Origin of the sequence: Culturomica sp., assembly GCF_003524185.1 — a bacterium.
Classification (GTDB): domain Bacteria; phylum Bacteroidota; class Bacteroidia; order Bacteroidales; family Marinifilaceae; genus Culturomica; species Culturomica massiliensis.
Genome location: NZ_DOED01000008.1, coordinates 57672 through 284167 on the forward strand (window position 1 = coordinate 57672; position 226496 = coordinate 284167).

Here is a 226496-nt window from a genome sequence, read left to right on the forward strand (position 1 = left end):
ACCGCTTTGGCGCAGGAGTTGTTATTGGTTTCCTGCCCGGGAGTTTATAATCAGGCTATTATGGATTTCGGTGCTATCCAGTGTGTTCCCAAGTCTCCGGCCTGCCTGTTTTGCCCTTTGCGCGAAAAATGTGTGGCCTTTGTTCGGGGGGAAGTAGAAAATTTGCCCGTAAAAGCCGGAAAAACCCTTGTAAAGCCCCGTTATTTCAATTATTTTCACATCCATTACCGGGATAATGTCCTGTTGGTGCAACGACGTGCCAAAGATATATGGCAAAATCTGTATGAATATCCTTTAATTGAGACAGAGAAGGATATGGAGTGGCCTGAATTGATCCGGACAGACGAATACCGGCATCTTTGGGAAGGGGCCGGAGAAATACACGTCGTACGCAGAGCGGGACCTTATAAACATGTCCTTTCTCATCGCATTATTTATGCCCGTTTTTATGAGATTCGGATAAACGTACTTTCTGCCGGTTTGACAAATTGTTTGCAGGTATCCGCCGATGATTTTGAAAAATATGCCGTTTCCCGTTTGATCAGTCTCTATCTGGAAGACAGGAACAGATGAAATTTTCTTTTTATTGTTGTTTTTCGAGATATTCGGCCCAGATACGGGCAGCTTCCTCTACCAATTTTATGCAAGGACGTTTGGTGTAATACCGGGAAGTCCGTGCTTCCGGCAGGGGATCTGTATGTGCAATTTCTTTCAATCCGAGTAGTTCACTGCAATTCAGTGCTCCGTTTCTTTTTTTGAATTCTTCAGCTAATTCCTGTACCAGACGATAGTTTGCCGCTTTACCTTCCCGGTCTGACGGATCGGCCGTACCCGTTTGTAATCCGGCTAAAATGAACATGCCGCAGGCAGCTCCGCAGGTTTGGCGCATACGGCCGATACCTCCTCCGAAGGAAGCCGACATTTTCAGGGCCTGTTCGGGTGTATATCCGTAGAGGTCGGCAAATGCCGCACATACCGATTGTGAGCAATTAAAGCCCTGCTTGAATAATCCGACAGCCTTTTGAATCCTTTCTTCCATGACGATGACATTTGTATGAATGGTAACAAATGTATTATAATTTTGCGGTATAGAGAAAAAGGACAATCTTTTACTTTGTCCTTTTTCTGGTGAAATGATATTTATTTGCTTTTGATAAAATCGACGATTATTTTTTCCAGACTTTTATTGAGAGGGGCGTCGGGATTGTTGTATACTGCCGATATTTGAAAGATCTGGTCCTGAGAGTCACAGTCTTTCAATACATGTGTCATACCGGGAATGATGTATTTTTGTGCTTTCGGATAAGCATTGGCCAGTAATTCGACTTCTTCCGTAGGGCATTGCAGGTCGTTGGTCCCTGATATGAGTAGTACCGGTATATGCAGTTGCCTGATGTCTTGCGCCGGATCGTATTTAAACCAGGAGATCAGATAGGGCTGGACAGACGGCCGGAACAATGTATAGAGCAGGGGAGAAACATGACCAACTGTATCTCCTTTTTCGAGTTTCTCCAGTATCGGATTGCACATATCCAGAATCTGTTGCGGTTGTTTGGCGAGTTGTTTGCGGAGAATCTGAGAAGCCGGTCTTCCGGCGCCTGCCAGAGAAATAACTTTGCCGATCTCCGGGTTACTGCCTGCCGCTAAAATACCGATTTGAGAGCCTTCGCTGTGTCCGGCAACGATGACTTGGTTGAAACGCTTGTCTTTTTTCAGGTAACTGACCCAATCGTTGACGTCGTTCACGTAGTCTTCAAAGCGCAGGTTTTTTTCCTGCAATCCGGCATTGCTGCTTTTGGCAATTCCTCTTTTATCGAAACGTAATGAGGCGATGCCGTTGGTACGTAACATCTCCGCCAGCATTTTCAAAGCATTGTTTTTCATCATCGGGTTGTTGCCGTCCCGGTCGGTCGGCCCTGAGCCGGCAATAAGCAATACAACCGGACTGTTTGAGGTGTTTTCAGGTACCGATAATGTCCCGTACAGGTCTCCTGTTGCGGTTTTCATGACGACTTCCGACTCTTGTCCGTATGACGACTGCGACATCAGACCCCATAGACATAGTGGCAGGCATAACGGTCCTACTAATAGATATAAAATAATCTTTTTCATAGTGTTATGGGTTTAAACGTTTATTTTGTAAAGAAAGCTGATCAGGTATACGGCCAGAATATCCCCGCCGATTATCGAAACGGCGTAAGCGATGCCCAGACGTGCACCTTTCAGGTTACAGGTTACTTTCAGGGCCTTGAACATCCATATCAGTGTCCAGACGATAAAGACAGTCGAAATAAGGGCCAGAAATGCTCCTGTCATGATTTCCGGGCTATTGAGCCATTCTATCGTTATGTCTTGAGGGGTTGCATGGATTAATGTCTGTAGCGGTTTACAAAAGCATAGCAGCGCTGTTGCGATTAAAGGCAGCTGTGCGAAAGCCGTGGTACCGAGGACATCGACGATGCGGATTCGGGAACGCGACAGAAGCAGACCTGAGGTGTAGAAGAGGAGTGCCGGTATCAGCCAGATAATCAGATGTTCGCCCAAAAATGTTGTAAATGTATTACTCGGAGCCCATCCCATGTGTAACAATCCTTGAAAATGTAATCCTGTGATCCACGATAGGACTATTGTAATGCATACCCCTGCAAATCCGTAAATCAGGGCCGGTATACCCGCTATTTGTATAAACGGATTCAGTATTTTTTTCCAAAATGAAATTTGCGTGTCCATGGCTTGTAAGTTAAGGTAGTTTTTCAATAAGATCGTCCAGTAGATTACGGACGGTCGGGTAACTTAAATTCATCTTTTTGGCCATTTCTTTGAGACTTCCTCCCGCCTTGACAAAGTCGATTACAAAAGTCTGCTCCTTTTCACTTAATTGTGCCAAAGGTGAAAGATCGAAGGTTCCGCAAATTTCCGTGCCGCATTGGGTACAAAACAATCGCCCGACTTTCAGAGGTGTTTCACAGGCCGGACAATGTAAGGGTAATTTTTTCTTTATATCCATAATTGCATTGTTTGCTTGTAGCAAATATAAATAATGTTTTATAATATTCAAATTATATTGAATAATATTTAATTCAACATCAATAATATTGATGTATTTAAATGTTTTTATTCCCGTGTGTTATCAAGTGTTTAGGCGATGTATCTTTTTATATTCGGAGGGAGATATTTTCATGTATTTTATGAAAGCTCTGCGGAATGTGCAGGTGGAATTGAAACCGGAGCGTTCCGCAATGTCTGTAATTTCAGTTTGCGGTTCCGTTTCGAGAAGGTGTTTACTTTCTTGCACTCGGAATTGGTTTACGTAGTCGGAAAAAGACACGCCGAGTTCTTTGTTAAATAATTGAGATAAGTAAGTTCTGCTGATTGGAAATTTTCGTTGTAGATCCGATAGACGTAAATCTCTGTATAAATAAGGTTTTTCTGTTTGAAACCATTGGTTAATGGCTTGTAAATAATTTGTTTTTGCCTGGTCATATATCCAGTCTTTTTCCGGAATGTTTTCTTCGGAAGGGGTTTTCCAGCCGGCAGCAAATGAAATTTTCCAAGGGATTTCTTTTAGAAACAGAGCTTTATAGAAAAAATAATACCAGAGAATGAGAATGAATACTTTGTTGATTACATATAAGATCGTGTTATGGGTGACTAATAGTATAAAGTAAAATATATATAATGCGGATAGTACAATCATTATTCTTTTCAGCCAATAAAGGTCATAATCATCCGGATTGGATACATTTTCTTTAAGAAGTTGGGTATACTCGTTATTGTAGCGGAAAGTCAGATAGGCCGGAATGATCATATACAGCATGTTGCACAGGAGTAGTGTAATGCGAAAGATAATATCGATATCGGAAAGTGATAAAAGGTCTTGCATGCCGTGATAAACTGTCACTTCCTGTTTGAAAATGTAATAGCTTCCGAAAAGAAGGGTGAAGCCGATAGCCGGAGATATAAAAAAACAAAAACGTTTGAATGTCAGATATCCCGGACGTAATATTTCGATGATATAACAGGTCGTCGTTGCCATGACATAACTTCCCGTGATAAGTACGATCGGTTGAAATAGTGCTGTGTTATCTAGAAATGGATTGATTATGAGGCGTATACTGATAAGTAGTGCCCAAAATAACATACTTAGTCCTAAAATAAATTTGGCTTTGCTGTGTTGTGGGTGTGCTATAAGGGTTATTCCTCCAAAAATACACAAGCTTAGGATCATCAGGCTTAAAATCAACTGAATATTTTTTAACATGGTAAATAAAGTTTTTCGATTATAAATCAAGATCTTAAAGAAAGGTGTTGCAATATATGCTCTTTTTGTATTTTTTGATCGGCTCTTTTTGTATGATTTGCGCCCTTTTTTGTGCAAAATGAGCTCTTGTGCGCATGATCCCTCTCTTATTTTTGCTCTGTAGTTTTGGTGCGACAAATATAAAAAATGTAGAACTTAAAATGTAAAAAGATGAAAAAAACATGTTTACAATTTGTTTCAATGAAACGAATATTATCGGTTATCGGAATAACCTTTATCAGTTTATCGGTTTTTTCACAGGAATCCTTTTGCGGTTTGTCCTGGGGGATCAAAAGTGGTGTGAATTGGAGCAATATTTTGACGGAATCAAGTATATTTGATAGCGATAAGGATGAAATTTCGCCGAAGTGGGGATATGTCGGAGGCGGTTTTATCGATTATCGATTTACACGTACTTTTTCCTTGTCTTGTGATGTTTTGTTTTCATGTAAAGGAGCCAAAATGGATTTTTCTTCCGAACAAAGTGGACGATTGTTTTCGGATTTGTATTTTCGGCTGAATTATTTGGATTTTCCAGTAATGGCTAATTTCCATATTTATAAGGGATTGGCTTTGAAAATCGGATTACAACCCTCTTTTTTACTTTCAGCTAAAATGAAAAGTACAGCAATGAAACATCCGGTGTCTGTCCGGAAAAAAATAAATGCTTTCGATTGTTCCATGCCGATAGGTGTGGCTTATGCTTTTGATTGCGGATTGCTTTTCGATGTGCGGTATGCTTTGGGTGCCCGGGGTATATTGAAAACGTTGAGTAATGACGATCTTAATAATAATTCTGTTTTTTCCTTTACTGCCGGTTTTAGGTTCTGAAAAAAACTTTAATCATAAAACGAAGGATGAAAAAATTTAAATTAAGTATATTTTGGCTGGTTTGTTTGGTCATTTGTATCGTAGTAGCAGTTATTTATGGCTGGATAGACTATCGTTTTAAAGATGTGCAGGTTTCCGGGGTTATTAAAAATCTCGAGGATGGGCAACTGTTGTTGTACGGAGAACACGACGGAAAAGTGGATACGATTCAGTTGGACAAAGAAGGTTCATTTGTTTGTCATTTTTCTGAAAAGGAGATTCCCGGTGTTTATGTGTTGTGTATTCCGCAAACTTCAACCACGGTTTTTTTATATTTACGTGCAGGAGCTCGTGTACGGGTTTCATATGATGCGCTGCAATCGGACCTGACTCCGGTAATCACTGGAAATGTTACTGTAGAAAGTGAGATTATACGTAAAATTAATGAAGAATTCCTTGAAATGGAATTGGAACAGGTTGCTCAGAAAACTTTTTCGGAATATTCAGGGGAAATATATGATCGATACGATGGAGTCGTGAAGTTGTTGGATAAGGTGAAGGACCGGAAATTCGTAGCCATGGTTTTGAAAGAACTGAAGGCCCGGCGGGATTATTGTTTGTATTATTATAGAGTGGCTTATAAATTATGTATTTCGTTGGAAAGCGATGTTCAGGAGGAAGCTTTTTGGGAATTTGTCCGAAATCTGGATTTGAATAATATTGAGAATGCAAAGAGTGATTTGCTTAGTCTCGTTATTGCTTGGGATATGCAGACTGCGAAAATAGAAAGATCTGCCATCAATTGCTTGTGTGAATTGAAAAGACGGGTATCAAATCAGGAAGTTTTGAATTATATGTCTGAACAATACATGGTTTCTGCTTTATGTAATGAAACTTCTTCGGATGAATTAACAATGGTGTATGACTTCTTTGTTCAATTATGTGACGATTGTGATATTTTATGTAAGGTGGAGAAAGAATATGAGGCTGTCAAAAGGGCTTTAACAAGGTTTGCACCGGGAAAAGAAATGATTGATTTGGAAATGTTTGACAGAGATGGTAACAGTGTACATCTTGCCGATGTGAAAGGTGATCTCGTTTATGTGGATATATGGGCGTCGTGGTGTGGATCTTGTTGTTATGAAATGGCTTTTCTTGAAAAACTGGTGGAAAGATATAAGGATTCTCTTCATTTGGAGGTTGTCAGTCTTTCAATCGATAAGAATGAAAAAGCCTGGCTGGCAAGAGCACCGGAAGATCGTCCCGGCTGGAAGCAATATCAGGCTACGGAGCTTTCACAAAGAATTCTTGAAGAAGAGTATCATATTACAGCAATACCTCGTTTTATGCTGCTGGACAGAAATGGAAAAATTATTGATGCTCATGCTCCTAGACCTTCTGACGATATAATTCACCAATTGATACATCGTTTTTTAACTTCTCGGGCTATGGTACAAGGGAACTTTTCCCTTGTACTGGATAATACTTATTGATTTTTCGTTTTCAGTATCGGAAGAAAGAGTTTTGAAAAAGCGGATGGGGGAGAGTAAAAAATATATTTTGTTTTTGTAAGGCTGGAGAAGATATAAATCGTTTTATTATTAATTTGTAAATTTGTTATGTGGGGACGGCGGTTTGTGGAGACAGATGTACATCCGAATGTCATAAAAAAGTGAAGATGGATGGAAAGTACAGAGGTAATATTTGAAACAGAGCGATGGAAAATTTGAATTTTTATATTTTGACGGGAGGCCCCGGGAGCGGGAAATCGACAGTGTTGAATTTATTGTTTTCAATGGGATATCCTGTTGTTCCGGAAGTCGGAAGAAAGATTATCCAGGAACAGGTTTCCATAAAGGGAAATGCACTCCCCTGGGGCGATACATGTCGTTATGCAGAACTGATGTTGTTGCAGTCGGTACTTGATTTCGGGAAGTTTGCGTCTTTGAATATACCTCGTTTTTTTGACCGGGGTATACCTGATACCTTGGGATATTGTCGTTTTGCCCGTATTCCGGTCAGAAAAAAGTTGGAATCTGCTGTCCGGAATTATCGGTATAATCCGGTGGTTTTTGTATTTCCGCCCTGGGAGACTATTTATACCCGAGATTCGGAAAGGAAACAAAGTTTTCAGGAAGCCCGGGATACTTGTCGTACTATCCGGGAAGTATATGAAGAGAACGGCTATCGGACTGTTGCCGTTCCCTTTTTGCCGCCGGAAGAACGTGCTGTGTGGATTTTAAATTATTTGAATCTTCCATCGGTTTGTGCTTCGCGGCTTTATTGAGTTCCGGAAAACACAGAGGAAATGCCCTCTGTGTTTTGGTATAGAAATAGAACGTTTTAGCGGTTTCGGAGGTGCTGTTATTCGCTTTTCAGTGCATTTACAGGATTGGCGGTAGCCGCCCGCCAGGTCAATGCACTGACGCATAGCAAAGCAATTACAACCATAATAACAAAGGCCAGGGCAAATATCCACCAGCTTAATTCTGTTTTGTATGCGAAATTATCCAGCCAGATTTGAATGACATAATAGACAATAGGGCATATCAAAATAAAGGCGATCAATAAACGTTTTATAAAATCCTTATTTAATAAGACCAGCATTTGCATTTCTGTTGCACCCATTACTTTTCTGACTCCGATACTCTTTGTTTTTTGCTCGATAAAAAAGACAACGAAAGCCAGTAATCCCAGGCACGCGATCACAATCGACAATCCTGTAAATATCAGCAGGCGGCGTGCGAACAGGTCTTCATCTCCATAGAGTTGCGTGTAGTCGTTTTCCATAAAACTATACTGATAGAAAGTCTGGGGATACAGTTCTTTGTAGCATTTCTCGATATAGGCCAATGCTTCCTGCCGCTTTTCCGGGACAATCCGAATGTATACATCCGCCATGCCTTGAAAATCGTTTAAGTAGCCGAAACACAAAGGTGTGATTTTTTGATGCATCGATTTAAAATTGAAATCTTTCACGACACCGGTTTGCTGTTCTGTTAAATAAGTGTGATCAGGTGATTTTGACGCGATTTCTTTTGCCATTTGCTGATTCATCAGAAAACGGCCTTTGTTGTTTCCTCCTTCACGGTAGGCTTCGCCTTCTACCAGTTGCAATTCCATGACATCCATAAAATATTCATCGACCCAAATGATATGTCCCCCCATATTTTCATCCAGTCCCGGAATTTTTAAATAGCTTCCCCGTTCATTGATATCGTAAATGCGTGATTTTGCTGCCGTCGCATTTACGATGGCGGGATTTTGTAAAAGAAGTTCCCGGAATTCCGGAAATTTTTTCATCAACACCGACTCCCCATGTCCGTTTACCATAACTACATTTTTCGGATTATATCCCGGATTCCGCTGTTTCATGAAATTTACCTGTTTGAAAATCAGGAGTGTGGAAATAATCAATCCCATGGAGACGGCAAATTGCAGTATCATCAGACTTCCTTTTACCCGTTGTAAGGCAATACTTTCATTTCGTTGTGAATTTAAAGAATCCAGACGGTTCATACGCGTCAGGTAGAAAGCCGGATACAATCCGGACAACACTCCGCATAGCAAAGGAATACCGGCCAATAGAATCATTCCGTTCCAGATATCTATTTCTAAGTTAAATCCGTATCCCAGCCATTGCGATAAGGAGGGGAATACCAGCAGAGCTACGATCCAGGCTCCGAACATGGCTAAAAAGCAGGTAAATACGGAATCCATAACGATCGATCCGATCAGCATACCGCGGTTGGCTCCCAGGGTACGTTTTACTCCGATCACCCTTGTTTTATCTGCCAAACGGGCGGTTGCCATGTTTACGTAATTGATGATGCTTACAATCAATACCAATATGGCTATCAGAATTAAAATATTGATATTGGAGCGATTACCGTGAGTGGAAAAATCGACCGCAGGCGTAAAGTAAAGTTCCTTATAATCCTGCAATTGCAGGTAGGGGAGGTTTTCTTTTATGTTCTCCGGTTCATATCCGAAACTTTCCATTTTCCGGGTATATAATTTCCGGAATTTCCCAAGTAATGCCTCCCGGTCTGTTCCCGGGAGTAATTCCAGGAAGGTTTCCCAGTTTGCAGACCGCCACGAATCGCTATATCCTTCCTGCCAATTCTTATCCACATAGTGCAGGTTAACCAATATTTCCGGTTTTCTCAGAGCCGGATTTACAATGTCTTTGAAAACGGCCGAAACGGTACAATGAAATTGCCCTCCCATTACCAGTTGCTTACCGATGGGATTTGCATCTCCGAATAATTTCCGGGCCATTTTTTCACTTACCATTACCTGGTCGGTTGTTGCAATCCCATTGGGTTCTCCCTGTAGAATCTGTAAGGAAAAAAATCTGGGATAACAGCTATCTCCCAATACGACCGGTTCTTCCGTGTAAAGTTCCTCCACTCCTTGCTGAGGTGGAATGTAAAGGGCTATGCCCATCATCATCATCCGGCAGTATTCTTTTATTTCCGGAAAGCTACCCGCCAGCCAACCTCCGTAAGCCCCCGGAGTGATCCCCCAATCGGCAGTCTTTACCCGTACAATATTTGCCCGGTTTTTTACATTTTCATCATGATTTAATTCTGCATGTACGTAGGTGTATAAAATGATTATGGCAGTGAAGGCCAATGTCATACCGATACAATTGACTAAAAAAGAAAAAGGCTTATTGCGTTTACTTCGTATCCATTCTCTGAACTGTGACCACATTATGTTGTATTTTTTGAGTTTATTTATTCTTGTTTTCAAAAAATATGCCAACACAATAATAACTTGAATGTCTGTAGTTTAGGTGTAAATAATGGGATGCAGCTGTCAAAAAAATAGACAACAGTGTCAAAAAATTAAACGATTAGCCGGAGAATAGCCCCATACGGCGATTATAGTTTTTGCTGACGCAACCATATTTTTATCAGCAGGCTTTGCGGCAATAGTTTTGAAACGATGTGAAAGAGTTTGGTAAAAGAGCCGTAGATCGACATGTCTTTTCGTTTTTTAGCATCTTTCAGGGCTTTGTGAGCGACTTTGCCGGCTGTTACCATGCCGGCGAAGTACCGGGTTGCTTTCGGGGCTCCGATTTGTGCTTTTTCCAATAAGGGGGTGTTTATCCATCCGGGACAGACTGCGGTGACGGTAATGGCTTTTTCTTTGAGTTCTATATTCAAAGCCCGGGAATAATTTCTTACAAAGGCTTTTGTCGAACTGTATATATTTTGATACGGAAGCGGCAGAAAAGCGGCTGCGGAAGCTATATTGAGGATATGACCGCCTGCTTTTATGTAGGGAATGCACACCAATCCCATAGCGACGACAGCACTGCAGTTCAAATCAATCATATTTACAGATTCTTCAATGCTCAAATCGTTGTATGAGCAGAATTTTGCAAAACCGGCATTGTTGATCAGAAATAAAATATCCGGATCATGTTCTTTTAAATAGAAAGAAAAGTCTTCTATGGCTTTTATGTTTGACAGGTCCGTCGGGAAAATTTTTATTTTTTCTCCGCAATCCGTCTGTAGCCGGATCAGTTTTTCTTCATTTTTGGCGATGGCCCATATTTCGTCTATGTTTTCTTCTCTGAGGAGCAGTTTTACGAATTCTTTGCCTAAGCCTCCGCTTGCTCCTGTGACAATTGCTATTTTTTTTCCCGGTCCGTTCATCGGTTTTACATTAGATTATGATTTGATACGTATTCGTTTCGTATCTGTTTAAGTTGGAAAAAACCGTATATCATAATTGATAAATCAAATATAGATAAAAATCGGGAATGCCGGGGGACTGGGCGAATATGTTGCCGATAAATTACCGGGGAAGGGGATGAATAAAAATGAACCGGGCTCCCCGGGTGTAGGTGGTGTCGAGTTTGACTTCTCCTTGAAGTGCTTGCGCAATCAGGCGGCAAATGTGTAAGCCCAGACCATTACCTTGGGAAAAAGAATTCAGTTTCTCGAAACGATTGAATATTTGTTCGGCTTTGTCAGAAGGAATACCCGGTCCGCTATCACTGATGGCAAAGATTACCTGCTGTTCCTGTTCATTGATGGTGTATGTCAGGTTGATTTCTCCCTGTTCGGTATATTTGACAGCATTGTTCAGAAAATTCAGAAGGATTTGCTGTACACGCATGCTATCCGTTACAAGGGTATAAGTATCTTCCCGGGTTGCGGTAAATGTCATTTTAACTCCGGGTTTTACCTTATCTTTTGTACTGTCGACAACTGTCTGACAGAGTTCATTTATTTTATAGGCAGATTTGACGATTTTTAGTTTACCCGATTCCATGGCGGATAGTTCCAGTAAATCGTTGACTAGTTTGAGTAATAACTCACTGCTGTTTAAAATCAGGTTGGAATAAGTTTTCAGTTCACTGTTTATGTTTTGAGCCTCGGAAGCTATCAGTTGTGAAAATCCGACTATCGAATTGAGAGGGGTGCGTATTTCGTGGCTCATATTCTGAATAAAGACGGTTTTTATCCGGTCGGAAGCTTCTGCCTGGTCACGGGCCTGTACTAGTTTTTCCTGGGTTTCCAGCAAGGTCATTTTTTCTTTTTTAAGTGCTTGTTCCGACTGTTTCAGACGTTTTACAAGACGCCGGCTGTGTAAGTGGAAAATGAGTATCAGAATCAATAATACGGTCAGCAGGGATACAATATATCCCATAAGAGATTTGGTATTATGTTCTGCTTCGAGTTCGGTTTCTCTGTTGCGTTGGTTTAAGCTTTCTACATCATTGAGGATCTGAAGTTCTTTGTATTTTTCCAGATTCCGGGTTTGATTGAGCTGATGCAGGACGGTGATATATTCTTTCAGGGCCTTTAATTCCTTGTCTTTTTCTCCTAAAGCCTGTGCAATCTCTATCTGATAACGCAATAATATATGATTCGGAACCTGACGTTGAAGAGGGGGCTTTTGCCACAGGCTGTCCAGAAATACCGAAGCTTTCTCATATTGATTTTTGGCCATGTGATAATAGAGATGAGGCTTGGGGTCGAGTCGGGTAAAATGCCAGTAGACGTCCTCGCTTAAGGAGCACATCTGTTGTAAATGGGCATAGCAGGAATCGACTTCTGCAGCAGACAGACCGGGGTAGTTGTTGAGCATACGACGGTAAATGGCGTAATAGGACGTATAGTAATTCCGGTATATACGGCCCTGTTTGCGGTAGTAGCGTTCGAGATCGTGTATGTATTCCAGTAATTTTTTATCCGTTTCTATGGCTTTTTTATATTCTTCACTGAAGGTGTAAAGAATACTCAATTGGGTAAGAACCGAAGCTCTTAAATAGTAGTTTTCAGGAGGAAGCTGGCTCGTCAGCTTTTGCTGTTCTTCCAGGTATTGAGTGTAAATGTCGCTTTGTATGGAATACCCCAGACAAATACACAATGTACGTAATTTTAAAATCCGGTCGTAGATATCGATTTCTTTGTTCGCATCCGCTTTGTATTCTTTTAATAATTGCTTCAGATGTTCGGCTTTCTCTTCTTCGGAGGCATTTCGGCTGTATATGCTTTCCCATTGTCCTTTCAGGAATACGATCAGGCCTTTGCTGCCTGCTGTCGGTGTGAGTTTCTCTGCTAAGGAGATGTAGTATTTTATAGAATCGAGCTTATTTCTGTTGCCTAGTTCCAGTAAAGCTTCTATTTGTACTTTTTCATCATTGACTTTACAGGCTTCCGAATAAAGTTGAAGGTAATATTTCAGGCGTTCGTTTTTGTTGGAATTGTCCGCCAAATGACGCAATAGGGTATAACGTTCGGTTTGGCGGGTGGTATGGGAAAGCAATCGGGCCAGACTGTCCTGTATATGATGGGATCTCGTATTACCAATTACCGGAACGACAATACACAAACATAGAAATAATATTGCACACAGACGCAAGAAAGCTGTCATATCCAATTTTCTTATTATACAAAGATAATAAAAATATATATATATTATAATATATGTTTTTCAGTTGAAAAATCCTACTGTATGCCGGTTTGTTTGGATGAAATTTATGGACTTTAAATTTTGCATTTTGATTTTTTAATCTACTCAAATAAAGATTATTGCGATATTCGAATAGAACAACTGATAATAACGGTGTGTTTATAAAAATATTTTCAATATTCGGGTGCGATTTGTGACTATGGCATTGATATTATTTCTACCTTTGTGGTGCAATGAAAAAGTATTTGACAGGCATATTGTTCGGTTTGTTTTTCTTGTTCGGTTTGTGTGAAATAACCGGGTATGGAAATCAGATAAATTCACTGGAGGATTTTGTGTCTGTTCAGGAATCCGGAACAGGGGTAAATGCAGTTACTGCATGTGCCGACGGAAGGGAATTCGACGTATTTTATCTGTATCTGGGAGAGATTCCGGCAACTATTGTCGTTACTTCGAGGGGAGGAAATTTTTTTCGTACATTGCGATTTCAATCTACCATTCGTGTACTTTCTGCAATAGATATTCCATTAGTGGAAAAGAATTCCAAAGGAGAATATTTTCATTTTAGTTTTGGGAGGACGTCCTACCGGTATTTTGTATATACCTTGCGGCGTTTGTTGATTTAGCCTGTATTTATTTTCGAAGGATATATACCGGGGATAGGTATGTCCGCAATTCACTTTACACTGTTTATAACTTTCAGTAAGCCGGGGAAATTTCCGGTTTTCTGTCGGGTGTTTTCAGTTGTCGGGAAGAAACTGATATCCATTTCTGACGGAGAGCTTACAGCTTGAGCGGATGAAATGTATTTCCCGGCATAAAATCAATTTGAACGAATTATTTATTTTTAAAATTATTGGGCTATGTCAAGTTTATTATTGTATACATTGGGGATGATGGGATTGACTTTTTTCATCGGTTTTTTTGTTGCAGCAATCATTAAAACAATTGCTAATTGGGCTGATTTTTTGGATTATTATCATTTTTACCGGAAGAAAATACTGAAGGTAAGAAATATCCGGACGGAGGAGCCGGCGGTAATGGTGGAAGGGCCTGCACGGAAAGAAAGGATGCACGAGGATATCTATCGGAAGTTGCGGCATAAGGCAAATGAAATATGGAACGGTTTCAGGTTACATAAGAAAATAGCTATCTGATTTCTTTAATCCTACAGGTTACTTTTGCTATGGAAAATATTGATTTTTATAGTTTGTTCCAGGGAGTCGGTACGATGGCCGCCGGCGGATGGTTGCTGGCTGTGACACGTATTGCTTTGGTTATTCTGGGTTGTGCAGTGATTTATTTAGGTTGGAAAGGTGTACTCGAGCCCATGATTATGATTCCGATGGGATTGGGTATGATTGCTATCAATTGCGGTACATTGATGATGCCGGAAGGCGGATTGGGAAATCTGTTTCTGGATCCCTTGGCCAGCGATACGGATGAGTTGATGAATATTATGCAAATCGATTTTTTACAGCCGATTTATACCTTGTCGTTCAGTAACGGGTTGATCGCCTGTTTTGTGTTTATGGGGATCGGTACGTTGCTGGATGTCGGTTATCTGCTCCAACGTCCCTTTGCCAGTATTTTATTGGCTTTATGTGCCGAATTGGGAACTTTTCTCACATTGCCTATTGCTTCGGCTATGGGACTGACATTGAAGGAAGGGGCTTCTGTGGCAATGGTCGGAGGTGCAGATGGTCCGATGGTATTGTTTACTTCTTTGGTATTGGCGAAGCATTTATTTGTGCCGATAACGGTTGTCGCTTATCTGTATTTAGGGTTGACTTACGGAGGATACCCCTATTTGGTGAAATTGTTGGTACCCAAGCGTTTCAGAGCCATAAAAATAGAAGAAAAGAAAGTTCCTAAGAACTATGCCCCCAAAGTCAAGTTGGCTTTTGCCGTCATTTTATGTGCTGTATTGTGCTTTTTGTTCCCTGTGGCTTCTCCTTTGTTTTTGTCATTGTTTATAGGGGTGGCAGTCCGGGAATGTAAAGAGAGTATGAAGCATGTGTATGAATTTATGAGCGGTCCGTTATTGTATGGCTCTACGTTTATGCTGGGATTGTTGTTGGGGGTATTGTGCGATGCTCATTTGCTGATGAGTCCTGTTATCTTGAAACTGTTGATTTTGAGTGTTGTAGCCTTATTGTTATCCGGAATAGGAGGAATTATCGGAGGGTATATCATGTATTTCCTGAAAAAAGGAAATTACAATCCGGTTATCGGTATTGCCGCAGTAAGTTGTGTTCCGACAACGGCAAAGGTGGCTCAAAAGCTGGTAAGTAAGGATAATCCTGATTCTTTTGTACTTGGACACGCTTTGGGCGCCAATATATCCGGGGTCATTACTTCGGCTATTATTGCCGGAATTTATACGACGATTATTCCGTTGCTATAATATTTTGCCACTTATGTGGCAAAATATTATATACCCGTTTATTCGTCCGGACAGCTTTCGGATTAGCCGGTTTTTAAAAACATAACCAAAAAATTCCGGAAACGGACGTAACGGAAATATTTTTCCCGGATACAGGTTATAAAAAGCTTCCGTTTTTGAGCCGACGGTAAAAGGTGGGCTCTCCACACAATAGCATTGAGTGTGGTACGGAAGTATTTGTCTATAATTTTCCGGACAGGTATGGGTTGTGTTTGTTGCAGCCGTTTGATTTCTTTCATGACGGTCAGGTATCCGGCTATATTTTCATTGGAGAAATTCCGGGTCATGATCGATCCTTCTCTTAGTCTGCGTCGGGAAAATATTTGCGGAATGTAACCGACCCGGGCGGCGTAGAGGTATAGTTGAAAGCAAAACAGTTCGTCTTCGTGGATGATTCCGGGGTAGAACGACAATCGGTATTGCCGGAGAAAGGCCGTGCGTATCAGGTTAAGCCATACCGGTGTCCGGAATGTGTGTGTATCTAATTGATGGTCGAACCATTCAATTCCTTTTTTGACTCCTTTTTCGGCTTTATGGATGTAATTCTGGGCATGGTAGTTGCCTGTGTTGATTGTTTGTGCGTCGAAAAATACAAAATCGAGATTCTGCTCTATGCATTGCCGGTAACACTGTTCCAAGGCATTTTTTTCGAGCAGGTCGTCACTGTCCAGGAAGTATATAAATTCACCTTTGATATATTCAAGCCCTTTGTTGCGGGCAGCCGATACGCCTTGATTCGTTTGAGTATAGATCCGGATGCGGGGGTCGGTATTTGCCAGTTCACGGATGATGAAAGGACTGCGATCGGTCGAACCGTCGTCGATGACAATGATTTCGATGTCCCGGAGGGTTTGTTCTCTGGCGCTTTCAATGGCTTCACCGACATAGGCTTCGGTATTGTATACCGGGATGACGACACTGATTTTCGGGATATTCATAGATCAGGGTATAAACAATTATCGTACAGGTTTTATCCATGTTTTTTGTTCGAAATCGTATTGTCTGACAATACGTCCCGGATTGCCGGCGCAAACGGAATAAGGAGGGACATTGCACGTAACGACTGAACCTGCAGCAACGACTGCGTGTTTGCCTATCGTTATTCCGGCCAGGATAACGGCATTAGCGCCGATCCATACATCGTCCTCTATGGTGACGGGGATCGTCGTAACGCCTTGTTTACTGATCGGTTGTGTGATGTCCCGGTAATTGTGATTAAGACCTGAGATAACGATGTTTTGAGCCAGATTTACCTGGTTCCCGATAGTGACAGGTCCGATAACAGTATTGGATAAGCCGATCCGGCTGTGGTTTCCGATGATTACGGCACCGACCATATTGTTTATTGTCGAGAAACTCTCGATAACAGAATAAGCACCGAGCTGGAAGGCATTGAACGGGACGAGGTCTTTACGGACATTACCGCAGATAATGCTTCCTTTCGAACGTTTCAGATAGAACGGTTGTAACAGGCGTAACCAGCGGCGGGGGCGCGTTTTTACCGGATGTACGAGCAGGTGAAGTACCTGTTGCTTTAGGCGGGGATTATGCCCGAGTTTTTTTTTGAGTTTGGCTAGCATGGTCTTGTTTTTTACGGCATCTTAATGTTTCAGCGATTTGTTTCTTTACACGGGGCTTTTTCCTGCATTCCGGATGTGTCGATTTTATCGGCACTGTATGCCCGGAGTCCGGAGCTGATTTTTCCGGGGCATTCCGGGGGACAACCGATAAAATCGATGATTGACGGCTGGACCATTTGTGTCCGGTCGGAGTCCGGAAGATGATTACAGAGCAGATAAAAAATATCGTATTATTCATACTTTAATGTTTTTGGATGACGTCTTGATAGACATTCAGTAGCTGGTGTGCCGTTTGTTGCCAGGAAAAATGTTTTACCCGCTCCAGGCCATAATCGATTTGTTTCCGGCGGAGAAGTGGATTCTGTTCCAGTTCAATGAGGACTTTCGCTATGGTCTCAGCCTTTTCCGGATTAATTAAAAGAGCATCTTTTCCGGCAATTTCCGGGATGGCAGATGTGTTTGAAGTAATCACCGGAGTACCGCAGGCCATTGCTTCGAGCAGAGGAATACCGAAACTTTCCCGTAAAGAGGTGTAAAGAAAAACCGAAGCTCTGTTGTAAATGGCCGGTAGATCTGTGTGCGGGATATAGCCGGGGTAGCGGAGCATGGGTTTGATTTCTTCTATCTGCTCCTGGTGCAGTATACGGTCGATTGTGTCTTCTTTTAAATCAGCAATCAGCAAAGGCAGCCGTTTTGCCGATTTTTTCAGATAAAGGCTGTATGCTTTCAATGTTCGCGGCGTGTTTTTTTTCGGATCGGTATTTCCCAGAAAGAAAAGGTATTCTTCGTCCGGCAGGTATTTTTGAATTTGTGTCCGGGAAATTTCCAGTGGCTGAAAGCGTTGACTGTAACCGTTGTGGATGGCTGTAATCCGGTTTTCCTCTAAATTCAGGAACGACCGGATCCGGTTGCATTCGAAGTTTGAAACGGTAATGATCTTCCGGCAATGTTTTATTATCCGGGGTACGACCAAACGACGGTAATACCGTCCCATATTTTGGTAGAACGAACTGTTTTTTCCGGCCTTTTTTTCCAGAAATATAATATCATGCAGGGTCAGTACCAGGGGTACGGAACAAAAAACAGGGGCTGTATTACTGGTACAATGCAACAGATCGGGTTTGATACGCCGGATGGCCCGTGGTAAAGCAAACTGTTCCCAAAGCGGGTAAGAGGGACATTTGATTTCAACGATATGAAAGTTGGATGTCGGTGTCAGGCAATGGTCTTCACCGGGAGCCGTCAGGATGTAATATTCATTTTCTGTATCCAGTTTTTGCAGTTCCCGAATGACTTCGAGTGCTACAAAATCCATCCCGTGTTTGTTGGGACGAAAAATCCGTTGGGCTTCAATCGCAATTTTCATCAGCGTAGCGTTTTACTACTATTTATGGGTTAATCCCTTTTTCAGTACTCGTAAATTTTTTGTTTTCTCCTTTTAAGCGGAAATGATTGAGTACCATCATGACAAATAGTTTGGGTAGTTTGTTGATTGACTTTTTGAAATCCTCATCGACCATTTTATCGGGTATGGCCAGACAAAGAGTGATTCCCATAATGATAAACAGTCCCCACCATTTTATAGCAAGCGGCCAGTCTAAAATTTGCATGAGTCCTCCCATGACGATGATTCCGCCGAAAAGAATGAGGCGGGGAGGGAGTATCCATTGGATCAGTTTATCGCTGTAATCGAGATTACCGGAGAAGATGGCTTTGGGCAGGTCCCTGTATACACGTCCCCATTGTCCGATCTGTGTAGCCAGCCATCGTCTCCGTTGGTTGTAAAATCCTTTTTCTCCCTGCGTTTTTTCGTCGTATACCCATACATAATCGAGGAATTCGATGAAAATGCGTTGTTTGAGCAATAGTACTTCCAGTTCTTTGTCTTCGCCGGCTGTATGCAGGTGTTTAACGTTGTTGCGAAACCATGAGTAATCGAAAGCCATACCTGATCCGATAAGGGCAGAAGAAATGCCTAAATTGACATGTCCGCGACGGAATATCGAGTTATTCACTTCTTCACTGATTCCATCGAGAACGGCAATTTCCGTATTCCGGTTTTTAGCGGTACGGTGTGTTTGTACGGCTTTTATACCGGCTTCAAAGGTTTTATTGATCTCATTGAGGAAATCCGGTTCGACAAGGTTATCTGCATCCAGGATGACGACGATATCGTATTTGTTGGGATCGAGGTTGTCTATGGCAAAGTTGAGCGCTTTGGCTTTTGAGCTTTTTTCATAGTTGGCTTTCAGAAGGATAATCGGTAAACGGGACAACCGTTCGTTTGTATTGTCCTGCATGTGGTCGGATACGACAACTACATCGTAGTATTCTTTGGGGTATTCCTGCCTTAAAAACGAGCTGATTACGGATTCGATGATCCGGTCTTCCCGGTAAGCCGGGAAAATGATTGCAAAACGACGTTTTTTCCGGGCTTCCGGATAATGGAATACCCGTTTGCGTAATGAAGCCAGCGTGAATATCAACGGATAACTGACAGCTACGGCGGCTAATATCCAGCAAATGTATTCAATCAAGTATATGATTTCCCAAAGGTTCATCTTATTTCTTTTTGTTTTTTAATGAAAAAAAGTCCATGCATCCTTTACAAATGGCTTTTGCCTGTCGTGTTCTTCCTTTCAGCAAATTTAACACTATATTTTTAGGAATAGCTATCGTCAATTGGTAAAATAAAGCGATCCATTTTTCTGCTCCCGGACAATTACGCCAGGAATACAGTAGGCGGTTGCGATTGAGATAATAGGTTTTCAACGGACTGTCGTTTCCCGTAGACCGGCTTTCCTTGTGGTAGACAGTGCAGGCAGGTTGATACCACAACCGGTATCCTTGCCGGGTCAGCCGGCTACACCAGTCCATTTCTTCGTAATAGAGGAAAAATATTTCGGACATGTTGCCGATTTCTTCCAGAATTTCTTTTTTGAACATGAGGGCTGCCCCGTGCAGGAAGGCCGTCGGACCCGGAATATCGTACTGCCCTTTGTCCGGTTCGTCATATCCGGTGGCATGATTGCGCAAGGTGTAGCGGGTCATTGGGGTGAATCCGGCATACTGGATGGCGTAAGGTGGAAATGCAAAGCGTATTTTCGGACTTACGGCTCCTATATCGGGATTGTTTTCGAGTGTATCACAGAGAGCGGACAGACTATCGTCTTTAATATAGGTGTCGTTGTTGAGCAAAAAAATATATTTTCCCTGAGCCTGTGCTATCCCCAGGTTGTTGCCTCCGGCGAAACCCAGATTTTGTTCACTCCGGAGAACGATGGCATGCGGATAACGCTGCCGGAGCATGGCTGCCTCATTTTTCCGGGAACCGTTGTCTACGACAATGATTTCGTAGGTACGGGTATGCAGGTGTTCCTGTACGGAATCGAGTAAGTCACAGGTGTCGTTGAAGCCGTTGTAATTAACTGTAATAATCGATATTTCAGGTGTTTGCTTCATGCTGATTCAATTCTCTGTCGTAATATGGCGCAATATACAAGATGGCCATTAGTGTATATACGATAATACCGTTCGGATAATTCAATACTTCGTTTCCGTAGCAAGTGACCAGAATTCCGCTGATCGCTGCAATGATGGCATATAATTGTCCTTGCAGTTCCCGGTTGAGTATCCGGAAAGAAGCGATATAAGTCGCTTTGAATAATATGGCCAATAAAATAAGAAGGTATAGCGTAAGGCCTGCAATTCCTGTTTCGACAAGTGTCATGACATACCAGGAGTCTGTTGCCATATAGGTGAGGGGATCGTGCCGGTTGACCGGTCTGAAACGGTCGGCTTTGTCTCCCGCTAATCCCAGGCCTATTCCGAAAGGCTTGTCTTTCATCAGGTGATAAACCTGTTGTTGGTTGTTTTGCCTGATCTGGAAAGAAGCGTCGTTTAGATCGAATGCCGAGCGCATACGCCGGATCAGACGATTGCTGTTGCCGATTGTCGTGTAATTCAGAAATACAAAACTGCCGATCAACAGAACGGCTGTCGTAAAAATGGCTTTTGTATTTCGGCACAGTACCAGGTAAACGGCGAGTCCTACAAACGGAATTGCCAGCGAACTGCGGGTGCCGGAAATAACAAGTCCGTATCCTCCGCCTAAAGCAGCCAGCCAAAAGAGTATTTTGAGCCATTTTTTTCTTGCGTAAAATCCGGAAATGCCGAAAACGATCAGGGATAAGCCCATGCTCGCCCCATAGCTGGCAGCATCACTGAAAAAAGAAAAAAAGCGGATACCGGTGTTGATGAGGTGAGTGCTTCCGCCTCCTTCTTCAAATAACCAACGTAATTCTGTTGTATCGAATCCCTGGTTGCGTTGCCAATATCCTTTGAATGCCGCTAATAGGGTCAGGCTGGCCCATATGACCAGCAGCCATTGGAAATTTTTGTAACGGGTAAAGAAAACCGGAACCAGAATAGCGCAGAATAAAGGAAAAAATGCGTAATTGGCGATAGCAATACTCCAGGGAGCTGCCAGTGCACTGGGGTTGAATATCTCCAATATGCAATACACCAGCCAGATACACCAGGCGAATGTCAGAAAGTTTTTGGAGCGCTCCCAATTCTGGCGGGTTTGTATCTCTTTTACCATTGAGATTACGATTATACCTAGAGCCAGAACCGTCATGATCATGCCGCTTTTTATGGGAATGTACCGGTTTATTCCCATGATGACATAATTGAGAATAAAAAAGGCGTAAAAGGTATACTGTTTGTGTATTATTCCGCCGATACCCAATAAAATAGCCGGCAAAGCTGCAAAAGCCAATGCTACGGCAGTTCCCTGATGGAGAATAAGCTGGAATATAATGACTAAACCGGCAAATAGTCCAAGGGCTATCGGGTATTTATAACGGAAATTATACATATTTTTTGTGTCGGTCGGTGGCTGTCAGTCCCAATTGAGATAACCGATAAAATAATTTTCTAAAAAATGTATAAGGCGGCATCAGGCCGTTCAGGTCTTCTGCGGCATCCCGTTTGGTATAATTCAGAACCAGGAATAATGGAGTTTTACCGGCCATTTCTTTTGTTCGGTTGAATAGTAGCTGGTCTGTATTTTTCCAGGTTCGCCGGGAATCGACGATTTCCAGATTCACGCTTGCACCTTGCAGAATATCAGTTGTTAAAGCTGCCTCTTTTAAAGAAGGATATTCCACCAGGATGACTTGATTTTTCAGATCGGCTTTGCCGTTCGGATCCTGATCCTGTGTCCCGGGTATTGGGGTGAAAGAGTCGGAATCCGTTCGGAAGTTGTCATGCCAGGATAGCTGTTTTACTTCCAGACCTTGGGCCTTAAACTGTTCTGCCATCTGGTTACTGACGAAGCTTTTTCCTTCTCCCGGTTCATTACTGATCAGGTTGATAATGTTGTTTTGACCGGGTTTGAAGTAGGTCGTAGCATAATTGCATAACGTTTGTGCAGACAGAGTTGTGTATAATTGGTTGAATCGTCTGGATTGTATGCGCAGCGTTCTGCAAAAGGCGCCTATCACTTGTTTGCCCGTCAATAGTTCGGCTTTGAATTTGTGATGTAAGGTATGGTCCATCAATTCTATCAGCAGGAAGAAGAATATGGTGAAAACCAGGGAGGCGAAAAATACACCTATAATAATCTTTTTCCGGTGGTTAGACAATGAGGTTAGCGGATAATATGGATCATTCATGACCTTGAGGGTTGCCGATGTCATTTGCAGACTTTTTTGTCTCAAACGGGCGGAATTTAATGCGTCCATCGTTGAAAAATATTCCTTTTCAAAGATATTTACAACCCGTTCTTTGCGGTTGAGTACTGAGCCGATGGGGGCAAAATGCGTATATTTGCCCGACATTTGTCTGGCCCGTTCCTGCAAAACATGCAGTTCGGCTTCTCCTTTTTTATAAGCTATTTCCTGTTTCAGCCATTCTTCTACCACAGCGTCGTTGGCAATGCCTTCTTTTGTATATCTCAAGCCTTCAAAATCCCGTATGGTTTGTTCTATGGCTTTCTGACTGGCCGCTAATTCCCCGGCCAGGGAATCTTTTACCTTGGCGGTAATTTTTCCTTCCGGATAATAGGTTGCCATAGCCAGTTGCTCGCTCAAACGGGTGATTTTTTCGTTGTGATAAATATAATCTTTGTTGTTCCGGATAATATCGGAATATATACCCATCCGTTTTTCCAGGTCTTTTCTGATACTGTCGGCCACTTCGAAAGCATTTTTGGATTCCCAGTATTGCAGTTCAAAGTCCCGGTTTAATGCAGCGACATGCTTGGTTTCTTCATCATAATTAATAACCCGGTTGTCGGTACGGTAAACGGTCAAATCGTCTTCTGCTGCCTTCAGTTCTTTACCGATGCGCTGGAGTTCGGCTTCGAAAAATGCAATGACGGAATTCGTGGCTCCGAAACGTAATTCCTGGTATTGGTGAATAAACTCGTCGATTAAAATGCACAATGTCTGATAGGTGATTCCCGGATCGTCTGTCGTGTAGGATAATTCGAGTACGTCACTGTTGCTGATCCGGAAAGCAATGATTTTCTGCAAGGATTCCCGGTTGACATAGGGTAATTGGTATTGGTATATGCCATAGACATAATTGGAAGGATCGTTGGTTTCGTATGCTACCAGATTTTCGTATGTTCTTTGCTCATTGATGGAGTCATTGGAAGAACTCTTATCGATCAGGTGGTGTATCGGTTCGCCGTGCTCATAGAGTTGACGGTAATGGTCTGCGTTAATGTAAATGTTGTCTTTTTCCGGATCACCGTAAACCATACACCGGGCATACAGGCGCAAAGATACCTGTTTCAGGGTTTGGTCGGCAGTCAGCAGATTCAACAGGTTATCCATCATACTGCCTTGGGTATAGCTGGTCGTTGTTGCTCCCGTTTCCGACATGACGTTGACGCCGGTGATAATACCGGTGTATATCGAGCTGTTTACCGTATAATTTTTGGGCATTTTCTGGGTATACCAGATGGCAAATAAGGTAATAAATACCGGAAAAATAATTAACCAATAGCGGATACGATAAAAGAATTTGATAAAATACGTGATATATATCATTTTATTTATGAATTAATGGGGTGTTAGTAAGAACTTCCAGCTTTAAAAGATAGATATTGAGACGGCTTGCTATCAATTCGTATTCTGCCTGGGCCTTTTTCTGAGAGTTTTTCAATTCGGTCAATCCGCTGGTCGATATTTTGTTATTGATAAAATCACTTTTAACGACATTGTAATCGGCTTCATACATGATTACGGATTCGATAGCCAGTTTCAACATTTTGAGTTGATATTGGATATCTCCGTATAATTCGATGATTTCCGCCTTTATTTCATTAAATGCGATTTCCTGGTTGAATTCGGCGGATTCAACAAGTTGTTGTTGTTTTTTGACTTTTAGCCGGCGATTGATCAGATTATCCAGAGGAACGTTGATATTGGCTCCGATTTGCCAACTGCTTTGGGTGCTCCCGGAGTAAGTTGTCGTAAGGGGGAGGTATTCGGTTTCATGGTCGATGTAAGTTCCGAGTATACCGTAATTGTAGCCTGCACGGAGGGAGAAGAAACTCCACCAATCTCTTTTCGCTAGCTTGGTATCGTATTTTGCAGCCTCAATAGAGGCCTGGATGGCTGCTATCCGCGGATTTTTTTTGGCATTTTCAAACAGGGTTTCTAGAGGAGGAAGTTGAAAATGCTGAAATTCTTCCGTCGAAAGCAGGTGCGGAGAATATCGTGCCGTATCCGTATCGCTTTTTTGGGCGAAACTGTAACAGCATACTCCCAATAACAGATAAGATAATATAAAGTGTTTGATATTCATGGTGTTATTGTTAATGTTCTAAACATTTTCTTTTTGGATAAAAGCTGTAAAAGTCCGGAGGATAATTTTCATATCAAACCAGAATGAAAATTTATGTGCATATTGGATGTCCAATTGCTTTCTTTCTTCTGCCGATAGAATCCCGTCTGTTCCTCTTTTTTCTACCTGCCACAATCCGGTTAAGCCGGAAGGGGCCATAAACCGTTCGATGTATTCGTCCGATGTTAATAATTCCGCTTCATATAAGGGCAGGGGACGGTTGCCGACGACAGACATATCCCCTTTCAGAATATTCAGGAGTTGGGGAAGTTCATCGATACTGTATTTGCGTATGATATGCCCCACACGGGTGATCCGGGGATCGTCCTTTATTTTTATGAAATTATTTTCTTTTAATTTTTTACGGCGTTCCAGGTATTCTTTTTCGGTAAGGTGAAAATCGTCTCCGATCAGGATCGTTGCTTCTGTTTTATACGATACCGGTGCGGAATAAACAGCCTTGTTTTCTTCCTGGCTTTGATATTGATTGTGTTTTTTAAATTCTTCCAGCCGTTTGTCTGCATCGGTGTACATGGACCTGAATTTGAGGAAACCGAATATTTTGTAATTGCTTCCAACTCTTTGGGACGTATAAATAACCGGACCTTTGCTTTCCAAACGAATGGCGATTGCTGTAAATAAAAACACCGGGGATAGCAGCAATAAAGCAATACCTGAAGCAATTATATCGAATAACCGCTTCCAAAGAGGCAAGTGGAATGTTTGAGGTGTCGTTTGCAGGTCTTCCTGTTTTTTCAAGCGGGGAAGGACAGATAGGATCTGTCTGAGGGATTCTTCGGAAATGGTAGCATCGACAATTTCATTGACTCCTGAATGTATGTATTCGTAAATTTGTTTGGGAGAAATATCCTGAATTACCAGAATCAGATACAGGTTATCCGTTCGGTTTTTTTTCCATATTTCCAATTCTTTCTTATCTGCTTCCGGATTTTGGGATTCTAAAAAAACGAACAACGGAGTGTGGACGTGAGTCGAACAACTGTTTGCAATCGGGCCAGCTGCTTCCCGGGAGTTCTGAAATGCGATCAGTTGATGTCCCGTTATGCTATTGAAATGTTCGAACCACTCCGGATTATTCCCGATATATATGTTGTTCATTTTATCGTTTTCTTAGTGTATTCCGGACTCTGATTTTTAATTCTTGGGGATTAAAAGGTTTCAGAATAAAATCTTCGGCACCGTTTTCCAGCAATTTAATCCGGTCTCCGCTATTTTCCATACTGGACAAAACGATAATAGGTATAGACGAAAACATGGAACTGCTTTTCAGATGTTGTATGAATTGATTTCCGTTCATCTCGGGCATATAAACATCCGATATGATCAGATCGGGGATATGGCCTTCGTGCATCCATACCAATGCCTTTATCGGATTCGGGAAATAAACGATATCATACTCCGCTGACATCTGTATTTTAATGACTTTGGCAATTTCGGGCTTATCATCGACAATGAGTATCCGGGGCTTTGTGTCCATGCTGTTTCGGTATTATTATACTAAAGTGCCTGTATGACCTGATTTTTAAGTTTAATCATGAAGCCATGTAAGATACCTGCCATCATAATATATACATACACTTTACAAATATAAATTTATACATGCAAATAATTGGACAAAAATAGTAAAATAATCTCATATTGTAGTGTTTATATCTGATTTTTAGATAAAAAACAGGAAAAGTCATTGTGTTAAAATTCAATCTTATCCTTAAAGAATGTATAAAAAATAAATATAAATTGTATTTTTGAGGGGCGAAATAGAATTAGGTATTGGAAATGAAAATCAATCCTTCAGAATATAAAATTTTGATTGTCGACGACGTTGCTCCTAACGTATTATTATTAAAAGCATTACTGGGACGTGAAAAGTATAATATCGTATCGGCTACCAGTGGGAAAGAGGCTTTGGATTTGGCTGTACGGGAAAATCCTGATTTGATATTATTGGATGTCATGATGCCGGAGATGGACGGTTTTGAAGTTGCCCGGCGTATGCGTGAAGATGAGAAGCTGGGTAAAATACCGGTTATTTTTCTTACGGCTTTGGATGATGCGCAGAGTGTGGTGAAAGGATTCCAGATGGGAGGTAATGATTTTATATCCAAACCGTTCCGGAAGGAAGAGCTGTTGGTACGAATCAGTCATCAATTGTCATTGGTAGAAGCGAAACGGATTATATTGCGGCAGACAGAGGAATTGCAGAAGACGATAGATGCCCGGGATAAGCTTTATTCAGTTATTGCTCATGATTTACGGTCGCCGATGGCTTCTATGAAGATGTTGCTGAATACGATCATGATGAGCGTTACAAGGGACGATATGGACCCCGATCTTTTCGATATGCTTGAAATGAGCAATAAGACTTCCGAAGAAGTTTTCGCTTTACTGGATAATCTTTTAAAGTGGACGAAGAGCCAACTGGGGAAAATAACGATTGTACCGCAGGTTGTGGATATAGCCGAATTAACCCATGGTGTAATGGACGTCATTGCGTCGGTTGCTGCGATTAAGAATATAAAAGTAGAAATGAAGACTACCGATAAATTTGAAGTTACGGTAGATATCGAAATGATCAAAAGTGTTATCCGGAATTTGCTTTCCAATGCGATTAAATTCAGTCATAACGATACGGTCGTAGAGGTAAGCGTGAGGGAGGAGGAGGGAGAAGTTGTGGTATCGGTCAAAGACCATGGGGTCGGAATAAAGTCTGAGAATCAGGCGAAATTATTACACGATGTAAGTCATTTTACAACTTACGGGACAGCCAGCGAGGAAGGATCCGGTTTGGGGTTGTTGCTATGCCGGGATTTTGTCCGGAAAAACGGGGGAAGGTTATGGTTTGTTTCTACTGAAAACATCGGTTCGGAATTTTCTTTTTCCTTACCTAAGGCAGAATCGTTGAATTGAATAATACGTTGAATTTCGATGAATAATAATCATGTCGTAATAATGGCAGGGGGGATCGGCAGCCGTTTCTGGCCGATGAGTACGCCTGAGAAGCCCAAACAGTTTATTGATATATTGGGAACGGGAAAAACCTTGTTGCAGTCTACCGTCGATCGTTTCCGGAATGTATGTCCGATGCAGAATATATGGGTTGTTACTGCTTTGAAATTTAAATCCCTGGTGGAAGAACAACTGCCGGAACTTCCCCGTTCGAATATATTACTGGAGCCTTGTATGCGTAATACAGCTCCGTGTGTTGCTTATGTTGCCTGGAAAATCAAGAAGAAATATCCCGAAGCTAATTTGGTCATATCGGCTTCCGATCATGTTGTAACCGACGTTTTTGAATTCGACCGGGTTATTCATGCCGGATTGGATTTTACGGCTTCCGGAGATCATATACTGACTTTAGGAATGAGGCCTACCCGTCCGGAAACCGGATACGGTTATATACAAGTGGGTGCAGAACAGGCCGGAGAGATACAAAAGGTAGTGAGTTTTAAGGAAAAACCGGATTTGGAGACTGCGAAAACTTATCTGGAATCCCGGAATTTTACTTGGAATTCGGGTATTTTTTTATGGAGTGTAAAGACGATAGAAAAGGCTTTCCGGACATATCAGCCTAAAATGGCGGAGTTGTTTGACAGTATGGAGGCCGTTTATTATACTTCTGAAGAACAACGGGCAATAGATGATAAATTTCCCTGTTGTGAGAAGATATCCATCGATTATGCCATTATGGAGCATGCGCCGAATATTTATGTTTTCCCGGCGGATTTTGGCTGGTCCGATTTGGGGACCTGGGGATCTTTGCATGAGTTGTCCCGGAAAGATGAACAGAATAATGCTGTAATCGGGGGACAGGTGAAATTGGTGGAATGTGATGATTGTATTGTCCGGATCGGTGCTGACCGGAAAATGGTCGTACAGGGATTGGAAGGTTATATTGTTGCAGAGCAGGGAGGTGTATTTCTTATTTGTAAAAAAACGGAGGAACAAAGGATCAAAGAATTCTCCGAAGGGATGTAATTTTATAGGAAATCAATTGTAATCGGTATTATGGTTCATATCATTAATCAACAAAATTCAGTATGTAATCGATTTTTGGCGGAAATCCGGGATTGTGAGAAACAGACAGACCGGATGCGTTTCAGAAGAAATCTGGAACGGGTGGGAGAGATTATGGCTTATGAGATCAGTAAAACTTTTTCTTATACGAGTTGTTGTGTGCGGACACCCATAAATCCGGCGTATGTGGAATTGCCGGACGAAAAAGTTGTTGTGGCGACGGTGTTGCGTGCCGGTTTACCTTTTCATCAAGGTTTTTTGAATTATTTTGATGACGCCGGAAATGCTTTTATTTCCGCCCGTCGGGCTTATAGCCGGGTGGACGGACGTTTGGAAGTACGTTTTGATTCCATATATACGCCTGATTTGACAGGTAAACAGCTCTTATTGGTTGATCCGATGTTGGCAACGGGATCCTCTTTGGTGATTGCCTATCGGGAATTGCTAAAACAGGGAAGTTTGCCGAAACATACTCATATTGCGGCTGTGATATCCAGCCGGCAGGGAGTAGAGTATGTGGAGCGGGAATTATCCGGTGAACCGGTGACTTTGTGGACGGCTGCGCTGGATGATGCGCTGACTGAAAAATTTTATATCGATCCTGGTATCGGCGATGCCGGTGACCTGGCTTTTGGGGAGAAAAAATAGAATATAAAATCCGGGTGAAAAATCCGGATTTTATTTTTGAATGCAAAACAGGTCTTAATTTTCGATTTTAGATTAAAAATCTGATAACGAATCAGTTTGCAGGCAATCTATAATCTAAAATTTACAATCTACAATCTACAATCTACAATCTGACGGTAGTGTTTGTAATATACTTCTTCTTTTATCGTTTGAATCTGACGGGCCAGTTTTTCTTTGTCCGTGTCCGGTGTATTACTCATGATCCACAAGGGATAGCTTTCTTCCGGAGTGTCGTAAGAGGGTTGGAGGTATTCCCGGTCTACAATTTCATATCCGTTGCGCCGGTAGTAATTGACCCGCCGGGTCGTGAGTTCGTCGGTGGCGTGTTCGACTTCAAGTAAGCGTTCGCCGGGCAGGTGCCGGGCAACGAAATCCAATACCTGCTGGCCGATTTTCCGGTTTCTCATTTCTGCATAGACGGCCAAATGTTCCAGGTAATAAAAGTCTTCAAATTTCCAGTATATGAAAAGGCCTGCTAATGTGCCGTCTTCTTCTATGGCATTGAAATACATTTCAGAATTGTGTTCGATTAATTCGTTTAACTGGGCAATTTCCCTGCGTTCGGATTTTGGAAAAGCTTCCTGATATAAGGTTGCCAGTTTCTTCATACGTTCATCATCCGCTGTTCTGATTCTGCTCAATTCCATTTTTATGTTGTTTATTGTTTATATATCTCTTTTTAGCCGGTTTATTTTTTACGAAAATACGCTAAAAAAGTCAATAATCCGAATATTAAAAAAATATCGCTATTTTTTATCGAAATAATTTTGATATCTGAAATAAACACTCTATATTTGCACCCGTCAAACAGAACAAGTGTTTGAATTATATTGCGGGGTGGAGCAGTGGTAGCTCGTTGGGCTCATAACCCAAAGGTCGTCGGTTCGAATCTGGCCCCCGCTACTAAAAAAGCGAATCGGTTTTCCGGTTCGCTTTTTCTTTTCCAGGAAATAAAAAAATCACAGCCTATATGCGCTGTGATTTTTTATTGGCTTATATCGCATCTTTTTTGGCATATTCAGAAAATTCACACCCGAATGTATCTGCAAGGTAATTATCCATTTCATCTGCTTTGAATGCCATATTGGTGATGTTTTTCTGAATCTCTTCTGCATGTGTGGATTGGAGATCGGAGATATGAATCCGGTACGAGAGATAAATCTGGTTACCGTCGAGTCCCAGTTGGTAAGGTTTTATATTTTCCGCACTTATCAGGTAAGTCAATATCGGTTCGAGGTTTTTCTTCGGTAAGACATTGATCGGTGAAGTACAGAATAAATAAGAACGCTGGTAGACAAACATCCGGATTTCTGAGCTGCCTTTATGGAAAACCCAGCTTTCATAGCCTACTCTGGCCAGAACCGGATTGATACCCATGGCCTGAATCGCAGTCTCACAAAAGCTGGCCAATTCCGTTAATCCGCGTTGTTGAAAAATATTTTCAGGCAATTGTTCACCGCAGGAAGGACAATATTCATCTTCGTCAGAAATGAATTCGTCGCAGCTATTACATTGTACGTTGAATTGGGTTCTGTCCAGAGTTGCGGTTTGTTCGAGTAAGGTACGTAAAGCGGCAATCGGAATACCGAAGCCCATATTGTCGGCATCTTTGAATTTACTGGTGGTGATACCGATGATATCTCCTTGCTCGTTTAACATGGGACCTCCGCTGTTTCCCGGATTTACGGCCGCATCCGTCTGTATATAGTAGCTGTGGTCCATCAGTTGTTTTGGGGAAGATACCGTACCTTCGGTGACGGTAAACGGCATTCCGAAAGGATATCCGGCCACGTTGATCTTTTGACCGATACAGACGTCCTGTTGGGCTAAATGTATTGCCGGTATTGCCGAGAAATCACCTTCGGCCGTCAGGAGCGCAATATCGACGGACGGATTTACCAATATGACATTAGCCAGGTAGCGGTTTTTGTCGTTGTCTTCGAGGGCAACCTGCCGGAAGCCTTGTACGACATGATAATTCGTTACAAAAAGATTTTGGTCTTTCAGGTAAAAACAACTGCCTGATCCATCGGCATGATTCACTTTATATATTGCTTTAAATAAATTCTGTTCCATGATCTTTGTATTTGGATATTATTGATTGTTTCCGAAATTACCGGCTGCTAATTCCTGAACTTTCTGTGTATACTCTTCGGCACTGAGGCTGCCGCTCATCAATTGCTGCTGTAAAGCCTGTACTTTTTGCATATAATCCTGCATATTATTGCCTTGCATCATTTGCTGCATGTTTTGCATCATCTGTTGTTGGATGTTCTGTACATTTTGCATATACTGGTTGAGATCGAATTCGCCTTCTGCCGATTCCTCGTCGTCGTCGTCGTCCAGTTCATCTTCCATGATGTTTTCCATGGCTTCGTAAAGTATAGGAGCGGCAGTTTCCCACGGTTGGGCAGAGGCTTTGGTCATGGCTTTTACGACAACGGCGTTGACATCATCCTGTAAGTTGTTGTAGTAATACATTTCATAAAATTTGTATGTGATCATGATGCACACCGTCATATAATCGCCGGATTCCATATAGGCAGATACTTTTTTATAACACCCCTCGAAATTTTCCTGGATATTTTGCAGGTTTGAGCGGCGTTTGGCCGGAATAAAGGATTCCGCATAATACAGGTCTTTGGCGAGTTCTTCCCTGGACATGCCCTGCAGATGTTCAAGCACCTGCTTCCCTTGATTGACAATGTCCGGCAGCGGAATGTCTTCCCGGTCCATTTCCCGTACGGCTTTATTCAGGTCGTTCAGCAATTGCCCCTGCGGATGGGCGAAATATAAGAATTTCATCAAAGTGATATCGATGACATTCCAGATAAACCCGAATTTCCGTGCTGTTTCAAAGTATTTTACAGCATCCAGGCATTCCTGGCAGCTTTGCTGAAGTACACGGTAGATGTTTTCGACCGTTTCAGCGTCGTAGGGAGTTATTTTAGGTTCATAGATGCGTTGGGAACCGAATTTGGTTTCGAATTCGTCGTCGTATTTATCGCCGGTCCGGCAGATTTCTTCCAATACATAATATATTTTGTAAGGTTCAATCAGATCGATGGGACAATTGTATTCAAAATAAAGCTGGTTGTCCTTCAGGATGATCTGTGCCAGGTCCATAGCATTGAAATTCAATCCGGCAACTTGTCTCAACAAGGGAATGCGTCCTTTTTCCGGGAGGGAGACAAAAGGAGCTCTGATGGCAAGTTGCCCGTTGTCCAATTTTATATTGACGATAATGGAACCGTGAGGAATATTGAATTCTGTGCCTGCAGGATTTCCGTATCGGGTACGAAAATCTTTATTGATATATTCTAAAAGTGAGTAAAAAGATTTCAGATACTCCTTGTTTTCGAAAGCTTCAACGCTTGTATCGAATGCGGCAATGTCGAGTTTGCTCTGCGTAGATGCAATGGTTGAAGGGGTGAAGGTTAAAGTTTGTTTCATAAGAATAATTTTTAATATTGTATTTTTCTATCTGCTTACGATAGACGTATTCTCAATACCGCTTGCATCTTTACCACGATGCACACAAATATATAAATGAAAACTTTTGATTTTCTTTTTTGGGATGAAATTTTGAAATTTTTAATATCCCGGAAAAACAATCGTTTGCTTTACCTGTTTTGCCGAAAATATCGCTAAATTCGCAAAAGTAGTTTTACGGCAGTTGAGGGAATTGTTTATTTCCGGAAGTTGTTTGCAGAGCGTGTCGGGGCGGGCAGGAAATAGGTTTGCGGGTTTGCCGGTATAAAATTGAATGTTATGGATACCAAAAATTTGAGTACAAAACCGGAACGTGATAAAGCGGTTGAACGTGCGGTTGTTTTGCAGTCGGTGGAAGTTAGTTGCAGTGCCGATACGGATGAATGGGGCAGGAAGGATTACCGTACGGTGTATGCACAGCAAGAACTGACGTCTCTGTATGTTGATGTGGAAGGCCAGGTGGTTGCGATAGAGCGTGACAACCAGGAAGTGACATTATCGGTAGCCTTGTTTCGGATAGAAGGGGATAAACCGGTATGCGTAGCCCGGCAGCATGCTGTACTAACGCTTGCGGTTGCCGGTGATTTCTGTAATGCTTTTGTATTTGCGGCTTCGGAGGCTGGAAAGGACGGGTTTCGGGAAGGTGTATACGGGATTGTTGCTCAGATTGGGGAACAGGCAATACAGTCGGAGCCTGTTTTTGTTATGGGAAAGGATGGAAATTATGCGTCTTATTTTCGATTGCAGCAGGTTGGAATCGATAAGTACTGCGAGGAAACGGAAGCCGAAGCGAAAGCCAGGGTACATTCGTTTAAATGTTTGGACATCAGTCATCTGAAAGATATTCATTTTTATTTGATCGCCGAAAATATATTGCCGGAGGAGTGGGTATATGAATTTACAGTCCAGTTGACGGGTAAGACCGGTTTGGTGAAGAGCAGGCGTACTTTAAAAGACAAACAATACATAAGCGATAATTCCGGACGTCGGTTTTTATGTTTTGATGTGGGTTTGGGAGAATCCGCAGAACATTTCTGGCAAGAAGGCGAATACCGTTTGGAGGTATATGCTTTCGGACAATTGGTTATTGCTCTTCATTTTTGTGTCGGGCAAAAGGATATTCCTTACGATTATGCTTCCGAGATATCGCATGTTGTTTGGGGAAGTGGGGATACTCCGGTTGATCGTGTTCCGGAAAACCGGGATGAGGTTTTGGATCGCTTGTATAAGCTTGTCGGATTGCGGAAGGTGAAGGAGGAAATAACCCGTATTTGTGAGTATGCCGATTTTTTTCAGATGAGACGGGAAAACGGATTTAAAGATGTGCTTCCGGCTATGCATATGTTGTTTACCGGAAATCCGGATACAGGCATACACGCTGTTGCTAAAATCCTCGGGGAACTTTTTGTATCTTATGGCTTTTTGGAGCACGGGCAGGTAGTCTGTTACAACCGGGAAAAATTGGTGAAGGAAGGATATGCGGCAGAAGAGCAATTGTTGCGTAAAGCATTGGCGGAATCGAAGGGAGGTGTGTTGCTGATTGAGAATGCCGGGGATTTATCCGATCCGGGTAATCCACAGGATCGGGGGAATCTGGTTATAGCACTTCTGATCGGAATTTTGCAGAAGGAGAATCCGCCGGTGTCGGTTATTCTGGCGGATAACGAATCGGAAATTTCCGGCTTGGCCCAGGTTTTTCCGGAGTTCCGGAAATGTTTTACCCGTCAGTTGTATTTTGAAAGTTATTCTTCGGAAGAATGGCTGGAGATTATTGCTAAAAAGTTAGGGAATAGGCAATTCCGTCTGACGCCGGCTGCCGAAGATAAGGTGTTGAAATGGTTGAGAAATACCGTACGAAATGAGGTCGGCGGAACTTATGGTACTGTTATCGATGAAAAGATCGAGGAGATGATATTAAGAATGTCCGGGCGTATGATGAAGGATAAAGGACACGGATTCAGTAAGGAAGAGATGATGCTGATCAACGGGGAGGATGTTGTCACGGGCCCGGATACTGTTTCCGGAAATTCATTGGATAAGCTGGATTCCCTGGTCGGAGCCCGTCAATTGAAGCAGAACATAGCTCAGCATTTGAATTACATATATTTCCTGTTGGAAAGACAAAGGCAGGGATTTGATGACAGCTTGCCTCCCTTGCATATGGTTTTCAGTGGTAATGCGGGAACGGGGAAATTGACGGTTGCTAAAATGATGGGGGAGATTTATTATGCAGCAGGGGTGTTGGCACGTCCTACGGTGTTGGTACAGAGTGCTGCAGCCTTGGCGGATGCTGCTACTCCGCCGGATCAGGTTGTCGGGGCATTATTGGGTGTTGCGAATGGGGGTATTTTATATATCGGGGAAGCCCAGTTATTGTTGAAGAGTCCGGCGGGATTGGCTTGTTTTGAATTGTTGTTGTCTTATCTTTCTCCGGAGGAACACGAGGGAACGATTGTCATTCTGGCAACAACTCCGGAAGAAGCGGACAATATGATGCAGTTGAATCCGGCTTTGAAGAACTATTTTCCTTATCGCTTTGATTTTCGTGATTATAGCCGGGAGGAATTGCTGGATATCGTCGTTCGTAAATTGAAAGAAAAGAAATATACTTTGCATCCGAAGGCTGTCGTTGTGTTTAAGGAGTTGATCGATAAGACGTATGGTCGCCGGGACCGGAATTTCGGCAATGCGATATGGGTGGAAAAATTGGTAGAGGCCACGATCCGGAAGATGTCGGATCGTATTATGCAGCTTAAGGATAAACGGGAGTTGACCCGCAAGGAACTGACAACGGTGATGGCGGCGGATGTTCCGGCCAGCCAGATGGATGCGTCGGGATTCGTGAAAGACGTGTTCGATGAAGTCGCAGTAAAAGCAGCTCTGGATGATTTGCAGCAAATTGTGGGGCAGTCCGGGATTAAGAAACAGATACGGGAATTTGTCGATTTGGCCCGGCATTATAGCGGGCAAGGGATCAAATTGAATACCCGAATGTCGCTGCAGTGGTGTTTTACCGGGAATTCAGGTATGGGAAAGAGAGCAATAGCCCGGATCATAGCCCGTTTATATAAAGCGATGGGAATTATTGAAAAGGACATTGTGTATGATTTCAAAGCGGAGAAACTGATCGGCCAAACGGAAGAGGAGGCTATGCGTTTGGTTGGAGATGCATTGGTAAAAGCCCAGGGAGGAATATTGCTTTTTGATGAGGATTCCCGGAAATTGGCGGATGCCAGCGGTTTTAAAGAACGGGTACGGGCCATTTTAGCTAATCAACTGGCAGAACGGCCTGGTAATTGCATGGTTGTGTATGCCGGTCCGCAACCTGCTATCATGAAATACAGGGATGAAGTGGAAAAGGCTTCGGATATGGTTAATGTATTGGTTTTTGAAGATTACACTGCCGACGAATTGTTACGGATATTGAAGCGGAAACTGGCCGACGAGCATATGGAATTGACGGCTTCTGCCCGTAAATATATGACCGGTTTTATTTCCCGTTTGATGGCGACCGATGAAAGAGTGCATGCAAGTGCCCGGATAATGCGGATTGTTGCCGAGTTTATTATCCGCAATTGCATTCAGCGACTGTTGAAAAAAGGGAAAACCTTGCCACAGCAGGGACAGAGCCTGTCCGTCACGAAAGCGGATGTCGGGGCGTTTACAGAGCAGTGGTTGGCTGACCTGACGAACGAACGCAAAAAGATCGGGTTTAATTGATTACCGTATACAAGGAATAAATCAGAATAGCACCTACGGTAAGCAATTCCGTGTAGATAATGAGCCGGGTATATTTCATAGGTATCTGGTGTCTGATCCGGGCTTTTTCGGTATCGCTGTATCTTAGTCGTCCTGCGAAAGCCGGACGGTTTAAAGCGAAACGGAATAAGCCGTATAGGATGAGAGCCCCACTGAGGCCTACCAAAGCACCGACCAGGAGATCTCCGGGATAATGTACGCCGATGTATATACGGGAATAAGAGTTTATGGCAGCCCATAACAGAATAGCCAGGGTCAGCATTCTTTCCCGGAACAGTAGCATAACGAAAAATGCCAGTGCAAATGAGTTGGCAGCATGACAGGAAGGAAAGCCGTAGCGGCCGCCCCGTTTGCCGTTGACGAGGTGTATCAACTCGGAAATCGGATTCTGGGGATTCGAAGGACGCAGGCGTTCAACACAGGGACGGATCACTGTGGCACAAATTTGGTCAGCATAAGTGATTGTCAAAGCAATGGCCAAGACTGTAATCAGGCTTACCGATAGCCGGAAGTTTTTTAAAAGTACATACAGGATAGCCGCGTACATAGGTATCCACGTCATTTTAGCCGTAAAGATCCACATAAAACTGTCCCAAAAGGGACTGTGTATTCCATTCAGGAAAAGAAGCAGTTGTTGGTCGGCTTGTTGTAAGGATTCCAGCATAAAAATGACGATTTTAGATATACAAAGATAATCTAAAATCGTCAAGGGCAAATCCGATTTGAAATTTTATTCAAAACCGGAAGATTTTATCCGGATTATTTTGAGGTTCCCGATGTACTTTTGGGAGTATTAGGGGTTGTTTCCGGTATTAAATTTTCTTTTATAATCTGCACCAGTTGCTCTTTCGGACGCAATCCGCTTACCAGAAACGGTTTGCCTTTTACAGGAATAAATACCATCAAAGGAATACTGGATACATTGAATAAACGGGAGAGTTGGGTTTCTTTATCCGTATCAACTTTGTAAATCTGCAATTTCTGTCCGTAATCTTTTTGTATTTCTTCCAGGATAGGAGCCAGACGTTTACAAGGTCCGCACCAGGTGGCGTACATATCGATAATGGCCGGTTTGTCTCCTTTGTATTTCCAGTCTTTGTCCGTTTCAAAATTCCAGATTTTTTCTTTGAATTCAGCAGTCGTAAGCGGTGTTACGGTTTGTCCTGAAACTTTATTACCCAAAAAGCAAACGGTCAGGAACGTTAAAATAAGAAATGTATTTTTCATGGTATTAAATTATAATTCAATTATATAACGTAAAAGAGACCTTGAAAGTTTTTCCCTGTTGATGACTAATTTGGAATACATCGGGGGATTATCAGTAATTTTTATATTTTTGTCTCCGTTTTTAAAAGACAAATGTATTTAAATAATTTTAGTTTCTAACTTTTTAATAGCACTTTTCTCGTCATTGGTTCAAGGAGCGATCTGCTCCGGAGGCGAAAAATATGCGTGAGGCGGCAATAAATAGCCGGAGAAAATATGATTGTATATCCAAATGCCAAAATTAATATCGGCTTGTCTGTGATCGGTAAACGTGAAGATGGTTTCCATAATCTGGAAACGGTGTTATATCCGTTGCCCGGATTGAGAGATATTCTTGAGATTAACCGTTCCGGAGGAGCCAAAGGAGTATGTGAATTTGAGAATACGGGTTTGTCTATCGACTGTGAGGAGGAGAAAAATCTGGTTGTGCGTGCATATAAACTTTTGGCGGCACCTTTTGATTTGCCGGGAGTGAATATCAGCCTGCATAAAGTGATTCCTTATGCGGCCGGCTTGGGAGGAGGTTCTTCAGATGCAGCTTTTACACTGAATGCTTTAAATGAGTATTTCGAATTGAAAATCCCGGAACGGAATTTATTGAATTATGCCGCCCGTTTGGGGAGCGATTGTGCTTTTTTTATCCGGAATCGGCCGGCATTTGCAGGAGGTAAGGGGGAATTACTGGAAGATATAGATTTGGTTTTGGAAGACTATGAAGTAATGGTGGTGAAACCGGACTGTGCCGTATCCACAAAAGAGGCTTACGCCGGGATTACGCCGCGTGAGGCGATGTACGATCTGCACGATTTGAATAATTTACCATTGGATAATTGGAAGGAGCGGGTGAAAAATGATTTTGAAGAAACGATTTTCAAAAAATATCCGGAAATCGAACGGATCAAAAACGAACTGTATGCACAAGGGGCCGTCTATGCTTCGATGACCGGAAGCGGTTCCGGAGTATTCGGTATTTTCCCGCGGGGATCGGAAGTAAAAGCAGAACCTATGCGGGCAGAGTTTACCTGGAAAGAGGATAAATTGAAAGAAGAATAATTCCAATGAAAGCTTATTTATTGATCATCCTGATCGGCCTGGTAGCCGGATTTATCGGTATTATTCCGTTGTTGCGGCGGAAAGTGGATAAATATATTTTGCTGGGGGCTTTTGTTTTCTTTTTTCTTATGCCCTATACGGTATACCATATACATATTACCGGAGTGAATTGGTGGTTGAAAGGTCCGCTCGTTACTTTTGTATTGGTATTGCCTTTGGCCATTGCTGCCGGTAAAAGCTACCGGAGGTGTATTTTCCCGTTGTTGCTGATGGCTGTTGTGGTAGGAGCGTTTATTTCTTTTTTAGGACATTATTTGTTGTAATAAACGGAGGAAAATTACACAATGAGTCCGTCCCAGTGTGTAATTTTGATATGATAAGCCCGCAGATTCCGCTGGTCTGGCCAATCGGTTTTCGATTGAGATTGATATGGAAGCGGAATCTGCGGGTGTATTGATTTATATTTTATAATCCCCGGAAAAAAGTTTAAGGATTAATGATTTATTTAAGGGATATGGAAAAGACAATAGCGGATACTCCTCCGAAAATAAAAGCCAATCCCGTCCAAACGATGATATTGAATACGCCGAATAAGGGATGGAAGATGATCAGGAAGGAGAATATCAGGGTCAGTATGCCTCCGGCCAGTACCCAGCCCCAGTTGGGAAGCCGCAAGGTTTGCATTTGAGTGGACCATCCGATAAAATCGATACCCAGGAACATGAGTATAAAGCCTACGGCAAACGGCAGGATATCGATGGCCCATTCCAAGTTCCCTAATAACAGGAAACCGATAACCAGGTCTAAAATACCGATTGCCAGCCCCCAACCCCAATTCCGGTAATGCTGATTAGAGAAAGCGTTGACGATTTCGCCTATTCCGAAGAGGATAAACATGATACAGAAATACACGGCGAGTGCGAAGTAAGATTCTACCGGGTTTTTAAAAACCCATATACCGCATAAAATAGATAGAATACCGACGATAAGCATTAACCACCAGTATTTGTAGGTACCTTTGTAATTTTTTACTGTTTCCATTGTGTTTATTTTATATGTTTACAATGGTTTTAACGATTATAAAGTCAAAGAAGTTATAAATAGTTGTTTTTAGGGAAATAGGTATTTTCAGCTTGTTTTTTATTTGAATAAGATATTTTTATCTTTGTCTTAGATAGTGCAAGCCTAGGACAATGTCCAGCAAGTTTGAATGTTGTCGGAGTGTCGTCTGTCTTTTATGTTATAAATACGATAATGTTAATTAAAGAGAAAGATTTTGAAGGATTTGCAGACGGATGTGAGAAAGCATTTGAGGTGATTTTTCGCCAGTATTATAAGACGTTGGTGTCTTTTTCCATGCGTTACGGTTTGGAACAAATGGAAGCTGAGGATGTGGTGATCGAAGTGATACACCGTATCTGGGAAATCCGGAAAGAGGTTAAATCTCCGGCAGCATTAAACGCATTGTTTTATACTTCGGTGCGTAACCGTACAGTCAATGTCGTCCGGAATCTCAAAAACCGGAAACAGATTATCGGGAAACAGGAAAAGCCGGAAGAATCGGAGTTCAGGGATTATTTGATGGAGGAAGAGGTAAGCCGTGTGTTGAATGAGGCTATTGAAAATCTGCCGCCCCAATGCCGTCAGGTGGTGATGCTTATATTGGCGGGAAAAACGATGACTGAAATTGCCCGGCAATTGGATATTTCCGTCAGTTCTGTAAAGACGTATAAATCCCGGGCTATTGAAATTTTGAAAACCGTTTTCCAAAATTATCCTCTCTTGTTGTTGTGGCTTATCTTCCGTTTGGAGTAAGTTAACCACCTTCAGCTATTCGATGAAGGTGGTATAGCGGGCCGTTTTCGTCCGTTTTTTTGTTTCTGAACTATTTATAATTTATCGTTTTCAATATCATCCAGGATGCTCTGCAATTCACGTAAGTCTTTTTCGTTGTCGTAACCGATGGCTTGCAGCGAACCGAGCACTTTTCTGACATAGGTGCCGGCTGCTTTTTTTTCTTTCAGGCGCACCAGTAACGGTGCTGCTTTGACGACGGTTTCCGGATTGTAAGGATTGGCTTTACAGGCATATTCCAACCAGGAGAGACAACGTTTGTGGACTTCTTTTTCAGAAGGGGATGTCCGCCAGTAATAAGCGGTCCATTCAACGATCAGATTTGAGATCGGCCGGTATGTCCAGATCAGTAAGTCTTGATAGTTTATCTGGCTTTGTAGCAGTTGCCCCATCCAGGACGTATCGGGATGATGGATCCGGAATACAATATTTTCACAATTTGCCTGTAGGCTGTCCGTCGGATTGGCCTGAATCAACGTTGACATATATTGGTCCAATGATTTTCTGAATTTTTCCGGATTTACTTTATTATGGGCATCGTACCATAAATTCAAGAGGTCGTCAGAGGCTGTCATCAGTGTATATTGTATATCGTTTTTTACCGGTTTTGTCCGGTTCAGGATTTTTTTTATTTTCAGTAGTTCCCGGAATTTTGCTTGTTTTCCCTGTTGGATGCTTTCTTCGAGAAATGTACCGATTTTGTTTTCGAAAGGCTGGATATAGTAAGGGAAATATTCCAGGGGTGCTGTGGGGGGAAGTTGTGCGATATTTTGGGCAATGCGTTGGAATAACTGGGGGTTGTATAAAGATATTTTTCCGATAAGCGAACCGCTTTCCGGGTCAATCAGTTGTTGGTCCGTCATAGCAGACAGGTAATGATTGAGTATTTCGGGTTTTTCTTCTTCCGGGGCTATTTCGTAGTAATCTTTAAAAAAATCGACGGAACCGTTTCCTTTTTTATAGATTTCAACTTGAGCCATTCCTCCGTATTTGCGAAAGAAATTGACATTGGAGGCTGCTTTCAGAAAATCTTTAGCCGTATGGAATCCTTTTATTGTCAAGACCAGATTTTGTTGCGGGTCTAAAAAGAGAAAGGTTGGAACCGCTTTGATGTTGTATTTTTTCATCAATTCCGGGCCGCATCCTTTTTCTCCGTCTTGTTTGTAGTTGATGAAATGTCGGTTAAAATAATCTCCCACTTCATTCCGGGTGAAAACTTCCTTTGCCATTTTTTTACAGGGACCGCACCAGGAGGTGTATACATCCACGAACAGTAATTTGTTTTCAGTTCCGGCTTTTGTCAAAGCTTCTTCGAAACTCCCCTGTTCAAAAGTAATTCCCTGGGCCAGAACGATGTTTGAAAAGCCCAGAAGCAGAAAAAATAGTAATTCTTTTTTTTTCATAATGTATGGTTGTTATTAAGTACTTGCAATAATGAATGATATATGTGAATGTATAAATGCTTTTGCCGGATTCGGAGGCAAAGCAGCAGTATCGGTATAAGAAATATTTTTGTTGTAAAAATCTATTCTTTCCGGATCGTCACCGTTTTTTCCCGGCCTTCTTTATCTATTACGGTAATTTCGGCTTCTTCGCCTTCCATCCAGACCAAGGAGGTTAAAGCTTCGCCGGGATCTATTTTGTCATACCGTTTTCCATTGATGGCCACGACTTTTTCTCCTGCTTGTAAACGGCCTTCCATGCTTTGCCATATACATCCTGCTATAAGGCTGTCGCCGGAAACAATGACATTTACATTCCAGTCTTTGTAATTCAGGTCTACGGTTGTTGTAACGTCAGGGGTAAAATAGAATTTATTGTCGGGAAAATCCAGGGTAACACTGCCGTATTTCAACAGGCCGGTACCGATACGTGAACTGGATGCATTTACGGTTTCTGTGACTACATTTTTGAATTTTCCTGCGCCGACATACAGGTTGTCTATCTGCACCCGGTATTTGTTTTCTGCTTTTTCCATTCCGTTGACACCCATAGCCGAGGCACCGAATCCTTTGCTTTTTGTGACAATGCCTTGTGCTGTGGCCAGTTGATGATAAATGGGTTCGTTCATTTCATAAAATGCTGACGTACCGGTATCAAACATTACTTCTTCTTGCAATCCGTTTTTAAAATCGATGACGATATACGGAATGTTCTGCTGATCTTTTTCCATGTCTATCGCATATTGCGGATTCAGTTCCATGCTGCCGGTATCTGAAGCCAATACCAGTATTTTCCGCCGGGGATCAAGCCGGATGACGATATCGGGAAAGAGAGAACTGCCGACGATACCGTCGATACCGAAATGTTCCAACGGGTTACCTTCGTCGAAAACCAGGGCCTGTATTTTTCCGAAACCGATATTTCCCAATTGTATGGAATCCAGCATGACCAGCCGGTATTCTGCATCATTGTTATGGGCATCTTTTACCATTTGCCGGATTGCTTTTTTTTCCGGTCCTTTTTTCATTCTCGAATGGGTGATACATACGGGCGCACCGGTGTCGAACAGGTATTTCCCTTTTATTCCTTCTACATCGGCCTGTATGATAATTTTATTTCTTATTGTTTCGTAAGGAATTTCCTGATAAAATCCGGTGTTCTGGGCCGGGGTGCGGCCGTATCCCCAGATGAAAGATATCAAAAGAATAATTTTTACTATTTTCATATAAAACGATGTTGCAGAGTCCCCGCAGGAACTTCGGATTATATTTTTTACGTTATTTTCCCGTAAAGGCAAAGTCATTTTTCCAGGCTGCCCGTTCCGGACAATTTTCCAGTACCCAGCGAATGCGTTCGCATTGATTTTTGGATACGGAAATATGCAAACCGGTAGGATCGTCCATGATATTTTCGGAACGGAAATAACAGCCTTGGGCCTGTTTATACCAACTTGTGTTGAAGGTTCTGTTCATAAAGTCGGTTCCCCAATAATTCATCGTATCGTCGCAATAGTCCGGTTTGAGCTCAACATCTATTCCCGGTGTTCCTGTTGAAAATGTACAGGTTGTGAACAGACCGAGATAACAGCCTATATAATAGGCCAGTTCGTTGTTTGCAGAGGCCAGGTAACTCTTATCGCTGAATTCTCTGCTGACGACATCCAGTTCCTGCAATTTATAGATGACGCCTGCATTTTTGGGACCGAAGGTCGTTCCGGGGGAGATTTCCTGCCAGGCGATGCCTTCCGGACGGTTGTCTGCCGGAGTTCCCGGATATACATAATGGGGATAACAGTCGGCACTTATGGTGTTGGCAAAGTCGTTGACTTTATTCTTGCGGTCGGAAATCAGCCAGATGTTCATATAACGTTCAGGGGGCCATAGCAGATGCCGGGCTGTCAGAAAATCGGCAAAACCGTTGATGGTATCGGCGGCGTTCAATTCCTGAATGGTCAACCGTTCGATGCCGGGTGTGAGCATTTTTTGGCCTTCCGGAGTATACCGGGCCATTTCAAACCGGATGTGGGTATTCACGCCAACGGGATTTACCGAAGTCGTACCTGCAAATAAATTGTTGAGTTTGGAGAGGTGCAGGGTTATTTTTTCATCACTGTACGGACCGCCGTAGGATTCGATGTCCTCCTTGGTTTGTAGGATGTGGAAAATAACCGGAATGATTATATCTGAAGTATATTTCTCTTCCAAAGGGGCGATGATTCGGCAAGAATCCGGCGATGATTCAATATCGGTTCCTTTGATTTTTACCCGTATCGTGACCGTCTTGCCGATCAGTGACGTTTCTGTGGTAGAGAAGTGGCGGGAGAGAGATATATCTTCGTCAGATGTGTATTCCAGCCATTCTTCTTTAACCCGGGTGTCCGGAATCCGGATACCTTTTTGGTCAAACATCACCGGACGCAGATCCAGTTGTGCATGTCCGTCGGCAATCAATCGACGCTGATTGGGTTCCAGGATAACTCTGGCGATTGTTGCTATATCAACCTCTTCGTTGTTATAATAAGTTATGTCTTCCGGACTGCAACTCCAAATCGATTGCAGTCCCAGGAGCAGAATCATATACAGTGCTCTTTTTTTTATCATCGTATTGTTATTTTTGATTTATGAATCATGGTATCCTTGTTGCATACCTGTTGGATTTTGGGATTAATCGTAAATCTAAAGCCGTGAATCTGAAATTATTTTAAAAGATGTGTATTCCACCTTTCATTCGTTCTTTACTAACCTTTCTGTTTTAATCCAGTTGGACGTTTTCCCATCCGGGGTTTTGCACGATATTTCTGTTCAGTTCGATCTCTTTGGCCGGAATCGGAAAGGAGTAGCGGAAATCATCGGGAGCCAGTGTATAGGTATTCCGGCCGATGGTTCGTTTTATACTGATTCCCAGTCGCTTCATGTCCAACCAGCGAAAATCGTTTTCCATATAGAATTCGCGGCTTCGTTCGTTCAGTATCTCCTGTAATATTCCGTCCGTATCGCCGGGCAGATCGAAGTTGCCGTCGTAGCGGGCTGATTTGAATTCTTCCAATGTTTTCCGGGCTTCTCCGGTCTTGCCTTGACGTAGGAGAGCTTCAGCTTTGATCAGGTACATTTCAGCCAGGCGGAATAACATCAGACTTCCGCCTCTGGCCGAAGTGATGATACCGTTTCCCAGACCCAGCAGGTTGTATTTGTCGCTTTGCAATCCGTTTGCAGTGAAATAGATGTCTTTGCGGATATCGTTGTCTTTGAAAAGGGTGTAATATTGGTTACTGGCGTTTCCGTCTACCAATTCGGCTTGGTAGTAAGCGTATGGAAAATTAAAAATTTGCCCGTTGTTGCCGTCCAGTATCCGGAAATAGAATTCATCGCTTATCATGTCGGAGGCTGTCGTAACTTCCCGGCAGTCGAACATTTGGCGCAGTATGTTTGAAGATTGAGTCAAAGAGCGGCCTTTCATGGCTATTGCTGCACATTTTTCAGCGTTATTCCAATCGGTGTCCTCGGCTGCTCCGGACATTGCTTTCCACATGTAGATACTGGCCATCATGGCGTTGATAAAATCTTCACGCCAGGCACAATTCCAGTCGGAGCTCGGAGTTTTTTCCAGTAAAATCAGGGCTTCCCGGCAATCGTTCAGTATCTGGGCAAATACTTCCTGTTGGGTTTTGCGGGGAGGCATAGCGTTTCCGATATCTTTAGCCGGGTCGAGATAAACCGGTATGCCGTATTGGTTGTTTTTGTAAGGTGAATAATATTGCAGCAGCTTGTAGAATGAAAAGGCCCGCCATACGAGCCCTTCTCCCAATATGCGGTTTCTCCAGTCTTCGTCATTTCCCTGAGCAGTACGGACACCGGAGATCAGCAGATTGAGCGAACCGATAAACCGGTAGTATCGGTTCCAGCAATAGGGGTCGGTATTCATCCAGGTGAGTAATTGCAATCCTTCGGCGGTATAAGTACCTGTATTTTTATCATAGTAAAAAAAGGAGTTGCGGTTTAACACCGTTTCGCCCGTATAGATCCCCAGGTATTTGGCCATGTCGAAATAAGGGTAGTTGAAATAGATGCCGAATACCGCATCCTGGTTCCGGTTGGGCGTTTTCAGCAGGCTCATGTAACTGGCCAGGATAGCCCGGTAATCTTCAATTGTACTCACTACTTTTTTATCCCGGGGATGCAGTTCCAGAAACTTTTCGCAGGAGCTCATAAACAATATGCCGCACAGGCAGGCAATGACAATATGGCTTCGGTTTATCATTTGTGTTTTCATTTCCGTTCGTATTTTAAAATCCGAGTGTCAGTTTAAGGTTGAATTCCCTGGAGGCAGGATAGGTGAAGGCTCCCTCAGAACCGACATCCAGCCCCCGGTAGCGGGTAAAAGTCAATAAATTACGTGCATTGAATCCCAACAACAGGTTTTTTAATTTCAGTGCTTTCAGCGATTCGGGCCGAAAGCGGTAGCTGATGGAAAGATTGGTCATACGCAGGTAGTCGCCTTTCGAATACTTGTCGGAAGTGACAAGACTGGCCCAATAGTCGGCATTCGGCGATACAAAGCGGGGTATATCAGTGATATCACCTTCTCCTTTCCAGTAGTAAAGATAACGTCTTTCTCGGTTGGTAGAGGAGGCCCGCAGGTCGCTGCCCCGGTTGGGTGCATTTTGGTAATCGTTGAAATCGGGAATCAGATGTCCGGTTTTAAATGTCCAGTCGGTGGTAAATTCCAGACCTTTGTATTTGAAATAAGTACTGAATCCTCCGACGTATTTCGGATTGGTACGTCCCAGGTATTGCATGGAAGGCATCATGCAGCCCGGTTGTATCCATTGGTCTCTGAAAAAATCGGCGACCCCCGGGATGGCATCGAAGGAAGTAATCATAACCTGATACCGTTCTCTTTCTTCCGGCGATAAGTTGTTCCAGTTGGCCAGCATTTCTCCGAATTTTGTTTTTCCGGCTTTTGTCAGGGTGTAGCGGGGATTTCCGCTCACCGGATTGACACCGGCAAACTGCCAGCCGAATATGCTGCCTGTTTCTTTCCCGATGATATTCAGTACTCCGCCTCTTACTCGTTCCGCGTTGATCACTTCCTGGTAGGAAGAATAGCTGTAACGGGATTTTTTGATTACATTTTTATTGCGGGCTATATTTACGGAAGTACTGAAAATGAAATCGTTGGTATTGATCCATCTGACGTTCAGGTACATTTCCAGCCCTGTGTTTTCGACAATACCACCATTGGCTCTGACGATTGTCCGGCCGGTGGAGGACGGTACTTCCAGATCTTCAAGTACATCTGTTGTCCGGTTGAAATAATAGTCGGCAGTGAAATTGATACGGTTGTCGAACAGTGAAATGTCAATGCCCAGATTCCGGTCTTTCTTTTTTTCCCACCGGATATCGGGATTGGGAAATGTCAGTGTCTTGACATAGTGGTCGCCCATATACAGATTGCTTCCCAGTCCCATCATTGAAAAGGGATAAGCAGAGCGGTCGATATTTCCGGTGTAGCCGAATGAAGCCCGAAGAGCCAGTTCGTTGACGATGCGATTGCGGAAGAATTTTTCTTTGTGCAGGTTGTAGCGCATGCCGACCGACCACAATGGTGCAAAACGCTGGGCGTCGCCGATCATATCGGCTCCGTCAGCCCGCCAGCTGAAACTGGCTACGTAACGGTCTTTGTAGCTGTAACGGAATGTACCCAGAAAGGAAACGCTGCGGTCCTGTCCGTCCGAAGTATTGAACAGGCTTCCCAGGCTGTTTCGCAGGGTTTCGTAATCGATCCGGGAATCGAATGAAGGTAATCCCGTAATGCGATAATCCGCATAATAGATGGGGGAGGTATAGCCGAAATTATTGAATTTTTTGGATATTACTTCGTTGGCCAGCAGTATGCTGAACAGGTGGTTTTCTTTGAGGGCTATAGAGTAGTCGATTTGATTGCGAAGCGACCAGTTGTGATTTCGTCCGGAATTCTCACTCAATTCGCCGTTGTCGTATTGATTGGGAAGAGGACCTTCCTTGAAAATATCACGGCCCAGTTTTTCATTGGCCCAGGAGGTATAGGTTCCGGCATTGACGGCTTTCATTTCAGTGTTATAACTTATACCTTTACGAATAATAGACTGGAGATTCAATCCCGGAATGACTTCGTAGCGCACATTGAAGGTAAATTCTGCATCCAGTCCGGTTTGGGTTGTCCGGGTTTCTGTCAGTTCGCGGAGTATATTGAACCGGTCGTACAGGTAGCCGGAGGCTGTTTCGGTGGTGTAATTATTGGGCAGATAACTCAGGTCGGAGGCATAGCTGCCGTCTTCGTTATAAGGTTTTTCGTAAGGATTGGCAAATACAGCATAGGTAAAGGGGTTGACGGCAGAGGCATGATCTTCGTTTTTCCGGGTGTTGGCCGATAGGTTTAAAGCAAAGATCAGTTTTTCCGTCGGGCGGTATTCGAGTTTTACCAATACTCCGGCGTTCTGATATTGATTGGAACGCAGAATACCGTTTTGTTGCTGAAAATTCACAGAAGTGTAGTAGGTCAGTTCTTCGCTGCCTCCCCGCAGACTGATGTTGTGGGATTGCGAATGAGCCGTGCGGAACAGCACGTCGAACCAGTCTGTGTTCGTGCTGGATAGTTGTTGTAATTGCTTGTTGTAGTCAGCCGAAGAGAGGTATCCCTGGGCATTTCTTTTGAAGAGGTATCCTCCTCTGCCGGCAAAATCGGCTCTGCCGAGACCGAAATTGTCGATGATGGACTGTTCGTACCACAGTTTTTCACTGCTGTTCATAAAATCCAGCCGGTTGCGTGGAGCAATACTGACGTTGTAAGTTCCGCTGTAATTGATAAGGGTTTTCGAGCGGAATCCTTTTTTGGTTGTGATGACGATCACTCCGTTGGCGGCACGGGCGCCGTAAATAGCTGCCGCAGAGGCGTCTTTCAGGATACTGATGGATTCGATATCTTCGGGCATGATGTTGCCGACGCCGTCCTGCATAATGGTGTTGGCATAATTCCCGGTATTATTTTTGGGGACACCGCTTATTAAAGGCAAGCCGTCGACAACCCATAAGGGTTCGGTGTTACCGCTCAGGTTGTTTTCTCCCCGGATGGTAATTTTGGCCCGTCTCCCCGGCGCTCCGGAAAGGGTCGTACTGTTCAGTCCTGCTATTCTTCCCTCAAATATCCGGTCGAGAGAAGTTACTCCCTGCATTTGCAAATCTTTGGCGGTAACAACGGTAGCACTTCCTGTCATACGTTCTTTCTTGATGACTTCCATACCGGTGACGATAACCTCTTCTAAGGCTTCTAAACTTTCATGCATAACGATGCGGATTTCTTTGTCATCCACGACGTTGTAACTTGTCGTTTGCATACCGACAAAGGAAAAGAGAAGCTCCGGAGTTTCTTTTGTGACGGGGATCGTCAAAAAAAACATACCTTCGCTGTCGGTAGACGTACCCAGTATCGTCCCTTTTAACTTGACCGTGACACCGGGTAAGGGAAGGCGTGATTTGTCGACAACAATACCTTGCAGTGTGCGGACTTGTTGGCCGGAGGGTGCCGGCTGTTTTTGAAGAACAATGATTTTATCTTGTATGACGTAGTTTATACCCAGCGGTTTAAGACAGGTTTGTAACGTAGTCTCGATGTCTGCATTCTGAAGAAGAAGAGAGGATATCCGGGTTTTATCGTTGATCTCCCCGGCATTGTAGAGAAAGTCAAATTGCGTTTGGGCTTTGATTTCTTTCAGAATGGTTTTGAGGTCTGTATTTTTCAGGGAAAGATTTATTCTGATGTCCGATTGTGCAGAAGCTTTGCCCCAAGTTCCGGATAATGAAAGGAGGATCAGACATAAAATAACAGAAGACAATGCTTTCCGGAAAATATAGCTTGACAATGTGGTGTTCATGTTCAAAAGTTATTTGTGTTGAGAGAATCCTGGATTCTCTCAACAATTCAGGGTTCTCGGTTATCGAATCGGAGGATTTACAGCATTTGTCGGATATTTGATATCCATGACTAAAGTCGGATTTACAGGTGTAGTAATATAAACAACTCCTGTTTCCTCGAAAGGCATTGAAATTTTATCCATCGGGGTAAAACGTTTAATGCGGATCACGCCCTGTATGCCATTTCCGGTTTCAAAAAATACGTATCCCGGTGAAAAAGTAGCCTCCGTGCCTCCGAATACGACTTTTTCATCTTTACTTTCATATGAAAATCCGGTGTCTTCGAGTTTAGCAAAATCTTCATCCGTAAAAGTGGCAGGAGCTTTTGCATAAGTTGTGTGACAGGGATAAGTAAGTGTAATGTTGTACCACAGGTAACTGCTCATTTTTATCGGAGATTCGAAAACAAAGGATTCATCGTTTTTATTCCAAATCAAGCCGATATCGATTTTATTTCTTAGTTCCTCAGCGATATTTGCGATGTAACTCTCATTGGTTGTTGTCGAATAAAATGCTTTCCCGTTTTCAGTATCTGCTATTTCTATATTCCCTAATATCATGCCGCCGAGTTCGGGTGCATGACTTAATGTCATTGTTACGCTATCCAGCAGACCGGCAATGGTTACATCTTCGTATGTTGCATAAGCCGGTTGCTCTGCCTTTGAGGTGTACAGTGTACTTTCGTATTGGCCTGTCAATTTACTTCCGTTAGCTAATGTACAGTCGAACTTAATGTACCAGCTATCGGTATTCCGTTCGATGAGCACTTCACCCGATGTAATTTCTAAAAGAGTATTGTTGCCGGCTCCCGGTTTGTACGAAATACAGCTCCAGGCCATAAAGGTATTGGCTGACTTCGCTTTTCCGAAAACATATTTCCCCGGCACAATTTTATCGATGTCGGAAGTGCTTAAGTGGAAACTGATACAGGCACCTTGTCCTGAAACTGTTTTCGTATTATTGTCGAAAGTCAGTCCCGTTCCGTAAAGCGAAAGCATAAAATTACCCGTTACGGTCATGTCACTTCCGGCTTTGAAGCCTTCGACCGTATTGGTGGCTTCTTCCCCTTGGCCTTCTTCGTTTTCAGTAATGTAATTGTATTCGTATCTGTAGGGAACAGTAGAAATGAGTACATTCCGGTTGCTTTTCCAGATAACTCCGGAAGTAAGGTCGTAATTTTGTCCCAAAAACTGGAACCGGGAAGGGTCCGGACCGTTTTCTTTGTCTGAACAGGCGTTGAAACAGAGGCATACACCGATGACTGCTGCCATCAAAAAAATAGATTTTTTCATAGATTTTAGTGTTTAGTAGGTTATAATTAAATGGGTTGACTGCTTACGATAATGGTATTCCCCTTTACCTGAAACCGTATACCTCCGGTCATTTCGACGGCCTGTAGGAATTGGTGTATGGTTTCGTATTTCCGTATACTTCCGGAGAAGACCATGTTTCTGGCCTTTTGGTCGGCGAAGAATACATGTATGTCGTACCAGCGGGATAGTCTGGTCAATATGTTTTCGATTGTTTCTTCTTCGAATACATACTGGCCTTTGTACCAAGCTGTATAGAGTTCGGTGTTTACTTCCTCGGTACTGAATTCACCATTGTTTTTATTGAACACTCCTTTTGTTCCGGGGACTAATATGATATTGCTGCTGTGTTGCCACATTTTTACAGAGCCTTGTTCGAGAACGGTTTCTATTTGGATTTCATCGGGATAGGCCCGTACATTAAAGGCTGTTCCCAATACCTGTATATTGACTTCTGTTCGTGTATTGACAATGAATGGACATTTATCATTGTGTGCAACATTGAAATAAGCTTCTCCTTCCAGATATACAAGCCGTTCTTTGCCTGTAAAGTTCACCGGATAGCGTAAAACAGTTTGAGAGTTTAACCATACCCGGGTTCCGTCAGACAGGATCAGTTTGTATTCTCCGCCTGTTGGAGTTTTCAGTATGTTGTGCTCTCCGGAAAGTCGGGATCCGGCCAGACTATCGCTTGGTACCGGAGTGTAGCGGATTTCATCTCCGGATTTCCGGAGGGTTACTCCTGCCAATTCGATGGTTTCGTTTTTTTGGGTCTCTTCCAATTCTTTGACCTGACCGTCGGCCATGATCAATATCGCTTTGGAAGTTCCGGGGTGTATATTGACAACCTGGACACGTTCCGGGTGAGTTCGTACAAGCAGATGGATGCCAATGCCGATAAGTAATAATCCGATAGCAGCAGCAGAAATCCACCGGACGGGCATACGAACGGAATGTGACCTATAGCGTTTCCGGTATTTTTGAAGTCCTTGTGTCGTTTGAATTTGCTGATATGTACGGAAAGCCGGAACCGGATTTTGTTTTTTCAGTTTTTCATATAAACTCTGGTTGACCGGATTTTCAGATAACCATAGTTTTAGTTCTTTTCTTTCAGACTCTTCCAGTGTGTTTAAACGTTCTTTTGCAATCAGGAAAGCGATGTGTTGGTATGTATGTATCGGATTCATAAACTATATTGTTTTACATTATAAACCCTTAATTTTTTGAAAAGACGACAAGTTTTTGATTTTTTTGATGGAAAATAGGATTGAATGCGTATTTTTCCGGCTCTGTTGCATAAAAAATGATTGCAGCTATAGAGGGGATAGCTGCAATCGGTTTGTTGCTCTTCAGTTTCGCTTGAAAAATGAAAATGACATCCGGCATTTAATTCACTTCAGAGCAATCCTGCCTAAGGATTTTGTTTAAAAGTATGAGAAAAATAGTTTTCCACTTTTCTATATTATAAACCCTTATTTTTTGAAAAAGTCGACAAGTTTTTGATTTTTTTTGATAAAAAAATATCCATCGATGTCTATTTTATCGATGGATATTCAGAAAATAATGTTTTGTAAAGGATTATTCTTTGTCAGACGATGCGGAATGTAGGAATATCCTTTTATCGGTTTACAATTTTGTTTTCTGTGATTCAGTTGTTTTTTATATGTACATCCATTTGCGGGAACGGAATGTTCAGATTTTCTTCGGCGAAGGTTTTGTAAACTTTTTCATTCATGCCGAAGTATACGTCCCAATAGTCACCTGCTTTTACCCAGGCACGGACAACAAGGTTTACCGAGCTTGCCCCAAGAGAATTTAGGGCAATAAAATAAGCGGGTTCTTTGAGAATACGTTCGTCAGATGCCAATAGTTTTTCAATGACTTTTTTGGCCGTATCGTAGTTGTCTCCGTAAGCGATTCCGAATTCCCAGTCGACACGTCTCATTTCTTCTTTTGAGTAGTTTTTGGTAATGCCGGTTGAAAGACCACCGTTGGGAATGATAATGATCTTATTGTCTGGGGTTGATATTATTGTATTGAAAATCTGGATTTCTTTTACCGATCCGCTTTGTCCTTGTGCTTCGATAAAATCTCCGACTTTGAACGGTTTGAAAAGTAAGATCATAACTCCTCCGGCAAAATTCTGTAAAGTACCGCTAAGAGCCATACCGATGGCAACGCCGGCAGAAGCAAAGAGGGCGATGAAGGAGCTGGTTTCAATTCCCAGTACACTGATGAGAATGATAACAAGGATAAAGTTTAACGTGATTTTAACCAGGCTGCGGGTGAAGGAGAACAAGGAAGCTTCAACCTGACGTTTTTCCATAATTTTTATCAGAAGCCTGTTGAGCTTACGGATGATCCAGCGACCGACCAGAAAAACGATCAGGGCGGTTATGAGCTTGGAGCCCAGGGAAACACTTAAATCGACCAGTTTGGTAATAAGAACATCCAAAGAAACCGTGGAGGTACTACCTAAAAATTCTTCCATAATTGTTCGTGATTATAATTATTATTGATATCGAATATTTTGTACAAAATTAATAGGAAAAAACAGCTTTTCAAACTTTTATAGTGTGTTTTGATTTCCGATTCTTCTCTTTTTTGCAGGGGAGGTTTGTGGGTAGATCTAAAATTTAAAATCATAAATCTACAATTAAGGTCTGTGTTATTTTTGAAGTTCTTTGTCTTTTTTGTTTTATTAATTGTATTTTTGTAGGTTCATAAAACAGGCGGGTGTGCGGATTGATTCCGGCGATCCGTCGGAATGATATCTGGCTTTGTAATCTTTTGATTAATAGGTTGTTGATATATTTTTATGTATCGTTAATTATTGTATTATTTAAAATAGAATAGGATATGACTATCGAGAGTTTATTGACGGCTAAAGTGATTGAAGCAGTGAAACAGTGTTATGGAGCGGAGGTGACGGAGAAGGATGTACAATTGCAAGCGACACGTAAGGATTTTGCAGGCGACCTGACGGTGGTCGTATTTCCCTTTACCCGCCATTCGCATAAATCTCCGGAAGAGACGGGTAAAGAGTTGGGTGAGTATTTGAAACGGAATATAGATGAGATACGGGATTACAATGTTATCAAGGGATTTTTGAATATTGTCATTTCTTCGGCATACTGGATCGGCGTGTTGAACAGTGTTGCGGCAGAGTTGAAATACGGATACGCTAAAGAAGCCAGCGGACGTCGTTATATGATCGAGTATTCTTCTCCGAATACCAATAAACCTTTACATTTGGGGCATATCCGGAATAATCTGCTGGGGTGGTCGGTATCTGAAATACAGAAAGCGAACGGACATGAGGTGAGGATGGTAAATCTGGTAAATGACCGGGGAATTCATATCTGTAAAAGCATGATTGCCTGGCAGAAATTTGCAGAGGGAGCCACTCCTGAATCTGCCGGAATGAAGGGTGACCATTTTGTAGGAGATTATTATGTACGTTTCGATAAGGAATATAAGGCTCAGATAAAGCAGTTGAGGGAGGAGAAAGGATTGGATGAGGAAGAAGCGAAAAAACAGGCTCCGATATTGCTCGAAGCGCAGGAGATGTTGCGGAAGTGGGAAGCCGGTGATGAGGCTACCGTGAGCCTGTGGCGGAAGATGAACGATTGGGTATTGAAAGGTTTTGACGAGACGTATAAACTGATGGGAGTCGGTTTTGATAAAATATATTTTGAATCGCAAACCTATAAAAAGGGACGGGATATCGTATTAAGAGGCTTGGCAGACGGGGTATTGTACCAAAAAGACAGCGGTAGTATATGGGCCGATCTGACGGGGGACGGACTCGATCACAAATTGTTGTTGCGGGACGACGGAACTTCTGTGTATATGACACAGGATATCGGTACGGCTTATGAACGTTTTAACGAATACGATATGGACGAGATGGTTTATGTTGTAGGGAATGAACAGAATTATCATTTTCAGGTGCTTTCTTTGATTTGCGGCAAATTGGGATTTCCCTGGGCCGGTAAGATTAAGCACCTTTCTTATGGAATGGTTGAGTTGCCGGAAGGAAAGATGAAATCCCGGGAAGGAACGGTGGTGGATGCCGACGATCTGATGCAGGAGATGATCAATACGGCTCGTGAAACTTCGCAGGAGTTAGGGAAGCTGGAAGGTTATTCGGAGGCCGAGGCCGAGGATGTATACCGGAAAGTAGCTTTGGGCGCATTGAAATATTTTATTCTGAAAGTCGATCCGAAAAAGACGATGATGTTTAATCCCAAAGAATCGATTGATTTCAATGGCAATACCGGACCTTTTATCCAATATACCTATGCCCGTATACAGTCGGTATTGAGGAAGGCTGCAGAGGCCGGTAATGCTGTCGGCGCGGCGGATGTCCATATTCCTATTTCCGATAAGGAACAGGATTTGATAAAGTTGGTGAGCAAGTTGCCGGCGGTGGTGAAAGAAGCCGGAGATACCTATAGTCCCGCTTTATTGGCTAATTTTTCGTATGAATTGTCTAAGGAGTTCAATCAGTTTTACCATGATTTTTCGATTTTAAAGGAAGAAAATGAGGCTGTCCGGAATTTCCGTTTACTATTGGCTAAAGAATGCAGTGAAGCAATAAAAAATGCAATGGGGATGCTGGGTATTGAAATGCCCGACAGAATGTAATAAAGATGTAAAAGGGTAAAATGTTTGTAAGATGGAGAATTTTGAAGAGATAAAACCGGCAGCGATAACCGAGAATTTTATCAAATTGATCGGTAGTGATTGGATGTTGGTAACGGTAGGTCAGAGGGAGCATTTTAATACTATGACGGCCAGTTGGGGAGGAGTCGGATTTTTATGGAATAAACCGGTGGTATTTGTATTTATTCGTCCGCAACGTTATACATTCGGGTTTATTGAACAAGAGCCGATGTTTACCTTGTCTTTTTTTACAGAGGCATACAGGTCTGCATTGCAATTGTGCGGGACAAAGTCCGGAAGGGATACGGATAAAGTGGCGGAAACCGGTTTGACACCGATGGCGACAGAAAAAGGGAACATTTTTTTTAAAGAAGCCCAATGTGTTTTGGAATGTAAGAAATTATACACCGACGATCTTCGGCCGGAGCATTTTCTGGATAAAAGTCTGGCGGAACAATGGTATCCGGCAAAGGATTACCATAAAATGTATGTAGCGGAGATTGTCAATGCGTGGGAGAAAAAGTGATGCCGAATCTTACGAATTATCATAGTCATTGTTCTTTTTGTGACGGTAAGGCTCCTTTGGAAGCATTTGTTGAGTCAGCAGTGGGGCTGGGGTTTACGAGTTATGGGGTTTCTTCTCATGCACCGCTTCCTTTCCCTGCCAAATGGGCATTGGAGCAGGAACGTGTAGGGGATTATCTGGCCGAAATTGAACGTTTGAAAAAGAAGTTTTGCGGACAAATAGAACTCTATGCGGCAATGGAAATCGATTATCTGAATGAAGAGCAACATCCTGCTATCGATTATTTTCAACAATTGCCTCTGGATTACCGGATCGGTTCCGTTCATATCGTATATACTCCGGAAGGGAAAATGATAGATACCGATACGAATGCAGAGAATTTCAAGCAGATTTTGGAACAGGATTTCCGTGGAGATTTAAAACAGTTGGTGGCTATTTATTTCGAATCTTCGATGCGAATGCTGGAATACGGAGGTTTTGATTTTGTAGGGCATGCAAATAAGATTTCCTATAATGTTGAGCAATGTGACCCGTTTTTGACACAAGGGGAGTGGTATAAAAAGAAGCTGACAGATTTTTTTGCTTTGGTAGCAGAAAAAGAATTAAGAGTCGAGATAAATACGAAGGCTTACTTGTCTAAAGGTTGTTTCTTTCCCCGGATTGAGAATTGGGAAATATTGAAGAAGTTTAATATTCCCATTGTCGTTAATTCGGATGCCCATCGTCCTGAACTGGTAAATGCCGGACGTATGGAGGCTCTTGAGGCTCTTCAGGAGATGGGGTTCCGTACTGTGGGGGAATTACATGCCGGGAAGTGGGTGGAAATGCCGTTGGAAGGAATGGGATATAATTTTTGATTTACGATTTACGATTATGGTGTTTTGAGAGGGGGAAGATTTTAGATGGAGCTGGAGTTTAAATCAAAAATCATCATGAATAAGAATAACGGAAAATTATATGTCAAATTAAAGATGGATTAACGATGAAGAAGACAATACATTATACGACAAACGGTGTCTGTTCGGTGTTTATCGATATTGTTGTGGAGGACGGGATTGTGGAGGATGTATATTTTGAAGGGGGATGCAACGGTAATTTGCAAGGGATTTCTTTGTTGATAAAGGGGATGAAGGTGGATGAGGTGATTGCACGTCTGGAAGGGATACATTGCGGAAGTAAGATGACTTCCTGTCCGGATCAACTGACCAAAGCCTTGCGCCAGTTGAAAGCACAAGAGTAGGTACTTTGAATTGTGGATTTACGATTTTTGATTGAAATACAAGGTCAGTGAGTAAGGGAATGGATGTCAGTTTTACGATTGGAATAGGTGATATCCTATCTTAGTTGAATTGGAATCGTCAATCGTCAATCTAAAATCTAAAATTTACAATTTACAATCTGCAATCTGTACTTAGGAAAGAATAATTAGAATATAAGAATTATGGAACACATTTACGACAATGAGATTTTTTTACAGTCTGCTATAAGCTGGGTGAAAGAAATGGGAAAAATTCATTTGAGGTATTTCCGGGGAAATGAATTGGATATACATACCAAATCGAATGTGTCGGATGTGGTGACCCGGGCGGATAAAGAAAGTGAAGCCTGGTTGCTGGAACAAATAGCGTTGTGTTTTCCGGAACATAGTGTTCTGGGAGAAGAAAGCGGGGTACATGAAGGGAAGGGAGAGTTTTGTTGGGTGGTCGATCCTTTGGACGGTACCAATAACTACAGCCAGGGACTTCCGGTTTTTACGGTGTCGATTGGTTTGCAGTATAAAGGAAAAACGGTTGTTGGAGTTGTTTATGCTCCTTATTTGAATGAGTTATATACGGCAGTGAGAGGAAAGGGAGCGTTTTTTAACGGACGACCTCTTCATGTGTCTGAAAAAACGGAATTGGATGTTTCTGTTTTGGGAACCGGATTTCCCTATGATAAAGGGACAAATCCGGCTAATAATATTGCGAATCTGGCGGCTATATTGCCGGGGTTGAGGGGTATGCGGCGTATGGGGTCGGCTGCTTATGATCTGTGTTGTGTGGCTGCCGGATTTCTGGATGGTTATTGGGAGTTGAATCTGTCTTTGTGGGATATATGTGCCGGTGCTTTAATTGTCGAAGAAGCGGGAGGAGTAGTACGTTCTTTCCGGGAAGATCGTCATATCTCGATTATTGCAGCGAATCCGGTTATGGCTGGAAAAATTGCAGCCATTATAAAATAATAAGTATCATAATTTAATAGGAATAGGATGAAGTTGAAATGTATACTCTTATTTGTCGGACTGCTTGCCGGACAAGGATTAGTTGCGCAAAGCAGTCCGGATTGGGCGAATCTGTCCCGTTTTAAGGAGGAGAATCTCCAATTGGGGCGTCCGTCCAGAAATGAATCACGTGTGGTGTTTATGGGGAATTCCATCACGGAAGGATGGATACGGAATCGTCCGGAGTTTTTTTCCGGGAATAAATACATCAACCGGGGCATCAGCGGACAGACGACACCGCAGATGCTGGTACGCTTCCGTCAGGATGTGATAGCCCTGCAGCCTGCTGTTGTTGTGATTTTGGCCGGTACGAACGATATTGCCGGGAATACCGGTCCGTCTACGTTGGAAATGATAGAGGATAATCTGGCTTCCATGACCGAGATTGCACAAGCGAACGGAATACAGGTCGTGTTGTGTTCTGTGTTGCCCGTTGCTGATTATCCGTGGGCTCCCGGTTTGGAACCTGCTGAAAAGATTGTCGAATTGAATGCCTGGATAAAAAAATATGCAGTCCGTCACGGAGCAATTTATCTTGATTATTATACGTCTGTCGTTGATGCTCAGAAAGGAATGAAGGCAGAATATTCCGAAGATGGGGTTCATCCGAATGTTGCCGGCTATAATGTGATGGAACCGCTGGCTAAAAAGGCGGTGAAAAAAGCTTTGTCAAGGGTAAAATAGTTTTGACCGGGGTATACGATTTCTGATTTAAAGAAAAGGACTAGAGCCGAACTTAAATCAGAAATCGTAAATCTCTCCATGGTTTTAATTGTTTATTCCGAGCACATCTATACCTTGTTTGAAAAAGATATCGGTCGGAATACCTGCTCCTGCGATTTTATCGAGGTCGTTTTGTAAGGTCGGTGTGACAATCCCTTTTTCTGCAATCAATTGTCCGGCCTTTTCATAAGCTCCGTCTCCTTCCAGTGTGATATATTCTCCGGCGATTGTTGCAATATCTTGTTTCATTTTTTCAAAATCTACGGTGTAATAACCGGTTTCTTCATTCCGGCTGATGGCACCGCTTTCCATGAAATGGGCGAATTGCATCATGTTGGCTTTGCCGTGGGCACTGGCAGCTCCAAAGCGGCTGGAACGGAATATGCCTGCAACGAAGGTGACATAGTTGTCCATCAGGTCTTTGTCCTGAATAATGCCCCATTCGGTCAGTTTGCCAATACAATATAACCCTAAAATATCGGCCTTTCCTTCTTCGATGGAGGTATAATTGTTTTTCAGAGCTGATCGTACGTCTTGTTTGTCGCCGATCGTATAATTTACTCCTAATCCATGGGCCACCTCATGGAACATGGTATTTTCAAAAAATGCATCGAATTTGACATGTTTTTGTTGTTCCGGAGTAATCACCAAACCGGCAATCGGAACCAAAATCTTGTCGAATTTTGCCTGCATAGCATTTTTTAACTGTAGTTTGCGGCTTCCCTTAGCTGCGTGTACCCGCGGGTCGTTGGGCAGGTTGATAGCTATGTTTTTGCTTCCGGCATTGCAGTCTCCGGCATAATAAATGACATCGTAGGCATTCATGTCCGGGTTGGCGTTTGCCTTTTCCGTTTTATAGGCTTCCGCTACCGGTAAGTTTGCCTGTAATTTCGGCAGGTATTGGGCGTAGAGTGATAATTTACGGCTCCATTCTTTGTCTTTTACCAATATTTGTCCGGAATGTGAGGCTTTGTAGCCATAGAGAGCGTCTTCGTAAGTTTCTATCGGACCGATGACGATGTCGAGCGTGTTGTTCTGCATGTCCATCCAAGCCAGATCGCTTGCCAGGTAATCATCTGTCAGCAAGGCTTCGGCGCGCAGTCCGAGGTATTTTTTCAGTCCGGCATCTTCGGCCAGTTCTGCTGCTTGCTTTAATAATTCTGAAGCTTGTTTTACTTCTTCCGGATAGGCTTCGTGGTAGGAAAGCACTTTCAGTTGACCGTTTTCGTCCCGGCGGAGGATGCTATACCAGTCGGTTTTACGTGGGTCTTGCAGGGCATTGAATTCTTCGGTTGTCATGTCCGTAGGGTAGAAGTTGGCACCCAGCGGTTTTGCACCGATACCCTTTATAAAGGGGGTATTACCGTTGAGCCGGTCCCACGGACCGTAATTGATTGCCAGGTATTTTTTCAGATAAGGATCGGTTACCGTATCCATTAGTGCCTGTTTGTTGCCGTAGGCATTCTGCCAGAAAATATTTTCCATGATATCTGCCGCTTTCATCAGAATCGGAAGCATTTTTTTCTCGTTTTCCGATAGTTTGCTGACGTCTGTCGTCAGGGTAAATTCTGCGTATTGGTCTGCCAATGGCTGATAAGGGGAAGCGGCTTGTTGTTGGGGAGTTTGTTTACATCCTCCCAGGGCCAGTGCTGCTGCCACCATAATTGTTATTTTTTTCATATTTGTTATTTGATGTTAATAATTGATTTGTTTGCTTGCGAAGATATAAAAAATAATGTAGTGGAATAAATGAATGCCCCCTGAAAGTTTGTGTCTGACTTTCAGGGGGCAGTACATAGCTGACTTCAGGGGGCACTTTTTATCGCTCTCCTTTGCGATGTGAAAGTGCGGTTATCAAAGTTTTATTCTTTTAACCACTTATCGAGCCAGGCTTTGAATGTCCGTTGCCAAAGGATGCCGTCCTGACAGCCGGTTACCCAGTGGCATTCTTCCGGGAAATATAGGAATTGTGCCGGAATACCACGCATCCGGGCCGCATTGAAGGCCGACATACCCTGTGAGACATCGATGCGGTAATCTTTTTGTCCGTGAATCACAAGTATAGGGGTATCCCAGTTGCCGACAAATTTGTGCGGAGAGTTGGCATAAGTACGTTGGGCGATTTTATTGTTTTTATCCCAGGGGGCACCGCCCATGTCCCAATTGGCAAACCACATTTCTTCTGTTTCACAGTATTGGCTTTCGAGATCGAAGATACCACAGTGTGCGATGAAGGCTTTAAAGCGTTTATTGTGATGTCCGGCCAGATAATATACGGAATATCCGCCGTAAGAAGCCCCGACACACCCCAACCGGTTTTCATCAATATACGGTTCTTTTTTGGCATCGTCTATGGCCGACAGGTAATCCCGGATGTTTTGTCCGGAGTAATCTCCGCTGATTTGTTCCAGCCATTCCTGACCGAAACCGGGAAGCCCCCGGCGGTTGGGAGCTACAATGATGTAACCGTTAGCTGCCATTTGCTGGAAATTCCAGCGATAACTCCAGAACTGGCTGACTGTGCTTTGCGGACCTCCTTCACAATACAGGATTGCCGGATATTTCTTATTGGCATCGAAATGAGGAGGATAGATCATCCATACCAGCATGTCTTTGTTGTCGGTTGTTTTCACCCAACGTTTTTCCACTTTACCCATTTCGAGTTGATCAAGTATGGATTTGTTAATGAAAGACAATTCTTCGTCTTTACCGGTAGCCGGATCGGTCCGGTAAATTTCTGCCGGCTTGCTCATAGATACCTGGGTGGTGATCAAACTACCGCCTACCGGGGCAACAGAGGTATAATTGTGGATGCCGTCCGTATGCTTTTTGATTTCTCCTGTAGCGGTATTTAATGAGTAGATTTCATCTGTGGCGTGGTGATCGGAAATAAACCAGATGGTGTTGTTGTCATTATCCCAGGCCAGATGCTCTGCATTTTGGTCGAAGTCTTTGGTATATTCTTTCTTTTCTCCTGTCGTCAGGTCCATGACAAAGAGGCGTATTTTGTCGGCTTCGTAACCGTCCCGCTCCATACTTTCCCAGGCCATGTACCGGCCGTCGGGAGAAATAACCGGATTTTTATCGTATCCCATCATACCTTCCGTCAGGTTGGTTGTTGTTCCGTCTTCCGTATTGTATGCGTAAAGATCGGTATTGGTAGAGAAAGCATAGTCAAGTCCGTATTTTTTCCGGGAAGTGTAAATCATTTTTTTCCCGTCTTTCGTCCATGCCAGTTGCTCGACGCCTCCCCAGGGACGTACCGGGGATTCCCATTTTTCACCTTCCATAATGTCTTTACCGTCGGTGATGATTCGGGCCGGTGTGTAATCTGCGATAAAGATATGGGAATAGCCTTCCACCCAATCGTTCCAATGACGATAGAACTGATCGTTGATGATCCGGGCTTTGGCTTTCGGCAGGTCCGGATATATATCTTCTACCGCAGGCTCCAGTTTGACATCCCGGAAATAGGCGATTTTACTCATATCCGGCGCGTACAGATAACCGTTGATACCTCCTTTGATATCTGTAATCTGCCGGTTATCGCTTCCGTCGGGATTGATTTCCCAAACTTGTCCTTTGGCCAGGTAAGCGATTTTCTGACCGTCCGGTCTCCAGGTCGGATCGGATTCGTTGTAATCTGTATCGGTAATCTGAACGGCACTACCGTCGGACAGATTCATAATGTATAAATCGGTATAGGACCGGTCTTCTTCCTTATTGAAGTATGTGATACTGTATACGGCTTTTGTTCCGTCGGGAGAGATTGCCGGGGTACTGACACGACCGAAAGACCAGAGTACATCCGGAGTCATGACGTCTGACGTAAGCTTGATTTCCGGTGTCTTGTAGCTTTTGGAAGCTGGCGTTTCGTTTTTATTATCACAAGCCATGAGGGATAATAAGATTAAAGTAGGATAAATTATTTTTTGCATAGCACACTTATGTGAATTTTAAATTTTAAATTTAAAAAATAACAGAGTCATGAAGCTATAGGGAATATTTTTGATTTACGATTTCAGATGAAATGAATCTGACACAGAATCGGATTGTCAGACAATTTACAATCTGATATCTGCAAGTTTTATTCGGCTTTTGCAGCAGACTCGGTTTCGTTGGTTTCATGTTGCTCCGTACCGTTCATGGCTGCCACGATTTTAGCACGCAATTCTTCTGCCAGTTCCGGATTGTCCATGACCAGTTGTTTGACGGTTTCCCGGCCTTGTCCCAGTTTGCTGTCTCCGTACGAGAACCAGCTTCCGCTTTTCTTGATCACATTATATTCTACACCGAGGTCTACGATCTCACCGGAAAGCGAAATACCTTCCCCGTACATGATGTCGAATTCTGCTTTGCGGAAAGGAGGGGCTACTTTGTTTTTCACCACTTTAACACGGGTATGGTTACCCAGGATTTCTTCGCCGTCTTTAATCGGACCGATTTTCCGGATGTCCAGACGTACGGAGGAATAGAATTTCAGAGCGTTACCTCCGGTTGTCGTTTCCGGGTTTCCGAACATTACGCCGATTTTTTCCCGCAATTGGTTGATAAAAATACAGCAAGTATTGGTTTTACTGATTGTTCCGGTTAATTTACGCAATGCCTGTGACATCAAACGCGCTTGCAGGCCCATAACACTGTCTCCCATTTCCCCTTCGATTTCTGCTTTTGGAGTCAATGCGGCAACCGAGTCGATGACAATGATGTCGATAGCTGCGGAGCGAATTAGCTGGTCTGCAATCTCCAACGCCTGTTCTCCGTTATCCGGTTGTGAGATAAATAAGTTTTCCGTGTCTACGCCCAGTTTTTCTGCATATGAACGGTCGAAGGCGTGTTCCGCGTCGATGATTGCAGCAATACCTCCTTGTTTCTGGGCTTCGGCGATAGCGTGAATAGCGATGGTCGTTTTACCCGAAGATTCCGGACCGTAGATTTCAATTACACGTCCTTTCGGGTAACCGCCGACCCCCAGTGCTTTGTCCAGGGCAATCGAACCGGAAGGTATGACCGGGATGTCTTCCACTTCGTTATCTCCCAATTTCATGATGCTTCCTTTACCGAAGTTTTTTTCAATTTTATCGAGTGTAAGTTGAAGTGCTTTTAATTTGTCTTTGTTGATTTCTTTAGCTGCCATATATTAATTTTGAAAAATTTGTAGATTTTAAAGTTTACTGATAAATTGCGGATGTATTATTCCAGAATTTGTGCCGCATGGTTTTTCGTGTCCACTTTCGTGATCACTTTTTCAATAATGCCGTTTGCATCGATAATGAAAGTCGTACGGAGTACGCCCATATATTTTCTGCCGTACATCGATTTTTCCGCCCATACGCCATAATCTTCCACTATTTTTTTGTCTGTGTCGGCGATTAGATTGAATGACAGATTATTTTTGGCAATGAATTTCAAATGAGAAGCGATACTGTCGGGACTGACACCGACTACTTCGTAGCCTTTGGCTGTCAAATCCGCGTAATTATCATTTAAATTGCAAGCTTCTGCCGTACATCCGGAAGTGTTGTCTTTCGGATAGAAATATAAAATCAGTTTTTTGCCTTTGTAATCATTTAAAGATATGTGCTGCCCGTCTTGATTTGTTCCTTCAAAATAAGGAGCTTTGTCACCTGCTTTTAATTGTATCATCGTCTATTATTTATAAGGTTACTGAATCATGCAGCCATAAAATCTCAGTGTTTTCCCGACATTTTGTGCCCCGGAGACTGTATGACATGCTATACAAAAGTAAGGATATTTTGCCGAATTGCGATGGTTTTAACCGGCTTTATTTGACGTAGAAACTGTAAAAAGATTACCTTTGTACATAAAGAATTAGGGTAGAGAGGTTAGGATTTTAAAATATAAAACGTTTGGAAAGACAGCATGAAGGGGGAAAAGCAAAACTTTGAAAAATAACAATGATATGGAATTTATAGAAAATTATAATTTAACGGGTTTATTGATAGGGATATGTACATTTTTAATTATCGGGTTATTCCATCCGGTTGTTATTAAATGTGAGTATTATTTCGGAACCCGTTGCTGGTGGGTGTTTTTGATATTGGGTGTTATCGGTGTCGGGGGTGCCCTGTGGGTTTCACAGATATTTTGGTCTTCATTGCTCGGTGTTTTTGCATTCTCTTCTTTTTGGACCATACTGGAGATTTTCGAACAACGTGACCGGGTAAAAAAAGGGTGGTTTCCGATGAATCCGAAACGAAAGGGAGAATACAATACAAAAGAGTAAAGATTAGGATGGATTATGGAAGAGGTAATCGAAAAATTGAATGAGATTTGCAGGGGTACATTAGTGGAGTGGCTGGGAATGGAATTTATAGGGGCGGGAGAGGATTGGCTGGAAGTAAAGATGCCTTTGGATCATCGTACATGCCGTCCTGACGGTGCCATGCATGGCGGAGCCAATATGGCTTTGGCAGAAACTGTAAGCGGAGCGCTCAGTTCGGTTTCCGTCTCTCCGGAACAGCAATTTAAAGTGTATGGGATTGAGATTAACGGAAATCATATAAAGCGGGCCACGGGAGGCTATGTCATCGGACGTGCCGTTTTTATCCATAAAGGAAAACGTACCCATATCGTACAGGTTGAAATCCGGGATGAAGCAGGAATTCCGGTGACGGTCAGCCGGGTAACGAATATCATCGTAAATGATTAGGGATTAGAGAGAAATTCTCTCTAATCCCAATTCATGCATTAAGATCCGAACCTTCTTTCCAGAAGCGGTTCGATTGACGGTTCCTGGCCACGGAAAGCGAGGTAAAGTTTCATCGCGTCGTCGCTGCTGCCTTTTGAAAGGATATATTCTCGGAAAGCCTTTGCTTTTTCCGGGTTAAAAATATCTCCGGTTTCTTTAAATGCTGCAAAAGCATCGGCATCCAATACTTCCGCCCAGGTGTATGCATAATATCCGGAGGCATAGGAATCGGTGCCTTCGAATATGTGGGCGAAGTAGGTGCTCCGGTAGCGCACAGTGATGGAAGGCAGGAGTCCGAGTTTTTCCAATGTTTCTTTCTCAAATTTTTCCACATCGATGGGATCGGTTGTTTTTCGGGTATGGTAAGCCATGTCCAGTAAGGCAGCCGCCATAAATTCCGTTGTAGCGAATCCCTGGTTGAAATGACTGCTTTTTTGCAATTTGTCGATCAATGCCTGCGGTATATTTGCTCCGGTTTTATAATGGCGGGCATACACTTTTAATACTTCCGGGTCTGCCGCCCAGTTTTCCATGATTTGAGAAGGGAGCTCGACAAAATCACGATATACGTTGGTGCCTGCTACACTGGGGTAAGTGCATTGGGATAATAACCCGTGAAGAGCATGTCCGAATTCATGAAACAAGGTCTGTACTTCGTCAAAAGTCAACAGGGCCGGCGTTTCTCCGGTCGGTTTGGTAAAGTTGCACACATTGGTAATGACCGGAGTAGAATTGAGTAAACCGGATTGAGGCCGGAAGGCTTCCATCCAGGCTCCCTGACTTTTACCCGGACGAGGGAAGTAATCGACATAATATATTCCGATAGGACTGCCGTCGGCATCCTTTACTTCGAATGCCAGGGCTTCGGGATGGGGAAGGGGTAAATCGTTCCGTTGCTCGAAAGTAATTCCGTATAATTTGTTGGCAGTATAGAAGGCGCCTTCTCTGACTTTATCCAGAGGAAAATATTGCCGGAGCTCGTTTTCATCCAATCCGTATTGGGCTTGTCTGACTTTTTCTGCATAATACCGCCAGTCCCAAGGGGCCAGTTTGAAATTTCCTCCTGTTTGAGTAATCATTTTTTGTAACTCTCCGGCTTCTTTTTGGGCGACGGGCAGAGCTGCCTCCCAGATTTGGTGGCATAGTTTATAAACATTTTCCGGATTTTTGGCCATATTTTCATCCAGAACATAACTGGCATAATCCGGAAAGCCTAACAGGTTGGCTTTCTGTAAACGCAAAGCAACGATTTTGGATATGATTTCCTTGTTATCGTATTCGTTGTCGTTATTGCCTCTTTGTGTATAGGCCCGGTAGATTTGTTCACGTAGATCCCGGTTATCGGCATATTGCAGGAAAGGCATGATACTTGGATTGTGCAATGTAAACATCCATTTTCCCGCTTGTCCGTTGGCTTTAGCTGTTTCGGCCGCGGCTGCAATTACTCCTTCGGGAAGTCCTGCCAGATCCTTTTCATTTTCGATCAGTAAGTGGTAGTTGTTGGTTTCCTTCAATAGATTGCTTCCGAATTTGAGGGTCAGAACCGAGAGTTCATTATTTATTTTTTTGAATTTTTCTTTGTCTTCCGGTGATAGATTGGCTCCTCCCCGTATAAATCCCTGATAGTATTTATCCAATACCTGCTTTTGTTCTGTTGTCAGATTTTCGTTTTCTTTATTATTATATATGGCTTTCACCCGTTCGAATAATTTTTCGTTCAGATTGATCGCATCTTTGTGAGATGTAAGCAGGGGCGTGACCGTTTCAGCTACTATCTGCAAAGAGTCGCTGGTATTTGCGGCTTGCAGGTTGATGAAAACCCCGGAAACTTTGTTGAGTAGTTGTCCTGATTTTTCCAATGCTTCTATTGTGTTTGCGAAGGTCGGAACTTCCGGATTATTGAGTATTGCTTCGATCTCCGCATTTTGTTGCCGCATTCCCTCGTCAAAAGCCGGTAAGTAATGTTTGTTCTGAATCAAATGAAAAGGAGGTACTCCGAAAGGAGTATCGAAATCTTTAAGAAAAGGGTTGTCTTGTTTCACCTCACTGTTACAGGCCTGCATGACAATACCTGCAAAACAGATCAGATAAGTTATTTTTTTCATAAGTATTAAGATTAAGACAGTTGTAGGCTTGCAGACTTTTTCTGTATGAGCTTTGACCGTCGTGTTAAACTGTGTTGTTGCTGTTGCAAAAATAAAATAAAAAGTGAGATGGAATGACATTCGGGAGAGGAAAGATAAAGATGTTGTGCGGGCTGTTGCCGCTAATGATTCACATTGTCGGTTCCGCTAAGGTAGTGCTGGGTAAAGTATGAAAAGGGAGGATGTTTAATGATTTTGGGAGTTGTCATAAAAAAATGTGATTTTTTTTTCGGTATATTTGATTATGTGAATAAAAAGTACTTAATTTGCAACCTGTTTGGAAAGCGTTTAAAAAAATTACTGAGAGATGTCAAGAGTTTGTCAAATAACCGGAAAGAAAGCAATGGGTGGTAATAATGTATCTCACTCAAAAAGAAGAGTGAAGAGAACATTTTCTATCAACCTGTTCAAGAGAAATTTTTATTGGCCGGAAGAAGACAGATGGATTCGTTTGAACGTATCTGCTGCTGGTCTTCGTTTGATCAATAAGAAAGGTATCAGTGCTTGTTTGAAACAAGCTGCGGCTGATGGATTAATTAAGAATGTTTAAAATCACTGAAGATGGCAAAGAAAGCTAAAGGAAATAGAGTACAGGTGATTCTTGAGTGTACAGAACATAAAGAATCCGGTATGCCGGGAACTTCACGGTATATTACCACGAAGAACAGAAAGAATACTCCGGAGAGATTGGAACTGAAAAAGTACAATCCGATATTGAAGAAAGTAACTTTACACAGAGAAATTAAATAATTTGAACTATGGCAAAGAAGGTTGTTGCAACATTGAAGACCGGAGACGGCCGGGGATACGCTAAAGTAATCAAAATGGTGAAATCTCCGAAAACAGGTGCCTATACGTTCAGAGAACAAATGGTCACCACTGATGAGGTAAAGGCTTATTTGAAAAAATAATTCTCTTTGATCTTATAAAAATCCCCTTCTCACGAAGGGGATTTTTTTATGCTTATCGGTAATGGCTATCCTTTCCGGAGGCAAAGACCGCACAAGGGACAGCCTTGGCAGAAGGAATAAGGGGGATTGTTCCGCTGCCGTGATGTTTGTATTTTTTCATTTTCTATCTTGATTTCTTTTATTTTGTCAGCCACAAGAACAATCACAGAAACGTAATCCCTGCCCTGAGTTGTCATGATCTGTCGTAGATTGGTAACAGTCCGTTGCAGGTTTTGCTCCGCTTTTCCCTGCTTGTGCATATTGGCGATCCATACGGAATCGTTGCAGGGGTTATGATCTATGTGACAAAGCAGAAGACCTGCGGCTTCGATAGAGTCGATGTAAGCACGGGAAATCCGGGTTTCACTGACGGTACCTGAAATTTGTAATGTTTTCCCTGTCAGAGAATGCTCGAAACGAGCCGACGAATCGGATAAAATGATTTTGACAATTTGGCGGTTGCGGCCTGATAATTTCATTTTTTTACCGTCTACAGGGCATACGTGGATGATTTTGCCCTCAACCGTTACTTTTTTGCCTGAAAATTGAGTAATGTGTGTTGCCAGACTGTCGGCTGTTATCAATGGCGGCATATCAGTATTTGATTGAGAACGGCAGGATAGAAATAAAATCCCGCAAAGGATAAAAACAATATTTTTCATAGCTGTTATATGATTTAAATGTAAATATAGGATTGATGAGGGGAAGGTATAATTTATTACGATATAAATGAATAAAATACTTTTTAAAGTTTAGACGGTAAGCAAAAATATCAATAAATCGAATTTTAAATTTTGAATAAATGGATTTTTCGACTGATGATTCTAAGATTTAGCTGAGAAGTGTTTCTTTTTTGAATGCTGTACCTCAGAAATTTTTCAGTTTTTTCCTTATTGACAGGTCTGAATTTGGGTGGTGGTGGCCTTTTTTATAAAAAAATGAAATTTTATTGTATTGATTATCAATAGCATAAAATAAAAATGAAAGATTTTTGAAAAAAATAATCGGATATTGTAACCCTCCTATTCGTTTTCCCGTTAAATCAGGTGTAAATGATGATTGAAATTTATGATTTTATTTAGCTGTTATTTAGATTAAATTATTTAGCACACACCACGGGGGAGGGGATAGCTTATAAACAAGCTGGTTTTCAAAGTAGTTCTTTAAATGTTTGAAGTATAATCTACGGGGCAAATTACACCACGCACATACACACACCACACACACAGACGCACGCACACACATACAACATCTTTTCATAGCCCCATATGCTTAAACTTTAAAGAACCTTAGGGATGCCTCCCTTTTATTTTAGAAACACAATGATTTTTTTCATACATCTCCCGGGAAACCGGGAGATTTTTTATATCCGGGCTTCAATCGTTAATTCAATCTAAAAATTACAATTTAAAATCTATGATTGTCTTTGATCTCTCCGATTTGTTGTAAATTTGCAGGTTAATTGATTTTTGGTTATGGAAGAGGATGAAGTTATTAAGATATACGGTGCCCGTGAACACAATCTGAAAAACGTGGATTTGACGATTCCGCGGAATCGTCTGACGGTGATTACCGGTTTGAGCGGAAGCGGAAAATCTTCGTTGGCATTCGATACGATTTATGCCGAAGGGCAACGCCGTTATATGGAAACTTTTTCGGCATATGCCCGTCAGTTTTTGGGAGGTATGGAACGTCCGGATGTGGATAAGATTACCGGTTTGAGTCCTGTCATTTCGATCGAGCAAAAAACGACGAATAAAAATCCGCGTTCGACAGTGGGGACGACGACGGAGGTGTATGATTTCCTGCGTTTGCTTTTTGCCCGGGCGGGTGAAGCTTATTCGTATGTGACGGGGAAACGGATGGTGAAATATACGGATGAGCAAATCATCGACCTGATTCAAAAGGATTTTGCCGGTAAGAAAATAATGTTGTTAGCGCCGGTGGTAAAGGGAAGAAAAGGGCATTATAAGGATTTGTTTGAAAGTCTGCAGAAAAAAGGATTTCTGTCGGCACGTATCGACGGTGAGATCCGGGAGATTGTGCCGGGAATGGCAGTAGACCGTTATAAGATACATGATATCGAGATTGTTGTCGATAAGCTGGTGGTGGATGATGTGGACGAGAAACGCCTGAAAGGATCGGTAGCTACCGCTATGAAGCACGGTGACGGGGTGATGATGGTGCAGGAGTACGGCGGGAACGAATTGAAATATTACAGTCGTCACCTGATGTGTCCCGATACCGGTATTTCTTATAAGGAACCCGCTCCGCATTCATTTTCTTTTAATTCGCCTCACGGGGCTTGTCCGAAGTGTAAAGGCTTGGGGTATGTGACGGCGGTAGATATGAATAAAATCGTGCCGGATGATTCGCTTTCGATTTACGACGGCGGAATTTTGCCTTTGGGAAAGTATAAAAACGGTATACTTTTCTGGCAGATTGATACCGTATTGAAAAAACACGGTACGACTTTACATACGGCGATCCGGGATTTACCGGAGGAGGCTTTAACGGACGTACTTTACGGTTATCCGGGGCAGCTCCGGCTGGAAAATAAAGAGTTGGGGGTGTCTTCCAATTCTCTTTATACTTTCGAAGGGATTATCAAATACATTACCATGCAGGAGGAGAATGCAACCTCCAAGAAAGCCAATAAATGGGCGGAACAGTTTGTTTCTGTCGTTAAATGTGATGTTTGCGACGGACAACGGCTGAACCGGGAATCGCTGCATTTCCGGATTGCGGGAAAAAATATTTCCGAGTTGGCTCAAATGGAGCTGACGGATCTTTACGAGTGGGTGTGCCGGACGGAACAGGAGCTTGGAGAAAAACAGAAACAGATTGCCGGAGAAATATTCAAAGAAATCCGTACCCGTCTGAAGTTTTTATTGGACGTTGGTTTGGAATACCTTTCCCTCGACCGTCAGTCGATGACGCTGAGCGGTGGTGAATCGCAGCGTATCCGGTTGGCAACTCAGATCGGTTCCCAATTGGTGAATGTGTTGTATATATTGGACGAGCCCAGTATCGGTTTGCATCAGAAGGATAACCGCAAGCTGATTCATTCTTTGCAGCAGTTGAGAGATGCCGGTAACTCGGTAATCGTCGTGGAGCACGATAAGGAAATGATGGAAAAAGCGGATTATATTGTGGATATGGGACCGAAGGCAGGACGGAAAGGCGGAGAAGTGATGGCTGTCGGAACAATAGACGATATTCGCAGGAGTGACAGCCTGACGGCACAATATCTGAATGGGGTTAAAGCCATCCGGGTTCCGGAAGAAAGACGGAAAGGAAACGGAAAATATTTAAAGTTGTCCGGATGTACCGGAAATAATCTGAAAAATGTGGATGTTGAGATTCCGCTCGGGATGCTGGTAGGTGTTACCGGTGTGAGCGGAAGCGGTAAATCTTCATTGATTAACGGAACTTTACGTCCGATATTGAGTGAGAAATTCTACCGGGCGATAGAAACTCCTTTGCCTTACCGTTCAATTGAAGGTATAGAGCACGTCGATAAAGTTGTCGTGGTAGATCAGAGCCCGCTGGGACGTACTCCCCGTTCGAATCCGGCTACCTATACCGGAATCTTTGCGGATATACGGAAGATTTTCGAGAAGTTGCCGGAGTCGCAGATACGGGGATATGCTGCCGGACGTTTTTCTTTCAATATGGCCGGGGGCCGGTGTGAGGAATGTAAGGGGGCCGGTGTAAAGACGATCGAGATGAATTTCCTGCCGGATGTCTACGTACATTGTGAATCCTGCGACGGTAAACGATACAACAAAGAAACGCTGGAGATACGTTATAAGGGAAAATCAATCGGAGATGTGTTGAATATGACCATTAATCAGGCCGTAGAGTTTTTCGAAAATGTCTCTTATCTACAGCAGAAATTGAAGGTGTTGCAGGAGGTCGGGTTGGGATATATCAAATTGGGACAGCAATGTACTACGCTTAGCGGCGGTGAGTCACAACGGATCAAGCTTGCCACGGAACTTTCGAAAAAAGATACCGGAAAAACCCTCTATATCCTTGATGAACCTACTACCGGACTGCATTTCGAAGATATCAATATTCTGTTGGAAGTGATCCAGCGTTTAGTGAATAAAGGCAATAGTGTCATTGTGATCGAGCATAATCTGGATGTAATCAAAGTGGCCGATTACCTGATCGATATGGGCCCCGGAGGTGGTAAGGACGGCGGAAAGATCATAGCTACGGGTACCCCGGAAGACGTTGCCCGGGTAAAGATTTCGGAAACCGGAAAGTTTTTGAAAGAAGAATTGGGGGAGTGCCTTTGATTTATGATTTACGATTTACGATTTATGATTTACGATTTACGATTTTGGATGGAACCTGCAGATTTCAAATTACACACTGGGACGGACTCATTTGTGTAATTTCTGATGCTGATCCGGTTCATTGTCAGTCATTTCGGTTTTTTATGTTTCAGAGTGAAGAGGTATTGATGGGAAACTAAAGGTTGCAGGTTATAATTTGATATATCTTGGGGAGAAATAGAAGAATCATTTCAGATTAGTCCGATCAATCTGAAATGGTTCATATGGATTGTAAATTTTGAATTGCCCGGTAACCTGATTTTTTATCAGATTTTTAATCTAAAATCGTAAATCTGCATTAAAACGTTTTTTATGTAGATTGTCTTTTAATTTCCGGCGGTTTATTTCAGGATTCCCATCGAGTTCAGAAGTATTACAAAGATACAGATGGGAGCGACGTATTTCAGAATAAAAGCATATAGTCTGAAAAATTTAAATTTAAGACGGCCTTCGTTACTGATTTCGTCGTAGAGTATGGATTTATCCAGTCGCCAGCCGGCAAAAATACAGATCAATATACCTCCCAGGGGCAGTAATATATTGGAACTGACAAAATCGAACGTATCGAAGATCGATAGTCCGAAAAAACGGATGTTTTGCAACGGTCCGAATGAAAGAGTACAAAAGATTCCGAGCAGCCCGATGCCTGAAGTGGTGGTAATCGTCGCTTTCAGACGGCTCATTTTTTTCTCTTCAACCAGATAGGCTACGACAACTTCCATCAGAGAGATTGCCGAAGTCAGAGCGGCGAAAGTCAGCAGTATAAAAAACAGAATGGCCCAGAAATAACCCAGCGGCATACTTTGAAATACTTGGGGAAGAGTCAGGAATACAAGTCCGGGTCCGGCCTGTGGATCGATACCGAATGAAAATACCGCAGGCAGAATAGCTATTCCGGATAAAATTGCCACTAAGGTGTCTGTGGTAATAACCTGTAATGAAATGTGTGCCAGATTTTCTGTTTTCCGGATGTATGAGGCATACGTCAGCAGTACTCCCATACCGAGGGATAAGGAAAAGAAAGCCTGTCCCAATGCAGAAAGTACCGATTGTCCGGTGAGTTTACTGAAATCCGGATAGAAAAGGAATTTGAGCCCTTCGCCGGCGCCCGGTAATGTGGAAGCCCGGATGCCTAATAATACGACGATGACGAACAGTACGGGCATCATCATTTTGGTATACCGTTCTATGCCTTTTTTGACTCCGGCAACAATGATCGCACCGGTAATCACCATGAAACTTACTTGCCAGATAACGGCTTTGTAAGGGTGACTGATGAACGTATTGAACGTGTCATGGATACCTTCCGCCGTTTGGTGGTGAAAGGCTCCTGAAATGGCCAGCCAGACGTATTCCAGTGTCCAGCCGGAGACCGTACCGTAAAAAGAAAGAATGAAAGCAGCGGCTATGATCGAAAGCAATCCGAAAAGATACCATTTTGATCCCGGAGCCAAAGTTTTGAAAGTGCCGAACGCATTTTGCTGTCCCCGGCGTCCGAGGGCAAATTCACTGAGCATAATCGGCAGTCCGATAGCCAATGTAAAAAAGATGTAAATGATCAGAAAGGCACCGCCTCCGTTATTTCCTGCTTCATAAGGAAATTTCCAGATATTTCCCAACCCTACTGCTGAACCGGCTAAGGCAGCTATGGCCCCGAATTTGGAACCGAAACTATCGCGTGTTTTGTGCATGCTCAATGTCTGAATTTTTAGTTTAAGAATCTTTCAGTTGATTTTACTTTGTATGCAAAAGTAATGTTTTTGCATGAAAATGAAAATCGTTTTGTGATTTAAAATGTTATTTTTCAAATTGTTATATGATTTGTTGCAGTACTTTCAATTTGAAACTAAAATGGTAATATTACTTTCTTTTTATCGAATATAGGAAAGTTTAAAAGTGAATATAAAACATGTAATTCCAATTTTATTATCTTTGCCGGAAATAATATAACTGATTATTATGCAGGAAAAGATACTGATATTGGATTTCGGCTCTCAGTATACGCAGTTAATTGCGAGGAGGGTTCGTGAACTGAATGTATATTGTGAAATTTATCCTTATAACAACCATCCGGCACTGGATACTTCGGTAAAGGGAGTCATCCTTTCGGGGAGTCCTTTTTCGGTGCGGGATGAGAAAGCGCCGAAACCTGATTTATCGGCTATGAAGGGGAAGTTACCTTTGCTCGGGGTTTGTTTCGGGGCTCAGTATCTGGCTCACAATTTCGGAGGGGAGGTGAAAGCATCGAATAAGCGGGAGTACGGCCGTGCCAATTTAGCTTATATCGATCAGGAGAGTCTGCTTTTTAAAGGTATGAGCATGAATTCTCAGGTGTGGATGTCACATGGAGATACGATTGAGAAATTACCGGCGGATTGCAAGGTGATAGCCAGTACGGCAGATGTAAAGAATGCTGCTTTTAAAGTAGGACAAGAGACGACATACGGCATACAGTTTCATCCGGAAGTATATCACAGTACGGAAGGTAAATGCCTGCTGTATAATTTTGTGGTGAATATATGCGGATGTGCGCAGGATTGGACACCGGATTCGTTTGTAGAAACTACGGTAGCCGAATTGAAGCAAAAATTGGGAAATGACCGTGTCATTCTGGGATTGTCGGGAGGTGTCGATTCTACGGTAGCGGCGATGTTGTTGCACCGGGCCATCGGTAAAAACCTGACTTGTATTTTTGTGGATAACGGTTTGCTGCGGAAAGATGAATACAAGAATGTACTGGAAAATTATAAGGAACTGGGGCTGAATGTCGTGGGCTCGGAATCCGCGGATTTATTTCTCGGCCGTTTGGCCGGAGTTGCCGAACCGGAAAAGAAACGGAAAATTATCGGTAATACGTTTATAGATGTGTTCGATCAGGAGGCTTCTAAAATTAAAGATGCAAAATGGTTGGGACAGGGGACGATTTACCCGGATGTCATTGAATCTTTGTCGGTGAACGGACCGTCACAAACGATTAAGTCACACCATAATGTAGGCGGATTGCCTGATTATATGAAGTTGCAATTGGTTGAGCCTTTGCGTTTGTTATTCAAGGATGAGGTGCGCCGTGTCGGGAGAAGTCTGGGTTTGGCGGATAAATTTTTGCAGCGTCATCCGTTCCCGGGACCGGGTTTGGCGATTCGTATTTTAGGGGAGGTTACCAGGGAGAAGGTGGCTTTGTTGCAGGAAGCCGATCATGTTTTTATTTCGATGTTGCAGGAAGAAGGCTTATATGACAAGGTATGGCAGGCCGGTGTTATGTTACTGCCGGTGCAGAGTGTGGGAGTGATGGGGGATGAGCGTACCTATGAAAGTGTGGTGGCTTTACGTGCGGTGGAATCGACGGACGGGATGACTGCCGATTGGTGTCATTTGCCTTATGAATTTCTGGCCCGGGTATCTAACCGGATTATCAATAATGTCAGAGGCATCAACCGGGTTGTTTACGATATCAGCTCGAAACCGCCCGCCACAATCGAGTGGGAGTAATAATCGATGTACGATAGATAGACTTTTGAAACCAGCCGTTTGTTTTTCAGACGGCTGGTTTTAATTTATTCCGTAAAATTTTATAGTAAAAGGAGGCTTTATCATATCTTTGCACATTCAAAATAAATGTATCCGAAATATGGAAACGATAGATATAGAGATAGGAAGATTGCGGGAGCGCATACAGGGACAGGAGTTGAAGACGGTGATTATTCCGCATATTTCAGCTGACGGGGATGCTGTCGGGGCTTGTTCTGCTTTTTCAGAAGCCTTGCTGAAAGCCGGGTTTGACTGTCATATTCTTACCTGTGATTATTTTCCGGAGTATCTGGTTTGGTTGAAAAATATCAAGAGAGCGATTTCTTACCAGAATAAGCCGGAGGAATGTGCGCGGCTTATCGGGGATGCGGATTTGATTTTTATGCTCGATCATAATACGACAAAGCGGGAAGGTGACCTGGAGGGTTTGGTAAAGGCTGCCAAAGCGGAGAAAGTGATTATCGATCACCATCCGGGTCCGGAAGCCGTAGACTATGTTATTTCGGATGTGCGGGTTTCTTCAACTTGTGAATTGCTTTATAAAGTAATTACGGAAATATGGGGTGTGGACGTGATTGATACGGATGTTGCGAATGCGTTGTATACGGGAATTAATACGGATACAGGAGGATTGAGTCATAATTCTTCCCGTCCGCAGACGTATCGGGTGATTGCCGATTTACTGGAGCGGGGATTGGATAAGGAATCAGTGCATCATTATCTGTATCAGATGAACAAACTTTCCCGTTTGCGTCTGATCGGGAATGCCTTGCTGAATAAATTGACGGTGCATCCGGATTATCCCGTGGCACTTATTCCGATTACGCTGGAAGAATTGAATACATACAATTACCAGGACGGTGATTTGGAAGGCTTGGTGAATATTCCGCTTTCCGTAGAGAATATATATGTTTCGGTACAGATAACCCAGCGTAAAGAAAGGGTGAAATTGTCTTTCCGTTCCAAAGGGGCTATTCCTGTCAATGAATGGGCAAAGGCTCATTTTAACGGAGGCGGACATTTGAATGCTGCCGGCGGGCAGATGGATTTGCCGCTGGACGAAGTCGTAAAGCGGGTAAATGAAACGGCTGCCTGGTTTTTCGAGACTTTTGTAGGGGCTTGAATTAATTGGCAATAGCTACCGCAGGGGCCGTGACTTTCTGAAAGTCTTTCAGAATTTCCCGGGCCGTCGAATAGCCTTGTTCGTATATTTCCCGGATATGGCTCAAATCAAACATGCTGTATCTGATCATATCGTCGGGGGCTATAAAAATATCTGCCAATTTTTTGTCGATATGGGTGTTGGCTGCCAGTCCTAAATGGAAAGAACGGACGGCCATGTGTATCATATTACCTACTTTTTGCCGGCTTTCGTTTGAATTAATCTCAACGGCAATTACTTTTTCACATAAGTCCCGAATCGGTCTGACCGGTAAGTTCATAAATATACCGCCGTCAACATAAATAACTCCGTCGATTTCTATCGGAATGAAAACAATGGGAACGGAGCAGGAGGCCAGGATGCGGGGAATCAATTCTCCGCTGTTGAAGTGTACGGATTTGGCATTACTGATATCGGTTGCTGTAACTACTAACGGTGTTTGCAAGTCTTCGAAGGTTTTTGCCTTTAAGAATTTACGTAAGCCGTTTTCCATACCGTTCATGGACATCAATCCTATTTTTGACATGGTAAACCGGGCAAAATTCAAGACTTTTTTATGAGTAAAAAATTCGATGCATTCGTCAGGGGTTTTGCCTGCAGCAATCATGGCACCGGCTAGTGCACCGGCACTGGTACCGGAAATGATATCCGGACGGATTCCGTATTCCTGCATGGCTTTGATTACCCCGAAATGTGCAAATCCCCGGGCCCCACCTCCGCTTAATGCTAATCCCAATTTGTATTTTTTGCGGTTATATTCGTTGTTTGTCTCCATAAATGCTTGTCTATTCGAGGTTTCTTTACGTAATGTGCTTACTGTTTACGGATTCGGGTATCCAATGTTAACCCCAACTTCACCGGACATTTGTAAAAATAGTTATTAATAATGGAAATGTAAAAAAAAATGCAATATTGCTGTAAAAGCCGTGGAATTTATGTCAGGTGAGATCGGATAAGTTATTTATAAAAAATAAGGACTGATTTTTCAGTCCTTATTCCTTTTAGCGAATTTCTGCCTGAAGCAGATGTTTATATGTGCCGATCAGTTTATTCATGATCTTATCGATCTGCTTGTCTGTGAGTGTTTTTTCATCATCCTGCAGGGTAAAGCTGACTGCATAGGACTTTTTGTCTGCACCCAGTTTTTCACCTTCATAGACATCGAATAAGCTTACATTTTTCAATAAATGTTTTTCCGTACGTAAAGCGATCTCTTTCACTTCTTTGAATGAGATTTTTTTGTCCAGTAGCAATGCCAGGTCACGTTTTACAGCCGGGAATTTGGGTAACGGCCGGAAGGTGATCGTATGGTTTTTCAATGTTTTCAATATATTTTCCCAGGAGAAATCGGCATAATATACGTCCTGGCCGATATCGAACGCTTTCAGTAATTTGGAACTGACAACTCCTATCGACAATAAGTGTTTGCCGTTTTGTGAATAATCCAGACCTTCCCGGAAAATATCCTGATTGTTTTCTTCCGTCGTCAGATAATCGGATTGAAGTCCCAAACGTGATAATACCATTTCACCGTATGCTTTCAGGGTAAAGAAGTCCGAAGATACCTCCCTGCTATTCCAGGAGGCGGTATTCTTATGGCCGGAAATAAACAAGGCGAGCCGGTTTTCTTCCTGATATTGCTTTAAATGGTTGTCTCCTTCTTTTTTATGGAAGGTATACACTTTTCCGAATTCGAATAAGCGCAAGTTATGACTTTTCCGGTTGATGTTATATGCGATGGTTTCTAAGCCCCCGAGCAACAGGCTTTGCCGCATAGCGTTCAGATCGGAGCTGAGCGGGTTGAATAACATGACCGTATTTTCGGGTTTATATGTTTCTAAGCCTTCGAAATAGGCGGCCTTGGTCAGCGAGTTATTCATGATTTCATTAAAACCGTTTGCTGCCAGTAGATCTCCGATTACATTTTTAAGGCGATAATCATCCGGCTTTTCCGAATAGCTCAAGGTCGAATTTACTTTGGCCGGCACTTCGATATTGTTGAAACCGTAGATACGAAGAATGTCTTCAATGACATCCGCTTCCCGGCGTACGTCTACCCGATAGGGAGGGATAAGCAGCATTAATTTTTCGTCGTCTTCCCGTACTATTTTTATTTCAAGGGATTTCAGTATTTTTTTGATGTTTTCTTTGCCGATTTGTTTTCCGATTAACCGGTCGATGTGGGCGTATTTAACTTCCACTTCAAAATCCTGTACCGGATTGGGATAAATGTCGATGATGTCCGAAGTAATTTTACCTCCGGCCAATTCCTTGATCAGCAGAGCTGCCCTTTTCAGTGCATAGATGACCAGATTGGGGTCGGTACCTCTTTCAAAGCGAAAAGACGCATCGGTGTTGATTCCGTGCCGGCGAGCGGTTTTGCGGACGAAAACGGGATCGAAGCAGGCACTTTCCAAAAAGACGTTGGTTGTCTGTTCTGTAATGCCGCTTTCAAGTCCGCCGAATACACCTGCTATACACATCGGTTCTTCGGCATTGCATACCATCAGATCGTTTTCATCCAGTTTGCGTTCTATGCCGTCCAATGTGACAAACGGAGTGCCGGTCGGGAAACTGCGTATAACAACCTTATTACCTTTTACCTTGTCCTTATCGAAGGAGTGGAGCGGTTGGCCCAGTTCGAAGAGGATAAAATTTGTAATGTCTACGATGTTGTTGATCGGATTGAGGCCGATGGCTTTGAGTCGGGTGCGCAACCATTCCGGTGATTCTTTAACCTCCACACCTTCTATACATACTCCGGCATATCTCGGACAGGCTTCCGGCCTTAATACTTCTATCGTAAGACCGGCAGTGTTGCTGTCGGGAGCAAAAGCTTCCACTGAAGGCAGGCTGTAATCGATGTCCCGGCTCTGTTTCAGATAAGCTGCCAGGTCACGGGCAACACCCAGGTGGGAAGCTCCGTCGACCCTGTTCGGGGTAATATCTATTTCGATGGCGTAGTCGGAGGTTATACCGTAGTATTCGGCAGCGGGCATACCTGTTTCGGCCGATTGAGGCAGTACGATGATGCCCTTATGATCATGGCCGATTCCGATTTCATCTTCGGCACAGATCATGCCTTCGGATTCCTGTCCCCTGATTTTGGATTTTTTGATGACAAATTCTTTATCACCATCATACAGTACCGTACCGATTGTTGCAACGACTACTTTCTGTCCGGCAGCAACATTCGGCGCTCCGCATACGATCGGAGTCAGCCGACCGTCGCCTAAATCTACGGTTGTAATATGCAAATGGTCGGAGTCGGGGTGGGCTTCACAGGTTTTTACTTCACCGATAACCAAACCTTTCAGTCCGCCTTTTATGGATTCTATTTGTTCATATCCGGCTACTTCCAGTCCTATACTTGTCAGTATTTGGCAGATTTCTTCAACATCCAAGTCGATTTTCAGGTATTCTTTCAGCCAGTTTAAAGAAATTTTCATTTTTCAGTGGATTAATGGTTGCTTTGTTTCCGCTATGCCGGCTTGTTCCCGGTTGACGGTCGCTGCTTCCAGATTTAATGTTTATCGTGTGTTATTATTACGTGTATTTATTCAATGTATTTTCAACATTCTTTCAATGGGTAACCAGGCCCTTTGGCGGATATCTTCCGGAACTTTTACCACATATTGTTCTTTTTCGAGCGCTTCCAGGACATTTTCCAGAGTTACTTTTTTCATCTGTCCACAGATGGTTTTCGGATGAATCGGAATAAATTCCTTGTCCGGATTGTCTTTCTGTAATTTGTGAATGGTTTCTATTTCTGTGGCAATGATAAATTGTTTCTTCGGAGAAGCGGCTGCATGCCGGATCATTCCTGCCGTAGAATACATATAGGCTTGCGGAAGATTGAGAATACGGTCGTCGTGTGAACAATTGGATTCGGGATGAATCAGAATATCGGCTTCCGGATATTCCTGACTTTTGGCCAGTATCATTTCTGTGGTGATTTTTTCATGTACACAACAGTCGCCGCTCCATAGTTCCATTTGGCGTCCTGTCTTTTTCTGGATCCAGGCCCCGAGGTTTTTATCCGGTACGAATAAAATCTTTTTGTCCTGCGGCAGACTTTCAACTACCTTTAAGGCATTGGCAGAGGTACAGCATATATCGGTCCAGGCTTTTACTTCAGCCGTTGTATTGACATAGCTGACGACAATACCGTCCGGATTGGCTTTTTTCCATTCCCGCAGCTCATATCCCGTCAGACTTTCTGCCAGTGAACAGCCGGCATGTTGTGCCGGAATCAGTACCGTCTTTCCGGGGGAGATGATCGAGGCTGTTTCTGCCATGAAGTGTACTCCGCAAAAGACGATGATATCTGCCGATGTTTTTCCGGCTTCCTGTGATAATCCCAGGGAGTCGCCCAGGTAGTCGGCAATGTCCTGAACTTCGGGACGGGTATAATAATGTGCCAGGATAACGGCATTCTTTTCTTTTTTCAATTGCCCGATCTTGTCGATGATCTCATTGTGTGTCATAAATCCTCCGTTTTCACCCCCAAAGATAGCAAAGAAAGGGGAAAGGTAAAAGTGTTAATTGTTTTTAATGTTCATGCTGATATCCAGTGCTGTAACAGAGTGGGTGAGGGCCCCGACACTGATAAAATCGACACCGGTGGCTGCAACTTCTTTCAGCCGTGGGATACTCATGTTTCCGGAAGCTTCCGTTTTGGCTTTTCCGGCAATGATTTTTACGGCTTCCGTCATATCGGCTGTACTCATATTGTCGAGCATAATGATGTCGGCATGAGCAGCCAGTGCTTCACGTACTTCATCCAGATTGGTCGTTTCGACTTCGATTTTTATGCCCGGAGCCAGTTTGGGTCTTACTGCGTTGACGGCATTGGTGATACCTCCGGCCACTTTGATGTGGTTGTCTTTGATCATCGACATGTCGTATAATCCCATCCGGTGGTTCGTACCGCCTCCCTGCTTTACAGCAAGTTTGTCGAGCACCCGTAGTCCCGGGGCTGTTTTGCGGGTATCCAGCAATTGGGTATGTGTTCCGGCCAGTTCTTTTACATATTTGGCTGTTTCAGTGGCAATACCGCTCATGCGTTGCAGTATGTTGAGCGAAAGGCGTTCTCCGAGCAGCAGGCAGCGGTAACTGGCTTCGATACGTAGAATAATGTCTCCTTTGCGTACTGTGTCTCCGTCTTTTACCAGAGGTTGCCATACGATATCCTTTTCAAACCGTTCGTATACACGACGAATGATTTCCAAACCGGAAATAACGCCGTCGGCTTTCATTTTCATTTCAGCAACGGCACGTGAATGGGCCGGTATAATTGCTTCTGTTGTGACGTCTCCGCTGGCGATATCTTCTTCTATAGCCAGGTCGATCAGACGATCAATCAGTTTATTATATTCCATAATTGTAATTATTTCTAAGGTTATAATTCAGGCTTTACAATGGGTTTCTACGGGAAGAGTACGTATCTCTTTACCGGTTTGCTGGACAATGTGGCAGATATAAGAATCGTCGCTTTGCGGAAAATCCTCCCGGTAATGTCCGCCACGGCTTTCTTTCCGATAGATAGCAGAACGGATAATCAACTCCGCAACCGTAATAAGATTCTGACTGGTCAGGGTGTAATATTCGTTTTGTTCTTCCGGAATTTCCCGTTTCAATTTTTCCAGTTTGTCCAATCCTTCCCGAAGCAGGGTTTCATTGCGGATGATACCGGCATGTTCGGTCATAATAATGGCAATTTCTCTTTTCAGCCGGATGTAATTTTCTGCTAAATTATCGTTGCAGTGATATACGGTCCTGAAATCGGGTACTTTCGAGGCCACAACATCCTGGCGGGCCTTTTCCACAGCCCGTTTTCCGAAAACAAGGCATTCGATCAGAGAATTGGAGGCCAGTCGATTGGCACCCATGATGCCGGAGGAAGCCAGTTCCCCGCATACGAACAGGTTTTTAATATTCGTTTGTCCGTTGATATCGGTCCGTACGCCCCCGACCGTATAATGAGCAGCCGGAGCAACCGGTATACGGTCGCACATATCGATCCCGAGTTCTTTACACTTTTCGTAGATGTTAGGGAAACGGCGTTTTACCATTTCCGGGTCCAGGTGTTTGAGTGATAACCAGACAAAGTCCTGTTTGTGTATTTGCAATTGCCGGTAAATGGATTGGGCAACGATGTCCCGCGGGGCCAATTCTGCCAGTTCGTGTATGGCCGGCATAAAACGTTCCCCCTGTTGGTTAATGAGGTGGGCACCTTCGCCTCGTACAGCCTCGCTGACAAGAAACGCCTCTTCCGAATCGGTAGAGATAGCCGAAGGATGGAATTGAATAAATTCCATGTCGGCAATTTCACATCCCGCATTGTAGGCCAAGGCTAAGCCGTCGCCGATAGTGGTATGGGGGTTGGTTGTACGTTTATAGATGGCTGAAGTGCCTCCTAAAGTCAGGAAGGTATGTTTTGATAAAAACAATTCTTCTTTTTCTGTCGTCAGGTTCCAGGAACGTACCCCGTAGCAGGATTCACCGTCTTTTAACAATCCGATTACCGAATGATTTTCGTAAATATCGATGTTCGGATTGTTGATGACCTTTCCGATCATAAAGCTGGTGACCATTCTGCCGGTTGCGTCTCCGCCTGCATGTAAGATCCGTTTTTTATGATGCCCGCCTTCCAGGCCCAAAGCCAGACTCCCGTCTTCCATATCGAAATGCATACCGGCATTGATCAGGTCCTGTATCCGTTGCGGTCCCTCATTGACCAGAATATTGACGGAGGGATGATCGCACAAGCCTCGGCCGGCAATAATCGTATCTTCGAAATGCAGAGCCGGGGCGTCGTCTTCGTCTGTAACCGCTGCAATACCGCCTTGGGCAAAATAGGAGTTACTCTCCGTGATACCGCATTTGGTAATCAAGGCAACTTTCCCATAAGCAGCAGCCAGATAAGCCGTGTATAAGCCCGCTAATCCGCTTCCTGCTATAATATAATCGTAATGACGCATTTTCTGAAATATGTAAATTAGTGCGAAAGTACCATTTTTTTATAAATTGCGGACGAATTCAGGTGTTTTTTTTGAAAGAGTGCTTTCGGAAAAGGGTTATTCCATTATTTTATCGTACTTTTGCAGTAAATTAATTTAAAACAGTAAGAATGATAACAAAGAATAAGGTAGTATCGGTAAGCTACGAGCTGAGAACAGAGCCGGACGGAGAGCTTCTGGAGGCTGCAGATGCCCAGAACCCCCTGGAATTTATCTGTGGACAAGGGCAGACACTGGAGTATTTTGAAATGAATCTGCTGGATAAAAAGGTAGGAGATAAGTTTGATTTCAAGATCCCCGCAGAGAATGCTTATGGTGATGTAAATGAGGATATGGTGGTGGATTTGCCGAAGGATATTTTTAAGGATGTTGAGCCGGAAGATATGGTTGTAGGTAATACTTTGCCGATGATGGATAGTATCGGTCGTCGTTTACAAGGACAAATTGTTTCCATCGGTGAAGAGGACGTACGGATCGATTTCAATCATCAGTTGGCAGGCAAAGATCTTTATTTCAGAGGAGAAGTGTTGGCTGTGAGGGAGGCTACCGAAGAAGAGCTTGAAGCCCTGAAATCACACGGTTGTAGTGGCTGTAGTGGTTGCGGATCCGAAGGGGGATGCGATTCTCACGAAGATAGTTGCGGTTGCGGAGGATGTCATTGATATTCCCGGCTATTTTCAATCTAATCGAAAATTAAAAAACGGTTGCCTGAAGCAGCCGTTTTTATTTTTGTTTCCAAATACCAATGAAGTAGGTATTGAGTAAGTTGCAGCAGATTTGGTGATTTTATTTATTATTTATCGTGAAAAGCTTGTATATATAAATATATGTTTATATATTTGTGTCGAAAATGAAATAAAGAAATGGGAACACGTTGTTTTACAAAAGAAGAGTTGGAGCGGATCGCTTATGGGTTGAAGGCTGTTGCTCATCCGAACCGATTGGCGATTATCTGTTTGTTGTCCAGAAATGAGGAGTTGAGCGTATCGGATATTTGTGAGCAAACCGGATGCAGTCAGGCATTGATTTCTCATCATCTGACGGATATGTATGCAAAAGGTATTCTGCAAATCCGGCGGGAGGGCAGAAATGCTTTCTATCGTCTGGCCGACGACCGGGTGACGAATGTCATGCGTTGTATGATGAAATGTGAGGCTGAATAGAATATAACCGGTGTAATAGGCACCGTATTTTAATGTCTTTATATATAAATGTATGTTTGAATATTAATTTAAAAAATCGATAGTTATGGAAAAATTTGAAGAATTAATCAGCAGTGAAGTTCCGGTATTGGTGGATTATTATGCTACCTGGTGCGGACCGTGTAAAATGATGCATCCGGTTCTGGAAGATTTGAAGGCCCGGTTGGGAGATAAAGTGAAAATCGTCAAGCTGGATGTGGATGTTCCGGCTAACCGGCAAAGTGTTTATACGTATCAGATACAGTCGGTGCCGACATTGATGTTGTTCAGGAAGGGGCAGATGTTATGGCGGCAGAGCGGGGTGGTCCGGCTGAATGAATTACAGGGTATTGTTGAAAAGTATATTAATAATTGACAGGTATAGTTTATGAAGTATGTTATTGTCGGTGGAGTTGCCGGTGGAGCTTCTGCCGCAGCCCGTTTGAGACGGCTGGATGAAACAGCGGAAATCGTATTGTTTGAAAAAGGAGAGTATATTTCTTATGCGAATTGCGGTTTGCCTTATTATATCGGAGGGGTTATCGAAGAGCGGGAACGTTTGTTCGTACAGACTCCGGAAAGTTTTTATGCCCGTTTCCGGGTGGAAGTGAGAGTCAAGTCGGAAGTGAAACGGATTGATGCAGAAGCCAAAAGGGTAACGGTTTCGGATTTGAATTCGGGTAAAACGTATGAGGAATCATACGATAAACTGATATTGTCTCCCGGAGCGGAGCCTGTAAGACCTCCTTTGGAAGGTATCGGTGAAGAAGGTATTTTTACGTTGAGAAATGTTGCGGATACGGACCGGATAAAATCGTGGGCGGATAGCCGGAATGTTCGTCGGGCTGTGGTTGTCGGAGCTGGTTTTATCGGTTTGGAAATGGCAGAAAATCTACACCGGCGGGGTATACAGGTGACTGTTGTTGAAATGGCCGACCAGGTGATGACCCCTGTTGATTTCGAAGTAGCGGCGGTTGTACACCAGCATTTTAAGGTGAAAGGGGTCGGTTTGCTTTTACAGGAGGCTGTAGCGGCTTTTCGCCGGGAGAAGGAAGGGTTGGAGGTCGTTCTGAAAAGCGGGAAGAGTTTGACGGCTGATTTGGTTATCCTTTCTATCGGGGTGCGTCCGGATGTGAGATTGGCAAAGGAGGCCGGATTGAAAATCGGAGAGTTGGGAGGTATACAGGTGAATGAATATCTACAGACTTCCCATCCGGATATATATGCTGTCGGGGATGCTGTTGAATTCCGGAATCCGGTAAGCGGGCGTTCCGGATTGTCTTTTCTGGCAGGACCGGCCAATAAACAGGGACGTATCTGTGCCGATAATGTCGTAAGCGGTAATCATCGGAAATATACAGGTTCTATCGGTACAGCCATTGCAAAAGTGTTTGATCTGACGGTCGGGACTACCGGTTTGTCGGCAAAATTACTCAGTCGGTTCGAAATACCTTTTCAGGAAGCCATCGTACATGCCGGTTCACATGCCGGATATTATCCCGGGGCCATTCCGATGACTCTGAAAATTAATTTTTCTCCCGAAAACGGCCGTTTGCTGGGGGCTCAGGTCGTCGGTTATGAAGGAGCAGACAAGCGTTTGGAAATGATGGCAGCCGTGCTTCGTTCCGGCGGGACGATATACGATCTGGCCGAACTGGAGCATGCTTATGCGCCTCCTTTTTCTTCGGCGAAGGATCCGGTAAATATGATCGGGTTTGTTGCCGATAATTTATTGTCGGGTATTGTAAAGAGTATAGGCTGGAAGGAGTTGCAGACTATGGATAAAAGCCGGATCACCCTGATTAATGTGTGTTCCGAAGAAGAGTGTGCCCTAAATACAATTGAAGGGGCTGTCAATATTCCTTTACCTGAGTTAAGGGAACGGTTGGGTGGAGTTCCGGCTGATAAACCGGTCGTGGTGTTTTGTGCCGTCGGTTTACGGGGATATATTGCTTCCCGGATTTTGAAGCAGCGGGGATATGAGGTATATAATCTGACAGGTGGCTTGAAGACTTATGAAGCGGTAACGGCGATACAGAACAATGTGATTTCGGAACAGGGAGCGGAAGAAAAAGACAGTTTATCTCCTGAAAATGTAAAAGGTGAACGAAAGATGGTGTTGGATGCCTGCGGATTACAATGTCCGGGGCCGGTTATGAGGTTGAAGAGCAGCATGGAGCAATTGGTTGCCGGAGAGCAATTGGAAATTACGGCTACGGATGCCGGTTTTGCCAAAGATGTGCAATCCTGGGCCCGGATGACAGGAAACCGCTTGGTGGAACTGAGACAGGACAAAGGTGTGATAACGGCTTTGCTGGAGAAGAAAGGGGGAGAGTCTCCGGTAATTTCTCCGTCTGGCGGAGACGGTAAAACGATTGTCGTTTTCAGTGATAGCCTGGACAAGGCGCTGGCCTCTTTTGTCATTGCGAACGGTGCGGCTGCAACCGGCCGTAAAGTAACTATGTTTTTTACGTTCTGGGGATTGAATGTGATTAAACGAAAACCCGATGTCCCGGTGAAAAAAGATAGTTTGGGAAAGATGTTCGGTATGATGTTGCCGTCGGGCAGCCGGAAGTTGAAGCTTTCTAAAATGAATATGGGAGGATTGGGATCGCGGATGATGCGGAATATTATGGGGCGGAAAAATATAGACTCTCTGGAAAGTCTGATACAGCAGGCTCAAAAGAATGGCATTGAATTTATTGCCTGTCAGATGTCGATGGATGTGATGGGGATAAAAGCAGAGGAATTGTTGGAAGGTGTACGGATTGGCGGTGTGGCGACCTATTTGGAACGGGCGGAGAAGTCTAACGTGAATCTTTTCATTTGATCGAAATAATATCGGGGTGCAACTTTACGCCGGAAGGGGCGTAAAATAGAGTCAGTAATTGACTCTAAACCCCGAAATTATGATACATGAACTTCATCCTGTTACCGATACGTTCGATTTGGTTATCCGGATTGTGATCATTGTCGCAGGAGCTATTCTTATTTATTTTTTAATCAATAAATGTCTGGCCTGGCTGATCTGGAAAATAGCAGGAAAGACCAAAAATAAATGGGAGAATATCATCTACGAACAACGTTCTTTCAGTAAGCTGGCCTATCTTGTACCTCCGATTGCCGCCTATGTTCTTTTGAACTATGTTACCTGGGAATATACCTATGTATTGCGGCGGTTGATCGATATCTGGATGGTGGTGGCCGCCATGCTTATTTTTAATACTTTGCTGAATACGATCAATAAGATATACGAGAGTTATCCCATAGCTAAAAATCGTCCGATTACCGTATTTATCCAGGTATTGAAGATTTTTGTTTATTCTGTCGTTGCTGTGGTGGTTATCAGTATTATGGTCAATAAGTCGCCCGAGCATTTGATAGTCGGGTTAGGTGCTTTTGCGGCAGTATTGATGTTGATATTCAAAGACTCGATCCTGGGGTTTGTTGCAGGCGTACAATTGTTAGCGAATAAAATGGTCCGGATCGGGGACTGGATCGTGATGCCCAGTAACAATGCCAACGGGGAAGTGCTCGAAATCAATCTGTATACCGTAAAAGTACAGAACTGGGATATGACGATATCGACTATTCCGACTTATCAATTGGTTTCCCAGTCTTTTATCAATTGGCGAGGAATGCAGGAATCGAACGGGCGCCGTATTGAACGTTATATCAGTATAGATATCAGTACGGTACATTTTTTGTCTAAAGAGGAAGTCGACACTTTTCGTACTTCCGATTATTTGAAAGAGTATATCGAGAAGATGCTTGCAACATTGCAGCAGGTGAATAAGGATAAAGGGACGGTGCTCGACGAACGTAAACTGACGAATCTGGGCATATTCAGACAATATATGGAACTATGGCTGGAGGCCAATCCGGATATCAATAACGATATGACGCATATGGTGCGGCAATTACAGCCTACGGCTACCGGTATTCCGGTTGAGATTTATTGTTTTTCACTTAAGCAGGAGTGGGTGGCGTATGAAAAGGTACAATCGGATATTTTTGACCATGTATTGGCGGTTATTCCTCATTTTAATCTGAAAGTATTTCAATATCCTACAAATATATATACGCCGGTAAATAATTAATATACAGTGTTGTGTCTGATTTCGGGTTTTGGGTTTCTGATTTCCGTTTAGAAAGTCGCAGGGCTGTGAAGCTGGTCTGATTTTAGATTTTAAAATGTAAATTTTAAATTGTTTTATTGTGAAATGACCGGCAGAAAGGAATTTCTTGTTTGAAATTGAAAATAGTAAATACGATTGTGGAAAATTATTTCCGGTTTTCAATTTGTTGTGCTAATTTTGAAGGCTAAAATAATTAGGATGGCTCAGGAAAAGGTAAGATTGTGGGATAGGTTGAAATACAAATACAAGCTTTCTATCCAAAACGAAACTTCTTATGAAGAAGTTTTCAGAATGCGTTTGTCTCAGTTACATGTGTTGATGGCTTTGAGTGTATTAGCCGTCGTGTTGGTTACTTTAACGACCTTACTGATTGCTTTTACCGGTTTGAAAGAATTTATTCCCGGATATCCGAGCGGGAATATGCGTAGGATGATTACGGAAAATGCTTTGCGGGTTGATTCACTGGAGACGGAATTGGGAAAGCGGGAGCGGTTTTTAAAGTCCCTGCAATCGGTGCTGAAAGGGGAAGAAATAGCTTATACGGAAGCAAAAAACGATACGTTGAAAATGAATTACGATACCATCCAGTTCAATATCAGTCAGGAAGAGCATAATTTCAGGACAGAAATAGAGGAACGGGAGCGGTTTAATCTGACAGTAGGAAAGACTAAGACAGACAATCACGAGTATTATCATTTTTTTCCGCCGGTGGAAGGCATCGTCAGCAGGGGGTTTGATGAAAAAAGCAGGCATTTTGGAACGGATATTGTTGCAAAGGCAAATTCGAAAGTTTCTACGATTGCGGATGGAGTTGTTATTTTGACGGATTGGACGATAAAAACGGGAAATGTGATACAGGTACAACATTCCAATAACCTGGTATCGGTGTACAAGCATAATTCGACTTTACTGAAAAAGCAGGGAGATTATGTGCGTGCGGGAGAAGTTATCGCTATTGTCGGAAATACCGGGGAAGAGACGACCGGTCCGCATTTGCATTTTGAGTTGTGGCGTGCCGGTAATCCTCTGAATCCGGAGAATTTTATCCAATTTAAATAGGTGTTTCCGTTTGATATTGATGAATATGAAAAGAATAGCAATATTAGGGTCTACCGGATCTATAGGGACTCAAACTTTACAGGTCATCGGGGCGAATCCGGAATTATTCTGTGCGGAAGTATTGACGGCCAATGAGAATGTCGGTTTATTGATCGAACAGGCGTTAAAATTCAAACCGAATATGGTGGTTATCGCCAATGAGGCTAAGTATTCGGAACTGAAAGAGGCATTGAAGGAGGAAGATATCAAGGTTTATGCCGGTAAAGATGCACTGGCCCAGGTGGTTGCTGCGGGAACCGTGGATATGGTTGTAACGGCTACGGTCGGTTATAGCGGCTTGTTACCGACGGTAAATGCGATTAAGGCCGGGAAGGTTATCGCTTTGGCCAATAAGGAAACTCTGGTGGTTGCCGGGGAATTGATAAATGATTTGATACGGCAGTACAGAACGTCGATTATTCCGGTAGATTCGGAACATTCCGCAATTTTTCAATGCTTGGCCGGAGAAGGTAATAATCCGTTGGAAAAGATTATTTTGACGGCTTCCGGGGGGCCGTTCCGGGGATGGTCTTACGAGGCTTTGAAAGATGTGACTCCGGCAGATGCTTTAAAACATCCGAATTGGAATATGGGAGCCAAGGTTACTATCGATTCCGCATCCATGATGAATAAGGGATTCGAGGTGATTGAAGCCAAATGGTTGTTCGGTGTTGATCCGGACCGGATAGAGGTGGTTGTACATCCGCAATCCATTGTACATTCGATGGTACAGTTCGGTGACGGTAGTATAAAGGCTCAACTCGGGGTGCCGGATATGCGCTTGCCTATCCAGTATGCATTAACCTATCCCGATCGCATTCATTCGGATTTTGGCCGGGTAGATTTTACCCGATGTCATTCGTTGACATTTGAAGAACCCGACCGAAAAACGTTCCGTAATCTTGATTTGGCTTACCGGGCGATGCAAAAGGGAGGAAATATGCCGTGTATATTGAATGCTGCCAACGAAATTGCCGTAAATGCTTTTTTACACGGGCATCTGTCTTTTACGGGCATGTCCGATCTGATCGAATATGTTATGGAGAGAGGAAATTATATGGTAAAACCTGTATTGGACGATTATGTAGCTACAGACCGGGAAATCCGGATTGTGGCCGAAGAGTGGGTGAGGACTAACGGAAAGTAATCAGAAAGAGGGAATATTATGGATATATTTATAAAGATATTGCAGTTTGTTTTAAGCTTGTCGATTTTGGTTTTATTTCACGAATTCGGACATTTCATGTTCGCAAAGTTATTTAAGACCCGGGTCGAAAAGTTTTATATGTTTTTCAACCCCTGGTTTTCTTTGTTTAAATTTAAGAAGGGGGGGACGGAATACGGTATGGGGTGGCTTCCCTTGGGGGGATATGTCAAAATTGCGGGTATGATCGATGAGTCGATGGATACGGAACAGATGAAGAAACCGGCTCAACCCTGGGAATTCCGTTCCAAACCGGCCTGGCAGCGTTTGCTGATTATGCTGGGAGGGGTAATCGTGAATGTGGTGTTGGCATTTGTGATTTATAGTATGGTTTTATTTACCTGGGGAGAAACGTATCTGCCTGCGGAGAATGTCAAATACGGGGTCGTGTGTGATACTGTTTTTTACGATATGGGGATGCGTAACGGAGATATTGTGGTTGCGATGGATGGAAAGAAAGTGGAACGTTTTTCCGATATTGTTCCGGATATGTTGCTCAATACCCCGAAAACCGTTCAGGTGAAACGGGATGGCGAACTGATCGATCTGCAAGTGCCTGAATCTTTTGTAGCCCAGCTGTTGGCTATGTCTACGCAAAATTATAAAACCCGTTTTTTGGAGCCCCGGAAATTGATGGACAGTACTTATGTGGGTGATTTTGCAGACTATTCCGTGGCCTATGACGCCGGGATACGCAAAGGAGATAAGATATTGGCTGTGAACGACCAGAGTTTCCGGTTTTATGACGAATTCACCAACTATCTGGCGGCTCATTCCGATAGCAAGGTAAAGACAACCGTCTTACGGGGGAAAGATACCTTGAATTTTGCCTTCGATCTGGGATACGAGGGAAAATTCGGTATTTATTTCGGATCGACGGAGGTACCGGAACTGGCCGTTCATGAGTATTCTTTTTTAGAGGCTATACCTGCCGGAATCGACCGGGGAACGGAGACGCTGGGTTCTTATCTGAAGCAACTCAAGCTATTGTTTTCGCCCCATGTAGAAGCTTATAAATCGGTCGGTGGGATGATGATGCTCGGTAGTATATTTCCCGGGGTGTGGAATTGGCAGATATTTTGGGAATTGACAGCCTTAATTTCCATTATGTTGGCTGTTGTAAATGTGTTGCCTATACCGGCACTGGACGGAGGTCATGTTTTGTTTTTGTTATATGAGATGGTCACAAGGCGTAAGCCGGGAGAAAAATTTATGGAGTATGCTCAACTTGCGGGTATGGCTGTTTTGCTCGGACTTTTTATTTTGGCGAATGTGAACGATTTTGTAAGGTTTTTCGGATAACGGTTATATAAAAATGAATAAGAAAGTAAAAGAATTCAGGGAATACCGGGAGAAAATGAATGAAAAAATCCTGGCTGCTGATAATAAGGTGATTAAACGGATTTATAATATCGATACGAATACGTATGTGGACGGAGCTTTGCCGGCGAAGGTGAAGGAGATGCTGGGGCTGGCGACCTCCATGGTGTTGCGTTGTGATGATTGTATCAAATATCATTTGGAAAAATGTTTTGAGTTAGGGGTGACGACCCCCGAGCTGTTTGAGATATTCTCGGTAGCTAATTTAGTCGGAGGAACTATTGTTATTCCTCATACCCGTCGGGCTGTGGAATATTGGGAAGCATTATCGGAAGATAAGACGGAAGAAAACTGATGTGACATGAGATTGTTTGTATTGATAGGATTTTGCTGGCTGGCAACGTCTGTTTTTGCTCAGGAAGAAAAAATAAAATGGCTGACGCTGGAAGAGGCTGAAAGGCAGTATGCGAAAGAGCCCAGGCCGATGATTATCGATATTTATACCGATTGGTGCGGATGGTGTAAGCATATGGACAAGACGACTTATGGCCAGCCGACCATTGTTTCGTTTATCAACCGGTATTTTTATCCTGTGAAAATAAATGCAGAATCGGCGGATACGATGCAATTCCGGGGGAAAATATATCCGCCTTTGAAAAACGGTGAACGTTACATCAGCAGTTTGGCTGCCGAAATGTTAAAAGGAAAGATGTCTTATCCGACGACGGTTTTTTTGTATGATAAGGAAAATGTCAATATTGTTGTACCGGGGTACCTGGATGTTGCCAAAATGGAGGCTTTCCTGATTTATTTTACAGAGAATGCTTATTTTTCTACGAATATCAATGATTTCATCGTTGATTTCGAGCAGGTTTTCACACCGGGAAAAGAGATGCAGGAGAACCGGCCGGAACCCTATTGGACTTCCTTTCAGGATTTAGAGAATAAACAGAAAGCAGAAAATAAGAAAGTGTTGCTTTATTTGTCTGCTCCCTGGAGTAATTCTTCGAAAATGATGGAGCAACTGGTTTTTCCCGATTCGACTTTTTCCTCTATTGCTCAAAAATATTATTATTGTTTGCATCTGGATGTGTTGTCGCAGGATACCCTGACATTTATGACTCATCGTTTTGCCAATGCCGGTAAGGAAAATAATAATTTGCACCAGTTAGCGATAGCTTTGAGTGATAAAATATTGCGGGTGCCGAGTATCTATATTTTCGATGAGGAGGGAAAATTGATGGAAAGTCTGTATTTTTATCTGGACAGGGGGAAGGGGGATATGATATTGGATTATATCGGGAGCGATACTTATAAAAATATGACATGGACCGATTATGTAAAGATGAAAAGTAAAGAAGGTTTTTAATCGGTTTTCAATTCAGACTCTTGTTTTACGATCGGTGTTTTTTTGTTTGGATCAGATTTATCGGTTTAATTTATAGGGTGTTAGAGTATGTTGTTACGGTTTGTTTTGACATTCATTTGTCTGTGGGGACTATCCGGATTTGCCGAAGGACAGCAACATTATCGGATTGTTTCTTACAATGTGGAAAATTTATTCGATATTCAGGATGATCCGGATACACGGGATGAAGATTTTACTCCTTTCGGGAGGTTGCATTGGAATCAGGAAAAATATACGGATAAACTGTTGAAGCTGGCTGAAGTTGTAAAGGCCGTCGGAGAAGGTGAGTTTCCGGTTTTTATCGGTTTGTGTGAAGTGGAGAACCGGCGTGTGCTGGAAGATCTGACTCAAAAGACCGGACTGACTGAAGGCGGATATGGAATTGTACACCGGGATTCCCCCGATGCAAGGGGAATAGATGTGGCTTTTCTATATCGGAAAGCACTGTTCCGGGTGATAGACGAGGAATTTTTGCCGATTCCTTTTTCGCCGGAGGAAGAAGTATTTACCCGTGATATTTTGTATGTTTCCGGGATATTGGAGCAGGATACCTTGCATTTTATGGTTTGTCATTTCCCTTCGATGTCCGGAGGGGAAGCCGGGAGCGAATGGAAAAGGAAACGGGCGGCAGCCGTAGTAAAGGAAAAAGTCGGTGAATTACAGTCGAAGAATCCGGAAGCTGCTATTGTTATTATGGGAGATTTGAATGGTAAAGCCGATCGGCCGGCTCAAACGGTTGTATTGGATACAAAGGATTCCGGGACGGAGCATATTCAATCCGGACATTTGTATAATACCGGTTATTATTTATTGAATCAGGGATACGGCAGTTATAAATACAAGGGAATCTGGCAAACGATAGATCATATTATTGTTTCCGGGGCGTTGCTGAATGGAAATCATGTTTTACGAACCGACCCGAAATTGCAGGTATTTAATCCCCGTTTTTTGTTGGAGGAAGATAAAACCTATTATGGTTTCAAGCCTTTCCGGACTTATCTGGGGCCCCGTTATCACGGAGGATATAGCGATCATCTGCCGATTTATCTCGATTTGAAACGGGAATAAATAACCATTTTTTCACTGGATCGGATTTTTATTTTATCGGTTTAAAATAAGGAGAGTTGTCCGTCTGCCAAAGGTTGATAGAATTGCATTTGAGTAGCTATCCCTAATTTTCCACAGAAGTCGAAAAAAACATCGGATAGTTCTCTGTAATGGGAACTGTAACAGGCATATTGATCACCGAAATGTTTTTGATATTCGGCTTTCACTCCGGGAAAATTTTTGTCCAGAGCCGAATAAAAATATTCCCGGGAACCTTTTCGGAGAGTTACGCCGAACATCGGCAGGATGTACGATGCTCCGGAATCTTTTGCCCGGTGAATGATTGTCTGGATATTTTCTTTTGTGTCGTTGATAAAGGGGAGTATCGGCATCAGTGTTACACCGGTGTAAATGCCTTTATGGGCTAAGAGTTCCATCGCCTTAAAACGTTCCGACGTTTTCGGTGCCAGCGGTTCTATCTGTGAGGAAAGGATGTCGGTTGCAGAGGTAATTGTAAAGCTTGCTGCAACATATATTTTTGCGATCTCTTGCAATATATCCGAATCCCGTTCTACCAGACTACTTTTGGTTAGGATATGGACCGGAAATTTTTCGGTTGCTATGAGTTGAAGTGCTTTGCGTACAAATTGTAATTCTTTTTCAACCGGCATGTAGGGATCGTTCATCGATCCGGTGCCTATTGTAGCTTTGTTTTTCCGTTTGGCATATAACTCTTTTTTTAATAGTTCCAGTGCATTTTGCTTAACGGATATTTGTGATATGTCTCCTATTTTGTAACAGTCACTCCGGGTATCACAATATATACACCCATGCTGGCATCCCCTATATAGATTCATGTTATAGGTGATGCCAAACCAGGTATCCGGTCCTTTTAACCTGGACAGGATGGATTTTGCTTCAATGTATTGCATCGTATTCTATTGTCCGGACCAACGCTTTAAGGTCGGGAAATAGGTTTTCATGTTGGCAATGGCCTCTTCTTTGGTATAGGAAACACCGGCATTTTTGTTAAATTCAGCTACAAACTGTGCGCAATGTTCGATCATTTGTTCCAGGGTACAATCCTGGGTAAAGGCTCCGTCTTTATAACAATAGCAACAAAATTCTTCGTTTTTACTTCCATCCCTGTTGCTACCCAGCTCTTCCTGTTTTTGCAGGGGCATACCGCAGCTTTGGCAATACTTTGTTTCCATACTTGTTTTTGCTTTAATAATCAATAATTCGTTTAACCGTTATATTCGTTTTCGTTTGAAAATGAATGGAATGGGGATATTTTATCAGTATATAAATTTTTGTTATTTTTTTCTTTCCCTTCCGGGGTGTTTATATACTCCTCGAATGACATCTTTGCGTACAAAATTACACAATTTGGAAGGATTAATGGTTGTCCGGTCCAGTCAAATTTTATATCTTTTAAAAGTTTGCTTTCTACCTTTTATTTTGTTTTTACAGATGTTTAATATTTCAGATGAGGGATTAAACAAGTCATTGTTTTCAGTGAAAGAGAAAAACGGTTCTATTTTTTGACATGAATACTCTTTCCTTTGGATTTTAAAAGCTATTTTTGCGGCGTAAAATTCATAATGAAAACTATGGACGATTATCATCAACAGTATTAACCAGAGCAAAGGTTTATTCTCAGGACCTTTGTTCACAATGAATGGAGGGTATTATTATGAGAAGATTCCTTTGGGCAGATCAGGGCTTTCAGGAAAAAGAAGCATGGCAGGCTGATTGTTGGATAAATGTTGAAGCGCCGACTCCGGCAGATATCAAGTATCTTATCGAAAAATTAAATGTTCCCGAATCTTTTTTGTCGGATATCGAAGATGCCGATGAGCGTCCCCGTATAGAGGAAGAAGACGGCTGGACTTTGATTATTCTGCGCATACCGTTCCGGCATAAAGGGAATGATATCCCGTATGTTACGGTGCCTTTAGGGTTTATCATGAAAGAACATTATTTTGTGACGGTATGCCATTTTAATACGGATATGTTGCCGGATTTCATACGCTATGTAAACCGGAAGCGGTTGACGTTTACCGGAAACTGGGACTTGTTGTTCAGGCTTTTTCTGTCTTCTTCCGTATGGTATTTGAAGTACCTGAAGCAAATCAATAACCAGAGCCGGCAAGTGGAAAAAGAACTGGAACGCTCTATTGAAAATGAAGAATTACAACGTTTATTGAAAATCGAAAAATCTTTGGTTTTCTTCATAACGTCTATGCGGGGAAATGATAATTTGTTGGTTAAATTGAAGAATCTGCGTTCTCAGCGGAAATTTTTCGATGAGGATCTGGTGGAAGATGTTGAGATCGAGCTCCGGCAGGCTTTGGATTCGGCGCGTATATACAGTGATATTCTCAGTGGAACTATGGATGCTTATGCTTCGGTTATTTCCAATAATTTGAATGTGATTATGAAGCGCATGACATCTATTTCTTTATTGCTGATGATACCGACTTTAATTGCCAGTTTATACGGCATGAACGTACCCAACTCTTTATCTGATAAAACGTATGGTTTTCTTTTGATTTTCAGTGTTTCGGTTTTGTTTTCCGGAATTGCATTTCTGGGGTTGAAAAGACGAAATTGGTTTTGACGTTAAAAAAAGACGATTTTTAATAAAATATTAACAAAATGCAGATAAACTTTGTGTTATCTTCATTGTCCAATAATAAATCGGTCACATTGTGGCCGGTTTGTTTCTGTATGTCGATTTGTAATAAATTGAAAATCAAATGAATAAACGGATAAAAAGGGGATTAGTCATTATTATTGTATTGGTGGTGTTGGGAATTATTTTTATTCCTCGTCTGGGATGGTTTTCGGTAAAGTCGGAAATACCGGATGCTGTGCCTCGTAAAGGAAGTGGAGTACTGACAGTGGAAGGTGTCGTTGCCCAAAATTCGCATTCCTCCAACGGTATACAGGTTGTGGGTACGATGTTAGCGAATGAGGAGGTAGAATTGGTGGCAGAAATTGTCGGTAAGGTAAGGCGTATCTATTTTCAGGAAGGCAGTTATGTCCGGAAAGGGGATTTGTTGTTGAAGGTCGACGATGCCGATTTGCAGGCCCAGTTGTCCCGGGCAGAATTTCAGCGTAAGTTGTTAAGTGAGAAGTTAGAGCGTCAGCGTATTTTATTGAAACGGGAATCCATCAGCCGGGAGGCTTTCGATCAGTTACAGACGGATTATAATGTGCTGGAGGCAGATATCGAATTATTGAAAGTGAAAATCAGCCGGACGGAGATTCGGGCTCCTTTTGACGGAGTGATGGGATTCCGGTATGTCAGTGAAGGTAGTTATGTACAGCCTAGTTCTAAGATTGCCACGATTGTGGACAATTCTGTCCTGAAATTTGAATTTTCGATTTCCGAAAAATATGCGGCCCGGGATTTGAACGGCCGTAGAATCGATTTCCGGGTAACCGGTAGTGACAGGTTGTATGCGGCACAGGTATATGCAGTGGATCCTTTGATTGATATCAAGACCCGTATGATTTTATTAAGGGCCCGTTACGATAACCGGAGAAACGAATTGATGCCCGGAATGTTTGCCAAAGGTACGCTGATGGTGGGAGGTGAAAATGAATATATCGCTATTCCGACGGAAGCTGTTGTACCGGAAATGGAAGGAAAACGGATGTGGGTGGTGAAAAACGGGAAGGCTGCGAGTGTGCCTGTGCAGACAGAGAGCCGTGACGAGAAAAATGTAGAAGTGATTTCCGGTATTCAAGTCGGAGATACAGTCTTAACAGGTGGTTTGATGCAGTTGCGGGAAGGTATGAATGTGTCTGTGAGCCTGAAAAGATAGAAATTGAGAACGAGTAGAAGAGGTGTAATTTTGTAACTGGAAAAAAATGAGTTTATCGTCTACCTGTATAAAACGACCGGTATTTGCCACGGTCATGAATATAATTCTGATGCTGGTGGGATGTGTCGGGATGGTGTTTTTAGGGGTGAGGGATTATCCGAGTGTGGACCCGCCTATTATTTCTGTATCGACGAGTTTTCCCGGGGCTAATGCCGATGTTATCGAAACTCAGATAACGGAACCTTTGGAGGCTGCTGTAAATGGAATTCCGGGTATTCGTTCGTTGACGAGTACGAGCCGGGACGGGCGAAGCTATATTACAGTGGAGTTCCAATTGGAAGTTGATCTGGAGACGGCTGCGAACGATGTGCGTGATAAGGTATCCGGGGCTATGCGGCGTTTACCGAAAGATGTGGATCCGCCGACGGTAACAAAAGCCGATGCCGATGCCCAGCCGATTTTCGGGGTGTCTTTGCGAAGCGATCAGCGTTCGTTGATAGATTTGAGCATGTATGCCGAACAGTATTACAAAGAACGTTTGCAGACAATCAATGGTGTGAGTAGTGTTTCTATCTGGGGAGAAAAACGGTATTCGGTGCGTTTGCGGATGAATCCGGCTCTGTTGGCTGCTTACGGAGTAACACCGATGGATGTCAGGGATGCTGTGAGTCGTGAAAATGTGGAATTACCTTCGGGGCGTATTGAAGGTGAGAATACGGAGTTGACCATTCGTACTCTTGGACGTTTGATGACGATTGAAGATTTCAACAATCTGGTTATCCGGGAAACGGATAGTAAGGTTGTACGTTTCCGGGATATCGGTGTTGCAGAGGTGGATGCCGAGGATGTGCGTTCCATTATGAAGCGTAACGGCATACCTATGGTTGCTTGTGTGATTATTCCTCAGCCGGGAGCAAATTACATTGATATTGTGGACCGTGCTTACGATGTGATGCAGGATCTGGAGAAGGATTTACCTGCCGATGTCGAAGCCGGGATTGCCTTCGATAATACGGTCTTTATCCGGAATTCGATTGATGAAGTGAAGAGTACGATTGTCGAGGCTTTTATATTGGTGGTATTGATTATTTTCTTGTTTTTACGAAACTGGCGTACCACTTTAATACCGGTATTGGCGATTCCTATTTCTTTGGTGGGAGCATTTTTCATTATGTATCTGGCTGGTTTTACCATTAATATCCTGACTTTATTGGCGGTGGTACTGGCCATTGGGTTGGTGGTCGACGATGCCATTGTGGTCATGGAAAATATTTATACGAAGATCGAGCAGGGGATGTCTCCGAGAGAAGCCGGGTTTAAGGGATCGGAAGAAATATTTTTTGCTGTAATCGCTACGACGGTCGCTTTGGTGGCTGTATTTTTTCCTATCGTTTTTTTGCAGGGAACAACGGGGAGGCTGTTCCGGGAATTCAGTATTGTAATTACCGGGGCGGTGATTATATCTTCTTTTGTCGCTTTGACATTTACGCCTATGATTTCGACCAAATTGCTGACCAGAAATGTCACCGATAATTGGTTTTACCGGAAAACAGAACCTTTTTTCAATGGCTTGACGGAGTATTACCGGCGTTGGTTGGATAGTTTTATGAGACGTCGTTTCTTGGCTCCCGTGATATTGAGTGTTACAGCTGTTGTGATTTATTTTTTGTGGACGGTGACACCTTCTGAAATGGCTCCTCTGGAAGACCGTTCCAATATTCGGGTGATGTCAACGGCACCGGAAGGAGCGACATTCGATTACATGAACCGTTATACGACCGAATTGTCTTCTTATGTGGAGCAGGAAGTGCCGGAGCAGGATATGATCATCGAAATGATCGGCGGAGGCAATACGAATCGTTCGACTTTGAATCTGTGGTTGGTGAAACCGGAACAGCGGGAGAGAACCCAACAGGAAATTGCCGACGAACTGGGAGTTAAGGTAAGACAGTTTACGGGAGCCCGTACGATGGTATCGCAACAGCAGACTTTCGGAGGGCGCCGGGGAGGATTACCGGTAGAATATGTTATACAGGCCAAAAATCTGGAAGATTTGAAGCGTGTATTACCTCGTTTTATGGAAGAAGTTAACAAGAGTCCCGTATTTTCAGTGGCAGATTTGAACCTGAAATTTACCAAACCGGAATTAACCATTAATATAGACCGGGATAAGGCTGCCGTGATGGGAGTTTCTATGCAGAATATAGCTCAGACATTACAGTTGACGATGAGTGAGCAACGGGTTGGTTATTTTATATTGAATGGAAAGCAGTATCAGATATTGAGCCAGATCGACCGGGAGAATAGGAACAAACCTTCTGATTTACAGACGATATATGTCAGAAATGACAAGGGAGATTTGATTGCATTGGATAATTTAGTGACGACCTCTGAAAGTTCGATGCCTCCTCAGTTATATCGTTATGACCGTTTTGTTGCAGCTACTGTTTCGGCCGGACTTGCCCGTAAAAAAACCTTGTCACAGGGTTTGGAGGAAATGGACCGGATAGCCCAAGAAGTATTGGACGATAACTTTAAAACGACTTTGTCGGGAAGTTCTAAGGATTTTGTGGAAAGTTCTTCCAGTTTGATGTTTGCTTTTATTTTGGCATTGGTATTTATTTACCTGGTGTTGGCAGCACAGTTCGAAAGTTTCCGGGATCCGCTGATTATCATGCTGACTGTGCCGTTGGCATTGATCGGAGCTATGCTGTCCCTTTGGTACTTCGAGCAGACGATGAATATATTCAGTCAGATCGGTATTATCATGCTGATCGGGTTAGTGTCTAAGAACGGTATTTTGATTGTCGAGTTTGCCAATCAGCGTAAAGCGATGGGAGAATCGATGCTGGAGGCTGTGAAAAATGCGGCTGTCGCCCGTTTCCGGCCGATATTGATGACCAGCTTGTCTACGGTATTGGGAATATTGCCGATGGCAATTGCTACCGGTGCGGGTGCTGAAAGCCGAGTTGCAATGGGTATAGCTGTAGTAGGTGGAATGGTATGTGCTACGTTTCTTTCTCTGTTTGTAATTCCTGCTATTTATTCTTATTTGTCAGCAGGTAAAATGCAGGTGGTAGATGAAGGGAAAGAGTAATGAAGCGTAGGTTTACGATAAAATGAGGTGTTATAGGGGAAATGTTTGGATCAGGATTGAATAGTGTTGAGAGAGACCTTTTGAAAGATAAAAAGGAAAAATGATGAAAAAGGGAAAAAGGATTAGAGTATTGTGTACGTTTTTTTGTTTTCAGTTTTTTATGGGTACGGTTCTTTCTGCGCAGGAAAGCCGTGTTACGCTGGAACAATGCATACAACAGGCGTTAGAGGCTAACTATTCCATAAAGATTGTACGTAATCAGGAGTATATCGCAGATAATAATGCCAATTACGCGCCTTTTCTGCCTTCGGTCGGGATTGATGCACAGCAGACTCAGCGACTTAACGATACAAAGACGACTGTAAGCGGGGAAGACCGTAAAGTGAACGGAGCGACGAGCGATGTACTTTCAGCCGGTGTTTCTTTAAACTGGCGTATGTTTGATGGTATGGCCATGTTTACGACCTATGCCAAATATCAGGAGATGTTGGCAATCGGAGAGTTGAATACACAGATGGCTTTGGAAAATCTGACGGTGAATGTGAGTGAGGCATATTACAATGTCATTGTACAACATAGCAAATTGGATGCTTCGAAGCACTCTCTGGAATTGTCAACAGAACGTTTTAATGAAGCCAGGGACAAGTATGTATTGGGGGTGTTGTCCGGTTTGGAGTTACAGCAGGCAAAAATAGACCTGAATGCCGATAGTTCGAAGTATATGAAACAAAAAGAACTGTTGAAGAGTGCTTATATATCCCTGAATATGATTATGAATGCCGATTTACAACGGGCGATGTATGTACATGATACAATAATGTTACGGGAACCGTTGATATATGGTGAATTGTATAATAATACACTGGCTATGAACACACTGCTTCAGATTGCCCGTAAGGATCAGAAGATATCGGCTATGGATGTAAAGCTGGCCCGTTCGGCTCTTTTTCCGACACTCGATTTTAATTCCGGTTATAACTACAGCCGGACGAAAACGCCTTCGGCGACGACGTCCTTGAACCGGACCAACGGTTTTTATTGGGGCTTTAATTTGAAGATGAATATTTTTGATCGTCTGGAAAATCGCCGTAAAATCAAGAATGCGGAATTGGAAGTCGAAAATGCGGAATGGAGTTATAAAGAGACGGAATTGCAGACATTGGCCGATTTGGCCCAATTGTATAATACTTATGAAAATAATCTGCAGATTGTCAGCTTTGAAAATGAAAGTGCAGATGTGGCTTTTGAGAATCTGGACGCCGCTTTGGAAAAATATAAGTTGGGCTCTTTGTCCGGTATCGAGTTCCGGGAATTTCAACGAAGCTATATCGATGCGGTGGATCGTAAACTGTCGGCTATCTATCAGGCAAAGGTTTCCGAACTTTCATTGATGTTAATCAGCGGTCAGGTAAAAGTGACCAATTGATGAAAAACTATTTTTATTTTAGATTTACGATTGGGAGGAGGATGGATGTGTTTATGTGTTTTGAAGAAAATGCTGATGTTTGACAAACTGATTCATTGTCAGACATTTAATCTAAAATCAAGATGTCGTTTCATGCACGGATTAACGCTATGCTGTGAGTTATGAAATCAACTTTTCAGGATGAATTAATTAAAAATCGTAAATCTGCAATCTGCAATTATAATTTATCTTTCACTGGTATAATTCCGCCATTTTTCAATAAGCTGCAGCATATCTGGGGGGATTGGGGATTCGAAAGAAAGACGTTCTCCCGTTGCCGGGTGTGTAAATCCCAGTGTTTGCGCATGTAAAGCCTGGCGGGGGCATACAGCAAAGCAGTTGTTGACGAATTGTTTGTATTTACTGAATGTCGTACCCTTGAGAATGGCATTTCCACCGTATTCCGCATCATTGAAAAGCGGGTGTCCGATGTATTTGAAATGTGCCCTGATCTGATGGGTTCTGCCGGTTTCCAATATACATTCGACCAGGTTTACATATCCCAGTCTTTCGATGACCTTATAATGGGTGATGGCATGTTTGCCGTGGCTGCCGTCCGGGTAGACGGACATAACTTTGCGGTTTACCGGATGACGACCGATATGTCCGGTAATGGTGCCCGTTTCACTTTCCAGGTTTCCCCAGCATACAGCCAGATATTTCCGGTCGGATGTCTTGTTGAAAAATTGCAGAGCCAGGTGGCTTTTGGCTTCTTCTGTTTTGGCAATTACCAATAGACCGGAGGTATCTTTATCGATACGGTGGACCAATCCCGGCCGGATATCGTTACCTGTAAACAGTGGGTTGTCTTTGAGATGCCAGAGAAGAGCGTTGACTAAGGTACCGCTGAAATGACCGAAAGCCGGATGTACAACCATACCTGCCGGTTTGTTTACAACGAGTAAGTAATCGTCTTCATATACGATGTCCAACGGGATATTTTCGGGTGTGATTTCAATCTCTCTTTTGGGATATGAAAGTACAACAGAGACGACATCATTCGGTTTTACTTTATAATTGGATTTTACCGGTTTATCGTTGACACGAATACATCCGGACTCTGCTGCATCCTGAATTTTTGTCCGGGAGGCATGGGGAAGTCGTACCAGTAAGAATTTATCGACACGCAAAGGCATTTGCCCTTTATCGGCTTCGAAACGATGGTGTTCGAACATCTCCCGGCCTTGAATTTCTTCCTCGCTTTCCGTTATTTCTTCTTCAAAGTCTTCGATTTCTTCTGTATATTCCACCATCTCGTTTTCCGGTAAAATTATTCTGTTACGATCAATGAGTCCAATGCTGCAATCCGGGCTTTATTTTGAGAAACTTCCAGGTCGATATAGCTACCTGCCGGCACATTCGTATTCGGTTGGAAAGCCGGTTGTTGGAAGCAGACGACAGCCGAGTTGATATCCGAATTATTTTTTAAACTGTTATCCGGAATAATTTGTCCGACGTTCAGATAGTTTTCCTGTAAAAGCCGGATTGCATCTCTGACTTTCAGACCACATAGTTGCGGAAGGGCGACATAATTGATCTCATTTCCTCCGTTTCCGAGAACGATATCTATTTTGACACCTTTGCGCAGCAGTGAGCCGGCTTCGATATCGTTGTCCTTGTATTTCAGATGCAATACCAGATTCTTAAATTCAGAAGGGGCATATTCTATATTTCCGATCTGAAATCCTTTTGCCTGCAATGTTTGTAAGGTCTGACGATAAGAAGAGTTGTTCAGTTGGGGAAATATGACCTGTTCGGGATTCTGGGCACATACCGTCAGTTGGATCATCCGGTTGGCCTTTACTTTGGCTCCGTTTATCGGATATTGTTCCTGAATTGTACCGGGGAGGGCTTTTTCATCGTATATCGAATCGACAATGATGACCCGCAAATTGTTTTTTTTCGCCAATTGCTGAGCCTCTTCCCAGGTCAAATCCTGAAAAGCCGGAACGGATATTGAATGACCGTGCATTGTGTATTTATCGAGTGCACCCAACACAAAATATCCGATGACTACAGTAATGATTACGGCAGCTAATGTATTCAGCAAAAGAAGTGTCAGTTTAGGATATTTGGAAAATAACATAAATCCGGTCGCATTTTATCGTTATGATTCTGTTTTACCATCTTTGTATTGTGAAGATGGCTATGCAAAATTAGCGTAGATTTTTAAATTATCTACTACTTTTTCGTATTTTTGCCCTTCCGGGGGTAAGAAAGACGTTCCGGTGTTCTTAAATACAGGCGCAAAGAGGTTTGTTTATGATGAAATTTGTAATTGTTCTTTTCGTATTACTGGCTTGCGGCCGGCTTTCGGCACAGCATGTCGAGGTACATAAATCGACGGATATCGTTGTCATAAAAGGTAAGAGTTATTACTTACATGTGGTGGAAGACGGACAGACGCTTTATTCCATCTGTAAGGCGTACGGTGTGGATATCAATGCGGTAAAGGAGCTGAATGGCAAGCAAGACAATGCAATCAGTATGTTTGAAGTGCTGAAAATACCTTATGTAGAGCCTTATGTGGAAAAAGACGGTAAATATTATTACCATAAAGTTGAAAAAGGGGAGACATTGTATTCGATATCCAGAAAGTTCGGTATTAAGGTAAGGCAGATATTGAAAGAAAATAAACAATATGAGAATACTCCTTTATCAATCGGGGCGATTGTAAGACTCCCGATAAAAGAAATTGATGTCGCCCAGATCGGTACGTCGGTCGATATGCCGGTAAAAGAAACGGAAGAGAAGGTGATCGGACTGGAACAGACAATCCCGCTGGAAGAGAAGAAACATGAACCGGAAGAGGTGCGGAAAAATTATTACCCGCTGGTAGGGGATACACTGGCCGGCCGGCCGGAGTTTATGGATGATATGGCAATTCCGGATAATAAGTATGTAAAGGTAGCTTTATTATTGCCCTTATTTGTACAGGAAAATATAGAGTCAAATTTGGGGGCCGTGTTGGTAGATACCCTGACTTTACGGAAACATCCTGTACAGATATTGCATAAATCCGAACAATTCCTTTATTTCTATGAAGGAATGCTATTGGCTTTGGATAGTTTGAAAAACGAAGGCTATAAAATAGACCTGCACATTTTCGATACCCAGAAAAGCAGTGAACGGATGTATGGAATTGCAGCAGAAATAAATGAGTTGAATCCGGATTTGGTGATCGGTCCGGTCTATGGTTCGGAGTTTAAAATATTGACGGAAAGCCTTATGAGCCGCCAGATTCCGATTGTTTATCCGCTATCTTCAAGAAGTGAAGATTTCGGGAAATATCCCAATTTTATACAGGTGAATCCTTCGTTTCAGGCTTTGGCGGAAGACATGGCAGCCTGGATTGCTGCCCGGCATGAAACCGCTAATATTATATGTATCAATTTGTCGAAGGGGGGAGAAACGGAAGAACAGATGCTGACGGATATAACAGAGAAAAATTTGTTTACGGAGCAATTGAATCGGTTGACGGATATCGGTTTCTACAAATGGAATTTCGGAGAAGAGCATCTGGAGGCTTTGAAATTGCTGTTGAATCCGGATCAGGAGAATATAGTGGTGTTGCCGACATCCAAAGAAGCTGATGTAAGCAAAATACTGCCGACTCTTGCAGCCTTGGCGGAGCAATACCGGATTACGGTTATCGGTTTTCCGGATTGGCAGAATTTTACTTCGGTAGACCATGAAATGTATTATAAACTGAATGTGAAATTATTCACATACAGTTATGTCGATAATTATTCGGATAATGCCAAATATTTTGCAGATCAGTACCGGACTTATTTTTATACGGAACCGCATACCCTGTCGGCTAAGGCGTACGATATGGGGTTGTATTTTATTCCTTTGGTGGCGAAATATGGAACGAGGACGTTGGAAGCTATCGGATATACCGGTAAAACCGGACTTTTTTCCGCTTTTAATTTCAGACGTCTCTGTCCGGAGTGCGGCTGGGAGAACCGGGGACTGTATATTGTAAATTACGGATCCGATTATAGAATTAAAATGGAATTGGTGAAATAAGAAAAGTCCGGAAAAACTTCCGGACTTTTTATTTATCAATCGATTAGTTCAAAGCCAAAGGGAGAAGATAACGTCTTATCTTTTTCCTCTTTCTTTTCTTCCTTTGGGGAAACCGTACTGTCATCTGCCGGAGTATATTGTTCTTCTGTCTTTTCTGCGGTATCTTTTTCCCGTAAAGACTGGCTATTATCTTCGGGAAGGATATTGTCTTTCCGAATTTCGGAAATTTCTTCGGATGTCAAGGTATTTTCAGCAACAATTGCTGTTTCTTCCGGCATGTCTGCCTCTTGTTCCGGTATCTTTTCCTGTTCCGGATCTTGTCCTTCCTGTTCCGGTAATTTTTCTTCTTCTTCCGGGAGAACGGCTGACGGTTCTTCCGGAGCCGGAGCCGTTAAAATATCACCTTCTATCGGTGTGTTTTCGATACTTTCAATATCTGCGGGGGCCAGTGTGTGCTGTTGTACCGATAACTTTTCGTCTTCTATCAAAGTTCCGTTTTCACAACGTAGTACCCGTCCCGGATATTTTTGGAGCAGGTCGTATTGATGTGTGGCAATGATTACGGTTTTACCGTTTTCACAAAGATCTTTCAATAATTCGGCTAATCGGTAAGAAGTTTCTGGATCGATATTCCCGGTAGGTTCGTCGGCTAAAATAAGGGGAGGGGCATTGAGTAATGCCCGGGCCAATACGATACGTTGCTGTTCTCCTCCCGATAGCTCGTGAGGCATTTTGAATTTTTTATCCGGCATTTCTACTTTCTCCAGGACCGTATCGATCCGTTCTTCTATGGCTTTTCTATTTTTCCATCCCGTTGCTTTCAGTACGAATGCAAGATTATCGTGTACATTCCGGTCAGTAAGAAGTCTGAAATCCTGGAAAACGATGCCGCATTTTCTGCGTAATAAAGGGATCTGCGATTTTTTTATCTTTTTCAACTGGAATCCGGCTACCTCAATATTTCCGTATTCCAGTGGTAATTCTGCGTACAGTGTTTTGAGAAAAGAACTCTTCCCACTTCCTACTTTACCGATAATATAGATAAATTCGCCGCTCTTGATTTCCAAAGAGACGTCTTTTAATATCGTTATTTTTTGTTGCCGGATGACGGCTTTATCAGTTTTGATGATTGTTTCAGACATGATATAAATAAGCTGCTTGTTTGATTATAGTTGTTTCAGGGCCTGGATGGTTGCCGGTGGATTTTCGGAACCAAAGACAAAACTGCCTGCTACCAATGCGTCGGCACCGGCTTCTGTCAATTCTTTTCCTGTTTTCAGATTAACGCCTCCGTCTACTTCTATCCATGTCTTTGCGCTTGTTTCCCGGATCAGTTGTTTGAGTTTTTTTACTTTGTGAAGTGAATTTTCAATAAAAGACTGACCACCGAATCCCGGATTTACGCTCATGATGAGTACAATATCAATATCCTGGATGATATCTTCGAGAACATTTACGGGTGTATGCGGATTCAGTGCAACACCGGCTTTCATACCGTATGATTTGATACATTGCAGAGTCCGGTGAAGGTGGGTGCTTGCTTCCCAGTGTACAGTCAGAATATCGGCTCCTGCTTTATGGAATTGTTCGATATATCTTTCCGGCTGCACAATCATCAGGTGAACATCCAGAGGTTTACGGGCCATCGATTTGATTTGAGAAATAATCGACATACCGTAGGAAATATTGGGTACGAATACCCCATCCATAACGTCTATATGAAACCAGTCTGCCGAACTTTCGTTGACCATTTCGATGTCTTTTCCCAGATTCAGAAAGTTTGCAGATAAAAGGGAGGGTGAAATAATTACACTCATAAATCAATAGTTGGATTCTGAAAATATAAGCCATCAGGCTGTTTTCAGAAATATGATACAAAAATAAATTTTTTCCTTGTCTTCTCAGTTTTCTGTCTTCCGTCATTTATACCAGCCGGCATACATGGAATAGGCATTGACGATTCTTTCTACTTCGCCTTTCAGCAATTCGGGTCCCATTTGCTTTATTTTTTTGGCAGGGATACCGGCATATACCCAACCGGATTCCACGACGGTTCCTTTGGTTACGACACTGCCGGCAGCAACGATGGAGTTGCTTTCGACAACGGCATCATCCAAAACGATGGCCCCCATACCGATCAATACGTTGTCATGAATCGTGCAGCCATGTATTACTGCATTGTGAGCGATAGACACATTGTTGCCGATGTTGGTCGGGGATTTTTGATAGGTAGCGTGTATGGTTGCATTGTCCTGTATGTTTACCTTATTACCGATTTTAATGTAATGTACATCGCCTCGTAATACAGCACCGAACCAGATACTGCAATCATCTCCCATCTCTACGTCTCCGATGATAGCGGCATTGTCTGCCAGAAAACAGTTTTTGCCGAATTTCGGAGTATGTCCGTTTAATTCTTTTATAATGGCCATGATCTGAATAGTTATGTGTTTTTTGGTTTTTCGTTTTATCAGCTTCGAAGGTACGAAATAAGCGATAAATCACAATAAAATATATTAATTTTCAGTTTTTCATTTTCTATTTTCATTTATTTAATGGATGTACTGAAACTGTCTTTTTAAACCTGTCGTACAATCTTCAGAATTTTGGAATAAATATAAAATGAAATTGTCATGAGCATAGTAAAGAAAAACAATGAATTGCGGCCTTTTTATTCCACATTGCTGGATGAGTTTTTTAATACAGGAATGATGCCTTATATGAGTCCCGGTGAGAAAAACGGTGTTCCTGCATTGAATGTAAAGGAAGATGATAAGACCCTGACACTGGATGTACGGGTACCCGGAATGAAAAAAGAAAATATCAAATTGGAATATAAAGATGGATTTTTAAGTATTTCAGGGGAAAGTAAAGAAGAAAAAGAGGAGGAAGAAGGGAAGGGAAAAGGAAAGTATCTCCGGAAGGAATTTTCTTCTTATTCGTTTCATAGAACAATCGAACTACCGGAAGAGAAGTACAATGTAGCTGAAGCACAGGCTTCCTACAAAGACGGAATTCTTGAGATTACAATGCCCAAGAACGCGGAGACAGAAAAATTGCAAAAAACAATTGAGGTTAAGTAGGTAGTTTGATTTTAGTGGTCGGTCGGTTTTTCGGAACCGGCCGATTTTTTTTTGAAAATTATTTGGAAGTTTCTGAAAAAACGTATTATATTTGCACCGCAATCGCGAGAGAGCAGTTATTTGAAATAATGCGAAAATAGCTCAGTTGGTAGAGCACGACCTTGTCCCCAGTGGATAATAAATCCGACCTTGGCAGGGTGTCTTTTCCGCGAGTAAATGCATTTGAATTGCGAAAATAGCTCAGTTGGTAGAGCACGACCTTGCCAAGGTCGGGGTCGCGGGTTCGAGTCCCGTTTTTCGCTCTGGAAACCGGATGTTGAATTCGGTTTTACTTTTTTAAAAAACAATGCGATAATAGCTCAGTTGGTAGAGCGTTGGCTTCCCAAGCCGAAGGTCGCGGGTTCGAGTCCCGTTTATCGCTCCTCGGAATCAGTCACTTAACAGAGTGGCTGATTTTTGTTTTTACTGCATTTTAGAGAAAAGTCAACCCTCGGCGTCACCCCATTAATGCGGATAATCGGTTTCCATCTGGTCGTATTTTAGTTTTACGGGTTTTGAATCGAGAAAAGAAAAATCGACGCTGCTGACAGCTTTGGTTTGTCCACCGCTGTCGGAATGATATTTCCAACAAGCATTGAGAAAGGTTTTCCGGTCGGTTTTGACATATTTTGGACGTGAATAGTATCCGAAATAAATCGGACGCTCGGAACGGTTTATGCCTGTCAGTTCGAACTGATATAATCCTGCCGTATCGGCAACGGCAACGATCAGCCCGGGAAGTCCTGCAAATTTCCAGGGGCCGTTGTCTATCGGTATTTCAGGGGTAAACCAGGCTTCGTATTTTCTTCCGCGGAACTCACAATCGGCTTTTTGACAGGAAAATCCCAGTATTTCTTTTGTCTCAGGTTGGATTTGCCAGTTTTGTTTTTCCAAATCTTCAGTGAACTTATAGTGGGAAAGGTTGTTTTGGTCGGCAACCGTAATTTGATTTTCCGGATAGTTTTTATGAATGTAACTAAGTGTGCGGGAGTGTGGAAAATTTCCGGTTGCAAACCCGGCTTCGAAAAGTTGTCTCCAAACTTTCATCCCTCCAGGGGTAGCAAGGAGGGAGTCGCTTTCATGGGTATATTGACTGTAGAATTTTGAACAATTTTTTCCGATTTGCAGTACCATGAGGTCTTCTCCCATCGTTTCCAATTTAAGCTTGATGTAAGAAAACTTATACCAACATTCCATGTAAGCGGTATCTATGACCTGTGCACGGACACAAAGAGAAAATAAAAAAATTCCGAAAAATAGACAAATGGTTCTCATCGTCATACTGATTAAGAGTACATACTACCTAAAGCAGATATAAGATTGGCCGAAAAATAAATGCAGAATAGGGATTCGGGTGTATTTCTTATATCGTTTTATATTTGCTAATATAGCTTTAAAATTTTAATTTTAGTTTATTTTTCAATTTTTTTCGCATCGGTTTCATTGTTTAATCTGATAAGTTCATAGGGCTTTGAGGGGATAGGTTTAAGATTTACCATACTTTTCAGTGTCCGTTTTATTTTTTAAAAAGTGCCTGTATCGGTTCTGTCAGGTTGTGGATTAACCGTTTATTTCGGATGATAATTTCACCTTCTCCCTGCATTTCCTCAATGGGGTGAAGACATTTGTTGCCTGTGGTTGTCAGGCCGGAAGGAAATTCGATGTCAGCCAGATACTGGTTGTTTTGCAGATGGGTATGTATATGGGTAATTTTTCCTTTTAGTTTACCGAATTCCATTGCGGGGAAGCAGTCCAGACTGACATATACGGTTTGGTTTACGGCGACTTTTCCAAAACCTTTGGAGGGTAAGTAAATCCGGCCTTTAATTTTGAATTTTTTCCCGTTTAACAAAAGTAAGCTATCGTTTTCATGTATTGAAGTCAGGGTAAGGTTTACCCGGCCTTTCATGGTTTCGGGATATTCGATCAGGCTGGAAGCAATGATAATGCCCGTAAAAATGAGAAAGATAACGGTGATGCCCCAACGGATGAGACGGGGTGGGATCGTATTCATGATTTCATGAGCTTCTTCGCTATAAAAATTTTCATTATTCGGCATAAAGCAGTACTTTCTAAAAGTGGACGATACCTGTAAATTTTAATTTTTATTTAGACCGGATTGTAAGTTGCCTGGTTTAATTTCCGAGTTCGAGCTGGTTTTTGACTAGTTCGTAATAATACCCTTTGGCAGCAATCAGACTGGTATGTGAACCTTCTTCCTTGATTTGCCCTTTGTCCAGTACGATGATGTGATCTGCTTTTTTGACCGTACTCAGCCGGTGGGCAACAATAATGACCGTTTTATTTTTGAATAGTAATTGTAATTTTTCCATAATGTATTTTTCATTGTTGGCATCCAGTGAATTGGTTGCTTCGTCCAGGATCAGAAATTTGGCGTTTTTATAGGCCGCACGGGCAATTAGTAGCCGTTGTTTCTGTCCGGTACTCAGTCCGTGTCCGTCTGCTCCGATTTTGGTGTTGTAATTCAGGGGCATGGAGTCGATAAAATCTTCGATATGAGCGATTCTTGCCGCCTCGATAACGCGTGCCATATCCGGAGTAGTGTCGGATACGCCGATGTTATTGGCGATGGTGTCAGAAAAAATATAACCTTCCTGCATCACTACTCCGCATTGATTCCGCCAGCAGCTTTCACTGTAACAAGTCAGCGGTTTATTGCCTAAAAGAAGCTGTCCTTCTCCGGGGGTATAAAATCCCAGAATAAGTTTCAGCAGTGTCGTTTTACCGCTCCCGCTTGTACCGACAATGGCGGTTACTTTATCGGAAGGAATTTTCAGACTGATGTTGTCTAATACTTTATCAGAATGTGGCCCATCGTATTGGAAGGTGACGTTTTGAAATTCAATATCGGCATTTTCGGGAATTTCGTGTATTTTTTTTACCTCTTCGGGTTCTTCATCCGGACGTTCCTGTATTTCACTCAGACGTTCCATGCTGAGCTTGGCATCCTGACTGATCTGTACGAACTGTATAAACTGGGAAAGAGGAGCGTTTAGCTGACCGATGATATACTGAAGGGCTACCATCATACCCAGGGTCATGTTTCCTGTGATAACGGCTTTCGCAGCCAGAAAGGAAATAATAACATTTTTAGTTTGATCGATAAAAATTCCGCCTATTTCCTGACTTTGTCCGAGTGTCAGGTTTTTTATGCTGATTTTATATAATTTGGCCTGAATGCGTTCCCATTCCCAGCGTTTTTGCTTTTCGCAATTGTTCAGTTTTATATCCTGCATTCCGTTAATTAGCTGGACAATACTGTTTTGGTTGGCGGAGGCTTCCTGAAAACGCATGTAATCTAATTTTCGTCTTCTTTTCATGAATAACAGAATCCACCAGATATTGAGAATACTTCCGCATAGAAATATACCCAGAATAACAGGGTCGTAACCGGCCATAATAATACCGTATACAATAAATGAGATAAGGGCCATCAGCATGCTCAGCAGTGTACCGGAAATAAATACCTGAATACGGTTATAGTCACCGATGCGTTGTATAATATCACCGACCATTTTGGAGTCGAAAAAAGCGATGGGCAGGCGCATCAGCTTACAGAGGAAATCGGAGATAAGAGATATGCCGATACGGGTTGTCATATGCAACATTAGCCAACTGCGAATCAGGTTGTTGGCCGTTTGCCCGACCACCAACATGACCTGGGCGATCAGGATAATGGCGATAAAATGAAGGTTTTCCAGCCCGATACCCTTGTCTACCATCGCCTGGGTCAGGAATGGAAGAATCAGGCTGATAACACTGGCTGTAAGAACGGATAAGCCCAGTTGTATCAGGTATTTGTAATATGGATGGAAATATTTGAACAGATAGGTGAATTTCAGACGATTGTCTTCTTCTCCTTTTTCCTGGTAAAAGCGGGGAGTCGGTTCAAGAAGTAAAGCAATACCTTTGTCATCCCGGGGAATCTCGGTAATAAATTCTTTCAGTTTCTCCGGGATTGTTTTTATTTGCAGCCAGGCTTGTAAAAATTGTTTTTCTGAATATCGGAGCAGGCCTTCGCCCGGGTCGGAAACATATATCCACCGGTGGCCTCTTTTTTTGCGGATCCGGTAAACAACGATAAAATGTTGTTGGTGCCAATGAATAATGCAAGGAAGTTTTACTTCGTTTTTTAACTGTTCCCAGGTAATTTTTACTCCGGTGGTCCTGAATCCGATCGATTCGGCTGCGTCGCTGATTCCCAGTAAGGATACACCCTGACGAGAGATGTGACATTTTTCACGTAGCCCTTGCAGCGAATAGTTTTTGCCGTAATAAGCGGCAATGATTCGCAGACAGGTCGGACCGCAATCCATTTTGTCCAGTTGTTTAAAAAAAGGAAACTTCATCGTTCTTAAAAAGTAAGGGTTGCCTGTAGCATATAATTCCGGGGACGGATCATATACCGGTAGTCGTAATTGGTCAGTTGGTCGTATAATGTATAGGAATATACCTTTTTATCCAGAATATTGCTGATAATTCCGCCGATTTCAAAGGACGGGGAAATCCGGTATGTGAAACTGGCATCGGCCATGAATAATGTTTTGGATTGTTTGGCGTTCAGTTCGTTGTAGTAATGTTCCCCTTTCAGTTTTATATCCAGTTGCTGGGTTGGGACAAAAACGATTTCCAGGGATTGTGTAAACCGGTTGCTCGAAGAGGATGTTGTCGGAAGTTCCAGGATGTTACGTCCGAAGGTGCATTTGTATACGATGTTGCTCCAGGAAACCGGACGGAAATTGAATTGGGGGGAAATCGTAAACCAGTCGCTGGTGTAAGGCGTTTGAATGCCGTCTTGCATCATAGAGGTTCGGTTATTGATATACATCAGGTCGATGGCTATCATGCCGTGTAGTTTGTCAATTCCTTTACTGAAACGTCCCGTTAAAATCCAGCTTTTACGGTCGTTTTTTTGTGCGAACCGGGTATTGACGATGTAATCTCCTTCGAAATTTCGTCCGTTGATATAGGCATTTTCAGTCCACATACGGGTCATATTGAAGTTATAAAAGCAGGATTTCAGACTATTGCGGTATACGATGCCGGCAGATACTGATTTTACTTTGTCCGTAGTAAAATCGATCAGTCCTTGTTGTAAATTGCGATAATTTTGTAAGATGTATCCCCGGAAAAACAGACTTTCGTCTAAGGGTTTGTTTCCGATACTTCCCTGTGCTTTAATTGTCAGCAAAGGGGTAATAAAATAATTTATGTTAATAGATGGAGCCGATATAAAGCGGTTTTTATATCGTTTATCGTGAAATACCCAATCCTGGAACCGATAGCGGAAATAATGGAAGGGAACGTTCAGGGTAACTTTTACACTGGAACTGTTATATTCCAGGGAAGGAGTGATATATGGGTTGAGATAGGAAGAAACCGTGTTGTTTTTCAAGAGCGTTGAAATCGGGTTTATCCCTTTTAGATCGCTGTTGAAATCTCTGTAAAGGAATTTGAAGCCTCCCCTTAATGTGAGAATGAAACGTGAGAAGGCAGAGACGTAGGCAAAAGCGGTGTTGGAAAATAAAACGGAATTATCTGCTTTTTGGTATTCGTGTTGAGCTTCCCGGTTAACTTTCAGTTGTTGCGGCTCGTAAAGCCATTTGTTATAGGAAGTAAATGTGACGGACTGTTGTCCGAAGCGTTTTATTAATTCCAGGTTGTTGGTCAGTTGATAACGGGGTGTTTCAGCCGACTGACGGTTTGCGAAATCCCCGAAGGTGTTTATATCCGTATCATTCCAGCGGAGATTTGTCTGTAATTCGTTTTTCAGGTAATATCCGGTGGTGTTGGCAAAGAGGGTCAGGCGTCCCGATAATTCGTTTTGCAGGTCGCGGCTTGCTTCGCTTTCATTTACAATCCGTGTTGAATCTTCGAAGAAATAAGTTGTCCGGCTGGCATTGTCCGAGCGGAGCCGGTTCCAGAGGTAAGTTACTTGTGCATTCAATTGGTAATTGTCATTGAGCTTCCAGCCGTTGCTTGTCGTAAACAGGTGACTTTTATTGAACAGGTAACGTTTTTCTTCCAGATCCGGTGCCGATTCCGGATTTACTTGAATATAATCGTTTGTTTTATACCGGTTTTCTTTGGCATTCAGGAGGTCTGCCAGCTCGAATTCTTGAATTTCATTGCTTATATTGGTACCGCAGTTATTGGTTTTGTATGTATTGAGGCTTTGCCATTTGGGTACGATACGCATGGCGAAAAGCCGTCCGTCCCAGATAAAAGGATCTCCTCCCGCTCCGGCTTGTAGATTACCGATCCATTGGGCTTTCGCTTCGTCTTTCAGTTTGATATTGATAGCGGCGTTTTCGGGGAAGGAGAGACCTTTAAAGGCTTTGATAGGCTGATGGTGTTCCAGTACTTCCACACTTTTTACATTCTTATGCGGTAAGTTGTTGGTTGCGATGCCGTATTTGTTTTCGAGCAGGTCGATTCCTTCGATGTAAAATTTACTGATGGGCAGTCCCTGGTATCTGATTTCTCCTTTTTCAGATACTTCTATACCGGGCATTTTCTTTAATACATCTCCGATAGTCCGGTCCTGAACTTCGGAGAAATTCGATACAATATAGGTCAGGGTATCTTCGCGTTGGATGATACGGGTGGCTTTGACGGATACTTCCCGCAGATTATACGGTTTGACGTTCATTTTTATTTGAAACCGGAGTTTATCCGGAGAAAGCGGGAAGGTTTGCGTTTCATATCCTAATCCCGAAAAAGAAATATGCAGGGAATCCTGGAATAAGACGGATAGTGAGAATTTCCCCTGATTGTCAGTCAAAGCATAAGCTATGATCTGTTTTTTACAGCCTTTTAAAACGGTAACCATTGTGTTTTCCAGAGGTTCGTTTTTTTCTCCTTCGATAACCGTACCGGAAAGTGTCGTTTTTTGAGCTGACAGATTTCCATAGAATAGTACGGATAATAGACTCAGAGCTATGAGATAGGCTATTCTTTTCATAGTAATATGCTGTATATTATTCGTCAGTTATCTTTTTTAAAAATTCTTCCTCCGGAAAGAAATAAGCTAAATCGTTTATTGTATATGTTACCGGCAGAGCACGCTTTCCAATTGCAATATAGGGTATTTTTTCGATTTTATCTTTTTGATTCCGGTAAATATGTGCTTTCAGACGGGTTATTGTGTCCGGGCTGATTTCAGGAACCGGATAGTGACGTGTAAAGAAATCCGGTAAGGGATGGGTAAACCAGGCTTTCAGAACCGATAAGAATTTCGAACTGTCATTTATCTTTTGGTAGAGTTCCAAAAGATGTAATTGAATGCTGTTGACCGGGGAGTTTTCCGGTTTATCCGTACCGTCGAAACGGATGAGCCATTTTACTTTTCCGGGATATGTTTCGAGCAGATGAATGATATCGTTTGCTGCTTTCCGGCAGGGTTTGCACGATGGATTGAGTACTGTAATGAGAGTGTGAGGTGCATTTTTTTCACCGATTAACATATCGGAGAAGGTTTGGGTATTTAAACAGGGTTGTTGCTGAAATGAAGTATAGGCGATCGCCGGATTTCGTTTCAATTTCAGGAATTCGATATTATCATGTTTCGACTTTTGTTTTGCTTGTGCGTATATTTCGATGAGGGTGGCTATCCCGGCAGCTGTAATTCCGGAAAATGCCAAGATCAGAACGGAAGAAAACAGATTGTTACTAAAGACCGTTTTTATGGGATAGAAATAAAAGAGGATGTTTTCAATCAGTATGATACTACAGGTTGCCAGACATAAAGGACACCATTTTTTTAAAATTGTTCCCTGATAGATAAAAGAGAAAAGGATAAAAGGCAGGCCTGTGACTGAAATATAATATAACAATGTTGTAATTGTTGTTGCGCAATGTGCCAGATAGCCGTTGATGAGAGCAAGAATTCCCATACAAAAGTAAGCCAGGCCCACGGCTGAAAGAGGAATTTTCCCCATAAGGCGGGAAGCCGGAGATTGTAAAACCCTGTCACAATCGAAAACCGAAGATGTTTTACATAATGAATATGTGGTAGCAGACCCGGGAGACAGGTAATGACTGATAAATCCAAGGCATACGATAAATCCGGACATTTTCAGTAATAGAAGAGAGATACCGTTTACCGGAAAAAGAACATATAAAATGATACAGCTTCCCACAATCAGCAGGTAACAGAATAGATACAGGTGTGGAATATGAAAACGGAACCGGGAGGGATACGCGGTTTTTGGACTTTGCTCGGTGATGTATAAGATGTATCCGCTCCAACGGTTCCGAAAGTCTTCTGCCGGACCGGTGATATATTTGTTTGTGACGGCATCGTAATAGGTTGTCTGAGATGTATCGGCTTTTAGTAAAAGTATAAAACGATTATCTTTTAAATGTGCAAGTGCCGGAGAGTTTGCTTTTAATACTCCGGTATAATCTGCCCGGTAAACTTTATTGTTTATACCGAGATAAGTAAGGGTTTGCGAAATAGAGGAAATGGCAGGATAGAAGGGATGTGACAATAATGCTACTGTCAATTCCTTTTTTTTAAAAGGGCGATTTACTCTTTTCAGGAATTTACTTATCAGGAGGAGGATATAGTCGTTATCGGAATACATGAAAAACGCTTTTAATGTGGGTAATCGGTTTCCATTTGATCGTATTTCAGTTTTTTGGGCTTTGAGTCGGGGAATGGCAAATCTATGCCGGAGACGGCTTTGGTTTGTCTGCTGCTGTCTGAAAAGAATTTCCAACAGGCATTGAGAAACGTTTTTCTGTCGGTTGTGACATAGCGGGGACGGGAATAGCGTCCGAAACGGATCGGACGGTCAGAACGGCTTATGCCTGTCAGTTCGAAACGGTATAGACCTGCCGTATCGGCAATAGCAACGATAAGTCCGGGAAGTCCTGTAAATTTCCAGGGACCGTCGCTTACCGGTATTTCCGGTGTGAACCAGGCTTCGTATTTTCTGCCTCGGAATTCACAATCGGCTTTTTGGCAGGAAAATCCCAATATTTCCTGTGTTTCAGGTTGAATTTGCCACGTTTGTCTTTCGAAATCTTCGGTGAATTTGTAATGTGTCAGGTTATTAAAATCAGTGACCGTTATCCGGTTGAGAGGATAATTTTTGTGTATGTAACTGTGAGTGCGGGCATACGGGAAATTATTGGTCGCAGCTCCGGACAAAAAAAGTTGCCTCCAGAGTTTCCGGCCTTCGGGGGTGGCATTGAGAGAATCGCACTCCTGGGTATATTGACTGTAAAATTTTGAGCAGTTTTTACCGATTTGTAATACCATCAGGTCTTCTCCCATCGTTTCCAAAGGAAGATTGATATAAGAAAATTTATACCAACATTCCATATATGCGGTATCTATTGTCTGTGCCCGGATAAACAGCGAAAATAGGAGGCTTCCGAAAAAAAGAAAAATTGTTTTCATCGTTTATAGGATAAAGAAGATACGTATTTAGGATCGGTAAAAAAGTTGCCCGAAGAGCTGTAAAAGCTCTCCGGTAACTTTTAAAAATTGTTTAGCAATGCTTTGAATAGGCATCGGAGGCTGATTTCCTTTCATCTTCACTCCATCTGCCCCAATTGTTTTCAATCAGCATACTAAGAGTTGCACAATATTCTTTTGCAGATACATTTTGACCACCGGTAATTTGGTTCATTTCCTTATAGTTTAATTCTTCCAACATGACTTTAAATTTTAATGATCGCCTACTCGTTGAGCTTTTCGGCATCTGCTCCGGTTGAATCATACAGGCCGGATTCTGCAGACGAATTACCGTCTCGGCTGTTTCGTCAAATTGACCTATCTTTGTCGTGCCTTCTTTCGATTTGTTAGACATATAGCCTGACAGCTGTGTTTATCCTTATCCGGAAGGAGGTTTTTGGGTTTATACGGATGGCAGGTCCGTAAAGCCAAAATTCAATTACACGTAATTGTAAACCTTTCTGTTTTAAAAATCATTTTTTTATGTTGTATATAGATAGCTATTTGTAATCTCGTTCGATAAAGTCATAAGCTTTTCGGGGCTTGGGTTTGGAACTTGTTCCCAGATCAATGCCTACCATGGCATTTACCTGATCGGAGGACGAGTTGAAATATATTTCAGCATTGCGCTGCAGGAACTTCCGGCGTGTCGTTTTTGCAGAACGACGGTTCCGGATAAAATCGAGTTCTTCCAAAGGGGCGATGTTTTCTGTTTTTAATCCGACCAGTGTGTACTGATAATCGTGTGTCGTATCATATATTTCCAGGATCAGACCCGGTAATCCGCAAAATTTCCACGGTCCTTCCGGAACCGGAATTTCCGGGGTATACCAGGCTTCGTACTGCCGCCCTCTGAATGAGGTCCGGGCACAATGACAGGTGTAGCCCTGAATCATTTTGCTAGAATCGTAAAGCTGCCAATTCTGGCTTTCATAAGGTTCGGAAAATTTCACTTCGGTAACGAGCAGTCTCGTCAGGGTCGTCAATTGTCCGGCCGGATCGTTCTTGAATAAGTAATCGTCTGTCGTTCTGGATCCCGGCCGGCTGCTGATATTACCATTTGTAATGGCTGTCTCCATCAGGTTTTCCCATACTTTTTTCCCCTCTTTTGTTTGTAATAACGAATCTGCGAAGTATCTGTAATGACTGTAAAAAACACTGTATGTTTTACCTATTCTCAATACCATCAAATCTTCTTCACTACGACGGGTAATGGTATCCCGTATTTCTATATACTGATAACTGCACTCTAAAATCGTATTATTCGTTATGTCGGGTGCGGTGAAGGTTGAAAATTCCGGTAAGGGACTCCCTAGTATGAAAAAAAGTAAAAGCCGGTATATCATAACGGTTTTGTTTAAAATAGATAAACGTCATCCTCTCTATAAATCAGAGGATGACGTTTGGAATAGATTTTTATTTACAGTGTTTGCTATATGCATTCCATGCATTGGTCCACTGTTCAGCCGTCCATTCTGTTTTAGCATATTCACCATCCATCATATTGGTGAGTGTTGCACAATACTCCTCTACAGATACGCCACCGGTAATTTGGTTCATTTCCTTATAGTTTAATTCTTCCAACATGACATTAAGTTTTAATGATCGCCTACTCGTTGAGCTTTTCGGCATCCGCTCCGGTTGAATCATACAGGCCGGATTCTGCAAACGAATTACCGTCTTGGTTGTTTCGCCAAATAGACCTATCTTTGTCGTGCCTTCTTTCGATTTGTTAGACATATAGCCTGACAGCTGTGTTTATCCTTATCCGGAAGGAGGTTTTTTGTTTTATACGGATGGCAGGTCCGTAAAATTAAAGTTCAATTACACGTAATTGGAAACTTTTCTATTTTAAAATGATTTCGTTTTGGATAATACTTCTATTATACAAGACTTCTGTTCTAGGGTACGATTGGAATTATTTTGTAAAAGAGCCCTGATAACATAGTTTATGGTAATCAGGCATATAAAATTTCAGGATGTATTCACCTTCATTTAATCCGCTTACGTCGATGCTGTAAGTGTTGTTTTCGGCGGTAAAATACAGGGATTTGGCAACAGTCAGACCTGCCCGGTTGATAACCGACACTTCGACTGGACCTACGGACATATTGATCGAAAAGTCGACGATGTCTTCACAATAGGACGCTTTTATTTCAGGGTAGGAAATAACTGACACTGGGACAGGTAAATCTGGTATGGAAATAATTATAAGTATTTCGAACGGAATTTTGTCTTTGCCTTTTATTTCTGCAGAAGAGAAAAACGGAGAAAATACCAAAGAACTGATCAGAAGAGTTAAAAATAAATTTTTCATTTGTACATATTTTAAAGTTATTTAATACTTAAATATAAAATGAAAATATATCCTTTGTCTTGTTTTGTATTTCCCGATTTTGTTAAAAGGAGGTTTGAAAATCAGGCGTTTGAAAAATAACATTTCCCATATCTGTAAAAATATCATCCCGAAGTCCGGTTTTATCCGCAGGAATTTAAAAAATCGTTTTGAATTTTATTCAGAATTTGCTCCAATGAGTTCGTCCGTTCCGGAACCAGTGTTTTACAAATTTTATACCGGGAATTGTATACTGTTTTTTCGGATATTCGCAAATAAGTGGCAATTTCCTGAATCGAAAAATTACAATAGGTCAGGATGCAGATTTTTATTTCGCTTTCCGATAAGTATTTTTTGTAATGTTCTTCGAAATAATCGGCCAGGCCGTTATATAAGCCGTTTATTCCGGTTTTTACTGCCTCCCAGTCTTCTCCGAGCATATATTTTTCCCGTATCGTCTGGATTTCTGCATTTCTTTTCTTTTCATTATGTATGTTTCGGGTATTTGCTGCGGCCAGTTCTTTCAACATTTGTATTTGCTGAATGAATAGTTTCTGCGATCCGTTTTTAGGAGTTTGATTCAGGTGGTGAAGCAATTCCTGAAGTTTCGTTATGCGTTTCTCTGTTTCCAGTACGCGCATTTGTGATTCGGCCATTTCCCGGCTGCGTTTGTTCAACCGGTTTTTATAAATAAAATAAAGCAACAGGGAAGAAATCAATAGAAATAGCAGACCTCCCAATAAAAGGTGATTGCGAAGCGCAAGTTTCTGGTTTTCGGTTTCTGCCGTTTTTTTATTGTACAGTTGCGCATAACGGTATACGGAATGGGCTATATTGTTTTTGTACAGGGAATCTTGTAATATATAACCTTTTTTTAGGGTTTCGAAGGCTTTTTCCGGTTTATGGTCCTGTTGCTCGATATTGGCCAGTGTAAAGTAAAACCCGGGTTCTGTTGTAGGGTATTCGTTTGATAAATGGGAAAGGGCCAAACGTGCCGAATCCAGTTTATTTTCATAGCTGTAGATTAAGGCAAGCATTAATGATTGTTTGAGGTTAGGCGTGTTTTTGTAAAAACCGTTTGCTTTAAGAAGTAATGTTTTGGCCTTGGACAGATTGTTGTGGGATAAATAAATACCTCCTTCCAATATTAACGAATGCACATAATCTAAAGTATCTTGTATTTTTAAAAAACCTTCCTGGGCTTTTTGCAAATAATTTTGACAGGAATCAAGCTGGGTATTACATATAAATGTTTGTGCCAGGTTTAAATATCCCAGATACATGTTTTTTATATTTTGGCACTTCCCGAAATAGTGGATAGATAATTTGTTCATTTTTAATGCATTGTCCCAGTCCTGTTGTTTTTGGTATTCCTTGTTCAAACGTGCGTAAATCAGTCCTAACAGATTCCATTCTTTCAGGTCGAGGGCGATTTTTTCCGCTCGCAGAAAAGTATGGATGGCTTCCTGTGTCATTGAATTTTCTACAAAATAATAGCCGAGATAAAAGTATGTTTCGGCGAGTTCCCTTGATTTTCCGCGGGACTTATAATAACTCAGGGCTATATGAATCAGAGAGTCGGATTCGATCGGAAAATTGTTTTTATCCAAGGCCTGAATATAGAGAAGGTTGAATAAAGCTTTGTTTTTCCGGTTGAGGTCAGCCGGATCTGGTATAGATTGCAGTAATTCCAAGGCTTCGGCCGGTGCTGTTTCCATTTTCTCCCGGACTTCTGTCAATCGGATATCGGTTGTTTGTGTGCATGAAAGGCACAACAATAAACTTATTGTATATAATAATCTGTACATGGTTTTGTTTTAGATTTTGAAAGATACGTGATATATGTAAAATATGCAATTCTTTTTAAAAACTATATTCGGTTGAATTGAAAAATAAAATAAGAAAAATGTTTGCATTGATTTTCACTATTTTATGTTTTTCAAAGCTCTGAGAGGTATCTTGTATGGAATAATTTTTTTAGGGTTTTTGGGTGCTGAACCATCTTAGGAATAGGAACGCAAAAAGAATTATTTACCTTTAAAATTATCTTACTATGAAAACTTGGTTTAAATATACGTTGAGTTGCGTAGCCACAGGGATGTTGTTGCTTTACGTAACGGGAATTTTGGCCCAGGACAGCGTCGGTTTTTATACCGTCAGCGGAGTGGTCAAAGATCAGAAAACGGGGAAAAAACTGGAATGTGTGAATATTTCTGTTCCCGGAACGAATATCGGGACTGTGACAAATAAGGATGGAAAGTTTGTACTGAAGCTTAAAAAATCTTTATCGGCAAATGTTATTGAAATATCTCATATCGGTTATCTGAACTGCCGTCGGGCTCTCGAGGGGAAAAATGAGTTAGTGACTTTCAAGCTTATTCCGTGTTCGGTTTTATTGAATGAAGTGATCGTGGGGAGTCAGGAGGCAAAAAATATTGTGGCAGCGGCTATGGACCGGATCGGAATGAATTATGCCGGTAAAAATACCATGCTTACCGCTTTCTATCGGGAAACCACTCAAAAAGAACGGAGGTATATCCATATCTCGGAAGCGGTTATTCACGCTTTTAAGACTCCCTATACTGAAAATACATACAATGACCGCGTACAAGTGTATAAAGGACGTAAGTTGTTAAGTCAGAAGGCAAACGATACTCTGGCTGTCAAATTAATGGGAGGGCCGACACTTGCTGTTTACGGGGATGTCGTGAAAAATCCAGATTTGTTATTGGATAAAAATACGCTTTCCCTTTTTACCTATGAAATGGGAGAACCGACCATCATTGATGACCGTCCCCAGTATGTCATTTATTTTGCACCTTTGGCTAAATTGCCTTATCCTTTGTATTACGGTGTTTTTTATATCGACAAAGAAAACCTGGCTTTTACCCGGGCCGAATTCTCTTTGGACATGACAAACAGAGCCGAAGTGACGAAAGTAATATTGAAAAAGAAGCCGTTGGGTCTTCGTTTTAAACCGATTACTTTATCGTTTCTGGTTACTTATAAACAACGGGAAGGAAAAAGTTATTTGAATTACATTCGGAATGAGCTTAGGTTCAAATGTGATTGGAAACGTAAACTTTTTTCAACTCATTATAGCATTGTGAGTGAGATGGTGGTTACTGAAAGTCAGGAACAGAATGTCACGGCTATACCATACAAGGTATCTTTCAAAAGAGGGCAGGTCCTTTCGGATAAAGTGACTGATTTTTTCGACAAAGATTTTTGGGGTGGTTACAATATTATCGAACCGACGGAATCCCTGGAGTCCGCTGTCAAGAAATTAAAAAAGCAGTATAATTGATTGGGAGTGATGCGAATATGTATTATATTTAGGAATCACTATGTATGTTGTATATGACTGTAAATGATGTATCGGCTTTAAGGAAAATCAGGGGAGGTGATATCCGGGCTTTCGAAAAGCTTTTCCGGTACTATTACGAACCCCTGTGCCGCTATGCAGTTTCTTTTACTAAGGATATTGAAGCCGCAGAGGAGATTGTACAGGAATTATTTTATATGTTGTGGAAGGAACGGGAGCATCTCTGCATTCATTCCCTTAAGTCTTATCTTTACGGAGCTGTCCGGAATAATGGACTTCAATATCTGAAGCATTTGGAAGTTCGGGATAAATACAGGGAAAAATTAACCCGGGAGACGGTGAGCGAAAATTATAACCTCACGCCTTTGGATAAACTGGAGTATCAGGAACTGGAGGAAAGGGTAGCAGGGATATTGGATACCTTTCCGGAGCGCAGGCAGCGCATATTCCGGATGCACCGTTTTGAAGGGAAAAAATATGCGGAGATTGCCCGGGAATTGTCGGTTTCTGTAAAGACGGTAGAAGCAGAGATAAGTGAAGCGTTAAAAATCTTACGAAAAAGAATAGGAGAAAGGGCCTGTTGATTGTTTTTATCAGAAATTACCGAGTTTTTATAATGTGTTTATAATTGTTTTAGATTGCTGGAAGGATATGAAAGAAAAAAATAAGATAGTAGATGTCGATCGGGCCTGGGAGGCTTTGCATGTACGGCTACAAAATGATGGTTTAATGAATATCCGGAAACCCCGGTTGACGAGAAAGCGCAGATATATGCAGTTTGCTGCTCTTTTTGGGGGAATCGTAGTTGTCTGCGGAGCGATTTTTCTTTCCTGGGATTCTGAAGAAGTGTTCGAACTTTCGTTTGCCTCTGAAAATGCCGGAGAAAATATGACTTTGGTTTCAACATTGGCCGACGGATCAACCGTTTATCTCACTGACGGCGGAACACTCACCTATCCCGGAAGTTTCGAAAAGAACAAACGGGAAGTTTCGATGACCGGTGATGCTTTATTCGAAGTGGTTTCCAATCCGCGACGTCCTTTTATTATAGAGACACCGAATGTGGTTATTGAAGTTACCGGAACGGTTTTTAACGTTCGTTCTTTTCCGTCCCGGGAAGCTTTCGAACTCTATGTTCAGGAAGGAACTGTAGAGGTTGTTTGCAAAGCGAATGAGGCCCGGATGGCCGTTCAGGCGGGAGAGATGGTCCGGTTGCAGGCAGGGGAATGGCAGAAAGGTACGGCTTCCGGCGTTGATTTGTACGCTTTGTATACCGCTAAAATGAGATTTAAAGATGAATTTCTGTCTGTTATGTTGCCGATACTCAATCGTATCGGTGACCGACCGATTGTGTTGCGTGATCCGGAAATAGGCGAAAGAAAAATGACCGTTGCTTTTTCCGATAATGATTCGGAAGTTATGGCTGAGCTGATTTGCGCTGCCTTGAATTTGCGGCAAACGATAAAGCAAGATACGATTTATATTTTCAAACCCTGAGAGCATGGTAAAATGTATTTCAATCGGGATATGGTTGGTATTGCCGTTCTGCAACATAGTCGTGCAGGCTCAGCAGACAGACGTGTTTGCTCGTGAAATACGTTTTTCATCTTCCCGGGGTACCGTTTATGAAATGCTCAATCAAATTACCGAACAATCCGGTTTTTGGTTTGTATACGACAGCGATTTAATCGATAATGAGAAAAAGGTAACGGTTTCCAAAGGTATTTATCCGCTCCGGGAGGCGATCCTGCAAATTACCGGAAATAATACGTTGGAAATGAAATTAATCGGCCGGCACATTCTTTTATATAAGGAAAAAGCCGTACCGACTCGTGTTGCTGTTTCAGAGCAGATGCCTTCTTTTTTGATGGTCCGGGGAACTGTCCGGGACCGGGAGACGGGGGAGCCTTTGGCTTATAGTTCGATTGGAATAGACGGAACGGGAAAAGGAGTGGTTGCAAATCAAAACGGGAGTTTTTTGCTTAAGCTGCCCGATTCTTTGCTTTATTCTTCTCTTTATATCTCTCATCTGGGGTATGAACCTCAAAAAATAGCTACAGAATTATTGGCAGGCAACACTACGGATATCCGGTTACAGGTTCGTCCCATTCCCCTGGAAGAAGTAATTGTCAGATTGGTAAATCCCGTTAAGATTTTGAAAGAAATGTTGGAAAAGCGGGGAGAGAATTATGCAGAGACTCCTGTTAATTTAACTACTTTTTACCGGGAGGGGGTGGAGAAGGGAAAAGAACTCCTTGCTTTGACGGAAGCTGTTTTTAAAGTTTATAAAACAGGTTATTGTTCGCTCGAGAATGATCGGGTAAAGTTGTTGAAGATGCGGCGTATCGATAACGAGAGATGGAAAGATACGCTTGTCATGAAAATAAAAGCCGGCATCAAGGCTTCGTTTACGTTGGATTTAACAAAGAATCTTCCTGATTTTCTGACTTTTAATGAATCGAATCTTTATAATTATTATAAGGTAGACATGAGTGTCGTCGATTCGCATTTGGTACATGTTATTGCTTTTGAACAGCGCAAAGATGTCCGTTTGGCTTTATACAAGGGAGAGCTTTATGTAGATGCGGAGAATTCTGCTTTGTTACGTGTACGTATGGAAATAAATCCGGATTATATACGAAAAGCGACAAATGCCTTGATTGTCAAAAAGAGTAAAAGAATCGATATAACCCCGAAAAAGGTGGTGTATACCGTCAGTTATAAACCTTGGGGCGGGAAATATTATATCGGACATGTGCGGGGAGATCTTGATTTCCGGATAAAGAAAAGAGGAAAATTGTTTGCTTCGTCGGTACATACCTGGTTCGAGATGGCTACTTGTAATATTGACACATTACAAGTCAGGCGATTTGCGCGAAGGGAAACTTTACCCATCAATAAGGTATTTTCGGAAACCCGTTTTATGTATGATGAGAATTTCTGGGGGGACTTGAATATTATTCTTCCGGAGGAAAAGTTGGATCAGGCCATTTCTAAAATCAATTCCCGGATCATTGAGACGGAATGACAAAACTTCTCATTGGGGATGTGGAAGACAGGGGGTTGTACATTTTCTCCGCTTTTACAGATACTTTATGCTTTCGGGTTTAAGGGCGTTTATTTCCCAGTAATTTTTCAAGCCGGAACATTTCGTCGCGTAAACGGGCAGCTTCCATAAAATCGAGTTCTTTGGCTGCTTTTTGCATGGCAGCTTTGGTTTTTTGATGCATTTTTTCCAGCTCGTTTTTGCTCATATAGGCGGTTACGGGATCGGCGGCCGTATTGATATGCTCTTCTTCTACGTAAGCGCGGGTGGTTTGCTGGGTAAGTACGGAATCCGTGGATTTCTTGATTTGGCGGGGGGTAATATGATGCTCTTCGTTGTATTTCAGTTGTTTTTCCCGCCGGTAATTCGTTTCATCGATGGTTTCCTGCATGGACCGGGTAATGGTGTCGGCATACATAATGACTTTGCCTTCTACGTTGCGGGCGGCCCGTCCGGCAGTTTGTACCAGAGAACGGGTAGAGCGCAAGAAACCTTCCTTATCGGCATCGAGGATAGCGACTAAAGAGACTTCCGGCAGGTCCAAACCTTCGCGTAACAGGTTGACCCCGACAATGACATCGATAATGCCCTTGCGTAAATTTTCCAGAATTTTAACTCTCTCCAAGGTATCTACATCCGAATGGATGTATTGACATTTTATGCCCATCCGGTCCAGGTATTTACTGAGTTCTTCCGCCATTTTTTTAGTCAGGGTGGTAACGAGTGTCCTTTCATGAAGATCGATACGTTTTTGAATTTCATTGACGAGGTGGTCGATCTGGTTGAGGGTGGGGACTATTTCAATTACCGGATCGGGGATACCGGTCGGGCGTATGATTTGTTCGACAATTACTCCCTGACTTTTTTCCAGTTCGTAATCTGCCGGGGTGGCGCTGATATAGATTGTTTGACCGGTTTTGGCTTCAAATTCCGAAAATGTCAGGGGACGGTTGTCAAAAGCTGCCGGTAAACGGAAACCGTATTCGATAAGGGTTTGTTTGCGGGCATGATCTCCTCCGTACATGGCTCGTATCTGAGGAACGGTGACATGCGATTCGTCGATTACCATCAGAAAATCTTCCGGAAAATAATCCAAAAGGCAGAAGGGGCGTACACCTGCCTGACGACCGTCGAAATAACGGGAATAGTTTTCGATACCGGGACAATATCCCAGTTCCTTAATCATTTCCAGGTCGTATCTGACTCTTTCCTCCAGGCGTTTGGCTTCTAGGTGTTTTCCGATTTCTTTTAAGTAAGCTACCTGCAGATGCATGTCTTTTTCGATTTCAACAATGGCATGAGCGATCGTTCCCTTATCGGTGACGAATAAATTAGCCGGATAGATATCCAATTCTTCAAAAGCATCGATTGTCCGTCCGCTTGACGGTTCGAAGGAATGGATACAATCAATTTCGTCGTCCCAGAATTCAATGCGATAGGCTATACCTTCGTACGTTTCTATAGCAGGGAATACATCTACGATTTCTCCTTTGGCACGGAAACTGCCTCTTTTGAATTCTACTTCATTATTGGCATACAGGGCATCTACCAGTTGGCGTAAGAGTTGGTTGCGGCTGATTCGCATTCCCTTCTTGAGGTGGATGACATTGGAACCGAATGCCCGGGGATCAGCCATACCGTAAAGGCAGGATACGGAAGAAACGACAACGATGTCTTTACGTCCGGATAATAAAGATGCCGTTGTACGTAAACGTAATTTGTCGATTTCGTCGTTGATCGCTAAATCTTTTTCAATATAAGTGTCTGTTGTCGGAAGGTATGCTTCCGGTTGATAATAGTCATAATAAGAAACGAAGTATTCTACGGCATTTTCGGGGAAAAAAGCTTTGAATTCGCCGTATAGCTGGGCGGCCAGTGTTTTATTGTGACTAAGAATCAGGGTAGGCCGATTGACGGCATTGATGACATTGGCTACGGTAAACGTTTTTCCGGATCCCGTTACTCCCAGCAATACCTGATCATCGGTTCCCTGAAGGATACCTTTTGTCAGTTGCTCGATCGCTTCCGGTTGATCACCGGTGGGACGAAATTCCGAAGTCAGTTTAAAGGCCATGGCTATGAAAGATACTTATCTAATGTTTCGATCAAAACTTTTAATCTGATTGGTTTTAACAAATAATCGTTGCATCCTTCGTCTGCCATTTGCTCCCGTTTTATATTGAGATTATGGGCTGTCTGGGCGATGATTATTTTATCCGGAAACTTTTCTTTTATCAGGTGCGTCGCTTCAATTCCATCCATATCCGGCATACTGATATCCATTAAGATAACATCTATATCCGGGTGATTGTCAATGGTTTTAATTGCTTCCGCTCCATTATGAGCCCGATATATCGTAATTTGCGTATTTTTTAATAAAGCGGATAATACGATGAAATTAGTTTCATTGTCTTCTGCAATCAGCAGTGTTTTATCCGACCAATTCGGAAGAACAGATTGTTTTTTCATAAAGGGTAAGACTAAAGTTTAGCCATGAATTTTACCGGGTCAATGATGAAACGGTCATGGATGGCATATCCGATTTGCCCTTTTTCGTCCTCTGCCTCTATTTCAAAACGTATTCTGCGTCCTTCGATTTCCGTTACTTTCGCTTTGCAATTTACTTTGTCTCCTACGGGCGTTGCTTTAATATGTTTTACATTTATTTCAATTCCGACGGTGTCCTGGCCTTCTTCCAGATGTCCTTTGAGGCAATGAACCGCCGTATTTTCCATAAGGGCAACCATCGCCGGAGTGGCGAAAACTTCCAGACTACCTGATCCGTATACGGCGGCAGTGTCTTTGGGTTGCACAGTTATCGATTGTTTGTATGTGATTCCGGTTTCCAGCATATTTCATGATTTTATATATATTCTTATTCTTAAAATTCAGAGGTAAAATGGAATATCAGTTTTTTATAATTGTTCTGAGCCATTTGCAGCATATATTGTGAATCGGCCAGAAATACATCCCTGCCGTGTTTGTCTTTAGCCATGTATTGGGCTTTGTGCTTTTTGAAGTCGGTTAACTCACTTTCATCCAAGGCTTCGATCCAGCATGCTTTGTACAGATTGATGCCTTCCCAGCGGCAGGATGCCCCGTATTCGTGCAGCAAACGATATTCGATAACTTCAAATTGCAATGCTCCGACAGTACCGATGATTTTGCGGCCGTTGAATTGGTTGACAAACAACTGGGCAACCCCTTCGTCCATCAATTGATCGATACCTTTAGCCAATTGTTTGGATTTCATCGGATCGGCATTTTCTATGTATTTGAATAATTCCGGAGAAAAGCTCGGTATTCCTTTGAAATGTAATTTTTCACCTTCGGTTAAAGAATCTCCGATCTTGAATGTTCCTGTATCGTGTAAACCTACAATATCTCCGGGATAAGCTTCGTCGATAATCGATTTTTTGGAAGCCATAAAAGCTGTCGGAGTTGAAAATTTCAGCATTTTCCCGTTTCTCACATGCAAATAATTGGTATTTCGCTTGAAAATTCCGGAACAGACCTTTACGAATGCAATACGGTCGCGGTGGTTCGGATCCATATTGGCATGTATCTTAAATACGAAACCAGTGAATTTTTCTTCGTCCGACAGTACGGTACGTTCTTCCGTTTCCCGGGGAAGCGGGGAAGGAGCCAGTTCGATGAAACAATCCAATAGTTCTCTGATGCCGAAATTATTCAGTGCCGAACCGAAGAATACGGGGGCAACTTCTGCATTCAGGTAATCCTGACGGTCGAGTTGAGGGTAGACGCCCTGAATCAATTCCAGATTTTCACACAAGGCGTGAGCTTCCCGTTCTCCGATATGTTCGATCAATGTTGCCGAATGCAAATCGTTTATTTCAATTCCTTCAGGCAAAGTTTGAACTGTAGGGTTGTATAAGAGCAGGTTTTTCTGGTAAATGTTGTATACGCCTCTGAACGTATCTCCGCTGCCGATCGGCCAGCTAAGCGGATTTACCTTTATCTGCAATTCTTTTTCGATTTCATCCAATAAATCAAAAGGATCATGGGCAGGCCGGTCCAGTTTGTTGATAAAGACGATTACCGGGGTTTTGCGCATCCGGCACACCTGCATAAGCTTGCGGGTCTGGGACTCAACCCCTTTGGCGGCATCTACGACGATAATGACACTGTCGCACGCTGTCAGGGTACGGAACGTATCTTCAGCGAAGTCCTGGTGACCGGGGGTATCCAGAATATTGATTTTTACGTCATTGTATTCGAATCCCATCACGGATGTGGCCACAGAGATACCTCTTTGACGTTCGATTTCCATAAAGTCGGACGTCGCCGTCTTTTTTATCTTATTCGATTTTACAGCACCTGCAATGTGAATAGCGCCTCCGAATAGTAATAATTTTTCCGTAAGCGTGGTTTTCCCTGCGTCCGGGTGACTGATAATACCGAATGTCCTTCTGCGTGCAATTTCTTCTTTAAATCCCATGGGTTAAATCTATTCCTGACCATTAAAACGGGCACAAAGATAATAAAATTTTACTATGATACAGGTAAAATCTCTCGTTATCCACAAGTCCGGAAAATGGATTTTGGGGAAAATCGATCCGTATTTTGCAGTAAATTCTGTATGTGTCCTTTATTCTGTTATTGTAAAGGAAAAAATAACGTTATTTTCAGATGTTATGATAAAATTATGAACGATGAAATTGGCCGGGGTTGTATATAAATCAAAAATAAACATACCTTTGTATACCTTATTTGCGTAAAACAGGGAAAAAAGTATGAAATATATCGGAGCACATGTACATATTACCGGCGGTGTTGAGAATGCCCCGGAGGAGGCTCGGGCGTTGAAGGCCGGAGCTTTTGCTTTGTTTACAAAAAATCAAAGGCAATGGGTCGCTGCCCCTTTGACGGTAGAGAGTATTGATCGTTTTCGCCAACGTTGCGACGAATACGGCTATGCTGCCAGACATATCCTGCCTCACGACAGCTATTTGATCAATCTGGGAAATCCGGATCGGGAAGGATTGGAGAAATCCCGGACTGCTTTTCTGGACGAGATGAAACGTTGTGAGCAATTGGGTTTGAGTTTGTTGAATTTTCATCCGGGAAGCAGTTTAAAGAAAATCAGTGATGAAGCCTGCCTTTCTTTGATTGCCGAATCGGTAAATCTGGCTTTAGCACAAACCCGGGGAGTATGTGCCGTGTTGGAGAATACGGCCGGTCAGGGTTCTAATCTCGGTTATACTTTCGAGCAGTTGGCTTATATTATCGATAAGGTAGAAGATAAAAGTCGGGTGGGCGTGTGTATCGATACCTGCCATACTTTTGCTGCGGGATACGATATCAAGTCGGAGTCCGGTTTTACGGAAACTTTTGAGCATTTTGATGAGGTTGTCGGTTTTAAGTATCTGAAAGGAATGCATTTGAACGATTCCAAAAAAGAATTGGGATCACATGTCGACCGGCATGAAAATATCGGGAAAGGAGAGTTGGGAATGGACGTATTCCGCAGAATTATGCAGGATTCCCGTTTCGATGACATCCCTTTGGTATTGGAAACACCGGACGAAACGTTATGGGCTGAAGAGATCAGTCTGTTGTACGGATTTGCTGAAAGGCATTGACCATAGCCCCGGAACAATTAATTTTGAACTATGAGAATCGGTTTATTGTCGGATACGCACGGGTGGTTAGATCCGAAGTTGCTGGAATTCTTTGAAGGATGTGATGAGGTTTGGCATTGCGGAGATATCGGAACTATGGAGGTTGCGGAAGAATTGGAGCGGCATTTTATTGTCAGAGCCGTATATGGAAATATAGACGGGGGAATGATGAGGAGAGTATATCCGGAAACCGACGTTTTTACCTGTGAAGGTGTAAAGGTGCTGATGACTCATATCGGAGGATATCCGGGACATTATGATATGCGGATTAAATCGCGTTTGTTGCAGGAACGCCCCAAACTGTTCGTATGCGGGCATTCGCATATCGCCAAGGTTATGTATGACCGTAAACTGGCATGTTTGCATATCAATCCGGGGGCAGCCGGACGTTACGGTTTTCATAAAGTGAGAACGGCTGTGCGTTTTGTAATAGGGGCTGGAGAGATCAAAGACCTGGAATTGATTGAATATGAAAGAAATTGAAAAAATAAAATAGATCAGATATGATGAAAAGACTGTTTATCGGAATTATCTTATGTTTGGGAATATGCCTGACTGGTTTTGCACAACGGAATAATAATCAGGCAAGGGAACAGAGTTTGAAATACCAGCGTTTGATGGCTTTAATCGATGCTTTTTATGTCGATACGGTAAATTTGCCGAAATTGACGGAAGAGGCAATTGTTAAGGTCTTGTCGGATTTGGACCCGCATTCCGTTTATATTACCAAAGAGGAGGTTGAGGAAATGAACGAACCTCTGGAAGGCGGATTTTTCGGAATAGGAATACAGTTTACGATTTATCAGGATACCCTGATGGTCGTTTCGGTTGTGCCCGGCGGTCCTTCCGAAAAGGTAGGATTGCTGGCAGGGGACAGAATCGTGTCTGTGGACGGGGAAAATATCGCCGGAGTAAAACTGACCAATACCCAGGTAAGGAAGCGGTTGAAGGGGGAGAAGGGAACAGTGGTGCAGGTAAGCGTGGTGCGTGGCTCGGAACCTATGGATTTCCGTATTGTCCGGGGAATGATACCGCTTCATAGTGTTGATGCGGCTTATATGCTGGATAAAACGACGGGATATATTAAAATTTCCCGTTTTGCAGCCAATACGATTGATGAATTCGAGGAAGCTGTGAAAAAGATGCAGGCAGAAGGAATGAAAGACCTGATTCTGGATTTGCAGGCCAATGTCGGAGGATATATGGGGGCAGCTATCGGCATCAGTGATAATATGCTCGGAGATAAGAAAATGATTGTTTATACGGATGGACTTTCTTCCGGCCGCCGGGAGGAATATTCGACTTCCAAAGGCTTGCTGAAAGACGGGAGAATTGTGTTGTTGATAGACGGTAATTCGGCTTCTGCCAGTGAAATTGTTTCCGGAGCTGTACAGGATTGGGACAGAGGCCTTATTGTAGGACGCCGTTCTTTCGGGAAAGGCTTGGTACAAAGACAATATCCCCTGACAGACGGTTCGATGATACGTCTGACAATAGCTCATTATTATACCCCTTCCGGACGTTGTATTCAAAAGCCGTACAAAGGAGAAGATTACCGGGCGGAATTATATAACCGCTATGAAAGCGGAGAATTGTTGAGTGCGGATAGTATAACGGTTAACGATAGCCTGAAATATTATACCAAGCTGAAAAAGAGAATTGTTTACGGAGGAGGCGGTATCATTCCTGATGTTTTTGTTCCGATCGATACGAATATCAATTATTCTTATTTTAATCGTCTGAATGCTAAGAATGTAGTAGGTGAATTTGTCGTCGGTTATGTAGATAAAAACCGGGAAGACCTGAAGAAAAAATATCCGACTTTCGAGAAATTTCAGAAGTCGTTTGAGGTTACTCCGGAAATGATCGACCAGATTGTAAAAATGGGAGAAAAAGCAGGCGTTCCTAAAGATGAAAAATTACTGGAGCCGGTCATTCCTGCCATGAAACTGTCGATAAAAGCTTTGATTGCGCGGGATACCTGGGATATGAACGAGATGTATCAAATCTTTAATGAAGATAATAAGGTTTTAAAAGAAGGATATAAGGCCCTGAAAGACGGGACGTATGAACGGATTTTAAAATAAACCAGCGGAATTTTGGATGAGATAAAGAATTGAAGTTTTTTTGATTTAAAATTGGAATATAAAGATTCATGCAGGAAGAATCTAAACTTTTAGGTAAAGAAATAGCATATCCTGAAACCTATTGTCCGGAAATATTGGTGGCTGTTCCCCGTAGACTGAACCGGGAAATATACGGTATTGACCGGCCGGACAGCTTATTTTGTGGATATGACAGCTGGCATTGTTACGAAGCCAGTTTTCTTACGAAACAGGGATTGCCGGTCGCCGGAATTTTGAAATTGGTTTATGCTTCCACCAGCGAATTTCTGGTTGAAAGTAAATCATTGAAGCTTTACCTGGGTTCTTTTAATATGATCTGTTTGGGGGATTCTGTGGCCGAAGGGATTGCTGTATTTAAAGCTACGGTTGCCCGGGATTTGAGCGCTTTGCTTCATACTTCTGTAGAAACGGCATTTTTTCAGACTTTACCGGATTCCCGGCCTTTTGATTTTCCAGAATATACTTTGCTTGAAACACTTCCCCGGATTGCTGCTGCTTCTTTTTCGGCATATCAGGAAAATCCAGCCTATCTGTCGGAGAATGTGACAAAATATGGTGGTGAAATGCTGGTATGCAGCCATTTGTTGAAAAGCAATTGCAAGATTACCCATCAACCCGATTGGGGAAGTATTTACATCCGGATTAAAGCAGCACATTTACCCGACGAGCTTTCTCTATTAAAATACATTGTTTCTCTCCGGGATGAAAATCATTTTCACGAAGAAATCTGTGAGATGACTTTTAAACGACTTACCGATATTTTCAATCCGGAGATACTGACGGTTTGTTGCCTGTATACCCGGCGAGGTGGTATCGATATTTGTCCGGTACGGGCAAACAAAGCCGAATTTATACCTGCCTGCCTGCCACGGGCCGACATACTCACGGCATCGGCATTTAGACAATGATTAATTACAGAAAAATTTCAAACGACGGTGTTTCTTCTTTTTAGATTTAAAAATTCTGCATAGAATACAATTTGGTATATATGCCGTTTAGTTTCAGCAGTTCTTCGTGGTTGCCTTTCTCTACAATCTTTCCTTCATGGAATACGCAGATCATGTCGGCATTCCGGATAGTGGAAAGACGGTGGGCAACAACAATGGAGGTCCTGTTACGCATCAGGTTGTCCAAAGCTTCCTGCACTAGTTTTTCTGATTCGGTATCCAGGGCAGAAGTAGCTTCGTCCAGAATCATTATGGGAGGATTTTTCAATACAGCCCGTGCAATGCTGAGCCGCTGGCGTTGTCCGCCGCTGAGCTTACTGCCCCGGTCGCCGATGACGGTTTGGTAACCGTGTTCGGTTTGCAGTATGAATTCATGGGCGTTGGCTATTTTTGCTGCGTTTTCTACAGCTTCCTGCGTGGTATTTTCAACTCCGAAAGCTATATTGTTGTATATCGTATCATTGAATAATATCGGGTCCTGGTTTACATTGCCCATCAGTTCCCGCAGATCATACAGGGCGAAATTACGTATATCCGTGCCGTCTACACATATCTCTCCTTGTCTGACATCATAGAAGCGTGGCAGCAGATCGACGAAAGTACTTTTCCCGGAGCCGGATTGTCCGACCAAAGCGATCATTTTTCCTTTAGGAATGGTTAAATTGATGTCTTTCAATACCTGCTTGCTTTCGTTGTAAGAGAAACCGACATTCCGGTATTCGATGGCTTCCCGGAAAGTATCGATACGAACCGGTTTTTCGACTTCCCGAATGGTGGATTCTGCTGATAAAATAACATCTATACGATCCATGGCAGCCAGCCCTTTTTGGACACTGTAATAGGCATTTGTCAAATTCTTAGCCGGGTTGATAATCGAATAGAACAGTGCGATATAGGCGATAAAACCTTCGGCAGAAAGGTTACTCTGGTGGTTCAATACCAGTTTCCCTCCAAACCATAAGACGATGACGATGACGATCGTACCTAAAAATTCACTCATCGGATGGGCGAGGGAGCGACGGCGCATCAGCCGGTTTTGGATACGCCGGTATGCTTCGTTTTCGCCGGAAAATTTCCCGTCCATTTTCTTTTCTGCATTGAAGGCTTTTATAATTCTCAAGCCGGATAAGGTTTCTTCCATCAATGCCAGTATCTCTCCCATTTTAGTCTGTCCTTCCCAGGAACGCCGCTTCAAATTTTTGCCGACCTTGCCGATCAGTAACCCCATCAGAGGGAGTAGGACAAATACGAATAAGGTTAACTGCCAGCTCATAATCAGCATCGTTGTCAGGTATACGATAATCAGGATCGGACTTTGGAAAAGCATATCCAACGAACTCATGACAGATGCTTCTACTTCCTGAACGTCACCGGTCATACGTGAAATAATGTCTCCTTTGCGTTCTTCTGAAAAAAAGGGAAGTGGCAGGGATAAGATTTTCAGGTATATTTTTCTGCGGATGTCTCTGACGACACCGTTACGGATATAAATCAATTCATAAGAAGCCAGATAAGCGAAGCCGGTTTTGAAAGCGGTGGAAATAATGGCTAAGATACCGACAAAGACCAATGTATTGGCTTGTCCGAAGCTGTTTTTGATTTCAGTGACGTAATAGTTGAAAATCTGGGCGATGGATTTCGTATCCAGGGCGAAGGGAACGAGTTCGGTTACGTCATGCTGGTTGTCAAAAATAATCCGAAGGATCGGGATTAGCATCGCAATGGATAAACTCCCGAAAATAGCATGCAGAAAATTAAAAAGGACACTTTTGGCAACCCGGCTCTTATAGGGAGGAATAAATCTCCTGAGAATAGAAATCAAATCTTTCATAAATGTGCTTTCAATGATGAAAATCAAGGCCAGAAATCCGGAGGAAGGACTTCTGGCCGGTTTGATATTTAGCTGTGATAAATATTAGATTCCCGTATAATTAGACGGTGTAATCTGTTTTAATGTTTTTTTCAAATCAGCGGAAATCTCAAGTGTGTCGATGAATTCGGCAATGGATTCCTGTGTGATTTTATTGTTGGTACGTGTCAGTGCCTTTAAAGCTTCGTAAGGATTCGGATAGCCTTCGCGGCGCAAAACGGTTTGTATGGCTTCGGCCACGACAGCCCAATTTTTTTCCAGGTCCCGTTCAATCGCTTCTTTATTGATGATCAGTTTATTTAATCCTTTTAACGTGGATTTGAAAGCGATAAGGGTATGGGCTAACGGTACACCGATATTCCGTAATACGGTAGAATCCGTCAGATCTCTTTGTAAACGGGAGATCGGTAATTTATTGCTCAAATGATCCAATACGGCATTCGCTATACCTAAGTTACCCTCTGAATTTTCAAAATCGATCGGGTTGACTTTATGAGGCATTGCCGACGAACCTACTTCTCCCGCCTTGATCTTTTGTTTGAAATAAGTCATGGAAATGTATGTCCAGAAATCCCGGTCCAGGTCTATAACGATGGTATTAATCCTGCGCAGGTTATCGAATAAAGCTGCAAAATTATCATAATTGGATATTTGTGTCGTATAACTTTCCCGTTCGATTTTAAGTTTTTCCGTCAGGAATTTATTACCGAAATCGGCCCAATTGTATTCGGGATAAGCCACATGATGGGCATTGAAATTTCCCGTTGCTCCTCCGAATTTGCCGGAGATAGCAACTTTTTTCAGTAACTCCAGTTGACGGCTCAAACGGTAGGTGAATACTTTCAATTCTTTCCCCAGACGGGTTGGGGAAGCCGGTTGACCGTGAGTTTTGGCCAACATGGCAACATCTTTCCATTCTTCAGCCAATTCTTCCAGTTTGGCGATCAGTTCGTCGATGACCGGATAATAGACGTTATGTACGGCATCCCGGAAAGAGCAGGGAACAGCGGTGTTGTTGATGTCCTGTGATGTCAGGCCGAAATGGATAAATTCTTTGTATGCATGCAGATTCAGAGCGTCGAATTTTTCTTTGATGAAATATTCGACGGCTTTAACATCGTGGTTGGTTACTTTTTCAATGTCTTTAATCTTTTGCGCATCTTCTATCGTAAAATCCATATAAATTTCCCGTAATTGGGAAAATAAAGAGTGGTCGAAGGGCTTCAATTGAGGAAGCGGTAATTCGCAAAGTGCAATAAAGTACTCAACTTCCACCATGACCCGGTAACGGATCAGTCCACTTTCTGAAAAATATTCGGATAAACTTTCAACTTTATCACGATAGCGGCCATCGATAGGAGAAATAGCGGTTAATGCTTGCATAATGATTATATTTAGTATTTTTAATGCATCTATTTTTTCAAGGCTTACAAAAATACAAAAAATAGGATTAAGAAATTGAAAATTGAAAATTGAAAATTGAAAATTGTGTTAAAAGAGAAAAGTTTTAACTTTGTCTTTAGACATTTAGAAAATAGGTTATGGGTATTTTTCAAGGATTTTTTATGGGAATAGGAGTATATGGCCAAGCCATTGAGATACTTTTCAGCCGTAAATTTTATTGGTTTTTGATTTTTCCATTGATTGTGCTGGTCCTTCTTTTTTTGACCGGGCAATGGCTGGTCGGTTTGGCAGGAGACAGCCTTTCCGGACTGGTTGAAATGAAGATTACAGGTTGGTTGGAAGGTATATCCTGGTTGCAGTGGTTGAGTAGTACAGCCGGTTTTCTGATACGGATATTGCTGCGGATTACTTATTTCCTTTTATTTATGGCATTCGGTGGATACATCATATTAATTGTCATGTCACCGGTTTATTCCTGGCTGTCGGAGCGGACGGAAGCACATTTATCCGGAAAGAAATACCCTTTCAGTTTAAAACAGTTGCTTTGGGAGATTTTCAGAGGGATTCTGATCGTTATCCGGAATATGTTTTTTCAGTTGTTGATAACGATATTGTTGTTATTGTGTTCTTTTATACCGCTGCTCGGTTTATTGGCTCCGGTAGCCTTGTTTCTGGTATCTGCTTATTTTTACGGTTTTTCTTTTGTGGATTATGCTATAGAAAGAAAGCGTTTTAATGTAAAAGAGAGCATTCGGTATGTCAATAAGAATGCGGGTATGGTGACTGGCGTCGGGTGTGTTTTTGCTTTGTCGTTGATGATTCCCTGGCTTAGTGTCATTGCCTGTAGTTTTGTTTCGATTTTATCGGTTATAGCGGGAACGGTAGCGATTCACCGGGTGACGGAGGAAAAGCAGGAAACGATACAGAAAATTTGATTTCAAATATTCCGTAAATAATTTGTAATAAAAATACAGTGTTATTAAATTAGGAAAATAATAAAGTGGGTGACATCTAATGTAACGCCTGAATTTTAAATTAATGATTGTGATGAAAAGATTGGTTTTATTCATAACGATGTTTTTATGGGTGCTGGGTGTGCAGGCGGAAGGAGAAAGGACCCTGGTATTTAAAGTGGATATAAAGGATGAGATCGGCCCTGAAGTGTGGCGTTTGGTCAAAAAATCTTTTGAGAAGGCTCAGGAAGAGAATGCAACTTACATCTTAATAGATATGAATACCTATGGCGGAATGGTAGTGTATGCTGATTCTTTGAGAAGTCTGATACTCAATAGTAAGATACCGGTATGGGTATTTATCGATAATAATGCTGCTTCTGCCGGAGCCTTGATTTCGATTGCCTGCGACCGGATTTATATGAGAGAAGGAGCGAATATAGGTGCGGCTACTGTAGTTAATCAAAGCGGTGAAGCCATGCCTGATAAATACCAGTCGTATATGCGCTCAATGATACGGGCAACAGCCCAGGCCCACGGTAAGGATACCCTGATAGAAGGGAGGGACACCAGCTACCGGTGGAAAAGGGATCCCCATATAGCAGAGGCTATGGTCGATCAGACGATTCATATTCAGGGAATAACCGATAGCGGGAAAGTGGTGACCTTTACACCGCATGAGGCAATACAATATGGTTTTTGTGACGGTATAGCTGAAAATGTAAGTGAAGTGCTTAAACAGGGAGGGGTAGAAAATTATACGATAACTACTTATAATCCGACTGGTTTGGATCGGATTATTGGCTTTTTAATTAATCCGGTAATACAGGGACTTTTGATTATGCTTATTATCGGAGGGATTTATTTTGAATTACAGACTCCGGGAGTGGGATTTCCGCTATTGGCTTCCGTAGTGGCTTGTATACTCTATTTTGCTCCTTTGTATCTGGAAGGTATCGCCGATTACGGGGATATTATTTTGTTTGTTATCGGCGGACTGTTATTGCTTTTGGAGATATTCGTTATTCCCGGTTTTGGGGTAACGGGAATCAGCGGGATTATCTGTATTATTGCCGGATTGGTATTGGCAGGGGTCGACGATATATCGTTTGAGTTTTTCGGAGATTTTGCCGGAATGATTCTCAGGTCGCTGTTTCTGGTGATTACCTGCTCTTTGTTTGCTTTGATTTCAAGTATTTGGTTAAGTGGTAAGCTGTTCGGTTCCAGACGGTTGGCACTTGCTTTGCATGCTGAACAGCGGGCAGAGGACGGGTATGTCGGGGTGGATATGACTGCTGTAAAAGAAGTGGATAAAGAAGGTGTTACTACAACCGATCTTCGTCCGGCAGGTAAAATTAGAATAGAAGGAGAGATTTATGATGCCGTATCTGCCGAGGGGGATTATATTACAAAAGGAAGCCGGATAAAGGTAGTCGATTATCAGGCCGGACAATTGTATGTTGTGAAAAGTGAAGATTGATCTTTGATTTCCGATTTATGATTAATCGGGTAGGAAAGAATATAAACTTCTAAAAATAAGGGGGAGAGATGTATGCAATCCCCATATATAATGTCGACCTATGGGAAAAGATCGGTTGTTTTAGGTCAGATTATTGAAAATTTAGATAAAAAGTTCTTTGACGTATTGATAATGAATAGATTGTAAATAGTCGTCGAAGGACGGGAAAAATCTAAGAATTGCAGGTCGACTGCAAACAACGGTAAAAAACAATGGCAATATAATTGATAAATAGTTGATTGTCAAATTTGTATGATATGATGTTTAATGCCTTTTAATAGAACTAAGTAGTATTGAAACTTAATTTTGAAAAGATGTTTGTTTTCATAAGTTAAAGCTTTTAATAGAACTAAGTAGTATTGAAACGTGATAATCGATTCTACTCCCTCTTTCGAGATAATACTTTTAATAGAACTAAGTAGTATTGAAACTCAACAAATTGAACCTCGCGCATAAGAGTATTAACCTTTTAATAGAACTAAGTAGTATTGAAACTTATTCGAACATGAAAAACGCATCTATGTTAAAGGTCTTTTAATAGAACTAAGTAGTATTGAAACCGTATCCCGTTTCATCTTTGATGTTATGGTTCCTTGCTTTTAATAGAACTAAGTAGTATTGAAACTCCTTTAAATCACGCTCCCTCTTTAAAGCCATCTCCACTTTTAATAGAACTAAGTAGTATTGAAACTACGGTATGAGTATTGTCATACCGATCCGGTTCTTTCTTTTAATAGAACTAAGTAGTATTGAAACGATTATAAAGCTATCGGAGAAGCAGGCGAAAGTTACTTTTAATAGAACTAAGTAGTATTGAAACAGAAATTCAGGACGCTGAAGACGAGCATCCGGAACACTTTTAATAGAACTAAGTAGTATTGAAACTAATGTTACCGGTTTTGTTTGTTTCGTAGGTAGAGTCTTTTAATAGAACTAAGTAGTATTGAAACCTAATTACAGTTGCTAATTAAATTTACAGTTGCTAACTTTTAATAGAACTAAGTAGTATTGAAACTTATTAAAGAAGTTGTAGACCGCATACCTCAATCTCCTTTTAATAGAACTAAGTAGTATTGAAACTAATTTCATCAATTATAGCATCAATAGTTGTTTTGTACTTTTAATAGAACTAAGTAGTATTGAAACATAGTGTAGAAAAACAAATAAATGAAGCGGAGATCCACTTTTAATAGAACTAAGTAGTATTGAAACTTTCGAAAAACATCTACCCGGAATTTTTTATTATCTCTTTTAATAGAACTAAGTAGTATTGAAATACTGTTGGCTATACTACTATCAGGGAATACTGTATCTTTTAGAGTCGTCGATTTATAATGGCTTTACTTTTCTCAACGGCGGCAAAGCCGCGCTTGACAGAAACGTAGTTACTGACTTCGTGGACTGTTTTGCTGGTTGATGATCCCATAGAACATCAGATCAATATATTCCAATATGGTACGGGAATTTTTATCTTTCCGGTTGGCCAGGATAAAAGCTTGCTCCAGGCTTTTAAACATGAGCAATAAGTTTTGTGAGAAGATACGGGGATCACTTACCCGGAAAATGCCTTTTTCTTTGCCTTCCCGTACAATTCCCGTAAGCAATTTGATTTCTTTGCGATCTATATCTTGCCGTAGATGTTCCACACGGATATTATTGAAAAGGAAATCGTAACGGATATAACGGTTACTTCGTACTAAACTGTCAATTACCCCAAAATGTTGCAAGATATACAATTTTAGACGTCTGTCGGGAGGAAGAGGCGAATCTGCAGCTTTTTGAAGTTTTTCGTTAATACTGTTCACTTCGTCTTCAACGACGTATTTATAAAGTTCGTCCTTGCTTTTAAAATGGGTATAGAGGGTACGCCTGCTCATTTTGGCAGCAGAGGCGATATCGCTCATTGTAGCTTTATATACGCTGATTTCTTTAAATAAATTTTTGGCGACATTGATAATTTTATTTTTGGTTTTACTCATGTAGCTTATTGTTTAATGAACTTTTAATCGTTCTGTTGATCTTTTTAAAGGCAAAAAGCCTTTAAGCGGTGAAGTGGGTTTTGTGTGAAGTGCAATAATAAGCATTTTTTATGGATTCTCTCGTCTTTTTATAAAGATTAAGTCCATTGCTCCGTTTATTGTTTACATATTACATTATGCAAAGGGTGTCAAAATATCCGGATCTATTATGGATTACATAGAATATTTAATTTGTGACAGACAGGAAACCTTTATAGTGAAAGTAAATTATTTACTATTTTCCAGGTTTATGTCATATTTGTAAAAACATGACAAATGTCATATTTTTTTGAAAAAGGCCGGAGTATATTTGCGCGAATTTTAACTGGTGTCCCGGTGATGATTGATTTACCGGTAAGTATGAATTAAAACTTTCTGTAAACATGAATGTTATGAACATTTCCTTTTATAAGGATAAAATTTTTTCAGCCCGTTGGTTTCAGACCTATGCCACTCTCATATTAGGTTCTTTTGTCATCTCTATCGGGTATACTTTTTTTATGACACCGTATAAAATCGTACCAGGGGGTATTTATGGTATTTCGACGATATTGCATTATCAGCTAGGGTTTCCGATCGGTATGGCGGCTTTGTGTTTCAATTTACCTTTGAGTTTATGGGGGGTAAAAGTGTTGGGTAAACAATTCGGTTTGAAGACTTTTATCTGCTTTTTACTGGTAGCCATGTTCGCCGACGGTATGCCTCTTTTTCTGAAAGCATGTGGGCACCCGCATCCTTACGATCCGTTTCAGTTGCAAGACGAGGTTCTTTTGGCCAGTGTTTTCGGTGGGGTCGTTATCGGTATCGGAGCCGGATTGATTTTAAAGACACGTTCTTCCAGCGGTGGTACGGATGTATTGTCTTCTATTTTAAATAAGTTGACCCGTAAGCCGATCGGTATGTTACAGATGACAGTAGACTCTGTTATTGTACTGTGCGGTTTAATCGTATTTCAGGATTGGAAAGTACCGTTTTATTCCTGGTTGACGATTTTCCTAATGGGAAAAGTAATCGATATTGTTATTCAGGGATATTCGAGTGATAAAACATTCTTTATTGTTTCCGAAAAGACAGAAGAAATCCGTAACTATATTCTTACCGAATTACATCGCGGTGGTTCCATCGTTCCTGTAAACGGTATGTTTAACCGTACTGAAAAGGAAATGATTATGACGGTGGTAAACCGGAGAGAGGTCGTTACTTTGCAACGGGCTATTTTTAAAATCGACCCGAAAGCATTTACGACCATTATGGAAGCAAAAGAAATTATCGGACAGGGATTTAAGACCATTGATTAAATGAAAATCAAGAGGGATCGATTTTAAATTTACTGTTTAGATTGTTTTTGGAAAAATCAGACTTCGATTTCAGATTTAATTTTTGATTACAATTTTGGAATATACCGGCATGGAAGCTATTTGTAAGATCAGCGAAGTAGCCGGTATTTGTTCCTATTTTTTTAAAGGAGCGATTGTACGGTCGAAAATGCCGGAAAGAAAAGCGATGGCCATGCCGTAGTTGCTGACCGGTATGCCTGCTTCAATAAATGGGAGAAGGCGGTTTTTCAATTGCGTATGTGTGACCATACAACCTCCGCATTGGATAACGAGGGCATAGGTATTTAACGGATGTGTAATCGGGTCTAAGCCGGAAATAAATTCAAAATTCAATTGCTTGCCGCTGTATTGGCGTAATAAATTCGGTAGTTTAACTCTCCCGATATCTTCGCAACTGACGTGATGAGAACAGGATTCCAACATCAGGATTGTATCGTTGTCTTGCAGATGCCGGATGTATTGAGTGCCTTCCAGGTACTTTTGAAAACATCCTTTTTGCCGGGCCAGTAAAATACTGAAGCTGGTAAGCGGTATGTCGGCCGGAATAAGTGTCGCTACTTTTTTAAATACCTGACTGTCGGTAACAACCAATTTCGGTATAATACCGGTGGTTGATAAAAAATGGGAGATTTCTTCCGGTTGAAGTACGACACTGATACAATGCTTATCGAGAATATCCCGTATTGCCTGTACCTGAGGTAAAATGAGGCGGCCTACCGGAACTTCGGAGTCGATAGGGGTGATGAGCATCACGATGTCCTGCGGATTTACAAGTCCTTCCAGTAAAGGTGAAGGATTGGAGATTTTTGCAATGCGGCGCAGAGCGTCGAGTAAACCGGGGACAGTTTTGTTATCATAGGCACTGAAATCGATGACCGGGACTTTATACTGGCTTTCAAGACTGGTTTGCAGGACCGGATTGAGGGGAGAGAGATCTGCTTTGTTGTGCAGAATCAAAAAGGGCAAACGAAGAGAACTGAAACGTTCAGCCAGTAGTTCTTCTTCTCTCTCAAACCGGTTTGCCGTAATAACCAGAATGGCGATATCTGCCCGGGGCAATTGCTCAAAGGTCTTATTGACCCGTTGTTTACCGAGTTCGCCTTCATCATCGATACCGGCTGTATCAACAAAAATTACGGAGGCAAAACCGGGTATTTCGAAACTTTTCTTTACCGGATCGGTTGTTGTACCGGGGATATCCGAAACAATCGCTATTTTCTGTCCCGTTAAGGCATTGATGAGTGAGCTTTTACCGCTGTTACGACGACCGGTGATCAGAATATGAAGTTTATCCATCGTTATTGTATCTGTTTTTTATTTGTATAGTTGTACGTCTTCTGCAGTAATGGTCGGACCACATAAAATGATCAGACGTTCTACGACGTTGCGTAGTTCCCGGATATTTCCAGTCCATTCGCACCCCTGCAGCATGGATACGGCAGCCGGTTCTATTTGTTTCGGAGAAGTGCGCATTTCGGTACAAATTTCTTCTATAAAATGTTGAATCAGTTCTTCTATGTCTTCGGAACGTTCATTCAGAGCAGGAACGTCGATGATAATAACGCTAAGACGGTGGTATAAATCTTCCCGGAAATTACCTTTGGAAATCTCTTCCTTCAGGTTTTTATTGGTGGCGGCAATGACCCGTACATCTACCGGAATATCACCGTCTCCGCCTATCCGGCTGATTTTGTTTTCCTGTAATGCACGCAATACTTTGGCTTGGGCATCCAGGCTCATATCGCCGATTTCATCCAGAAAGATCGTACCGCCGTGTGCCAGTTCGAATTTTCCTTTTTTCTGTTTGATGGCGGAAGTGAAAGAGCCTTTTTCGTGTCCGAATAATTCACTTTCGATAAGTTCGGAAGGAATGGCAGCACAATTGACTTCAATAAATGCATTGTCCCGGCGATTGCTTTTTTCATGTAATTGACGGGCAACCAGTTCTTTACCTGAACCGTTCGGACCGGTAATCAATACCCGGGCATCTGATGGGGCAACTTTTTCGATCATATGTTTGATCTTTTCCAATGCCTCGGAATGTCCGATCATTTCATATTTTTTGCTGACCTTGGTTTTTAAAGTCTGGGCTTCCTGTATTAATAATGTTTTATCTGTGGCATTTTTGATCGTAATGAGAATCCGGTTTAAATCGAGGGGTTTTTCAATAAAATCATAAGCTCCTTTTTTTATAGCCTCGATAGCCGTGTCGATTGTGCCGTGTCCGGAAATCATAACGACAGGAGTATCCCGGGAAAATTCCTTGATTCTTTCGAGTACTTCGATTCCTTCCATTTTCGGCATTTTGATATCACAGAATACCAATTCCGGTTTTTCTGTCTTTACGGCAACAATCCCTTCCATGCCGTTTTCCGCCAGAATGACATCGTGTTTTTCAAAAGTAAGGATATCTTTCATGGAGTTCCGGATACTCCGTTCGTCGTCGATAATCAGTATTTTTGCCATGTTATGTCGTTTATTTTAAGGAACGATTCCTGGGTGTATGGAAATACAGACCGGATGGATCCGGTTTTGTATAAACCCTGCTTTTTCCCTTATTTTATGCAAAAATAATTAAATATTCGGCTATTGGACAATTGGAGCCGGACAGATACCTTTTTTAACATTCTTGCCGGAAGTTATTTCTTAAATTAGAACTAAATTTGTTATTCTAATTTGATAAAACAGATCATTCTGATGAAGAAGTTCGTATTTTTATTCGTCATTTTTATGGCATTGACATATTCTCTCCAGGCAGAACGGAAAAAAGTCGGTTTGGTATTAAGTGGCGGAGGGGCAAAGGGTGTTGCTCATATCGGTGTACTAAAGGTTTTGGAACGGGCAGGTATACCGGTTGACTATATTGCTGGAACCAGTATGGGATCCATTGTCGGAGGACTCTATTCCATCGGATATGATGCGGAGATGCTGGACAGTTTGGTAAAAAAACAGAATTGGTCTTTTTTATTGAGCGACCGGGTGTATCGGTATAATCTTCCGTTTTCTCAGAAAGAAACGGATGAGAAATATCTGGTATCCATTCCGATGATCGGAGGACGGCGTATACAAGTGCCTTCCGGGTTTATCAGCGGACAAAATATTTACAATCTGTTTTCGGAATTGACGATCGGTTATCACGATTCCTTGTCTTTTTTGACATTACCTATCCCTTTTTCCTGTGTGGCAGCCAATGTTGTTAATGGGAAGGAAGTTGTTTTGAATAAGGGCAACCTGCCTTTGGCGATGCGTTCCAGTATGGCTATTCCCGGGGTTTTCGCTCCTGTCCGGCTCGATTCCATGTTGTTGGTGGACGGGGGTATAGCCAATAATTTCCCCACGGATGTCGGTTTGGCAATGGGAGCTGATATTATTATCGGCGTTGATGTGTCTTCCGAGCTTCGCAAGAGAGATCAATTGAATTCTGTTTTAGATATTCTGGATCAGTTGACTTCGTTTATGGGAATGGATAAATATGAGGATAACATTAAGTTGTGTGACCTGTATATTAAACCGGATATTGTACCTTATTCAGCAGCCAGTTTTGATCCGGAAGCTATAGATACTCTGATTCGGCGGGGAGAAGAGGCAGCCTGGGCGCATTGGGATGAATTTATGAAGTTAAAAGAACAGTTGGGACTGGCTAAGACGGAAAAGGCCGAGAAAAAAATCGAGAATAAGTTCATTATAACAGATTCTTTAAGGATCGGACAAATATTGATCGAAGGTGTTCCTGCCAAAGAAGAAAAATGGATACGTAAGAAAGTCCATCTGACAGAAAATACCGATATTTCGATTGGTGATTTACATCGGGCGATAGCTATACTTTACGGCACGGGATCTTTTTCTTATGTAAATTATCAGTTAAATGGAAAAGAAGTGTACGATCTGACCCTGACATTGAAAGAAAAGCCGACGAGCTCAATTAATTTCGGTTTTCGTTTTGATTCGCAGGAAATGGCTGCCATATTGTTGAATACAACGATTTCACCCAAGAATTTACGTGGTTTTCAATTGTCGTTAACCGGACGTTTGAGTATGAATCCGTATGTAAAAGCCGAGTATTTATTCGGAGAAAACTTTTTACGTAGAGCCGGATTATCGTATATGTATAAATACAACGATATCGATCTTTACCGTAAAGGCCATAAATTGGATAATATTACTTTTTCCCAGCATGTTGGGGAATTGAGTTTTTCGGATATCAATCTTTTAAATTGTAAATTTATGCTGGGGATTCGCTATGAATATTTCGATTATGAGTCTTTTTTGTATTCGGACCATTCAATGACGACCCAGGCGAAGCCGGAAGGTTTTCTGGGATATCATGCTTTGGCCCGTTATGAAACCTTCGATAAGAAGTATTATCCTACCCGGGGCGTTTCTTTTTTAGGAGAGTATTCTCTTTATACCGATAACGGCATTCATTATGACGGTGGAGCTCCTTTTTCTGCCCTTGCCGGAAATTTCGAAACAGCCTGGTCATTGAGCCGGAGATTTACTGTTTTGCCTGCTTTTTACGGAAGGATATTGATCGGCCGGGACATCCCTTTTTCATACCGGAATTATATGGGAGGCGAAGTTGCTGGACGGTATATGTCGCAACAATTACCGTTTGTAGGTATCCATCATTTTGAAACGTTTGATAATACGGTGTTGGCTCTGAGAATGAAACTGCGGTATCGGATCGGTTCGAAACACTATGTAACGGCTACAGCCAATTATGCCAAACAGGAGAAGAATTTTTTTGATATATTGGGTGGGGATGATATTTGGGGCGGGGGTATATCTTATTCTTACGATACTTTAATAGGGCCTATCGAGTTGTTGTTCGATATGTCAAATTGGGATAAGAACTTAGGGATTTATTTTAGTCTGGGTTATTATTTTTAGTCTGGAAACAGGGATCAAAAGTGGTGAATTAATATGAGAATAATATGAAATATTGGTTGTATGTAGGAATGCTTTGCTTGCTGGGAGCCTGCCAGGCGAAAACGTACCGGTACACAGAAGGCGGTATTTACGGCACTTATTATCGGATAACTTACCGGGCAGACAGGGATTTAGGGCGTGAATTAATCGGACAGCTGGAACGTGTGAATGCATCGCTTTCGATGTTTAACGATAGTTCTGTGATTTCCAGATTGAATCGTGGCCAGACAGAGCGGGTAGATTCTTTGTTTGCCTGTATGTTCAGGGTGGCTGTTCAGGTAAACCGGGAGACGGAAGGGGCTTTTGATATCACGGTAGCTCCTTTATCGAATGCCTGGGGATTTGGATATAAACGGGACAGTTTTCCGGTACCGGCAAAAATAGATTCTTTATTGCAGTATGTGGGAATGGGAAGATTACGTTTGGAAGAAGGACGTTTGTTGAAAGAAAAAGAGGGGATTGAAATGGATGCGAGTTCCATTGCCAAAGGATTGGGGGTGGATTTGGCTGCCGATTATTTGCAGAAACAGGGGGTAGAGGATTATATGGTGGATATCGGTGGAGAAATCCGGGTGAAAGGTGTGAGTGACAAAAACCGTCCGTGGCGGGTCGGAATTGATAAACCGATTGATGATCCGAAAGTGCAAAACCGGCAACTGGAATTAGTTGTTGAGTTGACAAAAGGTGCTATTGCAACATCAGGTAACTACCGCAATTATTATATTCACGAAGGGAAGAAATATGCGCATACCCTGAACCCGCTGACCGGATATCCGGTACAACGGGATATTTTGAGTTCGAGTGTTTATGCTCCAACCTGTATGGAGGCGGACGCTTATGCTACAGCCTTTATGGTGCTGGGGTTAGAGAAAAGTAAAGAGATTGTACTTAAGCATCCCGGTTTGGAGGTATGCTTTGTATATGAGCGGGATGGTAAATCGGAAATCTGGATGTCTCCGGCTTTTGAGAAAATGGTATTGAAATAAGGACAGAGAGGAGGGGGAAATGATAAAACGGTTGATCGGTTTGTGCCTATTGCTGAATCTGTTGGTTGCAGGAAATACTGTTTCTGTAGCCCAATCTGTAACAGAACAGGACACGATTACCGCCAACCGGGAGAAGATACTTTCCCGTCCCCGGGTTTTTTTACCGGATAGCCTGATCCGGGATACATTGAAATATGAATATGTCCGGATAAAAAATGTGGCTTACAAGTCATCTTTTACCAAAGAGTTGTACAAAATGATTTTTGTCGAGCCTCGGCGTAACCGGGTCAATGTTATGCGTACGCAGAACAGTGAGGAACGGTTTAAAGCCTATGCGGGAAAGATCATAAAAGAAATCCATATTGAAGTGCTCCCCCCTTATGGTACAAGTGTATATGACACAACTTATTTGGAAATGGATTTGGGGTGGCTTAAAAATGCGGCGAATAAGATACACATGAAATCCGCCGACCGTATTCTCCGGAAACAATTGACTTTAAAACCCGGAATGCGTCTGGTGCCTTTTGAAATTGTACAGAATGAGATTTTACTTCGTCGTCTGGATAATATCGACGATGCTACGGTTATGGTGGCTGAAGATAAAGATAATCCGGACGAGGTGGTTCTGACGATTATTTGCAAAGATCAGTTTTCCTGGGGTGCGGAAGTGTCTTCCAATTTTCTGAATAATGCCCGGATTGAAGTGGCCAATAAGAATTTTATGCGCCTGGGGCATATTGTCGAATATGATTTCAGCTACCGGGGAACAAAAGATCAGAAGTGGGGCAATACGGTACGGTATAAAGTCAATAGTGCTTTCGGTAGCCACTTTGACTTTCTCGGTTATTATCAGAATGATTACTCGGCGAAACAGATTTGGGGATCGCTGGACCGGCAGTTTCTGACATCCCGGATAAAATGGGCGGGCGGATTTACTGTGGGACGGGTTTATCGTGCCGATGTTTTACCGGATGTCAATATCATACATCAGGATGTTCCTTTTAATTACCATGCTTTCGACGTATGGGTGGGAAAATCGTTTTTGCTGAATACGCGTCATAATTACAACCGGAATTTTTATATTACCGGGCGTTTTCTGAATACGATTTTCAATGCCCGTCCCGTTGTATCTTCTGATTCGAATCAGTTTTATTACAATCGCCGGAATTATTTCGGTTCTCTTATTTTCCGGAAATTGAGGTATTATAAAGCGAATCTGATTTATGATTTCGGACGTACGGAAGATATTCCTTCCGGTTTTTATTCGGCATTGACATTTGGTTATGAGAATAATGATTTTCAGAATTCTGCTTATGTCAGTTACGAAGTCCGCTATTCCCATTTTGATTTTCCTACAGAGCGTTTGTATTCTTTCGATGCCGGGATTGGATCGTATATAAATCAGGGGGGATTTGAGCGGGGGATGTTGAAGGTCGGATTGCATCATATCAGCAATTTGCAGGCACTGGGTTCCTGGCGTTTCCGCTTTTATAATGATATAAACTACGTACTGGGAATACGGCGTTATCCGGCAGATCATCTTTATATGAAGGATTATGATATATTGGGATTCGATTCTGATACATTGTGCGGAAATCAGAAGCTTTCGACTTCTTTGTCGGCGACTTTTTTCATGCCTTATATTAAAAAAGGATTCCGGGCTGCTTTGACCGGTTTTGTGGATGTCGGAGCCATTGCTCCTGAAAATACATCTATATTCAAGAGCAGAGCCTATTGGGGAATGGGATTTGCTATCAATCTCAGAAACGATAATATTGTCTTTAAAAACATTAGTTTGCGTTTGTCTTTCTATCCTTCAGCGCCGAAAGATATGCGGGTATTTGAGGCTTCTATGTCCGGAAATTTACAGAATGGATTTTACGATTTCCAGGTTCGTAAACCTAAAGTGTTGAATTATGAATAAATTTCGGAACTTATCGAAATGATTTGTCGTATTGTCACAAATATTTTATTTTTGCCGGACGAAATTGATAACAGTATCGGCCGGTTATGGTACGATCTATTAATTCCTAATAAATGAAAAAAGTTTTATTATTCTCCTTGTTCTTATTGATCGGTTTATTTTTTTCACAGGTTCTTCCTTCTTTATTTAGCGATACGTATGAGACGTTTGTATTTGTATTCAAGAACCTGATGTTCATTTGTCTGGCTTTTATCATGATTAATGTCGGTCGGGAATTTGAGCTGAATAAAGCTAAATGGAAGTCTTATACCGAAGACTATTTTATTGCAATGGCTACGGCAGCAGTACCTTGGTTGTTAGTCGCTTTTTATTATATCTATATTTTGCCCTACAATGATTTATCCTGGGATAAGAATTTGTTGGTAAGCCGGTTTGCTGCGCCTACTTCTGCCGGAATACTTTTTACCATGTTGGCGGCTGCGGGCTTGAAAAAGGAATGGATTTATCAAAAAACACAGGTGTTGGCGATTTTCGACGATTTAGATACTATCCTTTTGATGATTCCTTTACAGATACTGATGATCGGTTTTAAATGGCAATTGTTCGCCATTGTATTGGTTGTTTGTCTGTTACTGGTATTCGGCTGGAAAAAATTGAACAGTTTGAATTTACCTCAGTCCTGGAAAGCCATTGTAATATATTCTGTTTGTTTGGTAGCGGCGTGTGAGAGTATTTATTTGATATCCAAGGTATTTATGGGGCAGGAGGGAGCCATTCATCTCGAAGTGCTTTTACCGGCTTTTGTCTTGGGAATGGTAATGAAAACCGTGCATAAGACAGGAAAAGAGGAGGAAAATGCAGCCGGCTTTATTTCTTATCTGTTTATGTTCTTGGTTGGGTTGAGTACTCCTCTGTTTGTCGGGATCGATACGGAAGCTGCCGGCTTTCATTTGCCCGATTGGGGGACGATAGCTTTGCATGTATGTGCGGTAACCTTGCTTTCCAATATCGGTAAGATGTTCCCGTTGTTTTTTTACAGAGATCGTAATATTCTTGAACGATTGGCACTTTCTATCGGTATGTTTACCCGGGGGGAAGTTGGGGCCGGAATTATCGTGATTGCCTTGGGATACCAATTAGGTGGAATTGCTGTGATTGTTTCTATCCTTAGTTTGGTACTCAATTTGGTACTGACTGGTTTCTTTGTCGTGGCTGTGAAAAAAATCGCACAACGCGTATACGGCGTGAAGGAGTAGGAAAGGGTTATTTATTTTAGATTTACGATTTATGATTTACGATTTGGGCTTGCTTTTGTCAGGCTTTGACGATAGTATAGAGGTTTGCGTTTCTTATTTCCGTGGCTTCCGGTTTTAGCTTGTCCGGAAAGGTTGGACGATGAAATATAAGAGTTGCCGGGATCGGTTTAAAATTTATAATAAACCGATCCCGGCAATTCTTTTTCTGTTTTCAAATTCTCAGTCGTAAATTGAAATTTTCTATTTTTCTTTTTTCCGGAACAGGTTTCCGATTTTCCGGAATAATCCTTTTTTCTCTTTCTTGGTAACGGTGTCCTGAGGATGTGCCAGAGAACGTTTCTCCATTTTTTTGTTTCCGATCCGGTCGAAAAGGTTCATCTTTTCTTTAAAAACCGGAGTTTCTAGATCTTTTTCCTGTGGAATGGAAACGTAGGGAAAAGTTAAGCGTTCCCAATAAGCATAGTCCGCATCCTTCAGACATGCCTGCATAAACAGCCCGAAAATAGGTAGGGCTGTATTAGCCCCTTGTCCCAGGGAGGTTGAATTGAAATGGATATTCATGTTATTGGCTCCTACCCGGACACCTACAACGATACGGGGATTATAACCGATAAACCAACCGTCGGCCTGATTTTGAGTCGTACCGGTTTTACCGGCTAATTCATTGACTAAACCATAGTTGCTTTTCAATCTGCGGCCGGTACCTTCTTCAATAACGGCGGATAGAATATTGCTCATGATATGTGCTTCTTCTGCCGGTAGTACTTCCTGAAATTCAGCTTGGGGGGCCTGATATAATATTTTTCCGTCTTTGTCTTTGATTTCCGCCAGATAGTACGGTTGTGCCAGTTTGCCGTTGTTGGCAAAAGCCATATAAGGTTTTATCATTTCGGATAAGGGGATGTCGGCAACTCCCAGGGCCAAAGAAGGATATTGGGGTAATTCGGAATGAATACCCAGATTGTGAGCATGAACGAGGGTATTCTCGATACCTGTTTGAAGTAACACTTCAACGGCAATGGTGTTGATTGATTTACTAAGAGCGCCTTTTAAGGTGTAATATCCGGTATAATCGTTGTCGGAATTCCGGGGTGTCCAGTTATCGTATTCTTTATAAGTTTTTTGTTCGTTTTTGTAGTAGGCATCTAAACGGGCTCCGTAATGTATGGCTGCGCTGTAAACGACAGGTTTAAAGACCGAACCGACTTGCCGGGGAGCTTCAATTTGATCGTATTGGAAATATTTGTAATCCAATCCGCCGACCCAGGCTTTTACCTTTCCGGTATGCGGTTCTACGGCGATGAGTCCGGGATGTAGTATTTTCAGGTAATGTTTTAATGAATCGATAGAAGACATTTCTACTTTTGTCTCTCCCTGGTATGCACTATATATGACCATGGGTTTCTTCTGGTTCATAGCCTGCATAATTTCTTTTTCCCCCAGGCCCTGATTTTTGAGGGATAAATATACAGGACTGGTTTTTATAGCCTGTTCCAGCACCCGGGGTGTATTTTGCCAGGGTTCTTTTTTTCCAAAATGCGTATAAAAATCGTTTTGCAATTTTTTCATATATACTGCGGTTGCCGTTTCCGCATAGCGTTGCATATCTGCATCGAGGGTTGTTGTCAGGCGAAGGCCGTCCGTGTACAAATTGTAACCGGTTCCGTGTTTGGCATTGTATTCATTCAGGATACGCCCGGCATCCTGACGTATTTTTTCCCTAAGATAGGGGGCAAGACCGGAATAATGGTTTTCAGGCCGGTAATCTAAACCTAATACTTCTTGCTTTAGTCTTTCTCCGGCAGAGTCTTGCAGCATGTCATATTTGACCATCTGATTGATGACCGTATTGCGGCGCTGTAATGCCCTTTCAGGATTCAGGCGCGGATTATAACGTGAAGGACCTTTCAGCATCCCGATTAAAGTAGCTGCCTGAGGAATTGTCAGATCGGAAGCCGAAGTCGAAAAATATTTCCGGGCAGCACTTTCTATGCCGAAAGTACGTTCTCCGAAAGAGACTGTATTCAGATAGAGGGTCAGAACTTCGTCTTTTGTATAGAGTTGTTCCAGACGGTGAGCGGTGAGGATTTCCTTTAGCTTTATGACAGGCATAAATGTTACCTGGTGTTCTTCCCGGGGATATAGATTTTTGGCCAGTTGCTGGCTGATTGTACTGCCGCCCCCTGAAGAACGGTCGCCTAACAGTAAAGTTTTAAAAATCACCCGTAGCATACTGATTTTATCGAATCCGTGATGCTCGTAAAAACGGACATCTTCTGTAGCGATTAAAGCATTTATGGCATTGGGGGAGATGTGCCCGAAATTGACATTTGTACGGTTTTCGACAAAATATTTTCCCAGTAATTCTCCGTCTTCACTGTATAATTCCGATGCTTCTGCATTTCGGATATTTCGTAGTTCCGTATAATCGGGAAGTTTTCCCCATAGCCCGATATATACGGAGTAAACAAAAGCGCCGATAAGAGCTGCTCCCAGTAAAAGTAAAATGATCAGCCATTTCAGAATTCTGAACCGGCGCCGTTTTTTTGATGTTTTATGTGTTTTTTTCCGATGTACAGTCGCTTTCTTTTTCATATCCCAAAGATAAATCAGAATAATGGAAAATGAAAAATTTCGACCGAAGATAAAGTCTTTGATTTGGGTTATTTACGATTTGTGATTTTTGATTTAGGTTTTGGCCGGGGCTGCCGGTAAGTATTAAATTATTTCTTTCTGTGCATTATCGTACTTCTTTTTGTCTTTTATTTATTACTTTTGACCGGATTTAAGTGATTAGACGGTTGGGATTTTAGGTTTCGTTTTGCCGGGTAGCCGTAAAATGCTTAAATGTACCCAGTGGAGTATTTAATTAAACAGAATAAATCATACGGAAATGTTGAATATTGCATTATTTGGTCCGCCATGTGCCGGTAAGGGTACGCAGGCAAAAAGAATTGTAGAAAAATATAATCTGGCTCATCTTTCTACGGGAGATATGATCCGAAAAGAAATAGCCGAAGGTACGGAACTGGGTAAAATGGCTGCGGATATTATCAATAGCGGAGAGTTGTTGTCCGATGAATTTGTGATCCGGTTGATTCAGGATAGCATCGCAAAGAGTGAAAATGTCGATGGGTTCCTGTTTGACGGTTTTCCCCGGACAGTTGCTCAGGCACAAAAATTGGACGAGATGCTGATGGAGGCAGGAGGACCTTTGAAATGTCTTTTGAGCATAGAAGTTCCGGAAGAAGAGCTGAAGCGCCGGATGTTGGAGAGAGCCAGAATTGAAGGACGTGCCGACGATACGGAAGAGGCTATTAATAAACGGTTTCAGGAGTATCATGCAAAGACGGTTCCGGTAGCCCGGCATTATGAAAAAATCCGTCATGCCATAAAAGGGGATGGAACGATAGATGAAGTGTTCAATGCTCTTACCGGTGTGATCGAGAAAGTAAAGTAGTGTATTTTGATATAGCTGAATCCCTTCGGACCATGATGACCGGAGGGATTTTTTTATGTAAAAACTCCTTCCGGACAGTGTATTACTGATTTCCGGAAGGAGTAAAGTAAGACCGGATCATCCGGCTTTTTATTTTCCGAGCATTTCGCAGATTTCGTTGTATACGAATTCACCGGTGAAACCGAATTTCTCATCCAGAACCTTAGCAGGAGCGGAGTATCCGAAATGATTTACACCGTGGATTTTACCGTTACAGCCTACCAGGCCCTCGAGGGTAACGGACAAGCCTGCCGTCAGACCGAATTTCGGTTTGGCTGCCGGGATGACTTTTTCCTGGTAAGCGGCAGATTGTGTACGGAAAAGACCTTCGGAAATGGCCGATACCACTTGTGAACGGATACCTTTTCTTTCCTGTAGTAAATGAGCGGCCTCGACCAATGTTGCTACTTCCGAGCCGGAAGCGATCAGAATAACATCCGGATCGTCGCTGTTTTTAACGACGATGTATGCTCCTTTTTCTGCTTGTAAAGCCTCTTCGTAACGATCTCTGTCCGATGGAAGATCATTGATGTTCTGACGTGATAGCACGAGGGCTGTCGGAGTATGGGTATTTTCCATAGCCATCTTCCAGGCTACAGAAGTTTCAGCGGCATCAGCCGGACGTAATGCCAGCATACTCATTTTACCGTGATGATTCTGTAGTTTTTCCATTAGCCGCAATTGAGCTTCGTGTTCGATGGGCTGATGAGTAGGGCCGTCTTCACCAACGCGGAATGCGTCATGGCTCCAGATGTATTTTACCGGAACTTCCATCAAAGCCGACAGGCGGAAAGCCGGTTTCATATAATCGGAAAATACGAAGAATGTTCCGCAGGCTACATGAATACCACCGTGTAAAGCTATCCCGTTGCAAAGAGCGGCCATTGTCAATTCGCATACTCCGGCTTGCAGGAATTTACCCGAGAAATCGCCTTTCACAAGATTACGGGCACCTCCTTTGATGAATCCGTCGGTTTTGTCCGAATTGGAAAGGTCGGCAGAACTGACAATCATATTGTCGACTTGTTTAGCCAATTCTACCAACACATCGGCAGAAGCTGCACGGGTTGCGATATTGGCTTTGTGGGCAATGGCTTTGTAATCGATGGCCGGAGTCTCGCCCGACATGTATTTATGGTATCGGATTGCCAGTTCCGGATTTGCCTTTTCCCAGGCTGCCTGTTCGGCTTTTTTCTTGCGGGCGTAAGTCCGTTTTTCTTCCAGTACTTTGGCATAAAATTCCTGTACGTCCGGGAAAATAGCAAATGGATTTTGTGGGTTACCTCCGAGATTTTCAATTGTTTTGTCAATGGAAGCACCGGCTCCGGTCAAAGGCTGACCGTGAGTGGATACTTTATTGGAAAAGTCCTCTCCGTTAGCACCGACGGCACCTTTGCCCATCAATGTTTTGCCGATGATCAGGGTAGGGCGTTGTTTTTCTGCACCGGCAGCCGTCAATGCTTCCCGGATCTGATCGGCATCATTACCGTTTATGGTGATGACATTCCAGCCCCAGGCTTCGTATTTTTCAGCCGTATTTTCGGCGGTAACTTCTTCTACCTTGGTTGATAACTGGATGTTGTTGGCATCGTAGAACATAATCAGGTTAGCTAATCCCAGTGTACCGGCGATACGTCCGGCACCCTGTGAAATCTCTTCCTGAATACCACCGTCGGAGATGAATGCGTAAGTTTTATGAGACATCCATTCACCGAAACGAGCTACCAGAAAGCGTTCGGCAATAGCAGCACCGATGGCCATTACATGTCCCTGACCAAGCGGACCGGAAGTGTTTTCTACGCCCCGGGCCTTGTCTACTTCGGGATGACCGGGGGTGATACTACCCCATTGACGGAAGTTTTGCAAATCTTCCAGACTGTAATTACCTGTTAAACAAAGTACGGAATATAACATCGGAGACATATGTCCCGGATCCAGGAAGAAACGGTCCCTGTTCGCCCACGTCATGTCGTCCGGATCGAAGTTTAAAAATTCCGAATACAATACGTTGATGAAATCGGCACCGCCCATAGCACCTCCGGGATGTCCCGATTTGGCCTTTTCGACCATTGAAGCTGCCAGAATACGGATGTTGTCTGCTGCTCTGTTTATCGTTTTATTCATTATTCTAGGGTTTTATTTTTAATTTTCACAAAGGTAATGTTTTTGGGTAAACTCCGGTTTTTACCCATTTATAAATTTTTCTCCGGATAAAGGTTTTCCCACCAGGCAGGCTGCCCTTTCAGATATTTGGCAAAATAGGCCATAATCGTATTGTTCCATAGGATACGTTGTTTGTAATCTACAACATGATGATCGGCATCTTTGACGAATACCAATTCAACATCTTTACCTAAAAGTTTAAGTGCCGTATAAAACTGCATACTTTGAGCCGTCGGTACATTAACGTCTTTGGTACCGTGGATCAACAGAATGGGATTGTGGGCTTTGTCGGCACTGAATAACGGACTTTGGTCGACATAAATGTCTTTGCGGTTCCAGGGAAAAGCGTGAGCCGTTGCATTTGTACTGTAAGTGTATCCCCAATAACCGTCACCCCAATAACCGTCGAGGGAAGAGATGCCGGCATGAGAGATCGCACAGGTGAATATATCCGAATGTGTCGTCAGATACATAGTCGTAAAGCCGCCGTAAGAAGCTCCCATGCATCCTACTTTGGTAGCATCGATAAATGAATGTGCCTTGATAAAAGCTTTGGTAGCATTGATAATTTCATCTCCGGTAATTTTTCCCCAATTATTTTGGTGACGGGCCGAGAATTCCTGGCCGTAACCGATTGTGCCGGAAGGCTGGAGTACGTACACTACATACCCGTTCGCCGCATATAAATTGAATGGATAGCGTCCGCCGAAACTGCGTTCTACCGGAGTCGTTCCCCCGTAATAATAGACAATTAGCGGGTATTTTTTGTTCGGGTCGAAATCGGCAGGCAGATAGTAGCGTCCGTCGATTACCGTACCTTTTTTATAGTTGTAATCCCAATCTTTTACTTCTCCGAATACGATGTATTCATATTGTTGTTTGGCCGGATTCGCCCATTGTGCCGTTTCCAATCCGTTCAGATTCATGGTATAGATGATGGGAGGATAGGTAACATTTGAGGCAATATACATCATTCTGTTGCCTTTTTCCGGAACACTGGTTGAAAGGATAATGTCTCCCGGACATTCAATTTGTGCGATGTGCTTGTTTTTCACATTGTAGCGGAATAGGTGCACGTAATCTCCGTCGACGGCTGTAAGGTAAATATTACCGTCGGTATGCCAATAGGATTGGCTTACGGAAGGATTAAAGTCACGGGTCACGGGGATTACCGTACCGTCGGCGAGGGTATAGATATACAATTGTGTATCGTATTGGTTGACGATGGGATTATTACCGATGTTTTCGCCCGACTTTCCGAAAGCTGACGGTCCTCCGCTTATCAGCAATTGCTTGTCGTCGGGAGAGAAGGAGCAGAAAATACTGAAAAGCCGGTCTTTCCAGAGTGTATCGATCTTCTGGGTTGTCATATTCAACAGGTAAATCGATTGTTTGCTGTATGGGAATTCGTTATAGTCCGGAGTTGACGTCGAAAAGATCAATTGTTTACCGTCGTGACTGATATCCATCAGAGAAGTACTCAGGTTTCCCCAGGTCAGTCGGGAATGCAGTCCGGTAGAGAAATCGTACTTACATAAGTAGGAGCGGTAACGGTAGTAGGGTTGACGATCTTCGATACCCTGTAGTTTGCGTAGTTCCCAGTCTTTTTCTCCGTAATTTTTCGATGTATAGTATATCAGATAGGATAAATCCGGCGACCAGGTATAGTTTTCCAGCTTGCTGTCTTCTCGGATCAGGCAATTCAGTTGTTGTTTCTCAATGTCATAAGTGTAAAAAGAGTATCCGTTTCCTTCTTTAAAAAGATAAGATATTCTGTCTTGTCCCGGTACCCATTGGGGAGACATCATGTTATTACCGACAGCATATACCACTTGTTTGTCCGCTACCCGGTAAATTGTTGTGGTGTATGAGTTTTTACCGTCGGCAGTTTCACGCATACGTATAAGAGCATATTTTCCCGTAGGGGAGAGTTTTGCCGATTCTATTTTTTTGCCGTTGAGGATATCATATATATCTTTTCCTCTTTCCGGGGATATACTGAAACGGACGGCATTTTCAGTTCCTTTTGTCAGGGGCTTGAAATTACAACAGAAGGCTTTTCCTCCCTGGCTGATTGTTTTTACGATAATGGTATGCTTACCTGGAACCAATTCACAACTGACTGATTTGTCTGCCGCTTTATTTTCCCCGTAGGTCAGTTTTTTTTGTCCGTCGATATAAATTTCCGCATTCCCGAAAAGGTGGAATTTCAATTCTCCTTTTATCCATTGGTCATTGCTAAGATAAACGGCGTAATAATACAAGGTCGTCCGGTTTTGTACTGGAACCGTTATCGTATCTTGCTCCATCCGGGCTTTGTCCCACTTTAATTCCCGGGAAACGTTTTCGTTTTTGCCGGCGACAGGAATCATTTGTCCGACATTCAAACCGGAATATTCGAGTAACATGTCGTCAGTAAAAACTTTGCCATCGACATTTTTTACAGAACTTAAAGCCGGGGCTTCTAAGGAAATTGGGGTAAGAGCGAGCCATTCTCCGGCTTTCTGGCCGCTTACACTGAAAAAGCAGGCGATCAGAAAAAATAAAACAATGTTTTTTTTCATGGTGATTTTATTGGGTTTCTTGACTTTTGCAAAGTTAAAAATATAAAACGACGAGTGTTATAAATTATGGTCTTAGATTTACAATTTTGGACAATAATCTTTATTCTTTAAATAGGATTCAACTGCCTTTGGGCAGATTTTAAATTTTGAATACAATTTTCACGATATAGTTGTCGGCTTTATCTTATTGAAAATAAGATAAAGCAATGAATCTATCAATACGACAATGCCGGTACCGGGTTGTACACCGGTAATCGGCCAAAGATAAGTATTCTGTGCATGTGCATAAGTAAGGGCGAGACAGAAGGCAGCGATAAGAGTCCGGAATTTTTTCATAAGTCTTGTCTTTTGTGGTTTATGTTCTTTCGATTAATACCTGAGATTATTTGTCATTGTTTTATGATTATAAAACATTAAAATTAACATCTAAAAGAAAAGGCCTGAATGCTTTTTCTGGGATAAATTTATCCTAATAATAGCCCGGTAAACTTTGAATTATTTTATATCCGCTAGTTCCGGGAAGAATCGATTGCCTCCCGCTGGGGCATTGCGAAGAGGATGAGGAGCATTGCTTCATCCGCAGGGACGACTGGATGTCGAATCATTCTGATTTAAAGAATCGGTTGGGTGAATATATTCCGGCCTTAATTTAACAATGATAGCGTTGAATTAAGATGATTACAGAATAAATGATTGTAAACGTGTGAATTTAACTACGATCGGGTCTGGTAATTTATGGAAACGTTTATTTAATTTTTTGATTCTTTACACAATTCTATCGTTATTTCCGTTCCTTTTTGCGGCAGGGTGTAGATGTTCATCGTTGCCCCCAGCAATTCGACTCTCGAACGTACAGTCATAAGTTCTTCTTTACTTTTCGGGGAAGCGATGCCGACACCGTTGTCTGATACGGTGAGTGATAATTTGCTTTCGGATAATATAAGCTGAACATTGATTTCCGTTGCATTGGCATGTTTCAGGGCGTTATTTATCAGTTCTCCGGCAATCCGGTAAAAATTAATTTCGGTCTTTTCATTATATCTCAAGTCTTCTCCATAAAAATGGAAATTTACCATATCTGATCCTTTGCAATATTCTTCCAAAACCGGTTTTAGTCCGAACCGGGCCAACGATTCGGGCATGAGGTTATGAGCCAGACGTCGCATTTCCGTAATTGATTTGTCCATAAGGAGAATTGCCTTATCGAGTTTTTGGGATTCCTGAGACATGTTTGTTTTTATTTGTGCCAGATCGAGGCGAACCATTGTAAGCAGTCCCCCCAAGCCGTCGTGTAACTCGCGTGAAAGGCGTCCACGTTCGTGATTTTCGCCGTCGAGCAGAGAAGAAGCGGCTACCAACTGTTTCTCCTGTTCCAGTTTTTTTACCTGTTCTTCTATCCGGATCCGTTTTAATTTCTGATACCTGTTGATCAGTATAAGAATGATAAAAAGAAGAAAAATACCGATACCGCCTACAACGGTAAGTATGAGATATAATTTACGTTCCTCATTTAAAGTAACGATATGTAGCTCTTTTTTTTCTGTTTCATAGGATATCTTTAATTCCTGGATGATATTTTCCCGTTCGAGGGTGTGTAGAGAGTCCCGTTTTGTCTGGTATTGCTTCCGGTAATCCAATGCGCGGTCCAAATCGCCTTTTTCTTCATAAAGCTGTGCCAGTTCGTTCATTAATGCGAGATAAAGTTCGCGGGTATTTACTTTAAGTCCCATTATTTTTTCCATAATGGCAATCGCTTTGTCGTATTTTTTTGCTTTACGGTGAATCAATGCCTGCGTATAATCCGCGTAATAATCATTGCCTCCGGTTTTGTTCACTTTATCGATTGTCGCTTGAGCTTCTTCCAGCCTGTCGTTCAGTATAAGACATTGTGCCAGGTTAATCGATGCGGTGAACCAGGCCTGATTAAAATTTATGGCATTACTGATTGTTATGCATTCCTGAAAATAGGGGATTGCTTTCTTTGTATTTTTGTCAATTGTCATATAGGCGTTCCCGATATTGTTTAAAGCGCGGGCTATACCGACGGAATCATTTTGTTGCTTCGTCATTCCCAGCCAGCGTTCATAAGCTGTAATGGCTTCGCTACTCTTGCCGAGATTGAAATACAGGATACCGATATTGTTTAAGGCCCTGGCAAGTAATTCCGGATTTTTTTCGGTTTCACCGAGATGCAGAGCCTCATACAGGCAATAAGAAGCAGAGTCGTATTGTCCCAAAATATCGAAGGCTATACCTTTTTGTACCAGCACATGCCCCCGGCGAACAGCAAAAGAGTCGGCCTTCAATAAGGGAAGCAATTCATTTGCAACCATAATCATCGAATCCCGGTGTTTTTCCTGATAGTAGTGTTGTATTTTCTTTTCTAAAGCAGATAAACGGGGATTCTCTGTATTTATACCGGTTTTACATCCGGCTAAGGAAAACAGCAAAATTGTCGGAATAAAAAAGAAACTATAATTCATATCGGTCAATATTTTACAAATATAAATAAATATTGGTAGTCGTTAATACCCTAAAAAAGGGGTTTTTAACCGATCGTAGCACTTGGGGACGGGGGTAAAGTGCTATTAAGTGATCATAAAACACTCATTTATTGAATGTAATCTTTATCATGTTAGATTGTAAATTTAAAAACTTCCATCTCTGATCTACAATCGTCAATAAAAAAGAGAATCACGAAAGTGACTCTCTTTTCTGTGGTACTACCTGAAAGAGAACCATTATTGTATCTCTATTGATAGTCAACCTTTTATATTTTCTTAAATTTGGAATCCCACACGATTTAGCACACGATTATTTTTCATCGTTCTGCTCGCTATTTGCATGATTTCTTTTGTAAAGGAAGGAAAAAGTCGGGAAATGAGGGCTATTTTGAGGGTGAAAATTAGTAGAAAGGACCTTTTTGCCCTGTACACAAGGCTAAAATACCACACTCTTGTTTCGTGTATAGGACAAAATGGAAATGTTAGTAACTCATAATGTGGGCATTGTTAGGTCGTTTGAATTGGTGGAAAACTCCAAGTGAAAATCGAATGTGTATTGTGTTTTCATCTTGTCCGAAATTATTGCTTTTTTTCAGACAAAATAGATTTTGAGGATGCGATGTGGTATTATTTCAACACAATAAACTAATAACTGTACAACAGAATAAACTAATGGTTTATTGTGGGAGAATTTACAACTCGAACACTTTATCCTTAAATTTCAGAAGGGGCATTTCTTTGTTTTGTTTCTATTATGCACTATTTTTAATGCATAATAGAAACAAAACAGAGTTATTGAGATGAATTGAGGATATTTCTGTTTCATCAACAAAACGAAAATGCGCTGTTTCTGTTTTGCGTACAAAACAAAAGAGGCTTTTATCATTAACTTGCTAAGCAAATCACTCCCAATATATTCCTCTACTTATTTAGTTGACTTGCGCGGTAGAAAGGTATTATTGTTTCTGAAATCGGTATCTATAAACTTAAAAATTAGAAAGATTGCTATATATCCAAACTTTTATATATCTTTGTAACTGCCGTAACTGTTACGGGCGTAACTAAAATGAAGAGCATGAATTTTTATAACAGAACAAGTGAATTAGCAGAGTTGAAACGGATACAAAACTTATCGTTCAGCGACCACTCCCGCCTAACTGTAGTAACAGGAAGAAGAAGGATTGGCAAAACAAGCCTTATTATGAAGTCGGTTGAGGATTTGTCGACAGTATATTTGTTTGTTGGTCGTAAAAATGAAGCAACGCTCTGTTCTGAATTTATTCCGATCATCAGTCAATCGCTTGATACGTTTGTTCCCGCAGAAATACGCACCTTCCGGTCATTGTTCCAATATCTAATGGAGTTGGCTTCGCAAAAATCGTTCAATCTCGTTATTGACGAATTTCAGGAGTTCTACAATATCAATGAATCGGTGTATAGCGATATGCAGAATATATGGGATACCTATCGGAAGAAATCCAAAATGAATCTGATTGTATCTGGCTCTATTTATTCGTTGATGCAGAAAATATTCCAAAACAATAAAGAGCCTCTATTTGGCAGAGCAGACAATATCATAAAACTATCAGCTTTTGATTTAACCACGTTAAAAGAAATTATGCGTGATTACAATCCCAATTACACCAATGATGACTTACTTGCTCTCTATACTTTTACAGGTGGAGTTCCTAAGTATGTTGAATTGTTCTGTGATAACATCACACTGAACATAGAGGATATGATTTCATTTATGGTACGGGAAAACTCTCCCTTTACCGATGAAGGAAAGAATCTATTAATTGAAGAGTTCGGCAAAAACTATGCAACCTATTTTTCTATCTTAAGTGCTATTTCGGGTGGAATCAATACACAACCCGAAATAGAAGCAGCATTAGGAGATAAAAGTATAGGCGGCCAAATTAAACGGCTGATTGAGGATTACAACATTATAGTCCGTCAACGTCCTATATTGGCTAAAGAAGGAAGCCAAGCTGTCCGATATGAAATACAGGATAATTTTATCCGTTTTTGGTTTAACTACTTTGACCGCCACCGTTCATTGATAGAGATAAAGAACTTTGTTGGTTTACAGGCTATCATCAAATCTGACTACCCAACCTATTCCGGTATCATGTTGGAAAGATACTTCAAACAGCAACTTGCCGAAAGTTTCCAATACCGAGCCATTGGCTCATGGTGGGAGCCTAAAGGCAATCAGAATGAAATTGATATTGTTGCTCTGAAATTGGAGAAAAACCAAGCAGTAGCAGTAGAGGTAAAGCGACAAAAGAAGAATTTCAAGCCTGAATTATTGGCAGCAAAGACAGAACATCTCAAAAACAAACTGCTACCCAAGTATCAGGTTGAGATGCTTTGCTTGTCATTGGAGGAAATGTAAAATTTTATTTGTAAAAAAACAATTTATGATATTCACCTATTTATAACAATTTAGATATGGCAAAAGTAACAGAAACAAGATTAACTCTTGCTGTAGCACTTGGGGACGGGGGTAAAGTGCTATTAAGTGATCATAAAACACTCATTTACTGAATGTAATCTTTATCATGTTAGATTGTAAATTTAAAAACTTCCATCTCTGATCTACAATCGTCAATAAAAAAGAGAATCACGAAAGTGACTCTCTTTTCTGTGGTACCACCTGGAATCGAACCAGGGACACAAGGATTTTCAGTCCTTTGCTCTACCGACTGAGCTATGGCACCTTTGTTTTTTTGTGTTTGCAAATATAGAGGTTTCTGCTGAATCTGCCAAATGGTTTTAAGGTTTTCTTTGTTTGAGACGGGTGCAGATATAGATAAGCAACAGCAGCAGAGGTAAGGATGCCATAGGGACGGCAGGGGTTAAAAAGAACCACAGCGGGATACCGATAAGCAGGACGATACCGTAGATGGTCAGATAGAGTTGGAGTAAATAAGACCGTTTTTTCCGGAAGAGGAAAAAGGCTGCTGGCAGATTTAACGGATTGGCCCAAATTAGGTTAAAGTTGGGGGCTGTAATGGGGTGTTCGGTGAAATAGCCCAGAAATATCAATAAGCAGCCTATCAGTCCGGAAGCGATAAAGAGCAAAAAAGCTGTTGTATGAAGTAATTTTCCGGAAGGGAAGCGGATTAATCCGATAATTAACAGAACGGTTCCCAGGGTAAAGATAAAAAACGGGGTGGTGTACCAAGGGGAGTATACGGTTGATTCAGTTGCCTGGTATAAGATAATTTGTTTTTCTGCCAGCATTTTATTTCCATAAGTAGCAGTTTCCAGGCCTTGCATCAGGTAGTCGGGCAGGAACATATATTGGTAAGGAGTAGCTTCCCGGGAACCGGATTGGGCCAATATGGTGTGAATACCCCATTTTACCCAGGGCATGCGATAGAGGTATTCGTCCAACAGATTCCAAAAGCTTTTGTGCATATCCGGCAGATGCCATTCGATGGGTTGCAATATGCTTTTGGCAACGATATCCCTTACCCGGGTGGAACAATTATCGAAAAGAAAATTGTACAGGTAGGTCCGGTTGGCCGGTTGATGGTTTTCTACAAGCAGATCGAATAACCGTTGCCGTTGTAAAGAGTCGAGATTCAGGGTTTGTGACCATACACTCCGATTATCGGAAATATACGAATTTATAAAACTTTTATACGAAGTCACCGCCAATTGATACGGGAGTAGGCCCTGTGCGTATTTTATGTAAAAATTATCTGTCTGAAAGTCAAAGGTGCCGTAGTTGAATACGATATCCATGTCTTTTGCCGGATCGCATACCCGTATGGCTGTATGTCCGAATAAGGAATATAATTCGGCGCCGGGCGAGCAGGTCAGGATGCTGATCTTTGTTTGTGAAGACAAATGGAGTGCTTCGGCTTTTATTCCGCTAACAACCAGAATTAAGAGGAAAAGGTTTCGTATGGTTTTCATCAGCTTTTGTTTTTTAGGTCTCGGATGTTTTCCGGGTATTCGATATTATAAAGGAAAAGGGCATTTCCCGGTACGGAAGTTCCTGCATTACACCGGTTTTTCGATTCGATGATTTGCCTTAGTTCCGTTGTATTCATTTTTCCTTGTCCTATTTCGAGCAGGGTACCGACGACAGCACGTACCATATTGCGTAAAAAGCGATTGGCTTTGATGGTAAAAACCAGTTGTTTTCCCGTGTCTTCCCAATAGGCCTCGTATAGGATACAGTCGTTGGTTTTGACGTCGGTGTGCAGTTTAGAGAAACTGGTAAAGTCGGTATATTCAAATAATATCCGGCAAGCTTCATTCATTTTACCGATGTCGGGTAGTGGGTATACTTTCCAGGCATAATCGCAGGTAAACGGATCTTTTTGTTTATCGATGTAATATTTATAGGTTCGGGAAAGAGCTGAAAAACGGGCATGCATACCGGACTCTACGATATATATATCATAGATCGCGATGGCTTTTCCCGTGATCCGGTTTAATTTATAAACGATTTGCTCCAATCCGGTCAATGGATCTGCGGTGTCGAAGTGGGCGACATAGAATGAAGCATGTACGCCTGTGTCTGTACGGCCTGCACCGACGACATTGATATCTTCCCGCAACAGTATACTTAATGCCCGATTCAGTTCTTCCTGGACAGTCGGGGTTCCCGGTTGGATTTGCCAACCGTGGTAATTGCTGCCGTTGTATGCGAGTTCGATAAAGTATCTGGGCATAGTATATCGGTAATTAGGAAGGTTATTGTTTTACGGTTTTGGTCAAAAAACGTTTTTGCAGCCATTGCCGGACGGGGTTGTCATATAGTTTCAGACAAGCATAGGCCAGAATTGCTTTGCTACCGAAAAAATAGAACACGGTTCCGATAAACATTCCCATAATAACCATCGGATGTAACCGGATGAGGCGACGTTTGAAAAAATTTCCTAAAGTCATTTTATGCCAACGATCGTCATATGCATAGCCAATAACAAAACCGGAGAGAACGAAAAAGGAATCGACAGCCAGATAACCGTGATTGATAAGTCGTTCGGCCGGTCTGCTGGCGTGAGCTTCAAAAAAGTGGAACAATACGACCAATAATGCGGCTACACCCCGTAATCCGTCAAGTATTTCATAGTAAGGTTTTGAAGTCAGATAGGAAATCGGGGCATTCATAAACAATGTTTTGATTTACGATGCAAAGTTAAAATTCTTTTGTTATTAAATAGTAAAAAGGACGGCAGGCTATTCTGATTTTGAGTTTTATATTCTGGATTTTAAAGACGGATTAGGGATCAAAGTTATTTAAAAATTAAAATTTTTAATTTCAGATAAAGAAGAGGTATGATAACTTATGAGCTGGGGTCCATTAATCTGTATTATAAGATAGAGGGTTCTTGTTGCCGGCGGAGCCAGAAAAACCCGGGTCAAATATTGGGGCTTGTTAAAAAGATTCCTAATTTTGTAAAAGCTATTTTTTAGAGCCGGAAAATGTTTTTGGAATAAACGATACTTATTGTTTGGGATGATGGATATACAAAACAGTATAAAAGAAATATTATCGGAGTTACCTGCCGGTGTAAAGTTGGTTGCGGTTTCGAAAACCAAGCCGGTGGAGGATATTCGTCAAGCTTATGAGGTGGGCCAACGGGTCTTTGGTGAAAACCGGCCTCAGGAAATGGCCGTTAAATCTCGTGAACTTCCTCAGGATATCGAATGGCACATGATCGGGCAGTTGCAGGAAAAGAATGTAAAATATATTGCTCCTTTTGTTCGGTTGATTCATTCGGTGGATAGTTTGAAATTGTTACAGAAGATCGACCGGGAAGCGGAAAAGAATGGTAGGATAATCGATTGTCTGTTGGAATTTCACATTGCAGAGGAAATGACGAAGTCCGGTTTATCGTTTGAGGAAGCCCGGCACATTTTGGGTAGTGAAGAGTATGCCGTATTGAATCATGTCCGGATTGTCGGTGTTATGGGGATTGCTACTTATACGGACAACCGGGAGCAAATAAGGGCAGAGTTTCACCATCTTAAACAAATATTTGAAAAATTGGAAATACTGTTTTTTACCGATAAATCGTATTTTAAAGAAATATCGATGGGAATGTCCGAAGATTATAACATAGCTGTTGAAGAAGGGGCTACTATGGTTAGAATCGGGAGTTCGATATTCGGCAGTCGTATTTATAAGTGAAATAAAATACAGAATAATATAAAAATAGAAATATGGCAAATTTAAAAGTGAATTTCGTCGGATTGGAATTGAAGAGTCCGATCATTGCAGGAAGTTGCGGATTGACTTCCGATATTGTAAAGTTACAGGAAATGGAACGGTGCGGAGTCGGTGCGGTGGTATTGAAATCGGTGTTTGAAGAACAGATTATGCAGGAAGCCAGCCAGTCTATCAGTGATGCCGGTTATCCGGAAGAGGAAGATTATGTCCGGAACTATGTGCGGGCACATACCCTGAATCAATATATCGGTTTAATCAAAGCTGCCAAAAGTACATTGAAAATTCCGGTTATTGCGAGTATCAATTGTGTGAGGGACGGTGAATGGGTGGATTTTGCCTGTCAGCTTGAGAATGCCGGGGCAGATGCCATCGAACTGAATGCTTTTATTTTACCTTTGGATGAGTTTGCTGAGAGTACAGATGTTGAGAATATGTATTTCAATATAGTTAAGCATGTCAAATCACAGATAAAGATACCGGTGATTATGAAATTGAGTCATTATTTCACTAATCTGCCGGCTTTTATCAGTAAATTAAAAGCATACGGAGCTGATGCTGTGACTCTTTTCAACCGTTTTTACGAACCGGACATTAATATAGAAAATGAGACAGTCGGGGCGGCTTCTGTATTCAGTATGCCGACGGATTTGCGTACAACTTTGCGCTGGACGGGAATATTGGCAGGAAAAGATCCGTTGTTGCAGATTTCAGCTTCAACGGGGGTCCACAGCGGAGAAGCGGTTGTTAAATTATTATTGGCCGGAGCGACGACGGTACAGGTGTGTTCCGAAATGTATGAGAGCGGTATTTCTTCATTGGCTGTGATGAATCGTTTTTTATCTTCCTGGATGGTCGATAAGTCTTATCAAACCATTGAAGATTTCCGTCGGAAGTTGTCATATGCAGAAGTAGACAATGCTTCCCGTTACGAAAGGGCGCAGTTTATGAAATATTTCAGTAGCCGGGAATAGTTTTGTAGGAAAAGGAATAATTGGCCTAATTTTAGAAGATTATGAAGTATTGGATGTTATTATGGGTAGTGTGCATTTTCGGATGTTCCGGAAACAGATATCCGGATATACCTCAAGAGTATCATAAATTGTTGGATAAGGCATTTGCCCGGGCAGGGGAAAATGTCATAGAACTCAATAAAGCCATAGACTCTTGCGATGTCCGCTATAAAGAAGGTATGGCATTTCTGATTGCTTATATGCCCGAGCAGGATTTAAAGACGTTGAAGGCTGGTTTTTTGCTGAATAATGTTGATTATGCCTACATGGTCAAAGAGCAGTTTCCCTGGACCAGGACTTTACCCGACAGCATCTTTTTCAATGAAGTTCTGCCGTATGCCTGTCTGAATGAAACGCGGGATGAATGGCGGGCTGATTTTTACGGTCGTTTTTTACAATATGTAGCTTCCTGTGAAACGATAGAGGAAGCCATCGATTCGGTGAATCGTAATATCCGGGATGAGTTGAAAGTGGATTATAATACGAAACGGGAAAAACCGGACCAAAGTCCTTATGAGTCGATGCGGCAGGGCATGGCTTCCTGCAGTGGTTTGTCGATATTGCTGGTCGATGCTTTCCGGTCGGTAGGTATTCCGGCCCGTGTTGCCGGCACACCTAATTGGCATGACAACCGGGGCAATCACAATTGGTGTGAGGTATGGATAAACGGACAATGGTATTTTACAGAGTATTACCCGAATGCCTTGAATAAAGCCTGGTTTTTCGCCGATGCCGGCAAGGCTGATAAAGCGGATCCGCAACATGCCATATATGCTTCTTCTTATAAGCCTGCTGATACTTATTTTCCTTTGGTGTGGGATGAGAGCATCCGTTATGTAAATGCGGAAAATGTGACAGACCGTTATGTAAATCTGTATAAGGAATACCTGACTTCTGTAAAAGGGGACGGTAATCATATCCCTTTAAAGTTGATGATGTTCAAAACAGCGCAGTGTACGGAAAATTCGGATGACAGGGTGGCTGCCAATGTCGATGTATTTTGCGGTAAGGAGCAGGTAGGAGGAGGCCGGACTTCCGGCCCGGAACAGGATATGAATGATGTATTGGAGTTTTTACTGGAAAAGAATAAAACGTATACCTTTAAGTATACGACGACTATGGGCAAGGACAGTGTTGTGGACGTAAAGGTGGGCGAATATCCGGTAGAAGTAAGATTATATATGGAATAATTCGGTGTGATACAAACATTAAAAAACTGGATGCTTCCGATAGCTATGCTAACGGGAGCATTATTTCATTCTTATATCGGGCTTTTGTCATTTATGACTCCGACTTTGATTTTTTGTATGCTTTTTCTGACATTTTGTAAGATTTCGCCGAAGCATATGAGATTCACACGCCTTCACATCTGGTTGTTGCTGATACAACTATGTGGAAGTTTGCTGATATATGGAGCAATATTCCCTTTTAATCAGGAGATTGCGCAAGGCATACTGATATGTATTTTAGCTCCTACAGCTACCGCTGCTGCCGTTATTACCGGTATGTTGGGAGGAAGTGTTGCTTTTCTGGCCGGTTTTGTCTTTTTGAGTAATGTCGCGGTAGCTTTGGCAGCTCCTGTCATTTTTTCATTTTTGGGGACGAACAGTACGTTGCCTTTCTGGGAGTCTTTCGGATATATCGGACGGCAGGTTGTTCCTTTATTGATTTTTCCGTTGTTCGGCGCCTGGTTGGTGCAATATTTGTTACCCCGTTTTCACAGGTGGCTGTTGTCGGTACAGATATTGGCTTTTTATATGTGGTCGTTGGCATTGACGATTGTAACCGGCCGTACCGTAACCTTTTTGCTGGAGCAACCCGATCCTCATTATGCCAACGAAGTTTTGCTGGCATTGTTGGCATTGGGCGTTTGTATTTGCCAGTTTTGGCTGGGACGCCGGATGGGTAAAAAGTACGGTAATACGATTGCAGGCGGTCAGGGATTGGGACAGAAAAATACCATTCTGGCGATTTGGATGTCACAGATTTATCTTTGTCCGACAGCAGCCGTCGGACCTGCTGCCTATGTGTTGTGGCAAAATATAATTAATAGTTGGCAATTGTGGAAAAAGAGAAAGAGTGAGATAAAACAATAAGTATAAAATTTTGATATATAGTGTTTTGTATTTATTTGCTTCGATTTCAGTTAGTTCTCCTATTTTTTTATTTAGTTAAAAAATACATTTGTTCTGCTACTATTTTGTTATTTGTATTCGTTGGAATAATAAAATAAATGGTTATAACTTGTATCGGTAATTTTCTTTTTTGGCAGGCTTGCAATAATTCAAAATTAAGTCTTTTCGGCATTCAGATTAATTTCCTACATTTATAGCCACGTGAAAAATGATGTATGTGAATAACGAACGAAAGAGATTCGGAAAGATACATGTAAATATGTTAAAATTATAATGATGAAAACACTTGGGAAGGCTATTTTTTATCTGTTGAACTTTGCTTTGTATCATGTTCTGATGTGGTGGGTGGTCAATAAAATGTGTGCTGGACTGATAGCTGCCGGTGTTGAATATTGGATACTTTTTGCTGTGCTCATTTTTTTAGGCGTAAGTACTTTCAGCTATTTGCTGGCACATTATTTTTGGGATAATTGCTATTGGGGAATGTTCTTTAAAAATATAGGTATGTTTCTTTTGGCTTTATTTGTCACTTATTTAAGAATGGTTTGTTATGATCTGTAATTATCAGGATGATTCTTTATTTGTATAAGGAAAAGGAGCGGAATATCGTTTATACGGAATTATAAAAGTGAATTATAGATATAAAACATTTAATAAATGATTGAAATTAAAAGAAAAGGATCAAGATCAATCAAAGAGATACCTGCAACTATTTTGGAACAACTGAACCGTGGTGAAATAGAATCTGCTAATCTGGTGGAGTTTTTGGGTGTTGATCGGAAAATTTTGCTTGAAAACTTATTAACGCAATGCGGTAGAAAAAAATACCTGGAACCGATTTTGACACGACTGGACAAGCTGGAAAAACGAACTCCCAAGACGGTTTATGAAACAATTGCAATGGGGATTTATGAACAGATAAGGGCTCATCATGACAGTGATCTTTTATTTACTATTTCAAGACACCGCTCAGATATCGTCAGATGTTGGGCAACTTACATTATAGGAAAAAATACAGAATTGAGTGTACAGCAAATGCTTCAGGCAATAAGGCCATTTGCTGCCGACAGACATTTTAATGTCAGGGAATATGCTTGGGTTGACGTGAGAAAAACAATCGTACAAAATTTGCCGGAAAGTATTGCAATATTATCGGTATGGGCAACAGACGGTGATGAAAATATAAGGCGGTTTGCAAGCGAAGTAACCAGACCGCGGGGGGTGTGGTGCGAACATATTGAAATCCTGAAACAAAATCCGGAATTGGGATTGCCTATATTGGAACCATTGAAATCCGATACATCCAGATATGTTCAGAATAGTGTCGGAAATTGGTTGAATGACGCAAGCAAGACACGACCTGAATTTGTCAGAGAACTTTGTAAACATTGGGAGAAAGAAAGTGACACAAAAGAAACACAATATATCATTAAAAGAGCTTTAAGAACGATTGTCAAATAGTTTTCAAGGAAAAGATACTTATGGAGCAAAAATATGTCGTATCGGAAAAATGGGAAAAAAGTAATCCTGATCCGATAATACTGCAAAAGGAGGATATTGTTCGGATAGAGATGGAACAATCTGTAAAGAAAACAACCCGTATTGAAGTTGTGGATGCTTTGCGGGGATTTGCTGTAATGGCTATTATTTTAGTGCATAACCTGGAACATTTTATTTTTCCCGTTTATCCGACTGCTGTGCCCGCCTGGTTGAGCGTTTTGGATCAAGGTGTCTTTCATATCATATTTTCTTTATTTGCCGGTAAGGCTTATGCTATTTTTGCATTATTATTCGGATTTACATTTTATATCCAATGCGATAATCAAAGGAAAAGAGGGAAAGATTTCGGATATCGTTTTTTATGGAGATTGGTATTATTGGTGGGATTCGCCACATTGAATGCAGCTTTCTTTCCAGCGGGCGACGTATTGCTGCTGTTTGCTGTTGTCGGAATCGTATTGTTTCTGACTCGCAATTGGAGTGATAAGGCTGTATTGATTACTGCGGTAATTTTTTTGTTACAGCCTGTTGAATGGTATCATTATGTAGCCGGCCTTATCAATCCGGATTATAAGATGCCTGATCTGGGCGTAGGAGCGATGTATGGAGAAGTTGCAGAATATACTAAATCCGGAAATTTTTGTAAATTTATTTGGGGTAATATTACGTTAGGGCAAAAAGCCAGTTTGTTATGGGCTGTAGGAGCGGGGCGTATTTTGCAGACTGCCGGACTGTTTTTGCTGGGTTTCTACATCGGCAGGAAACAACTTTTTATAAACGGTGAAAAAAATATCCGTTTTTGGATAAAAGTGCTTATCATCGGTGCCGTTTTTTTCGCACCGTTATACCAGTTGAAAGAAGTGGTTATGGAAAATAACACATCGATACAGCAAACCGTTGGAACGGCATTCGATATGTGGCAGAAGTTGGCATTTACCTTTGTGTTGATCGCCTCTTTTGTGTTGCTTTATCAGAATGAAAAATTTCGTAAAACCGTTTCGGGTTTGTGTTTTTATGGTAAAATGAGTCTTACCAATTACATTACACAATCCTTGTTGGGAGCCTTTGTTTATTTTCCTTTCGGACTTTATCTTGCCCCTTATTGCGGATATACTTTCAGTTTATTTATCGGTCTTATTTTGTTTGTTTTACAGGTACAATTTTGCAAATGGTGGTTGAACAGGCATAAACAAGGGTCGTTGGAAGCTATCTGGCATAAATGGACATGGCTGTATTCAAGAAGTAAATAAGAAATCCGGAGTGACTGTATGTGGAAAATACTCCTCGTCGTGCTAGTTAGCCGCAAATTGGAGTAACGGTTGTTTGTTTAATCCTTTTAATACTTTTTCCATTGTAAAAGTAAAAATACCAGTCCCGGAATAAAGATAATCAGTGCTGTCACTTGTAATGCCGCGGAGAGGGAATAGGCATCGCTGAGCCATCCGATAAAAGGGGCCATTGCAGCAAACAATAAGCGAATGATGAAATTACGAATGGAAAGTACCGTCGCCCGCATTTCAGAGAAAGTCTGCTTGTTGATATAGCCTTTCAGGATGGGAGTGGCAAAGCCTCTGACGATGTAGAAGAGAAAAAGCAGGAACAGACCGAAATAACTGATATTATAAGCTACCAGGAGGTAACCGCCGGAGATGAATATCAAAATCAACAGATAGGTCCGGTTCTCTCCCAATAATCGGTTTAGTTTATCGGAATATAAAGCAGCTATTCCTACTGTCATGTTCAAGACGGTCCATATAATACCGTATAGTGTGGTCGGTGTATCGATGGCCATCAGTATCGGTTGAACGAACCAGGCCATTGTCAGGGTTGCGGCACCGATGATTCCGGAGAACATGATATCGTAACACAGGTTTTTATTGGTGATCAGGGAATAACGGATAATGTGTAAAATATTGGCAACCGGATTGGTTACTTTGACCCGGGTGGAATAATCTTTTAACATCAGGGCTGCTGGTATTCCGATAAAAGCAATAAGTGTCTGGCAATAGAAAGGGAGACGGAGAGAATAAGCTGCCAGAAAGCCACTGACCAAACCCGCACCGGCTTCTGAAAAATTCCCGATCATAGTAACTTTTCCTTCGTATTTGAGGTATTCGTCTTCCCGCCGATTGCCGAGCATGGTGTCGTACAGCAGGGCCGAATCAGCCCCTGAAACCATGCTTTGTCCCGTTCCTAACAGCACTTCAGCTAAAAAGAAAGCTCCTAAGGTGTAGGAAAAAGAATAACAAAGAAAGCCCCCGAAAGTTAACGTACAACCTAAAATCAAAGTATTCCGGCGTCCCCAGGCATCGGCCAGGTAACCGGCCGGAATTTCGAAAGCGACGACTGCAATGGAATACACGCTCTTCAAAAGAAATATATCTTTTAGATTCAGGCCGTTTTCTTCGTAAAAAAGTACGATGACGGGCATGACCAAGGTAAACCATTTGGAAACCTTTATCAGATATAAGGCGATCAGATTTCTTTTGAGAGACACAGATAGCAGTATTTTTGATTCTGTCGGACAAAGGTAGAATTTAATTGTAAATTTTAGATTTTAAATTCTCAATTAAATCCTTTTGAGAATAAGAATACTGCTTATAAGACAAGCCCGGTAATGGGAGAGACCGGTATCGTTGTTTTGGCTTTTGTGAAAAAATGCACAAAAGAGAATAAAATGTGCAAGATTCTTTTGGTTTTAAATAAATTCATATATTTTTGTTACACATTATAACTAATATACAGCTAAAAACTATGAAAATCGAAAAAATCAGTGATATTTATGAATCACTAAAACAGAATGCCAATAAAAAACGTCTGGTGGTGTCTTATGCTAATGACAGTCATTCGATCGAGGCTGCTTATAAGGCTGTAAAGATGGGATTGATAGAAGCGATATTGATCGGGGATGAGAAAGAAGTCAGGAATGTATGTGCGGAATTGGGTTATGATGCGGGGTGCTTTAAAATGATACATGAGCCCAACGATATAAAAGCTGCTCAAAAAGCGGTAGAATTGGTTCGGGAGGGACAAGCCGATGTGATTATGAAAGGCTTGGTCAGTACGGACAAATATATGCGTGCTATATTGAATAAGGAAAAAGGTTTGGTAGATCCGAATACGATATTGTCTCATGTGACGGTGATGGAATGTCCGGGGTATCATAAATTATTGGTGATAAGTGATGTCGCTGTTATTCCGGCGCCTGATCTGAATCAAAAGATTGCGATGATCAAATATGTGACCCTGACTGCTAAAGCGTTGGGGATAGAGTGTCCGAAAGTTGCTTTGGTGACTCCGACAGAGCAGGTATTGCCCAAGGTGCAGTCAACGGTGGATGCTGCAATCTTATCCAAAATGGCGGAGCGGGGACAAATTTGTTCTTCTGTGATCGTGGACGGTCCGATGGCTCTGGATGTTGCCATTGACCGGGAAGCGGCGCAGATCAAGAAAGTACATTCATTAGTTGCCGGAGATGCGGATTGTTTGGTATTCCCGAATCTGGAAGCCGGAAATGTATTTTATAAGACCAATACCAAAATCTGTAAGTCCAATCAGGGGGCTATTTTGGTCGGAGCCAAAGTACCGAGTGTATTGTCTTCCAGGGGAGATAGCGTGGAAACCAAATTAAATTCCATTGCTTTGGCGGCTTTGTTGGCGTAAAATCGTTCAGAATAATACAAAAATAGAAGAGGGAGCGATCAAGCTCCCTCTTGTTTTGGGTATATATCCTTAGTAAACATTAGTTGATTGTGCTACCAGATTTTCCAGCAAATCCTGCATTTTTTCAATGATCGGGCTATCCATATTGTAATTTAAGGCCATTTGTTCCATTTGCGGGAAAGTAACCCATACACTGCCGTTTTTATCTTCCCATACTGAAATTTTCAGAGGTAATTCAATGGAGATACTCGGATTGTCCTGCATCAGTTTGGTACCTACTTTGGGGGAACCGAAAACAATGACCTGGTTTGGCCGGAGTTCCAGCCCGACTTCTGCTGCATTTTTGCCGTGATCGAATATGGCGAATACGGGAATTCCCATTGCTTTGATGTTTTGATTTAATTTTGCCATTGTTTCGGGTACACTGAACTGGCTTTCATAGGTATAGAGTATGTTGTCATTTGCTCCCGTACCCATTTTCCCATTGTCGAATGCCGCAGCGATACGGCGTGCCAGATTTGTCAAATCTACTCCTTCTTTATTGGCCAGTAAAGTGACGCATACCAGTTCGGAGGGATCCGTAAACCGGCTTAGGAATGCCGAGTGTCCGGGAACATTGCCTTTGATGTCCATCAATCCTTTGTGATGGTAGAATTGCCAACCGGCCATTGCAGGTACTGTTTTACCGTTTGTCAGTTTGGTCGGTTCATAGATCAATGCCCGGTTTTCAGGTTTGGCGATCAGGATACTGCCGGCCAGTGCAATGTCCCAGTGGCTTACGTCTTCTGCGGAGGCCCATAAGTCGGAAAAACCTTTCATTGTTGCTCCGTTTAAAGGGGCTACCTTTTCCAATTTGCCTTCTTTGTCCCGGTAGCCTGTCGATGTTTCCAGTGGGTCGATGTAGTCTTTGTCATGTTTAAAAGCCTGGTGTAAATTACGGCTTGCTCCTATATTTTCTTGTTTTACTTTGGACAAATCTTCGCCGAAATAGGTTTCCTTCATTCCCAAATAATCGATTTGATTCTTTTTTACGAATTCGTGATAGGGCATTTTTGCTACTTTTTCAATTATTGAAGTCAATAACAGAAAATTAGTGGCACTTTGCTTTACTTCTGTTCCAGGGGTAAAGGCCAGAGGTGCTGATTCGACCATGGCAATCAGTTCGGCAGGAGTATAGGCTTTCGAGGCCGTAAATCCGCTTTGTTTTCTGTAATCAGCAATCCCGGAACTGTGCTGCATTAATTGGAGGACGGTAATGTCTTTCCAATTTTCAGGAATATCCTTCAGATATTTGCTGATTTTGTCGTCCGGATTTAATTTTCCTTTTTCATACAATTGCATCACTGCAACAGCGGTGAATCCTTGTGAAATAGGACCGATCGGCCAAATGGTTTTCGGACTGGCCAGATTTCCCTTTTCGATATCCGTTATTCCGTATCCGACGACACGCGGTATATAGGGGGCTTGTACAATAGCCAGAGTCATTCCGGGAATACCTTGTTCTTCCATAAATTCATAAATCATTTGGTCTATGGATTTTCCCTGGTAAGCAACCTGTACATTGCCTCTGCCTTGTTGAGGTAATTGATTTTCATATTTCTTCATATCCATTTTTCCCGTTTGCGCTAATATCGTTCCCGAAATCAGCAGTTCTACAAATAAAAACAAGCTTTTTCTCATACTATTCGGTTTTCGTTGATTAATTTTATTCAAAGATAACCGGAAACATTCCGGGAATAAATGGCTATAATTCATTTAAAGTATACCATTTATCCCGAAGCTCTTTTTTGATTAATTATTATGTACGGGAGTTGCATTTATTCCAGAGTCCCGTTTTCTGCTTTTTTAATCATATCTGAATTTGCCGTGATGTAAACTTCCACGCGGCGGTTTTGGGCACGGCCTTCGGCTGTACTGTTGTCGGCAACCGGTTGGTCGTAAGCTAATCCTTCGGTGGTAATCCGGGAACGGTTGATTCCGTTTCCGACCAGAAAATTAGCTACGGCGTCGGCTCTTTCCTTCGATAGTTTTTCGTTGACGGCCCGGCTACCAGTGTTGTCCGTATGCCCGTAGATAGTAATGTCCGTATCCGGCGAATTTTTCAGGGATGTTGCGAATTTTGTCAGGGCTGTACGTGCTGAGGGACTCAACTCGCTTTTATTAGTCGCAAACAGGATGCCGTTATCGAAGGTTACTTTAAGGGCTTGTAAATTATTGACATCGGTAACACTTTCTACTTTGGCTTCCTGAATTTTCTCCAGTTCTTTTTTCTGTTTGTCCATTCTCCGGCCGATTAAGGCCCCTGTACCCGAACCGACGGCAGCTCCTACAGCGGCTCCGATCAATGCTCCTTTTCCTTTTCCGGCTAATGCTCCGATTCCAGCTCCCAGGGCTGCACCACCGCCGGCTCCGATCATCGCTCCTTTGCCGGTATTACTCATACTTGCACATCCCGGAAATACCGATCCGGAGAATACGATACAGCTTCCTAAAAAGAGTGCTGTAAAAAGTTTTCCTGTTTTCATGTTTTTGGCGTTTATTTTCCTTCTTGTTTACGGAATATGTGGCTGCCGAGTTTAAAAACAGATTTTAATTGTAGGTTGAAAATCAGAGTAAATGTTGGATTTATTAACCGGAGTTTGTGATCATCGATTTTATCTTAAAATAAATTAGAGCAATCTCACAAACTTGAGATATTTATGGACTGATTTTTATATTTTTGCGATTGTATTTGCTGTAATGCAGAAAACAGAAATTAAACCAGGAGAATCTCGGATCGTTATTATTTAAGATTTCTCATTTAAAATATATAAGCATGTCGGTGTATTTTATCAGTGGTATCGATACGGATGCCGGAAAATCTATCGTTACGGGAGTAATAGCCCGGACACTATTGAAAAAAGGAGTAAAGGTCATTACACAGAAGTTTATCCAGACGGGATGCCGGGGAATATCGGAGGATATATTGAAACACCGGGAGATTATGGGCATAGAGCCACAGGAAGTGGATAAGGACGGAACAACCTGTCCTTATGTTATGACCTATCCGGCTTCGCCACATTTAGCGGCAGAAATTGATAAGATAACTATCGATACGGCAATCATTCACCGGTCAACCGAAAAATTGACTGCATTATACGATAAGGTATTATTGGAGGGAGCCGGGGGATTATTCGTTCCAGTCAACCGTCATTACCTGACAATCGATTATGTACAGGATAACGGTTATCCGTTGATATTAGTGGCTTCTTCCAAATTAGGCAGTATCAATCATACTTTAATGAGTCTGGAGTTATGCCGCCTGCGGGGAATTGATGTGAAATATGTCGTATATAACGATTTCCCCAATGACAGTGAAATCATAAAAAACGATTCGATTACGATCATCCGTCAGTATCTGGATGACCATTTTCCCAACTGTGAATTATTGGAATTGCCTGTCATAGAAGGAAATAAATGGCCGGAACTCCATATCGGTTGAGTTTATGAGAAAAGTAGAACTATTGTCTCCGGCAAAGGATTTAACGATCGGCATTGCGGCCATCAATAATGGTGCCGATGCCGTGTATATCGGTGCACCGGCTTTCGGTGCCCGTAAATCGGCGGCAAATAGTATCGAAGATATCGCGCTGTTGGTAAATTATGCCCATCGGTTTTATTGCAGGGTATTTGTGACTCTCAATACGGTGTTGTATGATTCGGAGCTGAAAGAAGCGGAGCAGATGATTCGCCGGTTGTATGACATCGGAGTAGATGCCCTTATTATACAGGATATGGGTATTTTGAAACTGGATATTCCACCGATAGCCTTACATGCCAGTACTCAAATGCACAATTACGATCCGGAGAAAATTATTTTTCTGGATCGGTTGGGATTCGAACGTATCGTGTTGGCCCGGGAACTTTCGTTGGAACAGATACGGGAAATCCGGCAGCAGGTGAAGGCCGAGTTGGAAGTGTTCATTCACGGTGCCTTATGTGTCAGTTTGAGCGGACAATGTTATCTTTCACATTATATGTCCGGGCGTTCTGCCAACCGGGGGGAATGTATGCAGGCCTGCCGGATGAAATGGTCCGTAAAAGACAGCGACGGGAAGTATATTCTTCGGGATAAATATGTATTGTCTCTGAAGGACTTGAATATGTCTGCCCATATAAAGGATTTAATTGATATCGGTGTAGATTCGTTTAAAATAGAGGGGCGGCTGAAGGATGAGAAGTATGTGAGTAATATTACAAACCACTATCATTCGCTCATCAAGACACTTATAGAATCAGAGAATCGAGAAGTGGACCGTGTCGGTAGCGGAGAAATTCAGTCCGGTTTTCCGGCAGATCCCGAACGGAGTTTTAACCGGGGATATTGCGATTATTTTGCTGTGGGAAGACAAACCGGATTGGTGAATATGGAAACCCCGAAGTCGATCGGTAAGTATATTGGGACGGTAAGGCAAGTAAAAGGAAACCGCCTGTGGATTGCCGGTGGGGAAGACATGCATAACGGAGATGGATTGTGTTATCCGGAAAACGGGGAATGGAAAGGTATCCGGGTGAATAAAGCAGAAGGAGAAGTGGCTGAATGCAATGAAGTATTGACAGTACGTCCGGGAACCCGTTTGTACCGCAATTACGATCATCGGTTTGCCGTGCAATTGGAAAAAAATCATTCTTTCCGGAAGATCGGTGTTCGGATAAAGGTTGTTGCATCGGCGGGACATCTGAAGTTGTATGCAGAGGATGAAGACGGTGTAAAGGTTTTTCTCGAGCCGCAAGAATGTTTTGAGTTGGCTAAGGGAGAAGGACAACGGGAACGGTTGATACGGCAGTTGAAGAAATGCGGGGAAAGTGATTTTTTTTGCCAAGACGTCCTATATGAAGGAGAAACGCTGTTTTTGCCCGTAGCCGCGGTCAATAATTACCGGCGGCAATTGCTGGAGAATTTGTCTGTAGAAAGGGAAAAATACCGGGAAGTTTTAAGAATGAAAAAGCTTGTGCCGGAAGTGAACTGGAGAGAGAAGGTCGATTGGAAAGGAAATGTGAATAATAAGGCGGCGGCGCTTTTTTACCGGGAACACGGGGCCGTGGATGTAGAACCGGGATTTGAGACCGGAAATGAACAGGAAGGCCGCGAATTAATGCGCACCCGCTATTGTATTTTATATGAATTGGGCTACTGCCGGAAGCAGGGAAAGGACAAAAAACTGCATTTCCCGTTATATATCTGTAATGCAAAGTATTGTTTCCGTCTGGACTTTGATTGTCAGGCTTGTTTTATGAAGATTATTTCTTGATTATGGCACGGCTTTTTTGTTTCAATCCGGATAGTGAAATGGCCATTGCCAATGGCGGGCGTTTTTACACACCACCTGCTAATATTATCCGGATGGCAAAAGATTTGGGCTATTTACCGGCTTATTTCTCCGATAAGGGGGATGCTGTGCTTGTTCAGCAAAAACCGGACGAGGAATTTATACGGGAGCGGGAAACCATTTTCGGATTAAATCCGGAACTGGTGCTGCAGAAAATGTATGCCGGCTTGGGAGACAGAACGGCCGAGCCGTGGGGATGGAGTCCCCGGACGGATCAATTTTTACAGGCCGGATATTGGAAGGAGGAATACAAGGGACTGTACAGCCGGTTGACAGCCTGTCAATGCCTTCGGGAACTTTGTAACCGTTTGCCTTTTATCCGGAAAGATATAGTACCTGAAGTATGCCGGTCTCTGGATGAAATTGCCGTTTGTGTGCAAGGAGGGGAATATGTGGTAAAGGCACCGTGGTCGTCGTCCGGAAAAGGACAGCTTGGAATCGGCAGAGAGGGAATAACGGTAAAGGCAGGAGAATGGTTGAAAGGTATATTACACCGGCAAAATTATGTGATGGTTGAAAAACGATTGGAACGGGTATGTGATTTTGCCATGGAATTTTATGCAGACGGAGAAGGAACCATAAATTATGCCGGTCTGTCTTTTTTTTATACCGGGAATGGCGGGGAATACCAGGGAAATTATATCGGCACCCAAAGTAGGATTGAAGCAAAGTTGACAGCTTATATCGGATGGGAGCAGTTATGTTCGATAAAAAAGGAATTGTCGGAAATATTGCCTTCTGTTTTGTCCCGTTATAAAGGTTTTCTCGGGGTAGATATGATGATTTACAAAGATGAGCAGGGAGAATATCTTGTACAGCCTTGTGTTGAAATCAATCTCAGATATACAATGGGGGTATTGGCTTTGTTTATCAGTGAGCGTTATGTAGCTGAAAATTCAGAGGGAATTTTTAAAATTTCTTTTTATCCCGGAGAGGGAGAAGCTTTTCAAAAAAATCTCGGTTACCGGCATATATCCCCGTTGAAATACGAGGAAAATAAAATTGTTGCAGGTTATATTAATTTAAATCCAGTGGATAATTCGACAAAATTTCTGGCAGAACTTTTTATCCGGAAAAGAAATGGATCAGAACTCGGATTCGTCCAGATTCATGTTGACGGTTTTGGCTCTTATTCCTAGGATCTTATTTACGGCCGGAGTAATGTCCTGATTTTTGTGAATTTTGATGGACTTTATACCGGCAGCTTCTGCAGCTTTGGTATCCCGGGGACTATCTCCGATCATATAGGAACGGTTGCGGTCGATATTGAATTCTTCGATAGCCAGATTGATCATATAAGGAGAAGGTTTTCGGCAAACACAGGTTTTTACGCTTTCATGATGGGGACAATAGTATATCCTCGTGATACAGATCCCGTTTTTAGCAAATTCGGCACACATATAATCGTGTACTTCTTTAACTTGTTCATGGGTATAAATGCCTTTGGCGATTCCTCCCTGATTTGTAACGATAAAGAGAAGATAACCTGCATCCTGCAGTTTTTTCAATCCTTCGACTACTCCCGGATTAAAATGTACATCTTCCTGCCGGTAGATATAATCGAAACCCTCGTCACAATTCAACGTCCCGTCCCGGTTAAAGAATACTGCTTTATTCAAAGGCTTTTCATCCGGATTCACTACGTTTACAGATGTTTTTCTTCTTCGCATTGTTTTTATTACTTTTATTCATTGCATTTTTATGCAACCGTAAATTGGTATATGCAAATATAAAGAAATTCTGCCGTATTCCGGATAATAAAAAATTTTAATTTTGGCCGGTTAATGCATAATTTTAAAGACCAGTTCTTTCAGCAATTCTCCGTCGGAACTATTGACATTGCCTACGCCTTTGGATTTCATGTCATATTCACGCAGTAATGAGATGATGCCGGCACATTTGACTGCATTGTACATACGCGCCCCGTCGGTATAATCTTTCATAAAAAAGCTGTTGATGCCCAGCAGTCTTGCCATTTCCTGTGCATTAGGGGTCGATTTTTTCTGATAATGATAGGTCAGCAGATTCAAAAAATATTTAAACAAGGTGGCAATCGTCAGTACCAACGGACTGTTTTTGGGGTTGGCTTCGAAATAATTGACGATGCGGTTGGCTTTGAGGAAATCTTTTTGAATGATGGCCGTTTGTAGTTCAAAGGTATTGAAATCCTTACTGATACCGGTGTGTTCCTCTACCAACGATTCTTTTATCGTTCCTCCCGGCGGAAGCAGTAATATCAGCTTGTCGATCTCGTTTGCTACCCGGCTTAAATCAGTTCCCAGGCTTTCGGCTAAAATACCTGCAGCCTTGGGCGTAATATTGTATGAACTCGATTTACAGTAGTTTATAATCCAATCCGGGATTTTATTGTCGTATAATTTATTGGAATCGAACCAGATACAGTTGGAAGAGGCATTTAGTTTTTTAAATACATTTTTTCTCTTGTCGGCTTTTTTGTTTTTGTAGGCCAGTAACAGGATGGTTGAGGTTTGGTAATGTTCGATATAAGGTAAGAGATTATCGAAATCTTTGATATTTTGCGCTTCCCGGACAATAACCACTTGCCGCTCGCTCATCATAGGGAAGCGCCGGGCCGTATCGGTAACGGTCGTCATATTGACGTCATTGCCGTACATAACCGTTTGGTTAAAGGCTTTTTCTTCTTCGGTAAGTACGGTTTTCTCGATCAGATCGGTGATACGGTCGATAAAAAACGCTTCTTCTCCGTTCAGAAAATAAATGGGTTTGTATTTTTTGGCTTTAATATCCTTTATAATTTCCTCAAAACTCATTGTTCCTGTATTTGGGACAAAGATAGGAAATAATACCTTATTATTTTTACATGTATCGGTATTAAACTTTGCAACTTTGTTGCATTTGCTGTCTGTTATCTTTGTAAAAAATAAAAAGAAAAGAATATGAAACAGTATGCCAGTTGCGGATGTTGTGCAGATAAGAAAGCACAGCCTACCAGTGTTTTAAAAAAATCCGGTTTTATCCGTGATTATTGGAGAGTTTTACTTTCATTGTTACTGTTACTCGGTGGAATAATGCTGAATGCAATGGATATGGCTTTTTTCCGGGAGAATTATGTCGCATTGACATGGTATTTTTTGGCTTATTTCCCTGTCGGACTCCCTGTTATAAAAGAAGCGTGGGAAAGTATCTTTCGCAAAGATTATTTCAGTGAGTTTACGCTTATGTCTGTCGCTACGCTGGGGGCTTTTTATATTGGCGAGTATCCCGAAGGGGTGGCAGTAATGCTGTTTTATGCTGTGGGAGAACTTTTTCAGGATAAGGCTGTCGATAAGGCAAAGCGCAATATCAGAGCTTTATTGGATGTCAGACCGGAAAGGGCTGTCGTCGTCAGGGGGGATGTCCTTATTGTAGAGGAACCTCAACGGGTACAGGTCGATGAAGTCATTGAGGTAAAAGCCGGAGAGCGGGTGCCGTTGGACGGTGTGATGTTGAATGACGTTGCAGCTTTCAATACAGCCGCCTTGACGGGAGAAAGTGTGCCCCGGAATATCAGAGAGGGCGGAGAGGTTCTTGCCGGAATGATTGTTACGGATAAGGTGGTCCGGATAAGAGTAACCAAACCTTTCGATAAAAGTGCCTTGGCCCGTATTTTGGAGTTGGTTCAGAATGCCTCCGGACGCAAGGCGCCGGCCGAATTATTTATTCGCAAATTTGCCCGTATCTATACACCGGTTGTCATCGGTCTGGCCGTGTTGATCGTGTCGTTGCCTTTTCTGTATTCGCTGGTCAATACACAGTTCGTATTTACATTCGACAATTGGTTGTACAGGGCGTTGGTTTTTCTTGTTATTTCATGTCCCTGTGCTTTGGTTGTCAGTATTCCTTTGGGTTATTTCGGAGGTATCGGAGCGGCTTCCCGGTTGGGAGTTCTGTTTAAAGGGGGAAATTATCTGGACGCTATTACCCAAATTAATACAGTTGTATTCGATAAAACCGGTACATTGACTCGCGGGACATTTGAAGTGCAGTTGTGTAAGCCGGCACCGAAGTTTTCGGAGAAAGAACTGATACGTTGGGTGGCTTCTGTAGAGCGGAATAGTACACATCCGATTGCTAAAGCGATTGAACGTTATGCGAAGGATCAGAAGATAGAGCCGGTTGCTGTCGCCGGTGTAACGGAGATCGCCGGTCACGGTTTGGTCGCAGAGGCAGACGGAATCCGGGTTTTGGCAGGAAATACCCGTTTGTTGTCCCGGTTTGATATCGATTTCCCGGAAGAGTTGCTTGCTGTAAGGGATACGATTGTGGTTTGTGCTTTGGGAGATGAATATGCAGGTTATTTGTCGTTGTCGGACAGGCTGAAAGAGGATGCTTTTACTGCTGTCGAGGACCTGAGAGCGTTAAATATCCGTAACATTCAGATATTATCGGGTGATAAACAACGTATTGTTACTAACTTTGCAGAAAAGCTGGGCGTAACGCAGGCATACGGAGACCTGCTTCCTGACGGAAAAGTGAAGCACATTGAGGAGTTACGCCGGAATCCGGAAAACCGGATTGCTTTTGTCGGGGATGGTATAAACGATGCTCCTGTTCTGGCTTTGAGTCATGTGGGGATTGCAATGGGAGGATTGGGGAGCGATGCCGCCATAGAAACGGCCGACGTCGTAATACAAACGGACCAGCCTTCTAAGGTTGCTACTGCTATTAAAGTCGGAAAACAGACACGCCGGATCATTTGGCAAAATATCTCTTTGGCTTTTGGCGTAAAATTGCTTGTATTGATTCTGGGAGCCGGTGGGATGGCTACTTTATGGGAGGCCGTTTTTGCGGACGTAGGGGTTACACTGATTGCCATACTGAATGCCGTACGGATACAAAAAATGATTAAATAGAATGGTTATGGAAGAGAAAACCTGTTTGGATATGCTGGCAAAAAGGGAAATCAAACCGACTGCTATACGAATATTGGTGTTGCAGGCCATGTTACGGGCAGAGCGGGCAGTTTCTTTACTGGACCTGGAAAATTTATTGGATACTGTTGATAAATCTACTTTGTTTCGTACCGTCACCCTTTTTCTGTCCCACCATTTGATACACAGTATCGACGATGGGACTGGTTCGCTGAAATATGCGGTATGTGGCGATAGTTGTGCATGTGCCGTCGAAGATTTACACACTCATTTCAACTGTGAATATTGTCATAAAACGTTTTGTCTGGAAGGTATACCGACTCCGGTTGTAGAGCTGCCCAAAGGTTTTACACTTAAAAGTATCAATTATGTGTTGAAGGGGATTTGTCCCGATTGTGCTTTGAAATTAAAGAATTGAGGGCACAGGAGAAGTCTGCAAGTTTATTCCCCGCGCCGGATGGCCAGTACAATCTCTTCGATATCTGCATCTTTACCGTAAGGTTCGTAATCTGCTTTGAGGTTGTTGCCGAATAGCAATGCGAGGGATTGCCAGAAATAGGCATTTACGCTTCCTTTGTATTCTTTGATGTGAGCAAAAGCGCTGTTATTGGTTTCACGGTATATTAAACGAATAAGAATACGGCCTTGTGTGATAGTAAGTTTCATTAGTGGCTTTTTGAATGTTTTCATCATTTCTCCGTACTCTTCTTTGATGATCTGTTTACGTTTTTTGCGGTCGGACACGGTTGAAATGCGGGTATCTATTTCCCGGATTTTCCGGGCTGCAATTTGGGCGTAGGGATATACTTTGCGGACATTGTATTCCAGTCTTTCCTGTCTTTGGGTATAGCGGCGGTATTGGCGTTTGTTCAGTTTTTTTCCAAATACATTTACTTCTTCCAGGTTCAGATGGGGAAGCGTGTCGCCGTGTACGACTGTTGCCGGCACGACAATTTGTTGTGCTTTTAAAGCGTTTGCATAAAATAATACCCAAAGTATGACGAAGAATATTCTTACCATACCAAAATAATTTGCTATTTTTGACAGGTAAAAATACGAATATTTGTGGACGAACAGTTTCAGGATTTATTTAAAATAAAATACAATCGTAAAAATGTCGGTGTCGGTGATATTCTGATTGCCGAACCTTTTTTGAAAGGAAAATATTTTTCCCGGGCGGTAATATATATTGTTGAGCACGATAAAAATGGGACAATTGGTTTTACGTTGAATAAAGTTTTGCCTTATACGACTTCTGAACTGGTCAGTGAATTGAAAAAAATTGATTTTCCGGTGTATTTGGGAGGGCCGGTAGAGCAAAACCGACTTTATTATATACATACGCATGCGGAACTTCCTGATTCTTTATTGATCCGGGACGGTGTGTTTTGGGGAGGTGATTTTACTCACTTGGTGCGTATGTTGAACAGCGGAGATATTTTACAGGATGAAGTTCGTTTTTTTGCCGGATATAGCGGCTGGGATACCGGTCAGTTAGAGAGCGAGCTGGAAGAAAATTCATGGATGGTGGGACAGATTAGCGGTGAAGGGATTTTTCACAGGTCTCCGGATGGATTGTGGGAAAAATCGATGTCGGAATTGGGGGGAAGATACAAGGTATGGGCGAATTTCCCGGAAGATCCGGTTATGAATTGAAAGGTCAGCGCCTTTCAGTGGAATTGAGAATTAGAGAATTATTTTTCATTATAATAGCAGGCCGTTCTATCGCTGTCCCGCAAGGGAGAGAGGAAAGTCCGGGCAACACAGGGAACCGTGCTTCCTAACGGGAAGATATCCGTGAGGGTATAGTAACGTAACAGAAAATAACCGTTCCGGGCGTTTAACGTTTCGGAATAAGGGTGAAAAGGTGGGGTAAGAGCCTACCGGTATTCCGGGTGACCGGAGTAGCCGTACGTCTGACGGGTTGCAAGACCATGTATACCGACGCTTTAAGCTTTCCCGGCTGAGTCGGGGGGTAGGTTGCTGGAGTTGCAAAGCAATTTGCAACGTAGATAAATGATAGAAACCGTAAGGTACAGAACCCGGCTTACAGGCCTGCTATTTTTAGTTTAAATTATCGACAATCAATAATTGAATCTTTAAGGAAAGAAGCAGAATTAACGATGAAATCAATACGTGAAATTTACAATATCGGATATGGCCCTTCTTCCAGTCATACCATGGGGCCCAGCCGTGCGGCCGGTTTTTTTGTCGGGAGACACCCGGAGGTGGAGAAAATCAGGGTTACTTTGTACGGAAGCCTGGCATTAACAGGAAAAGGGCACGGTACGGATACGGCGATTATGAAGGTTGTCCCCCGTCCGGAGGATACGGAAATTATCTGGAAACCGGATATCACCTTGCCGAAACATCCGAACGGTATGGTGTTTGAAGCCATATCTCAGGGGCAGGTGATCGACAGTTGGACGGTATATAGTATCGGCGGGGGAGCGTTGTGGGATGAAATAGGTACGTTTGACGGAGGAGACGTTTATCCGACAACCTCGATGTCGGAAGTGATCAGATGGTGTTTGGATGAAGGGTGTACATTTGTGGATTATGTGACGAAGTATGAAGGGGAAGAGATTTTTATTTATCTGGAAGAGGTTTGGAAGCAAATGCAGGAGACGCTGGAAAAGGGATTACAGGCTGAAGGGGTGTTGCCCGGAGCTTTGAAATTAGCCCGTAAAGCCAGTTCATACAATATAAAGGCGATGCAGTCCTCCGGTTCATCCCGGCCGATGGGGATGCTTTTTGCCGCAGCCCTGGCCGTATCGGAAGAAAATGCCGGAGGCGGACGGGTAGTGACGGCACCGACATGCGGGGCTTCGGGGGTTGTACCGGCTGTCATGTATTTTTTGAAGCACGATCAGAAAATGCCCGATTACCGTATTATCCGGGGATTGGCGACAGCAGCTCTGATCGGTAATATTGTCAAGAGTAACGGTTCTATTTCCGGCGCCGAAGTGGGGTGTCAGGGTGAATTGGGTACGGCCTGCGCAATGGCTGCCGGCGCAGCTACTCAAATTTGGGGAGGGACTCCCCGGCAGATTGAGTATGCTGCCGAAATGGGCTTTGAGCATAATTTAGGATTGACCTGTGATCCGGTGTTGGGCTATGTACAGATTCCCTGTATAGAACGGAATGCTTTTGTAGCTCAAAAAGCCCGGGAAGCAGCTTTATACGCCTTGTTTTCTGACGGGCGTCATATGGTTTCTTTCGACGAGGTAGTCAAAACGATGATGGAAACCGGAAGAGACATGCAGGCCAAATACCGGGAGACAAGTCTGGGAGGTCTGGCCAGCGTATGTATTAAACGGTTGAAATGTGATTTAAACGATACATTGTAATTGAATATTGAAACTTAAACGGGTAGAAGTCGTTAATTCAGATGAATACATCTTTGACAAAATGTCGTAAACGAATCGATTATGGAAAGGATTAAACTGAAGATTTTAGGATTATCGTATAGTATGGCTCAAACCGGTGCGTATGCATTGATTTTGACCGACGAAGCGGATCTTCACCGTATTCCTATCATTATCGGAATGCCCGAAGCCCAGTCAATCGCTATTCAACTGGAAAAATTACAGCCACAGCGTCCGTTGACTCATGATCTGATCAAATCGTTGACAGATAGTTTAGGTGTGACTTTAAAAGAGGTTTTTATATATCGCTTGGACGCCGGGATTTTTTATTCGGAGCTCTATTTCGAGACCCCTTCAAATACGATAAAGATCGATTCCCGGACATCGGATGCCATCGCTTTGGCATTGAGATTCGGATGTCCGGTTTACACGACCCCGGAAATAATCGAAAAAGCCGGTATTCTGGTTAGCCAGGAAGTACGTGAACAACAGCAGGGGGAGATTCACAACAGTGTGATCAATGTCGAAGAAAATCAATACAAAGACTATACGGTACAAGAGTTGACGAAACTGATGGAAGAAGCCATTCAGCGCGAGGACTACGAGACGGCCTCCAAATACCGGGATTTATTGAAGACAAAGAAAAAATAAAGATATTTAATTCGATGTAGTGAGTCGATGGATTTACTTGATAAAATTTAGGTTGTGTTTATGCTATTTACTTAAATAGAAATTATTGCGGTATTTGAATATATCAGCTAATTATGATAGAGTACATATAACAATAAAGCTTATGAACAGTATTAAATTTGATTACAGCCATATCTGTAATTTCGTAAAAAAAGAGGAAATAAGTGCGTTGTTTCCGGAAGCTAAAAATGCTTTAGAAAGTTTGAAAAACGGTAGCTGTAAAGGAAATGATTTTTTGGGGTGGTTGGATTTACCTACCCGTATCGGTACAGCAGAGTTGAATGATATAGAGAACACAGCCCGGGAATTGCGGGCCCGTACCAATGTGGTCGTTGTGATCGGGATCGGAGGTTCCTATCTGGGCGCCCGTGCTGTTATCGAGGCATTGGCCGACAGTTTTCATAACTTCGGAGATGCCGGGATGAAGGTTATTTTTGCCGGACATAATATCGGAGAAGACTATTATCACGAATTGATGAATTACTTGTCTGATAAGGAATTCGGTATTTGTGTGATTTCTAAGTCGGGAACGACAACCGAACCTGCAATTGCTTTCCGCTTGCTGAAAGAAATGCTGGAAGCAAAGGTAGGCAAGGCTGAAGCCGGTAAACGGATTGTTGCCATTACAGATGCCAGCAAGGGAGCTTTGCGCACGCTGGCGGATCAGGAAGGCTATAAGTCCTTCGTGATTCCGGATAATGTAGGAGGCCGTTTCTCGGTGTTGACTCCTGTCGGATTGTTACCTATCGCTATAGCCGGTTTTGATATCAAGGCCCTGGTAAAAGGTGCTGTGGAAATGCAGAAAGAGTGTCTGGAAAAGCAGGGCAGTATTGCCTTGGAATATGCTGCAGCCCGTACGGCTTTGCATCGCAAAGGATATGCCGTTGAATTGTTGGCCAATTTCAATCCGAAACTGCATTATATTACAGAATGGTGGAAACAGTTGTACGGAGAAAGCGAAGGGAAGGAGCACAAAGGTATATTTCCTGCCGGTGTTGACTTTACGACAGATTTGCACTCAATGGGACAATACATACAGCAAGGTCCCCGGATGATGATGGAAACGGTCATATCTGTAGAGAATTCCCAATATAAAGTGGAAATTCCGGCCGATGAAGCCAACCTTGATAAATTGAATTTCCTGGCCGGTAAGCGGGTAGATGCCGTAAATAAAATGGCAGAACTGGGGACCCGCATCGCACATGTCGACGGAGGGGTTCCCAATATGCTGGTGAGTATGCCGGCATTGAATGCTGAGTATATCGGTCAGTTATTCTATTTCTTTGAACTGGCTTGTGGTATTTCCGGTTGCATGTCCGGAGTGAATCCTTTTGACCAGCCTGGAGTGGAAGCATATAAGAACAATATGTTCGCTTTGTTGGATAAGCCCGGATACGAGGCTGCTTCCAAAGAGATTAAAGCCCGGTTGAAATAAATATTGGTATTGAGACAAGAAGGCTGTCTGAAAACTTTTCTTTTGTTATTCCGAATAGGATAAAACTGTCGTGGCACGGTATTATCCCGGAGTGGTGAAGATGAGTTTTCAGGCAACTTTTTGCTTTTATAATTTGAAATGAGGTATTGAAAATGAAAACTATTGCGATATTGTGTGGAGGGGGGCCGGCACCGGGCATTAATACAGTAGTGGCTACTGTCACAAAAGTTTTTCTGAAGGCCGGTTACCGGGTATTGGCTATTCATGAAGGGTATAAAGGACTGTTTGGGGAGAATCCGGATGTAGAGGAACTTACTTTTGAGAAGGCAGATTGTATTTTTACGAGAGGCGGTTCAATGATCCGGATGAGCCGTTTCAAGCCGAAAGATGAAGATTTTTCATCGCGCTTGTTTGTAAAATACGGTATTGAATTGCTGGTAACGATCGGAGGGGACGATACGGCATCTACTGCCAACCGTTTGACAAAATATTTGTCTGCCTGTCAATTGGAGGTGAAAAATATACATGTGCCTAAAACCATCGATAACGATTTGCCTTTACCGGAAGGCGTGCCTACTTTCGGTTTTATGTCCGCCCGGGAAATGGGCGTAAATATCGGTAAAGTAATAAAGGCCGAGGCTGCGACTACTCAAAACTGGTATATATTAATGTCTATGGGGCGTGAAGCCGGACATTTGGCATACGAGATCGGTAAGAGTATACAGGCGGCCACGATCATAATTCCGGAAATGTTTGCCCATACGGAGATTACCATGGATAAAATTGTACGCCTGATCATATCGGCTATGTTGAAACGGCGGGTATGCGGTGTTAATTCAGGCGTGGTGGTTGTGAGTGAAGGTATATTTCACTTTTTGAAGGACGAGGATATCGCTGCTTCCGGTATTGTTTTCGATTACGATGCCCACGGGCATCCGGAACTGAGCGATGTTGGCAAGGCCCAGGCTTTGAATAAGATTGTGCGCCGGCGTTTGCAAGCCATCGGTCTGAATATCGTCAGCCGTCCCGTAGAGGTCGGATATTCCTTGCGTTGTACGGATCCCTGTGCTTACGATTTGAGTTATTGTACGACTCTGGGAATCGGAGTAAAGAAATTGTACGAAGCCGGTTGTTCGGGATGTATGGTGGCTGTGGATATCAATCAGCAGGTTATTCCGGTTTATTTGCAGGATGTAGAAGATGAGAATGGAAAAATTCGTCCCCGTCTGGTGAATATGGAGCGGGAAGAGGTGAAATTTACTTTTTCCGAGATGATGTACTACCTGACGGATGCAGACCGGGAGGCAGCCCGTCAGTTTGTCGATAATCCGGAAGAGTTTGAACGGACCGGTATACTCGGATATTGATATGACAATTTCAGATTCACGCATTTTTTATTGACGTGAATCTGAAATTACAGACTAGAAAATCGGAATCTGGTAGATAAGACCTGCCGATATGCGTTGCGGGTTACTGTCAGACATGCCTAACGTCTTTGCACATTGGGTATAGTCGAACGAACGGCCTACATAGGTCAGGAAAAAATGCAGATTTTCACGCATCGGATAATACTCTATACCTCCGATGTAGCCCCAGGAGGTACTGTATTTCCCTTTGGCATATTCCTGATTGCTTTTGGTAACGGAAGCCGTTTCATACATCCCTTTGAGAAAAATATTGATTTTCGGACGGATGCGGTAGTTGAAATGGGCAACCAGCGACATATAGCGGGTATTCAGTGCCCGGTTGTCAAATCCGGCCTTGTATCCCATACGCGAGATAATGCCTTTACGGTCCAGTTCTTCCCGGGAATACATGAAATCGAAATACATGTGAAAGCGTTTCAGGTTTAACTGATTCCCCAGCGCATAATAGTACATGTTTTTATTGGTTGCATCGTGGAATACCGAGACAGACCAACGGGTGTTGATCATATTCTCCAGAAAACTGCCGTTCCAGTTTAATGTGTATCCTAAAGGTGTTTTTGCCGGTTTTATACCCGGGTCCACCTGTCCGAACATCTCTTCGAAAGAACCGTTTCTGGAATCTACGATTTGAAACTGGAGCTCGTGATTATCGGTGATCCAGTAGGCAAAATCGACTCCGGTCAGGAAGTTTTGCATGTATTCCAGCATATCGCAATATTGGTATACCTCTATCGGGTTTAAATCAAACTCGATGCCGCCGTATACGGTCGATTGCTTCCCGGCAAAAAAGGAAAATTTAGGTGTGATCTGAAAACCGATGGCTGCATAGTCGATGGAAGTGGGCAGGTTGTCCAGAACCTGGGGGTTGTTGCTGCGGTTCAGACGCTGACGATAACGGTAGAATATCCATTTGTTGATATTTCCTTTTACTTCGATCCGGAGCTGGTCCATTTTAAATGTGGCCTGTTCGGTGTCGTTTCCGTTCGGATAAGCATTGAAACTCCCCTGGGTATTCAGAAAAATGTTGAGTTTTTCCGTTTTCTTTTCCAGACTGGTAATGCGCTCGAATAGGGTTTTAGCGTCCAGTGAATCGGTTTTTGAAGATTGGAAGCTTAGGTGTTGAGCAAACAGGAATGAGCTTCCTCCAAACAATAAGAGTAGTAAAATTATTTTTTTCATATCTCTCGAATAATTACAACGTATCGCGTGGTTATAATTTAATTGTAATTTTAGATTAAATGAATCCGGCAACGAATCTGTTTGTCAGACAATTTAAAATTTACAATCTAAAATTTACAACTTATATGTACCCTGAAAACGATAAAAAGTTACATAAAATCCTTTTTTTCTTGTAGCTGTGAAAAAAAATGCAGATATTCGCAGACAATTAATAAATACGGGAATTTTTATTGACAAAAACAATTAAGTATGAAAACATTAAAGAATTTAAAAAGTTTATTGGTCATTGCTGCTTTGCCGGTAATGATGAGCGGCTGTATAAAGTCGAATGATCCGGAGTTTACCGCTTATCCGGGCGGATACATATTGCAGAAAAACAATGATTTCGCTGTATATTTGAATGTAACGGCCAATGAGACGATGAAAAGTGCAGAGGTTATTTCTGCAGATAATCCTTTTCTTTTTATGAGACAAGTGTTTAATGTAAATGTATGGGAGATACCTGAAACTGCTTTGCAATGGAGACGGGAAATGCCGAACGGAGGTTATAAATTTACGGTAACGAATACCAAAGAGGAAAGTGCGGTTGCCAGTTTTACGTTGAATATTGATAAAACCAAGCCGTTGGGTACGCTGAAATTGAAAAAGTTCGAAATGAAAAATGGAGAGATTTCGATGGAGGTGGACGGAACCGTAGAAAATGCCACCGCTTATTATCTGATGTTTGCTTTGGGAGCCAAAAGTTCTGAGAGCAGTCCGTATGAATTTAAACGTTGCTATGCCAATTTCGTTTATTGGGGGGATGTAAACCAGAAATTACCGACTTCTGCACGTATTAAATTAAGAGATATTGTATATCGTGCAACGAATGGATTTGTCAATCTGACGGAGAACGATGTCGTATATATTGCTTTCGCAGCAGCCAGAACCGAATCCAACGGAGGCTCTCTGATTATGGAATATCCTCAGAGTCCGATAGAAGTAACACTGAAAACGGATGAAAATTTCCTGGTGGACGGTCCTGTGACTCCTGTTGAATAAACTGCGATTGAGTGTTAAAATAAAAAATCGTACGGAAATCCGTACGATTTTTTTTATGAATCGGGCTTAATTTATTTTATGGATTTGACCAGTTCCATGGTATCGGTAGCGATAACCAGTTCTTCGTCTGTTGTAATGGTCATTACTCTTACTTTGGAATCTGCTTTGGAAAGTGTCCGGTCTACACCTCTGGCCTGCTGATTGATGTTTGAATCGAAATCAACCCCGAGGTATTCCAGACCGTTACATACCATTTCACGTACGATACTGTTGTTTTCACCGATTCCTCCGGTAAATACAATCAAATCAACGCCGTTTAAAACAGCGGCATAGGAGCCGATGTATTTTTTAACGTCGTAACAGAATACTTCAATAGCGAGTTGAGCTCTTTGGTTGCCTTCTGCAACGGCAGCATCCAATTCCCTGAAATCGGACGAAACGCCTGAAATACCGTATACCCCGGATTCTTTATTGGTTAAGCGGACGGCTTCCAGACTGGTAAATTGCTTTTTATCACAAATGTAAAGTAAGGCTCCGATGTCCAGATCCCCGCAACGGGTTCCCATAATCACGCCGGCAACAGGGGTGAAACCCATAGAGGTGTCTACGGATTTGCCTTTATCTATGGCTGTAATGGAGGCTCCGTTTCCGAGATGGCAGGTGATGATTTTTTTCTCTGCTATATTCCAGCCCAGAATCTGACAGGCCTTTTCAGCTACGAATTTATGAGAAGTGCCGTGGAAGCCGTATTTCCGTACTCCGTATTTCTCGTAATATTCGTAAGGGATACCGTATATGAACGCCTTCGGAGGGAGTGTTTGATGAAATGAGGTATCGAATACAGCAGCCTGCGGTACGGAAGGTAACAGACGTTCCATTGTCGTAATGCCTTTGAGGTGTGCCGGGTTGTGTAAAGGTGCAATTTCACTGCATGCTTTGATTTTAGCTTTTACGTCTTCATCTATAAGTACGCTGTGAGAAAAGTATTCTCCGCCGTGGGCGATACGGTGACCGACAGCATTGATTTCATTCAGAGAATCGATGACGCCGTATTTTTTATCGATTAAAGCCTTTAGGATCAAATCCATACCGTCGACATGGTCGGGGATAGGCTGTTCGATAACGAGTTTTTCTTTGCCTTCCGGTTTATGTGTAAAAATGCCCATGGGAAGGCCGATTTTTTCAACTAAACCTTTCGCTAAAATGACCGGTTGTGCCTTCATATCCAATAATTGGTATTTGATAGAAGAACTACCGCAATTCAATACTAATATATTCATTTCCTTTTGTTTTGTGCCGATGCACTTTTGATATTTGAAAATTGGCAATCTGATACAGAAAATTGCCTGCTTCAAATTGCCGTTTGTAATTTTGAATATGTCTTTTATTTCATCAATCCGGCAGCCTGGTTTGCTGTAATGGCAACCATATTGATGATGTCGCTTACGGAACAGCCTCGTGAAAGGTCGTTGATCGGAGCAGCCATACCTTGCAATACGGGACCGACTGCTTCTATGCCCGCAATACGTTGTACCAGCTTGTAGCTGATATTGCCGACTTCCAGTGTAGGGAATATCAAAACATTGGCTTTTCCGGCTACAGGGCTTCCCGGTGCTTTCAATTGTCCGACAGAGGGAACGAGAGCGGCATCGGCTTGCAGTTCTCCGTCGATCATAACGTCGGGAGCCATTTGTTTGGCAAGTTCGGTTGCTTTAACGACTTTATCTACAAGCTCATTTTTAGCGGAACCTTTGGTAGAGAAGCTCAACATAGCAACGCGGGGTTCTATTTTGGCAATATTACGGGCTGTACGGGCCGTAACGACAGCAATCTGTGCCAGTTCTTCTGCCGTAGGATTCGGATGTACGGCACAGTCGGCTACCACCAACAGTCCGTTTTCACCGAATTCCGGTTTGTTGGTCAATAACATAAATGCTCCGGAAACAACGGAAATACCCGGTTCGGTTTTTACAATCTGAAATGCAGGACGCAATACGTCGCCTGTTGCATTGATAGCTCCGGCAACTTCTCCGTCTGCATCTCCGTTTTTGATCATAAGGGTGGCAAGGTATAAGGGGTCTTCAACAAGCTTTAACGCTTGCTCTTTTGTCATGCCTTTGCTTTTGCGCAATTCGACCAACAAATCGATATAGGCGTCTTTTTTAGCGTGAGCTACCGGATCGATAATCGTTGCAGAGTCGATGTGGTGCAAATTCAATGCTTCAGCTTTGGCTTTGATATCGGCCGGTTTACCTAAAAGAATGAGTTGTGCGAGACCTTCGCTGAGAATAACTTCTGCAGCTTTCAGGGTACGTTCTTCTGTTCCTTCGGGGAGTACGATTCTTTTCTGGCATTCTTTAGCGTTTGCCTTTATTTGTTCTAAAAGTTCCATTGTGTATTTTGTTATAATTGATTAAGGCATTTGGTCAAAAGAAAGAGTTGTCCCATTTGCGGAACAACTCTTTTACCGGTACAGGCGTCTATGGTCATTCGCCATCTTTGTATATCGTGACGCAAGTATTTGCGTTTCCTATATCCATACCGACCGCTAACTGAGGATTTCTGAAAATCTTTATTTCATCGGCATCCACATTGTTCGGGATAGCAGATTTAGCGACATTGGATTTTATTTTTGAATGGAGGCAATATCCGTGAGAAGCACATTTTTCCGGTTCCGGATAGACTTCAACACTTACGAATTCTCCGAATTCTTCTTTAAAGCAGTCGATCAATTCGGGATACAGAGCACCTCCTCCGACTAAATACATTTTGGAGCATTTGTTGAAATCATCGTCCGTGAATGCTTTTCTCAAATTAGGAGCAATGATTTCAGAATAGTATATTTTCAATACTTTTTCCCGAATATCCAGGATATTGTGTTTTACACGGTTTACCGTAATACTGCCTTTCTGGAAAGCAACATCGATCTGGTGTTCGGTTTTCAGATTTAAATAAAAACTTTTTGCCAATTCATTCGCTAATAAATTCACAGCATGGCGTAAACCGTGGGTACTGATCGCTGAACGGTTGATTAAACCGGCACGGGTGCTTACAACAGCTTCGCATGTACCGTATCCGAGGCTGACGATGAAGAAATTTTCCTTCTCCTGCAATTTACCTTCCCGAATGGCAGTGGTACACCCCATGATTTCAGGAATAATTTCCACTTTACCGACATTTACTTCTCTTTTGGCATTTGCCGGACCTCCGAACGTAGAAGCATCATAGTTGATGATGTGGCGTCCCTGTAGAATTTCAGCAGCCTTATCCCGGTATAACATATAGGTTGAGAACGGGAAACCGGTGGTCAGGTAAATCTCTTCCTCACCTTTCGGCTGGGTCAGTAACAAAGCCGCATTACATAATAATTTGTATTCTTCTTCGGTAGGAGCCGGGTTGATATTTTTATGAGGGGAATAACCTTCCACAAGAGCCAGGTTACCTACAATATACTCGTTATCATCAACCGTAATTTTTATTCCATCCAGAATGTTTTCAGCGACATTACTAAGTTCCTGATTAGTTGCTTCGTATACGCTAGGGAAATTGTAAGATTTCAGCATATCAATATTTGTTATGTATTAATTTTTGCATAAAGACGAAACAAATTTAAATAAAAAAAATTGTAAATACATGGTCTTTGCATTCAAATTTTAAAAAAAGTTGTTTTTTATATCAATTCATAGAACATCAGTCCTTTAATTTAAAATCAGGGGACGTTTTAATTGTAGATTTTAGATTGATAATTTTAGATTATACCCACAATCTTCCCCTCAAAAAAAGAGAAATCGTGAAACAAAAACACAACTTATTTTATAGAGGTCTGCAAACGGATATTTTCGAAAAGAAAATAAAGGTTCTGAACACCAAAAGTTCATATAGATTGTAAATTTTAGATTGCCCTGGAAACTGATTCGTTATCAGGTTCTTTAATCTGAAACCGTAAATCTACAATTAAAACGTTCGTTGTTAAATGTTTATTTTTCGAGTTTAAATCTTATCCGTAAAGTTGTGTTTTGATAATCTGTACTTATAATTTTAAATTTTCCGATTTCAGAGGTATTGCCGACATGCTGTCCGATACAGGCACAGGTATCGTAATCCCCGATTTTTACAAGGCGGAGGGTAGCACCGGCCTCTTCCGGCAATTTGCTTAAGTCGATACCTTCCGGAATCCGGTTGCGGGGGAGGAATTCAACGGTTACCGGCAGATGGGCCGCAATAATTTCATTAACCTTATTTTCAACGACAGCTATCTGGTCGTTTGTGGGTTCTGTAGGGAGTATATAGTCGCATTTGGATTTTTTCTTCTCGATGTGCGCATTCCGGGAACGTCCGCATCCGAACAGCCGGATCATGGTCTGGTTGAGGATATGTTCAGCCGTATGCATCGGCGGATATTCTTGCTTATTGTGATCGTTGAGTTGAATTGCTTGTTCCATGTCATATTTATTGTTTATATCTTTCCGGAAAAATAGTTATTTTCATTTTCCCGGCTTATACGTATACTTTGTTATAATTCTTTGGATAAGAACCCATATTCTTTCATATCCTGAAAACCCATTTTAATGTAAAATTTACAAGCCGGAGAAGATAGTCCCGTATTTAATATAATATCGTTGATATTTTCTTGTTTTAGTCTTTTCTCTATTCCTTTCATAAAATATTCTCCCAAACCTCTTCTTTGCAACGTGTGATCTATACAATACTGATCGAGAAAATACTCATACCTTAATTCGTCGTTTTTTAACCAGGGTTTTATGAAACCTATTGATACACCGATCACTTTATGATTGTCATCACACAATTGGTATCCCTTAAAATTGGGTAAATCAATGAATGCACGAAAAAAACGTATGACAGGCTCTTTGGATTCAAAAATATCATTCCACGGTGGTTTTGAGAATACGTCTGTAAATAAATCTACCGATTCTTCCGTTAAAGATTTGTCAAATTCTATAATATACATAAGTGAGTTTGTAATTATTGAGTCGGTACAATAACATTTGTATCCGAACCGATTGTACAATTTTTCAAAGATACGATTATTTTTTTAACGGATGTTTTAATTGTAGATTTACGGTTTCAGATTAAAAAATCAGTTTCCAGGGCAATTTAAAATTTACAATTTACATGAATGTTTTTTGTATGTAAATGACAACCGGAGATATTCTGTGTTTTCCGGTAAAGAATCAGAGAATTAGGGCTGAAAGGAGAGGGCTGGTTTATAGGAGAAAAAAATAAAATGTGCAAAGAAAAGGGTTTTTTCATTATCTTTGACCATCAAAATTTAAGAATAGAACCGGATAATCCGGTTGAAGTCTAACTAATCATAGTCAAATAAAACTGTTATTATGAAGTTATTAGAAGGAAAAACGGCCCTCATTACCGGTGCATCTCGTGGAATCGGTAAAGCAGTGGCTTTGGCATTTGCCAAACAAGGTGCTAACATTGCATTTACAGATTTAAGATACGATGAAATTGCCCAGGCTACGGAAAAAGAGATTGCAGCTTGCGGAGTTAAAGCGAAAATGTATGCTTCGAATGCTGCTGATTTCGCACAAACGGCAACTACAGTCGAAGAAATAGCTAAAGAATTCGGTCGCATCGATATTCTGGTAAATAATGCCGGTATCACCAAAGATACCTTATTGATGAGAATGTCTGAAGAACAATGGGACGCTGTCATCAATGTGAATTTGAAATCTGTGTTCAATTTCAGTAAAGCGGTATCGGCTGTCATGCTCAAACAAAAGAGCGGGTCTATTATCAGCATGAGTTCTGTAGTCGGTGTCAGCGGAAATGCCGGACAGGCTAATTACTCCGCTTCCAAAGCCGGTATTATCGGCTTCACGAAGAGTATTGCCAAAGAACTGGGTTCCCGCAACATCCGGGCCAATGCTGTTGCCCCCGGATTCATTATTACGGATATGACGGCTCAATTGTCGGAGGATGTACGTAAGGAATGGGCTGCCAAGATTCCGTTGAGAAGAGGAGGCACCCCGGAGGATATCGCAGATGTATGTCTGTTCCTGGCTTCAGATCTTTCAAGATATGTTACCGGTCAGGTTATACATGTTTGCGGGGGAATGAACATGTAATATTTACGATTATTGATTTATGATTTACGATTAGGTAGCTCCTATAATCGTAAATCATAAATCGTAAATCATAAATCTATCAAGGTGGTATTTGGTGTTTCTTTTTGGTGGATATTACCGGTTATTTTATTGTCGGTAGTGATGGCTTGGTTTAAATACCGAAAATTGCTCCGGCTTCCGGATATCGGCCGGAAATTGGCTTGTTTTATTGCTTTTCTTCGTTTTCTGACTGCTTTTTTACTGCTTTTTCTTTTGTTACAACCGGCCTTGTCTTTGATCCGGCGGGTCAAAGTGAAACCCTTGCTGATTATCGTTCAGGATAATTCGGCTTCATTGTTGAACAATAAGGATTCTTTATATTATCTGAATGAATATGGAGCATCTTTACGGGAAAAAACAGGCTTACTGGAGGAAAAATTTAGAGTTGAATGGTTGACATTCGGGAAGAGTGTTAAGAAGAGTGATGTAATCGATTTTTCGGAAAACTATACGGATATAGCCGGAGCGTTTGATTATATCAAAGATAATTACATTGCCAGAAAGCCGGAAGCCGTTATTTTATTGAGTGACGGTATATACAATACAGGTGTCAATCCGCGTTATAAAACATGGGATTATCCGGTATATACCGTTGGGCTGGGAGATACGGTACAAATGCCGGATGTGTATGTAAAAAGTCTGGATTGTAATAAATTCAATTTTATACGGACCGTATTTCCGTTGAAAGCCGAAATTGTAGCTGTGAAACAGAAGGGGAGAACCGTAAAATGTGTTTTGCGGGAAAATGGGAACAGCATCCGGGAAGAGGTTCTGACGATAGACAACGACAATTATTTACGGGAAATTATATTTCCGGTCGAGGCTGTCCGTAAGGGGATGATGAAATATACGCTGAGCCTGGAGACTACTTTTGAAGAACGGAGCCTGAGAAACAATTTGGCAACGGCTTATGTAAATATCATAGATAATTCGGGAGAAGTAATCATCTGGTACGATGCTCCCCATCCGGATATTGCAGCTATTGCCGGGGCATTAAATACTTCCGGCATATTCAAATGTACAGTCAAGCGGTTCGGGGAGTCTTTGCCGGCGGAAAATAAGCCTTCTTTATTTATTTTTCACAATCCCCGCAGCGATGATCCGGAGTATCGGAAAGTGTTGGAGATGGCAGGGCAGCGTAAAACGGCCTTGTGGTATATTTTGACCGGAAGGAAAGAGATTACCGCTTTTGCCCGTTACGACAAATCATATACGGCGAATTTTACGGCAGAAATAAACGAATATGCTTCTCCGGCTCTTAACCGGAATTTTCCTTTTTTTGAGTTTACGGAAGAAGAAGCCCGGCAGTTCGCAGCATTCCCGCCGGTTGTCGTACCTTTCGGGGAGCTTAAGGGAAGTGGGAATAAGCCGTTATTTTTCCAGAAAATAAAAAATACGGTGCTGTCTAATGAAATGATGAGCTTTTATGACCGTCCCGATTATCGTTTGGCTTTCTTTTGGGGAGAAGGCTTGTGGAAATGGCGTTTGTTTTCATATAAAGAGAATGGAAACCATGATCTTTTCAATACATTGGTTTATAAAACCGTGAATTACCTTTCGGGCAGACGGGGCAATGACCGTTTTTTATGTGATATAGAGTCGCTCTATAATGAATCGGAAGATATTGTCATACATGCGGAATTGTATAATGAAAGCTATGAACTTGTCAATACTCCCGATGTGCGGCTTGTTTTGAGGCATGACGGAAAAGACTTCAATTATCTGATGAACCGGCACGGGGATAAATACCGGATTAATTTAGGTAATTTACCGGCAGGAGAATATGACTATGTATTTGCTACGGATTTGAAAGGCGGACATTTTGAGAAGAATGGTACATTTTTTATCCGGACACAGAATAGCGAAGCCCACGATGTTGTTGCCGATAAAGCTTTATTGTCCGAAATAGCCCGGCATTCGGGCGGACAAGCCGTAGATTTGAAAGAAGTTGATAATTTATTGCAAAATATTAATCAGAATCGTAACTTCAAGGCCGAATATAAGCAAGAAGTGAGATATGTAGAATTGGGAGAGTTGCAGTGGTTGGGGTTAATTTTAATATTTTTATTATGTGTCGAATGGTTCTTCCTCAAGTATTATGCAGGGTGATCGCTCTGATTTCCGGACTGGGACTGATATTATTCTGCGGTTCGTGTAGTAGTTACAGGACATTTGAAGTGGAGGTGCTGACTCCGGCAGATGTCACGTTGGGACAAGGCAAAAAATTGGGATACCTGAACAGGCATATACGGAAGGTGCAGGACACTTCTTTCATTTTGTATGCGTATGAAGGAATGACTCCGGACGAACTGTCGGGTTTGTTTTATCAGGGACTGACGTCTGCCTGGACGGAGGACGGCACACGTGATTCCATTCCTGCTTTTGCCGAGAACCTGGTTTCCTATATGCGCTCTGACAGTATCCCTCCGGCATATCCTGCTGCCGATATTCAGAAGATATGCCGTACTTTCGGTTTGGATTATGTGGTATCATTGGAGACTTATTATTATACGGTGAACGAACGCAGCGGAAGCATAAAAAGTAATTATTGTGTACGTTTGTATGCCGCAGATGAACCGGCTCCGGTGGATTTGATCGTATATCGTGACGATTTAACGGATTATCTGACCGATGAATTCAATTTTTTAGATTTTATCCGGGCAAATGCCTGGGATAAAGGAGCCCTTTATTGCAAGCGTCTGATTCCGCATTGGGAGGTAACGGAGCGAAGGGTATACAACCGGCAAAAAGTGTTGAGGATGGGGGATATTTTCTACCGGCAAAATGATGTGGAGCAGGCGATGAAATTATGGGAAGCCGCGACCAAAGAACGTCCTGAAACAGCCGTTCAGGCTTATCTGAATTTAGCCTGGTTGTCGGAAAATCAGGGTGATTTCGAACAAGCGATAGCTTTGTTAAAAAAAGCCCGTGAATTGGCAGATAAAAACAAACCGGCCCACCCGGATATCCTGTATTTGACAGATTATCAAAAGACGCTCGAAAAACGTTTAAAGGAATACAACCGTATTGAGCAACAATTGAATTGACGGGATATTTTTAATTTATTTACCATCAATCTATTTCTATGTCCCGGCTAAACATTTATAAGGCTTCTGCCGGTTCCGGAAAAACCTTTGCTTTGACATTGGAATACTTCCGGATCATTTTTTCGGTTCCTGCCGAGTATAAGAATATTCTGGCGGTTACCTTTACCAATAAGGCAACCGGGGAAATGAAATCCCGGATTATTAAAGAGTTGAACCGGCTTGCCGAAGGGCAAAGCAGTAGCTACGGTCCGATTTTGCAGAACGAATTCCGCCTTACAGACGAACAACTGAAAAATAGAGCCATTCAGTTGCGTACCATGTTGTTACATGATTACGGACGCATTTCCGTTACGACCATCGACCGTTTTTTTCAGCGTATCATTAAATCTTTTACTCACGAACTGGGTATATTTCCGGGATATAATGTCGAACTCGACAGTGATTTTGTGCTTTTAAAAGCCGTAGACAAAGTCATGGAAGAAGTAAAGGACAAACCTGAATTGAGGTTCTGGATCGGAGAGTTGATGACTGCCGGCGTGGAAGAAGGAAAATCCTGGAGGATCAAAGCCAGGATTGTAGAGTTAGGGGAAGAGCTTTTTAAGGAAAATTACATGCTCCTGGACGACAAAATCCTGACCCGTTTCAGCGACAAAGACTTCTTAAAAGAATACCAGTTGTTTTTGAGGAATATCGTCCGGGAATATGAGGAAACCCTTTCTCTTTTGGGAGAAAAAGCGGTTTCCTTAATTGAAAGCAACGGTTTGGAATTGCAGGACTTCAAAGGAGGGAAAAACGGATGTGCCGGGCATTTTTATAAGTTGAAAGCCGGGAAGCTGGACGATGTCACTTCAACGGCCCGTCAGGCTGTCGGAGATACCGGTTATTGGATTACCAAAAGTTGTGTTCCGGAAACCCGCATGAGAATTGAATCGGTTTTCCCGGAATTGAATCGCATATTGGCATCTGCCATAGAAACGTACGACACCCGATACCGCTATTATCTTTCAGCCCGCCAATTGATAGCCAATTTATACCAGTTGGGGATTTTAAACGATTTGTATAAGAAAGTCCGGGAATATTGTGATGAAAAAGGGATCATGCTGCTTAGTGATACGACCCGTATTTTGAATATACTGATTGAAGGAAACGACACGTCGTTTCTGTTCGAGAAGACAGGGAATTACTACAAGCACCTGATGATAGACGAATTTCAGGATACCTCTTCCTTACAGTGGCGGAATTTCCGGCCTTTGGTCGTCAATACGCTCGCGGAAGGCAATCAGGCGATGATCGTGGGAGATGTCAAGCAGAGTATCTATCGCTGGAGAAACGGAGACTGGCGTTTACTGGCCAGTCGGGTGGAAGATGAATTTGCCCGTTTGGGTACGAATGATATTATTTTGCAGAACAACTGGCGGAGTGCGCGTGAGATTGTCGATTTTAACAACGTTTTTTTTCGGGAAGCAGCCCTGGAATTAAAGGCGTTATACGACCATTCGGCCGGGGAGGATAATGCCTGGTCGGAAGCCATCGTGCAGGCTTATGATAATCTGGAACAGGTACCGAAAAGAGAATTGGGAGGATATGTCGATATTCTGTTCGGACCGTCGAAAAAAGAAGAAGATGCGGATACGCAAATTATGGCTTCCGTAATGGAGGTCATAGCGGATATTACCCGACGGGGAGGACAGCAAAAAGACATCGTAATATTGGTCAGAAATGCGAAAGAGGGGGCTTTTGCGGCTAATTATTTTATGGAATACAATACGACTGCTTCTCAAAAGATAAATTTTGTATCCAATGATTCTTTGTACGTCAGGTCGTCCGCCTATGTCCGGTTTATCGTCGCAGTATTGCGGTATATGGCCGAGCCCTACGATATTGTCAACAAAGCTTCCATACTTTTATTTTATTATTCGTCGATAAAATGTTGTAATGCAGATAAATGGGATGCTATATTTAAAGCAGCAAAAGAAGAGGAGTTATTCCGTTTTCTGAATTCGGATTTTACCTTCAATTCCGGTAAGATATTGTCTTATTCGCTTTTTGAAACCGTAGAAGCCATTATCGATAAGTTTTCTTTGAAAGATAAAAAGGAGGAAGTGCCTTATCTGATAGCCTTTCAGGATATCGTTTTCGAATACGAATCGAATAATTCGAATAGCATTATCCTGTTTCTGGAATGGTGGGAAAAAGAACAGATGAAAAAAGTGCTTTCGACTTCGGAAGATATTGATGCCGTACGTATTTTGACCATTCATAAAGCCAAAGGACTGGAGTTTGAGCACGTCATATTGCCTTTTTGCAGTTGGGAACTGGATGCAACACAACCGCTACGGCGCATCTGGTGTACGACCCGGGAAGATAAATTCAATGAACTGGAATATGCACCCCTGAATTATTCGGCTAAATTGGCGGATACGATATTTAAGGATGATTACTTCGATGAGCACCTGAAAGCTTATGTCGATAATCTGAATTTGTTGTATGTGGCTTTGACCCGCGCGGAAAGAGAGCTATATGTCCGTCCGTATCGTCCTAAAATCAATAAAGACGGTAGTCTGACTGTGGGAGATATCGGTACATTCATGTATCAGGTGTTGGAAAGGTTAAAAGGGAAGGAGCAAATTCATTTTTGCCCGGACGGGGAAATGAATCTGCAATACGGTACGAAATACCAAAAAGAAAGTACTGTTTCTGAACAGAATCCGCTGGTATTGGAGCATTATGCCGTATATGATTCCGAAGAGCGGATCAGTATCAGGTACAAATATCAGGATTACACCGATCCGGATCAGGATACCCGTTCGGCGGTCGATGAAGGTAAATTGCTGCACGAGATATTCCGGATGATCGAGTCTGAAGAAGATGTGGAAAAGGCTCTCCGGCAAATGTGTCTGAACGGGTTGATTTCCCTGGAAGACAAAGCGGTTTACCGCGCAAAAATCGAAAAATATTTGTGTCGTCCCGAAGTTTCTGCCTGGTTTTCATCCGATTTTCAGGTTGTCAACGAAAGGGATATTCTGTTTGGCGGGGGAGACAAAGTACGCCCCGACAGGGTGTTGTTAAAAGGAAATACGGCCTGGGTAATCGATTATAAATTCGGGAACAAGGAAGAAGAGAAATACAAGCGGCAAGTCCGTTATTACTGCCATACATTGCAAAAAATGGGGTATACTTCTGTTAAAGGCTACATCTGGTATGTGGTACTGGATAAAGTCGTTCCCGTCGAATAAAAATCTGCTTTTTTCAGTGTAACGGTGCTTATTAATAAATATATCAACTTCGATACTATGTAATAAAAAGAATAGGGTAAAAAAAAGTGACCGAAAACTGAATTTTCGGTCACTCTTATTTATGTTCGGATTATACGTATTTTTTGGCTTGGGTTTCGCCTTTTAGTATCCGCAGGCCGTTCATTGCCAAAGCACGCATTTCGTCTTCTCCCGGATATACTTTTACGGGAGCGATGAAGCCGACTCTTGCGGTGATGTAATCGGTTACCGGTTTTCCGTAAGCAATGCCTCCCGTCAAAAGGATGGCATCTACCTGACCTTTCAGAACCGTAGCCATTGCACCGATTTCTTTGGATACCTGATAACTCATGGCATCCTGAATTTTTGCCCATTCCGGATCGGTTTCTGCTTTACGCTCGACTTCCAGCATGTCGTTGCTGCCTAAATAAGCAACAACACCGCCTTTGCCGCATAACATTTTTTTGATTTCTTCTTTGGTATATTGTCCGCTGAAGCAGAGGTTTACCAAAGCACCGGTAGGAAGGGAGCCGCTACGCTCGGGTGAAAACGCACCTTCTCCGTCCAAAGCGTTATTGGTGTCGATTACACGGCCTTTTTGATGTGCACTGACGGAAATACCGCCTCCCATGTGAGCGACAATCAAATTGAGGTCTTCATATTTACGGCCAGCTTCCTGTGCATAGGTACGGGCAATCGCTTTCTGATTCAATGCGTGAAAAATAGACAGGCGTTGAATGGCCGGGTGTCCGCTGATACGGGCAATCGGGTCCATTTCATCTACGACAACAGGATCGGCAATGTAAGCCTTTACTTTGTCACCGAGTTCTGCAGCAATATTGTGTGCAATCAATCCTCCCAAATTGGATGCATGTTCTCCCATAACGGGATGTTCCAGATCGTGAAGCATAGCCGCATTTACTTCGTATATGCCGGATTCGATCGGTTTGATAACACCGCCTCTGCCAACGATTGCATCGATGGTCGCAATATCGATCCCTGCATTTTTCAATTCGGAAAGAATAAGGTCTTTCCGGTATGCAAACTGGGAAGCAATGTTCGGATAACTACTGATCTCTTCGGCTGAATGCCGGATCGTTTTGATGAAAATCTGATTTTCATCTTCGAAAATCGCAATCTTTGTTGAAGTCGAGCCTGGATTGATGGCAAGGATTCTGTAAGCCATATGTGCTGTTTTATTTTAAGGATTAAATTAAATTTTGTGCAAAAGTTGTAAATTGTAAGCAGAAATCAAAGGAAAAGTATAAAAAAATAGCAAACGATTTCGAAAAATCAGCGAAATAAGGTATCCAGGTATTTTTTTACGTCCCGGCATAGGGCGGGAAAGTAGCACTGAGCTTGTTGTATCGAGGCCTGGAGGCAGGGGGCATAGTCGATTAACCGGAATATACGGTCGAAAATTTCAGCTCCGGGTTCCGATATGCCGGCAACGGCAATGACGGGGATATGCCGTTGCCGGCATTTATCCGCAATTACGCCCGGAATTTTACCGTATAAAGATTGCCGGTCGATACGGCCTTCTCCGGTAATGACGACATGGCTTTCCCGGAGGTGTTTTTCAAATCCGGAGACCTGAAGATAATATTCGGATCCGGAAATGAGCCGGGCTCCCAAAAAGACTGCAAATGCTGTTGTTATTCCTCCGGCAGCTCCTCCGTATTTCAGACCGGCAACAGCCGCATTTGAATATCCGGTTAAAAGGGAGGCATACCTTTTCAGATATGTATCCAGTTGTATAACCTGCTGCGGCGAGGCTCCTTTTTGAGGTGCAAATACATAGGCCGCTCCTGTTTTTCCGTACAATGGATTTTCTACATCACAGAGAATAGTAAATTTTACATCTTTGAATTTTACCTTTAAGTCAGAAGGATCAATTTGTTTTAAATCAATGATGTGATTTCTGTATTTATCATGGCTTTTCGTTATTTTCAATCCCATTTCAGTCAAGGCTCCCAATCCACCGTCTATGCTGGCACTACCGCCCACACAAAGGAGTATTTCGTTTACTCCGTTTGTTACGGCGTGATTTACGGCTTTGCCTACCCCCGTCGTATTGGCATTTAATACATCATATTCCTGAATTTTCAGTGTTTTCAGGCCACATATACCGGCCAGTTCAATGATGGCGGTTTTCCCGCTGCGGTAATAAGTTCCCCGGACAGGCCGTTCCAAAGCATCGACTGCCGGAAAATAAACCGGACGGGGCAGAGGAAAGTAAGAAGCGATGATTTCAGCCGTACCGTCGCCTCCGTCACCGGCAGGCAAAGAAATTACCCGGTACCGACCGGACAACAGAGAATTAAAATAATCACATATTTGCGGCGCTGTCAAAGAGTCTTTGAAAGCATTGGGAGCAACCAGAACCGTCGGTTTGAAAGAATCGGACATTATTGAAAGACAATATGCTGATGGGGCTCGAATTGTTGTAAAGCAAAAAGATCCTTTTCCGGCCATGAAGGAACATTTTTCAAAGCCTTGGTTATCATTCCGTTGATATAGGATTGAAAACGGGGGCCTTTCCATGAACCGGTATTGGATATAAATACCCAGGCATATCCGTCTGATTGCTTTTTCATAAGTACGCTGCTACCCGACAGGGTGCCCGTACGCGACCATTCTCCTTGCGGAGTAACATGCATCCAGCCGATAGGCAGGGCATCCGCACTGAATGTCGTCATCTGCTCTATACTTTCCGGACTGAGGATATCGGGAATAACCGGATTACCGTCGATTACGGCCATAAACCGTAGCAATTCGGAAGCAGAAGCCACCCAGCCGCCGGCTCCGTATAATTCTTCGATATTGTTTCCTCCGTAATATTTAGGTACCAGTTGCTTACTTCCGTCGCATGAGGGTATCAGCTCTTCTGCCGTGTCATAATACCGGACTTCATTGGGAAGCCGGTTTTCATAAAGATTCCTGCCCAGATGCATATCGAAACAGCCGGCAGGACGCAAGATATTTTGTTTGATATAATCTTCGTAGTTCATTCCCGATACTTTCTCGATCACCCGGGTTAAAATACCGTATCCGACATTGGAATAAGCCGTAGAAGTGCCAGGCGTGTAGTGAAGACGGCGGGATAGTACGAAACGAATGATCGTATTCAGGTCGACGGGAGGTTTTACTTTCATTTTACGGGCAATGTCCAGCGGACAAAACATCGGATCTCCGTATACGGCTGTGTAGCCTCCCTGATGCCGGAGCAGATGTTCTACGGTAATACGCTTGGTTCTGGGATCTTTTATTTTGGAAAAAATAGAGTCGTTCAAGATACCTTCCGGTCCGAAAACCCGGTCTTCTAACCGGAGTTTGCCTTCTTCCGCCAGTTTCATGATTCCGCTGGCGGTAATCAATTTGGAAACCGAGGCAATGCGGAAAATATGTCTGACATCGACTTCTTCACCGGTTTCTGCATCCGCATATCCGTAACCTTTGCTGTATATCAGTTTATCGTCTTTCATTAAGGCAAAAGAAGCTCCGCGGATCTGCCATGTTTTCATGAATTTTTCAATGGAGCGGTCGAGCTTTTGGGCTATGGGAAGTTCGGAATCTGTATTGGAGAGTACTTTGTTTAGGGGGAATAAAGGAAGCGGGGCTTTTGTTGCCATGGCTTTAGCCAATAGTAGAGTCGAATCGTTCGATAGGGGTGTTCCTCCTGCAAAATTGATTTCCCAAGGCTTAGCCAGAAAAATAGTGATAATGACAACAATTAAGATAAAATACTTCATTATGCAAAATAGTAATTTCAGGTTATCCTCGGTTTAAGTCATTTAATTCAACCTGTAGCATATCAATATATTATACTTTGCAATATTAAAGAAAAGCTAGCTAAATTAAAAAAATTTGATCAAAAAAAATCCTAAAAAACGTTATTCAGCAACGAAAAATAGATTTCCATCAGTTTACGTAGATACCGGTTATCAGGGGAAAACGGATAATGGTCTATCGTTTTTATGGGCAATACCAAGGGAGAGGTGCCGGTAATGAAAGCCGCATCAAACGAAGGCAGATTTTGATAAGCGACCCGTTCTTCCCGAAGCGGGAATGTCTGTTCTTTACAAATGTCAAGTACCCTTTTGCGAGCTGTTCCCGGTAATACATAACGTGTCGGAGCCGTATAGAAAATACCGTCTTTTATGAAAAATACATTGGACCGGGAACCTTCCGTTACCCAACCGTCTCTGTCTATCAACAGGACTTCGTAGACGGCATGTTCCCGAAGCAACCGATTCGTCATATCCCGTAAACCGTTGTTGATATATTTAACTTCCGGATTATTGCGCATAGCCTGGCAACTGATGGTGGCCACACCTTCCCGGTAATCTTTTTCAGTCGGATAGCAATGGGGAATCTGGTAAATGTATTCGTCGGTTTTGTCAGTTGTAAAATGGAGTACATATTTTATATTGCCTTCTTTCATCTGTTCCAGACGGATAAGCTCGTTCAGCTTATTTTCAATATGAAGATTGCATACATGTATGTCAATATTTGATTTTTTTATTGAATTATCCAATCTTTGTAAGTTGTCGCTTAAGAAGATAGGGTGTCCGTTATACACCCGGATCACTTCGTATATGCTCAGCCCGTTTTCAAATATTTTTTCTGAAAAGTCAGAGATATCAGTGATTGTATTGTTCTTTAAAATCATGGCCTTATTTTTTTACAAAATTACAAAATTGTCGGATAATGTGTTGCTGTAAAATAGAATTCGTATCAGGTTTATATAAAAACAGGCTGCAATCGGAAAATATCAGGAATAGTGCCAGAAAATCAGATGATTAAAATAATTACGGCCGTAAAAAGGAATTTGCTCCGGACAGCCTCTTCGGATAAAAGAATAATTTTCGAATTTTACCGCTGCATTTTTCGATAATTTGAACTATTTTTGACTCACCTATGAAAAATCAGAAAACAATTGAGAATACGGTTGCCTTTTTGGAAACAGTGGTTATCGGAGAGTTGGGGAAGGTTCAAAATGCGGGATTGTCATATATGCAATTTGTATTGATGGGGCAAGCGATAGAAGTGTTAGGAGGCTTTTTGGACAGAAAACCGATGAAGACGAAAGGACAGGCGGCCAAACGTTTTGCGGCAGGAATAACGTATTTGTTCGGGGGAAAATACCGGATATTGAATGAAAACGACTTTCTGTACCACAAACTGCGTAATCAGATGGTGCATGCTTTTATTCCGGCCCAGGATATACTCCTGCTGAATCAGGAGGAAGAGAGCGGGGAATTCCGTCATTTGGAAAGAAAAAACGGACAATTGGTAATGATTTCAGGGGTATTTTACAGGGATATTTGCCGGGCTTGTAAACGACTGGCAGACTTGATAAAAGAAGGAAAGGTAAAACCTAAAAATATTGCTTTCGGAGATGATGAATAAGAGGATTGTGATGATTGGCGCCGGTAATGTAGCACATCATCTGGCTCCGGCTTTGCTGAAAGCCGGTTTGAATTTGTGCCAGATATACAGCCGCAGCATCGAATCGGCCAGGGCTTTGGGCGTGAAAACCGGTATTACCTATACGGCGGATTTGTTTGCCATATACCCCGATTGCGATATTTATATCTTTTGTGTAAGTGACGATGCTTTACTTCCGCTTTTTAAGAGTATCAGAATAAATAAAGAAGCTGTTATTATACACACTTCCGGAAGTGTACCCCTGGACATATTCAAGGCTTCGGCGGATTATTACGGGGTAATGTATCCCTTGCAGACATTTTCCAAAAAAAGAGCCCTGGATTTTGCAGAAGTACCTTTATGTATCGAGGCTTCAGAACCGCGGGTATTGGATACTGTCCGGCAGTTAGCCGGATGTTTGTCAAATAACGTTCAGGAGATTTCGTCGGAAAAGCGTAAAAAACTGCATCTGGCCGGTGTGATTGCCAATAATTTTACCAACCACTTGTATATGATGGCCGGAAAAATACTGGAAGAAGAAGGTTTGGATTTTAATCTATTAAAGCCGTTAATTTTTGAAACGGCTCATAAAGTAATGTTACTGCCTCCTTACGAGGCCCAAACCGGACCTGCCAGGCGCGGGGATGAAAATATACTGGGGTTGCATAAAAGTTTATTGAAAAAAAACCGGAAATTGGCTGTACTTTATAATCTTATGTCCGATTCGATTCAGGAAACTTATGCTAAAAAGGAAGAAAAAGAAGAGGTCGGGGATAAACCGCAAATGTTATCGTTATGGTAGAAATGAAACAGGTGAATCGTTAATAAATCAATTATTTGAATATGGCTTTTTTTAAAGATGAATTAAAAAAAATACGGGCATTCGTTTTTGATGTCGACGGTGTATTGTCCCGGCAGGAGGTAAGTTTATCACCGGAGGGGGAATTGATACGGACTTCTTGTGCTAAGGACGGATATGCCATTATGTACAGTGGTAAGAAAGGATATATCCGGGCGGTTATTTCCGGAGGCGGAGCCCCCGGATTGGAAGAAAGATTCCGTAAACTGGGAATACAGGATATTTACCTGAAAATTGAAAATAAAGTCGAAGCCCTGAATGAATTAATGGAGAAATACAGTCTGAAACCGGAAGAGATCATGTATATGGGGGATGATATTCCCGATTATAATGTCATGACGATGGTAGGGCTTCCGGTATGTCCTGCCGATGCTTGTGAGGAAATAAAATCGATTTCCCGTTATATTTCGGATATGCCCGGAGGAATGGGATGTGCCCGGGATGTAATCTCCCAGGTATTGAAAGCCAGGGGGGATTGGATGGATACAACATGCTATGTGAAAAGCATGTAAGCCGGATTCGGTTCAGAAAAGATTCAAAGGAAAGAGGTGAGAACGGAAACTTAAAGCACAATATGCGGTAATATTCGCTATACATATTGAAAATCAATAAAATAAATGTGATATGCTCGGGATATTAAAACTGATCAGAATTCGGACACTTTTGTTTGCTGCTTTCACCATGTATTGCATGCGTTATTTTGTCATCCGTTCTATTTTAGATATCAACGGACTGACGTTGCAGTTACCGGATTGGGCTTTTACTTTATCGGTACTTTCGGTTTGTGCCCTGATTGCCGGAGCCAATGTGATCAATGATTATTTCGATACGAGGACAGACCGGTTATCGGCTGTAAAAGATGTGGTTGTCGGGCGGTGTATTACCAGGCGTACGGCAATGACACTTCATTCTGTCCTGAATGTATTGGCCATTGTTATAGCATTCGGCCTGAGCATCTATGTCGGCATCTGGAAAATCGGTATTTTATTTTTACTGGTATCCGGGTTGTTGTGGTTTTATTCTTCCGCGTATAAAAGGTATTTGTTGATCGGAAATCTGATTGTCGGTATTCTTGCAGCATTGATTCCACTTTGTGTTTTGTTATTCGAGATCCCTCTTTTGAATGATGAATACTCTGATTTATTGATACAAACAGATACAAACTTTATGTATTTATTTAATTGGATTCTAGGTTTTTCTCTTTTTATATTCCTGAATACCGTTATTTATGAGATGAATAAGGACATTTACACGATACCCGGAGATATCGAAAAAGGAATCCGGTCGGTACCGGTGAGATGGGGTATTCGTGCAACCCGGATCGTGATATCGGTATGGACGGCGATTGCTGTATGCTGCGCTGTTGTGTTGTATTTTACCGTATTCTCTGAATCTTCTCTGGTATTGACTTATATTGCTTTGGGTATTTGTCTGCCTTATTGTATCTATTTGGTATGTGTGTGGTTTTCTGTCAAACGTAGCCTGCAATTGGGTATTATTCGCCTGATTATGGTATTGTGTGTAGCTTTCAGCTTTTTATTACATCATTTTTTTGACCTGATATTTGCCAACTGACCGATCTCTCAATTTTTAAATCTATGAGTAACATATCCCACATTATTTTAGCTTCTTCTTCTCCCAGACGGCAGCAACTGATGAAAGAGGCCGGCATTGCCTTTGAAGTCAGAACGAAAAATACGGATGAAGTATATCCGTCGGAATTGAAGGTTGAAGATATTCCCGTATATCTGGCTCAATTGAAGGCTGCGGCCTTCAAAGGGGAGCTAAAAGCCACGGATTTACTGATAACGGCAGATACGATTGTGAGTCTGCACGGTCAAATGATTGGAAAGCCGCATGACCGGGCGGATGCCATTCGTATTTTGAGCGGGCTGTCTGGTAATAAACATACTGTAATTACAGGCCTTTGCCTGACGACGGCTTGTGAGCAAAAAAGTATTCCGGTTTTTACGGATGTTTATTTCAGAAACCTGGATAAAGAGGAGATTATTTACTATGTAGACAAATACAAGCCTTTCGATAAAGCCGGTGCTTATGGGATTCAGGAGTGGATCGGCTATGTAGGGATAGAACGGATCGACGGTTCGTTTTACAATGTCATGGGATTGCCTGTGCAAACGTTATACCGGGAATTGAAAGCTTTCGGATTGAATATGTGTGAATAAATCAATAATCATTTATTTTATAAAATCAAGACTATGAAAAAAGGTATACTGCTGTGTTTTTGTGTCATTTGGTGTATTGTTTGCTGCCGGGCCGAAGAGGGGATGTGGATTCCGATGTTATTGAAAAAATACAATATCGAGGATATGCAGAAAAAAGGCTTTAAGCTGACGGCAGAGGATATATATGCTATAAACCGGGCATCTCTGAAAGATGCGGTTGTCGGTTTAGGGCGGGAAGGACGTCCGTTCCAGCATTTTTGTACAGGGGGATTGATCAGTGCCGAAGGACTTGTCGTGACGAATCATCACTGTGCTTTCGATATGATACAGAAGCATTCCTCTTTAGAGAAAAATTACCTGAGGGATGGCTTTTGGGCAAAAGGGCGTCATGAGGAATTGGCAAATCCGGGAATTACGGCTTCTGTATTGGTACGTATGGAAGACGTCACCGGGAAGATTCAGGCAGCATTGTCGGAAAATATGCCGGAGAAAAGGCGTAATGCCGTGATAGACAGTGTTTGTAAAGTATTGGAACAGGCGGCGGTTGCCGGTACCGATTTGTCGGCCAATATAAAACCTTATTTCAACGGAAATCAATTTTTTATGTCCGTGTTCCGTATTTATAAGGATGTCCGCCTGGTAGCTGCACCTCCTTCGGCAATCGGTAATTTCGGAGGAGATACGGACAATTGGACCTGGCCGAGGCATACCGGAGATTTTTCGGTGTTGCGTATCTATGCCGGAGAAAATAATGAGCCGGCAGCCTATTCCGAAAAGAATAAACCTTATCGTCCGGCAGCTTTTTCCAAAATTTACGCCGGCGGATTGACGGAAGGTGATTTTACGATGGTATTCGGTTATCCGGGTACAACGAACGAATATTTGCCTTCTTATGCTGTCGATCAATTGGTGGAGCTGGAGAACCCTCATAAAATTGCCATACGGACAGCCAAACTGAATATCATCAAGGCTGCTATGAATTCTTCGGATTTGTTACGGATCAAATATGCTTCGAAAGCAGCCGGTGTCGCCAATGCATGGAAAAAATGGCAGGGAGAAAGCAAAGGTCTGAAACGCTTTAAAACGGTTGAAAATAAAAGAATGTTGGAAGAAAAGTTTCAGGTATGGGCAGCCGGCAAGCCGGAATACGCCGGTTTAATTGATCGTTACAAAGCATTGTACGATAAGCGGAAGGAACTGATGCTGGCAGATATTTATCTGGGAGAAGCAGGCCGGAGAGGGGCCGAACTGATGAATTTTGCTCTGTCGGCTTACACTTACGCCCAACGTTATAAGACACAAACAGACAAAGCGGGTGTTCAGGAAGATTTCAGAAATTATGCAACGGCTTTTTTCAAGGATTACGATGCGGAAGTCGATAAAACGATATTGATTGAAATGCTGCGGTTGTACAATGAAAATGTACCGTCGGAATGGGTGCCGGAAGGGGTAGCAGAGGCTGCCGAAGGGAAGGGAATAACCTTATTCGCAGAAGAAATGTTCCGCAAATCGGTCTTTACCGATCCGGACAGGACTTTCAGTTTTATTGATAAACTGGATTCTAAATCGGTGAGTAAAGTCAGCCGGGACCCGGCCTATCTGCTGATCAATTCGATCGTCGGTTTCAGTCGGGAAAAAGTATTGTCCCCTTTGAATCAGATAAACCGGGAGATACAGCAGTTGAACCGTCTTTGGCTGGCCGGTTTGATGGAGATGGAGTCGGATAAGGTGTTCTATCCGGATGCCAATTCGACCCTGCGTATCGCCTACGGCACGATAGGAGGTTATTCTCCGTCAGATGCTGTAAGATATAATTATTATACTACCTTATCCGGAATTATGGAAAAGGATAATCCGGCAATTTACGATTATAATATTCCGCAGAAATTGAGGGATATTTATGCCTCCGGCGATTTCGGTCCTTATACACAAAACGGAGAAGTACCGGTTTGCTTTATCGCCAATAATCATACGACGGGAGGAAATTCGGGCAGTCCGGTTTTAAATGCCCGTGGCGAATTGATCGGATTGAATTTCGACAGGGCCTGGGACGGTGTCATGTCCGACATGCAATATGACCCGGAAATTTGCCGGAACATTGCCGTAGATATAAGATATGTCCTTTTCATTATCGATAAGATCGGAGATGCCCGTTACCTGCTGGATGAAATGGAAATTGTAAACTAAAAAAAAGCTGAGTCCCCGACTCAGCTTTTTTATCATTTAATACATTCCAGACGTTTATTGACCTTTTCCCAGTCGACAATGTTCCAGAAGTTTTCAACGTATTTGGCGCGTAAATTCTGTACATCCAAATAGTAAGCATGTTCCCATACATCCAGGTTCAACACGGGAGTTTTTCCTGCCGTTAACGGATTTTCTGCATTTTTGGTCTGAACAAGTTCCAGTTTGCCATCGGCGGAAGCAACCAGCCATACATAGCCTGAGCCGAACAATGTCGTTGCAGCTTCTGCAAATTTTTGTTTGAAAGTATCCAGGTTTCCGAACGTACCTTCTATGTTTTTTTTGATTTTTCCTTCGGGGGCATTGTCTTTTTTAGGGGCATGTAAAGCTTCGAACTGGAAATAGTGGTTGTATACCTGTGCGGCATTATTAAATAGTTTACCGTCTGCCCGCAACATGATCTCCTCAATGCTGAGATCTTTGTATTCGGTATCGGCTTTCAAATTATTCGTAGTCTGTATATAGCCGGCCAAATGTTTTCCATAATGGAATTCTACCGTTTTTCTACTGATGTAAGGCTCCAATGCATCTTCCGGATAGAGGGTCGGCAATAATTTGAAATTATTGTTTTCGTCTTTTTGATTCACCTTATGGGAGATGAGTAACAGACAGGCAGCCTGTTTTACCAGATTGGATAAATCTTGTGTTTTCATGGTTTTTTGTTTTATAAATAAGATATAGATTAGGTAATTAAGTATTCTTAGTATTATTTTAACGTTTTCATATCGCTAAAGTTACAAAAAATGAAGCTGTTTTTACGAAATTGTCGCTCCAATCAGGCATATTTTAATAGCTTTGCAGTATGAAGTTACGAAAAGAGTGTAA

Annotated in this window: 185 protein-coding genes, 4 tRNA genes, 1 other RNA gene, 3 pseudogenes and 1 CRISPR repeat array (1 of these 194 only partly in view); of the genes and pseudogenes, 96 read left to right on the forward strand and 97 right to left on the reverse strand. The window is 42.3% G+C overall.

Annotated elements, in window-relative coordinates; all coding sequences use genetic code 11:
* Positions 1-573, forward strand: partial view of an A/G-specific adenine glycosylase gene (gene mutY, locus DD657_RS03140; RefSeq protein WP_437124778.1) — the 3' portion only. 501 nt of this gene lie to the left of the window's left edge; the window shows 573 of its 1074 coding nt (coding positions 502-1074); its start codon lies beyond the left edge, outside the window; the stop codon is at positions 571-573.
* A 10-nt stretch (positions 574-583) separates the two neighbouring features.
* Here mutY and DD657_RS03145 read toward each other — a convergent pair whose 3' ends face one another.
* From DD657_RS03145 to DD657_RS03165, 5 genes are all read right to left on the reverse strand, one after another.
* On the reverse strand, positions 584-1039 hold the full coding sequence (locus tag DD657_RS03145; protein ID WP_068689705.1) for a C-GCAxxG-C-C family protein: 456 nt from the start codon (positions 1037-1039) through the stop codon (positions 584-586).
* Between the two features lie 101 nt (positions 1040-1140).
* On the reverse strand, positions 1141-2112 hold the full coding sequence (locus DD657_RS03150) for an alpha/beta hydrolase (RefSeq protein WP_287048454.1): 972 nt from the start codon (positions 2110-2112) through the stop codon (positions 1141-1143).
* A 12-nt stretch (positions 2113-2124) separates the two neighbouring features.
* Positions 2125-2730 (reverse strand): YIP1 family protein, encoded by a 606-nt coding sequence (locus DD657_RS03155; RefSeq protein WP_068689701.1) that lies wholly within the window; start codon positions 2728-2730, stop codon positions 2125-2127.
* Positions 2731-2740: 10 nt separating this feature from the next.
* Positions 2741-3007 carry a DUF2089 family protein gene (locus DD657_RS03160; RefSeq protein WP_392389376.1) on the reverse strand — a complete coding sequence of 89 codons (267 nt, stop codon included), beginning with the start codon at positions 3005-3007 and terminating at the stop codon, positions 2741-2743.
* Positions 3008-3130: 123 nt separating this feature from the next.
* Positions 3131-4261 (reverse strand): AraC family transcriptional regulator, encoded by a 1131-nt coding sequence (locus DD657_RS03165; RefSeq protein WP_021988957.1) that lies wholly within the window; start codon positions 4259-4261, stop codon positions 3131-3133.
* Between the two features lie 210 nt (positions 4262-4471).
* On the opposite strand from DD657_RS03165, the gene DD657_RS03170 reads away from it, so the two are divergent.
* The 3 genes from DD657_RS03170 (at position 4472) to DD657_RS03180 (ending at position 7397) form a co-directional block, all read left to right on the forward strand.
* Entirely contained in the window at positions 4472-5131 is a 660-nt protein-coding gene (locus tag DD657_RS03170) for a porin family protein (RefSeq protein WP_021988956.1), read from the forward strand.
* Between the two features lie 26 nt (positions 5132-5157).
* A complete protein-coding gene (locus DD657_RS03175; RefSeq protein ID WP_021988955.1) occupies positions 5158-6603 on the forward strand; it encodes a TlpA disulfide reductase family protein in 1446 nt (481 codons plus the stop codon).
* A gap of 224 nt (positions 6604-6827) precedes the next feature.
* On the forward strand, positions 6828-7397 hold the full coding sequence (locus tag DD657_RS03180) for an AAA family ATPase (protein ID WP_021988954.1): 570 nt from the start codon (positions 6828-6830) through the stop codon (positions 7395-7397).
* 77 nt (positions 7398-7474) lie between these two features.
* On the opposite strand, the gene DD657_RS03185 is transcribed toward DD657_RS03180, so the two are convergent.
* From DD657_RS03185 to DD657_RS03195, 3 genes are all read right to left on the reverse strand, one after another.
* Positions 7475-9829 (reverse strand): ABC transporter permease, encoded by a 2355-nt coding sequence (locus tag DD657_RS03185; protein ID WP_287048460.1) that lies wholly within the window; start codon positions 9827-9829, stop codon positions 7475-7477.
* Positions 9830-9999: 170 nt separating this feature from the next.
* The gene (locus DD657_RS03190; RefSeq protein WP_068689694.1) at positions 10000-10779 is read right to left on the reverse strand and encodes an SDR family NAD(P)-dependent oxidoreductase; all 780 of its coding nucleotides are present in this window, start codon (positions 10777-10779) and stop codon (positions 10000-10002) included.
* Positions 10780-10921: 142 nt separating this feature from the next.
* Positions 10922-13009 carry a sensor histidine kinase gene (locus tag DD657_RS03195; protein WP_021988951.1) on the reverse strand — a complete coding sequence of 696 codons (2088 nt, stop codon included), beginning with the start codon at positions 13007-13009 and terminating at the stop codon, positions 10922-10924.
* Positions 13010-13281: 272 nt separating this feature from the next.
* Between DD657_RS03195 and DD657_RS03200 the strand changes: the two genes are divergently transcribed.
* From DD657_RS03200 to DD657_RS03210, 3 genes and pseudogenes are all read left to right on the forward strand, one after another.
* Entirely contained in the window at positions 13282-13674 is a 393-nt protein-coding gene (locus tag DD657_RS03200; RefSeq protein WP_068689692.1) for a DUF8440 family protein, read from the forward strand.
* 237 nt (positions 13675-13911) lie between these two features.
* A pseudogene (locus DD657_RS15210) lies at positions 13912-14023 on the forward strand (LapA family protein); the annotation flags it as partial.
* A 211-nt stretch (positions 14024-14234) separates the two neighbouring features.
* Positions 14235-15455 (forward strand): sodium ion-translocating decarboxylase subunit beta, encoded by a 1221-nt coding sequence (locus tag DD657_RS03210; RefSeq protein ID WP_021988948.1) that lies wholly within the window; start codon positions 14235-14237, stop codon positions 15453-15455.
* A 62-nt stretch (positions 15456-15517) separates the two neighbouring features.
* Here DD657_RS03210 and DD657_RS03215 read toward each other — a convergent pair whose 3' ends face one another.
* Positions 15518-16432 (reverse strand): glycosyltransferase family 2 protein, encoded by a 915-nt coding sequence (locus tag DD657_RS03215; protein ID WP_287048464.1) that lies wholly within the window; start codon positions 16430-16432, stop codon positions 15518-15520.
* Between the two features lie 18 nt (positions 16433-16450).
* Positions 16451-17074 carry an acyltransferase gene (locus tag DD657_RS03220; RefSeq protein ID WP_287048466.1) on the reverse strand — a complete coding sequence of 208 codons (624 nt, stop codon included), beginning with the start codon at positions 17072-17074 and terminating at the stop codon, positions 16451-16453.
* Positions 17075-17098: 24 nt separating this feature from the next.
* Between DD657_RS03220 and DD657_RS03225 the strand changes: the two genes are divergently transcribed.
* Positions 17099-17278 carry a hypothetical protein gene (locus DD657_RS03225; protein WP_287048468.1) on the forward strand — a complete coding sequence of 60 codons (180 nt, stop codon included), beginning with the start codon at positions 17099-17101 and terminating at the stop codon, positions 17276-17278.
* Positions 17279-17315: 37 nt separating this feature from the next.
* Here the strand turns inward: DD657_RS03225 and DD657_RS03230 are convergent, their stop codons facing one another.
* Genes DD657_RS03230 through DD657_RS03265 form a run of 8 tightly spaced genes read right to left on the reverse strand, consistent with a single transcriptional unit; the run spans position 17316 to position 26432 of the window.
* Positions 17316-18440 (reverse strand): glycosyltransferase family 4 protein, encoded by a 1125-nt coding sequence (locus tag DD657_RS03230; protein ID WP_068689685.1) that lies wholly within the window; start codon positions 18438-18440, stop codon positions 17316-17318.
* Between the two features lie 22 nt (positions 18441-18462).
* Positions 18463-19635 carry a glycosyltransferase family 2 protein gene (locus DD657_RS03235; protein ID WP_021988944.1) on the reverse strand — a complete coding sequence of 391 codons (1173 nt, stop codon included), beginning with the start codon at positions 19633-19635 and terminating at the stop codon, positions 18463-18465.
* A gap of 1 nt (position 19636) precedes the next feature.
* On the reverse strand, positions 19637-20536 hold the full coding sequence (locus DD657_RS03240; protein WP_068689683.1) for a glycosyltransferase family 2 protein: 900 nt from the start codon (positions 20534-20536) through the stop codon (positions 19637-19639).
* A complete protein-coding gene (locus tag DD657_RS03245; RefSeq protein ID WP_287048472.1) occupies positions 20520-21953 on the reverse strand; it encodes an O-antigen ligase family protein in 1434 nt (477 codons plus the stop codon). Before DD657_RS03245 ends, DD657_RS03240 begins: the two co-directional genes overlap by 17 nt.
* The gene (locus DD657_RS03250) at positions 21946-24135 is read right to left on the reverse strand and encodes a GumC family protein (RefSeq protein WP_287048474.1); all 2190 of its coding nucleotides are present in this window, start codon (positions 24133-24135) and stop codon (positions 21946-21948) included. The genes DD657_RS03245 and DD657_RS03250 overlap by 8 nt, the downstream gene beginning before the upstream one ends.
* 1 nt (position 24136) lies before the next feature.
* Positions 24137-24895, reverse strand: coding sequence for a TolC family protein (locus DD657_RS03255; RefSeq protein ID WP_021988940.1), 759 nt, complete (start codon positions 24893-24895; stop codon positions 24137-24139).
* Positions 24896-24913: 18 nt separating this feature from the next.
* Entirely contained in the window at positions 24914-26053 is a 1140-nt protein-coding gene (locus DD657_RS03260; protein WP_068689679.1) for a sugar transferase, read from the reverse strand.
* A gap of 1 nt (position 26054) precedes the next feature.
* Positions 26055-26432: a response regulator gene (locus DD657_RS03265; RefSeq protein WP_021988938.1), complete on the reverse strand. Its 378-nt coding sequence runs from the start codon at positions 26430-26432 to the stop codon at positions 26055-26057.
* Positions 26433-26725: 293 nt separating this feature from the next.
* Between DD657_RS03265 and DD657_RS03270 the strand changes: the two genes are divergently transcribed.
* From DD657_RS03270 to upp, 3 genes are read left to right on the forward strand one after another with little or no spacing between them, the layout of a single operon-like run.
* A complete protein-coding gene (locus tag DD657_RS03270; protein WP_068689677.1) occupies positions 26726-27862 on the forward strand; it encodes an ATP-binding response regulator in 1137 nt (378 codons plus the stop codon).
* A 12-nt stretch (positions 27863-27874) separates the two neighbouring features.
* On the forward strand, positions 27875-28930 hold the full coding sequence (locus tag DD657_RS03275) for a mannose-1-phosphate guanylyltransferase (RefSeq protein WP_118773120.1): 1056 nt from the start codon (positions 27875-27877) through the stop codon (positions 28928-28930).
* A gap of 30 nt (positions 28931-28960) precedes the next feature.
* Positions 28961-29617 carry a uracil phosphoribosyltransferase gene (gene upp / locus DD657_RS03280; RefSeq protein ID WP_021988935.1) on the forward strand — a complete coding sequence of 219 codons (657 nt, stop codon included), beginning with the start codon at positions 28961-28963 and terminating at the stop codon, positions 29615-29617.
* 128 nt (positions 29618-29745) lie between these two features.
* Here upp and DD657_RS03285 read toward each other — a convergent pair whose 3' ends face one another.
* Positions 29746-30303 carry a GNAT family N-acetyltransferase gene (locus tag DD657_RS03285; protein WP_068689672.1) on the reverse strand — a complete coding sequence of 186 codons (558 nt, stop codon included), beginning with the start codon at positions 30301-30303 and terminating at the stop codon, positions 29746-29748.
* A gap of 184 nt (positions 30304-30487) precedes the next feature.
* Between DD657_RS03285 and DD657_RS03290 the strand changes: the two genes are divergently transcribed.
* Positions 30488-30559 (forward strand) — tRNA-Met (locus tag DD657_RS03290).
* A 90-nt stretch (positions 30560-30649) separates the two neighbouring features.
* On the opposite strand, the gene DD657_RS03295 is transcribed toward DD657_RS03290, so the two are convergent.
* A complete protein-coding gene (locus tag DD657_RS03295) occupies positions 30650-31732 on the reverse strand; it encodes a trypsin-like peptidase domain-containing protein (RefSeq protein ID WP_068689670.1) in 1083 nt (360 codons plus the stop codon).
* Between the two features lie 18 nt (positions 31733-31750).
* Positions 31751-33109, reverse strand: a complete 1359-nt coding sequence (locus tag DD657_RS03300) for a type III secretion system chaperone family protein (protein ID WP_287048477.1) — start codon at positions 33107-33109, stop codon at positions 31751-31753.
* A gap of 318 nt (positions 33110-33427) precedes the next feature.
* Between DD657_RS03300 and DD657_RS03305 the strand changes: the two genes are divergently transcribed.
* A complete protein-coding gene (locus DD657_RS03305; protein WP_287048478.1) occupies positions 33428-36868 on the forward strand; it encodes a P-loop NTPase family protein in 3441 nt (1146 codons plus the stop codon).
* On the opposite strand, the gene DD657_RS03310 is transcribed toward DD657_RS03305, so the two are convergent.
* Both DD657_RS03310 and DD657_RS03315 read right to left on the reverse strand, forming a co-directional pair.
* Positions 36861-37571: a phosphatase PAP2 family protein gene (locus tag DD657_RS03310; RefSeq protein WP_021988927.1), complete on the reverse strand. Its 711-nt coding sequence runs from the start codon at positions 37569-37571 to the stop codon at positions 36861-36863. The genes DD657_RS03305 and DD657_RS03310 overlap by 8 nt on opposite strands.
* A gap of 95 nt (positions 37572-37666) precedes the next feature.
* Positions 37667-38134 carry a thioredoxin family protein gene (locus DD657_RS03315; protein WP_021988926.1) on the reverse strand — a complete coding sequence of 156 codons (468 nt, stop codon included), beginning with the start codon at positions 38132-38134 and terminating at the stop codon, positions 37667-37669.
* Between the two features lie 255 nt (positions 38135-38389).
* Between DD657_RS03315 and ispE the strand changes: the two genes are divergently transcribed.
* Positions 38390-39226 (forward strand): 4-(cytidine 5'-diphospho)-2-C-methyl-D-erythritol kinase, encoded by an 837-nt coding sequence (gene ispE / locus DD657_RS03320; RefSeq protein ID WP_021988925.1) that lies wholly within the window; start codon positions 38390-38392, stop codon positions 39224-39226.
* A 5-nt stretch (positions 39227-39231) separates the two neighbouring features.
* The gene (locus DD657_RS03325) at positions 39232-39549 is read left to right on the forward strand and encodes a hypothetical protein (RefSeq protein WP_021988924.1); all 318 of its coding nucleotides are present in this window, start codon (positions 39232-39234) and stop codon (positions 39547-39549) included.
* A gap of 178 nt (positions 39550-39727) precedes the next feature.
* Here DD657_RS03325 and DD657_RS03330 read toward each other — a convergent pair whose 3' ends face one another.
* Entirely contained in the window at positions 39728-40267 is a 540-nt protein-coding gene (locus DD657_RS03330; RefSeq protein WP_021988923.1) for an HdeD family acid-resistance protein, read from the reverse strand.
* 213 nt (positions 40268-40480) lie between these two features.
* Between DD657_RS03330 and DD657_RS03335 the strand changes: the two genes are divergently transcribed.
* Positions 40481-41041, forward strand: coding sequence for an RNA polymerase sigma factor (locus DD657_RS03335; protein ID WP_287048479.1), 561 nt, complete (start codon positions 40481-40483; stop codon positions 41039-41041).
* Positions 41042-41115: 74 nt separating this feature from the next.
* Here DD657_RS03335 and DD657_RS03340 read toward each other — a convergent pair whose 3' ends face one another.
* The 8 genes from DD657_RS03340 to DD657_RS03375 form a co-directional block, all read right to left on the reverse strand.
* On the reverse strand, positions 41116-42483 hold the full coding sequence (locus tag DD657_RS03340; protein WP_068689659.1) for a thioredoxin family protein: 1368 nt from the start codon (positions 42481-42483) through the stop codon (positions 41116-41118).
* A 122-nt stretch (positions 42484-42605) separates the two neighbouring features.
* A complete protein-coding gene (locus DD657_RS03345; RefSeq protein ID WP_021988920.1) occupies positions 42606-43748 on the reverse strand; it encodes a retropepsin-like aspartic protease in 1143 nt (380 codons plus the stop codon).
* Between the two features lie 52 nt (positions 43749-43800).
* A complete protein-coding gene (locus DD657_RS03350) occupies positions 43801-45123 on the reverse strand; it encodes a zinc metalloprotease (protein WP_118773116.1) in 1323 nt (440 codons plus the stop codon).
* Between the two features lie 151 nt (positions 45124-45274).
* Positions 45275-46792, reverse strand: a complete 1518-nt coding sequence (locus DD657_RS03355) for a RagB/SusD family nutrient uptake outer membrane protein (protein WP_021988918.1) — start codon at positions 46790-46792, stop codon at positions 45275-45277.
* A gap of 13 nt (positions 46793-46805) precedes the next feature.
* Entirely contained in the window at positions 46806-50432 is a 3627-nt protein-coding gene (locus tag DD657_RS03360; RefSeq protein ID WP_021988917.1) for a SusC/RagA family TonB-linked outer membrane protein, read from the reverse strand.
* Between the two features lie 60 nt (positions 50433-50492).
* Complete coding sequence (locus DD657_RS03365) at positions 50493-51764, reverse strand: hypothetical protein (protein WP_287048482.1); 1272 nt, start codon at positions 51762-51764, stop codon at positions 50493-50495.
* Between the two features lie 26 nt (positions 51765-51790).
* Positions 51791-52969, reverse strand: a complete 1179-nt coding sequence (locus tag DD657_RS03370; RefSeq protein ID WP_287048484.1) for a FecR family protein — start codon at positions 52967-52969, stop codon at positions 51791-51793.
* A gap of 461 nt (positions 52970-53430) precedes the next feature.
* Positions 53431-54273, reverse strand: a complete 843-nt coding sequence (locus DD657_RS03375) for a mechanosensitive ion channel family protein (RefSeq protein ID WP_021988914.1) — start codon at positions 54271-54273, stop codon at positions 53431-53433.
* 368 nt (positions 54274-54641) lie between these two features.
* On the opposite strand from DD657_RS03375, the gene argS reads away from it, so the two are divergent.
* The 6 genes from argS (at position 54642) to DD657_RS03405 (ending at position 59920) form a co-directional block, all read left to right on the forward strand.
* On the forward strand, positions 54642-56432 hold the full coding sequence (gene argS, locus DD657_RS03380; RefSeq protein WP_021988912.1) for an arginine--tRNA ligase: 1791 nt from the start codon (positions 54642-54644) through the stop codon (positions 56430-56432).
* Between the two features lie 31 nt (positions 56433-56463).
* Positions 56464-56976 (forward strand): flavin reductase family protein, encoded by a 513-nt coding sequence (locus DD657_RS03385; RefSeq protein ID WP_287048486.1) that lies wholly within the window; start codon positions 56464-56466, stop codon positions 56974-56976.
* Positions 56976-57833 (forward strand): histidinol-phosphatase, encoded by an 858-nt coding sequence (locus DD657_RS03390; RefSeq protein WP_287048588.1) that lies wholly within the window; start codon positions 56976-56978, stop codon positions 57831-57833. Before DD657_RS03385 ends, DD657_RS03390 begins: the two co-directional genes overlap by 1 nt.
* 125 nt (positions 57834-57958) lie before the next feature.
* Entirely contained in the window at positions 57959-58216 is a 258-nt protein-coding gene (locus DD657_RS03395; protein ID WP_021988909.1) for a TIGR03905 family TSCPD domain-containing protein, read from the forward strand.
* 201 nt (positions 58217-58417) lie between these two features.
* Entirely contained in the window at positions 58418-59197 is a 780-nt protein-coding gene (locus tag DD657_RS03400) for an inositol monophosphatase family protein (protein WP_021988908.1), read from the forward strand.
* A gap of 27 nt (positions 59198-59224) precedes the next feature.
* The gene (locus DD657_RS03405; protein ID WP_068689630.1) at positions 59225-59920 is read left to right on the forward strand and encodes an SGNH/GDSL hydrolase family protein; all 696 of its coding nucleotides are present in this window, start codon (positions 59225-59227) and stop codon (positions 59918-59920) included.
* 84 nt (positions 59921-60004) lie between these two features.
* Here the strand turns inward: DD657_RS03405 and DD657_RS03410 are convergent, their stop codons facing one another.
* The 4 genes from DD657_RS03410 to bcp form a co-directional block, all read right to left on the reverse strand.
* Positions 60005-61639 (reverse strand): dipeptidyl-peptidase 3 family protein, encoded by a 1635-nt coding sequence (locus DD657_RS03410; RefSeq protein WP_287048489.1) that lies wholly within the window; start codon positions 61637-61639, stop codon positions 60005-60007.
* A gap of 182 nt (positions 61640-61821) precedes the next feature.
* A complete protein-coding gene (gene dpp5, locus DD657_RS03415) occupies positions 61822-63897 on the reverse strand; it encodes a dipeptidyl-peptidase Dpp5 (protein ID WP_287048491.1) in 2076 nt (691 codons plus the stop codon).
* A gap of 149 nt (positions 63898-64046) precedes the next feature.
* Positions 64047-65096: a recombinase RecA gene (gene recA / locus DD657_RS03420; RefSeq protein WP_021988903.1), complete on the reverse strand. Its 1050-nt coding sequence runs from the start codon at positions 65094-65096 to the stop codon at positions 64047-64049.
* A 56-nt stretch (positions 65097-65152) separates the two neighbouring features.
* Positions 65153-65605, reverse strand: a complete 453-nt coding sequence (gene bcp, locus DD657_RS03425; RefSeq protein WP_021988902.1) for a thioredoxin-dependent thiol peroxidase — start codon at positions 65603-65605, stop codon at positions 65153-65155.
* 277 nt (positions 65606-65882) lie between these two features.
* Here bcp and DD657_RS03430 point away from each other — a divergent pair, with 277 nt between their 5' ends.
* Together DD657_RS03430 and DD657_RS03435 are read left to right on the forward strand one after the other, a co-directional pair.
* Positions 65883-66206 (forward strand): DUF4491 family protein, encoded by a 324-nt coding sequence (locus tag DD657_RS03430; RefSeq protein ID WP_068689623.1) that lies wholly within the window; start codon positions 65883-65885, stop codon positions 66204-66206.
* A gap of 15 nt (positions 66207-66221) precedes the next feature.
* Positions 66222-66632: a PaaI family thioesterase gene (locus DD657_RS03435; protein ID WP_021988900.1), complete on the forward strand. Its 411-nt coding sequence runs from the start codon at positions 66222-66224 to the stop codon at positions 66630-66632.
* Positions 66633-66670: 38 nt separating this feature from the next.
* Here DD657_RS03435 and DD657_RS03440 read toward each other — a convergent pair whose 3' ends face one another.
* Positions 66671-68776 carry a M3 family metallopeptidase gene (locus DD657_RS03440; protein WP_287048492.1) on the reverse strand — a complete coding sequence of 702 codons (2106 nt, stop codon included), beginning with the start codon at positions 68774-68776 and terminating at the stop codon, positions 66671-66673.
* A gap of 346 nt (positions 68777-69122) precedes the next feature.
* Between DD657_RS03440 and rpmB the strand changes: the two genes are divergently transcribed.
* Genes rpmB through DD657_RS03455 form a run of 3 tightly spaced genes read left to right on the forward strand, consistent with a single transcriptional unit; the run spans position 69123 to position 69726 of the window.
* Entirely contained in the window at positions 69123-69365 is a 243-nt protein-coding gene (gene rpmB, locus DD657_RS03445) for a 50S ribosomal protein L28 (protein WP_021988897.1), read from the forward strand.
* Between the two features lie 11 nt (positions 69366-69376).
* Positions 69377-69565, forward strand: a complete 189-nt coding sequence (gene rpmG, locus DD657_RS03450) for a 50S ribosomal protein L33 (protein WP_021988896.1) — start codon at positions 69377-69379, stop codon at positions 69563-69565.
* 8 nt (positions 69566-69573) lie between these two features.
* A complete protein-coding gene (locus tag DD657_RS03455) occupies positions 69574-69726 on the forward strand; it encodes a DUF4295 domain-containing protein (RefSeq protein WP_021988895.1) in 153 nt (50 codons plus the stop codon).
* Positions 69727-69791: 65 nt separating this feature from the next.
* Here DD657_RS03455 and DD657_RS03460 read toward each other — a convergent pair whose 3' ends face one another.
* A complete protein-coding gene (locus DD657_RS03460; RefSeq protein WP_287048495.1) occupies positions 69792-70427 on the reverse strand; it encodes a hypothetical protein in 636 nt (211 codons plus the stop codon).
* 813 nt (positions 70428-71240) lie between these two features.
* On the opposite strand from DD657_RS03460, the gene uvrA reads away from it, so the two are divergent.
* The gene (gene uvrA, locus DD657_RS03465) at positions 71241-74072 is read left to right on the forward strand and encodes an excinuclease ABC subunit UvrA (RefSeq protein WP_021988893.1); all 2832 of its coding nucleotides are present in this window, start codon (positions 71241-71243) and stop codon (positions 74070-74072) included.
* 380 nt (positions 74073-74452) lie between these two features.
* On the opposite strand, the gene DD657_RS03470 is transcribed toward uvrA, so the two are convergent.
* Positions 74453-75802 carry a sodium-dependent transporter gene (locus tag DD657_RS03470; protein ID WP_118773107.1) on the reverse strand — a complete coding sequence of 450 codons (1350 nt, stop codon included), beginning with the start codon at positions 75800-75802 and terminating at the stop codon, positions 74453-74455.
* A gap of 268 nt (positions 75803-76070) precedes the next feature.
* On the opposite strand from DD657_RS03470, the gene guaA reads away from it, so the two are divergent.
* Both guaA and DD657_RS03480 read left to right on the forward strand, forming a co-directional pair.
* Positions 76071-77600 carry a glutamine-hydrolyzing GMP synthase gene (gene guaA, locus DD657_RS03475; protein WP_287048497.1) on the forward strand — a complete coding sequence of 510 codons (1530 nt, stop codon included), beginning with the start codon at positions 76071-76073 and terminating at the stop codon, positions 77598-77600.
* Between the two features lie 139 nt (positions 77601-77739).
* Positions 77740-78762 carry a DHH family phosphoesterase gene (locus tag DD657_RS03480; RefSeq protein WP_287048499.1) on the forward strand — a complete coding sequence of 341 codons (1023 nt, stop codon included), beginning with the start codon at positions 77740-77742 and terminating at the stop codon, positions 78760-78762.
* A gap of 1 nt (position 78763) precedes the next feature.
* Here the strand turns inward: DD657_RS03480 and DD657_RS03485 are convergent, their stop codons facing one another.
* From DD657_RS03485 to nadB, 5 genes are all read right to left on the reverse strand, one after another.
* The gene (locus DD657_RS03485) at positions 78764-79576 is read right to left on the reverse strand and encodes a patatin-like phospholipase family protein (protein ID WP_021988889.1); all 813 of its coding nucleotides are present in this window, start codon (positions 79574-79576) and stop codon (positions 78764-78766) included.
* A gap of 226 nt (positions 79577-79802) precedes the next feature.
* Complete coding sequence (pheT, locus tag DD657_RS03490) at positions 79803-82250, reverse strand: phenylalanine--tRNA ligase subunit beta (protein WP_287048500.1); 2448 nt, start codon at positions 82248-82250, stop codon at positions 79803-79805.
* Positions 82251-82361: 111 nt separating this feature from the next.
* Positions 82362-83288, reverse strand: coding sequence for a quinolinate synthase NadA (gene nadA, locus DD657_RS03495; RefSeq protein WP_068689613.1), 927 nt, complete (start codon positions 83286-83288; stop codon positions 82362-82364).
* Between the two features lie 54 nt (positions 83289-83342).
* A complete protein-coding gene (gene nadC, locus DD657_RS03500; RefSeq protein ID WP_021988886.1) occupies positions 83343-84182 on the reverse strand; it encodes a carboxylating nicotinate-nucleotide diphosphorylase in 840 nt (279 codons plus the stop codon).
* A gap of 27 nt (positions 84183-84209) precedes the next feature.
* Positions 84210-85784, reverse strand: coding sequence for an L-aspartate oxidase (nadB, locus tag DD657_RS03505; RefSeq protein WP_021988885.1), 1575 nt, complete (start codon positions 85782-85784; stop codon positions 84210-84212).
* Between the two features lie 149 nt (positions 85785-85933).
* Here nadB and DD657_RS03510 point away from each other — a divergent pair, with 149 nt between their 5' ends.
* The 11 genes from DD657_RS03510 to DD657_RS03560 all read left to right on the forward strand — a co-directional run bounded on the left by DD657_RS03510 (position 85934) and on the right by DD657_RS03560 (position 97241).
* Complete coding sequence (locus DD657_RS03510; protein ID WP_021988884.1) at positions 85934-86485, forward strand: FKBP-type peptidyl-prolyl cis-trans isomerase; 552 nt, start codon at positions 85934-85936, stop codon at positions 86483-86485.
* 201 nt (positions 86486-86686) lie between these two features.
* Positions 86687-86986, forward strand: a complete 300-nt coding sequence (locus DD657_RS03515) for an ArsR/SmtB family transcription factor (protein ID WP_021988883.1) — start codon at positions 86687-86689, stop codon at positions 86984-86986.
* Between the two features lie 85 nt (positions 86987-87071).
* A complete protein-coding gene (gene trxA, locus DD657_RS03520; protein WP_021988882.1) occupies positions 87072-87380 on the forward strand; it encodes a thioredoxin in 309 nt (102 codons plus the stop codon).
* Positions 87381-87392: 12 nt separating this feature from the next.
* Positions 87393-89834, forward strand: a complete 2442-nt coding sequence (locus DD657_RS03525; protein WP_287048502.1) for an FAD-dependent oxidoreductase — start codon at positions 87393-87395, stop codon at positions 89832-89834.
* A 79-nt stretch (positions 89835-89913) separates the two neighbouring features.
* Positions 89914-91104, forward strand: a complete 1191-nt coding sequence (locus DD657_RS03530; RefSeq protein WP_021988880.1) for a mechanosensitive ion channel family protein — start codon at positions 89914-89916, stop codon at positions 91102-91104.
* Between the two features lie 237 nt (positions 91105-91341).
* Positions 91342-92202: a M23 family metallopeptidase gene (locus DD657_RS03535; protein ID WP_021988879.1), complete on the forward strand. Its 861-nt coding sequence runs from the start codon at positions 91342-91344 to the stop codon at positions 92200-92202.
* Positions 92203-92227: 25 nt separating this feature from the next.
* A complete protein-coding gene (locus tag DD657_RS03540; protein ID WP_118773130.1) occupies positions 92228-93388 on the forward strand; it encodes a 1-deoxy-D-xylulose-5-phosphate reductoisomerase in 1161 nt (386 codons plus the stop codon).
* 18 nt (positions 93389-93406) lie between these two features.
* Entirely contained in the window at positions 93407-94747 is a 1341-nt protein-coding gene (rseP, locus tag DD657_RS03545; RefSeq protein WP_021988877.1) for an RIP metalloprotease RseP, read from the forward strand.
* A gap of 13 nt (positions 94748-94760) precedes the next feature.
* Positions 94761-95120, forward strand: coding sequence for a carboxymuconolactone decarboxylase family protein (locus tag DD657_RS03550; protein WP_021988876.1), 360 nt, complete (start codon positions 94761-94763; stop codon positions 95118-95120).
* Positions 95121-95126: 6 nt separating this feature from the next.
* A complete protein-coding gene (locus DD657_RS03555; protein WP_068689608.1) occupies positions 95127-96134 on the forward strand; it encodes a thioredoxin fold domain-containing protein in 1008 nt (335 codons plus the stop codon).
* 87 nt (positions 96135-96221) lie between these two features.
* A complete protein-coding gene (locus tag DD657_RS03560; RefSeq protein ID WP_287048505.1) occupies positions 96222-97241 on the forward strand; it encodes an endonuclease/exonuclease/phosphatase family protein in 1020 nt (339 codons plus the stop codon).
* A 41-nt stretch (positions 97242-97282) separates the two neighbouring features.
* Here DD657_RS03560 and DD657_RS03565 read toward each other — a convergent pair whose 3' ends face one another.
* Together DD657_RS03565 and DD657_RS03570 are read right to left on the reverse strand one after the other, a co-directional pair.
* On the reverse strand, positions 97283-98152 hold the full coding sequence (locus tag DD657_RS03565) for an SPL family radical SAM protein (protein ID WP_287048507.1): 870 nt from the start codon (positions 98150-98152) through the stop codon (positions 97283-97285).
* A 6-nt stretch (positions 98153-98158) separates the two neighbouring features.
* Complete coding sequence (locus DD657_RS03570; RefSeq protein ID WP_021988872.1) at positions 98159-98434, reverse strand: zinc ribbon domain-containing protein; 276 nt, start codon at positions 98432-98434, stop codon at positions 98159-98161.
* Between the two features lie 482 nt (positions 98435-98916).
* On the opposite strand from DD657_RS03570, the gene DD657_RS03575 reads away from it, so the two are divergent.
* The 4 genes from DD657_RS03575 (at position 98917) to DD657_RS03590 (ending at position 105579) form a co-directional block, all read left to right on the forward strand.
* Positions 98917-99843, forward strand: a complete 927-nt coding sequence (locus DD657_RS03575) for a magnesium transporter CorA family protein (protein ID WP_068692134.1) — start codon at positions 98917-98919, stop codon at positions 99841-99843.
* 139 nt (positions 99844-99982) lie between these two features.
* On the forward strand, positions 99983-101056 hold the full coding sequence (locus DD657_RS03580; protein WP_021988870.1) for an efflux RND transporter periplasmic adaptor subunit: 1074 nt from the start codon (positions 99983-99985) through the stop codon (positions 101054-101056).
* Positions 101057-101102: 46 nt separating this feature from the next.
* Entirely contained in the window at positions 101103-104153 is a 3051-nt protein-coding gene (locus DD657_RS03585) for an efflux RND transporter permease subunit (RefSeq protein ID WP_021988869.1), read from the forward strand.
* A 103-nt stretch (positions 104154-104256) separates the two neighbouring features.
* The gene (locus DD657_RS03590; RefSeq protein WP_118773129.1) at positions 104257-105579 is read left to right on the forward strand and encodes a TolC family protein; all 1323 of its coding nucleotides are present in this window, start codon (positions 104257-104259) and stop codon (positions 105577-105579) included.
* A gap of 224 nt (positions 105580-105803) precedes the next feature.
* Here the strand turns inward: DD657_RS03590 and DD657_RS03595 are convergent, their stop codons facing one another.
* Both DD657_RS03595 and DD657_RS03600 read right to left on the reverse strand, forming a co-directional pair.
* Complete coding sequence (locus DD657_RS03595) at positions 105804-106871, reverse strand: RluA family pseudouridine synthase (RefSeq protein WP_021988867.1); 1068 nt, start codon at positions 106869-106871, stop codon at positions 105804-105806.
* Between the two features lie 17 nt (positions 106872-106888).
* Positions 106889-107704 carry a PASTA domain-containing protein gene (locus DD657_RS03600; protein WP_021988866.1) on the reverse strand — a complete coding sequence of 272 codons (816 nt, stop codon included), beginning with the start codon at positions 107702-107704 and terminating at the stop codon, positions 106889-106891.
* 176 nt (positions 107705-107880) lie between these two features.
* On the opposite strand from DD657_RS03600, the gene DD657_RS03605 reads away from it, so the two are divergent.
* Positions 107881-109650: a PBP1 and LysM peptidoglycan-binding domain-containing protein gene (locus DD657_RS03605; protein ID WP_287048510.1), complete on the forward strand. Its 1770-nt coding sequence runs from the start codon at positions 107881-107883 to the stop codon at positions 109648-109650.
* 485 nt (positions 109651-110135) lie between these two features.
* Here the strand turns inward: DD657_RS03605 and DD657_RS03610 are convergent.
* The 3 genes and pseudogenes from DD657_RS03610 to DD657_RS03620 all read right to left on the reverse strand — a co-directional run.
* Positions 110136-110792 (reverse strand): annotated as a pseudogene (locus tag DD657_RS03610) (cell division ATP-binding protein FtsE); the annotation flags it as partial.
* A gap of 24 nt (positions 110793-110816) precedes the next feature.
* Entirely contained in the window at positions 110817-111467 is a 651-nt protein-coding gene (rpe, locus tag DD657_RS03615) for a ribulose-phosphate 3-epimerase (RefSeq protein WP_068689591.1), read from the reverse strand.
* A 102-nt stretch (positions 111468-111569) separates the two neighbouring features.
* Complete coding sequence (locus tag DD657_RS03620; protein ID WP_068689589.1) at positions 111570-112082, reverse strand: gamma carbonic anhydrase family protein; 513 nt, start codon at positions 112080-112082, stop codon at positions 111570-111572.
* Positions 112083-112283: 201 nt separating this feature from the next.
* On the opposite strand from DD657_RS03620, the gene DD657_RS03625 reads away from it, so the two are divergent.
* The 3 genes from DD657_RS03625 (at position 112284) to DD657_RS03635 (ending at position 113154) form a co-directional block, all read left to right on the forward strand.
* Positions 112284-112733, forward strand: coding sequence for an Hsp20/alpha crystallin family protein (locus DD657_RS03625; protein ID WP_021988861.1), 450 nt, complete (start codon positions 112284-112286; stop codon positions 112731-112733).
* Between the two features lie 229 nt (positions 112734-112962).
* Positions 112963-113035, forward strand: a tRNA-Gly gene (locus DD657_RS03630).
* Positions 113036-113081: 46 nt separating this feature from the next.
* Positions 113082-113154: transfer RNA gene (locus DD657_RS03635), tRNA-Gly, on the forward strand.
* A gap of 83 nt (positions 113155-113237) precedes the next feature.
* Here the strand turns inward: DD657_RS03635 and DD657_RS03640 are convergent.
* The 11 genes from DD657_RS03640 to DD657_RS03690 all read right to left on the reverse strand — a co-directional run bounded on the left by DD657_RS03640 (position 113238) and on the right by DD657_RS03690 (position 126402).
* Positions 113238-114047 carry a GLPGLI family protein gene (locus DD657_RS03640; protein ID WP_193617454.1) on the reverse strand — a complete coding sequence of 270 codons (810 nt, stop codon included), beginning with the start codon at positions 114045-114047 and terminating at the stop codon, positions 113238-113240.
* A 241-nt stretch (positions 114048-114288) separates the two neighbouring features.
* Entirely contained in the window at positions 114289-114831 is a 543-nt protein-coding gene (locus DD657_RS03645) for a hypothetical protein (RefSeq protein WP_021988859.1), read from the reverse strand.
* Positions 114832-114907: 76 nt separating this feature from the next.
* The gene (locus DD657_RS03650; protein ID WP_287048514.1) at positions 114908-117142 is read right to left on the reverse strand and encodes a peptidase domain-containing ABC transporter; all 2235 of its coding nucleotides are present in this window, start codon (positions 117140-117142) and stop codon (positions 114908-114910) included.
* Between the two features lie 5 nt (positions 117143-117147).
* Positions 117148-119757, reverse strand: coding sequence for a carboxypeptidase-like regulatory domain-containing protein (locus tag DD657_RS03655; RefSeq protein WP_287048515.1), 2610 nt, complete (start codon positions 119755-119757; stop codon positions 117148-117150).
* A gap of 16 nt (positions 119758-119773) precedes the next feature.
* On the reverse strand, positions 119774-121300 hold the full coding sequence (locus DD657_RS03660; protein ID WP_287048517.1) for a vitamin K epoxide reductase family protein: 1527 nt from the start codon (positions 121298-121300) through the stop codon (positions 119774-119776).
* A 92-nt stretch (positions 121301-121392) separates the two neighbouring features.
* Positions 121393-122202: a GLPGLI family protein gene (locus DD657_RS03665; RefSeq protein ID WP_118773093.1), complete on the reverse strand. Its 810-nt coding sequence runs from the start codon at positions 122200-122202 to the stop codon at positions 121393-121395.
* Positions 122203-122293: 91 nt separating this feature from the next.
* Positions 122294-122614 carry a bacteriocin gene (locus DD657_RS03670; RefSeq protein WP_068689576.1) on the reverse strand — a complete coding sequence of 107 codons (321 nt, stop codon included), beginning with the start codon at positions 122612-122614 and terminating at the stop codon, positions 122294-122296.
* Between the two features lie 145 nt (positions 122615-122759).
* Positions 122760-123605 (reverse strand): GLPGLI family protein, encoded by an 846-nt coding sequence (locus DD657_RS03675; protein ID WP_068689574.1) that lies wholly within the window; start codon positions 123603-123605, stop codon positions 122760-122762.
* 70 nt (positions 123606-123675) lie between these two features.
* Positions 123676-123999, reverse strand: a complete 324-nt coding sequence (locus DD657_RS03680) for a bacteriocin (protein ID WP_068689572.1) — start codon at positions 123997-123999, stop codon at positions 123676-123678.
* A gap of 178 nt (positions 124000-124177) precedes the next feature.
* The gene (locus tag DD657_RS03685) at positions 124178-124576 is read right to left on the reverse strand and encodes a DUF3244 domain-containing protein (RefSeq protein ID WP_021988852.1); all 399 of its coding nucleotides are present in this window, start codon (positions 124574-124576) and stop codon (positions 124178-124180) included.
* A gap of 161 nt (positions 124577-124737) precedes the next feature.
* Positions 124738-126402, reverse strand: coding sequence for a tetratricopeptide repeat protein (locus tag DD657_RS03690; RefSeq protein ID WP_147379402.1), 1665 nt, complete (start codon positions 126400-126402; stop codon positions 124738-124740).
* A gap of 245 nt (positions 126403-126647) precedes the next feature.
* Between DD657_RS03690 and DD657_RS03695 the strand changes: the two genes are divergently transcribed.
* The 4 genes from DD657_RS03695 (at position 126648) to DD657_RS03710 (ending at position 130947) form a co-directional block, all read left to right on the forward strand.
* Positions 126648-127901 carry a carboxypeptidase-like regulatory domain-containing protein gene (locus tag DD657_RS03695; RefSeq protein ID WP_021988850.1) on the forward strand — a complete coding sequence of 418 codons (1254 nt, stop codon included), beginning with the start codon at positions 126648-126650 and terminating at the stop codon, positions 127899-127901.
* 44 nt (positions 127902-127945) lie between these two features.
* Entirely contained in the window at positions 127946-128503 is a 558-nt protein-coding gene (locus DD657_RS03700) for an RNA polymerase sigma-70 factor (RefSeq protein WP_021988849.1), read from the forward strand.
* Between the two features lie 67 nt (positions 128504-128570).
* Entirely contained in the window at positions 128571-129416 is an 846-nt protein-coding gene (locus DD657_RS03705; protein WP_147379401.1) for a FecR family protein, read from the forward strand.
* 4 nt (positions 129417-129420) lie between these two features.
* A complete protein-coding gene (locus DD657_RS03710; protein ID WP_287048525.1) occupies positions 129421-130947 on the forward strand; it encodes a carboxypeptidase-like regulatory domain-containing protein in 1527 nt (508 codons plus the stop codon).
* A gap of 79 nt (positions 130948-131026) precedes the next feature.
* Here DD657_RS03710 and uvrB read toward each other — a convergent pair whose 3' ends face one another.
* From uvrB to DD657_RS03730, 4 genes are read right to left on the reverse strand one after another with little or no spacing between them, the layout of a single operon-like run.
* On the reverse strand, positions 131027-133039 hold the full coding sequence (uvrB, locus tag DD657_RS03715; RefSeq protein ID WP_021988846.1) for an excinuclease ABC subunit UvrB: 2013 nt from the start codon (positions 133037-133039) through the stop codon (positions 131027-131029).
* A 2-nt stretch (positions 133040-133041) separates the two neighbouring features.
* Positions 133042-133434 (reverse strand): response regulator, encoded by a 393-nt coding sequence (locus tag DD657_RS03720; RefSeq protein WP_021988845.1) that lies wholly within the window; start codon positions 133432-133434, stop codon positions 133042-133044.
* A gap of 11 nt (positions 133435-133445) precedes the next feature.
* Positions 133446-133817: a thioesterase family protein gene (locus tag DD657_RS03725; protein WP_021988844.1), complete on the reverse strand. Its 372-nt coding sequence runs from the start codon at positions 133815-133817 to the stop codon at positions 133446-133448.
* Between the two features lie 29 nt (positions 133818-133846).
* Positions 133847-135424, reverse strand: a complete 1578-nt coding sequence (locus tag DD657_RS03730; RefSeq protein ID WP_021988843.1) for a peptide chain release factor 3 — start codon at positions 135422-135424, stop codon at positions 133847-133849.
* Between the two features lie 295 nt (positions 135425-135719).
* Here DD657_RS03730 and nfo point away from each other — a divergent pair, with 295 nt between their 5' ends.
* The 4 genes from nfo (at position 135720) to DD657_RS03750 (ending at position 139641) form a co-directional block, all read left to right on the forward strand.
* Positions 135720-136568 (forward strand): deoxyribonuclease IV, encoded by an 849-nt coding sequence (gene nfo / locus DD657_RS03735; RefSeq protein WP_021988842.1) that lies wholly within the window; start codon positions 135720-135722, stop codon positions 136566-136568.
* Between the two features lie 30 nt (positions 136569-136598).
* The gene (locus tag DD657_RS03740; RefSeq protein ID WP_021988841.1) at positions 136599-137090 is read left to right on the forward strand and encodes a metallophosphoesterase family protein; all 492 of its coding nucleotides are present in this window, start codon (positions 136599-136601) and stop codon (positions 137088-137090) included.
* 23 nt (positions 137091-137113) lie between these two features.
* Positions 137114-138694, forward strand: coding sequence for a S41 family peptidase (locus DD657_RS03745; RefSeq protein WP_287048590.1), 1581 nt, complete (start codon positions 137114-137116; stop codon positions 138692-138694).
* Positions 138695-138762: 68 nt separating this feature from the next.
* Positions 138763-139641: an NADPH-dependent 7-cyano-7-deazaguanine reductase QueF gene (locus DD657_RS03750; protein ID WP_287048530.1), complete on the forward strand. Its 879-nt coding sequence runs from the start codon at positions 138763-138765 to the stop codon at positions 139639-139641.
* 46 nt (positions 139642-139687) lie between these two features.
* On the opposite strand, the gene DD657_RS03755 is transcribed toward DD657_RS03750, so the two are convergent.
* Both DD657_RS03755 and purB read right to left on the reverse strand, forming a co-directional pair.
* Positions 139688-141511 (reverse strand): ABC transporter ATP-binding protein, encoded by a 1824-nt coding sequence (locus DD657_RS03755; RefSeq protein ID WP_021988838.1) that lies wholly within the window; start codon positions 141509-141511, stop codon positions 139688-139690.
* An 84-nt stretch (positions 141512-141595) separates the two neighbouring features.
* Positions 141596-142933 carry an adenylosuccinate lyase gene (purB, locus tag DD657_RS03760; protein WP_021988837.1) on the reverse strand — a complete coding sequence of 446 codons (1338 nt, stop codon included), beginning with the start codon at positions 142931-142933 and terminating at the stop codon, positions 141596-141598.
* A 158-nt stretch (positions 142934-143091) separates the two neighbouring features.
* On the opposite strand from purB, the gene DD657_RS03765 reads away from it, so the two are divergent.
* Both DD657_RS03765 and DD657_RS03770 read left to right on the forward strand, forming a co-directional pair.
* On the forward strand, positions 143092-143889 hold the full coding sequence (locus tag DD657_RS03765; protein WP_021988836.1) for an EI24 domain-containing protein: 798 nt from the start codon (positions 143092-143094) through the stop codon (positions 143887-143889).
* 112 nt (positions 143890-144001) lie between these two features.
* A complete protein-coding gene (locus tag DD657_RS03770) occupies positions 144002-145387 on the forward strand; it encodes an NfeD family protein (protein WP_021988835.1) in 1386 nt (461 codons plus the stop codon).
* A gap of 310 nt (positions 145388-145697) precedes the next feature.
* Positions 145698-146703: direct repeats of the CRISPR family, unit length 29 nt; unit sequence CTTTTAATAGAACTAAGTAGTATTGAAAC.
* A gap of 108 nt (positions 146704-146811) precedes the next feature.
* On the opposite strand, the gene DD657_RS03775 is transcribed toward DD657_RS03770, so the two are convergent.
* On the reverse strand, positions 146812-147405 hold the full coding sequence (locus DD657_RS03775) for a TetR/AcrR family transcriptional regulator (protein ID WP_287048534.1): 594 nt from the start codon (positions 147403-147405) through the stop codon (positions 146812-146814).
* 431 nt (positions 147406-147836) lie between these two features.
* Between DD657_RS03775 and DD657_RS03780 the strand changes: the two genes are divergently transcribed.
* Positions 147837-148742, forward strand: a complete 906-nt coding sequence (locus DD657_RS03780; RefSeq protein WP_021988833.1) for a YitT family protein — start codon at positions 147837-147839, stop codon at positions 148740-148742.
* Positions 148743-148895: 153 nt separating this feature from the next.
* On the opposite strand, the gene hydF is transcribed toward DD657_RS03780, so the two are convergent.
* On the reverse strand, positions 148896-150077 hold the full coding sequence (gene hydF, locus DD657_RS03785; RefSeq protein WP_021988832.1) for a [FeFe] hydrogenase H-cluster maturation GTPase HydF: 1182 nt from the start codon (positions 150075-150077) through the stop codon (positions 148896-148898).
* 18 nt (positions 150078-150095) lie between these two features.
* A complete protein-coding gene (locus tag DD657_RS03790; RefSeq protein ID WP_287048536.1) occupies positions 150096-151247 on the reverse strand; it encodes a sigma-54-dependent transcriptional regulator in 1152 nt (383 codons plus the stop codon).
* 231 nt (positions 151248-151478) lie between these two features.
* Here DD657_RS03790 and DD657_RS03795 point away from each other — a divergent pair, with 231 nt between their 5' ends.
* The 4 genes from DD657_RS03795 (at position 151479) to DD657_RS03810 (ending at position 157876) form a co-directional block, all read left to right on the forward strand.
* Positions 151479-153671: a patatin-like phospholipase family protein gene (locus tag DD657_RS03795; RefSeq protein ID WP_021988830.1), complete on the forward strand. Its 2193-nt coding sequence runs from the start codon at positions 151479-151481 to the stop codon at positions 153669-153671.
* Between the two features lie 44 nt (positions 153672-153715).
* The gene (locus DD657_RS03800) at positions 153716-154696 is read left to right on the forward strand and encodes an FAD:protein FMN transferase (RefSeq protein WP_068689558.1); all 981 of its coding nucleotides are present in this window, start codon (positions 153716-153718) and stop codon (positions 154694-154696) included.
* Between the two features lie 19 nt (positions 154697-154715).
* Positions 154716-156620, forward strand: a complete 1905-nt coding sequence (locus DD657_RS03805) for a BamA/TamA family outer membrane protein (protein ID WP_287048538.1) — start codon at positions 154716-154718, stop codon at positions 156618-156620.
* Positions 156621-156733: 113 nt separating this feature from the next.
* A complete protein-coding gene (locus tag DD657_RS03810; protein ID WP_021988827.1) occupies positions 156734-157876 on the forward strand; it encodes a cation:proton antiporter family protein in 1143 nt (380 codons plus the stop codon).
* A gap of 240 nt (positions 157877-158116) precedes the next feature.
* Here the strand turns inward: DD657_RS03810 and DD657_RS03815 are convergent, their stop codons facing one another.
* Positions 158117-160471, reverse strand: coding sequence for a transglycosylase domain-containing protein (locus DD657_RS03815; protein ID WP_287048541.1), 2355 nt, complete (start codon positions 160469-160471; stop codon positions 158117-158119).
* Positions 160472-160769: 298 nt separating this feature from the next.
* Between DD657_RS03815 and DD657_RS03820 the strand changes: the two genes are divergently transcribed.
* On the forward strand, positions 160770-161336 hold the full coding sequence (locus DD657_RS03820; RefSeq protein WP_021988825.1) for an adenylate kinase: 567 nt from the start codon (positions 160770-160772) through the stop codon (positions 161334-161336).
* Between the two features lie 129 nt (positions 161337-161465).
* Here the strand turns inward: DD657_RS03820 and DD657_RS03825 are convergent, their stop codons facing one another.
* The 4 genes from DD657_RS03825 to DD657_RS03840 form a co-directional block, all read right to left on the reverse strand.
* Positions 161466-163499, reverse strand: coding sequence for a transketolase family protein (locus tag DD657_RS03825; protein ID WP_068689541.1), 2034 nt, complete (start codon positions 163497-163499; stop codon positions 161466-161468).
* 68 nt (positions 163500-163567) lie between these two features.
* The gene (locus DD657_RS03830; protein WP_287048544.1) at positions 163568-166102 is read right to left on the reverse strand and encodes a S9 family peptidase; all 2535 of its coding nucleotides are present in this window, start codon (positions 166100-166102) and stop codon (positions 163568-163570) included.
* A 159-nt stretch (positions 166103-166261) separates the two neighbouring features.
* Complete coding sequence (locus tag DD657_RS03835) at positions 166262-166438, reverse strand: hypothetical protein (protein ID WP_193617451.1); 177 nt, start codon at positions 166436-166438, stop codon at positions 166262-166264.
* Positions 166439-166851: 413 nt separating this feature from the next.
* On the reverse strand, positions 166852-168585 hold the full coding sequence (locus DD657_RS03840) for a tetratricopeptide repeat-containing sensor histidine kinase (RefSeq protein WP_287048547.1): 1734 nt from the start codon (positions 168583-168585) through the stop codon (positions 166852-166854).
* Between the two features lie 1096 nt (positions 168586-169681).
* Here DD657_RS03840 and DD657_RS03845 point away from each other — a divergent pair.
* A complete protein-coding gene (locus DD657_RS03845; protein WP_118773127.1) occupies positions 169682-171004 on the forward strand; it encodes an ATP-binding protein in 1323 nt (440 codons plus the stop codon).
* Positions 171005-171256: 252 nt separating this feature from the next.
* Here the strand turns inward: DD657_RS03845 and DD657_RS03850 are convergent.
* From DD657_RS03850 to DD657_RS03865, 4 genes and pseudogenes are all read right to left on the reverse strand, one after another.
* Positions 171257-171329: transfer RNA gene (locus DD657_RS03850), tRNA-Phe, on the reverse strand.
* A 55-nt stretch (positions 171330-171384) separates the two neighbouring features.
* Positions 171385-172536, reverse strand: coding sequence for a lipoprotein N-acyltransferase Lnb domain-containing protein (locus DD657_RS03855; protein ID WP_287048549.1), 1152 nt, complete (start codon positions 172534-172536; stop codon positions 171385-171387).
* Positions 172536-173300 carry a tRNA pseudouridine(38-40) synthase TruA gene (gene truA, locus DD657_RS03860; RefSeq protein WP_021988779.1) on the reverse strand — a complete coding sequence of 255 codons (765 nt, stop codon included), beginning with the start codon at positions 173298-173300 and terminating at the stop codon, positions 172536-172538. The genes DD657_RS03855 and truA overlap by 1 nt, the downstream gene beginning before the upstream one ends.
* Before the next feature lie 124 nt (positions 173301-173424).
* Positions 173425-173739, reverse strand: a pseudogene (locus DD657_RS03865) (acyltransferase family protein); the annotation flags it as partial.
* A 352-nt stretch (positions 173740-174091) separates the two neighbouring features.
* Here DD657_RS03865 and DD657_RS03870 point away from each other — a divergent pair.
* The 7 genes from DD657_RS03870 to DD657_RS03900 all read left to right on the forward strand — a co-directional run bounded on the left by DD657_RS03870 (position 174092) and on the right by DD657_RS03900 (position 180697).
* The gene (locus DD657_RS03870) at positions 174092-174763 is read left to right on the forward strand and encodes a YggS family pyridoxal phosphate-dependent enzyme (protein ID WP_287048592.1); all 672 of its coding nucleotides are present in this window, start codon (positions 174092-174094) and stop codon (positions 174761-174763) included.
* 32 nt (positions 174764-174795) lie between these two features.
* Positions 174796-175773, forward strand: a complete 978-nt coding sequence (locus DD657_RS03875) for a dihydroorotate dehydrogenase-like protein (protein WP_021988776.1) — start codon at positions 174796-174798, stop codon at positions 175771-175773.
* Positions 175774-175814: 41 nt separating this feature from the next.
* Complete coding sequence (locus DD657_RS03880; RefSeq protein WP_068689529.1) at positions 175815-177002, forward strand: transglutaminase-like domain-containing protein; 1188 nt, start codon at positions 175815-175817, stop codon at positions 177000-177002.
* Between the two features lie 45 nt (positions 177003-177047).
* Positions 177048-177908, forward strand: coding sequence for a bile acid:sodium symporter family protein (locus tag DD657_RS03885; protein ID WP_353745282.1), 861 nt, complete (start codon positions 177048-177050; stop codon positions 177906-177908).
* A 315-nt stretch (positions 177909-178223) separates the two neighbouring features.
* Complete coding sequence (locus tag DD657_RS03890) at positions 178224-178508, forward strand: hypothetical protein (protein WP_287048553.1); 285 nt, start codon at positions 178224-178226, stop codon at positions 178506-178508.
* Positions 178509-178604: 96 nt separating this feature from the next.
* Positions 178605-179408, forward strand: a complete 804-nt coding sequence (locus DD657_RS03895) for a DNA alkylation repair protein (RefSeq protein ID WP_287048555.1) — start codon at positions 178605-178607, stop codon at positions 179406-179408.
* A 110-nt stretch (positions 179409-179518) separates the two neighbouring features.
* Entirely contained in the window at positions 179519-180697 is a 1179-nt protein-coding gene (locus DD657_RS03900) for a DUF418 domain-containing protein (RefSeq protein WP_287048594.1), read from the forward strand.
* Between the two features lie 86 nt (positions 180698-180783).
* Here DD657_RS03900 and DD657_RS03905 read toward each other — a convergent pair whose 3' ends face one another.
* Positions 180784-181878, reverse strand: coding sequence for an MFS transporter (locus tag DD657_RS03905; protein WP_287048595.1), 1095 nt, complete (start codon positions 181876-181878; stop codon positions 180784-180786).
* Between the two features lie 323 nt (positions 181879-182201).
* Between DD657_RS03905 and DD657_RS03910 the strand changes: the two genes are divergently transcribed.
* On the forward strand, positions 182202-183110 hold the full coding sequence (locus DD657_RS03910) for a bifunctional enoyl-CoA hydratase/phosphate acetyltransferase (RefSeq protein WP_021988769.1): 909 nt from the start codon (positions 182202-182204) through the stop codon (positions 183108-183110).
* Positions 183111-183179: 69 nt separating this feature from the next.
* On the opposite strand, the gene DD657_RS03915 is transcribed toward DD657_RS03910, so the two are convergent.
* Positions 183180-184790, reverse strand: coding sequence for a serine hydrolase (locus DD657_RS03915; RefSeq protein ID WP_287048557.1), 1611 nt, complete (start codon positions 184788-184790; stop codon positions 183180-183182).
* A 137-nt stretch (positions 184791-184927) separates the two neighbouring features.
* Entirely contained in the window at positions 184928-185635 is a 708-nt protein-coding gene (locus DD657_RS03920; protein ID WP_021988767.1) for a YiaD family glycine zipper/OmpA-like lipoprotein, read from the reverse strand.
* A 290-nt stretch (positions 185636-185925) separates the two neighbouring features.
* Here DD657_RS03920 and bioD point away from each other — a divergent pair, with 290 nt between their 5' ends.
* The 3 genes from bioD to DD657_RS03935 are packed head-to-tail and all read left to right on the forward strand — an operon-like array spanning position 185926 to position 189618.
* Positions 185926-186591 (forward strand): dethiobiotin synthase, encoded by a 666-nt coding sequence (bioD, locus tag DD657_RS03925; RefSeq protein ID WP_287048559.1) that lies wholly within the window; start codon positions 185926-185928, stop codon positions 186589-186591.
* 4 nt (positions 186592-186595) lie between these two features.
* Complete coding sequence (locus tag DD657_RS03930; protein ID WP_287048561.1) at positions 186596-188401, forward strand: peptidase U32 family protein; 1806 nt, start codon at positions 186596-186598, stop codon at positions 188399-188401.
* A 2-nt stretch (positions 188402-188403) separates the two neighbouring features.
* Complete coding sequence (locus DD657_RS03935) at positions 188404-189618, forward strand: hypothetical protein (protein WP_287048563.1); 1215 nt, start codon at positions 188404-188406, stop codon at positions 189616-189618.
* Here DD657_RS03935 and DD657_RS03940 read toward each other — a convergent pair.
* Entirely contained in the window at positions 189565-190149 is a 585-nt protein-coding gene (locus DD657_RS03940) for a D-glycero-alpha-D-manno-heptose-1,7-bisphosphate 7-phosphatase (RefSeq protein ID WP_118773073.1), read from the reverse strand. The two genes, DD657_RS03935 and DD657_RS03940, sit on opposite strands and share 54 nt — an antisense overlap.
* A gap of 111 nt (positions 190150-190260) precedes the next feature.
* On the reverse strand, positions 190261-191271 hold the full coding sequence (gene holA / locus DD657_RS03945; protein WP_021988762.1) for a DNA polymerase III subunit delta: 1011 nt from the start codon (positions 191269-191271) through the stop codon (positions 190261-190263).
* A 126-nt stretch (positions 191272-191397) separates the two neighbouring features.
* Here holA and DD657_RS03950 point away from each other — a divergent pair, with 126 nt between their 5' ends.
* Both DD657_RS03950 and DD657_RS03955 read left to right on the forward strand, forming a co-directional pair.
* On the forward strand, positions 191398-193353 hold the full coding sequence (locus DD657_RS03950; RefSeq protein WP_287048566.1) for a heavy metal translocating P-type ATPase: 1956 nt from the start codon (positions 191398-191400) through the stop codon (positions 193351-193353).
* A 7-nt stretch (positions 193354-193360) separates the two neighbouring features.
* A complete protein-coding gene (locus DD657_RS03955; protein WP_118773124.1) occupies positions 193361-193789 on the forward strand; it encodes a Fur family transcriptional regulator in 429 nt (142 codons plus the stop codon).
* Between the two features lie 23 nt (positions 193790-193812).
* Here the strand turns inward: DD657_RS03955 and DD657_RS03960 are convergent, their stop codons facing one another.
* Positions 193813-194391, reverse strand: a complete 579-nt coding sequence (locus tag DD657_RS03960) for a DUF4294 domain-containing protein (RefSeq protein ID WP_118773070.1) — start codon at positions 194389-194391, stop codon at positions 193813-193815.
* 45 nt (positions 194392-194436) lie between these two features.
* Between DD657_RS03960 and DD657_RS03965 the strand changes: the two genes are divergently transcribed.
* The 6 genes from DD657_RS03965 (at position 194437) to DD657_RS03990 (ending at position 200231) form a co-directional block, all read left to right on the forward strand.
* Complete coding sequence (locus DD657_RS03965) at positions 194437-195027, forward strand: YqgE/AlgH family protein (protein WP_021988758.1); 591 nt, start codon at positions 194437-194439, stop codon at positions 195025-195027.
* Between the two features lie 53 nt (positions 195028-195080).
* An RNA gene (gene rnpB / locus DD657_RS03970) (RNase P RNA component class A) lies at positions 195081-195437 on the forward strand.
* Positions 195438-195494: 57 nt separating this feature from the next.
* Entirely contained in the window at positions 195495-196721 is a 1227-nt protein-coding gene (locus DD657_RS03975; RefSeq protein ID WP_021988757.1) for an L-serine ammonia-lyase, read from the forward strand.
* 81 nt (positions 196722-196802) lie between these two features.
* A complete protein-coding gene (locus DD657_RS03980; RefSeq protein ID WP_287048569.1) occupies positions 196803-197390 on the forward strand; it encodes a bifunctional nuclease family protein in 588 nt (195 codons plus the stop codon).
* 142 nt (positions 197391-197532) lie between these two features.
* Complete coding sequence (locus tag DD657_RS03985) at positions 197533-198864, forward strand: glucose-6-phosphate isomerase (RefSeq protein ID WP_021988755.1); 1332 nt, start codon at positions 197533-197535, stop codon at positions 198862-198864.
* 152 nt (positions 198865-199016) lie between these two features.
* A complete protein-coding gene (locus tag DD657_RS03990) occupies positions 199017-200231 on the forward strand; it encodes a 6-phosphofructokinase (protein WP_068689518.1) in 1215 nt (404 codons plus the stop codon).
* 54 nt (positions 200232-200285) lie between these two features.
* Here the strand turns inward: DD657_RS03990 and DD657_RS03995 are convergent, their stop codons facing one another.
* Positions 200286-201470, reverse strand: coding sequence for a porin (locus DD657_RS03995; RefSeq protein WP_068689517.1), 1185 nt, complete (start codon positions 201468-201470; stop codon positions 200286-200288).
* 249 nt (positions 201471-201719) lie between these two features.
* Here DD657_RS03995 and DD657_RS04000 point away from each other — a divergent pair, with 249 nt between their 5' ends.
* Entirely contained in the window at positions 201720-202511 is a 792-nt protein-coding gene (locus DD657_RS04000) for a hypothetical protein (protein WP_287048572.1), read from the forward strand.
* A 71-nt stretch (positions 202512-202582) separates the two neighbouring features.
* Here the strand turns inward: DD657_RS04000 and DD657_RS04005 are convergent, their stop codons facing one another.
* The 5 genes from DD657_RS04005 to DD657_RS04025 form a co-directional block, all read right to left on the reverse strand.
* The gene (locus tag DD657_RS04005) at positions 202583-203791 is read right to left on the reverse strand and encodes an acetate/propionate family kinase (RefSeq protein ID WP_021988751.1); all 1209 of its coding nucleotides are present in this window, start codon (positions 203789-203791) and stop codon (positions 202583-202585) included.
* Between the two features lie 104 nt (positions 203792-203895).
* Entirely contained in the window at positions 203896-204903 is a 1008-nt protein-coding gene (pta, locus tag DD657_RS04010) for a phosphate acetyltransferase (protein ID WP_021988750.1), read from the reverse strand.
* Positions 204904-204997: 94 nt separating this feature from the next.
* Entirely contained in the window at positions 204998-206074 is a 1077-nt protein-coding gene (locus tag DD657_RS04015; RefSeq protein WP_021988749.1) for a ParM/StbA family protein, read from the reverse strand.
* 414 nt (positions 206075-206488) lie between these two features.
* On the reverse strand, positions 206489-206953 hold the full coding sequence (locus tag DD657_RS04020; protein WP_287048573.1) for an alanyl-tRNA editing protein: 465 nt from the start codon (positions 206951-206953) through the stop codon (positions 206489-206491).
* 71 nt (positions 206954-207024) lie between these two features.
* Entirely contained in the window at positions 207025-207480 is a 456-nt protein-coding gene (locus DD657_RS04025) for a GNAT family N-acetyltransferase (RefSeq protein WP_021988747.1), read from the reverse strand.
* A 385-nt stretch (positions 207481-207865) separates the two neighbouring features.
* On the opposite strand from DD657_RS04025, the gene fabG reads away from it, so the two are divergent.
* The 4 genes from fabG to DD657_RS04045 all read left to right on the forward strand — a co-directional run bounded on the left by fabG (position 207866) and on the right by DD657_RS04045 (position 214934).
* Positions 207866-208612, forward strand: coding sequence for a 3-oxoacyl-[acyl-carrier-protein] reductase (gene fabG, locus DD657_RS04030; protein ID WP_021988746.1), 747 nt, complete (start codon positions 207866-207868; stop codon positions 208610-208612).
* An 84-nt stretch (positions 208613-208696) separates the two neighbouring features.
* Entirely contained in the window at positions 208697-210760 is a 2064-nt protein-coding gene (locus DD657_RS04035; RefSeq protein ID WP_287048575.1) for a hypothetical protein, read from the forward strand.
* Complete coding sequence (locus DD657_RS04040) at positions 210730-211698, forward strand: DUF6340 family protein (RefSeq protein ID WP_273132737.1); 969 nt, start codon at positions 210730-210732, stop codon at positions 211696-211698. Before DD657_RS04035 ends, DD657_RS04040 begins: the two co-directional genes overlap by 31 nt.
* A 38-nt stretch (positions 211699-211736) precedes the next feature.
* The gene (locus DD657_RS04045; RefSeq protein ID WP_287048578.1) at positions 211737-214934 is read left to right on the forward strand and encodes a UvrD-helicase domain-containing protein; all 3198 of its coding nucleotides are present in this window, start codon (positions 211737-211739) and stop codon (positions 214932-214934) included.
* Positions 214935-215064: 130 nt separating this feature from the next.
* On the opposite strand, the gene buk is transcribed toward DD657_RS04045, so the two are convergent.
* The 4 genes from buk to DD657_RS04065 form a co-directional block, all read right to left on the reverse strand.
* Positions 215065-216138: a butyrate kinase gene (buk, locus tag DD657_RS04050; protein ID WP_118773063.1), complete on the reverse strand. Its 1074-nt coding sequence runs from the start codon at positions 216136-216138 to the stop codon at positions 215065-215067.
* Positions 216139-216245: 107 nt separating this feature from the next.
* A complete protein-coding gene (locus DD657_RS04055; protein WP_287048581.1) occupies positions 216246-217361 on the reverse strand; it encodes a glycerate kinase family protein in 1116 nt (371 codons plus the stop codon).
* On the reverse strand, positions 217361-218704 hold the full coding sequence (locus DD657_RS04060; protein WP_021988740.1) for a serine hydrolase domain-containing protein: 1344 nt from the start codon (positions 218702-218704) through the stop codon (positions 217361-217363). The genes DD657_RS04055 and DD657_RS04060 overlap by 1 nt, the downstream gene beginning before the upstream one ends.
* 131 nt (positions 218705-218835) lie before the next feature.
* On the reverse strand, positions 218836-219624 hold the full coding sequence (locus DD657_RS04065) for an aminotransferase class IV (RefSeq protein ID WP_068689505.1): 789 nt from the start codon (positions 219622-219624) through the stop codon (positions 218836-218838).
* Positions 219625-219872: 248 nt separating this feature from the next.
* Between DD657_RS04065 and DD657_RS04070 the strand changes: the two genes are divergently transcribed.
* The 6 genes from DD657_RS04070 (at position 219873) to DD657_RS04095 (ending at position 225614) form a co-directional block, all read left to right on the forward strand.
* Positions 219873-220364, forward strand: coding sequence for a hypothetical protein (locus tag DD657_RS04070; RefSeq protein ID WP_287048582.1), 492 nt, complete (start codon positions 219873-219875; stop codon positions 220362-220364).
* Positions 220354-221184 (forward strand): Rossmann-like and DUF2520 domain-containing protein, encoded by an 831-nt coding sequence (locus DD657_RS04075; RefSeq protein WP_021988737.1) that lies wholly within the window; start codon positions 220354-220356, stop codon positions 221182-221184. Before DD657_RS04070 ends, DD657_RS04075 begins: the two co-directional genes overlap by 11 nt.
* Positions 221185-221225: 41 nt before the next feature.
* Positions 221226-221753: a KdsC family phosphatase gene (locus DD657_RS04080; RefSeq protein WP_021988736.1), complete on the forward strand. Its 528-nt coding sequence runs from the start codon at positions 221226-221228 to the stop codon at positions 221751-221753.
* Positions 221754-221865: 112 nt separating this feature from the next.
* The gene (locus DD657_RS04085) at positions 221866-222816 is read left to right on the forward strand and encodes a geranylgeranylglycerol-phosphate geranylgeranyltransferase (RefSeq protein WP_287048584.1); all 951 of its coding nucleotides are present in this window, start codon (positions 221866-221868) and stop codon (positions 222814-222816) included.
* 23 nt (positions 222817-222839) lie between these two features.
* Entirely contained in the window at positions 222840-223427 is a 588-nt protein-coding gene (locus DD657_RS04090; protein WP_021988734.1) for a Maf family nucleotide pyrophosphatase, read from the forward strand.
* Between the two features lie 33 nt (positions 223428-223460).
* The gene (locus DD657_RS04095; protein ID WP_287048585.1) at positions 223461-225614 is read left to right on the forward strand and encodes a S46 family peptidase; all 2154 of its coding nucleotides are present in this window, start codon (positions 223461-223463) and stop codon (positions 225612-225614) included.
* Positions 225615-225646: 32 nt separating this feature from the next.
* Here DD657_RS04095 and DD657_RS04100 read toward each other — a convergent pair whose 3' ends face one another.
* Entirely contained in the window at positions 225647-226324 is a 678-nt protein-coding gene (locus DD657_RS04100; protein ID WP_287048587.1) for a superoxide dismutase, read from the reverse strand.
* Positions 226325-226496 lie beyond the last annotated feature (172 nt).

Excerpts from the sequence above, each read along its gene's own strand:
- DD657_RS03265 (WP_021988938.1), bottom strand. The coding sequence starts at position 26,432 with ATGGACACAAAGCCCCGGATACTCATTGTCGATGATAAGCCCGAAATT.
- DD657_RS03885 (WP_353745282.1), top strand. The coding sequence starts at position 177,048 with ATGCTAACGGGAGCATTATTTCATTCTTATATCGGGCTTTTGTCATTT.
- DD657_RS03640 (WP_193617454.1), bottom strand. The coding sequence starts at position 114,047 with ATGAGAACCATTTGTCTATTTTTCGGAATTTTTTTATTTTCTCTTTGT.
- DD657_RS03430 (WP_068689623.1), top strand. The coding sequence starts at position 65,883 with ATGGAATTTATAGAAAATTATAATTTAACGGGTTTATTGATAGGGATA.
- DD657_RS04075 (WP_021988737.1), top strand. The coding sequence starts at position 220,354 with ATGATGAATAAGAGGATTGTGATGATTGGCGCCGGTAATGTAGCACAT.
- DD657_RS03600 (WP_021988866.1), bottom strand. The coding sequence starts at position 107,704 with ATGTTATTTTCCAAATATCCTAAACTGACACTTCTTTTGCTGAATACA.
- DD657_RS03745 (WP_287048590.1), top strand. The coding sequence starts at position 137,114 with ATGAAAAGACTGTTTATCGGAATTATCTTATGTTTGGGAATATGCCTG.
- purB (WP_021988837.1), bottom strand. The coding sequence starts at position 142,933 with ATGCAAGCATTAACCGCTATTTCTCCTATCGATGGCCGCTATCGTGAT.
- DD657_RS03755 (WP_021988838.1), bottom strand. The coding sequence starts at position 141,511 with ATGAAAGATTTGATTTCTATTCTCAGGAGATTTATTCCTCCCTATAAG.
- DD657_RS03930 (WP_287048561.1), top strand. The coding sequence starts at position 186,596 with ATGAGAAAAGTAGAACTATTGTCTCCGGCAAAGGATTTAACGATCGGC.
- DD657_RS03805 (WP_287048538.1), top strand. The coding sequence starts at position 154,716 with ATGATAAAACGGTTGATCGGTTTGTGCCTATTGCTGAATCTGTTGGTT.
- DD657_RS03255 (WP_021988940.1), bottom strand. The coding sequence starts at position 24,895 with ATGAATATCAAACACTTTATATTATCTTATCTGTTATTGGGAGTATGC.
- ispE (WP_021988925.1), top strand. The coding sequence starts at position 38,390 with ATGATTGTATATCCAAATGCCAAAATTAATATCGGCTTGTCTGTGATC.
- DD657_RS03225 (WP_287048468.1), top strand. The coding sequence starts at position 17,099 with ATGTTTCAGCGATTTGTTTCTTTACACGGGGCTTTTTCCTGCATTCCG.
- DD657_RS03240 (WP_068689683.1), bottom strand. The coding sequence starts at position 20,536 with ATGAAGCAAACACCTGAAATATCGATTATTACAGTTAATTACAACGGC.
- DD657_RS03995 (WP_068689517.1), bottom strand. The coding sequence starts at position 201,470 with ATGAAAAAAATAATTTTACTACTCTTATTGTTTGGAGGAAGCTCATTC.
- DD657_RS03260 (WP_068689679.1), bottom strand. The coding sequence starts at position 26,053 with ATGAACAACATATATATCGGGAATAATCCGGAGTGGTTCGAACATTTC.
- DD657_RS03795 (WP_021988830.1), top strand. The coding sequence starts at position 151,479 with ATGAAGAAGTTCGTATTTTTATTCGTCATTTTTATGGCATTGACATAT.
- DD657_RS03700 (WP_021988849.1), top strand. The coding sequence starts at position 127,946 with ATGTTGTATATGACTGTAAATGATGTATCGGCTTTAAGGAAAATCAGG.
- DD657_RS04000 (WP_287048572.1), top strand. The coding sequence starts at position 201,720 with ATGAAAACATTAAAGAATTTAAAAAGTTTATTGGTCATTGCTGCTTTG.
- DD657_RS03440 (WP_287048492.1), bottom strand. The coding sequence starts at position 68,776 with ATGAAAAAAATAACTTATCTGATCTGTTTTGCAGGTATTGTCATGCAG.
- DD657_RS03525 (WP_287048502.1), top strand. The coding sequence starts at position 87,393 with ATGAAGTATGTTATTGTCGGTGGAGTTGCCGGTGGAGCTTCTGCCGCA.
- DD657_RS03695 (WP_021988850.1), top strand. The coding sequence starts at position 126,648 with ATGAAAACTTGGTTTAAATATACGTTGAGTTGCGTAGCCACAGGGATG.
- DD657_RS03605 (WP_287048510.1), top strand. The coding sequence starts at position 107,881 with ATGATGAAATTTGTAATTGTTCTTTTCGTATTACTGGCTTGCGGCCGG.
- DD657_RS03455 (WP_021988895.1), top strand. The coding sequence starts at position 69,574 with ATGGCAAAGAAGGTTGTTGCAACATTGAAGACCGGAGACGGCCGGGGA.
- DD657_RS03910 (WP_021988769.1), top strand. The coding sequence starts at position 182,202 with ATGAAAATCGAAAAAATCAGTGATATTTATGAATCACTAAAACAGAAT.
- DD657_RS03675 (WP_068689574.1), bottom strand. The coding sequence starts at position 123,605 with ATGATATACCGGCTTTTACTTTTTTTCATACTAGGGAGTCCCTTACCG.
- DD657_RS03775 (WP_287048534.1), bottom strand. The coding sequence starts at position 147,405 with ATGAGTAAAACCAAAAATAAAATTATCAATGTCGCCAAAAATTTATTT.
- DD657_RS03915 (WP_287048557.1), bottom strand. The coding sequence starts at position 184,790 with ATGAGAAAAAGCTTGTTTTTATTTGTAGAACTGCTGATTTCGGGAACG.
- DD657_RS03940 (WP_118773073.1), bottom strand. The coding sequence starts at position 190,149 with ATGCGAAGAAGAAAAACATCTGTAAACGTAGTGAATCCGGATGAAAAG.
- DD657_RS03305 (WP_287048478.1), top strand. The coding sequence starts at position 33,428 with ATGGATACCAAAAATTTGAGTACAAAACCGGAACGTGATAAAGCGGTT.
- DD657_RS03900 (WP_287048594.1), top strand. The coding sequence starts at position 179,519 with ATGGAACAATCTGTAAAGAAAACAACCCGTATTGAAGTTGTGGATGCT.
- DD657_RS03315 (WP_021988926.1), bottom strand. The coding sequence starts at position 38,134 with ATGAAAAATACATTTCTTATTTTAACGTTCCTGACCGTTTGCTTTTTG.
- DD657_RS03335 (WP_287048479.1), top strand. The coding sequence starts at position 40,481 with ATGTTAATTAAAGAGAAAGATTTTGAAGGATTTGCAGACGGATGTGAG.
- nadA (WP_068689613.1), bottom strand. The coding sequence starts at position 83,288 with ATGACACACAATGAGATCATCGACAAGATCGGGCAATTGAAAAAAGAA.
- nadC (WP_021988886.1), bottom strand. The coding sequence starts at position 84,182 with ATGGAATATAATAAACTGATTGATCGTCTGATCGACCTGGCTATAGAA.
- trxA (WP_021988882.1), top strand. The coding sequence starts at position 87,072 with ATGGAAAAATTTGAAGAATTAATCAGCAGTGAAGTTCCGGTATTGGTG.
- DD657_RS03875 (WP_021988776.1), top strand. The coding sequence starts at position 174,796 with ATGGCAAATTTAAAAGTGAATTTCGTCGGATTGGAATTGAAGAGTCCG.
- DD657_RS03410 (WP_287048489.1), bottom strand. The coding sequence starts at position 61,639 with ATGAAAAAAATAACAATTATGGTGGCAGCAGCACTGGCCCTGGGAGGA.
- DD657_RS04055 (WP_287048581.1), bottom strand. The coding sequence starts at position 217,361 with ATGTCCGATTCTTTCAAACCGACGGTTCTGGTTGCTCCCAATGCTTTC.
- bcp (WP_021988902.1), bottom strand. The coding sequence starts at position 65,605 with ATGATACAATTAAAAGCAGGTGACAAAGCTCCTTATTTTGAAGGAACA.
- DD657_RS03385 (WP_287048486.1), top strand. The coding sequence starts at position 56,464 with ATGGAGAATTTTGAAGAGATAAAACCGGCAGCGATAACCGAGAATTTT.
- DD657_RS04045 (WP_287048578.1), top strand. The coding sequence starts at position 211,737 with ATGTCCCGGCTAAACATTTATAAGGCTTCTGCCGGTTCCGGAAAAACC.
- recA (WP_021988903.1), bottom strand. The coding sequence starts at position 65,096 with ATGGCAGCTAAAGAAATCAACAAAGACAAATTAAAAGCACTTCAACTT.
- DD657_RS04080 (WP_021988736.1), top strand. The coding sequence starts at position 221,226 with ATGGCTTTTTTTAAAGATGAATTAAAAAAAATACGGGCATTCGTTTTT.
- DD657_RS03985 (WP_021988755.1), top strand. The coding sequence starts at position 197,533 with ATGAACAGTATTAAATTTGATTACAGCCATATCTGTAATTTCGTAAAA.
- DD657_RS03975 (WP_021988757.1), top strand. The coding sequence starts at position 195,495 with ATGAAATCAATACGTGAAATTTACAATATCGGATATGGCCCTTCTTCC.
- DD657_RS03750 (WP_287048530.1), top strand. The coding sequence starts at position 138,763 with ATGCAGGAAGAATCTAAACTTTTAGGTAAAGAAATAGCATATCCTGAA.
- rpmG (WP_021988896.1), top strand. The coding sequence starts at position 69,377 with ATGGCAAAGAAAGCTAAAGGAAATAGAGTACAGGTGATTCTTGAGTGT.
- DD657_RS03250 (WP_287048474.1), bottom strand. The coding sequence starts at position 24,135 with ATGATATATATCACGTATTTTATCAAATTCTTTTATCGTATCCGCTAT.
- DD657_RS03195 (WP_021988951.1), bottom strand. The coding sequence starts at position 13,009 with ATGACAGCTTTCTTGCGTCTGTGTGCAATATTATTTCTATGTTTGTGT.
- DD657_RS03680 (WP_068689572.1), bottom strand. The coding sequence starts at position 123,999 with ATGTCTAACAAATCGAAAGAAGGCACGACAAAGATAGGTCTATTTGGC.
- DD657_RS03800 (WP_068689558.1), top strand. The coding sequence starts at position 153,716 with ATGAAATATTGGTTGTATGTAGGAATGCTTTGCTTGCTGGGAGCCTGC.
- DD657_RS03330 (WP_021988923.1), bottom strand. The coding sequence starts at position 40,267 with ATGGAAACAGTAAAAAATTACAAAGGTACCTACAAATACTGGTGGTTA.
- DD657_RS03235 (WP_021988944.1), bottom strand. The coding sequence starts at position 19,635 with ATGAACCTTTGGGAAATCATATACTTGATTGAATACATTTGCTGGATA.
- DD657_RS04060 (WP_021988740.1), bottom strand. The coding sequence starts at position 218,704 with ATGAAGTATTTTATCTTAATTGTTGTCATTATCACTATTTTTCTGGCT.
- DD657_RS03895 (WP_287048555.1), top strand. The coding sequence starts at position 178,605 with ATGATTGAAATTAAAAGAAAAGGATCAAGATCAATCAAAGAGATACCT.
- DD657_RS03570 (WP_021988872.1), bottom strand. The coding sequence starts at position 98,434 with ATGGAAACAAAGTATTGCCAAAGCTGCGGTATGCCCCTGCAAAAACAG.
- DD657_RS03810 (WP_021988827.1), top strand. The coding sequence starts at position 156,734 with ATGAAAAAAGTTTTATTATTCTCCTTGTTCTTATTGATCGGTTTATTT.
- DD657_RS04065 (WP_068689505.1), bottom strand. The coding sequence starts at position 219,624 with ATGATTTTAAAGAACAATACAATCACTGATATCTCTGACTTTTCAGAA.
- DD657_RS03435 (WP_021988900.1), top strand. The coding sequence starts at position 66,222 with ATGGAAGAGGTAATCGAAAAATTGAATGAGATTTGCAGGGGTACATTA.
- DD657_RS03685 (WP_021988852.1), bottom strand. The coding sequence starts at position 124,576 with ATGAAAAATTTATTTTTAACTCTTCTGATCAGTTCTTTGGTATTTTCT.
- DD657_RS04015 (WP_021988749.1), bottom strand. The coding sequence starts at position 206,074 with ATGCTGAAATCTTACAATTTCCCTAGCGTATACGAAGCAACTAATCAG.
- DD657_RS03150 (WP_287048454.1), bottom strand. The coding sequence starts at position 2,112 with ATGAAAAAGATTATTTTATATCTATTAGTAGGACCGTTATGCCTGCCA.
- DD657_RS03705 (WP_147379401.1), top strand. The coding sequence starts at position 128,571 with ATGAAAGAAAAAAATAAGATAGTAGATGTCGATCGGGCCTGGGAGGCT.
- DD657_RS03355 (WP_021988918.1), bottom strand. The coding sequence starts at position 46,792 with ATGAAAACACAAATGATAAACCGAAGCCATATTGTCATTGCCTGCCTG.
- DD657_RS03990 (WP_068689518.1), top strand. The coding sequence starts at position 199,017 with ATGAAAACTATTGCGATATTGTGTGGAGGGGGGCCGGCACCGGGCATT.
- DD657_RS03170 (WP_021988956.1), top strand. The coding sequence starts at position 4,472 with ATGAAAAAAACATGTTTACAATTTGTTTCAATGAAACGAATATTATCG.
- DD657_RS03395 (WP_021988909.1), top strand. The coding sequence starts at position 57,959 with ATGAAGAAGACAATACATTATACGACAAACGGTGTCTGTTCGGTGTTT.
- DD657_RS03530 (WP_021988880.1), top strand. The coding sequence starts at position 89,914 with ATGATACATGAACTTCATCCTGTTACCGATACGTTCGATTTGGTTATC.
- DD657_RS03935 (WP_287048563.1), top strand. The coding sequence starts at position 188,404 with ATGGCACGGCTTTTTTGTTTCAATCCGGATAGTGAAATGGCCATTGCC.
- DD657_RS03870 (WP_287048592.1), top strand. The coding sequence starts at position 174,092 with ATGGATATACAAAACAGTATAAAAGAAATATTATCGGAGTTACCTGCC.
- DD657_RS04095 (WP_287048585.1), top strand. The coding sequence starts at position 223,461 with ATGAAAAAAGGTATACTGCTGTGTTTTTGTGTCATTTGGTGTATTGTT.
- uvrA (WP_021988893.1), top strand. The coding sequence starts at position 71,241 with ATGGAAGAGGATGAAGTTATTAAGATATACGGTGCCCGTGAACACAAT.
- DD657_RS03585 (WP_021988869.1), top strand. The coding sequence starts at position 101,103 with ATGAGTTTATCGTCTACCTGTATAAAACGACCGGTATTTGCCACGGTC.
- DD657_RS03365 (WP_287048482.1), bottom strand. The coding sequence starts at position 51,764 with ATGAAAAAATCTATTTTTTTGATGGCAGCAGTCATCGGTGTATGCCTC.
- rseP (WP_021988877.1), top strand. The coding sequence starts at position 93,407 with ATGGATATATTTATAAAGATATTGCAGTTTGTTTTAAGCTTGTCGATT.
- DD657_RS03855 (WP_287048549.1), bottom strand. The coding sequence starts at position 172,536 with ATGAAAACCATACGAAACCTTTTCCTCTTAATTCTGGTTGTTAGCGGA.
- DD657_RS03690 (WP_147379402.1), bottom strand. The coding sequence starts at position 126,402 with ATGTACAGATTATTATATACAATAAGTTTATTGTTGTGCCTTTCATGC.
- DD657_RS03650 (WP_287048514.1), bottom strand. The coding sequence starts at position 117,142 with ATGAAGTTTCCTTTTTTTAAACAACTGGACAAAATGGATTGCGGTCCG.
- DD657_RS03160 (WP_392389376.1), bottom strand. The coding sequence starts at position 3,007 with ATGGATATAAAGAAAAAATTACCCTTACATTGTCCGGCCTGTGAAACA.
- DD657_RS03400 (WP_021988908.1), top strand. The coding sequence starts at position 58,418 with ATGGAACACATTTACGACAATGAGATTTTTTTACAGTCTGCTATAAGC.
- DD657_RS03325 (WP_021988924.1), top strand. The coding sequence starts at position 39,232 with ATGAAAGCTTATTTATTGATCATCCTGATCGGCCTGGTAGCCGGATTT.
- DD657_RS03980 (WP_287048569.1), top strand. The coding sequence starts at position 196,803 with ATGGAAAGGATTAAACTGAAGATTTTAGGATTATCGTATAGTATGGCT.
- DD657_RS03730 (WP_021988843.1), bottom strand. The coding sequence starts at position 135,424 with ATGGGATTTAAAGAAGAAATTGCACGCAGAAGGACATTCGGTATTATC.
- truA (WP_021988779.1), bottom strand. The coding sequence starts at position 173,300 with ATGCCCAGATACTTTATCGAACTCGCATACAACGGCAGCAATTACCAC.
- DD657_RS03955 (WP_118773124.1), top strand. The coding sequence starts at position 193,361 with ATGGAAGAGAAAACCTGTTTGGATATGCTGGCAAAAAGGGAAATCAAA.
- DD657_RS03555 (WP_068689608.1), top strand. The coding sequence starts at position 95,127 with ATGAGATTGTTTGTATTGATAGGATTTTGCTGGCTGGCAACGTCTGTT.
- DD657_RS03890 (WP_287048553.1), top strand. The coding sequence starts at position 178,224 with ATGAAAACACTTGGGAAGGCTATTTTTTATCTGTTGAACTTTGCTTTG.
- DD657_RS03480 (WP_287048499.1), top strand. The coding sequence starts at position 77,740 with ATGGAAACGATAGATATAGAGATAGGAAGATTGCGGGAGCGCATACAG.
- nadB (WP_021988885.1), bottom strand. The coding sequence starts at position 85,784 with ATGCGTCATTACGATTATATTATAGCAGGAAGCGGATTAGCGGGCTTA.
- DD657_RS03460 (WP_287048495.1), bottom strand. The coding sequence starts at position 70,427 with ATGAAAAATATTGTTTTTATCCTTTGCGGGATTTTATTTCTATCCTGC.
- DD657_RS03845 (WP_118773127.1), top strand. The coding sequence starts at position 169,682 with ATGAATTTTTATAACAGAACAAGTGAATTAGCAGAGTTGAAACGGATA.
- hydF (WP_021988832.1), bottom strand. The coding sequence starts at position 150,077 with ATGGATAAACTTCATATTCTGATCACCGGTCGTCGTAACAGCGGTAAA.
- DD657_RS03210 (WP_021988948.1), top strand. The coding sequence starts at position 14,235 with ATGGAAAATATTGATTTTTATAGTTTGTTCCAGGGAGTCGGTACGATG.
- DD657_RS03835 (WP_193617451.1), bottom strand. The coding sequence starts at position 166,438 with ATGAAAAAATTCCGGACTCTTATCGCTGCCTTCTGTCTCGCCCTTACT.
- rpmB (WP_021988897.1), top strand. The coding sequence starts at position 69,123 with ATGTCAAGAGTTTGTCAAATAACCGGAAAGAAAGCAATGGGTGGTAAT.
- DD657_RS03665 (WP_118773093.1), bottom strand. The coding sequence starts at position 122,202 with ATGAAAACAATTTTTCTTTTTTTCGGAAGCCTCCTATTTTCGCTGTTT.
- DD657_RS04040 (WP_273132737.1), top strand. The coding sequence starts at position 210,730 with ATGGTTCTTCCTCAAGTATTATGCAGGGTGATCGCTCTGATTTCCGGA.
- DD657_RS03670 (WP_068689576.1), bottom strand. The coding sequence starts at position 122,614 with ATGTCTAACAAATCGAAAGAAGGCACGACAAAGATAGGTCAATTTGAC.
- DD657_RS03375 (WP_021988914.1), bottom strand. The coding sequence starts at position 54,273 with ATGGAAGAATTTTTAGGTAGTACCTCCACGGTTTCTTTGGATGTTCTT.
- DD657_RS03825 (WP_068689541.1), bottom strand. The coding sequence starts at position 163,499 with ATGAATAAAACGATAAACAGAGCAGCAGACAACATCCGTATTCTGGCA.
- upp (WP_021988935.1), top strand. The coding sequence starts at position 28,961 with ATGGTTCATATCATTAATCAACAAAATTCAGTATGTAATCGATTTTTG.
- DD657_RS03815 (WP_287048541.1), bottom strand. The coding sequence starts at position 160,471 with ATGAAAAAGAAAGCGACTGTACATCGGAAAAAAACACATAAAACATCA.
- DD657_RS03765 (WP_021988836.1), top strand. The coding sequence starts at position 143,092 with ATGGGTATTTTTCAAGGATTTTTTATGGGAATAGGAGTATATGGCCAA.
- DD657_RS03190 (WP_068689694.1), bottom strand. The coding sequence starts at position 10,779 with ATGAACGGACCGGGAAAAAAAATAGCAATTGTCACAGGAGCAAGCGGA.
- DD657_RS03220 (WP_287048466.1), bottom strand. The coding sequence starts at position 17,074 with ATGCTAGCCAAACTCAAAAAAAAACTCGGGCATAATCCCCGCCTAAAG.
- DD657_RS03710 (WP_287048525.1), top strand. The coding sequence starts at position 129,421 with ATGGTAAAATGTATTTCAATCGGGATATGGTTGGTATTGCCGTTCTGC.
- DD657_RS03720 (WP_021988845.1), bottom strand. The coding sequence starts at position 133,434 with ATGAAAAAACAATCTGTTCTTCCGAATTGGTCGGATAAAACACTGCTG.
- DD657_RS03370 (WP_287048484.1), bottom strand. The coding sequence starts at position 52,969 with ATGAATCCGATACATACATACCAACACATCGCTTTCCTGATTGCAAAA.
- DD657_RS04100 (WP_287048587.1), bottom strand. The coding sequence starts at position 226,324 with ATGAAAACACAAGATTTATCCAATCTGGTAAAACAGGCTGCCTGTCTG.
- DD657_RS03300 (WP_287048477.1), bottom strand. The coding sequence starts at position 33,109 with ATGAAACAAACTTTAACCTTCACCCCTTCAACCATTGCATCTACGCAG.
- DD657_RS03560 (WP_287048505.1), top strand. The coding sequence starts at position 96,222 with ATGTTGTTACGGTTTGTTTTGACATTCATTTGTCTGTGGGGACTATCC.
- DD657_RS03295 (WP_068689670.1), bottom strand. The coding sequence starts at position 31,732 with ATGGAACAGAATTTATTTAAAGCAATATATAAAGTGAATCATGCCGAT.
- holA (WP_021988762.1), bottom strand. The coding sequence starts at position 191,271 with ATGAGTTTTGAGGAAATTATAAAGGATATTAAAGCCAAAAAATACAAA.
- DD657_RS03285 (WP_068689672.1), bottom strand. The coding sequence starts at position 30,303 with ATGGAATTGAGCAGAATCAGAACAGCGGATGATGAACGTATGAAGAAA.
- fabG (WP_021988746.1), top strand. The coding sequence starts at position 207,866 with ATGAAGTTATTAGAAGGAAAAACGGCCCTCATTACCGGTGCATCTCGT.
- DD657_RS03145 (WP_068689705.1), bottom strand. The coding sequence starts at position 1,039 with ATGGAAGAAAGGATTCAAAAGGCTGTCGGATTATTCAAGCAGGGCTTT.
- DD657_RS03905 (WP_287048595.1), bottom strand. The coding sequence starts at position 181,878 with ATGCCCGTCATCGTACTTTTTTACGAAGAAAACGGCCTGAATCTAAAA.
- DD657_RS03790 (WP_287048536.1), bottom strand. The coding sequence starts at position 151,247 with ATGGCAAAAATACTGATTATCGACGACGAACGGAGTATCCGGAACTCC.
- DD657_RS03470 (WP_118773107.1), bottom strand. The coding sequence starts at position 75,802 with ATGCACAAAACACGCGATAGTTTCGGTTCCAAATTCGGGGCCATAGCT.
- DD657_RS03175 (WP_021988955.1), top strand. The coding sequence starts at position 5,158 with ATGAAAAAATTTAAATTAAGTATATTTTGGCTGGTTTGTTTGGTCATT.
- DD657_RS03180 (WP_021988954.1), top strand. The coding sequence starts at position 6,828 with ATGGAAAATTTGAATTTTTATATTTTGACGGGAGGCCCCGGGAGCGGG.
- DD657_RS03580 (WP_021988870.1), top strand. The coding sequence starts at position 99,983 with ATGAATAAACGGATAAAAAGGGGATTAGTCATTATTATTGTATTGGTG.
- pta (WP_021988750.1), bottom strand. The coding sequence starts at position 204,903 with ATGGAACTTTTAGAACAAATAAAGGCAAACGCTAAAGAATGCCAGAAA.
- dpp5 (WP_287048491.1), bottom strand. The coding sequence starts at position 63,897 with ATGCAAAAAATAATTTATCCTACTTTAATCTTATTATCCCTCATGGCT.
- DD657_RS03780 (WP_021988833.1), top strand. The coding sequence starts at position 147,837 with ATGAACATTTCCTTTTATAAGGATAAAATTTTTTCAGCCCGTTGGTTT.
- DD657_RS03740 (WP_021988841.1), top strand. The coding sequence starts at position 136,599 with ATGAGAATCGGTTTATTGTCGGATACGCACGGGTGGTTAGATCCGAAG.
- DD657_RS03310 (WP_021988927.1), bottom strand. The coding sequence starts at position 37,571 with ATGCTGGAATCCTTACAACAAGCCGACCAACAACTGCTTCTTTTCCTG.
- DD657_RS03245 (WP_287048472.1), bottom strand. The coding sequence starts at position 21,953 with ATGTATAATTTCCGTTATAAATACCCGATAGCCCTTGGACTATTTGCC.
- DD657_RS03360 (WP_021988917.1), bottom strand. The coding sequence starts at position 50,432 with ATGAACACCACATTGTCAAGCTATATTTTCCGGAAAGCATTGTCTTCT.
- DD657_RS03485 (WP_021988889.1), bottom strand. The coding sequence starts at position 79,576 with ATGGAGACAAACAACGAATATAACCGCAAAAAATACAAATTGGGATTA.
- DD657_RS03345 (WP_021988920.1), bottom strand. The coding sequence starts at position 43,748 with ATGAAAATAGTAAAAATTATTCTTTTGATATCTTTCATCTGGGGATAC.
- DD657_RS03590 (WP_118773129.1), top strand. The coding sequence starts at position 104,257 with ATGAAAAAGGGAAAAAGGATTAGAGTATTGTGTACGTTTTTTTGTTTT.
- DD657_RS03830 (WP_287048544.1), bottom strand. The coding sequence starts at position 166,102 with ATGAAAAAAAACATTGTTTTATTTTTTCTGATCGCCTGCTTTTTCAGT.
- uvrB (WP_021988846.1), bottom strand. The coding sequence starts at position 133,039 with ATGGCCTTTAAACTGACTTCGGAATTTCGTCCCACCGGTGATCAACCG.
- DD657_RS03200 (WP_068689692.1), top strand. The coding sequence starts at position 13,282 with ATGAAAAAGTATTTGACAGGCATATTGTTCGGTTTGTTTTTCTTGTTC.
- DD657_RS03920 (WP_021988767.1), bottom strand. The coding sequence starts at position 185,635 with ATGAAAACAGGAAAACTTTTTACAGCACTCTTTTTAGGAAGCTGTATC.
- DD657_RS04085 (WP_287048584.1), top strand. The coding sequence starts at position 221,866 with ATGCTCGGGATATTAAAACTGATCAGAATTCGGACACTTTTGTTTGCT.
- rpe (WP_068689591.1), bottom strand. The coding sequence starts at position 111,467 with ATGAGTGTAATTATTTCACCCTCCCTTTTATCTGCAAACTTTCTGAAT.
- DD657_RS03565 (WP_287048507.1), bottom strand. The coding sequence starts at position 98,152 with ATGCAATACATTGAAGCAAAATCCATCCTGTCCAGGTTAAAAGGACCG.
- DD657_RS04020 (WP_287048573.1), bottom strand. The coding sequence starts at position 206,953 with ATGGAACAAGCAATTCAACTCAACGATCACAATAAGCAAGAATATCCG.
- DD657_RS03550 (WP_021988876.1), top strand. The coding sequence starts at position 94,761 with ATGAATAAGAAAGTAAAAGAATTCAGGGAATACCGGGAGAAAATGAAT.
- DD657_RS03575 (WP_068692134.1), top strand. The coding sequence starts at position 98,917 with ATGAGAAGATTCCTTTGGGCAGATCAGGGCTTTCAGGAAAAAGAAGCA.
- DD657_RS03620 (WP_068689589.1), bottom strand. The coding sequence starts at position 112,082 with ATGGCCATTATAAAAGAATTAAACGGACATACTCCGAAATTCGGCAAA.
- guaA (WP_287048497.1), top strand. The coding sequence starts at position 76,071 with ATGCAGGAAAAGATACTGATATTGGATTTCGGCTCTCAGTATACGCAG.
- DD657_RS03880 (WP_068689529.1), top strand. The coding sequence starts at position 175,815 with ATGAAGTATTGGATGTTATTATGGGTAGTGTGCATTTTCGGATGTTCC.
- DD657_RS03510 (WP_021988884.1), top strand. The coding sequence starts at position 85,934 with ATGATAACAAAGAATAAGGTAGTATCGGTAAGCTACGAGCTGAGAACA.
- DD657_RS03340 (WP_068689659.1), bottom strand. The coding sequence starts at position 42,483 with ATGAAAAAAAAAGAATTACTATTTTTTCTGCTTCTGGGCTTTTCAAAC.
- nfo (WP_021988842.1), top strand. The coding sequence starts at position 135,720 with ATGAAATATATCGGAGCACATGTACATATTACCGGCGGTGTTGAGAAT.
- DD657_RS03165 (WP_021988957.1), bottom strand. The coding sequence starts at position 4,261 with ATGTTAAAAAATATTCAGTTGATTTTAAGCCTGATGATCCTAAGCTTG.
- DD657_RS03185 (WP_287048460.1), bottom strand. The coding sequence starts at position 9,829 with ATGTGGTCACAGTTCAGAGAATGGATACGAAGTAAACGCAATAAGCCT.
- DD657_RS04070 (WP_287048582.1), top strand. The coding sequence starts at position 219,873 with ATGAAAAATCAGAAAACAATTGAGAATACGGTTGCCTTTTTGGAAACA.
- DD657_RS03725 (WP_021988844.1), bottom strand. The coding sequence starts at position 133,817 with ATGCTGGAAACCGGAATCACATACAAACAATCGATAACTGTGCAACCC.
- DD657_RS03390 (WP_287048588.1), top strand. The coding sequence starts at position 56,976 with ATGCCGAATCTTACGAATTATCATAGTCATTGTTCTTTTTGTGACGGT.
- DD657_RS04090 (WP_021988734.1), top strand. The coding sequence starts at position 222,840 with ATGAGTAACATATCCCACATTATTTTAGCTTCTTCTTCTCCCAGACGG.
- DD657_RS03350 (WP_118773116.1), bottom strand. The coding sequence starts at position 45,123 with ATGATAAAAAAAAGAGCACTGTATATGATTCTGCTCCTGGGACTGCAA.
- DD657_RS03950 (WP_287048566.1), top strand. The coding sequence starts at position 191,398 with ATGAAACAGTATGCCAGTTGCGGATGTTGTGCAGATAAGAAAGCACAG.
- DD657_RS03215 (WP_287048464.1), bottom strand. The coding sequence starts at position 16,432 with ATGAATATCCCGAAAATCAGTGTCGTCATCCCGGTATACAATACCGAA.
- DD657_RS03515 (WP_021988883.1), top strand. The coding sequence starts at position 86,687 with ATGGGAACACGTTGTTTTACAAAAGAAGAGTTGGAGCGGATCGCTTAT.
- DD657_RS03155 (WP_068689701.1), bottom strand. The coding sequence starts at position 2,730 with ATGGACACGCAAATTTCATTTTGGAAAAAAATACTGAATCCGTTTATA.
- DD657_RS03230 (WP_068689685.1), bottom strand. The coding sequence starts at position 18,440 with ATGAAAATTGCGATTGAAGCCCAACGGATTTTTCGTCCCAACAAACAC.
- DD657_RS04025 (WP_021988747.1), bottom strand. The coding sequence starts at position 207,480 with ATGTATATTATAGAATTTGACAAATCTTTAACGGAAGAATCGGTAGAT.
- buk (WP_118773063.1), bottom strand. The coding sequence starts at position 216,138 with ATGGCTTACAGAATCCTTGCCATCAATCCAGGCTCGACTTCAACAAAG.
- DD657_RS03960 (WP_118773070.1), bottom strand. The coding sequence starts at position 194,391 with ATGGTAAGAATATTCTTCGTCATACTTTGGGTATTATTTTATGCAAAC.
- DD657_RS03770 (WP_021988835.1), top strand. The coding sequence starts at position 144,002 with ATGAAAAGATTGGTTTTATTCATAACGATGTTTTTATGGGTGCTGGGT.
- argS (WP_021988912.1), top strand. The coding sequence starts at position 54,642 with ATGACTATCGAGAGTTTATTGACGGCTAAAGTGATTGAAGCAGTGAAA.
- DD657_RS03820 (WP_021988825.1), top strand. The coding sequence starts at position 160,770 with ATGTTGAATATTGCATTATTTGGTCCGCCATGTGCCGGTAAGGGTACG.
- bioD (WP_287048559.1), top strand. The coding sequence starts at position 185,926 with ATGTCGGTGTATTTTATCAGTGGTATCGATACGGATGCCGGAAAATCT.
- DD657_RS03625 (WP_021988861.1), top strand. The coding sequence starts at position 112,284 with ATGAGCATAGTAAAGAAAAACAATGAATTGCGGCCTTTTTATTCCACA.
- DD657_RS04005 (WP_021988751.1), bottom strand. The coding sequence starts at position 203,791 with ATGAATATATTAGTATTGAATTGCGGTAGTTCTTCTATCAAATACCAA.
- DD657_RS03405 (WP_068689630.1), top strand. The coding sequence starts at position 59,225 with ATGAAGTTGAAATGTATACTCTTATTTGTCGGACTGCTTGCCGGACAA.
- DD657_RS03535 (WP_021988879.1), top strand. The coding sequence starts at position 91,342 with ATGGCTCAGGAAAAGGTAAGATTGTGGGATAGGTTGAAATACAAATAC.
- DD657_RS03655 (WP_287048515.1), bottom strand. The coding sequence starts at position 119,757 with ATGAAAAGAATAGCCTATCTCATAGCTCTGAGTCTATTATCCGTACTA.
- DD657_RS03840 (WP_287048547.1), bottom strand. The coding sequence starts at position 168,585 with ATGAATTATAGTTTCTTTTTTATTCCGACAATTTTGCTGTTTTCCTTA.
- DD657_RS03645 (WP_021988859.1), bottom strand. The coding sequence starts at position 114,831 with ATGCCGAATAATGAAAATTTTTATAGCGAAGAAGCTCATGAAATCATG.
- DD657_RS03595 (WP_021988867.1), bottom strand. The coding sequence starts at position 106,871 with ATGGTGGAATATACAGAAGAAATCGAAGACTTTGAAGAAGAAATAACG.
- DD657_RS03540 (WP_118773130.1), top strand. The coding sequence starts at position 92,228 with ATGAAAAGAATAGCAATATTAGGGTCTACCGGATCTATAGGGACTCAA.
- pheT (WP_287048500.1), bottom strand. The coding sequence starts at position 82,250 with ATGAAAATTTCTTTAAACTGGCTGAAAGAATACCTGAAAATCGACTTG.